This is a genomic window from Streptomyces sp. NBC_00690 (genome assembly GCF_036226685.1).
GTDB lineage: Bacteria > Actinomycetota > Actinomycetes > Streptomycetales > Streptomycetaceae > Streptomyces.
In genome coordinates this window covers 1,494,767-1,725,452 of the sequence record NZ_CP109009.1, presented here as the reverse complement: position 1 = coordinate 1,725,452, position 230,686 = coordinate 1,494,767, and the positions used below count along the sequence as shown (strand labels likewise).

Annotated in this window: 186 protein-coding genes, 3 rRNA genes, 2 pseudogenes and 1 riboswitch (2 of these 192 cut by a window edge); of the genes and pseudogenes, 112 read left to right on the top strand and 79 right to left on the bottom strand. The window is 67.8% G+C overall.

Annotated features, from left to right (window positions below):
* Nucleotides 1-654 carry the beginning of a sensor histidine kinase gene (locus tag OID54_RS07525; RefSeq protein WP_329015765.1) on the bottom strand. 723 nt of this gene lie to the left of the window's left edge, so only the first 654 of its 1,377 coding nucleotides appear in the window; the start codon lies at nt 652-654; the stop codon falls past the left edge of the window.
* A 116-nt stretch (nt 655-770) separates the two neighbouring features.
* On the opposite strand from OID54_RS07525, the gene OID54_RS07520 reads away from it, so the two are divergent.
* The gene (locus tag OID54_RS07520) at nt 771-1,463 is read left to right on the top strand and encodes an ABC transporter ATP-binding protein (protein ID WP_329015763.1); all 693 of its coding nucleotides are present in this window, start codon (nt 771-773) and stop codon (nt 1,461-1,463) included.
* Nucleotides 1,460-3,880 carry an ABC transporter permease gene (locus OID54_RS07515; RefSeq protein WP_329015761.1) on the top strand — a complete coding sequence of 807 codons (2,421 nt, stop codon included), beginning with the start codon at nt 1,460-1,462 and terminating at the stop codon, nt 3,878-3,880. The genes OID54_RS07520 and OID54_RS07515 overlap by 4 nt, the downstream gene beginning before the upstream one ends.
* 77 nt (nt 3,881-3,957) lie before the next feature.
* On the opposite strand, the gene OID54_RS07510 is transcribed toward OID54_RS07515, so the two are convergent.
* Nucleotides 3,958-4,839 carry a GNAT family N-acetyltransferase gene (locus OID54_RS07510; RefSeq protein ID WP_329015758.1) on the bottom strand — a complete coding sequence of 294 codons (882 nt, stop codon included), beginning with the start codon at nt 4,837-4,839 and terminating at the stop codon, nt 3,958-3,960.
* Between the two features lie 134 nt (nt 4,840-4,973).
* On the opposite strand from OID54_RS07510, the gene OID54_RS07505 reads away from it, so the two are divergent.
* Both OID54_RS07505 and OID54_RS07500 read left to right on the top strand, forming a co-directional pair.
* A complete protein-coding gene (locus OID54_RS07505; protein WP_329015756.1) occupies nt 4,974-5,699 on the top strand; it encodes a TetR/AcrR family transcriptional regulator in 726 nt (241 codons plus the stop codon).
* 1,202 nt (nt 5,700-6,901) lie between these two features.
* The gene (locus OID54_RS07500; RefSeq protein ID WP_329015754.1) at nt 6,902-7,621 is read left to right on the top strand and encodes a hypothetical protein; all 720 of its coding nucleotides are present in this window, start codon (nt 6,902-6,904) and stop codon (nt 7,619-7,621) included.
* Nucleotides 7,622-7,741: 120 nt separating this feature from the next.
* On the opposite strand, the gene OID54_RS07495 is transcribed toward OID54_RS07500, so the two are convergent.
* Together OID54_RS07495 and OID54_RS07490 are read right to left on the bottom strand one after the other, a co-directional pair.
* Nucleotides 7,742-8,374, bottom strand: a complete 633-nt coding sequence (locus tag OID54_RS07495; protein WP_329015751.1) for a class I SAM-dependent methyltransferase — start codon at nt 8,372-8,374, stop codon at nt 7,742-7,744.
* Between the two features lie 93 nt (nt 8,375-8,467).
* Nucleotides 8,468-9,022: an HAD domain-containing protein gene (locus OID54_RS07490; protein WP_329015749.1), complete on the bottom strand. Its 555-nt coding sequence runs from the start codon at nt 9,020-9,022 to the stop codon at nt 8,468-8,470.
* A gap of 289 nt (nt 9,023-9,311) precedes the next feature.
* Between OID54_RS07490 and OID54_RS07485 the strand changes: the two genes are divergently transcribed.
* Nucleotides 9,312-10,484 carry an acyl-CoA dehydrogenase family protein gene (locus tag OID54_RS07485; protein WP_329015746.1) on the top strand — a complete coding sequence of 391 codons (1,173 nt, stop codon included), beginning with the start codon at nt 9,312-9,314 and terminating at the stop codon, nt 10,482-10,484.
* A 365-nt stretch (nt 10,485-10,849) separates the two neighbouring features.
* On the opposite strand, the gene OID54_RS07480 is transcribed toward OID54_RS07485, so the two are convergent.
* The gene (locus OID54_RS07480; protein ID WP_329015743.1) at nt 10,850-11,260 is read right to left on the bottom strand and encodes a hypothetical protein; all 411 of its coding nucleotides are present in this window, start codon (nt 11,258-11,260) and stop codon (nt 10,850-10,852) included.
* A gap of 202 nt (nt 11,261-11,462) precedes the next feature.
* On the opposite strand from OID54_RS07480, the gene OID54_RS07475 reads away from it, so the two are divergent.
* The 4 genes from OID54_RS07475 to fxsA all read left to right on the top strand — a co-directional run bounded on the left by OID54_RS07475 (nt 11,463) and on the right by fxsA (nt 15,664).
* Complete coding sequence (locus tag OID54_RS07475; RefSeq protein ID WP_329015740.1) at nt 11,463-11,903, top strand: Lrp/AsnC family transcriptional regulator; 441 nt, start codon at nt 11,463-11,465, stop codon at nt 11,901-11,903.
* 21 nt (nt 11,904-11,924) lie between these two features.
* A complete protein-coding gene (locus OID54_RS07470) occupies nt 11,925-13,568 on the top strand; it encodes an amidohydrolase (RefSeq protein ID WP_329015737.1) in 1,644 nt (547 codons plus the stop codon).
* 578 nt (nt 13,569-14,146) lie between these two features.
* Entirely contained in the window at nt 14,147-14,932 is a 786-nt protein-coding gene (locus OID54_RS07465) for a polyprenol monophosphomannose synthase (RefSeq protein WP_329015734.1), read from the top strand.
* Between the two features lie 123 nt (nt 14,933-15,055).
* On the top strand, nt 15,056-15,664 hold the full coding sequence (fxsA, locus tag OID54_RS07460) for an FxsA family membrane protein (RefSeq protein ID WP_329015732.1): 609 nt from the start codon (nt 15,056-15,058) through the stop codon (nt 15,662-15,664).
* Nucleotides 15,665-16,088: 424 nt separating this feature from the next.
* Here the strand turns inward: fxsA and OID54_RS07455 are convergent, their stop codons facing one another.
* The 4 genes from OID54_RS07455 to yczE form a co-directional block, all read right to left on the bottom strand.
* On the bottom strand, nt 16,089-16,463 hold the full coding sequence (locus OID54_RS07455) for an RNA polymerase-binding protein RbpA (protein ID WP_003959706.1): 375 nt from the start codon (nt 16,461-16,463) through the stop codon (nt 16,089-16,091).
* A 267-nt stretch (nt 16,464-16,730) separates the two neighbouring features.
* Nucleotides 16,731-18,104 (bottom strand): MFS transporter, encoded by a 1,374-nt coding sequence (locus OID54_RS07450; RefSeq protein ID WP_329015730.1) that lies wholly within the window; start codon nt 18,102-18,104, stop codon nt 16,731-16,733.
* Nucleotides 18,105-18,146: 42 nt separating this feature from the next.
* Nucleotides 18,147-18,911, bottom strand: a complete 765-nt coding sequence (locus tag OID54_RS07445; RefSeq protein WP_329015727.1) for a glycerophosphodiester phosphodiesterase — start codon at nt 18,909-18,911, stop codon at nt 18,147-18,149.
* Nucleotides 18,908-19,711 (bottom strand): membrane protein YczE, encoded by an 804-nt coding sequence (gene yczE / locus OID54_RS07440; RefSeq protein WP_443055541.1) that lies wholly within the window; start codon nt 19,709-19,711, stop codon nt 18,908-18,910. The genes OID54_RS07445 and yczE overlap by 4 nt, the downstream gene beginning before the upstream one ends.
* 97 nt (nt 19,712-19,808) lie before the next feature.
* On the opposite strand from yczE, the gene OID54_RS07435 reads away from it, so the two are divergent.
* Nucleotides 19,809-21,308 (top strand): SCO1417 family MocR-like transcription factor, encoded by a 1,500-nt coding sequence (locus OID54_RS07435; RefSeq protein WP_443055540.1) that lies wholly within the window; start codon nt 19,809-19,811, stop codon nt 21,306-21,308.
* Nucleotides 21,309-21,388: 80 nt separating this feature from the next.
* On the opposite strand, the gene OID54_RS07430 is transcribed toward OID54_RS07435, so the two are convergent.
* Nucleotides 21,389-22,933: a hypothetical protein gene (locus OID54_RS07430; protein ID WP_329015721.1), complete on the bottom strand. Its 1,545-nt coding sequence runs from the start codon at nt 22,931-22,933 to the stop codon at nt 21,389-21,391.
* 163 nt (nt 22,934-23,096) lie between these two features.
* Nucleotides 23,097-23,291 carry a hypothetical protein gene (locus OID54_RS07425; protein ID WP_329015719.1) on the bottom strand — a complete coding sequence of 65 codons (195 nt, stop codon included), beginning with the start codon at nt 23,289-23,291 and terminating at the stop codon, nt 23,097-23,099.
* 403 nt (nt 23,292-23,694) lie between these two features.
* Here OID54_RS07425 and OID54_RS07420 point away from each other — a divergent pair, with 403 nt between their 5' ends.
* The 3 genes from OID54_RS07420 to OID54_RS07410 all read left to right on the top strand — a co-directional run bounded on the left by OID54_RS07420 (nt 23,695) and on the right by OID54_RS07410 (nt 29,514).
* Complete coding sequence (locus OID54_RS07420; RefSeq protein ID WP_329015716.1) at nt 23,695-24,087, top strand: ankyrin repeat domain-containing protein; 393 nt, start codon at nt 23,695-23,697, stop codon at nt 24,085-24,087.
* Nucleotides 24,088-24,340: 253 nt separating this feature from the next.
* The gene (locus tag OID54_RS07415) at nt 24,341-25,759 is read left to right on the top strand and encodes a HEAT repeat domain-containing protein (RefSeq protein WP_329015714.1); all 1,419 of its coding nucleotides are present in this window, start codon (nt 24,341-24,343) and stop codon (nt 25,757-25,759) included.
* Nucleotides 25,760-25,929: 170 nt separating this feature from the next.
* Nucleotides 25,930-29,514 (top strand): hydantoinase B/oxoprolinase family protein, encoded by a 3,585-nt coding sequence (locus tag OID54_RS07410; protein WP_329015712.1) that lies wholly within the window; start codon nt 25,930-25,932, stop codon nt 29,512-29,514.
* 289 nt (nt 29,515-29,803) lie between these two features.
* Here the strand turns inward: OID54_RS07410 and OID54_RS07405 are convergent, their stop codons facing one another.
* The gene (locus OID54_RS07405; protein ID WP_329015708.1) at nt 29,804-30,433 is read right to left on the bottom strand and encodes a TetR/AcrR family transcriptional regulator; all 630 of its coding nucleotides are present in this window, start codon (nt 30,431-30,433) and stop codon (nt 29,804-29,806) included.
* A gap of 32 nt (nt 30,434-30,465) precedes the next feature.
* Here OID54_RS07405 and OID54_RS07400 point away from each other — a divergent pair, with 32 nt between their 5' ends.
* Nucleotides 30,466-31,365: an SDR family NAD(P)-dependent oxidoreductase gene (locus OID54_RS07400; RefSeq protein ID WP_329015706.1), complete on the top strand. Its 900-nt coding sequence runs from the start codon at nt 30,466-30,468 to the stop codon at nt 31,363-31,365.
* 104 nt (nt 31,366-31,469) lie between these two features.
* Here the strand turns inward: OID54_RS07400 and OID54_RS07395 are convergent, their stop codons facing one another.
* The 4 genes from OID54_RS07395 to OID54_RS07380 form a co-directional block, all read right to left on the bottom strand.
* Complete coding sequence (locus tag OID54_RS07395) at nt 31,470-32,336, bottom strand: biotin-dependent carboxyltransferase family protein (protein ID WP_329015703.1); 867 nt, start codon at nt 32,334-32,336, stop codon at nt 31,470-31,472.
* Nucleotides 32,333-32,950 (bottom strand): 5-oxoprolinase subunit PxpB, encoded by a 618-nt coding sequence (gene pxpB, locus OID54_RS07390; RefSeq protein ID WP_329015700.1) that lies wholly within the window; start codon nt 32,948-32,950, stop codon nt 32,333-32,335. Before pxpB ends, OID54_RS07395 begins: the two co-directional genes overlap by 4 nt.
* Nucleotides 32,947-33,711, bottom strand: coding sequence for a LamB/YcsF family protein (locus OID54_RS07385; protein WP_329015697.1), 765 nt, complete (start codon nt 33,709-33,711; stop codon nt 32,947-32,949). Before OID54_RS07385 ends, pxpB begins: the two co-directional genes overlap by 4 nt.
* Before the next feature lie 223 nt (nt 33,712-33,934).
* Nucleotides 33,935-35,212, bottom strand: a complete 1,278-nt coding sequence (locus OID54_RS07380; RefSeq protein WP_329015695.1) for an MFS transporter — start codon at nt 35,210-35,212, stop codon at nt 33,935-33,937.
* Between the two features lie 221 nt (nt 35,213-35,433).
* Between OID54_RS07380 and OID54_RS07375 the strand changes: the two genes are divergently transcribed.
* From OID54_RS07375 to OID54_RS07360, 4 genes are all read left to right on the top strand, one after another.
* Nucleotides 35,434-36,147 carry a GntR family transcriptional regulator gene (locus OID54_RS07375; RefSeq protein ID WP_383538985.1) on the top strand — a complete coding sequence of 238 codons (714 nt, stop codon included), beginning with the start codon at nt 35,434-35,436 and terminating at the stop codon, nt 36,145-36,147.
* A gap of 166 nt (nt 36,148-36,313) precedes the next feature.
* Entirely contained in the window at nt 36,314-37,840 is a 1,527-nt protein-coding gene (locus OID54_RS07370; RefSeq protein WP_329015693.1) for a hypothetical protein, read from the top strand.
* Between the two features lie 238 nt (nt 37,841-38,078).
* The gene (locus tag OID54_RS07365; RefSeq protein WP_329015690.1) at nt 38,079-39,032 is read left to right on the top strand and encodes a hypothetical protein; all 954 of its coding nucleotides are present in this window, start codon (nt 38,079-38,081) and stop codon (nt 39,030-39,032) included.
* Between the two features lie 52 nt (nt 39,033-39,084).
* A complete protein-coding gene (locus OID54_RS07360) occupies nt 39,085-44,277 on the top strand; it encodes a hypothetical protein (RefSeq protein ID WP_329015687.1) in 5,193 nt (1,730 codons plus the stop codon).
* A gap of 186 nt (nt 44,278-44,463) precedes the next feature.
* Here the strand turns inward: OID54_RS07360 and OID54_RS07355 are convergent, their stop codons facing one another.
* On the bottom strand, nt 44,464-44,904 hold the full coding sequence (locus OID54_RS07355) for a hypothetical protein (RefSeq protein WP_329015685.1): 441 nt from the start codon (nt 44,902-44,904) through the stop codon (nt 44,464-44,466).
* A 519-nt stretch (nt 44,905-45,423) separates the two neighbouring features.
* Between OID54_RS07355 and OID54_RS07350 the strand changes: the two genes are divergently transcribed.
* The 5 genes from OID54_RS07350 to OID54_RS07330 all read left to right on the top strand — a co-directional run bounded on the left by OID54_RS07350 (nt 45,424) and on the right by OID54_RS07330 (nt 50,477).
* Nucleotides 45,424-48,159 (top strand): sensor histidine kinase, encoded by a 2,736-nt coding sequence (locus OID54_RS07350; protein WP_329015682.1) that lies wholly within the window; start codon nt 45,424-45,426, stop codon nt 48,157-48,159.
* The gene (locus OID54_RS07345) at nt 48,156-48,608 is read left to right on the top strand and encodes a roadblock/LC7 domain-containing protein (RefSeq protein ID WP_329015680.1); all 453 of its coding nucleotides are present in this window, start codon (nt 48,156-48,158) and stop codon (nt 48,606-48,608) included. Before OID54_RS07350 ends, OID54_RS07345 begins: the two co-directional genes overlap by 4 nt.
* Before the next feature lie 10 nt (nt 48,609-48,618).
* Nucleotides 48,619-49,023, top strand: a complete 405-nt coding sequence (locus tag OID54_RS07340; protein WP_329015677.1) for a DUF742 domain-containing protein — start codon at nt 48,619-48,621, stop codon at nt 49,021-49,023.
* The gene (locus tag OID54_RS07335; RefSeq protein WP_329015675.1) at nt 49,004-49,609 is read left to right on the top strand and encodes a GTP-binding protein; all 606 of its coding nucleotides are present in this window, start codon (nt 49,004-49,006) and stop codon (nt 49,607-49,609) included. The genes OID54_RS07340 and OID54_RS07335 overlap by 20 nt, the downstream gene beginning before the upstream one ends.
* Nucleotides 49,610-49,973: 364 nt before the next feature.
* Nucleotides 49,974-50,477 carry an NUDIX domain-containing protein gene (locus OID54_RS07330; RefSeq protein WP_329015673.1) on the top strand — a complete coding sequence of 168 codons (504 nt, stop codon included), beginning with the start codon at nt 49,974-49,976 and terminating at the stop codon, nt 50,475-50,477.
* A gap of 24 nt (nt 50,478-50,501) precedes the next feature.
* On the opposite strand, the gene OID54_RS07325 is transcribed toward OID54_RS07330, so the two are convergent.
* Entirely contained in the window at nt 50,502-52,862 is a 2,361-nt protein-coding gene (locus tag OID54_RS07325; RefSeq protein WP_329015670.1) for a glycoside hydrolase family 31 protein, read from the bottom strand.
* A gap of 273 nt (nt 52,863-53,135) precedes the next feature.
* Here OID54_RS07325 and OID54_RS07320 point away from each other — a divergent pair, with 273 nt between their 5' ends.
* A complete protein-coding gene (locus OID54_RS07320) occupies nt 53,136-55,109 on the top strand; it encodes an acetoacetate--CoA ligase (RefSeq protein ID WP_329015668.1) in 1,974 nt (657 codons plus the stop codon).
* 84 nt (nt 55,110-55,193) lie between these two features.
* Entirely contained in the window at nt 55,194-56,174 is a 981-nt protein-coding gene (locus tag OID54_RS07315; protein ID WP_329015666.1) for a hypothetical protein, read from the top strand.
* Between the two features lie 59 nt (nt 56,175-56,233).
* Here OID54_RS07315 and ptsP read toward each other — a convergent pair whose 3' ends face one another.
* Together ptsP and OID54_RS07305 are read right to left on the bottom strand one after the other, a co-directional pair.
* Complete coding sequence (gene ptsP, locus OID54_RS07310) at nt 56,234-57,904, bottom strand: phosphoenolpyruvate--protein phosphotransferase (protein ID WP_329015663.1); 1,671 nt, start codon at nt 57,902-57,904, stop codon at nt 56,234-56,236.
* Nucleotides 57,905-57,961: 57 nt separating this feature from the next.
* Complete coding sequence (locus tag OID54_RS07305) at nt 57,962-58,426, bottom strand: PTS sugar transporter subunit IIA (protein WP_329015660.1); 465 nt, start codon at nt 58,424-58,426, stop codon at nt 57,962-57,964.
* A gap of 682 nt (nt 58,427-59,108) precedes the next feature.
* Between OID54_RS07305 and OID54_RS07300 the strand changes: the two genes are divergently transcribed.
* From OID54_RS07300 to OID54_RS07240, 13 genes and pseudogenes are all read left to right on the top strand, one after another.
* A 16S ribosomal RNA gene (locus OID54_RS07300) occupies nt 59,109-60,634 on the top strand.
* A 331-nt stretch (nt 60,635-60,965) separates the two neighbouring features.
* Nucleotides 60,966-64,094, top strand: a 23S ribosomal RNA gene (locus OID54_RS07295).
* A gap of 68 nt (nt 64,095-64,162) precedes the next feature.
* Nucleotides 64,163-64,279: ribosomal RNA gene (gene rrf, locus OID54_RS07290) — 5S ribosomal RNA — on the top strand.
* The 16S, 23S and 5S rRNA genes sit together here, the layout of an rRNA operon.
* Nucleotides 64,280-64,480: 201 nt before the next feature.
* The gene (locus OID54_RS07285; RefSeq protein WP_329015658.1) at nt 64,481-65,089 is read left to right on the top strand and encodes a CDP-alcohol phosphatidyltransferase family protein; all 609 of its coding nucleotides are present in this window, start codon (nt 64,481-64,483) and stop codon (nt 65,087-65,089) included.
* Nucleotides 65,090-65,200: 111 nt separating this feature from the next.
* A complete protein-coding gene (locus tag OID54_RS07280) occupies nt 65,201-67,696 on the top strand; it encodes a mannose-1-phosphate guanyltransferase (protein ID WP_329015655.1) in 2,496 nt (831 codons plus the stop codon).
* 98 nt (nt 67,697-67,794) lie between these two features.
* Nucleotides 67,795-68,727: a DUF881 domain-containing protein gene (locus OID54_RS07275; protein ID WP_329015652.1), complete on the top strand. Its 933-nt coding sequence runs from the start codon at nt 67,795-67,797 to the stop codon at nt 68,725-68,727.
* Nucleotides 68,724-69,056, top strand: a complete 333-nt coding sequence (locus OID54_RS07270; protein ID WP_006376801.1) for a small basic family protein — start codon at nt 68,724-68,726, stop codon at nt 69,054-69,056. Before OID54_RS07275 ends, OID54_RS07270 begins: the two co-directional genes overlap by 4 nt.
* A gap of 15 nt (nt 69,057-69,071) precedes the next feature.
* Nucleotides 69,072-69,884 (top strand): DUF881 domain-containing protein, encoded by an 813-nt coding sequence (locus OID54_RS07265; protein ID WP_329015649.1) that lies wholly within the window; start codon nt 69,072-69,074, stop codon nt 69,882-69,884.
* 148 nt (nt 69,885-70,032) lie between these two features.
* Nucleotides 70,033-70,914, top strand: a complete 882-nt coding sequence (locus OID54_RS07260; protein WP_329027316.1) for an FHA domain-containing protein — start codon at nt 70,033-70,035, stop codon at nt 70,912-70,914.
* Between the two features lie 17 nt (nt 70,915-70,931).
* The gene (ftsR, locus tag OID54_RS07255; RefSeq protein WP_329015646.1) at nt 70,932-71,672 is read left to right on the top strand and encodes a transcriptional regulator FtsR; all 741 of its coding nucleotides are present in this window, start codon (nt 70,932-70,934) and stop codon (nt 71,670-71,672) included.
* Nucleotides 71,673-71,725: 53 nt separating this feature from the next.
* On the top strand, nt 71,726-72,199 hold the full coding sequence (locus OID54_RS07250; protein WP_005475662.1) for a bifunctional nuclease family protein: 474 nt from the start codon (nt 71,726-71,728) through the stop codon (nt 72,197-72,199).
* A gap of 293 nt (nt 72,200-72,492) precedes the next feature.
* Nucleotides 72,493-73,041, top strand: a complete 549-nt coding sequence (locus tag OID54_RS07245) for a MerR family transcriptional regulator (RefSeq protein ID WP_443055759.1) — start codon at nt 72,493-72,495, stop codon at nt 73,039-73,041.
* Nucleotides 73,042-73,147: 106 nt separating this feature from the next.
* Nucleotides 73,148-74,278, top strand: a pseudogene (locus OID54_RS07240) (DNA polymerase IV); the annotation flags it as partial.
* A gap of 611 nt (nt 74,279-74,889) precedes the next feature.
* Here OID54_RS07240 and OID54_RS07235 read toward each other — a convergent pair.
* Nucleotides 74,890-75,306: a PRC-barrel domain-containing protein gene (locus OID54_RS07235; RefSeq protein WP_329015640.1), complete on the bottom strand. Its 417-nt coding sequence runs from the start codon at nt 75,304-75,306 to the stop codon at nt 74,890-74,892.
* Between the two features lie 123 nt (nt 75,307-75,429).
* Nucleotides 75,430-75,526, top strand: a riboswitch (glycine riboswitch).
* Nucleotides 75,527-75,705: 179 nt separating this feature from the next.
* On the opposite strand from OID54_RS07235, the gene gcvP reads away from it, so the two are divergent.
* Complete coding sequence (gene gcvP, locus OID54_RS07230) at nt 75,706-78,591, top strand: aminomethyl-transferring glycine dehydrogenase (protein ID WP_329015638.1); 2,886 nt, start codon at nt 75,706-75,708, stop codon at nt 78,589-78,591.
* 171 nt (nt 78,592-78,762) lie between these two features.
* Here gcvP and OID54_RS07225 read toward each other — a convergent pair whose 3' ends face one another.
* Both OID54_RS07225 and OID54_RS07220 read right to left on the bottom strand, forming a co-directional pair.
* Nucleotides 78,763-78,954: a DUF5999 family protein gene (locus OID54_RS07225; protein WP_329015635.1), complete on the bottom strand. Its 192-nt coding sequence runs from the start codon at nt 78,952-78,954 to the stop codon at nt 78,763-78,765.
* A gap of 356 nt (nt 78,955-79,310) precedes the next feature.
* Nucleotides 79,311-79,898: a hypothetical protein gene (locus tag OID54_RS07220; protein WP_329015633.1), complete on the bottom strand. Its 588-nt coding sequence runs from the start codon at nt 79,896-79,898 to the stop codon at nt 79,311-79,313.
* 504 nt (nt 79,899-80,402) lie between these two features.
* Between OID54_RS07220 and OID54_RS07215 the strand changes: the two genes are divergently transcribed.
* On the top strand, nt 80,403-81,917 hold the full coding sequence (locus tag OID54_RS07215; RefSeq protein WP_329015630.1) for a glutamate-cysteine ligase family protein: 1,515 nt from the start codon (nt 80,403-80,405) through the stop codon (nt 81,915-81,917).
* Nucleotides 81,918-81,942: 25 nt separating this feature from the next.
* On the opposite strand, the gene OID54_RS07210 is transcribed toward OID54_RS07215, so the two are convergent.
* The gene (locus OID54_RS07210; RefSeq protein ID WP_329015627.1) at nt 81,943-83,967 is read right to left on the bottom strand and encodes a substrate-binding domain-containing protein; all 2,025 of its coding nucleotides are present in this window, start codon (nt 83,965-83,967) and stop codon (nt 81,943-81,945) included.
* Nucleotides 83,968-84,127: 160 nt separating this feature from the next.
* Between OID54_RS07210 and OID54_RS07205 the strand changes: the two genes are divergently transcribed.
* A complete protein-coding gene (locus tag OID54_RS07205; protein WP_329015624.1) occupies nt 84,128-84,922 on the top strand; it encodes a CPBP family intramembrane glutamic endopeptidase in 795 nt (264 codons plus the stop codon).
* A 27-nt stretch (nt 84,923-84,949) separates the two neighbouring features.
* On the opposite strand, the gene OID54_RS07200 is transcribed toward OID54_RS07205, so the two are convergent.
* On the bottom strand, nt 84,950-85,813 hold the full coding sequence (locus OID54_RS07200; protein ID WP_329015621.1) for a PhzF family phenazine biosynthesis protein: 864 nt from the start codon (nt 85,811-85,813) through the stop codon (nt 84,950-84,952).
* A gap of 93 nt (nt 85,814-85,906) precedes the next feature.
* Nucleotides 85,907-86,335, bottom strand: a complete 429-nt coding sequence (locus OID54_RS07195) for a VOC family protein (protein WP_329015618.1) — start codon at nt 86,333-86,335, stop codon at nt 85,907-85,909.
* A gap of 260 nt (nt 86,336-86,595) precedes the next feature.
* On the opposite strand from OID54_RS07195, the gene OID54_RS07190 reads away from it, so the two are divergent.
* Nucleotides 86,596-87,204 carry a PadR family transcriptional regulator gene (locus tag OID54_RS07190; protein WP_329015616.1) on the top strand — a complete coding sequence of 203 codons (609 nt, stop codon included), beginning with the start codon at nt 86,596-86,598 and terminating at the stop codon, nt 87,202-87,204.
* A 188-nt stretch (nt 87,205-87,392) separates the two neighbouring features.
* Here the strand turns inward: OID54_RS07190 and OID54_RS07185 are convergent, their stop codons facing one another.
* A complete protein-coding gene (locus OID54_RS07185) occupies nt 87,393-87,587 on the bottom strand; it encodes a hypothetical protein (protein WP_329015613.1) in 195 nt (64 codons plus the stop codon).
* A 299-nt stretch (nt 87,588-87,886) separates the two neighbouring features.
* On the opposite strand from OID54_RS07185, the gene OID54_RS07180 reads away from it, so the two are divergent.
* The 3 genes from OID54_RS07180 (at nt 87,887) to OID54_RS07170 (ending at nt 90,729) form a co-directional block, all read left to right on the top strand.
* A complete protein-coding gene (locus OID54_RS07180; protein WP_329015610.1) occupies nt 87,887-88,429 on the top strand; it encodes a Clp protease N-terminal domain-containing protein in 543 nt (180 codons plus the stop codon).
* A gap of 73 nt (nt 88,430-88,502) precedes the next feature.
* Nucleotides 88,503-89,585: an EamA family transporter gene (locus OID54_RS07175; protein ID WP_329015608.1), complete on the top strand. Its 1,083-nt coding sequence runs from the start codon at nt 88,503-88,505 to the stop codon at nt 89,583-89,585.
* A 199-nt stretch (nt 89,586-89,784) separates the two neighbouring features.
* Nucleotides 89,785-90,729: a DMT family transporter gene (locus OID54_RS07170; protein ID WP_329027314.1), complete on the top strand. Its 945-nt coding sequence runs from the start codon at nt 89,785-89,787 to the stop codon at nt 90,727-90,729.
* A 107-nt stretch (nt 90,730-90,836) separates the two neighbouring features.
* On the opposite strand, the gene OID54_RS07165 is transcribed toward OID54_RS07170, so the two are convergent.
* Nucleotides 90,837-91,499, bottom strand: a complete 663-nt coding sequence (locus OID54_RS07165) for a pyridoxamine 5'-phosphate oxidase family protein (protein ID WP_329015605.1) — start codon at nt 91,497-91,499, stop codon at nt 90,837-90,839.
* A 36-nt stretch (nt 91,500-91,535) separates the two neighbouring features.
* Here OID54_RS07165 and OID54_RS07160 point away from each other — a divergent pair, with 36 nt between their 5' ends.
* Entirely contained in the window at nt 91,536-92,867 is a 1,332-nt protein-coding gene (locus tag OID54_RS07160) for an aminotransferase class I/II-fold pyridoxal phosphate-dependent enzyme (protein WP_329015602.1), read from the top strand.
* A gap of 52 nt (nt 92,868-92,919) precedes the next feature.
* On the opposite strand, the gene OID54_RS07155 is transcribed toward OID54_RS07160, so the two are convergent.
* Nucleotides 92,920-93,975, bottom strand: coding sequence for a DMT family transporter (locus tag OID54_RS07155; protein WP_329015599.1), 1,056 nt, complete (start codon nt 93,973-93,975; stop codon nt 92,920-92,922).
* A 73-nt stretch (nt 93,976-94,048) separates the two neighbouring features.
* Here OID54_RS07155 and OID54_RS07150 point away from each other — a divergent pair, with 73 nt between their 5' ends.
* A complete protein-coding gene (locus tag OID54_RS07150) occupies nt 94,049-94,969 on the top strand; it encodes a LysR family transcriptional regulator (protein ID WP_329015596.1) in 921 nt (306 codons plus the stop codon).
* An 11-nt stretch (nt 94,970-94,980) separates the two neighbouring features.
* On the opposite strand, the gene OID54_RS07145 is transcribed toward OID54_RS07150, so the two are convergent.
* From OID54_RS07145 to OID54_RS07130, 4 genes are all read right to left on the bottom strand, one after another.
* A complete protein-coding gene (locus tag OID54_RS07145; protein WP_329015593.1) occupies nt 94,981-95,424 on the bottom strand; it encodes a Rieske (2Fe-2S) protein in 444 nt (147 codons plus the stop codon).
* Between the two features lie 92 nt (nt 95,425-95,516).
* On the bottom strand, nt 95,517-97,724 hold the full coding sequence (locus tag OID54_RS07140) for a S9 family peptidase (RefSeq protein WP_329015590.1): 2,208 nt from the start codon (nt 97,722-97,724) through the stop codon (nt 95,517-95,519).
* Between the two features lie 650 nt (nt 97,725-98,374).
* Nucleotides 98,375-98,785, bottom strand: a complete 411-nt coding sequence (locus OID54_RS07135; RefSeq protein ID WP_329015587.1) for a DUF6069 family protein — start codon at nt 98,783-98,785, stop codon at nt 98,375-98,377.
* Nucleotides 98,782-99,399: a TetR/AcrR family transcriptional regulator gene (locus OID54_RS07130; protein WP_329015585.1), complete on the bottom strand. Its 618-nt coding sequence runs from the start codon at nt 99,397-99,399 to the stop codon at nt 98,782-98,784. Before OID54_RS07130 ends, OID54_RS07135 begins: the two co-directional genes overlap by 4 nt.
* A gap of 986 nt (nt 99,400-100,385) precedes the next feature.
* On the opposite strand from OID54_RS07130, the gene OID54_RS07125 reads away from it, so the two are divergent.
* From OID54_RS07125 to phzG, 5 genes are all read left to right on the top strand, one after another.
* Nucleotides 100,386-101,231 (top strand): AfsR/SARP family transcriptional regulator, encoded by an 846-nt coding sequence (locus OID54_RS07125; RefSeq protein ID WP_329015582.1) that lies wholly within the window; start codon nt 100,386-100,388, stop codon nt 101,229-101,231.
* Between the two features lie 358 nt (nt 101,232-101,589).
* The gene (locus OID54_RS07120) at nt 101,590-102,213 is read left to right on the top strand and encodes an isochorismatase family protein (protein WP_329015579.1); all 624 of its coding nucleotides are present in this window, start codon (nt 101,590-101,592) and stop codon (nt 102,211-102,213) included.
* On the top strand, nt 102,210-104,150 hold the full coding sequence (locus OID54_RS07115) for a chorismate-binding protein (protein ID WP_329015576.1): 1,941 nt from the start codon (nt 102,210-102,212) through the stop codon (nt 104,148-104,150). The genes OID54_RS07120 and OID54_RS07115 overlap by 4 nt, the downstream gene beginning before the upstream one ends.
* Before the next feature lie 56 nt (nt 104,151-104,206).
* Entirely contained in the window at nt 104,207-105,046 is an 840-nt protein-coding gene (locus tag OID54_RS07110; RefSeq protein WP_329015573.1) for a PhzF family phenazine biosynthesis isomerase, read from the top strand.
* Complete coding sequence (gene phzG / locus OID54_RS07105; RefSeq protein ID WP_329015569.1) at nt 105,039-105,737, top strand: phenazine biosynthesis FMN-dependent oxidase PhzG; 699 nt, start codon at nt 105,039-105,041, stop codon at nt 105,735-105,737. The genes OID54_RS07110 and phzG overlap by 8 nt, the downstream gene beginning before the upstream one ends.
* A 436-nt stretch (nt 105,738-106,173) precedes the next feature.
* Here phzG and OID54_RS07100 read toward each other — a convergent pair whose 3' ends face one another.
* Entirely contained in the window at nt 106,174-107,265 is a 1,092-nt protein-coding gene (locus tag OID54_RS07100) for an ArsR family transcriptional regulator (RefSeq protein WP_329015566.1), read from the bottom strand.
* A 271-nt stretch (nt 107,266-107,536) separates the two neighbouring features.
* Between OID54_RS07100 and OID54_RS07095 the strand changes: the two genes are divergently transcribed.
* A complete protein-coding gene (locus OID54_RS07095) occupies nt 107,537-108,025 on the top strand; it encodes a PhzA/PhzB family protein (protein ID WP_329015564.1) in 489 nt (162 codons plus the stop codon).
* Between the two features lie 81 nt (nt 108,026-108,106).
* Nucleotides 108,107-109,558, top strand: coding sequence for a multicopper oxidase family protein (locus OID54_RS07090; RefSeq protein WP_443055538.1), 1,452 nt, complete (start codon nt 108,107-108,109; stop codon nt 109,556-109,558).
* A gap of 562 nt (nt 109,559-110,120) precedes the next feature.
* Here OID54_RS07090 and OID54_RS07085 read toward each other — a convergent pair.
* The 3 genes from OID54_RS07085 to OID54_RS07075 all read right to left on the bottom strand — a co-directional run bounded on the left by OID54_RS07085 (nt 110,121) and on the right by OID54_RS07075 (nt 112,870).
* Nucleotides 110,121-110,882: an SDR family NAD(P)-dependent oxidoreductase gene (locus OID54_RS07085; RefSeq protein WP_329015559.1), complete on the bottom strand. Its 762-nt coding sequence runs from the start codon at nt 110,880-110,882 to the stop codon at nt 110,121-110,123.
* Nucleotides 110,883-110,990: 108 nt separating this feature from the next.
* On the bottom strand, nt 110,991-112,196 hold the full coding sequence (locus OID54_RS07080) for a cytochrome P450 (RefSeq protein WP_329015555.1): 1,206 nt from the start codon (nt 112,194-112,196) through the stop codon (nt 110,991-110,993).
* Nucleotides 112,193-112,870 (bottom strand): TcmI family type II polyketide cyclase, encoded by a 678-nt coding sequence (locus OID54_RS07075; RefSeq protein ID WP_329015551.1) that lies wholly within the window; start codon nt 112,868-112,870, stop codon nt 112,193-112,195. Before OID54_RS07075 ends, OID54_RS07080 begins: the two co-directional genes overlap by 4 nt.
* Nucleotides 112,871-113,067: 197 nt before the next feature.
* Here OID54_RS07075 and OID54_RS07070 point away from each other — a divergent pair, with 197 nt between their 5' ends.
* Nucleotides 113,068-114,021 (top strand): aromatase/cyclase, encoded by a 954-nt coding sequence (locus OID54_RS07070; protein ID WP_329015549.1) that lies wholly within the window; start codon nt 113,068-113,070, stop codon nt 114,019-114,021.
* Nucleotides 114,022-114,072: 51 nt separating this feature from the next.
* A complete protein-coding gene (locus tag OID54_RS07065; RefSeq protein WP_329015547.1) occupies nt 114,073-115,077 on the top strand; it encodes a methyltransferase in 1,005 nt (334 codons plus the stop codon).
* Nucleotides 115,078-115,116: 39 nt separating this feature from the next.
* Here OID54_RS07065 and OID54_RS07060 read toward each other — a convergent pair whose 3' ends face one another.
* On the bottom strand, nt 115,117-115,851 hold the full coding sequence (locus tag OID54_RS07060; protein WP_329015544.1) for a TetR/AcrR family transcriptional regulator: 735 nt from the start codon (nt 115,849-115,851) through the stop codon (nt 115,117-115,119).
* Between the two features lie 126 nt (nt 115,852-115,977).
* Here OID54_RS07060 and OID54_RS07055 point away from each other — a divergent pair, with 126 nt between their 5' ends.
* The 6 genes from OID54_RS07055 (at nt 115,978) to OID54_RS07030 (ending at nt 123,410) form a co-directional block, all read left to right on the top strand.
* Nucleotides 115,978-116,949: an ATP-binding cassette domain-containing protein gene (locus OID54_RS07055; RefSeq protein WP_329015542.1), complete on the top strand. Its 972-nt coding sequence runs from the start codon at nt 115,978-115,980 to the stop codon at nt 116,947-116,949.
* Nucleotides 116,946-117,731 carry an ABC transporter permease gene (locus tag OID54_RS07050; RefSeq protein WP_329015539.1) on the top strand — a complete coding sequence of 262 codons (786 nt, stop codon included), beginning with the start codon at nt 116,946-116,948 and terminating at the stop codon, nt 117,729-117,731. The genes OID54_RS07055 and OID54_RS07050 overlap by 4 nt, the downstream gene beginning before the upstream one ends.
* A 115-nt stretch (nt 117,732-117,846) precedes the next feature.
* Nucleotides 117,847-119,391: an FAD-dependent oxidoreductase gene (locus tag OID54_RS07045; RefSeq protein WP_329015537.1), complete on the top strand. Its 1,545-nt coding sequence runs from the start codon at nt 117,847-117,849 to the stop codon at nt 119,389-119,391.
* Between the two features lie 258 nt (nt 119,392-119,649).
* Entirely contained in the window at nt 119,650-120,852 is a 1,203-nt protein-coding gene (locus tag OID54_RS07040) for a cytochrome P450 family protein (protein WP_329027313.1), read from the top strand.
* A 67-nt stretch (nt 120,853-120,919) separates the two neighbouring features.
* The gene (locus OID54_RS07035; protein ID WP_329015534.1) at nt 120,920-122,185 is read left to right on the top strand and encodes a beta-ketoacyl-[acyl-carrier-protein] synthase family protein; all 1,266 of its coding nucleotides are present in this window, start codon (nt 120,920-120,922) and stop codon (nt 122,183-122,185) included.
* Complete coding sequence (locus tag OID54_RS07030; protein ID WP_329015531.1) at nt 122,178-123,410, top strand: ketosynthase chain-length factor; 1,233 nt, start codon at nt 122,178-122,180, stop codon at nt 123,408-123,410. The genes OID54_RS07035 and OID54_RS07030 overlap by 8 nt, the downstream gene beginning before the upstream one ends.
* A gap of 147 nt (nt 123,411-123,557) precedes the next feature.
* Here OID54_RS07030 and OID54_RS07025 read toward each other — a convergent pair whose 3' ends face one another.
* Nucleotides 123,558-124,562, bottom strand: a complete 1,005-nt coding sequence (locus tag OID54_RS07025; protein WP_329015527.1) for a ketoacyl-ACP synthase III family protein — start codon at nt 124,560-124,562, stop codon at nt 123,558-123,560.
* Between the two features lie 259 nt (nt 124,563-124,821).
* Here OID54_RS07025 and OID54_RS07020 point away from each other — a divergent pair, with 259 nt between their 5' ends.
* The 6 genes and pseudogenes from OID54_RS07020 to OID54_RS06995 all read left to right on the top strand — a co-directional run bounded on the left by OID54_RS07020 (nt 124,822) and on the right by OID54_RS06995 (nt 128,785).
* On the top strand, nt 124,822-125,079 hold the full coding sequence (locus OID54_RS07020; RefSeq protein WP_329015524.1) for an acyl carrier protein: 258 nt from the start codon (nt 124,822-124,824) through the stop codon (nt 125,077-125,079).
* 42 nt (nt 125,080-125,121) lie between these two features.
* Nucleotides 125,122-125,931, top strand: coding sequence for a class I SAM-dependent methyltransferase (locus OID54_RS07015; protein ID WP_329015520.1), 810 nt, complete (start codon nt 125,122-125,124; stop codon nt 125,929-125,931).
* A gap of 406 nt (nt 125,932-126,337) precedes the next feature.
* Nucleotides 126,338-126,829, top strand: a pseudogene (locus OID54_RS07010) (integrase core domain-containing protein); the annotation flags it as partial.
* A 60-nt stretch (nt 126,830-126,889) separates the two neighbouring features.
* The gene (locus tag OID54_RS07005) at nt 126,890-127,189 is read left to right on the top strand and encodes a hypothetical protein (RefSeq protein WP_329015514.1); all 300 of its coding nucleotides are present in this window, start codon (nt 126,890-126,892) and stop codon (nt 127,187-127,189) included.
* Nucleotides 127,179-127,835: a response regulator transcription factor gene (locus OID54_RS07000; protein ID WP_329015511.1), complete on the top strand. Its 657-nt coding sequence runs from the start codon at nt 127,179-127,181 to the stop codon at nt 127,833-127,835. The genes OID54_RS07005 and OID54_RS07000 overlap by 11 nt, the downstream gene beginning before the upstream one ends.
* A gap of 200 nt (nt 127,836-128,035) precedes the next feature.
* Nucleotides 128,036-128,785 carry an SDR family oxidoreductase gene (locus tag OID54_RS06995; RefSeq protein WP_329015508.1) on the top strand — a complete coding sequence of 250 codons (750 nt, stop codon included), beginning with the start codon at nt 128,036-128,038 and terminating at the stop codon, nt 128,783-128,785.
* A 93-nt stretch (nt 128,786-128,878) separates the two neighbouring features.
* Here OID54_RS06995 and OID54_RS06990 read toward each other — a convergent pair whose 3' ends face one another.
* A complete protein-coding gene (locus OID54_RS06990) occupies nt 128,879-129,673 on the bottom strand; it encodes an AfsR/SARP family transcriptional regulator (RefSeq protein ID WP_329015506.1) in 795 nt (264 codons plus the stop codon).
* A gap of 216 nt (nt 129,674-129,889) precedes the next feature.
* On the opposite strand from OID54_RS06990, the gene OID54_RS06985 reads away from it, so the two are divergent.
* The 10 genes from OID54_RS06985 (at nt 129,890) to OID54_RS06940 (ending at nt 153,132) form a co-directional block, all read left to right on the top strand.
* On the top strand, nt 129,890-143,218 hold the full coding sequence (locus tag OID54_RS06985) for a type I polyketide synthase (protein ID WP_329015503.1): 13,329 nt from the start codon (nt 129,890-129,892) through the stop codon (nt 143,216-143,218).
* Between the two features lie 19 nt (nt 143,219-143,237).
* Nucleotides 143,238-144,458, top strand: coding sequence for a trans-2-enoyl-CoA reductase family protein (locus OID54_RS06980; protein ID WP_329015500.1), 1,221 nt, complete (start codon nt 143,238-143,240; stop codon nt 144,456-144,458).
* Nucleotides 144,459-144,622: 164 nt separating this feature from the next.
* Nucleotides 144,623-146,098 carry an aldehyde dehydrogenase family protein gene (locus tag OID54_RS06975; protein WP_329015497.1) on the top strand — a complete coding sequence of 492 codons (1,476 nt, stop codon included), beginning with the start codon at nt 144,623-144,625 and terminating at the stop codon, nt 146,096-146,098.
* A 698-nt stretch (nt 146,099-146,796) separates the two neighbouring features.
* Nucleotides 146,797-147,624, top strand: a complete 828-nt coding sequence (locus OID54_RS06970; protein ID WP_329015494.1) for a HipA family kinase — start codon at nt 146,797-146,799, stop codon at nt 147,622-147,624.
* Entirely contained in the window at nt 147,621-148,013 is a 393-nt protein-coding gene (locus OID54_RS06965) for a DUF3037 domain-containing protein (RefSeq protein ID WP_329015491.1), read from the top strand. Before OID54_RS06970 ends, OID54_RS06965 begins: the two co-directional genes overlap by 4 nt.
* Before the next feature lie 235 nt (nt 148,014-148,248).
* Nucleotides 148,249-149,010 carry a 3-oxoacyl-ACP reductase FabG gene (fabG, locus tag OID54_RS06960; RefSeq protein WP_329015488.1) on the top strand — a complete coding sequence of 254 codons (762 nt, stop codon included), beginning with the start codon at nt 148,249-148,251 and terminating at the stop codon, nt 149,008-149,010.
* Between the two features lie 15 nt (nt 149,011-149,025).
* On the top strand, nt 149,026-149,811 hold the full coding sequence (locus OID54_RS06955; protein WP_329015485.1) for an SDR family oxidoreductase: 786 nt from the start codon (nt 149,026-149,028) through the stop codon (nt 149,809-149,811).
* Nucleotides 149,812-149,929: 118 nt separating this feature from the next.
* The gene (locus tag OID54_RS06950) at nt 149,930-151,507 is read left to right on the top strand and encodes an ABC transporter substrate-binding protein (protein WP_329015482.1); all 1,578 of its coding nucleotides are present in this window, start codon (nt 149,930-149,932) and stop codon (nt 151,505-151,507) included.
* A gap of 262 nt (nt 151,508-151,769) precedes the next feature.
* The gene (locus tag OID54_RS06945) at nt 151,770-152,453 is read left to right on the top strand and encodes a uracil-DNA glycosylase (RefSeq protein WP_329015479.1); all 684 of its coding nucleotides are present in this window, start codon (nt 151,770-151,772) and stop codon (nt 152,451-152,453) included.
* Between the two features lie 196 nt (nt 152,454-152,649).
* Nucleotides 152,650-153,132: a hypothetical protein gene (locus tag OID54_RS06940; protein WP_329015476.1), complete on the top strand. Its 483-nt coding sequence runs from the start codon at nt 152,650-152,652 to the stop codon at nt 153,130-153,132.
* Nucleotides 153,133-153,288: 156 nt separating this feature from the next.
* On the opposite strand, the gene OID54_RS06935 is transcribed toward OID54_RS06940, so the two are convergent.
* Complete coding sequence (locus OID54_RS06935; protein WP_329015473.1) at nt 153,289-153,810, bottom strand: hypothetical protein; 522 nt, start codon at nt 153,808-153,810, stop codon at nt 153,289-153,291.
* 236 nt (nt 153,811-154,046) lie between these two features.
* Entirely contained in the window at nt 154,047-154,643 is a 597-nt protein-coding gene (locus OID54_RS06930) for a TetR/AcrR family transcriptional regulator (RefSeq protein ID WP_329015471.1), read from the bottom strand.
* Between the two features lie 80 nt (nt 154,644-154,723).
* On the opposite strand from OID54_RS06930, the gene OID54_RS06925 reads away from it, so the two are divergent.
* Together OID54_RS06925 and OID54_RS06920 are read left to right on the top strand one after the other, a co-directional pair.
* Nucleotides 154,724-155,935: an FAD-dependent monooxygenase gene (locus OID54_RS06925; RefSeq protein WP_329015468.1), complete on the top strand. Its 1,212-nt coding sequence runs from the start codon at nt 154,724-154,726 to the stop codon at nt 155,933-155,935.
* Between the two features lie 147 nt (nt 155,936-156,082).
* Nucleotides 156,083-156,988: a Gfo/Idh/MocA family protein gene (locus OID54_RS06920; protein WP_329015465.1), complete on the top strand. Its 906-nt coding sequence runs from the start codon at nt 156,083-156,085 to the stop codon at nt 156,986-156,988.
* Here the strand turns inward: OID54_RS06920 and lnt are convergent.
* Complete coding sequence (lnt, locus tag OID54_RS06915) at nt 156,912-158,552, bottom strand: apolipoprotein N-acyltransferase (RefSeq protein WP_329015462.1); 1,641 nt, start codon at nt 158,550-158,552, stop codon at nt 156,912-156,914. The genes OID54_RS06920 and lnt overlap by 77 nt on opposite strands.
* 329 nt (nt 158,553-158,881) lie before the next feature.
* Between lnt and OID54_RS06910 the strand changes: the two genes are divergently transcribed.
* On the top strand, nt 158,882-159,028 hold the full coding sequence (locus OID54_RS06910; RefSeq protein WP_329015459.1) for a hypothetical protein: 147 nt from the start codon (nt 158,882-158,884) through the stop codon (nt 159,026-159,028).
* Nucleotides 159,029-159,142: 114 nt separating this feature from the next.
* Here OID54_RS06910 and OID54_RS06905 read toward each other — a convergent pair whose 3' ends face one another.
* The 3 genes from OID54_RS06905 to OID54_RS06895 form a co-directional block, all read right to left on the bottom strand.
* Nucleotides 159,143-159,601: a nuclear transport factor 2 family protein gene (locus OID54_RS06905; protein WP_329015456.1), complete on the bottom strand. Its 459-nt coding sequence runs from the start codon at nt 159,599-159,601 to the stop codon at nt 159,143-159,145.
* A gap of 97 nt (nt 159,602-159,698) precedes the next feature.
* Nucleotides 159,699-160,862 carry a methyltransferase gene (locus OID54_RS06900; protein WP_329015453.1) on the bottom strand — a complete coding sequence of 388 codons (1,164 nt, stop codon included), beginning with the start codon at nt 160,860-160,862 and terminating at the stop codon, nt 159,699-159,701.
* Nucleotides 160,863-161,011: 149 nt separating this feature from the next.
* Nucleotides 161,012-161,185 (bottom strand): hypothetical protein, encoded by a 174-nt coding sequence (locus tag OID54_RS06895; protein ID WP_329015451.1) that lies wholly within the window; start codon nt 161,183-161,185, stop codon nt 161,012-161,014.
* A 788-nt stretch (nt 161,186-161,973) separates the two neighbouring features.
* On the opposite strand from OID54_RS06895, the gene OID54_RS06885 reads away from it, so the two are divergent.
* Nucleotides 161,974-162,531, top strand: coding sequence for a DUF4352 domain-containing protein (locus OID54_RS06885; RefSeq protein WP_329015448.1), 558 nt, complete (start codon nt 161,974-161,976; stop codon nt 162,529-162,531).
* Between the two features lie 124 nt (nt 162,532-162,655).
* On the opposite strand, the gene OID54_RS06880 is transcribed toward OID54_RS06885, so the two are convergent.
* Nucleotides 162,656-163,543, bottom strand: coding sequence for an undecaprenyl-diphosphate phosphatase (locus OID54_RS06880; RefSeq protein ID WP_329015446.1), 888 nt, complete (start codon nt 163,541-163,543; stop codon nt 162,656-162,658).
* A 266-nt stretch (nt 163,544-163,809) separates the two neighbouring features.
* Nucleotides 163,810-164,514 (bottom strand): TVP38/TMEM64 family protein, encoded by a 705-nt coding sequence (locus OID54_RS06875; protein ID WP_329015443.1) that lies wholly within the window; start codon nt 164,512-164,514, stop codon nt 163,810-163,812.
* 49 nt (nt 164,515-164,563) lie between these two features.
* Here OID54_RS06875 and OID54_RS06870 point away from each other — a divergent pair, with 49 nt between their 5' ends.
* The 6 genes from OID54_RS06870 (at nt 164,564) to OID54_RS06845 (ending at nt 170,409) form a co-directional block, all read left to right on the top strand.
* On the top strand, nt 164,564-165,277 hold the full coding sequence (locus tag OID54_RS06870) for a DNA alkylation repair protein (protein WP_329015441.1): 714 nt from the start codon (nt 164,564-164,566) through the stop codon (nt 165,275-165,277).
* 299 nt (nt 165,278-165,576) lie between these two features.
* Nucleotides 165,577-166,848, top strand: a complete 1,272-nt coding sequence (locus OID54_RS06865) for a beta-ketoacyl-[acyl-carrier-protein] synthase family protein (protein WP_329015439.1) — start codon at nt 165,577-165,579, stop codon at nt 166,846-166,848.
* Nucleotides 166,845-168,062: a ketosynthase chain-length factor gene (locus tag OID54_RS06860; RefSeq protein WP_329015437.1), complete on the top strand. Its 1,218-nt coding sequence runs from the start codon at nt 166,845-166,847 to the stop codon at nt 168,060-168,062. Before OID54_RS06865 ends, OID54_RS06860 begins: the two co-directional genes overlap by 4 nt.
* Complete coding sequence (locus OID54_RS06855; protein WP_329015434.1) at nt 168,059-168,352, top strand: acyl carrier protein; 294 nt, start codon at nt 168,059-168,061, stop codon at nt 168,350-168,352. Before OID54_RS06860 ends, OID54_RS06855 begins: the two co-directional genes overlap by 4 nt.
* 10 nt (nt 168,353-168,362) lie before the next feature.
* Nucleotides 168,363-169,394 (top strand): ketoacyl-ACP synthase III family protein, encoded by a 1,032-nt coding sequence (locus OID54_RS06850; protein WP_329015431.1) that lies wholly within the window; start codon nt 168,363-168,365, stop codon nt 169,392-169,394.
* 7 nt (nt 169,395-169,401) lie between these two features.
* Nucleotides 169,402-170,409 (top strand): acyltransferase domain-containing protein, encoded by a 1,008-nt coding sequence (locus OID54_RS06845; RefSeq protein WP_329015428.1) that lies wholly within the window; start codon nt 169,402-169,404, stop codon nt 170,407-170,409.
* Between the two features lie 83 nt (nt 170,410-170,492).
* On the opposite strand, the gene OID54_RS06840 is transcribed toward OID54_RS06845, so the two are convergent.
* The gene (locus OID54_RS06840; RefSeq protein ID WP_329015425.1) at nt 170,493-171,383 is read right to left on the bottom strand and encodes a class I SAM-dependent methyltransferase; all 891 of its coding nucleotides are present in this window, start codon (nt 171,381-171,383) and stop codon (nt 170,493-170,495) included.
* Between the two features lie 157 nt (nt 171,384-171,540).
* On the opposite strand from OID54_RS06840, the gene OID54_RS06835 reads away from it, so the two are divergent.
* The 3 genes from OID54_RS06835 to OID54_RS06825 are packed head-to-tail and all read left to right on the top strand — an operon-like array spanning nt 171,541 to nt 175,113.
* Complete coding sequence (locus OID54_RS06835; RefSeq protein ID WP_329015423.1) at nt 171,541-173,133, top strand: FAD-binding oxidoreductase; 1,593 nt, start codon at nt 171,541-171,543, stop codon at nt 173,131-173,133.
* Nucleotides 173,133-173,876: an NAD-dependent epimerase/dehydratase family protein gene (locus tag OID54_RS06830; protein ID WP_329015420.1), complete on the top strand. Its 744-nt coding sequence runs from the start codon at nt 173,133-173,135 to the stop codon at nt 173,874-173,876. The genes OID54_RS06835 and OID54_RS06830 overlap by 1 nt, the downstream gene beginning before the upstream one ends.
* A gap of 19 nt (nt 173,877-173,895) precedes the next feature.
* Complete coding sequence (locus OID54_RS06825) at nt 173,896-175,113, top strand: acyl-CoA dehydrogenase family protein (RefSeq protein ID WP_329015417.1); 1,218 nt, start codon at nt 173,896-173,898, stop codon at nt 175,111-175,113.
* 60 nt (nt 175,114-175,173) lie between these two features.
* Here OID54_RS06825 and OID54_RS06820 read toward each other — a convergent pair whose 3' ends face one another.
* Both OID54_RS06820 and OID54_RS06815 read right to left on the bottom strand, forming a co-directional pair.
* Nucleotides 175,174-175,971 (bottom strand): phytanoyl-CoA dioxygenase family protein, encoded by a 798-nt coding sequence (locus OID54_RS06820; protein WP_329015414.1) that lies wholly within the window; start codon nt 175,969-175,971, stop codon nt 175,174-175,176.
* Nucleotides 175,972-176,027: 56 nt separating this feature from the next.
* Entirely contained in the window at nt 176,028-176,753 is a 726-nt protein-coding gene (locus OID54_RS06815; RefSeq protein WP_329015411.1) for a class I SAM-dependent DNA methyltransferase, read from the bottom strand.
* 159 nt (nt 176,754-176,912) lie between these two features.
* Between OID54_RS06815 and OID54_RS06810 the strand changes: the two genes are divergently transcribed.
* Nucleotides 176,913-178,130, top strand: coding sequence for a class I SAM-dependent methyltransferase (locus OID54_RS06810; RefSeq protein ID WP_329015409.1), 1,218 nt, complete (start codon nt 176,913-176,915; stop codon nt 178,128-178,130).
* Between the two features lie 150 nt (nt 178,131-178,280).
* Here the strand turns inward: OID54_RS06810 and OID54_RS06805 are convergent, their stop codons facing one another.
* From OID54_RS06805 to fabG (OID54_RS06790), 4 genes are all read right to left on the bottom strand, one after another.
* The gene (locus OID54_RS06805) at nt 178,281-180,374 is read right to left on the bottom strand and encodes an AfsR/SARP family transcriptional regulator (protein WP_329015406.1); all 2,094 of its coding nucleotides are present in this window, start codon (nt 180,372-180,374) and stop codon (nt 178,281-178,283) included.
* 350 nt (nt 180,375-180,724) lie between these two features.
* Nucleotides 180,725-182,047 carry an activator-dependent family glycosyltransferase gene (locus OID54_RS06800; protein WP_329015403.1) on the bottom strand — a complete coding sequence of 441 codons (1,323 nt, stop codon included), beginning with the start codon at nt 182,045-182,047 and terminating at the stop codon, nt 180,725-180,727.
* A gap of 53 nt (nt 182,048-182,100) precedes the next feature.
* Nucleotides 182,101-183,069, bottom strand: coding sequence for an aromatase/cyclase (locus OID54_RS06795; protein WP_329015401.1), 969 nt, complete (start codon nt 183,067-183,069; stop codon nt 182,101-182,103).
* 59 nt (nt 183,070-183,128) lie between these two features.
* The gene (fabG, locus tag OID54_RS06790) at nt 183,129-183,914 is read right to left on the bottom strand and encodes a 3-oxoacyl-ACP reductase FabG (RefSeq protein WP_329015398.1); all 786 of its coding nucleotides are present in this window, start codon (nt 183,912-183,914) and stop codon (nt 183,129-183,131) included.
* A gap of 225 nt (nt 183,915-184,139) precedes the next feature.
* Between fabG (OID54_RS06790) and OID54_RS06785 the strand changes: the two genes are divergently transcribed.
* From OID54_RS06785 to OID54_RS06775, 3 genes are read left to right on the top strand one after another with little or no spacing between them, the layout of a single operon-like run.
* Nucleotides 184,140-185,204, top strand: coding sequence for a methyltransferase (locus OID54_RS06785; RefSeq protein WP_329015395.1), 1,065 nt, complete (start codon nt 184,140-184,142; stop codon nt 185,202-185,204).
* 39 nt (nt 185,205-185,243) lie between these two features.
* Nucleotides 185,244-186,143, top strand: a complete 900-nt coding sequence (locus OID54_RS06780) for an alpha/beta fold hydrolase (protein WP_329015393.1) — start codon at nt 185,244-185,246, stop codon at nt 186,141-186,143.
* Nucleotides 186,144-186,169: 26 nt separating this feature from the next.
* Nucleotides 186,170-186,589: an ester cyclase gene (locus OID54_RS06775; protein WP_329015390.1), complete on the top strand. Its 420-nt coding sequence runs from the start codon at nt 186,170-186,172 to the stop codon at nt 186,587-186,589.
* An 8-nt stretch (nt 186,590-186,597) separates the two neighbouring features.
* Here the strand turns inward: OID54_RS06775 and OID54_RS06770 are convergent, their stop codons facing one another.
* Nucleotides 186,598-187,107 carry a protein-tyrosine phosphatase family protein gene (locus OID54_RS06770; RefSeq protein WP_329015387.1) on the bottom strand — a complete coding sequence of 170 codons (510 nt, stop codon included), beginning with the start codon at nt 187,105-187,107 and terminating at the stop codon, nt 186,598-186,600.
* A 130-nt stretch (nt 187,108-187,237) separates the two neighbouring features.
* Nucleotides 187,238-188,371 carry a nucleotide disphospho-sugar-binding domain-containing protein gene (locus OID54_RS06765; RefSeq protein WP_329015385.1) on the bottom strand — a complete coding sequence of 378 codons (1,134 nt, stop codon included), beginning with the start codon at nt 188,369-188,371 and terminating at the stop codon, nt 187,238-187,240.
* A gap of 298 nt (nt 188,372-188,669) precedes the next feature.
* Between OID54_RS06765 and OID54_RS06760 the strand changes: the two genes are divergently transcribed.
* On the top strand, nt 188,670-189,506 hold the full coding sequence (locus tag OID54_RS06760) for an NAD(P)H-binding protein (RefSeq protein WP_329015383.1): 837 nt from the start codon (nt 188,670-188,672) through the stop codon (nt 189,504-189,506).
* Between the two features lie 155 nt (nt 189,507-189,661).
* Nucleotides 189,662-190,972, top strand: a complete 1,311-nt coding sequence (locus OID54_RS06755) for an activator-dependent family glycosyltransferase (RefSeq protein ID WP_329015380.1) — start codon at nt 189,662-189,664, stop codon at nt 190,970-190,972.
* A 62-nt stretch (nt 190,973-191,034) separates the two neighbouring features.
* Here the strand turns inward: OID54_RS06755 and OID54_RS06750 are convergent, their stop codons facing one another.
* The 6 genes from OID54_RS06750 to OID54_RS06725 form a co-directional block, all read right to left on the bottom strand.
* Entirely contained in the window at nt 191,035-192,318 is a 1,284-nt protein-coding gene (locus OID54_RS06750) for an activator-dependent family glycosyltransferase (RefSeq protein WP_329015377.1), read from the bottom strand.
* An 11-nt stretch (nt 192,319-192,329) separates the two neighbouring features.
* Nucleotides 192,330-193,544, bottom strand: coding sequence for a cytochrome P450 family protein (locus OID54_RS06745; RefSeq protein WP_329015374.1), 1,215 nt, complete (start codon nt 193,542-193,544; stop codon nt 192,330-192,332).
* Nucleotides 193,545-193,569: 25 nt separating this feature from the next.
* Complete coding sequence (locus OID54_RS06740; RefSeq protein WP_329015371.1) at nt 193,570-195,054, bottom strand: NDP-hexose 2,3-dehydratase family protein; 1,485 nt, start codon at nt 195,052-195,054, stop codon at nt 193,570-193,572.
* Nucleotides 195,051-195,668 (bottom strand): dTDP-4-dehydrorhamnose 3,5-epimerase family protein, encoded by a 618-nt coding sequence (locus OID54_RS06735; protein ID WP_329015368.1) that lies wholly within the window; start codon nt 195,666-195,668, stop codon nt 195,051-195,053. The genes OID54_RS06740 and OID54_RS06735 overlap by 4 nt, the downstream gene beginning before the upstream one ends.
* Nucleotides 195,665-196,984, bottom strand: coding sequence for an activator-dependent family glycosyltransferase (locus OID54_RS06730; protein WP_329015365.1), 1,320 nt, complete (start codon nt 196,982-196,984; stop codon nt 195,665-195,667). Before OID54_RS06730 ends, OID54_RS06735 begins: the two co-directional genes overlap by 4 nt.
* An 81-nt stretch (nt 196,985-197,065) precedes the next feature.
* The gene (locus OID54_RS06725; protein ID WP_329015362.1) at nt 197,066-198,895 is read right to left on the bottom strand and encodes an ABC transporter ATP-binding protein; all 1,830 of its coding nucleotides are present in this window, start codon (nt 198,893-198,895) and stop codon (nt 197,066-197,068) included.
* A 208-nt stretch (nt 198,896-199,103) separates the two neighbouring features.
* Between OID54_RS06725 and OID54_RS06720 the strand changes: the two genes are divergently transcribed.
* From OID54_RS06720 to OID54_RS06710, 3 genes are all read left to right on the top strand, one after another.
* Complete coding sequence (locus OID54_RS06720) at nt 199,104-199,721, top strand: TetR/AcrR family transcriptional regulator (protein ID WP_329015360.1); 618 nt, start codon at nt 199,104-199,106, stop codon at nt 199,719-199,721.
* Nucleotides 199,722-199,746: 25 nt separating this feature from the next.
* On the top strand, nt 199,747-200,667 hold the full coding sequence (locus OID54_RS06715; RefSeq protein ID WP_329015357.1) for an SDR family oxidoreductase: 921 nt from the start codon (nt 199,747-199,749) through the stop codon (nt 200,665-200,667).
* A gap of 96 nt (nt 200,668-200,763) precedes the next feature.
* Nucleotides 200,764-202,077, top strand: coding sequence for an activator-dependent family glycosyltransferase (locus OID54_RS06710; protein ID WP_329015354.1), 1,314 nt, complete (start codon nt 200,764-200,766; stop codon nt 202,075-202,077).
* On the opposite strand, the gene OID54_RS06705 is transcribed toward OID54_RS06710, so the two are convergent.
* Nucleotides 202,070-202,837 carry an SDR family NAD(P)-dependent oxidoreductase gene (locus tag OID54_RS06705; protein WP_329015352.1) on the bottom strand — a complete coding sequence of 256 codons (768 nt, stop codon included), beginning with the start codon at nt 202,835-202,837 and terminating at the stop codon, nt 202,070-202,072. The two genes, OID54_RS06710 and OID54_RS06705, sit on opposite strands and share 8 nt — an antisense overlap.
* Nucleotides 202,838-202,962: 125 nt before the next feature.
* Nucleotides 202,963-203,283 (bottom strand): antibiotic biosynthesis monooxygenase family protein, encoded by a 321-nt coding sequence (locus tag OID54_RS06700; RefSeq protein WP_329015350.1) that lies wholly within the window; start codon nt 203,281-203,283, stop codon nt 202,963-202,965.
* 169 nt (nt 203,284-203,452) lie between these two features.
* Here OID54_RS06700 and OID54_RS06695 point away from each other — a divergent pair, with 169 nt between their 5' ends.
* Nucleotides 203,453-203,887: an ester cyclase gene (locus OID54_RS06695; RefSeq protein ID WP_093751100.1), complete on the top strand. Its 435-nt coding sequence runs from the start codon at nt 203,453-203,455 to the stop codon at nt 203,885-203,887.
* A gap of 234 nt (nt 203,888-204,121) precedes the next feature.
* A complete protein-coding gene (rfbB, locus tag OID54_RS06690) occupies nt 204,122-205,153 on the top strand; it encodes a dTDP-glucose 4,6-dehydratase (protein WP_329015347.1) in 1,032 nt (343 codons plus the stop codon).
* Between the two features lie 97 nt (nt 205,154-205,250).
* Here rfbB and rfbA read toward each other — a convergent pair whose 3' ends face one another.
* The 4 genes from rfbA to OID54_RS06670 all read right to left on the bottom strand — a co-directional run bounded on the left by rfbA (nt 205,251) and on the right by OID54_RS06670 (nt 209,088).
* Entirely contained in the window at nt 205,251-206,141 is an 891-nt protein-coding gene (gene rfbA, locus OID54_RS06685; protein WP_329015345.1) for a glucose-1-phosphate thymidylyltransferase RfbA, read from the bottom strand.
* 130 nt (nt 206,142-206,271) lie between these two features.
* Entirely contained in the window at nt 206,272-207,381 is a 1,110-nt protein-coding gene (locus tag OID54_RS06680) for a DegT/DnrJ/EryC1/StrS family aminotransferase (protein ID WP_329015342.1), read from the bottom strand.
* 90 nt (nt 207,382-207,471) lie between these two features.
* Complete coding sequence (locus tag OID54_RS06675) at nt 207,472-208,182, bottom strand: class I SAM-dependent methyltransferase (protein WP_329015339.1); 711 nt, start codon at nt 208,180-208,182, stop codon at nt 207,472-207,474.
* Between the two features lie 126 nt (nt 208,183-208,308).
* Entirely contained in the window at nt 208,309-209,088 is a 780-nt protein-coding gene (locus OID54_RS06670; protein WP_329015336.1) for a cyclase family protein, read from the bottom strand.
* A 164-nt stretch (nt 209,089-209,252) separates the two neighbouring features.
* Here OID54_RS06670 and OID54_RS06665 point away from each other — a divergent pair, with 164 nt between their 5' ends.
* The gene (locus tag OID54_RS06665; RefSeq protein ID WP_329015333.1) at nt 209,253-209,666 is read left to right on the top strand and encodes a nuclear transport factor 2 family protein; all 414 of its coding nucleotides are present in this window, start codon (nt 209,253-209,255) and stop codon (nt 209,664-209,666) included.
* A gap of 72 nt (nt 209,667-209,738) precedes the next feature.
* On the opposite strand, the gene OID54_RS06660 is transcribed toward OID54_RS06665, so the two are convergent.
* Entirely contained in the window at nt 209,739-210,995 is a 1,257-nt protein-coding gene (locus tag OID54_RS06660) for a cytochrome P450 (protein ID WP_329015331.1), read from the bottom strand.
* A 224-nt stretch (nt 210,996-211,219) separates the two neighbouring features.
* Here OID54_RS06660 and OID54_RS06655 point away from each other — a divergent pair, with 224 nt between their 5' ends.
* From OID54_RS06655 to OID54_RS06645, 3 genes are all read left to right on the top strand, one after another.
* Complete coding sequence (locus OID54_RS06655) at nt 211,220-212,056, top strand: SDR family NAD(P)-dependent oxidoreductase (protein ID WP_329015327.1); 837 nt, start codon at nt 211,220-211,222, stop codon at nt 212,054-212,056.
* A gap of 4 nt (nt 212,057-212,060) precedes the next feature.
* On the top strand, nt 212,061-213,392 hold the full coding sequence (locus tag OID54_RS06650) for an activator-dependent family glycosyltransferase (RefSeq protein WP_329015323.1): 1,332 nt from the start codon (nt 212,061-212,063) through the stop codon (nt 213,390-213,392).
* 151 nt (nt 213,393-213,543) lie between these two features.
* Nucleotides 213,544-214,452 (top strand): NAD-dependent epimerase/dehydratase family protein, encoded by a 909-nt coding sequence (locus OID54_RS06645; protein ID WP_329015321.1) that lies wholly within the window; start codon nt 213,544-213,546, stop codon nt 214,450-214,452.
* A gap of 105 nt (nt 214,453-214,557) precedes the next feature.
* On the opposite strand, the gene OID54_RS06640 is transcribed toward OID54_RS06645, so the two are convergent.
* On the bottom strand, nt 214,558-215,868 hold the full coding sequence (locus OID54_RS06640; protein ID WP_329015319.1) for an MFS transporter: 1,311 nt from the start codon (nt 215,866-215,868) through the stop codon (nt 214,558-214,560).
* A gap of 59 nt (nt 215,869-215,927) precedes the next feature.
* Entirely contained in the window at nt 215,928-216,947 is a 1,020-nt protein-coding gene (locus OID54_RS06635) for a hypothetical protein (RefSeq protein WP_329015315.1), read from the bottom strand.
* Between the two features lie 95 nt (nt 216,948-217,042).
* Here OID54_RS06635 and OID54_RS06630 point away from each other — a divergent pair, with 95 nt between their 5' ends.
* Together OID54_RS06630 and OID54_RS06625 are read left to right on the top strand one after the other, a co-directional pair.
* The gene (locus OID54_RS06630) at nt 217,043-217,495 is read left to right on the top strand and encodes a DUF4442 domain-containing protein (protein WP_329015312.1); all 453 of its coding nucleotides are present in this window, start codon (nt 217,043-217,045) and stop codon (nt 217,493-217,495) included.
* 67 nt (nt 217,496-217,562) lie between these two features.
* Entirely contained in the window at nt 217,563-218,093 is a 531-nt protein-coding gene (locus OID54_RS06625) for a gamma carbonic anhydrase family protein (protein WP_329015309.1), read from the top strand.
* On the opposite strand, the gene OID54_RS06620 is transcribed toward OID54_RS06625, so the two are convergent.
* The gene (locus tag OID54_RS06620; protein ID WP_329015306.1) at nt 218,035-218,619 is read right to left on the bottom strand and encodes an ATP-binding protein; all 585 of its coding nucleotides are present in this window, start codon (nt 218,617-218,619) and stop codon (nt 218,035-218,037) included. The two genes, OID54_RS06625 and OID54_RS06620, sit on opposite strands and share 59 nt — an antisense overlap.
* Nucleotides 218,620-218,728: 109 nt before the next feature.
* Here OID54_RS06620 and OID54_RS06615 point away from each other — a divergent pair, with 109 nt between their 5' ends.
* Together OID54_RS06615 and OID54_RS06610 are read left to right on the top strand one after the other, a co-directional pair.
* The gene (locus OID54_RS06615; protein ID WP_329015303.1) at nt 218,729-222,055 is read left to right on the top strand and encodes a LuxR C-terminal-related transcriptional regulator; all 3,327 of its coding nucleotides are present in this window, start codon (nt 218,729-218,731) and stop codon (nt 222,053-222,055) included.
* 212 nt (nt 222,056-222,267) lie between these two features.
* A complete protein-coding gene (locus OID54_RS06610; protein ID WP_329015299.1) occupies nt 222,268-223,494 on the top strand; it encodes a cytochrome P450 in 1,227 nt (408 codons plus the stop codon).
* Between the two features lie 102 nt (nt 223,495-223,596).
* On the opposite strand, the gene OID54_RS06605 is transcribed toward OID54_RS06610, so the two are convergent.
* The 5 genes from OID54_RS06605 to OID54_RS06585 all read right to left on the bottom strand — a co-directional run bounded on the left by OID54_RS06605 (nt 223,597) and on the right by OID54_RS06585 (nt 228,129).
* Nucleotides 223,597-224,886 (bottom strand): cytochrome P450, encoded by a 1,290-nt coding sequence (locus OID54_RS06605; RefSeq protein ID WP_443055536.1) that lies wholly within the window; start codon nt 224,884-224,886, stop codon nt 223,597-223,599.
* Complete coding sequence (locus OID54_RS06600; RefSeq protein ID WP_329015296.1) at nt 224,883-225,497, bottom strand: GTP-binding protein; 615 nt, start codon at nt 225,495-225,497, stop codon at nt 224,883-224,885. Before OID54_RS06600 ends, OID54_RS06605 begins: the two co-directional genes overlap by 4 nt.
* Nucleotides 225,478-225,837: a DUF742 domain-containing protein gene (locus OID54_RS06595; RefSeq protein ID WP_329015293.1), complete on the bottom strand. Its 360-nt coding sequence runs from the start codon at nt 225,835-225,837 to the stop codon at nt 225,478-225,480. Before OID54_RS06595 ends, OID54_RS06600 begins: the two co-directional genes overlap by 20 nt.
* Complete coding sequence (locus OID54_RS06590) at nt 225,834-226,253, bottom strand: roadblock/LC7 domain-containing protein (RefSeq protein WP_329027309.1); 420 nt, start codon at nt 226,251-226,253, stop codon at nt 225,834-225,836. The genes OID54_RS06595 and OID54_RS06590 overlap by 4 nt, the downstream gene beginning before the upstream one ends.
* Nucleotides 226,254-226,416: 163 nt before the next feature.
* Nucleotides 226,417-228,129, bottom strand: a complete 1,713-nt coding sequence (locus OID54_RS06585) for an ATP-binding protein (protein WP_443055535.1) — start codon at nt 228,127-228,129, stop codon at nt 226,417-226,419.
* Nucleotides 228,130-228,638: 509 nt separating this feature from the next.
* Here OID54_RS06585 and OID54_RS06580 point away from each other — a divergent pair.
* Nucleotides 228,639-229,391 carry an acyltransferase gene (locus tag OID54_RS06580; protein ID WP_329015288.1) on the top strand — a complete coding sequence of 251 codons (753 nt, stop codon included), beginning with the start codon at nt 228,639-228,641 and terminating at the stop codon, nt 229,389-229,391.
* A gap of 84 nt (nt 229,392-229,475) precedes the next feature.
* Here OID54_RS06580 and OID54_RS06575 read toward each other — a convergent pair whose 3' ends face one another.
* Nucleotides 229,476-230,342: a DMT family transporter gene (locus tag OID54_RS06575; RefSeq protein WP_329015284.1), complete on the bottom strand. Its 867-nt coding sequence runs from the start codon at nt 230,340-230,342 to the stop codon at nt 229,476-229,478.
* A 93-nt stretch (nt 230,343-230,435) separates the two neighbouring features.
* Between OID54_RS06575 and OID54_RS06570 the strand changes: the two genes are divergently transcribed.
* Nucleotides 230,436-230,686, top strand: the beginning of a protein-coding gene (locus tag OID54_RS06570) for a helix-turn-helix domain-containing protein (RefSeq protein ID WP_329015281.1). 322 nt of this gene lie beyond the right edge of the window; 251 of the gene's 573 nt are visible here — the first part of the coding sequence; it begins with the start codon at nt 230,436-230,438; the stop codon falls past the right edge of the window.

Sequence of the window (230,686 nt, the reverse complement as noted above, 5' to 3'; positions counted from 1 at the left end):
CGACACCCCGGCGATCAGCAGCACGACGGCGGGGCTTGACCAGCCCGGAAGAAGGGGTTCGGCGTCCTGGAACGCGATCCCGGCGAGCACCGCCGCGATGCCGAGCCCGATGATCGACCCCAGCCGGTAGCGGCTGTGGACGACAGCGCCGTAGGCGCCGATGACGCAGGTCACCACGCCCATCCAGGTTGCTTCGTCGTCCATGGCCAGGGTCGCGCCCATGACCAACGCGAATGCGGCCAGCGGATATCGACGCCGGGCGGCCAGCGGCAGGGCCGACAGCACGATGAGCAGCCAGAGAGTCGCAGACGACCCGCCCTGAGGCTCGGCGAGACCCGGTGGCGGGATCGGCGGCACCGGGTGGGGGGGAACGCCCTGCTCGATATGGGGTCCGGCGTCGGGGTAGCGCGCCGCCACGACCAGGGCGACGACGGTCAGGACGACGGCCAGCACCACATCGGCGCGCACTGCCGCGTGCGTCGGCGTGGCAGCACCCGCCTCCGGCCGCAACGCCCCGCGCAACTGTTGGCACCATCCGTGCCCGTCCTCCGTGCCCACCGGCTCATTGTGCGGTGCCGCCTTCTCGGCCGCATCAGCCTCGGCGACCAGGGAGCCGACCGCGAGGAGTACATCGCAGGGATGACGGACGGCCAAGTCCTCCCCGAGAAGGGCCTGATGTCGGTGCCATGGCCGACTCGCCGGCCGCTCCACCGCACCTACGTTCACCGGAACCGGCAGGGCTCCTTCGAACGAAGAGGACGGCATCCCCCATGACTCAGGTGATCGAACTGGAGGGCGTGGCCAAGCGGTACGACAGCGGTGGCACGCCCGCGCTCGGATCGCTCACGCTCACCGTCGAACAGGGTGAGGCCCTGGCCGTGACGGGACCTTCCGGCAGCGGCAAGTCGACCCTGCTGAACCTCGTCGCCGGACTGGATAGACCCACCGAAGGCACGGTGACCGTGGCCGGGCGCCGGATCGACCGGCTGAGCGAGCACGCGCTGGCGCGCTTTCGTCGCGAACGGATCGGCATGGTCTTCCAGTTCTTCAACCTGCTCGACGACCTCACCGTCGTCGACAACATCCAGTTGCCCGCCCAACTGACCGGGACCCCGCGGCGACAGGCGGCGGCCCGTGCCGGCGAACTGATGGAGCTGCTGGGCATCGGCAGACTCGCCCGCGCCTACCCGGGCCGCTTGTCCGGCGGTGAGCGCCAGCGGGTCGCGGTGGCCCGCGCATTGGTCAACCGGCCCGCGCTGCTGCTCGCCGACGAGCCGACCGGCGCACTCGACACCGCCTCGGGCCACGACGTACGAGACCTCCTGATGGAACTGCACCGCAGCGGACAGACGATCGTGCTGGTCACACACGATCCGGCCCTGGCGCAAGCGTGCGCGAGCCGCACGATCCATCTGGTCGACGGTCATCTCGCCCTCGACACCGCGGCGGAGGCCGTTCGATGAGCCGTCGGGGCAGTGGTGCGCTCGGTCGGGTCGTCCGCTCGGGCGTGAAGAGACGGCGGGTGCAGACCCTGGTCATCGCCCTCGCCACCATGATGGCCGTGGCCTCGGCGGTCGTCGCCGGATCGCTCATGGTCGCCGCGGACGCACCGTTCGACCGTGCCTTCGCCCAGCAGCGCGGAGCGCATATCACCGCGCAATACGATCCCGCCAAGGTGAGCCCTTCGCAGCTCAAGGACACCGGACGGTTGGCAGGAGTGACGGCGAGCGCGGGTCCGTTCCCCGCCACGACCATCAAGCCGGTGGACTCCAACGGAGGGCACCTGCCGGCAGTGATCCTCGTCGGACGGTCCACGCCGCAAGCCGATGTGGACGCATTGGATCTGAAGTCCGGCCGCTGGCCATCGACTTCGGGCGAGGTCGTGCTCTCGGCGTCGTTCAGCGGCCCCTTCATCAAGCTCGGCACCACGGTGAAGTCGTCGGACGCGGCTGACGGCCAGCCCCTGACGGTCGTCGGCTTCGCCGTCTCGGCCAGCAGTACCGCCGAAGCATGGACCACCCCCGCGCAGGCCAGCGCGTTGGCCTCGAAGGCGAGTCCCCTCACCAGCCAGATGCTCTACCGCTTCGACCCCGCCGGGACGAAGGAGCAACTCTTCGCCGGCAAGGAGAAGCTCGCCGCCGCCGTGCCCGCCGGGGCGCTCTCGGGCACCGAGTCCTGGTTGGACACCAAGCGCGCCGCAGACGAGGGCGCGGCGCCGACCATTCCGTTCCTCATTGCGTACGGTGCGCTCGGCATCGTGATGTCGGTGATCATCGTCGCCAGCGTGGTCAGCGGCGCGGTCGGTACCGGCCTTCGCCGCATCGGCATCCTCAAGGCCATCGGCTTCACTCCACGCGAGATCGTCCGGGCCCATGTCGCCCAAGCGCTCATCCCCGCCGGAGCGGGCATCGCGCTCGGGGTCGTCCTGGGCAACCTGCTGGCGATGCCACTGCTGTCGAGTGCGGAGTCGGTGTACGGCACCGCCTCGCTCTCGGTCGCCTGGTGGGTCGACCTCGTGGTGCCTGCCGTCGCACTGCTCGTCGTCGCTGTCGCGGCGCTGGTTCCGGCCCTACGAGCCGGGAGACTGTGTACGGTCGAGGCCATCGCGGTCGGTCGGGCACCGCGCACCGGGCGCGGCCAGTGGGCGCATCGGGCGCTGGGACGGCTGCCGCTGCCGCGACCGGTGACCTATGGCCTCGCCAGTCCCTTCGCCCGGCCGGTCCGTGCGCTCGCGATGGTGCTCGCGGTGGCCTTCGGCACGGTCGCGGCGACGTTCGCGTGGGGGCTGACCGACTCCTTGAACGAGGTCGGCGAGGCACGGGATCCCGAGGACCGCGCCGCTGTCACCGCGATTATCGGCGGACCGGTCGCCGACTCCGGTCCACCGCACCCCGACGGCAACGGCACCGAACCCCCGTCCCTCGGCTCCGGTCCGCGCCCCCAGAGCAACGGCACCGAGCCCTCGTCCGTCGACCCGGCCCAGGTGCGCACCGCGATCGAGGCACAGTTCGGTACGGCCTCCTACTACGGCAAGACCCAGGCGGACACCACGGTGGCCGGGGTCTCCGGCCGGGTGCGGGTGAGCCTCTACCAGGGAGATGCACGCGCCGCCAGCTACGCAATGATCGCCGGCCACTGGATCACAGGTCCCGGGCAGGTCGTGGTGCCCTCGCGCCTCCTGGAGAAGTCCGACTCCGAGATCGGTGACACGCTGCGGGTGACCGTGGCGGAGCACACGGTCCCCCTACGGATCGTCGGGGAGTCGTTCGACACCTCCGGTGAACGACTGGAGATCCATGCTGACCTGGCCGATTTCCCCCTGGTCGAGCCCGGCGTCTTCCTCATCGATCTGAAACCGGGCGTCGCTGCCGCCGGCTACGCCGATGCGCTCGGCGCGGTGGTGCAGCCGTTGGGCGGTGATGTCGTGGTCAACTCATCGTCACAGGGCGAGAACACGATCCTGATCCTGAAGGCAATGGCGGCCCTGCTCACTCTGATGCTCGTGTTCGTCGCGGGTCTCGGCGTGCTCAACTCCGTCGTCCTGGACACCCGTGAACGCGTCCACGACCTGGGCGTCTGCAAGGCGCTCGGGATGTCGCCGCGACAGACCGTGAGCCTTGTGCTCGCTTCGGTGGCTGGACTCGGCGCGCTCGGCGGACTGATCGGCGTCCCGGTGGGGTTCGCCCTGCACGGCTTCGTGCTGCCCGTGATGGGGCGTGCGGTGGGTACCGCGCTACCGCCGTCGGTCCTTGAGGTGTTCGACGTAGCGGAACTCGTTCTACTGGGGTCGGGCGGAGTCGCGATCGCCGTGCTCGGCGCGCTCCTCCCGGCCGGCTGGGCGGCCCGGGTCCGTACGGCCACGGCGCTGCGCACGGAGTGACCCGGGCTGGGAAACGCAGCCCTCCCGTGCGGGCCCCGGACGACTCTGTCCGGGGCCGCGCTGCCCGATGCCGCCCCTCAGAGGTCCAGCTGGTACTCGAACGCGCGATGGGTCGGCGCATAGCCCAGCGCGTCGTTGATCCGACGCATCGGCGTGTTCGATTCGGCCGTGTCCGTCAGTAGCCCGCCCAGCCCCGGATGGTCCGCCCGGGCCTGGCGGATCGACTCGGCCTTCATCCACCGACCGAGCCCGCGCCCCCGGTGCTCCGGTAGGACACCCGTCCCGTAGTGCTGGGCGTCGCCCCGGCCGTCCCCGGGAACCACGAGTTCGGTGAATCCCACGATCCTGTTGCTGACCTCGTCCACGACGGCGACGGTCCGCAACAGATCCCCCCGTTCCCCGATCACCCCGGCCGCGGCCCGCACCCGGTCCGCGTCCCACGCCACCGTGCCGTAGTCGGTGCCGTCCATCGGCATGTCGTCCATGGCGCTGCGCGAAGCGGCGAAGTCCTCGGCCAACTCGTCCGGCACGCTTCCCAGCCAGGACAGCAGCCGGTAGCCGGGGCGCGGTTCCTCCAACTGCCCGGCGAGCGCATCGCAGTCCACGTGCGGCAGCGGCAGACGGGCGAAGGTCAGCGTGAGCACCCTGCGAAAGCCCCGCGCCGCCAGGAAGGCATCGCCGGGCGAACCGGCGTCGGCCTGCGCCACGACGCTCCTGCGGTGCTCCTCCTTGGCCCGGGCCACGGTCGCCTCCAGCAGTTGGCTTCCGATTCCCAGCCGTCGATCGACGGGGTGGACGTGTATATCGAGCTCGGCCAGATGCTTTTGACCTGCGGAGGTGAACAACCTGAGCGCCGCGGATCCGACGGGGAAACCGGAGGCGTCCAAGGCCAGGAAGACCAGTCGGCGGCTGGCGGCCGGCGGGCTGGGATCGATGAGTGGAGTGATGCGGAACGACAAGGCTTGTCTCCCGTGCGTGGGGGCGAATACGGCTCTCCATGCGCTCGTGATCCCCTGGGAGGAGCCCGGGAAGCCGCCGCGGGACGGTCTGCGATACTGCCGAGATCCTCTGTCAGCTCGGGGCAAGGACAGAAATGAATATCGGTGAAGGACGTGGCAGCACCAGGCGATCGCGGACGCGTCGTACCGAACTCCTGTCGATCGGGAGGACGTTGTTCGCCCGTACCTCCTACGACGCGCTGTCGATGGACGACATCGCGCGGAGCGCAGGCGTCGCCAAGGGGCTCATCTACTACTACTTCGGCAGCAAGCGCGGCTACTACCTCGCGGTCATCGAGGATTCCGTCGCCGATCTGCTGGCACGCGCCACAGGCCGCCCCGAACTGCCCAAGGCCGAGCGGGTGCGACGTACGGTGGACGGATATCTGCGCTACGCCCAGCGCAACGAGGCGGCCTTCCGGACCATCGTCACCGGCGGTGTCGGATGCGACAGCGAGGTCCAGTCGATCAGGGAAGCCGTGCGCGCGGAGTTGGTCGCCACCATCGCGGAGGGCGCGTACGGCAGCCGGGAGGTCCCTCCGCTGGCCGGGCTCGCCCTGCTCGGCTGGCTCAGCGGTGTGGAACAGATCACCTTGGCGTGGCTCGGCGATCCGGTGCCCGATCGAGAGGCCGTCGGTGAACTGCTGACACGGCTGCTGCGGGCCACCCTGGCCACGATCGAGCAGTTGGAACCGAGTTGTCCGCAACCCGAACCGGAGGAGTTCGACACCGGGCGTTCGGCGCTGCGATCCGTGGGGATCGGCATGGTGCAGCAGAGCGGTACGCAGGCGGAGTTCGAACCGGTGCCCGGAAGGGGCTAGGGAGGTTCGCGCCGGCTCCTGGCACGGGGGAGGTTCCGGGGCAGGTCCCTCCGCCCGGTGCCGACGGCGGGCGCCCGGCCGGCACGGAGGTACGGCGGCGAGCGGGGGAGCGGTGTGGGTTCCCCATCGGCGCGACACTCAACACATCGCGCGGATCGGCCCACCCTGTGTGGCGGCGCCGCTTGGTTTACGAGGGGAATTGCCTCGTGGACACGGCCGGTCCACGGTGTCCCGGCCGGGCTTACAACCGGTTGACTCGTCTGCCGATCCGGATGGCCCCATTGAGCGCGACTGGTCGGGTGGAGCAGTCCGGGCAGTGTCACCGGGGGACGCCATATGCCCGACGAAGTGGTTGCGACCGTACACGGTTGTTCGGACGGCGCTCCGATCGACCGGAACGCTGCTCGACGCGGCGGAGGGGCAGAGCGGAGTTGTTCCTTTCCTGGGGGTGGTTCGCTCCCGTGGCCCAGTCCTGCGGGCGGCTGCCACGGCAAGGGCGGCGAGCTGCTCTTTCCGCAGGGCTGCGGTGCCGGCTCCGGTGGTCGACGTTCGGGAGCGGGCGTACGGACAGAGGGGGGCGGGCATCACGTCTCCTCGTGGGGGAGGGAGTGCCGGGCGGGGCGGGCCGTCGGCCGTCTGACGCATGAGCGGGAACGCGGTTGTACGCTGCCGCAAACGTTAGGAGGACTAGACCATTGGGTCAATGGTTTGGACCAATCACCCGACGCTGTCACCGCGGCTGAGCCGCCGCCCCTCCCGCGGAAGAGTGGGGAGGACGCCGCAAGGTGCTCACCGGCCTACGAACGCCCTGCGGACCGGGTGCCGGGTACCGGCCATGCGCTCGCCCCGAACCCGGCTCCTGGCCGAGCTGCCTCGAACTGAACCCCGGAACCGAACCCCGGAACCGAACCCCGGAACCGAACCCCTGATCCGCGCGCCCGATCCGAACCGAACCCCCGATCCGAACCACCTGGGTCACCCGCCTGCCGGCCGCGTGTCAGCTCGCCCAACGCCACCGCTATGTTGAACAGTTGGGAAGGAGGGCGACAGTCGTGCCCCGTACGCCCCACCGATTCCGCCGCCGGACCCCGTCGACGTTCGCCAGTCCCGCCCCACCGCTCTGACCAGACTCCGCGGGTTCAGCCCCGGCCGCCGGGCTGTCCTCGGGCCAACTCGTGATTCACCGTGTCCCCGGAGAACCCATGAAGCTTCGCATCACCGTCCACCAAGCGCGCCTCGGGTCGCAGGAGTTCATCGTCATCCGGCCCGCCCCGCGACTGCTCCGTGCCGTACTCATCGATCACGATCTACATCTGGGCGCCTATCTGGACGAAGAAGCCGCGGAGCACATCGGAGGGTTGTGGACCCTCGCGGCGACCTCACCCCGGTCCCTCATCCACTTTCCGCTTCGCGGCAACCCCAATCCGACCCGGGAACTGGACGGACCCGGCACACGTCAGTTGGACCTCGTCCTGCATCACCGCTCGCTTCCGTTCGCGCCCTCGCACTGGCAGGAGGTGCGCGGACGGCTCGACCCCGGACGGGTCCAGACGGTCACCCTCGCGTCGTCGGGCGCCGCCACCTCACTCGCGATGGGCCGGAGGGCCCGGCGCTCGCGGGAGAGCATCGACTACTTTCACCAACATCTCCACGCCGAGACGCTCCTGATGAGCGGGAACGCCAAGACCTTCAGGGAGAGCGCCCATCACTTCCTGGATGTGGCGCACCGAGGTCCCGAGCATGCGGCTGACCGGACTGACCGGACTGACCGGACTGACCGGACTGGCCTGGCTGATCGGCGCCACTTCCGCACGGCGCTCCGCCCCGAAGGTGCCGCGCCCGGCCGTGCGCGCGAGATGCGCTTGGAGTACTGCGACGCCTGGGAGCCGTCGGGCGACCGCCAAGCCCCGTGCCGCTCCTGAGACGGCCCCACTGGCCGACGTGCCCGCTCGACCACCGGCGGGTGGTCTCGCACCGCCGGTCGACACCCGAGCGCTCCTCGGAGCCAGCGGCATTCGGGCGAGCCGGACGAACTGCTCGCCTCAACGCATCAGCAGATGACCTCGGCGAAACCGTTCGTCCTCGTGCGGCTCGCGCAGCATGCGGCCGACCTCGACGAATCCCGCGGCGCCCGCCAACTCCGCGAGGTCGTCGATCGGCCACCGATAGGCGGCAGTGACCTTGTGGTCGAACTCCGTGACCGGCTTGCCCTCCGACTCGAAGAACCCGAGCAGGAGATGGCCCCCGGGTGCGAGCACCCGACGGAACTCCGCGAAGATCGAAGGCACGATCTGCGGCGGGGTGTGGATGATCGAGTACCACGACACAATGGCGCCCAGTTCGCCATCGGGCAGGTCCAGGGCGTCCATCGAGCCGATCTCGAACCGCAGGTCCGGGTACGCCTCCCGGGCGAGATCGATCATCACCGGCGACAGGTCGATGCCGAAGGCGTCCAGACCCAGGTCCCGCAGGTGCGCCGTCATCCATCCGGGCCCGCACCCCAACTCGGCGACGAGCCCGATGGGGGCCTCCCGCGCGAGTTCGGCGAACGCGGTGAGCACCGCGCGATCGAGCGGAAAGTCATCAAGCGCGTTACGGACGAAATCGGCGTACACAACGGCGATCGCGTCGTAGGCATCCGCCGTTGCGCTGAGGTGCGAGGAGAGTTCGGACACGAGCGAGGACAGTAGCGGCTCGCTGGGACGCTGACGAGGAGTGCCCAACGGCGAGCATCACCAATCTGTCCGAAAAACCGCTGGGCAATGTGCCTAGAAGAGGTCCGTGGGCGTGCTGTCCCCCGTGGTGCGCAACCACGCCCGCAGCGCGGCGTAGTCCGCTTCGACCAGCCCTCGGTGCGCCTCGACCCGATGGAGTAGGGCCCGCCCCCTGTGGTGGGCTGCAACCCAGGTCCGATCCCCTTCGGTGATCTCGTCGTCGACCCAGATGAACGCCCGTCCGGCGGCGTACTCGACGATGGCCGGAGCCTTGCCGTGCCGGTCGCCCCAGGTGTCCGTTTCCCGAGCCGATGAGTGCGGGTGTCCGTGGACCACGGGCAGGGCGGGCAGACCGATCCATGGCGCCACGCACTCATTGGCCTCCTCCATCCAACTGGTGGCCCACACCAGCTCGCAGGGGAGGGCGGCCAACCGGGGCCCGTGGGCCGGATCGATCCGCGCCAGTAGGGGGTTCGAGTGGGTGGCACGCATCGAGGCCGACCCGTAGAGGGGATAGCCGTCCGGACGCTGCTGCCGGGTTCCGCCGAAGGGGATGAGCGGCCCGTCGACATCGAGGAACAACAGGGGTGTCCGGACCGAGGAGATCATGGTTCACCGTATCGGTGCCCCAGGTCCCGTCGCGTCAGCCTCCTGTGTCACACGCGTTGCGCGGCTTCCCGTTGGGAGCCCGTTGCCTCCCGGCCCGGGGCGACGGCAAGCGCTCCATTGCACCCGTGACGGAAGGGCTCTGATCGGGCATACTCAACGCGCCACGGCCGTCAGCAGGGCTTTTCCGCGATCCGGAGGGGTACTAACGGCCTTGGAAAGCAAGATCGGCGAGGCGCGCTTCACCCTTCGCGCGCCGCCGCAGCGCCCGTACAGGGAGGAGAGCGCCGTAATGTCCGACCGCGCCCCGCAGCCGGTGGAACGTCAGTTGCCCACCGAGGAGTCCAGGGACCTCATCACCCTGGTGCGAGACATCGTCCAGCGGGAGATCGCCCCCCGCGCAGCCGATGAGGAGGAGGCGGGGCACTTCCCCCGCGAACTCTTCACCCTCCTGTCGTCGTCAGGTCTGCTCGGCCTTCCGTACGACGGTGAGTACGGCGGCGGGGACCAGCCCTACGAGGTCTACCTCCAGGTCCTCGAAGAGCTCGCCGCCGCGAGGCTGACCGTGGGTCTCGGGGTCAGCGTCCACTCCCTGGCCTGCCATGCCCTGGCGGGCTACGGCACCAAGGAGGAGCGGACCGCCCACCTCCCCGCGATGCTCGGCGGAGGTCTCCTCGGCGCCTACAGCCTCTCCGAACCCTCCTCCGGGTCGGATGCGGCGTCGCTGCGCACGAAGGCGGTGCGCGACGGTGACGACTGGGTGATCACGGGTACGAAGTCCTGGATCACCCATGGCGGGATCGCCGACTTCTACACGGTCCTGGCCCGCACCGGTGCGGAGGGCCCCCGGGGCATCACCGCGTTCCTGGTACCCGGTGACGCCGAAGGACTCAGCGCCGCGGTCCCCGAGAAGAAAATGGGCATGAAGGGCTCGCCCACGGCCCAGGTCCACTTCGACGGTGTCAGGGTGCCCGACACCCGCCGGATCGGCGCCGAGGGCCAGGGCTTCGCGATCGCCCTGTCCGCGCTCGACGCGGGGCGGCTCGGCATCGCGGCCTGCGCGATCGGCGTCGCCCAGGCGGCGCTGGACCAGGCGGTCGACTACGCCTCCGGCCGCCACCAGTTCGGCCGCCCGATCGCCGACTTCCAGGGGATGCGTTTCCTCCTCGCCGACATGGCCACCCGGATAGAGGCGGGCCGTGCGCTCTACCTCGCCGCCGCCCGACTGCACGATCAGCAGCGGCCCTTCTCCCGCCAGGCGGCCATGGCCAAGCTGTTCTGCACGGACGCGGCGATGAGCGTCACCACCGACGCCGTACAGGTGCTCGGAGGCTACGGCTACACACTGGACTTCCCGGTGGAGCGCTACATGCGCGAGGCGAAGGTGCTCCAGATCGTGGAGGGCACCAACCAGATCCAGCGCATGGTGATCGCCCGTCACCTGATCGGCCCCGAGTCCCGCTGATCGTCCCGCACGACCCTCGGCCCCGGCAGATCCTGTCGGGGCCGAGGCGTGCCCGTTCAGTGGCACGGTCTCTGGCGATCCGGGAGCGAGTCGGCACAGGGCCGAGTGAGCACGGCCCGGCACTCATCCGGGTGTACGGGGCATGGGGTGCGCAGACGCGGGCAGGCTCGACGGGGCGAGGCGTTCACGCCGAGCAGCAGGGCCACGGCCCGCGGGTGGAGAGAGGTGAGTCGGGGTGGAGCCGGTGTTCGTTCGCGACCGGGCCCGAGAGCCCGTGTCAACGGATCCTGCACCACGCCAGTCGGCTGCCATGGTGAAGGCACGTGTGGGGCAAGGGAACTGCGGAGAAGCGAGCAGCGGGGGCTCTAGGCCGCGCGGCGGCTGCGCATCGGGGGCACCCGAACCGGTCGGGTTTCCGGGCCGCCGACGTGGGAGAAGGGCTGCATCCGCCAGTCGAGTCCCTGGGGCAGGGTCAGCAGAAGTCCCATCTCCTGTTCCTGGGCCACGAGGTTCTCATCGGCGGGCCGCGCCTGTGCTGCCGTTCGACCGGTGCCGCTGCACACGGTCAGTCCGAACGGATTCCACGGGGTCGGGCACAGCGCGTGCTCCGGCAGCAGGTCCTCGCCCGCGAGCAGGGCGATCGGCTGGACGCAGTCCGGGCAGATCACGCGGTACATCTCGAAGGTGTCGTAGGTATCGAGCTCATCCGCCTCACCGGGTTCAGCCACATCGAGGGGCTCCGGTTGATGACGGTTGATGTTCCTGACGTTCTGCATGGGATCTCCCCCTCGGGTGGGCCAATCAGGCACATGTGGCCTCGACCACAGCAAGCACTTCCCATCCGCGCGGGCGCATAACCATCCGGTCACGGGCAAGGGCGCGCCAATCGTGTGGCGTTCGTCACATGGCGGCCATCAGTGCCCTCCGGCATCGCATATGACTGTGCCGTAGCCGACCTGGGGAATTAGGTTGATCCGCATGGAGGAGCTGGATCGTCAGATCGTTGAATTGCTCGTCAAAGACGGGCGCATGAGCTACACAGACCTGGGCAAGGCCACCGGCCTGTCCACTTCCGCGGTGCATCAAAGAGTCCGCCGATTGGAGCAGCGTGGAGTCATCCGGGGCTATGTCGCGGTCGTCGATTCCGAGGCGGTCGGGCTGCCGTTGACCGCGTTCATCTCCGTCAAGCCCTTCGACCCGAGCGCCCCCGACGACATCTCCGAACGGCTGGCCGACGTGCCGGAGATCGAGGCGTGCCACAGCGTCGCCGGGGACGAGAACTACATCCTCAAGGTGCGGGTCTCCACGCCCCTGGAACTGGAGAACCTCCTCACCCGCATCCGTTCCCTCGCCGGCGTCTCCACGCGCACCACGGTCGTCCTCTCGACTCCCTATGAGGCCCGCCCGCTGCGCATCTAGGCCAGTGCCTAGGCTGACCCCATGAGCGAGAGCACCACCGTCCCCGGCGCACAGCGCACCACCCTGCTGCGCGGCGGGGAAGTCCACAGCCCGGCCGACCCCTTCGCCACCGCGATGGTCATCGAGCGGGGCCATGTCGCATGGGTGGGCTCCGAAGGGGCCGCCGATGCCTTCGCCGACGGCGTCGACGAGGTCGTCGACCTCGAAGGCGCCTTGGTCACCCCGGCATTCACCGACGCACACGTGCACACCACCGCCACGGGGCTCGCCCTCACCGGACTGGATCTGTCCGACGCCAGCACCCTGGCCGACGCCCTGCGGCTGGTACGGGACCACAGCACCGCACACCCCGCGGACAAGGTCCTTCTCGGCCATGGTTGGGACGCCGCCCGCTGGCCCGAGCGGCGTCACCCCAGCCGCGCCGAACTCGACGCCGCGACCGGCGGTCGGCCCCTCTACCTGACGCGGATCGACGTGCACTCCGCCGTCGTCACCACCGCCCTGCTCGACCTCGTACCCGAGGTCACCGGGCTGCCCGGCTACCGCCCCGACGAACCGCTCACCGCTGCGGCCCACCACGCCGTGCGAGCCGCTGCCCATGAGGCCGTCAGTCCCGCGCAGCGGGCCGCAGCCCAGCGGGCCGCGCTGGACCGCGCGGCCTCCCTCGGCATCGGCACCCTTCATGAGTGCGGCGGGCCCGATATCTCCGACGAGGAGGACTTCACCGCCCTGCTGGCCCTGGCCGTGGAAGGTGCGGGGCCTCGGGTGGTCGGATACTGGGCCGAGCGCATCGCGGATGCGAACGGTGCTCAACGGATCAAGGAGCTCGGCGCCGTCGGCGCTGCGGGAGACCTGTTCGTCGATGGCTCCCTCGGTTCCCACACCGCCTGCCTCCACACCCCCTACGCCGACGCCGATGCCCACACCGGGTCGGCGCACCTTGATGTGGCCGCCGTCGCGGCACACGTCGCCGCGTGCACCGAGGCCGGCCTCCAGGCCGGGTTCCACGCCATCGGCGACGCCGCGCTCACCACGGTCACGGAGGGTGTGCGCGCCGCGGCCGAACTGGTCGGTCTGCACCGGGTCCGGGCCGCTCGACACCGCATCGAACACGCGGAGATGCTCACGCCCGAAACCATCGCGGCCTTCGCAGAGTTCGGTCTCACGGCTTCCGTCCAGCCCGCCTTCGACGCCGCGTGGGGCGGCGACGAGGGCATGTATGCGGAGCGCCTCGGCGTCGAACGGGCCCGTACGCTCAACCCGTTCGCCGCGCTGCTCAGAGCCGGAGTGCCCCTGGCGCTGGGCTCCGACAGTCCCGTCACCCCGCTCGATCCGTGGGGCACCGTCCGGGCCGCGGCCTTTCACCGCACCCCCGAGCACCGGATCTCGGTGCGGGCCGCCTTCACCGCTCACACCCGCGGCGGCTGGCGGGCCGCCGGCCGGGACGACGCCGGTGTGCTGGTGCCCGGAGCCCCGGCCGACTACGCCGTGTGGCGCACCGAGGAACTGGTGGTCCAGGCCCCCGACGACCGGGTGGCGCGCTGGTCCACCGACCCGCGCTCCGGCACCCCCGGTCTGCCCGATCTCACGCCCGGCCGTGAACTGCCGCGCTGCCTGCGCACGGTGGTCTCCGGACGGACCGTGTTTGACCGGCCGAACGAGTGACGTACGGACATTTCGTACGGAGCGCTACTGTCTGTGACGTTCGGCCACGACCTGCGGATCTTCGGTATCGATCCGGCTGAAATGGGCAAACCACGCAGATCGCACGACTGTTGACATGGAGCGCCCACGGGCGGGTAGGTTCGGCCGAGTCCACCACAGGACGTCCGGCCGGTGGGATCTCCACGCAGTCGCTGAACGCCGCTGGGCCAGGGGGCAGTGCGCCGCACCGGGGCACTGCCACTGGGAGCCAGGTCCAGCACCCGCGCCTCGGGGGCGAGGGAAGGTTTCAGCCGGCCGGCTGGTGCGACCCGGATGGGGTCCGGCGTTCAGTAGACAACGGCTCTCGGTCGACCCGCAGCCAGCGGGTCCCAGGCCGGCCCGAAGGACGCCGGGCCCCGATCCGCACCATTCGCGATACCGTCCCTGGGACCACCGGTGACACCTGCCGCCACCGGGCCGACCCGCACCACGCACCAGCACGGACCTCGGGCACGACACCCCAGGTCCGTGCTGTCGTGAGCCGGCGCGGCCCGCTCGCTATGGTGGGGTTCTGTGCACGGACATTAAAAGGGGCAGTAGTGAACGACGGCGCTAGGGACAGCGAAGCCCAGGGGAAGCGGTACGGGCCGCTCGGCAGATCCTTGGTGATCATTCCGACCTACAACGAGGCCGAGAACATCAAGAAGATCGTCTCCCGGGTGCGCGCCGCAGTACCCGATGCGGACGTCCTCGTCGCCGATGACAACAGCCCCGACGGCACCGGCAAGATCGCCGATGAGGTCGCCGCCGAAGAGCCCCAGGTGCAGGTGCTGCACCGCAAGGGGAAGGAAGGGCTCGGTGCCGCCTACCTCGCAGGCTTCGCCTGGGGCATGGAGAACGGCTACGGCGTGCTCATCGAGATGGACGCCGACGGCTCCCACCAGCCCGAGGAGCTTCCCCGGCTGCTGACCGCGCTCAAGGGCGCCGACCTGGTTCTCGGATCACGCTGGGTGCCCGGCGGCCGGGTGGTCAACTGGCCCAAGTACCGCGAGTTCATCTCCCGGGGCGGCAGCACCTACTCCCGACTGCTCCTCGGAATCTCGATCCGCGATGTCACGGGCGGTTTCCGCGCCTTCCGCACGGAGACGCTGAAGGGCCTCGGACTCGACGAGGTCGCCTCCCAGGGCTACTGCTTCCAGGTCGACCTCGCCCGCCGGGCCGTGGCCGCCGGCTATCACGTGGTGGAGGTCCCCATCACCTTCGTCGAGCGCGAGCTCGGCGACTCCAAGATGAACCGGAACATCGCCGTGGAAGCCCTCTGGCGCGTCGCGGGTTGGGGCTTCAACGACCGGGCGAACCGGCTGCGCGGTCGTAAGACGCTCTGACCGTCCAAAGCGGTCCCCGCAGCCCGGTGCCGATGCGATCCCGAACCCCTTCCGGCCCGCGGTGGTGATCCTCTTGATCACCCCCTTACGCCGCTTCGGCGGACGTCCAGGCACACTGGTGACATGACGATCGGCGCCACGCCCCCGACAGCCCCCAAGCGCTCCCGCGCCCGCAGTTTCATTCCGCTCGCCCTGGTCGCCTGGCTGGTGCTGGAAATCTGGCTGCTGACCCTCGTCGCCGCCGCGGCGGGCGGTCTGACCGTACTGGCCCTGCTCATCGCGGGCGGCCTCCTGGGGGCCGCCGTCATCAAGCGAGCGGGTCGACGGGCGTTCCGCAATCTCTCCGAGACGATCCAGCGCCAACAGGGCGGGCCTGCGCAGTCGGGCCCCCCGAGCGATCCCGGTGCCAAGAGCGACGGCAACGGGCTCCTGATGCTCGGCGGGTTGCTGATCATGCTGCCCGGACTGATCTCCGACGTGCTCGGGTTGGTGCTGCTCGTCCCGCCCGTCCGCTCGGTCCTCCGCCGCTCGGTCGAGAGGTCGCTGGAGCGACGCGTGCGGGCCGCATCGCCGGGCACCATCGGCGATGCCTACCAGCAGGCGAGGATCCACCGGCCCGACGGCAAGGTCGTGCCCGGAGAGGTCATCCGTGAGGACGCGGGCCAGCAGGAGACCGGCCGCGAACGCCGGGGACCCGGCGATACGGGCAAGCCCGGCCCCAGCCACCGCTGACCTCATGAACGCCTGTCGCTGACGCTGAGGGGTGGAATTCCCCCTCTGCGCGCTGGTCGGTGTCGAGTGACCAGAGCGGCCCGGGCTCCCTTCTGGCCGTTCTTTCCACACGAACCAGTTCTCTCCGTACGAACCAGCCCGATTTACGTATCGGCGTACGGAAAGGCGGAGTGGGACCGGCCGTACGGGTCCTGTCGTCGTCCGGACCCTGAGGCGGCTCGAAACAGGTCGGTCCCGGACAACGGTCAGCGTGCGTTGGAGGAGTCGGCCTGGCGCTGCGCCAGGCCGGAATCCGTGGAACCCGGGCGCACGGCAACGCACAGAGCCGCGGGCTGTACTCCACTCTGCGTGGAGTACAGCCCGCGGCTCGCTTGTACTTGATGTAGTTAACTCGGTGCTGCGGTGGTACGCGATGCAGTGCCGGTCAGGCAGACTTACGGCTGTCCCGAGGATGCACGGCGATGTTCATGGCGCCGGAGCGCAGGACCGCCAGCCTCTCGGCCAGCACCTCCTCCAGCTCCTCGCGGGTGCGCCGCTCCATGAGCATGTCCCAGTGCGTCCGCGCGGGCTTCCCCTTCTTCTCTTCGGGGCCGTCCCCGTCCACCAAGAGTGCTTGGGCGCCGCACGCCTTGCACTCCCACTCCGGCGGAATCTCTGCCTCGACCGAGAACGGCATCTCAAACCGATGTCCGTTCTGGCATGCGTACTCCACCGCCTGGCGCGGGGCCAGATCGATGCCGCGGTCCGTCTCGTAGCTGGTAACCACGAGGCGCGTGCCGCGGAGAGCTCGCTCACTCATGAATCGTGCCTCCCGGGCTTGTCGCCCACAGGACAGGTGTCGCTGTCGTCGTCATCCGGTCAACGTCCGGTCGGCCGTAAAGATTCCCGTTCCGGGTCATGCGTCGCCCGTCGTGCCGCTGCTTTCCCCTACGTTGGGGTACCCACCAGTGACCGGTTTGTCACATCTGACAGAAAGTGTCACCCGCGGATTTCACTTCCCCTTCTGCGCAGTAACGGTCCGCCTGGCAGGCCAAACGCGTACACTACCGCCCTTTGACTTCAACGTCTAAATCCGTTCCGGTACGGGATTGCCCGCTGCCGCGACCGCACGTCGTACGGGTACCCGCGCCAGCAGGAAGAATCCCAAGGCGAAGAAGATCACCAACGAGATGATGGCATCGCGAAAACTGCCGGTCAGTTGGTACGCGAGCCCGAACACCAGCGGTCCGAGCCAGCTGAGCCCCCGGTCGCTCATCTCGTAGGCCGAGAAGTACTCCGCCTCCTTTCCACGGGGCACCAGATGGGAGAAGAGCGAGCGGGACAGAGCCTGGCTGCCACCGAGCACCAGGCCGATTCCCGCCGCCAGCGCGAAGAACCACCCCGGTGAGCGGGCGGGCAGGAAGTAGGCCGCGACCAGGATGAGCGTCCAGATCGCGAGGGAGCCCAGGATCGTGCGCTTCGCCCCGTGCGTCCTGGCGAGCCGCTCCATGCCCAGTGCACCCGCGATCGCCAGGATCTGGACCAGCAGCACGGCGGTGATCAGGGTCGACTGGTCGAGATGCAGTTCCTCGGAGCCGTAGATGGACGCCTGGGAGATCACGGTCTGGACGCCGTCGTTGTAGACGAGGTAGGCCAGCAGGAAGGACAGCGTGAGGGGATGTCTGCGCATGTCCTTGACGGTCGCCACGAGCTGCCGCCAACCCGAACCGACGGCGCCGTCCCCGCTGGGCGGGATGTGGCGATCACGCAGTCGGCGAAGCGGAATCAGGGTGAAGGCACCCCACCACAGCCCCGCCGACGCCAGACAGATGCGAACCGCCTCCGACTCGGACAGCCCGAGCCCCTCATGGCCCAGATAGAGGGCCAGATCGAGCATCAGGACCAGCGCGCCCGAGGTGTAGCCGAACGCCCATCCGCGCGAGGAGACCGCATCACGTTCCGCCGGCTCGGCGATCTGGGGCAGATAGGCGTTGTAGAGCACCATCGAGACCGAGAGCGACGCATTGGCGACGATCAGCAGGAACGCGCCCAGGAGATAGCGCTCACCGGAGAGGAAGAACATGCCCGTCGTGGCCGCTGCGCCCACGTAGGCGGCGACCGCGAGCAGCGGCTTCTTCCGGCCGGTCCGGTCCGCCCAAGCGCCGGCGATCGGCATCAGCACCACGGCGACGATCACGGACAGGGAGACGGAGTACGCGAACAGGGAGCCCGCCCGGACGGGGATGCCCAGCGGGTGCACAAATCCGTCCCCGTCCGCGGCCCGTTTGGCAACGGAGGTCAGATAGGGGCCGAGGAACACGGTCACCACGCTCGTCGAGTAGACGGAGCAGGCGAAGTCGTAGAAGTACCAGCCGCGCTGCTCGCGCCGGCGAGCGCCGGGGTCGAGGGGGTCGTCCGAGCCGGTCGACGTCTCGGTGTCGTCGGTGCTCCCGGTCGTCATCCGTGCCCCCTCACTCAGCTCCCTGATGCGGGACGCACGGAATCAGGCCCAGGCCCCCCGGTCGTCCAGCACTGTGCGCAACGTCTCCAGATGATCGGTCATGATGCCATCCACACCCAGGTCGAGGAGGGTTCTCATCCGATCCGGGTCGTTCACGGTCCAGACGTGCACCTGGAGCCCCCTGGCGTGCGCGGCGGTGACGAAGCGGCGGTCCACCACGGGTACCCCCTTCTGCGCCTCGGGAACCTGGACGCACACCCCGCCCGCGCGAACGGCGACGGGCAGGCCGAGGGAGGCCAGCCGCAGTCCCAGCACTCCGCGGGCGCCGTAGGACGTGGCCAGCCGGGGGCCGCCCAGATCCACCGCCCGACGGATCCGGCGCTCCGAGAAGGAACCGACGCAGACCCTGTCCCAGGTGCCCGTGCGACGGATGAGGTCCACGAGCGGGCGGACCGCGGTCTCGGTCTTGACGTCCACGTTCCAGCGGGCCCGCGGGAACTCCTCCAGCAGGTCCTCGAAGAGCGGCACCGGCTCCCGTCCGTCCACCCGGGCGTGCCGTACCGCGCTCCACGGCAGCCGGGCGATCCGCCCGGTGGCATCGGTGACGCGGTCCAAGGTCGCGTCGTGGAAGGCGACGAGCCGCCCGTCGGCGGTGGTGTGGACGTCCGTCTCGAAGTAGCGGTAGCCGAGCGCTGCCGCACGGCGGAAGGCGGCGGCCGTGTTCTCGATCCCGTCGGCCGCGCCGCCGCGGTGGGCGAAGGCCAGGACCGAGGGGTGCTCAAGGTAGGGGTGGGGTGCTCCGGTCACCGTCGCAGTATCGCCCGCCGAGGTGAACGCGAGGCGACGACCACGGTGCCGGTGCCCTGTTCGGGGACGGCGAACAGTCGGAGGAAGAATTGTGCGAGGGGGCCGATCGACAGGGCGTAGGCGGCGGTGCCGATGCCCACCGAACCGCCCAGTAGGAAGCCGGTGCCGACCACGGCCACCTCGATTCCCGTGCGCACCATTCGGATCGAGCGCCCGGTGAGCCGGTGCAGTCCGGTCATCAGTCCGTCCCGCGGGCCGGGTCCGAAGCTGGCCGCGATGTAGAGGCCGGTCGCCATGCCGTTGAGCACGATGCCGGTGACCATCAGCGCGATCTGAGCCGGTAGGGCGTCGATGTCCGGCACGACAGCCAGTGCGGCATCCATCGCGAGTCCGATGACCACGACATTGGAGACGGTGCCGAGGCCGGGGCGTTGCCGGATCGGTATCCACAGCAGTAGCACCACGGCCCCGACGATGATCGCCACCGTGCCGATGGTCAGCCCGGTCCGCTCCGAGACGCCCTGGTGCAGGACGTTCCACGGTTCGAGCCCGAGTCCCGCGCGCACGAGCAGGGCCGAGCTGGCCCCGTACAGGACCAGTCCGAGGTAGAGCTGCACCAGCCTGCGGGGGATCGAGGCGGGCCGCCGGCCGGCACCCTTCCCGCCTTCGGAGCCTCGGAGCTCCTTCGGGGTCTCGGGCGCCGGGCCCACGCCGTCCGTGCCAGGCCGTGCGGGCTCGCCTTCCCCGGTCGTGGGGCCGGCCCCGACGGGATCTATGGGACCGACTGAATCTATGGACACGATGGCCCCTCTGGAAGAAGTGGACTGCCTCATGACACTCTGTGGCGGGGGAACTCTTGGCAACCATGGCCAATTCCAGGAAGGTGGACTGATTTTCGTGGCTCAGTGGACTTCGGCAGTGGGTGCAACGCAGCTTGCCCGGCAATTGGCCGTGCAGCAGCCCCGCCCGGCCGGCCCCGGCACGAGGAAGCCCCCCGCCTATCGTGCGCTCGCGGACGGCATTCGACTGCTGGTCCTGGAGGGGCGGGTTCCGGTTGCTTCCCGGCTCCCCGCGGAACGCGAACTGGCACTGGCGCTCTCCGTGAGCCGCACCACGGTCGCCGCCGCGTACGAAGCCCTGCGGACCGAGGGCTTCCTGGAGTCCCGACGGGGCGCGGGCAGCTGGACGGCGGTGCCGGCCGGTAATCCGCTGCCGGCGCGTGGTCTGGAACCGCTGCCCCCGGAGTCGCTCGGTTCCATGATCGACCTCGGTTGCGCGGCACTCCCCGCTCCCGAACCCTGGCTCACCCGCAGCGTCCAAGGCGCCCTGGAAGAGCTCCCTCCCTACGCGCACACCCACGGCGACTACCCGGCCGGCCTCCCCGCCCTGCGCGAGATGCTCGCCGAGCGCTACAGCCAGCGCGGCATTCCCACCATGCCCGAGCAGATCATGGTCACCACCGGCGCCATGGGCGCGATGGACGCCATCTGCCATCTGTTCGCCGGCCGCGGCGAACGCATCGCGGTGGAGTCGCCGTCGTACGCCAACATCCTCCAGTTGATGCGCGAGGCAGGTGCCCGACTGGTGCCGGTGGCGATGGAGGAGGGGCTCGGAGGCTGGGACCTGTCCCGCTGGAAGCAGGTGCTCAGGGATGCGGCGCCCCGGCTCGCCTATGTTGTCGCCGACTTCCACAACCCGACGGGCGCGCTCGCCGACGAGGACCAGCGGCGCCGACTCGTGGACGCCGCCCGGGCCGCCGGCACCGTGCTCATCGTGGACGAGACCATGTCCGAACTCCGTCTCGAAGACGATCTGGAGATGCCCCGCCCCGCCTGCGCCTTCGATCCTGCCGGGGGCACGGTGATCACGGTCGGGTCGGCGAGCAAGGCGTTCTGGGCGGGCATGCGGATCGGTTGGGTCCGTGCGGCGCCCGATGTGATCCGCTCATTGGTCGCCGCACGCGCTTACGCCGACCTCGGGACCCCCGTCCTGGAGCAGTTGGCGGTGCAGTGGCTGATGCGGACGGGCAACTGGGACGAGGCGGTGTCGGCCCGCCGCACGCAGGCCAGGGAGAATCGCGACGCCCTGGTGGGTGCGGTGCGCAGGGAGCTGCCCTCGTGGGAGTTCGCCGTACCGCGGGGCGGGCTCACGCTCTGGGTGCGCACCGGTGGGCTCTCCGGGTCCCGGCTCGCCGAGGTGGGCGAGCGCGTGGGCGTACGGGTGCCGTCGGGGCCGCGGTTCGGGGTGGACGGGGCGTTCGAGGGCTTCGTGCGGCTGCCGTTCACGGTCAGCGGCGCGGTCGCGGACGAGGCAGCGGCGCGACTTGCGGCGGCGGCCCGGCTGGTGGAGACGGGTGTCACCACGGGGACGGAAGCGCCGCGCACCTTCGTCGCCTGATCGGTCCATTCCGTTCGGAGTTCGGTGCTACCCCGCCGGCTCACGGCCGAGTCGGCGGACTCGCCACCTGCGGAGACCCCTCAGACACCCTCGGCCTGCGCCGGGACCGGTTCCGCCCGCTGGTGGTGTTCCGGTAGGAGGCCGAGCACTGCCTGTCGGTGGGTGTCGCTCGTCGCGCCGTCGAAGGGGTCGGGCGTCGCCGGCACCTGTACGCGCAGTACCGACCCGATGCCGAGGCGCGCATAGCCACGCCCCGGGGGGACGTCGGGGGTGGGGGTGGTGTGCGGGACCGCGCCGAGTACGGCCTCGATCTCGTCGAATCCGGCCGGCCCGAGGACGACCCGGGCGCGGGTGTGGGAGCACACGGTCTCGGTGAGGGTCTCCAGGCTGTCGAACTGCTCGGCCACCACGACCGTGACGGAGGCGGCCCGCCCGTGCCGGAGGGGAACCGCCAGGAGTTCCTGGGGGTCGGAACGTCCGTCGGCCGCGGCCAGGTGTCCGAGGACGCTGGGCCGGTCAACCAGGATCCACAGCGGTCGGCGGACGTCCTCCGGCAGCGGACGGTCGGCCTGCCGGGCGTGGTTCGCGGCGACGAGCCGCCGTTCCGTCTCCTGCACGGCCCACTGGAGGGTGTCGAGCGCCCCGCTCAGACCGCATTCGACGGCGAGGACACCGGGCCGTCCACGCAGACAGGAGTACTCGCCGGCCCCCGCACCCTCCACGATCAGGACATCGCCGTACGGCAGTGCCTGGAGGGCGATGGAACGCAGCAGATTGGTGGTCCCGCTGCCCGGTCCGCCGATCGCCAGCAGGTGCGGTTCGGTGGATCTGGGGCCGGTGCGCCAGATCACGGGTGGCGCGTCGCGGGTCTCGTCGCCGTCCACCACGGGCACGGTGCGCTGGACCGCACCCGGGTCGGTGAAGCCCAGCACGGTCTCACCGGGGACGGTGATGAACCGCTGGGCCGCGATGGCGGTGGAGAGCGCGGGCAGGACGCTCATCACCAGTTCGTTGCCCTCTTCGTCCCAGATGAAGCGGTACTCCCTGCCGCGGCCCGATTTGGCGTGCACCACCTGTTCGACGCGGGCGCGGGACTCGTCCTCGCCGTCGGTGAAGTACGCCGGGTAGCTGATGCGCAGCCCGGTCAGTCGGCCGTTGCCGTCGAAGGCGTAGTCGTGGAAGGCATCGGTCCAGGAACCGCCGTGGGCGTAGAGCGGCGCCGGATCGTCGGGCGTCGAGAAGTACGGCACGAGCGCTTCGTACAGCGCGGTGAGCCGGCCGGCCTCGGCCTCGTCGGGGCCGGACTTCGCGGTGCTGCGCCCTCGCCCCTGCCAGGCCGCCGCGGCCATGACCGAGGCGAGGGCCATGGCCGGCCCGTACGGGACGAGAGCCACCGCCAGTCCGCACCCCGCGACCACCAGGAGCGTGGGACCGCGCTTCTCCTTGGGGGTTGCGGCCCACTTCCGTCGGGCCAGTCCCGCGAGCTTGCCCAGGCCGCGCGAGACGATGATCAACGGATGGAGGACGTCGGTGGCGCTGTCGGCAGCCGTGCGGGCGATCTCCCGGCCGCGGGTGATCCGCGCGGATCCGCTGCTGAGGATGCGGGGGAACGGTCGCCGGGCCACATCGTTCTCCTGGGGGTGCTGGGACGGGGGATTGCTGGGACGGGGGATTGCTGGGTCGGGTGGGTGGGAGCTACACAGTTCGGGTGGGTGGGAGCTACACAGTTCGGGTGGGTGGGAGCTGCTCGGTTTGGGTGGTGGGGGCGCCGGGGCCGGGCGGCAGGGGTCAGAACTTGATCCCGCCGAGGAGGCTGGCGAGGCTCTGGCTGCCGGCTTCGATGCTGGGGGCGATGGCGGTGCCCGCGAGGAAGAAGCCGAAGAGCGCGCAGACGACGGCGTGGGACGCCTTGAGGCCGTCCTTGCGGAAGAAGAGGAAGACGATGATCGCGAGCAGCACCACACCTGACATGGAAAGGATCATGAGGTTCTCCTGGTCGAAGGGGACAGTCACCACGAGTTCTTCCAACCTCACAGGAAGTATCTATGCGATAAAAGGTGTAAATGGGTGAAAATCCCTGAATTTCACTGCACTGGCGGAGAGGGCGCGGCCTCCCGAGGGGCACACTCCGCCGTCAGCGGGCACAGTGCCCCGGGCGACGGTCCACGACGGCCGCTCGCGGAACGCGGAGGGGCTCACTCCGCGTTCGGTGCGGGCAGTACTCTGACATGTCGTCCGTACGACTGTTCCCCTGTGCTCGGATGCCCCGGTCTTGGGACCCCGGCCCGCCACCAGGAGGTTCCTGGAGGCGGGTAACAGTCAGCAGTCAGCCACCGGTCGTCGACCACCCCCTGTGGTCACCGGAACGAGAGAGGCGGTCCAACCGATGAGTGAGGTTCCCGACCCTGAGGTGATCGAACTCGCCACCAAGGTCTTCGACCTCGCCCGGCGCGGTGAGATCGAGGCCCTCTCCGCGTACATCGACGCCGGCGTCCCCGCCAACCTCACCAATGACCGCGGTGACACCCTGGTCATGCTGGCCGCCTACCACGGCCATGCTTCCGCCGTCCGTGCCCTCATCGAACGCGGCGCCGAGCCCGACCGCCCCAACGACCGGGGGCAGACGCCACTGGCAGGAGCCGTCTTCAAGGGGGAGGACGAAGTGATCCGAGTGCTCCTGGCCGCCGGAGCCGATCCGTCCGCAGGAACCCCCTCCGCCGTGGATACCGCGCGCATGTTTGGGAAGACAGAGCTTCTGGAGCTGTTCGGCAACCGATGAGCCCGCCGACCGGCCCCGGCGGACGGGTCCCGCAAGGGGCGTCGTAAATGTGGTCGCGGTGGCGAAATGGGTGGGTCATCATGACGTCGGGCCCTGTCCCGGACATCACCGGGAATTCCCCCTGGGGCCACCGACGAGAGGCAGGAAGATGCTCTACACCAAGCAGCAGACCACGGGCGGCCCTACATGTTGCTGCGCGGCCTAGGCACCCCAGTCCCCGGTTGCGTCGAGAGCTTGATGTGAGGCCTTCCCCATGTTTGATCCAGTCATAGCGCCGAGCGGTACGCTGCTCGGTCTGCTGCAGAGAGGCCGCGGCGACGGCACGCTGCACGCGCTCGCGGCCCCCCGCGCCGAGGCGCTCGCCGCCCTCAACCACTGCGTGCTCCACGACCCGCGCCACGACTGGCAGGTCGAGAATCGCTCCCTCTACTACGCACGCCTCTACCTGGATCTCCACGGTGATCTTGAGGAGATCGAGCGCCACCTCTGTGACGTCGACGACCACTGCGACACCGACGAGGCCAGGACCGGCCTCGCCCTCGCCGTGCTCGGCCACCTCGCGTCGTACGGCAGGGCGGACGCCCTGCAACTGCTGCGTCACTACGCCCGCAGCGGTGCCAACTGGGCCTGGGCGCTCGATGAACTCGCCCTGCGCGACGACGACGCGGGACTGCGCTCACTCGCCGCCCCCGTCCTCGCCAGGTTCCCGAGCACCCCGGAGGGCGACGCCGAACTGGCCGCCACGGTCCGTGACGCGTTCGAGCCACGACCCTGGCGCCTGTGGGCCGATGACCCCCGGGCCGACATCGGCCCGCGGATCCGCGCCGCACAGGAGGCCGGGTCCTTCGATCGATGGCAACGTCAGATGCGACCCAGCGGGCCCCGGCCCGGGTGGAGCGTACAAGCCGTGTTCGACTGGGTCGAACAAGGTCTGGAGCGCGGTGCCATGCTGCACGTGCCGGCCGCGCGCTGCCTGTCCGCGGTCGCCGGCGCGGACGACCGCGCCGCCATCCTCACCGCTGCCCGCAGCGGCCCGGACGGCGCCCGCTGCGCCGCCCTGCACTACCTCGCGGAATCATCCGATCCCGCGGTGCTCGACCTCATCGATGCGGCGGTCTCCCACGGCTCCCGTACCGTCGCCGAGGCGGCGACGGCGGCATTCGAGCGCATGTGCGGTCCAGAGGTGGTGAGTCGGGCGCGGACCTGGGTTCACCGCCCGGATGCGCTCGGGAAGTCCGCCGCAGGAGTCATCGCCTGCCGCGGCGTCGCCGGTGACGACGCACTCGTCCTCGGCGCCCTGCGCGAGACCGTACGGACCGACGGCCCCGACGCACCGATGCTGTGGACCCTCGTCGACGGCACCGGACGGCTGGGCATCACCTGCGCCGCCCCCGTACTGCGCCATATCTACCGAGAGACCGCCTCGTCCCAACTGCGCGGGCGAGCGGCCCGGGCACTGGCGGCGACCGACGGTTCCTTCCCCACCGGGTTCGCGGTCGAGTGTCTCTGGGACTGCGAGGAGACCACCCGAGAGGTCGCAGCGCTGCACGCGGAGACCGGCGATGTGCGGGTCGCCGAGCGACTGCGCCGACTCGCCGCCGACCCGGCCGAGGAGGCCGAGGTCCAAACGGCGGTACGCAGCCGGATCGGCCCGGACGCACCCGTCGGCTGACCCTGCGCCCCGGCGCGTCCGCCGTCCCACGGCTCCATGGTCGTGAGAGACGGCGGACGCGCAGGCGCGGGCCCTCGACACGGCACCCGAGCACATCGCACGCCCACCACCTGGCGGAACGCACACGGCGCCACCGAGTCCACCACGCTCCCTCTTGCCAGAATGGCAGGATGACCGGGCGCTGGGAGTTCTGGATCGACCGTGGCGGCACCTTCACCGACGTCGTGGGCAAACGGCCCGACGGACGGCTCGTCAGCCGAAAGCTCCTCTCGCACGACCCCGAGCGCTATCCGGACGCAGCAGTCGCCGGCATCCGGGCACTTCTCGACCTCGCCCCCGGGGAGCCGATCCCCACCGACCGCGTCTCCGTCGTCAAGATGGGGACGACCGTCGCCACCAACGCCCTGCTGGAACGGCACGGCGAACCCACCGTGCTGATCATCACGGAGGGCTTCGAGGACGCCCTGCGCATCGCCTACCAGAACCGTCCGCGGATCTTCGACCGAAGGATCGTCCTGCCGGAAGCGGTGTACGAGCGTGTCATCGAGGTGCCGGAACGGGTCGACGCACACGGCACGGTCGTACGCCCCCTCGATCTTCCCACCGTTGTCGAACGGCTTCGTGCGGCCCGCGCCGACGGGTTCGACAGCGTCGCGATCGTCCTGATGCACGGCTATCGGCACCCGGAACACGAAGCCCGCATCGCCGCCGCCGCCCGGGCTGCCGGATTCACCCAGGTCAGTTGCTCCCACGAGGTCAGCCCGCTGATCAAACTGATCCCCCGCGGCGACACCACCGTCGTGGACGCCTATCTCTCGCCGATCCTGCGCCGCTACGTGGACGAGGTGGCAGCCGAACTCCGCGGCATCCGGCTGATGTTCCTCCAGTCCAACGGAGGTCTGCGCGAGGCGGCCCACTTCCGAGGCAAGGACGCCGTGCTCTCAGGCCCGGCCGGAGGCGTCGTCGGGATGGCCCGCACCGCAGCACGCGCCGGCTTCCCCCGCGTCATCGGCTTCGACATGGGGGGAACGTCCACCGACGTCTCCCACTACGCGGGCGAGTTCGAACGGGAACTGGGCACCCAGGTCGCCGGCGTACGGATGCGCGCACCCATAATGAGCATCCACACCGTCGCCGCCGGCGGAGGTTCCGTCCTCCACTTCGACGGCCGCCGCTACCGCGTCGGCCCCGACTCCGCTGGGGCATCCCCCGGGCCCGCCTGCTACCGCGGGGGAGGCCCGCTCACCGTCACCGACGCCCAGGTGATGCTCGGGCGCATCCAACCCGAGCACTTTCCGGCCGTGTTCGGACCGGACGGCGACCAACCCCTGGACGCGGACACCGTGAGGGAGCGCTTCGCCGAACTCGCCCGGCGGGTGGGCGAGGAGAGCGGCAGCGCCCGTACCCCCGAAGAGGTCGCCGAGGGCTTCGTGGAGATCGCCGTACTCAACATGGCCCACGCGGTCAAGAAGATCTCCGTCCAACGCGGCCATGACATCACCCGCTACGCCCTGAACTCCTTCGGCGGCGCGGGCGGTCAGCACGCCTGCGCGGTCGCCGACGCGCTCGGTATCACCACCGTGATCGTGCCACCGCTCGCCGGGGTGCTCTCCGCCTACGGCATCGGCCTCGCCGACGCCACCGCCATGCGCGAACGGTCCGTGGAAGCGGAACTCGACGACGACACGTCCGCCCGCGTACACACCCTGAGCGCCGAACTCGCCCAGCAGACGCACGAGGACCTGACCGCCGACCACTTCGCGGACACGGCCATCACCACCCGTACTCGCGTACTGCTCCGATACGCCGGTACGGACACCGCCCTGCCCGTACCGCTGGAGTCCGCCACCGCCATGGCCGACTCCTTCACCGCCGCCCACCGCGCCCGCTACGGGTTCACCATGGACACCTCCCTGGTGGTGGAGGCGGTCTCGGTGGAGGCGGTCGGCGCCGCCGGTGAGCACGGCGAACCGGTCGTACAGGCCACACGTACCGCGTCCGAGCCCGAGACACGGGTCGAGATGTACGCGACGGGCGCCGTGCACCTGGTACCCCTCCACCACCGCACCTCGCTCGGCCCGGGGGGCATCGTGGCGGGACCCGCGATCGTCGCCGAGCCCGACGCCACCACCGTGGTCGACCCCGACTGGCAGGCCGAGGCCCGCGACACGGGCGAACTGATCCTGACCCGCGTGCGGCCCCGGCCACCGAGGACCGCGGTCGGCACCGACGCCGACCCGGTCCTCCTGGAGGTGTTCAACAACCTCTTCATGGCCATCGCCGAGCAGATGGGCGTACGCCTGGAGAACACGGCGCACTCCGTCAACATCAAGGAACGGCTCGACTTCTCCTGCGCCCTGTTCGACCCCGAAGGCAATCTCATCGCCAACGCCCCCCACATTCCCGTACACCTGGGATCGATGGGGGAGTCCATCAAGGAGGTGCTGCGCCGAAACGAGGGGACGATGCGACCCGGGGACGTCTACGCGATCAACGACCCCTACCACGGCGGCACCCATCTGCCCGATGTGACGGTGGTGACGCCGGTCTTCACCGACGGCCGATTGCGCTTCCTGGTTGCCTCGCGCGGTCACCACGCCGAGATCGGCGGCATCACCCCGGGCTCCATGCCCGCTTTCAGCCGGACCATCGACGACGAAGGCGTCCTCTTCGACAACTGGCTGCTCGTGCGGGACGGCCGACTGCGCGAGCAGGAGACCCGCAGCCTGCTGAGGGAAGCTCCTCACCCCTCCCGTGCACCGGACGTCAACATCGCCGACTTCCGAGCCCAGATCGCCGCCAATGAGAAGGGCATCGAGGAACTGGGGCGCGCAGTGGACGAGTTCGGCCTCGACGTCGTGCACGCCTACATGCGGCACGTACGGGACAACGCCGAGGAGTCCGTGCGCCGGATCATCGCTGAACTGCACGGGGGCGAGTACCGGTACGAGACCGACGACGGCTCCGTCATCCAGGTCGCCGTGCGCGTCGACCGCGAGGAGCGCTCGGCCGTCATCGACTTCACCGGCACCTCGCCCCAGCGGCCCGGCAATGCCAATGCCCCCACGTCGGTGGTCATGGCGGCCGTCCTCTATGTGCTCCGGACCCTCGTCGGGGAGGACATCCCCCTCAACAGCGGCTGTCTGGTGCCCGTGGAGGTGAGGGTGCCGCCAGGGTCGATGCTTGCCCCGTCCTATCCCGCGGCGACCGTGGCCGGCAATGTCGAGACCTCGCAGGCGGTCACCGGAGCGCTGTACGCGGCCCTCGGCGTCCAGGCCGAAGGATCGGGCACCATGAACAACCTGACCTTCGGCAACGACCGGGTGCAGTACTACGAGACCGTCGCCAGCGGTTCAGGAGCGGGGGACGGCTTCGACGGGGCGGATGCGGTGCAGACCCATATGACCAACTCACGGCTCACCGACCCCGAAGTCCTGGAGTGGCGATACCCCGTGCGCGTCGATTCCTTCTCCGTACGCGAGGACAGCGGCGGCACCGGCCGCTGGCGCGGTGGTCGGGGAGTGGTCCGGAGCATTCGATTCCTTGAACCCATGACGGTGACGCTGCTCAGCGGGCACCGGAGGGTGCCGCCGTACGGAATGGCAGGCGGGGGGCCGGGAGCGCTGGGGGCGAACCGGGTGCGGCGGGCGGACGGTTCGACGGTCCGGCTGGAGGGGATCGACTCGGTCGAGATGGGGCCCGAGGACGTCCTGGTCATCGAGACCCCCGGCGGCGGGGGATACGGGGAGCGGTAGGGGCGATGCCCGAGCCCGGTGGCGGCTGGGCGCGCGCTGTTCCACGGCAGGCTCGACCGGATGTGCTGCGGGGACGCCGTGAGCAGTGCCGCCGGGCGGATGACAGGCGGCCGTCGGGCTGCTGGCGGACGGGGACGGGCGGGGACGGGCGGGGATGTGCCCGGAGAGCGACGCGTACTGGTGCCGCCCGGGTGCGCTCGGGTCTTCTGCTGCGTGGGCGCCATCGGGCAGCCGTCGTCCGCGCCCACCCGCGGAAGCGCACTCTGGCAGCTGGCAGCGCAGTGAGGAATCAGGGGGTCTTGCGTACCGGCTGGTCGGCCGCGAGGTGCGCGATCAACCGTGCCACCAGCACGCGTGTCTCCTCGAAGGACGCCTTGCCGAGGACCGGGGACTCCACGATCGAACGCATCACCCCGATCCCGAGCAACAGGGCTCCCATCAACTCCGCGCGCAGCGCGGCGTCCTCACCCTCCAGGCGCTGGGTGAGGTCCTGCACGTAGCCCGAGCAGACCTGGGTGCGCAGTTGCTCGCGGACCTCGGCGCGACCGGCGGAGCGCAGCATCACCAGCAGCGGGTGTTCGTCCCCGACCTGTTGCTGATCGCAGGACAGCACGCTGCGGAGTAGATCGTCCGTGATGTGGGTGATCGGACGGTGTGGACCACCGGTCACCGTCTTGGGCGCGTTGAAGTGCACGGCCTCGGCGTAGAGCTTCTCCTTGGACCCGAAGTAGCGGAAGACGAGTGCTGGGTCCACCCCCACCTCGCCCGCGATGTCACGGACACCGGTGCCGTCGTATCCCTGGGTGCCGAAGCGACGGCGGGCGGCGTCGAGGAGAGCTGCGCGGGTGGCGGCCTTGTCTCGCCGCTTAAGAGCGCGAGGCGGTGGGACCGGGCCGGGTTGAGCGGTCGCTTCTGACATGAAGTCATCGTAAGTCATCGATTGTTGACTTGATGATTTCCGGGCGCCTAGCCTCTGGTCATCAAGCGATGACTTACGAGTTGGGGGACGTTCGTATGCGGACGTATGTGATCACTGGTGGAAGCGATGGCATTGGTAGAGGGCTCGGTCTGCACCTGCTGGGCCGTGGAGAGCGAGTGATCGCGATAGCGAGCGGGGCGGCCAAGGGAGCCGCGTTCCTCACGGATGCGGCCCGGATCGACGCCGCGGACAGGGCCTTCTTCCTCCAGGCGGATCTGAGCACCCTTGCGGGAATGAACCGTGCGATCGAGGCGACCGTGACGATCAGTACGGTCGTCGACGGACTGGTCCTGGGTGCGCAGCGATTCCAGCCCCATCGGGTGGAGACCGTCGACGGCCTGGAGTTCACCTTCGCCCTGGCCTATCTCAGCCGGTTCGTCCTGGCCCGAGGGCTGCTGGCGGCGTTGGAGCGGGCCGCGGCCACGCCCGTGATCATGAACATCTCCAGCCCGGGCGGGCCTTCCGGCACCGTCCACTGGGACGATCTCCAGTTGAACCGACGCTACAAGGGGATGCGCGCCGCCCTGCAATCCGCGCGTTGCAACGATCTCCTCGGCGCGGACTTTCCCGTACGCCATCCGGCCGCTCGCACCCGCTATGTGCTCCACAACCCGGGATTCGTCCGAACTTCGCAGCCGGAGTCCTTCCCCGAGCCCATGCGGACGCTGAGCAAGACCCTCGCCCGATGGTTCGCGACCTCCGTCGACCGGGCGATCCTGCCCATGGTGGAACGACTCGACGAACCTCCCGCCGCCCCCTTCTCGGCCTTTCTCCGGGCCAGGAGGCTGCCACTGACCACGAAGGCATTCGCGCCCGAGAGCGCAGCCCGTCTGGAGAGCCTGACCTCGTCGATCCTGGCGTCGAAGACCTGAGCCATCCGCAGACTGTGGTGCTGGTGCTGGTGCTGGTGCTGGTGCTGAGGTGAGGCGAGGCGAGGTGGGTGGCGGTGGTTCGGCTCCGGTTCTCGGGGTGTTGCTCACGCCAGCAGCACGAACCGTACGGAAGTGCCGGGCGCAGCTTGAGCCGCCCCGGCCAGATCCCGGGGGTCGACCACCGCCACCACCGGGTAGCCGCCCGTGGTCGGATGATCAGCGAGGAAGACGACCGGGCGGCCGTCGGGTGGCACCTGTACCGCCCCGAGGACCACGCCCTCACTGGGGAGTTCCGAGTCGAACGCCCGACGGAGAGCCGGCCCCTCGGTGCGCAGGCCGATGCGATTGCTCGCCGCAGACACCCGGTAGCCGGCGCGCGCCAGAGTGCGGAGCGCATCGGCGGTGAACCAGTCGTCCCGCGGCCCCAGCCGGAGCCTCAGCACCAACTCGCGGGGCGGTGCCGGCCACGGCACAACACCATCGACACGGGCGGGGCATCCCATCGGGACGCCGAGGGGCAGGACACCGCCGTCACCCAGGGGTGGTGGGCCGAGCCCGGACAGGAGATCGGTGGCGCGACTACCGAGCGTCTGCTCCACCGCGATACCGCCCCCGAAGGCCAGGTAGGTGCGCACCCCGGCCCTGGCCCACCCGGTCTCGATCAGGGCGCCCGCCGGCACGTGCACCGGCGCTCCCCATGCCGCCGGACGCCCCTCGACGGTGACGGAACACGGCGCCCCGCCGACGGCGACGACCACCGATCGTCGCGGTCTCACGGCACACCCCGTCAGTGTGGTCTCCAGGACCGCCGCGCTCTCCGCATTGCCCACCAGCCGATTGACGAGCCGAGCGGCGTCCAGGTCCAGTGCTCCGGAGCGGGGGACTCCGAGGTGTGCATGACCGGGCCGACCCAGGTCCTGCACGGTGGTGAGCGCACCCGCGCGCACCACGGCCAGGGCTCGATCCGTCATCGTTGCTCCACGGTGAATCGCACCCTCGCCCCCGGAGCGAGCAGGGCGGCGGGCTGCCGCACCGGGTCCCAGAGCTCTACGTCCGTCCGGCCGATCAACTGCCAGCCGCCCGGGGAGGCGCGAGGGTAGACCCCGGTGTACGGGCCCGCCAGGGCGACGGATCCAGCGGGCACCCTCGTGCGCGGGGTGGCCCTTCGCGGGACCGACAACTCCTCCGGTAGCCCGGTCAGATAGCCGAACCCCGGGGCGAATCCACAGAAGGCGACGCGGAACTCGACCGCCGAGTGCATCGCGGCGACCTCGTCCGGTGTGACCTTCCACCGGGCCGCCACCTCGACCAGATCCGGGCCGTCGTAGCGAACGGGCACTTCCAGCACCTCCGTCGTGGATATCCGAAGCCGCGGGATCTCCCAGAGGAGCAATTCGCGGGCCAACTGCCCTGGATCGGCCAGACCGTCGATCAGCACGGTCCGTGCCGCGGGCACGATCTCGTCCACGGCGGGCAGTGCCCCCGCCGCCCGGCGTCTGAGCAACTCCGCATGGAGCGCCCCTGCCTCCTCGCTGTCCATGACCTCGATGAGCAGGGCTCGATCACCGACCGGAAGGACCCTCATACGAAGGACTCCACGCGCACGCCCACGCTCTCCAGTTGGCTGCGGACCTGACGCGCCAGCGTGACGGCACCGGGGGTGTCACCGTGCACACAGAGCGAACGGGCCCGCACCGGGATGGACCGGCCGCACCGCGAGGTGACCACACCGAACCTGGCCATGCTCACCGAGCGTTCGACGACCTCCGATTCCCCGCTGATGACCGCCCCTTCCTCACCGCGCGGCACCAGGGTGCCCTCTGCCGTGTACGCCCGGTCCGCGAATGCCTCGGTGATCGCGGGTAGCCCCGCCTTCTCCGCCATGGTGTGGAGCTTGGAACCCGGCAGCCCCAACAGGGGAAGCCGCTCGCCCGTCAGCCGCACGCCCTCCACGACGGCGGCGGCCTGCTCCTCGTCGTGGACGACTCGGTTGTAGAGGGCGCCGTGGGGCTTGACGTAGGAGACCCGCGCACCGGCAGCGCGGGCGAACACCTCCAGCGCCCCGATCTGATAGGCGACCTCCGCGGCCAGTTCATCCGGCGGAACGTCCATGGCGCGGCGACCGAACCCCGCCAGGTCACGGTAGGAGACCTGCGCCCCGATGCGCACGGACCGCTCCGCCGCGAGCCGGCAGACCCGCCGCATGGTCGACGCGTCACCGGCGTGGAAGCCACAGGCCACATTGGCGCTGGTGACGACGGACAGCAGGCCCTCGTCGTCGGTCAGTCGCCATGGGCCGAAGCCTTCCCCCAGGTCAGCGTTGAGATCGATGGACGCCCAGGTCATGTGCCCCTCCTCTGCTCCCGTGGCTTCGGGCCACGTGGTACTCGCTCCACCGACGGGTGCGAAACCCTTGCGGTGCTCCGTTCCCCGGTCGGCCCGTGCTCAGGTCCGGTGGTCGCTGCTGGTGCCACCCCGCCGAGTGACGGGCTCGGGTGCCCCGCCGGGCCGCGTCCTCGGTGGACATGTTCCCGGCGCGGTGCCCGTAGCCGGGGAATCCGGTCCTGGCTCACCACAACTCCCGGCCCCGCGTCTCGGGCAGTCCGACGAGCGCCACCACGGCGAGACCGTAGCCAATGGCACCCAGGGCGAGAGCACCACCCACGCCCCAACTGTCGGAGAGGAAACCCACCAGGGTCGGCAGGAACGCACCCACCGCGCGACCGCTGTTGTAGGTGAATCCCTGACCGGTACCTCGCACGGCGGTCGGGTACAGCTCGCTCAGGAACGAGCCGAACCCGCTGAATATCGCCGACATGCAGAAGCCGAGGGGGAATCCCAGCACCAGGAGCAGTCCGTTCTGACCGGCCGGAAGCTGCGTGTAGGCGAGGATGCTGATCGAACTAAGCACGGCGAAGAGCACGATGTTCCGCTTTCGGCCGATTCGATCGGTGAGGTACCCGCCCGTGAGATAGCCGAGGAATGCGCCGGAGATCAGGAACGCCAGATAGCCCCCCGTACCGATCACGGTCAGTCCCCGCTCGGTCTTCAGATAGGTCGGCACCCAAGTGGCCAGCGTGTAGTAGCCACCCTGAACGCCGGTGGACAGGAGTGTGGCGAACACGGTGGTGCGCAGCAGGTCCTTGCCGAATATCGCGGAGAACGAACCGCGTCCTTCGCTGGCCGCCCGCTGCGCCGCTGCTGCGGGGGCGTCGCGCACATGGCGGCGGACGTAGATCACCAGTAGAGCGGGAAGCGCGCCGGTCCAGAAGAGCACGCGCCAGGCGATGTCCTCGTCGAGGAAGGCGAAGACCAGGGTGTAGACGATCACGGCGAGTGCCCAACCGGCCGCCCAAGCACTCTGGACCGCCCCGAGGGTTCGCCCGCGGTGCTTCGCGGTGGCGTACTCGGCGACGAGGATCGCGCCCACGGCCCACTCGCCACCGAAGCCGAGCCCTTGCAGCGCACGGAAGACCACCAGGGTCTCGTAGTTGGGAGCGAAACCGCAGGCCACGGTGAACACCGCATAGGTGGTCACCGTGATCATCAAAGCCCGCACCCTGCCGATCCGGTCGGCAAGGATTCCGGCGAGGGCGCCGCCGACAGCGGAGACCACCAGCGTCACGGTGGTGAGGAGACCGGTCTGTCCGTGGTCGAGCTGGAAGTACGCGGAGATCGCGACCATGCCCAGGGGCAGGGTGAAGTAGTCGTAGGAATCGAGGGCGTAGCCGCCGAACGCGCCGCCGAAGGCCCGGCGCCCACGGGGGCCAAGTGCCTTCAGCCAGGCGAAAGCGCCGACGGGCTCGGATAAATCGTCCTGGTGCGGCCCTGCCTGAGTCTTGCTCATCCACACCTCGCAGAAGGGGAGATGGTGCCACTGATCGAACCAACTCTCCCCAAGGTAGAGGATCGTTGAACGATCCGACAAGAGTTTTGTCGTCCCGTTCCTCGTTCTACGATGGGAGCCCACAGGTCGGCCCGGTGGTCGACGCGACAGAGAGGGGCGCCGTGGGCGTCAAGGATCCCGGCACCAAGAAGGCCGATCCGCTCGGCCCCAGCGGCACAGCGGTGCACGCCGACTTCCCGGGCGGCACGGGAGGGCTGGCGGACGACCGTGCCCTGTTGGGCCGCACGAGCACGGCCGAACGCGTCGCGGACATCCTGCGGACCCGTATCGCCGAGGGGTACTTCCCACCCGGCGAGCGGCTCTCGGAAGACGCCATCGGCAAGGCCCTCGGCGTCTCCCGCAACACCTTGCGGGAAGCGTTCCGGCTGCTCACCCACGAACGACTCCTGGTGCATGAACTCAACCGTGGCGTCTTCGTCCGGATGCTCGCCGTCCAGGACGTCGTCGACATCTACCGCACCCGTCAGCTCGTCGAATGCGCCGTGGTCCACGGGCTGGGGGAGCCGCCCTACGTCCTCGACGGGCTGGACGAAGCCGTCAGCGGCGGCGAGCAGGCAGAGCGCGAGCACGACTGGACCGGCGTGTCCACCGCCAACATCCACTTCCACCGCGAGTTGGTGGCCCTCGCGGGTAGCGCCCGCACCGACGAACTCATGCGGAGCGTGCTGGCCGAACTGCGACTCGCCTTCCACGCGGTCGACAATCCACGCGAACTCCACCAACCCTTCCTCGTCCGCAACCGCGCCATACTGGAAGCCCTCAGAGCCGGCGACCGGACCTCAGCTGAGCGGCTGCTCGCCGCCTATCTGCACGATTCACGCGCTCGCATGGTCGAGACCTACGGACAACTGGTGCCCGAAGGCGAAGAGCGCTAGCCGCGCAGGCCCCGGACGTCGCTGCGGCGCAGACGATAGTCCGACGGGCTGATGGGCCTATGTGGCGATGGGTGGATTCCATCGGCCCGGTCGGTCCGTACACGCCGACAGCGGTCGCTCTGCGCCGTTTCGACCGTTGTCAGTCCGAGGACCTAGTCTGTGCAGCGTGACTTCGCCAGCCCCGACGGATCTTGTTCCGCCCCAGCTCAGCGCGGGGCCGCGGCCCGCACAGGGCCCGGCCGCCGACGAAGGGCTCGCGCGGCGGCTGCGCGCGCTCGCCTGCACCGCCCCACTGCACGACCTCGACACCCGCAAGGCCAATCTCGCGGGGGAGTACACGATCTACTCGATGGCGGAGGTGGCCCTCGCCGCCATCGACCTCGTCACCCTCCACATGGACTTCGACACCGGCGCGGACCACGACCAGATAGTGGCCAGACTCTTGCCCAGAGTGGCCGCACAGGCACCCGAGCGACCCCTTGTCGAGCACGAGCGCGTCGCCCGTTGGGTCCTGGAGAACCTGATCAACGTGGGAAGCGTCGATCGCGGATTCCGCGCTGTGTACGGCACCTTCGCGGCTGATGGCGCCTACATCCGTCGGGACTACGACTTCAAGCTGATCGAGGAGGTCCCCGGCACCGGTGGCGGCGTGTATCTGCGCACCACCGACGAAGCGGTCAACGTCCTCGTCGGTGCCCTCGACACCGACGTCACCAGCGCGCAGATCGCGGCCGAGGTCAAGCTGGAGGTCCTCATCAGCCGGGGCAAGCTCGCCGATGCCCAGCTCGCCGCCGAGCAGGCGCGTTACCGCACGGTCCAGTACGCCGAGAGTCTTCGCCGCACCCTGGAAGCAACTCGCCGGAACGTGCGCGCCGTCGACTGGCTGAATGCCGTACCCGACATGATCGCCGAGGCGCTCGACCACATCGCCGACCGCTACCGCCACGAGAACGCGATCCTGACCAATATCCGCAAGGCGCGCGACGAGGCCGAGGAGCCCGAGCACAAACGCCGCGCCGCTGAGTTGGTCGACATCGTCAAGGACTGCATCCGCCGACACACTCAGCTCCAGTCCAGGCTGCTGGAGGCCGGCCCCCTGTTCCGTGCCGAGCAGGACCGACAGGCGTTCGCGCGCCCCACCTCCCACACCGGTCTCGATCTCTACGGTCAGCTGATGGCACCCCTGTTGCCGCTCCCCCTGCACTCCGCGATCCGGGTCACGGACGCCTTCTTCGCCAGCGGCGCAGGACTGAGCACTCCCTCGTCTGCGCGCATGGGGGACCTGATCGACCTGCTGCTCACACCTCCGGTGGAGCGTGAGCACCTCGGCGCGGAGATGCCCGAACCCGATCTCATCGCCACTCCCGACGACAGCCGGTTCAGCGAAGACCAACTGGCCAACGCCCTGCAACTGCTCGACCTCGAACACGACGCCCCGCGCCGGCTCTCGGGCCTCCTCGCCGAAGCCCGGGCCATCGACCCCGAACTGCCTTATCTGGTCGCCCTCCTGGCCGTGCATGCGGCGAGCCCGCCCGTCGGCACGGCCTATCGGCAAGGCGAGGAGCGACTGCTGTTCGCCGTCGACGACGGAACCGAACTCGACGATCCGGAGTTCGGCGGCGCAGACCTGATCGTCGGCACCGCCCTCCTGGACACGGTCGGCATGGCGGCAGGCCGCACGGAGGCCGCATGACCAGCCGGCCGACGAAAGCCCTGCACCCGGACGTGTCCTGGGCTGCGGCGAGACGGCAACGCCCGACGGACACACAGCAGTCAGCTCCACCGCCATCCCTGACGAGCGACGCCGCCCCCGACCAGGCACGACGCCCGGACTCGATACCCGGCAGGCGACGCCCACTCCCACAACGTCGTCTTCGGGCCTCGCCACCCCCCGTACCCCACTCACCCCTCTGCCATGAGGAGCACCCGCAGTGACCGACCACCACGCCGAGCGCGATCCCTGGCGTGCGCCGGACAGCGGTGACGCTCCCTTCAACAGCGCAACCACCGCCAACACCGCCAACACTGCAACCACCGCCAACACCGTGAACGACGGCGCGGCGAGAATCACCCCCGCCGATGCCGCCGACGCCGCCCGGCTCGTGTCCTGCGGACTCCAGCCCAAGCTGCTTCCCGCACGCGACGCCGAGTACACAGAACTGCTCAGGCGCTACCGAGAGGACGCGCCCTTCGCCCGCCTCGCCGACGCGGTGGCGACCGGACTCGGTCTGATCGTGCTCGAAGTCTCCCCCCGGGCGGGCATGGCCCTGGCAGCCGCCGAGGACTCCGTCTTCGCCGTCCGCATGGGCGAGTACGCCCGACGCGCCTCCGCGGAGTCCGCGGACCGGTTCCTCCACGGTCTGGCCCATCTCGCGGTCGCAGCCCTGGCGTTTCCCCGTCCCGAGGATCTCGCCGACGACGGGTACATCGGACGCATCACCGTGTACGGCGTGGAAGCCTTCGTGCGCCAGGCGTGCCGCCGTCTCGAAGAGCGCGCCGAGCAACAGGGTGAGAACACCGACCCCGTCACCGAAGCCCCCGGCCTGGAATCCGCCTGGCGGATCTACACCCGCCGCAGTGCCACCGGAGCCACCAAGGACGCTCGCCGACTGGCCGGCTCGACCACCGGAATCATCGGCAAGGCCGTGGCCTTCCTCACAGAGTCCGGCTTCCTCCAGCGCACCGGGGACGACGCCGGAGGCACCTACCGCACCACCGCCCGCTACCAGCTCCAGGTTCGCGACATGGCGGGCAGCGCCGCCATGTCCGAACTGTTGGAACTCGGCGTGGTCCCCGTCAGCGACGGCAGCGCCACCCTGCTCCCGCCGTCCGACGCCGACGATCTGGAGCTCGTCGCCGACGCCGGCCTCCCCTTCCACAACTGACCTGTCGACACCGTCCCCCCACCCGGCCTGCCAACCACGAGAGTCCGCCGCCATGTACGAGCTGTCCCGCGTTCGCCTCTACTCCATCGGGCCCGCCGGTGCGCGCTACGCCGACACCGTGCTGGACCTGCGGGGAGTGGGCGCACCAGTGCCGCACCCCGCACCCACCCAGGCGGAGTTCTTCGAGAAGGAACCGGTCGGTCCGCCCCGGCGCCCGGCCCCGGCGGGCGTCCTCTTCCTGGAGAACGGCGGGGGCAAGTCCGTCCTGCTCAAACTGATCTTCTCGGTGATGCTGCCGGGACATCGCAACACCCTCGGCGGCGCCAGTTCCGGCGTGCTGCGCAAGTTCCTGCTTGCCGACGACTGCGGGCACGTCGCCCTGGAGTGGCAGCACACCCTCACCGGCGAACTGATCGTCGTGGGCAAGGTCAGCGAGTGGCGGGGGCGCCAGGTCTCCAACGATCCGCGGAAGTTCGCCGAGGCGTGGTACTCCTTCCGCCCCGGTCCTGGGCTGAGCCTGGACTCGCTCCCGGTCGCCGAGTCCACCGCGATGCGTCCGCCATCCGACGGGGCATCCACCGCCCGTGGCCGCCGTCGCACGATGAAGGGCTTCCGCGACGCCATCACCGAGGCGGGCAAGGCATATCCCCATCTGGACGTTTCCTGGGAGGAGATCCACGACCGCTGGAACGAGCACCTGGGAGACCTCGGTCTCGACCCCGAGCTCTTCCGCTACCAGCGCGAGATGAACGCGGACGAGGGCGAGGCGGCAGGTCTCTTCGCCGTCAAGAAGGACTCCGACTTCACCGACCTCCTGCTGCGGGCCGTCACCGACACCCGGGACACCGACGGGCTCGCCGACCTCGTCAGCGGCTTCGGCAACAAACTCGGCCGCCGTGCCGAACTCACCGCCGAGCGGGACTTCACCGCAGGGTCCGTCGATCTCCTCGGCCGGATCGTGGAGTCCGCCGAGACGCGTCGCCGGGCCCGCGACATCCATACGGGCTCCGAGCGACGTACACGCACCCTTGCGCGTCGGCTCTCCGCGCGGGCAGCAGAGGAACGCGCCCGTACCGCCGACCTCGCCGACCAGGTCACGGCAGCCGCACACACGGTCACCGACGCCGAGCAGGCGCGCGGCCGAAGTGCGCTCATCGCAGCAGAACTGGCCTATCGCCATGCATCGTTGGCCCTGACCGTCGCGGAGAAGGGTGCCGCGGCGCAGCGCCGTGAGCTGAGCGACGCCAGAACCCTGTCCGCCGCCTGGCAGGCCGCCGAGTCCGTGCTGCGCCACCGTGCCGCAGCGGACCGTGCCGCCAGGGTCGCCGTAGCCATCCAGGAAGCCGAGCGCGATGCGGCCCCCGCCCTCGCGGCCCGTGCCAGGGCGGCGGCTGATCTCGTCCGCGCGCTGCACTCCGCTGCTGAGGCCGGCGAGGAGGTCGCCGCTGAACAGGAGGAGCGTGCCACCGGGCTCCAGGAGTTGGGTGAGGCGGCGCACCGGGACGCGACGGCCGCCGCCACCGAGACCCAGCGGGCCCGCAGCGAGATCGGCCATCTGCGCCAGCGGCTGAGCGAGGTCGAGCAGGAGACCACGGATGCGGTACGAGCGGGGTGGCTCGACGACACCGCGCCGGACGCCGATCCGGCACGGGCAGCCCTCGCCGCGAGCGATGCGGAGAAGTCCGCCGTCGCCGCGTGGGACGCCGCACGCGATGCCGGTCGGACGACGGCCGAGCGAGCGCGGGAGGCCGTAGCCGGTGAGGGACGGGCGGAGTTGGCCGCTGCGAGGGCGGCCGATGCGTCCCGTGCTGCGGAGAACGCCTATCAAGCGGAGCACCGCGCCGCGACGTCCATCGCCGAAGACGGCCGACTGGCCGCGCTGCTCGGTCTCCCCGCTGCCGCTGCCGCACCGGTGCCCTCCCCCCGCAGGGGGAGTGTTGCGGCGGAGGCCCGCAAACCGGGCGCCGTCCATGCCCGGGTCGACGACTCCACGGAACCTGACGACTCCACGGAACCCGACGGTCCACCGTCACAGGATTCGCCGACCTCGCCGACCTCAGAGGCGGGCCTCAGCGACGACGCCCCGGCCATCACCGACGAGAGCCCGAGCGCCATTCATCCCTCCGCCACCGAGACGGCGGACGGATCCGATGTGGCGCAGCACTCTTCGCCGTCGGCCACGGGCGACGAGCCAACCGCATCCCCCGAGTATCGCGAGCACCCCGAGTATCGCGAGCACCCCGAGCACTTCCCGGACGACCGGGCGGCATCGTCCGACGATGCCGACGGCGAAGCCTGTCCCGCCGAGGACGCAGCGGCTGAACCCGAGCCGTTCACCGGCGGGCAACAGCACTCCGTCCATTCATCCACCTCCGGCGACCACCCCCGCCCCGGGACGGCACGGGGCGGTTCCGCAGCCATTGCTCGCCCCGCTCCGCGACCCGCCGAAGGACCTCTGTCCGCCGAGGAGCTGGATCGCTACGCGGAAGAACTGCGCGACCTCCTCGACCAGCACGTCTCCTCCGCCGAGCGGCAGCTCTTCGATCTGCGCACCGCCGCTGCCGATGACACCCGCATCCTCGCCGCACTCGGCGACGGCGGCCTGTTGCCCCCCGGCCCGGACGTCCTCGCCACGGTCGAGTACCTCGGAGAGCACGGCATCCCCGCCCTCCCCGGCTGGCGCTACCTCGCCCAGGCGGTCGACCCCGCCGACCACGCCGCCGTCCTGGCCGCCCGCCCCGAACTGGTCGACGGCGTCGTCATCACCGACCCCGCATCACACCGACGGGCCCGCGAGGCCCTCACCGGTGCAGCGCTGCTGCCCCGCTCGACCGTGGCCGTCGGCACCGCTGCCGCCCTCCTCGCACCCGTACCCGCCCCCGGTGCCGACGACGACACGGCACCGGACTCGGACAGCGTCTTCCTCGTCCCGCCGAACCCCGCCATGCACGACGAACACGCCGCAGACGAGGAGCGGCACGCCCTTCGGGCTCGGGCCACGGCCCGCGACGAGGAGATCAGAACCCTCGCTGCCCGTCTCGCGGGCGACCGGTCCATCGCGGCACGCCTCACTTCCTGGCGAACCGACTGCCCGCCCGGCATGCTCGCCGAACTCGCGGACCGAGCCCGATCCGCCCGCGAAGTCGCCGAAGAGACCCAGGCGGAACTGGCCGAAGCGCGCACGGTACGCGCGGAGACCGAAGAAGCCGCCGCGGATGCCGCCCGGGTGCGCGAGGAGCGTCAGGAAGCGGCGCAGCGCGCCCGCCGGGTGGCAGACGCCCTCGCCGGGCTCGCCTTCCGGCTCAGGGAGCGTGCCGGCTGGCAGGTCAAGCTGCGTGAACTCGCCGATGAGGCGGCCGAAGCCGAAGCCCGGGCCGCTGTCTGTCTGGAGCGTGCGAAGGCAGCGGACGAGGACCGCCGGGCCGCCCAGCGGGCGGGCGACGACGCCCGTCGCACGGCCCGGGCACTGCGCGCCGAGCGAGCGGAGATCGCCGGCGCGCCCGAAAGCCTTCCCCCGGTCGACCCGGACGCACCTCGCGCCGCGCTGCCCGCCCTGCGTGAGGCGTACCGCACCGCCTCACAGCTCTACGAGAAGGTGGGTGTCGGTGCCGATCTCCGTGCGGAACAGGCACGTGCCGAGAGCGATGAGAGCGCTGCACTCACGGAGTTGGACCGGCTGACCAACAAGGTCCGCACCAGGGCTGCCCAACTCCTGGAGGGAACCGACGGTGCGGACGGCCCGTCCCGCCAGGCAGCCGCCTCCCGAGCGGAGTCGCTCGTCCAGATGCTTGAGACGCGGGCGTCGGAAGCCAGCGAGAAGCTGGGACGGCTCCGCGGCGAGTCCGAGCGATTGGCCCCGGCCGACGGCGAGTTCCACACCGAGCTTCCCGAGCACCTCGTGCCCTCCGACGCCGAACACGCACAGACCCTGCTGCGCACCGCCACCACCGAACTAGCCGTGCGCACCGATGCCCTGACCGCGGCCAAGGACACCCACGCCGGACTTCTCCAGGCCCATCGCCACACCGAGGACGCTGCGGGCGGCTTTGACGAGACCGCCGCGATGCTGCGCGATCTCCTACGGGACCAGCGCGACGACGATGCGGCGGCAGAGGCTCCGGACCCCTACCCGGGCAGCCTCGCCGAGGCCCGTCAGTCGGCTGCCGAGGCCCGACGTTCCCTACGGGGCTGCGCGGCCGACCTCTCCGCCGCCGAAGCAGCAGTGAGAGAAGCGAGCGACGTCCTCGTCCGGCACGCCAACTCCACCCGCTACGAGCAGGTGCGCACCCCGGCCCGGCAGCAGATCCGTGAACTGCCGGCCGCAGCCCTGCCCGACCACGCCGCGAAGTGGGCGGAGGCGTTCGCACCCAGGCTCCGTGTCCTCACCGATGAGCTCCAGCAGCTGGAGCGCAACCGCGACACCATCGTCGACCGACTGCGCGGACTCGTTGAGTCCGCGCTGGCCACTCTTCGCTCCGCGCAACGGCTGTCGCGGCTGCCGGAGGGGCTGGGGGAGTGGTCGGGGCAGGAGTTCCTCCGCATCCGTTTCGAGGAGCCCGACCAGGCGACCTTGGCCGAGCGCCTCGGTGAAGTGATCGACGAGGCCACCCGTGGGGCGGTGCGGAAGAACTCCACGGCCGCGTATGGCGAGGGTCGCAGGGACGGCATGTCGCTATTGCTGCGCGGGGTCCAAGCCGCTCTGGAACCGAAGGGCATCGCGGTCGAGATCCTCAAGCCCGATGCGGTGCTCCGTGCCGAGCGCGTCCCCGTCGGTCAGATGGGCGATGTCTTCTCCGGCGGTCAGTTGCTCACCGCTGCGATCGCGCTGTACTGCACCATGGCTGCCCTGCGCAGCAACGACCGGGGCCGTGACCGTCATCGCCATGCGGGCACGCTCTTCCTCGACAACCCCATCGGACGGGCCAACGCCACCTATCTGCTGGAGCTTCAGCGGGCCGTCTCGGACGCCCTGGGCGTTCAGCTGCTGTACACGACCGGTCTCTTCGACACCACGGCCCTGGCCGAGTTCCCGCTGGTGATCCGATTGCGCAACGACGCCGATCTTCGGGCGGGACTGAAGTACATCAGTGTCGAGGAGCATCTGCGCCCCGGGCTGCCGCAGGAGGACCCTTCGGGGGAGGCGGTGCACGGGGAGATCACCGCGACCCGAATGTTCCGTCGGAGCACGGTGACCGTTGACCAGGTTGCGGAGCGGTCCGCCGCGCAGTCGAGCCCCCCTCGGTAACCGCCCGGCGCTGCCCCGAACGGCGAACTGCCCGGTCGATTCGACCGGGCAGTGGGTGCTGCTGGCGCCCTCAGGCGCCCGCGCGTCAGTGGGGCGCACCTTACGTCTAGGGCTCGCTAGGGTTTCCCGCCTCTACACTTCTTCGACTCACCCGCAGGTGGTGGACCACAGGCCCGGATGCCCTGGTCAGGCGCGTGAAAGCCGCCCGGGTCCCCGGCGGCGTATGCGTGCGCCCCGACGCGCGTCCGCCCTGGCCACCCTCCGTGCCCTGCGGCGCTCGCGCCGCAACTGCCGGGCGCTGCTGCTGGGCTCCGACACCACGCCGTTGCGCTGGTTCCACACCTGTCGGGTCACCCACACATCGAGCACCCCCCAGGTCGCGACCACCGTGCTGGCGACACTGCTGATCACCATCGGAAAGGCCAGCCACGACCCCGCCAGCGTGGCGAGGAACGCGATCATCGCCTGGATCAGGGTCAGCGAGACGATCAACACCGCCCTCACCGCCGCCGTGCGTACCGGGTCGGCCATCCGTCTGCGTGTGGACGGCTCCTCGACCCAGAGCTGTCGTGGAATCGGATTCGGGCCCGTCGCCCAGGTCCCGACACGACGCTCATCCGTATCCATGGTTGTACTCACTCCCCACGCCCCCCGTCTGCCCGGCCTCAGGGTGGCTGCCCGAATTCCATGCCTTTACTCGTCTTTACTCCTACTCCGCGTCTGCCCCCACACCTCCGCGATGAAACGGAGTGAGACGGTCCCGAGGGGAGGGGGAAACCCAACCCGCCCGGATTGAGCAGGAGTTCGCTCGGGGGCCTCGGAGCCCACGGTCCGGACCGCACTGCGGTTTCCAAGATTCCCCGTATGTCATGACGAACGACGAGCCCGGATGATTCCCCAACTCTCGCCCAGACCGAATAAATCCAGCCATCTAGCCTTGTCTCGAAGGTGATGCCCGTTGGGCGTTGGCCGACACGCCAGGAATGCCAACTCCCTGAAAAACGGAGCAAATCATGATCAACACGCCCGGCGTAGGCCGAAAACCGTCCGGACGCGTCTTCGAGTTGTCTCTGTGTCAGTAGTAGGCTCACGCCGTTTGTTGACGGAACTCCGCCCAGAACGGGCGAGGTTGAGCAGGGGGAGGCCATGCGCTTTCGCGGGAAGTCCATCCGCCGGAAGATCGTGGCGTTGATGCTGGTGCCGCTTGTCTCCCTGACCGCTCTGTGGGGATTTGCCACAGTGCTGACCGGTCAGGAGGCCAACCACCTCCTCAAGGCCAGTTCGGTGGCCGAGGAGATCGGCGAACCGGTTGCCGATGCGCTCCACGACATCCAGGAAGAACGGCGGGCGACCCTGGTCTACCTCGCCGACCGCCGCGCGGCCGGAGCGCTCCCAGCGCTACGGGAATCGCGGGTGGCCACCGATCGGGCCGCGGCCCGGATCACGAGGAACGCCGCCAAACCCGAGGTGCGCGACGACCTGCGCTCGGACACCGCACGCAGGCTGACCTCCTTCAAGGAGGGGCTCGACGGCCTCATAGCCCTGCGCCGCTCCGTCGAGTCGGCCGCCGTGTCACGCGGCGAAGCGCTGGAGTTCTACAACCGGATCGTCGACCCCGGCTTCAGCTTCCTCGCCACCCTCCAGACCCTCCACGACGAGGATATGGAACGTCAGGGCCGCGGTCTCATCGGCCTGGCACGCGCGATGGAAATGCTCTCCCGCGAGGACGCCCTGATCGCGTCCGCGCTGGCCACCGGCAAGGTCAGCGACAGGGAGGTCCGCCAGCTCTCCGACTTCGTCGCCAACCGCAAGCTCTACTACGAGGTCAACCTGGAGTCGATGCCCGCCAAGGAGCGGGAGGTCTACCTCCGGCTGTGGCGCAGCCCCCAGACTCAGCCATTGCGCGACGCCGAGGAACGCCTCATCGAGGAGGGTTCACTCAAGGACGTCAGCGAGGCCGAGGCCAAGGAGTGGCAGTCAGCGGCCAACCCCGTCCTCGACGAGCTGCGCGATTCGGCCAAGGCGTCCAACGAGCGGTACCAGGACCGGGTCGGTCCGGCCGCGTACGACGTGTTCATCCTCGCCGGTCTCGCCGGTGTCGTGGGCTTCCTCGCCCTGCTGGTGTCGATCATCGTCTCCGTCCGTATCGGCCGTGATCTGATCCGTGACCTCACCCGGCTGCGCAAGGAGGCCCACGAGGTCTCCGGTGTGCGTCTGCCCAGCGTGATGCGGCGGCTCGCCGCCGGCGAGCCGGTGGACGTGGAGACCGAAGCGCCCCGGCTGGAGTACGAGAAGGACGAGATCGGCCAGGCCGGTCAGGCCCTCAACACCCTCCAGCGCGCCGCAGTCGAAGCAGCGGTCCGCCAGGCCGAGATGCGGCGCGGAGTCTCGGAGGTGTTCGTCAACCTCGCCCGTCGCAACCAGGTGCTCCTCCACCGACAGCTCACCCTCCTCGACGCGATGGAGCGCCGCACCGAGGACACCGACGAACTCGCCGACCTCTTCCGCCTCGACCACCTCACCACCAGGATGCGTCGCCACGCCGAGGGCCTCGTGATCCTCTCGGGCGCCGCGCCGTCCAGGCAGTGGCGCAAGCCGATCCAGCTGATGGACGTCGTACGGGCCGCCGTCGCCGAGGTCGAGGACTACGAACGCATCGAGGTGCGCAGGCTTCCTCGGATCGGCGTCGGCGGTCCCGCCGTCGCCGACCTCACTCATCTGATAGCCGAGCTGCTGGAGAACGCCACGGTGTTCTCGCCGCCGCACACCGCCGTCCAGGTGCACGGTGAGCGGGTCGCCAACGGCTTCACGTTGGAGATCCACGACCGTGGCCTCGGCATGGCGGCCGATCTCCTGCTCGACGCCAATCTCCGTCTCGCGGAGACACCCGAGTTCGAGCTCTCCGACACGGACCGCCTCGGCCTCTTCGTGGTCAGCCGGCTCGCCCAGCGCCAGAACGTCAGGGTCTCCCTCCAGCCGTCACCGTACGGGGGGACCACCGCGATCGTCTTCATCCCCGCGGCGCTGCTGACCGATGCCCCGGAGACCCGAGGTGCCGGATTCCGGCTCGACCGCAAGAGTGAGAGCCAGTCCGCTCGCCGGGGTGGAGAGAACAAGCGGACCGCCCTGTCCGCATTGACCGGACCAGGTCAGGACCCGCCCGTGTTCTTCGGAGAACCCGTGGAACTGGGCGGTTCCACAAACGGGTTGGGCGCCCTGGGCGCCGGCCCCGCCGGTGTCGGACGCGGCCAACTCGACGCCGCCCCCTCCGGGGATCCCTTCGAGGGCTTCCCCGGCGCCCCCGACCGCGGCGACGCCCCAGGCGGCGACAACGCACTGCTCCGGCCCCTCGCCCGGGGTTCCTGGAGGCCGACCTCCGGCGAACACCAACAGGCGAACGACCCGACACCAGAACGGACGTCGGGCACCGTGCCGCTACCTCGTCGTCAACCCCCCACCCTCGTCAGCGATCACGGACGTAGAGTGGATGACCAAGGCCGGACCCACCCGACCGCCGAGCCCGTACGCGCTGAGCAACCCCAGCGCGCCTACCGCCCCGAGGCACCCATGCGCGGCGCCGAAGGGACGTCACCCGCACGAATCGACGGTCTGCCCCGGCGGGTGCGTCAGGCGAGCCTCGCCCCCCAACTCCGGGAGGGCGCCGCCGCCGCCGAGCGGAACGTGGGCAGGGGAGCCGGTGAAAGGGGTAGGGAGATCGAACGCGACGCGGACGAAGTGCGCAACAGGATGGCCTCCATGCAGCGAGGGTGGCAGCGGGGCCGCCTCAAGAACGCATACGGGGCCGAGGGCGCCGCACAGACCACAGGCACCGGCCCCGGTCAGACAGCACCACGAACGACATCAGAGGGGGACGGTCCATGACCGCACCGCACACCGCAGCGAATACCGCAGGCGCCCGCCCGCCGAACAGAGGGTCGGGCGAACTGAACTGGCTGCTCGACGAGTTGGTGGACCGCGTCGGCAGCATCCACAAGGCCCTCGTCCTCTCCAGCGACGGGCTGGCGACCGGCACCTCCCGTGAGCTCACCAGGGAGGACAGCGAGCACCTCGCTGCCGTGGCGTCCGGATTCCACAGCCTGGCCAAGGGCGTCGGACGACACTTCGACGCCGGCCAGGTCCGGCAGACCGTCGTCGAACTCGACGAGGCGTTCCTCTTCGTCACGGCGGCGGGCGACGGCAGTTGCCTCGCCGTGCTCGCCGACGCCGATTCGGACGTGGGACAGGTCGCGTACGAAATGACGTTGATGGTCAAGCGGGTCGGAGTCCACCTCGCCACCTCGCCGCGGACCGGTCACGCCCCCAGCGGGTGAAGGTCCTGGCATGAGTGAATCGACTCATCACGCCCAGCACCCGCACCACTTCTTCGATGCCGAGGCCGGCCCGGTCGTTCGTCCGTACGCGATGACCCGTGGCCGTACGAGCAGTGTGAACCAGCACCGGATGGACCTGATCGCCCTGGTCGTCACGGAGCCTGCTGCCGATCATCCCGGCCGGGATCAGTCACTCTCACCGGAGCACGTCGAAATCGTCGAGCGCTGCGGCGAGGCGCCGCAGTCGATCGCCGAACTCGCGGCCGGTCTGGATCTCCCCGTCGGGGTGGTCCGGGTCCTGGTCGGCGATCTCGTCGAGGACGAACTGGTCCATGTATCCCGTCCCGTTCCGCCGGCCGAGCTGCCGGATGTGAGTATTCTCCGCGAGGTGATTGATGGTCTTCGGGCGCTCTAGCAGCCGACGGCCCGTCGAACCCGTGACCCTCAAGATCCTGGTCGCGGGCGGTTTCGGTGTTGGCAAGACGACCTTGGTGGGCGCGGTCAGTGAGATCAAGCCCTTGCGTACGGAAGAGACCCTCAGCGAAGTCGGCCGCCCGGTCGACAACACGACCGGGGTCGAGAACAAGACGACGACCACCGTCGCCATGGACTTCGGACGGATCACCCTCCGCGAGGACCTGGTGCTCTACCTCTTCGGCACACCGGGCCAGGACCGCTTCTGGTTCCTCTGGGACGAACTGGCGCAAGGCGCGCTCGGTGCCGTGGTGCTGGCGGACACCCGCAGGCTGGAGGATTCCTTCGCCGCGGTCGACTACTTCGAGCGCCGCGGCATTCCGTTCACGGTCGCGGTGAACTGCTTCGAGGGAGCGGACCGATTCCCCGCGGACAGCGTCCGCGCGGCACTCGACCTGGACTCGGAGGTCCCGCTGCTCCAGTGCGACGCCCGTGAGCGGGAGTCGGCCAAGATGGTGCTGGTCTCGGTGGTCGAACACGCCATGGCACGCGTGGAAGGGCAGCGACCGCACGCGACGACCACATGACGTGGGCGGTCGACCCCGGCGGTACCGCAGAACTGCGGTCCGATCCGGGGCCGGTCGCCCCCCGATGCCGAGGTCGGGCGAGCAAGGCACCTGCGGAGACCGCCCCGGCACGGCAATGCGCCGCGGATCGCGGCCCGTCGGCGTCACACGCCCACACGCGACCCACAGGCCCATCGGGTCGACCGGAGTGTCAGATCCGATAGCACAGGGGCCCACAACTCGACGGCCCCCGTTCCCGCGGTGATTCCCAGCCAACCCGATTGGCCGATGAACGGGCCAAGAACGGCCACACGACCCCGCAACAGGACAGACCACCCATCCCGTTCCCACCCCGGCACACCAGGTCATCGGTTACAGTCCGCCCGTGCCCAACGACCTCTTCTGCGGCCATTGCGGAGCCCCCTACGGCTCCCGCACCGACTGGCCCCGCACCTGCACCTCCTGTGGGACCACCGCGTACCGCAATCCCCTCCCGGTGGCCGTCGCCCTGCAACCCGTACGAGACGAGAACGGTACGGGACTGGTCGTCATCACCCGTGCCATCGAGCCGCGCAAGGGACTGATCGCCCTCCCCGGCGGTTTCATCGACCACGGCGAAACATGGCAGGAGGCGGTCGTCCGCGAACTCCACGAGGAGACCGGCATCGAGACGGCGGCCAAGGACGTCCGACTCGCGGACGCGATGAGCGCACCCGCCGGGCATCTGCTGCTGTTCGGAGTGCTCCCGGGCCTGCGGATGGAACAACTCCCACCGATGGTCCCCACTCAGGAGACATCGGACCGTCATCTGCTGCGCACGCCCACCGAATTGGCCTTCCCACTCCACACGGCCGCCGTGCGCAGATGGTTCATGGGCCGCTACGAGTGAGCAGCCCACGGTCCGGGGCGCCGCCTACCGAACGGAATCCAGGCCGCGCACCCGTACCGGCCGTTTCGGTGGCCCAGCGCCATCACCACGGATCAGTTTCACCCGCACCTCACCGTCGACCAGTCGGGTTGTGTACCGCTCCACCTCGGCCCGTCCCCAACCGTCACCACTGCCCGACACCACCACACCACCTCCCTTGCGCCCGGCGGCAGGAGCCCACACCTCCAACTCCGTCGCCCCGTCCGAGCCCCGCACCGCCAACACCGACCCACCGCGGGCCAACACCGGAATCCGGGACAGCGGCGCATCGACCACCACCTGCCCGGGCCCCTCGTACACACGGCCCGTCGCCGTGTCGTACCAACGGCCCCGGGGCAGCCGCACCGTCCGGCTCCGCACACCAGGCTCCAGGATCGGGGCCACCAACAGCGCGTCCCCCAGGAGGAACGCGTCCTCACAGTCCCGTAGCGCCCGGTCCTTCGGGAAGCCCCACCACAGCGGACGGATGTAGGGCGCCCCCGTCAACCGGGCCAGCTGCGCCAAGGTGACGAAGTACGGGCGCAGCCGCTCCCGTTCCAGGAGCGCGGCCCGGGCGTGTTCCAGGACATCCGGACCGAACTCCCACGGCTCCCGCCGCCCCGCCCCGATCGCCGAATGCGTCCGGAACAGCGGCAGGTACGCCCCCAACTGGAACCACCGCAGGTAGAGCTCGGGAGCCGGCGAGCCGTCAAAGCCCCCCACGTCGCATCCCGAGTACGGCACACCGCACAGTCCCAGGCCCAGCACCAGGGACAGCGAGGCACGCAACCCCGGCCAACCGCTGGACACATCGCCCGACCAGGTGCCGCCGTACCTCTGCATCCCCGCCCACCCCGAGCGGGAGAAGAGGAACGGACGCTCATGGGGACGCAGCCGGCGCAGGCTCTCGTACCCGGCCCGCGCCATGGCGAGCGCGTACACGTTGTGGGCCTCGCGATGATCCCCGCCGCGCCCTTCGAACGAGTGTCGGGCAGAGCGCGGAAGGGTGTTCGCACCGAACACGGAGAACGACACGGGCTCGTTGAGGTCGTGCCACATCCCGGCGAAACCCTGCGCCAACCGTTCCTCGTACCACTGCCCCCACCAGCTCCGCACCTGCGGATCGGTGAAGTCCGGATAGACGCAGACACCGGGCCAGGCAACTCCGCGCACCTCGCGCCCGTTCACATCGCGGACGAACGCCCCGGCCGCGACCCCACTGTCATACACGGTGCCGCCCGCCTCAGCCTTCACCGCGGGATCGACGATCGAGACCAAGCGCACTCCGTCGGTGGCCAACTCCTCCGCCAACCCCGGAAGGCCGGGAAAACGACGCCGGTCGACGGTGAAGACACGGTGCCCGTCGTAGTGATCGATGTCCAGGTGCAGCGCAGACAACGGAAGTCCACGCTCCCGATAGCCGGCCACCACCCGTCGGACCTCCCGCTCACTGCCGAAACCCCACCGGGCGTGCTGTGGTCCCAGAGCCCAGGAGGGTGGCGCCGCGGGCGCTCCCGTCAGACGGGTCCACCGTGACAACACCCGCGCCGGTGTCCCCACCACCACCCAACAACGCAGCGGACCGCCGTCCATGTGCACCGCGCTCGTGGCCGGTCTGTCATGGCCCGAACCAGCCCCCTCGACGCCCTCGCGCAGCACCACCCGCCCGTCCCAAGGATCGTCGTAGAACGCCAGATGCGTCCCCGCGTCCGCCACCACCAACTGCACCGGCATGGTGATGTACAGCGGGTCGTCGCGCGGGCCGAACGTTCTCCCCGGATCCGTGTTCCACAGCCGGTACGTTCCCGCCCGCAGCCGCGGCCCCGAGGAACGACCGCCCAAGCCGAAGAACCGTGCGTCCGCGGACACCTCGGACCGCACCGTCCACCGGGCCGGCCCCCCATCCGCCCCTTCCCACCAACGCGGCGGCAGGTCCCTGCGCAACACCACCCCGCCGGGAGTACGCACCTCGACGGCCCCGTCCCGCGAGACCTGCACCGTCAGCCGCTCGGACACCACACGCCAACCACCGTCCTTGTCGGGTTCGAGCGTTGCCCGCGGATCCGGTTCGGGTACCACCCCTGACAGTGCGTACGACGGCTCGGGACCCGCCCCGTCCCACCCCCAGAACACCGCCCCGCCCGTCACCACCCGGATACGCAACTCGGAGCGCGCAAACCTGATGACCCCGCCGCCCGGTCGCGGCTCCGCGTCCACCACCATCCCCGGCACCCTGGCCCGCACCGCCCCGTGGGCCGGCAGATCCCTGGCGTCCAACCGACGGTGCCGCCACCCCGACAGCAGCGCACGCCATCCCCCGGGCCTCGCGAAACCCACCCCTGCGCGCACCAGTCCACGACCCTTCATGCACCTCACCCTGCCACCGGCGCGGCATATGCGCCGGGATGTTGAGCACCCGTTCACCCACTCCGGGAGGGTGATGGACGACGCCCCCTTCCGCCCCCAGCACGCGGACGAGAACCGCCCCGATGTCATTCCGTGTCCGATAGATGGTGCCCTGGTGTGAAAGACGATCACATGGCATCGTCCTGTCAACCGAGTCACGCCCAGCCGGCGTGCACCCGCACGACCGACGCCGAACAACACACACCGCGCACAGCCACCCGGGAGAGCAGCCCCATGACCTCGACAGCGCACCCCGAGCCCCTGTGGCAACCCGACCCGCAACGGATCGCCACCGCGCGGATCACCCGCTTCCAGGCATGGGCCGCTGAACACCACGGAGCCCCGGCCGACGGCGGCTACGCCGCACTCCACCAGTGGTCAGTCCGCGAGCTGGAGACCTTCTGGCGCGCCCTCGCCGAGTGGTCGGGAGTCCGCTTCTCGACTCCGTACGAGACGGTGCTCGCCGATTCCGCGATGCCCGGCGCTACCTGGTTCCCCGGCGGCAGCCTCAACTACGCCGAACACGCACTGCGCGCCGCCGACGAACGCCCCGACGCACCCGCGCTCCTGTGTGTGGACGAGACGACCGAACAGAAGGCCGTCAGCTGGGCCGAACTCCGCCGCCAGGTGGGCGCGCTCGCCGCCGAACTCCGTGCCCTCGGCGTGCGACCGGGGGACCGGATCAGCGGCTATCTGCCCAACATCCCCGAGGCCGTCGTCGCACTCCTCGCCTCCGCGGCCGTCGGCGGTGTCTGGACGTCCTGCGCCCCCGATTTCGGCGCCCGCAGCGTCCTCGACCGCTTCCAGCAAGTGGAACCCGTCGTCCTGTTCACCGTCGACGGCTACCGGTACGGGGGGAAGGAACACCGACGCACGGACACCGTCGCCGAACTCCGCAGGGAACTCCCCACCCTGCGCGCGGTCATCCATATCCCACTGCTGGGCACACCAGCCCCCGACGGCGCCCTCACCTGGAGCGATGTCACTGCTGCCGCGGTGGAACCCCACTTCGAGCAGTTGCCCTTCGATCATCCGCTGTGGGTCCTCTACTCCTCCGGCACCACCGGGCTGCCCAAGGCCATCGTCCAGTCCCAGGGCGGCATCCTGCTCGAACACCTCAAGCAACTCGCGCTGCACTGCGACCTCGGACCCGATGACCGGTTCTTCTGGTACACCTCCACCGGCTGGATGATGTGGAACTTCCTCGTCTCCGGCCTGCTGACGGGCACCACGATCGTTCTCTACGACGGCAGCCCCGGCTACCCGGAGATCGGCGCCCAGTGGGGCATCGCGGAACGCACCGGAGCCACCTTCTTCGGGACCTCGGCCGCCTATGTCATGGCCTGTAGCAAGGCCGACGTCCACCCGGCGCGCGACCACGACCTCTCCCGCGTCTCCTGCATCGCCACCACCGGCTCACCCCTGCCCCCCGACGGCTTCCGCTGGATCCGGGACGAGTTCAGCCACGACATCTGGATCGCCTCCGTCAGCGGTGGAACCGACGTGTGCAGCTGCTTCGCCGGCGCGGTGCCGACCCTTCCCGTGTACGTGGGCGAGATCCAGGCCCCTTGCCTTGGCACGGACCTCCAGTCCTGGGACCCGCACGGCAAGCCCCAGATCGACGAGGTCGGCGAGCTCGTCGTCACCCAACCCATGCCGTCGATGCCCCTGCGGTTCTGGAACGATCCCGACGGCAGCCGCTACCACGACAGCTACTTCGACATGTTCCCCGGCGTCTGGCGACACGGAGACTGGATCACCCTCACCGACCGCGGTTCGGTCATCATCCACGGCCGCTCCGATTCGACCCTGAACCGTCAGGGTGTACGCATGGGCTCGGCCGATATCTACGAAGCCGTCGAGCGCCTTCCTGAAATCAGGGAATCGCTGGTCATCGGCTTGGAAGAGGCCAACGGCGGCTACTGGATGCCGCTATTCGTCCAACTCTGCGACGGAGCCGAACTCGATGACTCCCTTCGTGACCGCATCAAGCGGACCATCCGAGAACAGCTCTCACCGCGCCATGTGCCCGACGAGATCATCCAGATCCCCGCGGTACCGCACACCCTCACCGGCAAGCGTCTCGAAGTCCCGGTCAAGCGCCTCCTCCAAGGCACTCCGCTCGCCAAGGCGGTGAACCCTGGCTCCGTCGACGATCCCGAACTGCTTGCCTTCTACGCCGAACTGGGCCGCGCCAGAAACGGCTGAGCGCCCGCCCCAGCCGGCGATGTCAGTGCCGCCCTCTACGGTGAGTCATGAGAAGTGACGCAACGCAGGGGGAAACGGGGAATCATGGCACACGACGACACCACCAACAGGGACACGCCACGAGCGGGCCGCAAGACGCGCGGCCCCCGTGGCGGCCCCAGGGCCACGGACCGACCCAGGAACCGGACCTCGCCACGACGGGCCCTGCGGCAGGAGGCCGTCACCACCGTCGGGGTCATCGCCGACGACGTCGACTTCCGGGCCATGCGCCGCTATCCCACCTTCGCCTTCGACGACCACCGTGAGTACCTCCGACACCTCCAGGCCCTGCTGCGTTCCCAAACGGCCGGGGAGCGGCACACGAGCGTCGTCGTCTTCGACCCGGAGGACTTCGCCGCCTTCTGCGCCGAGCAGGACCTGGACCCCGACACCCCGCTCAGCCGCAGTCGATACACAGCACACGCCGCCGACCTGTTCGGCACCCTGGCCTACGGTGGCGAACCACTCGACAGCCTGCTGCCCGAACTGATCGACCGGTCCGTGCGCCGTGCCACCCGGCACTGCGCGTCCGGCCTGCTCGCCGATGCGGGGGAGTGCGCCGACTGCGGACGCCACATCGGCAGGGCGGCCTTCGACAAGGCATCCCGGGCACTGCGACGCCTCCTCGACGCCGCCGGCCCAGGCAGCCACCACCTGGTCTGCAGCGTCCCCACACCCAGCGGGCAGATCTTCGCCACGCTCCACGCCGAGGGCCCGGCCGCCACAGCTCCGCCACCCATGGAGCCCGATACGGCCGAGGTCACCGAGTTCGCGACCGTCCTCGCGACGGGAATCGCCCTCGACACCACCGGGGGGCTCGTCCTGCGCACCAAGACCCCGGCCGCACCGGACCGCCTCCACGGCTGGCGGCTCCATCGCGGCCGACTGATCCCCCTCACCGAGGCCCAGGTCTTCAGCGCCTACTGCACGGACATCGAGACCGGTGAACCGATGCCGCCCGAGCCGGGCGTCGACTACCGCGCGGGATTCCACATCCCGGGCGACGATCCGGAGACCCACCACTGAGAAACACGTCGGAGGGGGTCCCGCCCAAAAGCAGGCAGGACCCCCTCCGCTCCATGCACCTACTCGCCGGAAAGAACACCCTGCGCAGCGGTGCGGGCCTCGTCGGCCGTGTCCGTGGCACGCGCGGCTGCCGCCGCCCGTTCGCACTGGGCCAGCGTGTAGGTCGCCAGCGCGGCCCTGACATAAGGAATCGCCGCCGCCCCCATCGACAGCGACGTCACCCCCAGGCCCGTCAGAACACAGGCGAGCAGAGGATCGGACGCCGCCTCACCACAGACGCCACAGCCCTTCCCCTCGGCCTTCGCAGCCTCGGCCGCGAGTGCCACCAGATCGAGCAGCGCTGGCTGCCACGGATCCTGGAGCCGGGAGACCGCTCCGACCTGGCGGTCGGCCGCGAACGTGTACTGCGCCAGATCGTTGGTGCCGAGCGAGAGGAACTCGACCTCGCGCAGGATCGACCGAGCCCTCAACGCGGCCGACGGAATCTCGACCATCGCCCCGTACTTCGCCCGTAGCCCGGCCGCCCGGCACGCCTCGGCGAACGCCCGCGCGTCGATGCGGTCCGCCACCATCGGCGCCATGACCTCCAGATGTACGGGCAGCCCTTCGGCCGCCCGGGCCAGCGCCGTCAGCTGGGTCTGCAACACCTCCGGATGGTCGAGGAGGCTGCGCAGCCCCCGCACACCCAGCGCGGGGTTGGGTTCGTCCGCCGGGGTGAGGAACTGCAACGGCTTGTCGGCCCCGGCGTCCAGTACCCGTACGACCACCCGCCCCTCGGGGAAGGCGTTCAGCACCTGTCGGTACGCCTCGATCTGCTTCTCCTCCGACGGAGCCTGCTCGCTGTCGTCGAGGAAGAGGAACTCGGTGCGGAAGAGGCCCACGCCCTCCGCGCCGGCAGCAAGCGCTGCCGATACGTCTCCGGGGCCGCCGATGTTGGCCAGGAGCGGCACCTTGTGTCCGTCCGAGGTGGTCCCGGGCCCGCTGGACGCGGTCAACGCGGCCTTCCGCTCGGCCGCCGCCCGCTCAAGAACGGCACGCTTCTCATCGCTCGGCTCCACGAAGACCTCACCGGAACTGCCGTCGACGGCGATGAGTGTTCCCTCGGCCAACTCGCCCGCGCCCGGCAGCGCCACCACCGCGGGAACTCCGAGTGCCCTGGCCAGGATCGCGCTGTGGCTCGTCGGCCCACCCTCCTCGGTCACGAAGCCGAGCACGAGCGTGGGGTCGAGCAGTGCCGTGTCCGCGGGCGCGAGGTCCCTGGCGATGAGTACATAGGGCTCGTCACTGTCGGGCACACCGGGCATCGGCACCCCCAGCAGTCGGGCCACGATGCGGTTCCTTACGTCATCCAGGTCGGCGACCCGCCCGGCCAGGTACTCCCCGGCACCGGCCAGCAGCGCCCGGTACGAGGCGAAGGCGTCGTACACCGCACGCTCGGCGGTGCTGCCCACCGCGATGCGACGTTCCACGTCCGCCATCAACTCGGGGTCCTGCGCCATCATCGCCTGCGCTTCGAGCACGGCCTGTGCCTCGCCACCGGCGAGGTTCCCCCGCGCGATCAGATCGGCGGACACGGCTTTGACCGCCTGGTGGGCACGCCCCTGCTCGCGCTCGGTGTCCTGTGCCGGGTTCTGCTTCGCGGGCGGTTCCAGGACCGCCGTACCCATGTGCCGGACCTCGCCGATCGCCACGCCGTGGCTCACCCCGACGCCTCGCAGAGTTGTCTCCATGTCACCCGTCTTCGATCGAGCGACGGCCGTGCCGCCGCGCCTGGATGCTGCCCGCCGTCACTGCCAGTCGAAAAGCGTGTCCCCTACGTTCACGGTGCCGGTGTCGCCGTCGCCGTCCTCCACGATGTTGGAGAGGGAGTCGGCCGTGGCTTCCAATGCCACGATCGGACAGATGGGGGACTTGCCCGCCTCTTCGACGGCGACCGGGTTCCAGCGGACCATCTCCTGCCCCCGGACGACGCTGTCACCCTTGTTGACGAGCAGCTCGAACCCCTCTCCGTTCAGCTGGACCGTGTCGATCCCGAGGTGGGTCAGCACGCCGTGCCCCTCACTGTCCACGACGACATAGGCGTGTGGATGGAGGGAGACGACGACGCCGTCGACCGGAGCGACGGCCACGGAGGGTTCCCGGAGCGGGTCGACCGCGGTACCCGGTCCGACCATGGCCCCGGAGAACACGGGGTCCGGCACTGCCGAGAGGCCGATGGCGCGTCCGGCGATCGGGGACGTCACTGTGGTCATGGAGCCTCCCAGAGGCGAGGAATCGATCTCGCGCCGTCACTATGTGTATGCCGCGGCGCACTGTTCAGCAGCGTATGTCATGCGAAGTCCTATTTCCGCCCGGAACCTTCCAGGCGAGGAGCCGATGCCTTCGGGGCGAACGCGCTGTGGTGGCGATTTGCCTCGGCCTCTCTGTGCCCGGTACTGTCGGACTCCTGCCTGGGCCCGAGTCGACCTTGCGTCGAGGGCTGGCAGCGGCTCAATCAATCCCAGATCTACTTGTACTGGCTGCTTTGCATGCCTGTAAAGCATTGGTCAGCAAGTCGTAAAGGGAATGATAAAGTCGGCTCAGCCGAAAGGCGAAAAGCCCTTCCAATCGGGTGCTGGATCGAATTCGAAGTCCGGAAACGGAGTGAGAAAAAGGTCTGGTAGGGTTGGAAACGCAAGACCGGAGGGAAAAGCCCGGAGAGTCCTGAGAGGGACTTGAAGGAAGCGTCCGTTCCTTGAGAACTCAACAGCGTGCCAAAAGTCAACGCCAGATATGTTGATACCCCGTCTCTTAGGAGATGTGGTTCCTTTGAAAAAGTCCTCATGCCATTGGTTTGGTGTGGGGCGCACTACAGCGAGGACGCTGTGAACCATCCGAATATTCCTTCGGATGGTTCCGCTCTTGTGTGGTGTTTGACCCGGTTTCGGGTAGACATTCACGGAGAGTTTGATCCTGGCTCAGGACGAACGCTGGCGGCGTGCTTAACACATGCAAGTCGAACGATGAAGCCTTTCGGGGTGGATTAGTGGCGAACGGGTGAGTAACACGTGGGCAATCTGCCCTGCACTCTGGGACAAGCCCTGGAAACGGGGTCTAATACCGGATACCACCTGAAGGGGCATCTCTTCGGGTTGAAAGCTCCGGCGGTGCAGGATGAGCCCGCGGCCTATCAGCTTGTTGGTGGGGTGATGGCCTACCAAGGCGACGACGGGTAGCCGGCCTGAGAGGGCGACCGGCCACACTGGGACTGAGACACGGCCCAGACTCCTACGGGAGGCAGCAGTGGGGAATATTGCACAATGGGCGAAAGCCTGATGCAGCGACGCCGCGTGAGGGATGACGGCCTTCGGGTTGTAAACCTCTTTCAGCAGGGAAGAAGCGAAAGTGACGGTACCTGCAGAAGAAGCGCCGGCTAACTACGTGCCAGCAGCCGCGGTAATACGTAGGGCGCAAGCGTTGTCCGGAATTATTGGGCGTAAAGAGCTCGTAGGCGGCTTGTCGCGTCGGATGTGAAAGCCCGGAGCTTAACTCCGGGTCTGCATTCGATACGGGCAGGCTAGAGTGTGGTAGGGGAGATCGGAATTCCTGGTGTAGCGGTGAAATGCGCAGATATCAGGAGGAACACCGGTGGCGAAGGCGGATCTCTGGGCCATTACTGACGCTGAGGAGCGAAAGCGTGGGGAGCGAACAGGATTAGATACCCTGGTAGTCCACGCCGTAAACGTTGGGAACTAGGTGTTGGCGACATTCCACGTCGTCGGTGCCGCAGCTAACGCATTAAGTTCCCCGCCTGGGGAGTACGGCCGCAAGGCTAAAACTCAAAGGAATTGACGGGGGCCCGCACAAGCAGCGGAGCATGTGGCTTAATTCGACGCAACGCGAAGAACCTTACCAAGGCTTGACATATGCCGGAAAGCATCAGAGATGGTGCCCCCCTTGTGGTCGGTATACAGGTGGTGCATGGCTGTCGTCAGCTCGTGTCGTGAGATGTTGGGTTAAGTCCCGCAACGAGCGCAACCCTTGTTCTGTGTTGCCAGCATGCCTTTCGGGGTGATGGGGACTCACAGGAGACTGCCGGGGTCAACTCGGAGGAAGGTGGGGACGACGTCAAGTCATCATGCCCCTTATGTCTTGGGCTGCACACGTGCTACAATGGCCGGTACAATGAGCTGCGATACCGTGAGGTTGAGCGAATCTCAAAAAGCCGGTCTCAGTTCGGATTGGGGTCTGCAACTCGACCCCATGAAGTCGGAGTTGCTAGTAATCGCAGATCAGCATTGCTGCGGTGAATACGTTCCCGGGCCTTGTACACACCGCCCGTCACGTCACGAAAGTCGGTAACACCCGAAGCCGGTGGCCCAACCCCTTGTGGGAGGGAGCTGTCGAAGGTGGGACTGGCGATTGGGACGAAGTCGTAACAAGGTAGCCGTACCGGAAGGTGCGGCTGGATCACCTCCTTTCTAAGGAGCACTTCTTAACCAGTCTTTCGGGGTTGGTTCAGAGGCCAGTACATCGGCGAATGTTCGATGCTGGTTGCTCATGGGTGGAACGTTGACTATTCAGTGAGCTTGCTTGCTGGTTCATCACGAGTACTACTGCTTGATTTATTGAGTGGTGTGGAAAGTGGTGGCTGGTGGGTGGGTTTGTTGGGCGCGCTGTTGGGTGTCTGAGGGCATGGGCGATTTTTGCTTGTGTTCCTTCTGCCGGTCCCGGTGTACTCGCTCAGGTTTGGGTGGGGTGATGGGTGGCTGGTCGTTGTTTGAGAACTGCACAGTGGACGCGAGCATCTGTGGCCAAGTTTTTAAGGGCGCACGGTGGATGCCTTGGCACCAGGAACCGATGAAGGACGTGGGAGGCCACGATAGTCCCCGGGGAGTCGTCAACCAGGCTTTGATCCGGGGGTTTCCGAATGGGGAAACCCGGCAGTCGTCATGGGCTGTCACCCATGCCTGAACACATAGGGCATGTGGAGGGAACGAGGGGAAGTGAAACATCTCAGTACCCTCAGGAAGAGAAAACAACCGTGATTCCGGGAGTAGTGGCGAGCGAAACTGGATGAGGCCAAACCGTATATGTGTGATACCCGGCAGGGGTTGCGTATGCGGGGTTGTGGGATCTCTCTTTTACGGTCTGCCGGCCGTGAGACGAGTCAGAAACCGTAGTCATAGGCGAAGGACATGCGAAAGGTCCGGCGTAGAGGGTAAGACCCCCGTAGCTGAAATGATTGCGGCTCGTTTGAGAGACACCCAAGTAGCACGGGGCCCGAGAAATCCCGTGTGAATCTGGCGGGACCACCCGTTAAGCCTAAATATTCCCTGGTGACCGATAGCGGATAGTACCGTGAGGGAATGGTGAAAAGTACCGCGGGAGCGGAGTGAAATAGTACCTGAAACCGTGTGCCTACAAGCCGTGGGAGCGTCGCATATCAAGCTTTTGTTTGGTATGTCGTGACTGCGTGCCTTTTGAAGAATGAGCCTGCGAGTTTGCGGTGTGTTGCGAGGTTAACCCGTGTGGGGGAGCCGTAGCGAAAGCGAGTCCGAATAGGGCGTTTTAGTAGCATGCTCAAGACCCGAAGCGGAGTGATCTAGCCATGGGCAGGTTGAAGCGGCTGTAAGAGGTCGTGGAGGACCGAACCCACCAGGGTTGAAAACCTGGGGGATGACCTGTGGTTAGGGGTGAAAGGCCAATCAAACTCCGTGATAGCTGGTTCTCCCCGAAATGCATTTAGGTGCAGCGTCGTGTGTTTCTTGCCGGAGGTAGAGCACTGGATAGGCGATGGGCCCTACCGGGTTACTGACCTTAGCCAAACTCCGAATGCCGGTAAGTGAGAGCACGGCAGTGAGACTGTGGGGGATAAGCTCCATGGTCGAGAGGGAAACAGCCCAGAGCATCGACTAAGGCCCCTAAGCGTACGCTAAGTGGGAAAGGATGTGGAGTCGCAGAGACAACCAGGAGGTTGGCTTAGAAGCAGCCACCCTTGAAAGAGTGCGTAATAGCTCACTGGTCAAGTGATTCCGCGCCGACAATGTAGCGGGGCTCAAGCGTACCGCCGAAGTCGTGTCATTGCAGCATATAGGGCTAACGCCTGTTGTGATGGGTAGGGGAGCGTCGTGTGCCGGGTGAAGCCGCCGCGTAAGCGAGTGGTGGACGGTTCACGAGTGAGAATGCAGGCATGAGTAGCGATACACACGTGGGAAACGTGTGCGCCGATTGACTAAGGGTTCCTGGGTCAAGCTGATCTGCCCAGGGTAAGTCGGGACCTAAGGCGAGGCCGACAGGCGTAGTCGATGGACAACCGGTTGATATTCCGGTACCCGCTTTGAAACGCCCAATATCGAGCCCATTAATGCTAAGGCCGTGAAGCCGCCCTTGATCTCTTCGGAGTGAGGGGGAGTGGTGGAGCCGCTGATCCAAGGTGGTAGTAGGTAAGTGATGGGGTGACGCAGGAAGGTAGTCCAGCCCGGGCGGTGGTTGTCCCGGGGTAAGGGTGTAGGCCGTGTGGTAGGTAAATCCGTCACACATTAAGGCTGAGACCTGATGCCGAGCCGATTGTGGTGAAGTGGATGATCCTATGCTGTCGAGAAAAGCCTCTAGCGAGTTTCATGGCGGCCCGTACCCTAAACCGACTCAGGTGGTCAGGTAGAGAATACCGAGGCGTTCGGGTGAACTATGGTTAAGGAACTCGGCAAAATGCCCCCGTAACTTCGGGAGAAGGGGGGCCATTCTTGGTGATCCGATTTACTCGGTGAGCTGGGGGTGGCCGCAGAGACCAGCGAGAAGCGACTGTTTACTAAAAACACAGGTCCGTGCGAAGCCGTAAGGCGATGTATACGGACTGACGCCTGCCCGGTGCTGGAACGTTAAGGGGACCGGTTAGCTCCATTTCGGTGGGGCGAAGCTGAGAACTTAAGCGCCAGTAAACGGCGGTGGTAACTATAACCATCCTAAGGTAGCGAAATTCCTTGTCGGGTAAGTTCCGACCTGCACGAATGGCGTAACGACTTCTCGACTGTCTCAACCATAGGCCCGGTGAAATTGCACTACGAGTAAAGATGCTCGTTTCGCGCAGCAGGACGGAAAGACCCCGGGACCTTTACTATAGTTTGATATTGGTGTTCGGTTCGGCTTGTGTAGGATAGGTGGGAGACTGTGAACAGCACACGCCAGTGTGTTGGGAGTCGCTGTTGAAATACCACTCTGGTCGTGCTGGATGTCTAACCTGGGTCCGTGATCCGGATCAGGGACAGTGTCTGATGGGTAGTTTAACTGGGGCGGTTGCCTCCTAAAGAGTAACGGAGGCGCCCAAAGGTTCCCTCAGCCTGGTTGGTAATCAGGTGTTGAGTGTAAGTGCACAAGGGAGCTTGACTGTGAGACCGACGGGTCGAGCAGGGACGAAAGTCGGGACTAGTGATCCGGCGGTGGCTTGTGGAAGCGCCGTCGCTCAACGGATAAAAGGTACCCCGGGGATAACAGGCTGATCTTCCCCAAGAGTCCATATCGACGGGATGGTTTGGCACCTCGATGTCGGCTCGTCGCATCCTGGGGCTGGAGTCGGTCCCAAGGGTTGGGCTGTTCGCCCATTAAAGCGGTACGCGAGCTGGGTTTAGAACGTCGTGAGACAGTTCGGTCCCTATCCGCTGTGCGCGTAGGAGTCTTGAGAAGGGCTGTCCCTAGTACGAGAGGACCGGGACGGACGAACCTCTGGTGTGCCAGTTGTCCTGCCAAGGGCATGGCTGGTTGGCTACGTTCGGAAAGGATAACCGCTGAAAGCATCTAAGCGGGAAGCCTGCTTCGAGATGAGGACTCCCACCCCCTTTGAGGGGTTAAGGCTCCCAGGAGACTACTGGGTTGATAGGCCAGATCTGGAAGGCGGGTAACCGCTGGAGGTGACTGGTACTAATAAGCCGAGGGCTTGTCCATAGAGGCTCGCGTCCACTGTGTTGGTTCTGAAACCACGACCGTGACATTTCCGGTTGGTTTTATAGTGTTTCGGTGGTTATTGCGTTAGGGAAACGCCCGGTTACATTCCGAACCCGGAAGCTAAGCCTTTCAGCGCCGATGGTACTGCAGGGGGGACCCTGTGGGAGAGTAGGACACCGCCGAACAATCATTGTGATAAGGGCCCTGTACCGGGTAGGTATAGGGCCCTTTCGCATTTCCCAACACATTTCCCGGGCACTATGCTCAAACACCATCCCTGTTCGTCAGGTGAGGCAGAGACGCGCCACACCCCTGTGGCCTTCACCCTTGTGGCTGAGGCTAAGCTCAGTGAGTAACGTCAGCACGTTCCCACAGGAGGCCCCCGGGTGGAGGTCCAAGAGACCCGCGTTCAGACGGACCGGGTACTCACCATCCCCAACATCCTCAGCATGGCCCGTCTCGCCGGCGTACCGCTCTTCCTGTGGTTGATTCTCCGCCCCGAGTTCGGCGGGCCCAAGAGCGACGGCTGGGCACTGCTGGTGCTCATGCTGAGTGGGATCAGTGACTATCTCGACGGGAAACTGGCCCGCCGGTGGAACCAGGTCAGCAAGCTCGGCCGGCTCCTCGACCCCGCGGCGGACAGGTTGTACATCCTGTCCACTCTGGTCGGTCTTACCTGGCGTGAGATCCTCCCGCTGTGGCTCACAGCCGCCCTTTTGGCCCGTGAACTGATGCTCCTGGTGATGGTCGCAATCCTTCGACGGCACGGCTATCCACCACCGCAGGTGAACTTCCTCGGCAAGGCCGCGACCTTCAACCTGATGTACGCGTTTCCCTTGCTCCTGCTCAGTGACGGAACTGGATGGCTGGCGTCACTCGCTGCTATTTTCGGATGGGCCTTCGCCGGATGGGGTACAACTCTGTATTGGTGGGCAGGGATGCTGTATGTGGTCCAGGTCCGCCGCCTCGTCAAGGCGGACACAATGGCCGATTGACCTCGTCGATGCGGAGCCGTGCAGTGTGGCCGGCAGCGCATGACGCCAAGAGGGCCTCTTTGGACGAGTGAAGTCGGCTGACCGTCGTCTCTCAAGGAGGACGCTTCCGACATGAAGGCCGTCGTGATGGCCGGTGGCGAAGGCACCCGGCTTCGTCCCATGACTTCGAGCATGCCCAAGCCACTCCTACCGGTCGCCAACAGGCCGATCATGGAGCATGTGCTGAGGTTGCTGAAGCGGCACGGGCTTACCGAGACCGTAGTCACCGTGCAGTTCCTCGCATCGCTGGTGAAGAACTACTTCGGTGACGGAGAAGAGCTCGGAATGGAGCTCACCTACGCCAATGAAGAGAAGCCACTCGGCACCGCGGGCAGTGTGAAGAACGCCGAGGAAGCGCTGAAGGACGACGCATTCGTCGTCATTTCCGGTGATGCTCTCACCGACTTCGACCTCACCGACCTCATCGCTTTCCATAAAGAGAAAGGTGCATTGGTCACCGTTTGCTTGACCAGGGTTCCCAACCCTCTCGAATTCGGCATCACCATCGTCGATGAGGGTGGCAAGGTCGAGAGGTTCCTGGAGAAGCCGACCTGGGGGCAGGTGTTCTCTGACACGGTGAACACCGGGATCTACGTCATGGAGCCCGAGGTCTTCGACTATGTCGAGGCGGATGTTTCCGTCGACTGGTCCGGAGATGTCTTCCCGCAGCTCATGAAGGAAGGCAAGCCGATCTACGGCTATATCGCCGAGGGCTACTGGGAGGACGTCGGTACGCACGAGAGCTATGTGAAGGCCCAGGCCGATGTGCTGGAGGGCAAGGTCGACGTCGACATCGACGGCTTTGAGATCTCGCCGGGGGTCTGGGTGGCCGAAGGCGCCGAAGTCCATCCGGACGCGGTGCTCCGGGGACCTCTCTACATCGGTGACTACGCCAAGGTGGAAGCCGGCGTGGAGATCAGGGAGCACACCGTCGTCGGCTCCAACGTGGTCGTGAAGACCGGTGCGTTTCTTCACCGAGCCGTCATCCACGACAACGTCTACATCGGTGAACACTGCAATCTCCGAGGCTGTGTGATCGGCAAGAACACCGACATCATGCGAGCCGCTCGCATCGAGGACGGTGCGGTCATCGGCGATGAGTGTCTCGTCGGTGAAGAATCGATTGTCCAGGGCAATGTGCGGGTGTACCCGTTCAAGACGATCGAGGCCGGGGCCTTCGTCAACACCTCGGTGATCTGGGAGTCGCGCGGCCAGGCCCACCTCTTCGGAGCTAGGGGAGTCTCCGGAATCCTCAATGTGGAGATCACGCCTGAGCTGGCCGTCAGGTTGGCGGGTGCGTACGCCACCACGCTCAAGAAGGGGTCCACGGTCACGACCGCCCGTGACCACTCCCGGGGCGCGCGAGCGCTCAAGCGGGCCATGATCTCGGCCCTCCAGGCCAGCGCCATCGATGTGCGTGACCTGGAGAACGTGCCCCTTCCCGTGGCTCGGCAACAGACCGCACGCGGGAGCGCGGGCGGAATCATGATCCGTACGTCACCGGGTGTGCCCGAGTCGGTCGACATCATGTTTTTCGATGAACGCGGTGCCGATCTCTCCCAAGCCGGTCAACGCAAACTGGACCGGGTGTACGCACGGCAGGAGTACCGGCGGGCCTTCCCCGGCGAGATCGGGGACCTGCACTTCCCTGCGAGCGTCTTCGACTCGTACACCGGCTCCCTGTTGCGCAACGTGGACACCACGGGTGTCGCCGAGTCAGAGTTGAAGGTCGTCGTCGACGCCTCCAACGGCAGTTCGGGATTGGTCCTGCCCAGTCTGCTGGGCAGGCTGGGAGTCGATGCTCTGACCATCAACCCCGGGCTCAACGAGGCCAGGCCGACCGAGACGGCGGAGACACGCCGTGCCGGTCTGGTTCGTCTGGGAGAGATCGTGGCCTCCGCCAGGGCGGCCTTCGGCGTGCGGTTCGACCCCGTGGGAGAGCGGCTGTCCCTCGTCGACGAGCGCGGTCGGATCATCGAGGACGACCGTGCGTTGCTGGTCCTTCTCGACCTCGTCGCGGCCGAGCGGCGCAGCGGCCGGGTGGCCCTGCCCGTGACCACCACGCGGATCGCCGAGCAGGTGGCGGCGTACCACGGGACGCAGGTCGAGTGGACGACGACCTCACCCGACGACCTCACCAGGGTCGGTCGAGAGGACGCCACCATCTTCGGCGGGGACGGTCGGGGCGGCTTCATCGTGCCGGAGTTCAGCAGCGTGTTCGACGGGACGGCGGCCCTGGTGCGGCTGGTGGGGCTGGTGGCGCGCACACAGCTCACGCTGAGCCAGATCGATGCCCGCATCCCCCGTGCCCATGTCCTCAAGCGCGACGTCGCCACTCCCTGGGCGGTGAAGGGGCTCGTCATGCGACGGGTCGTCGAGGCTGCGGGTGAGCGGCACGTGGACACCACGGACGGGGTCCGGGTGGTCGAGACCGACGGCCGTTGGGTGATGGTGTTGCCCGATCCGTCGGAGGCCGTCACCCATCTGTGGGCCGAGGGTCCGGACGACGCCTCTGCCCAGGCGCTGCTCAACGAGTGGGCCGCGGTGGTGGACAGCGCAGGTCAGTAATGGTGTGACCGGTATGTCGGGGGCCGCGTCCGAGCGGCCCCCGACGCTTGCGTAGGGCCATTCGGCGGTAGCGCACATGACGTGCGACGATGTGCGGCATGTCGCAGCAGCCCCCGGTTCGGAGCACCGGCTCTCCACCCGTACGACCGGCACGTCCCGATGCCTCGATGTCGCTGCTGACGAACGTCATGGAGCACAGCCTCGACGAGGGATACGCGGAGGCCGCGGCCCGTCGGGAGGCGGACGGGCGACTGCCTCGGACTCTGCGGGCCAAGCTCGGACTGGCAGCAGGTCTAGTCCTCGCCGCCATGGTCGTGACCGTGGGTGCCGCAGAAGCTCGGATAGCGGCTCCGGTGGTGGCCAAGGAGCGCGAGGAGCTGATCGACCGCATCGACGAGGAGACGGCTGCCGCGAACGCACTGGAGCGGGGTGTCGACGAACTCCGTGACGAGGTGGGAGAGCGCCAACGGAAGGCGCTGAACACCAAGGGGGGCGAACAGGAGCAGTTGGTCGGACTGCTCGCGGGGTCGACCGATGTGGAGGGCCCCGGCATCAGTCTGGTCATCGATGACGCCAAGGACACCGCCCAGGGCGGTGGCGGCCCCCGTGAGAGCAGCGGCTTCAGCGATACGGGTCGGGTCCGCGACCGGGACATGCAGCGCATCGTCAACGGACTGTGGCAGTCCGGCGCGGAGGCCGTGGCGATCAACGGGCAGCGGCTGACCGCACTGTCCGCCATCAGGGCCGCCGGCGACGCCATACTGGTGGACAACAAGCCATTGGTGCCGCCCTACACGGTGCTTGCCGTGGGGGAGGGAAACCGGCTGAACACGACGTTCCAAGACAGTGCGGACGGCCTCTACCTCCACGCGCTGAAGGAGAACTTCAACATCCGCTTCACCATCTCCACCAAGGACAAGGTGCGCCTCCCGGCGGCACCGAGCCTGATCGTCCGCACAGCAGAGCCGAAGACCGCCGACGCCGAGGGCCGTGGGCAGGGGACGGTAGACACAGAGAAGGGCACATCGTGATCGCCGTACTGGGCCTCGTCGTGGGAGTCGTGGCCGGACTGCTGGTCCGGCCCGAAGTGCCGGCGGTGGTCGAGCCCTATCTACCGATCGCCGTCGTGGCGGCACTGGATGCCGTATTCGGTGGACTGCGGGCCATGCTCGACGGAATCTTCGTGGACAAGGTCTTCGTCGTGTCCTTCTTGTCGAACGTGGTGGTCGCCGCCCTGATCGTGTTCCTGGGTGACAAGCTCGGCGTGGGCGCGCAGCTGTCGACTGGTGTGGTGGTCGTCCTCGGCATCCGGATCTTCTCCAACGCCGCGGCGATCCGACGGCACGTGTTCCGGGCCTGAGGAATGAAGGGCGAAATGAACAGCAACCGCATGCCGCTGCCGGACGAATCGGGCGAGCCGTCGGGCGGTGAGGCCGGGGCGCCCCGCGCGCCGCGGGAACCCGTGGGGTTGACCGGCCGTCAGCGCCTGGTCGCCGGTCTGTGGCCGCCGAGGATCACCCGCGCCCAACTGACCGTGGCCGTCCTGCTGTTCGTGCTCGGCCTCGGGCTGGCGATCCAGGTGCGTTCGACCAACGACGACAGCGCGCTGCGCGGCGCGCGGCAAGAGGACCTGGTGCGGATCCTCGATGAGCTGGATGACCGCAACCAGCGCCTTGAGGACGAGAAGCGGCGCCTCGAAGCACAGCGCACGGAGTTGGAGAACAGCTCCGACCGCGCCGAAGAGGCCCGTAAGCAGACCCAGCAGAAGGAGCAGCAACTCGGCATCCTGGCCGGCACTGTTGCGGCGCAAGGGCCGGGGATCACACTCACGATCGAGGATTCTTCGGGTGCCGTGGAGCCCGATATGTTGCTCGACGCGATTCAGGAGCTCCGGGCTGCGGGGGCGGAGGCGATCCAGGTGAATGAGCACAGGGTGGTGGCGGGTTCCTATTTCACCGGGGCGGGTGGTGACATCGAGGTGGACGGGAACCGGATCGGCGCGCCTTACATCTTCAAGGTCATCGGCAAGCCGCAGGACCTGGAGCCGGCTCTAAACATCCCGGGCGGCGTGGTCCAGACATTGGAGAAGGAGCAGGCCATTGCCACGGTGGTCCGCTCGGAGAAGATCATCGTGGATAGCTTGCGGCCCGCGGAGCGGCCTGACTACGCTCGGTCGTCAGCCCAGTGAGGCGAGGTTGCATAAGGGGCTACCGGCCAGGGCAAGAGCTCGGCAGGGGTCGGCGCACGGAATATGTGCCGCGTGGTGGAAACTGTCGGACGGGTACGGACGTTGTGATGATGTCCGGGTCGGCAGGTGTGTTCATTGAGGGTTCGTCCTGCCCCACGGGCGGGTCTATTTCGGTCAAGGGGAATCGCCCGTGAAGTTGTTTGCGAAGTTGTTCGGCAAGAGCGGACGCGAGGATGGCGGAAACGCCAGGCATCGCGCTCGGCGTCGTGGCCAGGAGGAGGAGCAGAGCGCGGAGCGCCCGCTCTTCCGGGACGAGGTCGCGGGCTCGGGCGGTGGCGTTCCCGGTGGTCAGGGCGAGTCGGTTGACCCTGCCGGTGCCGGCCGCATAGGTTTCGGAGACTCATCGACCTCAAGTTCGGGTGGAGGGTTCCCCTCCGACCCGTATGCGACCAATCCCCGTGGGGGACAGCCGCGGCAGGAGGACACGTCCATGTCGGCCGTGACGGTTTGTACGAGGTGCGGGCACCGCAATGCGGCGTCGAGCAGATTCTGCTCCAACTGTGGTGCGCCCTTGCGCGGTGGGGCTCCGGCCGAGCGTCCGTCGGAGACGACGTCGACGATCTCCATCTCAGGCTTGGAGGCGTACGACTCCGAGGTCACCGGACAGACCCAGGTCCCGTCGCTCTCCCCCGAGGCGCAGGCCGCCGTCGACGCCCTCCCCTTCGGTTCGGCGCTGCTGGTGGTGCGTCGGGGTCCGAACTCGGGAAGCCGTTTTCTTCTCGACGGCGAGCTGACCACCGCGGGTCGTCATCCGCAGAGCGACATCTTCCTGGACGACGTGACCGTCTCCCGTCGTCATGTGGAGTTCCGTCGGGGTCCTGACGGAAGTTTCAGTGTTGCGGACGTCGGCAGCCTCAACGGAACCTACGTCAACCGCGAGCGGATCGACTCGGTCTATCTGGCCAACGGCGACGAGGTCCAGATCGGTAAGTACCGACTGGTCTTCTATGCGAACCAGCGGGGCGTGTAACCCGTCAGGGAAGGTCCATGCGAACACCGACGGGCGGTGCCGGTCGCGGCACCGCCACCGCGGGGGATCGGCTGATGAGCATCGGTACGGTGCTCGGTCAGCTGCGTGATGAGTTCCCCGAGGTCACCATCTCCAAGATTCGTTTCCTGGAAGCCGAAGGGCTGGTAGAGCCGCGTCGTACCCCATCCGGGTATCGCAAGTTCAGCCCCGAGGACCTGGAGCGGCTCGCGCAGATTCTGCGGATGCAGCGGGACCACTATCTTCCGCTGAAGGTCATCCGGGAGCATCTGGACGCGGTCGCCCGTGGTGAGCAGCAGCCGCTCCCCGCGCCCAGTGCGCAGCGGGAGCACCCCGACGCGGCCTGGGAGGCCCCCAGTGAGCCCCGTACGGCCGCCAGGGTGGGTCGGGCGGAGTTGCTGGCCGCTGCTGGGGTCAGTGAGCAGGAGCTCGCGGAGTGGGAGTCCTACGGGCTGCTTGCGCGGGATGGCGACGGAGGGTACGACGCCGAGGCCGTCACGGTGGCGCGGCTGGTCGTCGAGCTGGGCAGATTCGGTCTGGAGCCTCGACACCTTCGGGCCATGAAAGCCGCGGCGGACCGGGAGGCGTCCTTGGTCGAACAGGTGGTTGCACCCTTGCGGCGGCATCGCAACCCGCAGACCAGAGCCCATGCGGAGGCCACCGCGAACGAGCTGGCAACCCTGTCGGTACGGCTGCATGCGGCCCTGATGCGGGCGGCCCTCGGGGTACGTCTTGACTGATCTTGGACGTGCCCGACTACCCAAAGGGGTCGGGCACGTCCTAGGGTTGCTGTGTGAACGAGCTCGACGTTGTGGGTGTCCGGGTGGAAATGCCCTCCAACCAACCGATCGTGCTCCTGCGTGAAGTGGGAGGCGATCGGTACCTCCCCATCTGGATCGGTCCCGGGGAGGCGACCGCCATTGCTTTCGCCCAGCAGGGCATGGCCCCTGCCAGGCCGCTGACGCACGACCTGTTCAAGGACGTGCTGGAGGCGGTGGGGCAGGAACTCACCGAGGTCCGCATCACCGACCTGCGCGAAGGGGTCTTCTATGCGGAGCTGGTGTTCGCCAGCGGAGTCGAGGTGAGCGCGCGTCCGTCGGACGCCATAGCGCTCGCGCTGCGCACCGGTACGCCGATCTTCGGCAGTGACGGGGTGCTGGACGACGCGGGGATCGCCATTCCTGATGAGCAGGAGGACGAGGTGGAGAAGTTCCGCGAGTTCCTCGACCAGATCTCTCCGGAGGACTTCGGCACCAACAGTCAGTGACGGTTCGTTGCTGATGGTGTGCCCGTGAGTGGCGCTGCGGAAGCCTCTGCGCCTCTTGCGTGTTCTCGGTCCAGAGGGCACGTCAGCATGGCGTTTTGGGGCCATTCGAGTAGCCTTTCCCCGAATTGGGGCATGGGAAACCACTCTCAGGGTGATTATCACTCGGCGTGCCGAGTGTGGCGATCGTTGACGCACCCCTGGTGACTGCCTACCTTTCGAGTGGGCAGGTCAAGGAGGAGGTCGGCGTGAGAAGTAGCGGCGACGGTGCGGTTGGGGGCGCCCTCGGCCGACGTCTGGGGGAGAGCGGGCTGTTTCCGCTCCAGGAGAGTGCGTCGGAGTCATCGGCGGAGGAAATCGGCTATCGCGGGCCGACCGCATGTGCGGCGGCCGGAATCACCTATCGACAACTCGACTACTGGGCGCGCACCGGTCTGGTCGAGCCCAGTGTCCGTGCGTCCCATGGATCGGGGGCTCAGCGGCTCTACAGCTTCCGTGACGTGGTCACCCTGAAGATCGTCAAGCGTTTCCTGGACACGGGTGTGGCCCTTCAGAACATTCGCGCCGCCGTGCGGCACCTGCGTACCCGTGGCGTGGGCGATCTGGAGCGCATGACCTTGATGAGCGACGGAGCAACGGTCTACGAGTGCTCCTCGCCCGACGAGGTCGTCGACCTGCTCCAAGGTGGCCAGGGCATCTTCGGCATCGCCGTGGGCGTTGTGTGGCGCGATGTCGAGGCGGCCCTGTCACAGCTGCACGGGGAGCGGATCGACACGGGGGAGACCCTCGTCGGCAACCATCCGATGGATGAGTTGGCCCGGCGCAGACGGGACCGTGCGGTCTGATTCCGTCCGATCCGGGCGGCGGGCCGCGTAGCTTTCCGATGTCTTTCCGCTCGGGCGGCGGTGCTGTCCGACCTCGTTGTCACAGGCGTGAGGCAGCATCGGAGATGTGAGATCCGTTCCGACGATCCTCCATCTCGACATGGACGCCTTCTACGCGGCAGTGGAGCAGGCGGCCAAGCCCAGCCTGCGCGGAAAACCCGTGATCGTCGGCGGGCTCGGACCGCGCGGGGTGGTGGCGACCGCCTCGTACGAAGCCCGTCGCTTCGGGGTGCACTCGGCGATGCCCATGGCGTACGCCCGTCGGCTCGCTCCGAATGCCGCCTATCTGGTGCCCAGGTTCTCCCTCTACCGGGCGGTCAGCGAGCAGGTCATGGAGCTCTTGGGTCGACTGTCCCCCCTGGTGGAGCCCCTGAGCCTGGACGAGGCGTTCGTCGATCTGGAGGCGGGTGGATCCGCCGATGACGCGCGATCCGCGCGAGCCGCCGGTGAGGCGCTGCGCGCCGACATCCTCGCGGCGACCGGGCTCGCGGGTTCGGTCGGGCTCGCGGGCTCCAAGATGCTGGCGAAGATCGGGTCGGAGCAGGCCAAGCCCGACGGACTGGTCCTGATCGAGCCGGGCACCGAGCGCGAACTGCTCGCTCCTTTGCCGGTGCGGACCTTGCCCGGGGTGGGACCGGCCACCGGCGAGCATCTGCGGCGGGCGGGGATCACGATCTGCTCCGACCTCGCCGCGGCCGGGGAAGACGAACTGGTACGGCTGCTGGGCAAGGCGCACGGTTCGGCGATCCACCGGATGGCGCTGGGACACGACGATCGACCCGTGGTCGCCGAGCGGGACACGAAATCGGTCTCGGTGGAGGACACCTTCGATGTCGATCTCCACGACCGGACCAGGATCAGGGCCGAGGTGGAGCGGCTCGCCGAGCGCTGCGTACGGCGGTTGAGGTCGTCCGGACATTCGGGGCGCACCATCGTGCTGAAGGTCCGGCGCTATGACTTCTCGACACTCACCAGGTCGGAGACCCTACGCGGACCGACCGACGACCCGGTCGTGGTGCGGGAGGCCGCCGGTCGTCTCCTGGAAGGCGTGGACACGACGGGCGGGGTGCGGCTGCTGGGGGTGGGGGTGACCGGGCTCGCCGACTACACCCAGGAGGATCTGTTCGCGCAGGCGACCACGGCCCGGGAGGAGAGAGAGTCCGCGGGAGGTGAAACGGACGCGGACCCTCGTGGCGGTGGACGCGTTGAGGGGGCGGGTGGGAGCGTTCGCCCGCCGGATCGGGCGCCTTTCGAGCGGTCCGAGCAGGAAGGCGGGCGTTCGCCGGCTCCCGTACCGCCGGACGGGTCGCCCGTGCGGTCCTCCGGCGAGCAGTCCGGCAGCGGTGCGGCCCACAGATCGAGCTCCAGGGATGAGCGGGAGACGTCCCGAGGGCCCGGGCCTTCGGAAGCCGATGCTGTCCGGTCGGCGGGTGCGGTCGGCGGAGCTTCCCGACCTCCGGATGTCGGGGAGGGGGCGGCCAAGGGAGGCGTCCACGACGGCACGGCCGATTCGGGTGAGCGGGAGAGCGGGGTCGGTGCGTCCATGGAGACCGCAGGGGAGCCGGTGGGATCAGTGCTCGCCGAGCGTCGCTGGTCGGCCGGTCACGATGTGCACCACACCGAGTACGGGCCGGGATGGGTCCAGGGCAGTGGTCTGGGTCGAGTCACCGTGCGGTTCGAGCAGCCGGGTTCGCCTCCGGGGCGCGTGCGCACGTTCCGGGTGGACGATCCCGAGCTCATGCCGGCCGATCCGTTGCCCCTGGTCGGCGGCGGGCAGGCGGATGAGGGGAGCAGCGCAGGTCGGGCCGGTCAGGTGCCCTCGTCCTCGCGGCCGGCGATACGACCGAAGGAGCGGTCGGTCGAGGGCTCCTCCCCGGCTGGGGAGGGCGGGGGGGCTGGCGTCTCCGGTGCCGAGGACAGTTCGAGCCCGTAGTGGTGGTAGAGCTGGAGTTCCTGTTCGGGGGAGAGGTGCCTGCCCACACCGAAATCCGGTGCGTCCTTGATCAGCGAGCGCTCGTAGGGCACCCGCAGGACGTCGTCGGCGAAGGTGCTCGGCTCCAGCGGGACGAAGGCGTCCCTGCTGAAGAGTCCGGTGCGTACGGCCGCCCATTCGGGTGCACCGGTGGCGTCGTCGAGGTACACCTCGTCCACCGTTCCGATCTTGGCACCGTTGCGGTCGAACGCCTTGCGGCCGATCAGGCTGCGCGGATCGATATCGGTCTGCACGAGTCCTCCATATGTTGGCAAACTGCTCCATGGACCACTAAAAAACACGAAAGGGCACAAAGTCGGTGTCGGCCACTTGAGCGATTGCCGAGAAGACGCGCTGGTAGGCTGACTAGCGGCTGTTGACCCCGCGCGGGAGAGTCCACCGGAAGGACGACGGTGGCGCCGAAGGAGCAAATCCTCCCCGGAATCTCTCAGGCACCTGTACCGCGTGGACGAGGTCACTCTGGAAAGCAGGGCGGGCGTCGGACGGCATCCGCTCTCACCGACGGTGAAAGCCGGAACGCTGCTGTTCGGCGATCCGGTGAAACTCTCAGGTTGAGATGACAGAGGGGGAGGCCGTCCAGGGCATCCGTGTGATGCCCCTCGCAGGTCGCGTCAGACCAGGAGGCCTCCTACATGACCGCCAACCGCACTCCGCTCGCACAGCTGGAGCGAGGCACCCCCTTCGAGCAGCGCCACATCGGGCCGGACACCGCGGCCCAGGCCAAGATGTTGGCGCAGGTGGGATACGGCTCGCTGGACGAGCTGACCGCCGCTGCCGTCCCCGAGGTGATCAAGAGCACGGAGGCGCTCGCCCTGCCGGAGGGGCGGTCGGAGGCCGAGGTGCTGAGCGAACTGCGCTCCCTCGCCGAGCGCAACAAGGTGCTGGCGCCGATGATCGGTCTCGGCTACTACGGCACGTTCACCCCGCCGGTCATCCTCCGCAACGTGATGGAGAACCCCTCCTGGTACACCGCGTACACGCCGTACCAGCCCGAGATCTCCCAGGGGCGGCTCGAAGCCCTGTTGAACTTCCAGACCGTCGTCGCCGATCTGACCGGTCTGCCCACCTCGGGCGCCTCCCTGCTCGACGAGGGCACGGCAGCAGCCGAGGCGATGTCCCTGGCGCGGCGGGTGGGCAAGGTCAAGAACGGCGTCTTCCTGGTCGATGCCGACGTCCTGCCCCAGACCCTCGCGGTGATCCAGACCCGCGCAGAACCGACCGGTGTCGAGGTCGTCACCGCTGACCTCGGCAACGGCATCCCCGCAGCCATCGCCGAGCGCGGTGTCTTCGGCGTGCTCCTCCAGTACCCGGGTGCCTCCGGAGCCGTGCGCGACCTCGCGCCTGTCATCGAGCAGGCCCACGGCCTCGGTGCGATCGTCACCGTCGCCGCCGACCTCCTCGCGCTCACGCTGCTCACGCCTCCCGGCGAGATCGGCGCCGACATCGCCATCGGCACCACCCAGCGCTTCGGCGTCCCCATGGGCTTCGGCGGACCGCACGCCGGCTACATGGCCGTACGCGAGAAGTTCGCGCGCAGCCTGCCCGGACGGCTCGTCGGCGTCTCCGTCGACGCCGATGGCAACAAGGCGTACCGACTTGCCCTTCAGACCCGTGAGCAGCACATTCGCCGGGAGAAGGCCACCAGCAACATCTGTACCGCACAGGTGCTGCTGGCTGTGATGGCCGGTATGTACGCGGTGTACCACGGCCCGGACGGACTGCGGGCGATCGCCCACCGGACCCACCGGTATGCCACGCTCCTCGCCGCAGGGTTGGCGGCCGGCGGTGTCGAGATCGTCCACGATGCCTACTTCGACACCCTGACCGTGCGAGCCCCCGGCCGTGCGGGTGCCGTCGTCTCCGCTGCCCGCGAAGACGGGGTCAACCTGCACCTCGTCGACGAGTCGCACGTCTCCGTCGCCTGCGACGAGACCACCACCCGCGCCAACATCATCGCCGTGTGGGCCGCCTTCGGTGTCGAGGCGGACCTCGACGCCCTCGACGCCGTCGCCGAGGAAGCCCTGCCGCAGGCCCTGCTGCGCAGCGGCGATTTCCTCACCCACCCGGTGTTCCATGAGCACCGTTCCGAGACTGCGATGCTGCGCTACCTGCGGCGGCTCGCCGATCGTGACTACGCCCTGGATCGAGGCATGATCCCGCTCGGCTCCTGCACCATGAAGCTGAACGCCACCACCGAGATGGAGCCGGTGACCTGGCCCGAGTTCGGGCAGATCCACCCCTTCGCCCCCATCGAGCAGGCAGCCGGCTACCTCACGCTCATCCGTGAACTGGAGGAGCGCTTGGCCGAGGTAACCGGCTACGACAAGGTGTCCATCCAGCCCAATGCCGGTTCCCAGGGCGAACTGGCCGGACTGCTCGCGGTGCGCGCCTACCACCGGGCGAACGGCGACGAGCAGCGCACGGTCTGTCTGATCCCCTCCTCGGCGCACGGCACCAATGCGGCCAGCGCCGTGATGGCGGGCATGAAGGTTGTCGTGGTCAAGACCGCCGATGACGGAGAGATCGACGTCGCCGACCTCCGGGCCAAGATCGAGCAGTACCGCGACGAGCTCTCCGTGCTGATGATCACCTACCCCTCCACCCACGGGGTGTTCGAGGAGCACGTGGCCGACATCTGCGCGCAGGTCCATGCGGCGGGCGGTCAGGTGTACGTCGACGGCGCCAACCTGAATGCGCTGGTGGGGCTCGCCAAGCCCGGCGAGTTCGGCGGCGATGTGTCGCATCTGAACCTGCACAAGACCTTCTGCATCCCGCACGGCGGCGGTGGCCCCGGCGTAGGACCGGTCGCCGTGCGCTCCCACCTCGCTCCGTACCTCCCCAACCACCCGCTCCAGCCGAGCGCCGGACCCGAGACCGGAGTGGGTCCGATCTCAGCCGCGCCGTGGGGTTCGGCCGGAATCCTGCCGATCTCCTGGGCGTACGTGCGACTGATGGGTGGCGAGGGGCTCAAGCGCGCAACCCAGGTCGCCGTGCTCGCGGCCAACTACATCGCCAAGCGGCTGGAGCCGCACTACCCGGTGCTCTACACCGGGCCCGCGGGGCTCGTCGCGCATGAGTGCATCGTGGATCTGCGCCCGCTGTCGAAGGCGACCGGCGTCAGTGTCGACGACATCGCCAAGCGGCTGATCGACTACGGCTTCCACGCCCCGACGATGTCCTTCCCCGTCGCGGGCACCTTGATGATCGAGCCCACGGAGAGCGAGGACCTGAGCGAGATCGACCGCTTCTGCGCCGCGATGATCGCCATCCGCAGCGAGATCGAGAAGGTTGCGGCGGGCGAGTGGCCCGCTGACGACAACCCGCTGTGCAATGCCCCGCACACCGCGGCTGCTCTCGGCGGTGAGTGGGACCACGCCTACAGCCGTGACGAAGCGGTCTTTCCCGCGGGCGTGAGCACGGCGGACAAGTACTGGCCGCCGGTCCGCCGGATCGACGGTGCCTTCGGCGACCGGAACCTGGTCTGTTCCTGCCCGCCGCTGGACGAGTACGACGCCTGAGCCCGGCCCGGACAGGGTTCGGGGCCGGTACGGAGGGATTCCTCCGGCCGGCCCCGATGGTTCGGCGGGTACGGGCACGGCCAGCACACGTACTCGACGATGACGTTCGCGGCGTCGCTACCGCCGTGGGGGGGTGGACCCGACGGCGAATGCCGTCGGATGTACGGCGGGTCAGGCGGCCGTCCTCGACTGGCGCTGGGGTGCGATGATCTGGCCGTTCGGCAGCAGCTCACCGGTGTCCTCGAAGAGGAGCACGCCATTGCACAGCAGGCTCCAGCCCTGTTCGGGATGGTGCGCCACGAGACGCGCCGCGTCCCGATCGGCTGAGTCGGATGTCGGGCAGGGTGGCTGATGCTGGCACATGGGCGGGATCTTTCGCTCTGATGTGATGAGTGTCCTGCGGCTCGATGAGGAGTTCATGGCCGCCCCCGTATCTGTCGGTCCGTTCCCAGTGTTGCCCCACGGACGAGAATCCGCAGGGATTTCGCGGCACCTCGTCTTACTGGTTAAGGACGTATCACCCAGCCGGACGGTTCAGCCCAACTCCATTGTCCTTTCGGGTGGTTCAGGGGGGCCGGTACGGGCTAGTCCGGACGGGAGCAGAAAGCGCCCCGCGACCGAACGGTCACGGGGCGCTCACGATGGTTTCGGCCGTCCTGAAACGGAGATTCCGAGGCTTCAGGACAGAGCGATGCTTCGGGTCAGAGCGGTGTTCCGGGTCAGGCCGGCGATCCCAGCAGAGGTGGAGCTGTGAGCCTCAGGGTCATCACCGGAAGGAGGTCGCAGACCTGGTGCGCTCGGTGGGCCGCGATCCCCGGTGGCGCAGGGGCCAGCGGGACCAGGATGTCCGTGGGGCGGAGCGCACCTGACGAGGCATCCGCGTTGATGTCTCCGTGCAGCCAGAGCGTGAGCATGTACAGCGCGGGAATGGAGAGCAGCCTCGGCTGGAACGGATGGTGGAGTGAATCCGCCTGTTGGAGCGCCCGTTCGGTCGAGGTGATGTAGGGGCCTTCGAAGAAGTGCGAGAACGCCCAGCCGTCCGGGGTGAGTCGCGTCTCCGCAGCGGCGACGTACCCCTCGTGGGCGCGGATCAGTACCCGCCATCCGGTGAGACGGGTACCCGGGGTGGGTGAGTTCGGGTCGATCTGGTCGAGTACGTGGACGGGAAGTGGTGACTCGGGGCTCACCGGTCCCTGGACGGACCGGAGAGCAGGGGTGCGATCCTCGTTGACGGCGGCGGGGGAGCCGAGTGCCGCGAGGACGCTGCGTAGGACAGGCGCGGGAGCCGGGAGGGCATGCAGCGGCATGGTGGGTCGCCTCTCACTTTGGGGAGACACGGCGGAGCATGGGAGGTGCGGACAGCGCTGTCGGCGTGCGGAGCCAGAGGGGCTAGGGGTCAGAGGGGGAACAGGGGCCGTAGGGCACCCGGTGCCAACTCTCTGCCTCGATTACGGAGTTTATACGACACGTGTTCATACAGTGATTCCGCTAGCGCCTGTGCGTATCGTCAGCAAGGCGCTTCCAGGACTGTTTCCTTGGAGGAATCCGCAGGTTTTTCGCTGGGAAATCCGCCGGGCCTGGGCATTCTCCGGGATGGCGGTAGGCCGAAAAACGGCAGTCATTGTGTCCGGCACCGGGTAACGATAGGTGCGTACAACACCATCCCGAGATGCTGAACCGAGAGGCGACCCACGTCACACTACCGGTCCCCGAGCGACATGGCCGCGTTATAGATCAGTCAGTCTGGGCATTATCGTCCGAGACGCGAGCGACGGATGCCGCGCGGTGCCCAGTCGAGGAAGGACGCTTCGATGGGGGAGAAGGTCGTGGCCGGCGGTTTTGAGCTCTCCGATCGTCATGAGTACCGGCGAAAGCTCCAACAGTGCCTGGCGGGGCTGGGGCGACTGCTCGACGAGCAACGGTTCGACCGGCCCAAGAATCTGATGGGTCTGGAGATAGAGCTGAATCTCGTCGGTTCGGACGGTCTGCCGCGGATGATGAATGCGGAGGTGCTCGAACGCATCGCCAGTCAGGATTTCCAGACCGAGCTGGGAATGTTCAACCTGGAAGTCAACATCGTGCCCCACCGTCTCGGTGGCCGGGTCCTCGACCAGCTCGCCGAAGAACTGCGGACGGGACTCGCGTACGCACATCGAAAGGCTGACGAGGTCGGCGCCGGGATCGTGATGATCGGCATCCTTCCCACGCTCGCACAGGACGACCTGGTGTCCGCGAACCTCTCGGACGTCCGGCGCTACACGATGCTCAACGAGCAGATCGTCACCGCGCGGGGCGAGGCGTTCGAGCTCGACATCGATGGAGTCGAGCATCTGACCTGCACCTCTGCCTCCATTGCGCCCGAAGCTGCCTGTACATCGGTGCAATTGCACCTTCAAGTGACCCCGGGCCGTTTCGCGGATGTGTGGAACGCGGCTCAGGCAGTGGCAGCAATACAGATCGCGGTCGGCGCCAATTCGCCCTTTCTCTTCGGCAAGGAACTCTGGCGAGAATCGAGGCCGCCGCTCTTCCAACAGGCCACCGACACCCGGCCGCCCGAACTGCAGGCCCAGGGAGTACGACCCCGGACCTGGTTCGGTGAGCGCTGGGTGAGTTCGGCCTATGAGCTCTTCGAGGAGAACCTGCGCTACTTTCCGGCGCTCCTGCCGATCTGTGACGACGAAGAGGACCCGTTGCGGGTCATCGACGAAGGTGGCGTACCAAAACTCCAGGAACTCGTCCTCCACAACGGCACGGTCTATCGCTGGAACCGTCCGGTCTACTCGGTCGCGGACGGGGTTCCCCACCTGCGGGTGGAGAACCGCGTACTGCCCGCGGGACCCACGGTCACCGATGTGATCGCCAATGCCGCCTTCTACTACGGACTGGTTCGCGCGCTGTCCGAGGAGTCCCGTCCGGTGTGGACCCGCCTGCCGTTCGCCACCGCGGCGGAGAACTTCGACACCGCGTGCCGCCAGGGCATCGAAGCCACGGTGCAGTGGCCGAGGCCGGGGCGTGGCGGCGGAATCGCGGAGGTTCCCGTCGTCACGCTCGTCCGCGATGAGTTGCTACCGCTGGCCGCCGCCGGGCTGGACGCCTGGGGCATCGAGCCCGCCGATCGGGACCTCTACCTCGGAGTGATCGAGGAGCGGTGCAGGCGAAGGGTGAACGGTGCGTCCTGGCAGGCCGACACCTTCCACCGAGCGCTGGACGCGGGGCTCGGCCGGGACTCGGCGTTCGCGGCGACCACCCGCCGCTACAGCGAGTTGATGCACCTGGGCGAGCCCGTCCACACCTGGCCCGTCGGCTTTCCGGGGCAGGGCCGCTGACCAGGTTCTCCCGGGGCTGCCCGGATCAGTCCCGATCGACGTCGAGGGAGCGGCCGACGGCCGTGATCGCCTTCAGGATCGCCCCTTGGATGTCGGCCGGGTCGCTGACCTGGTAGCCGGCGCCACCCGTCACCTGGGCGATCTTATCCAGCTCTCCTTGGTCGGCCGATGTCCCGACGGCGATGGCGATCAGCGGCACCGGGCGTCTGTCGTCCCTGACCTCCTTGAGCTTGGCGAGCAGCGTGCTCCGGGAGATGCTGAACCGGTCCTGGTTGGCCCCATCGGTCACCACGATCAGCGCATTGAACTTGCCGGGCACATGGCCCGCCTGGGCCGACTTGTAGGCGGCGAGCGTGGAGTCGTACAGCCCGGTCGCGCCGTCCGGTACCGGCTTCAGCGCCTGGAACGCCGCCGAGAGCTGGGTCCGCTGGGTGCGTTCACCGCGCACGAGTGCGCCGAGCCTGGCGGTCGGAACCAGTTCGCGATAGTCGTGGGGGCCGTTGAGACCGGTGGCGAACTCCCAGAGCCCGATCTCGTCCTCCTGGCTGAACTGGTCGACCACGCGCAACAGGGAGGCTTTGGTGGCTTCGAGCCGTGTCTCGCTGCGGCCGGGTACCGGTGACTGCATCGATCCCGAGACATCGACGACCGTCGTCAGTCGGGCGCTGCGCACCGTGATGGTCCACATGCCCAACATCTCCTGGAGCAGGTCCCGTGAGATCTGGTCGGCGCCCGTGACCTGGCGGGCGTAGGGCTGCGGTGGTCTTCCGCCCGCCGTGTGCACCAGAACTCCCGGGGCCTCGCCCCTCGGCGGGCGGAATCCGTGGGCGGCGAGGTCGCGCAACGAGGCGGCATCGCCCAGGAGCGCCCCGAACCGTGTCGCCGCCCGTCCCTCGTCCACGGTCAAGTCGTTCACGTCGACCAGGTGGTAGGGGTAGTCGAGCCGGAGCGCGCGGTCCGTCGGATAGAAGAGGTCGAGGTCGTCCTTGTCGCCGGCGGAGAAGTTGTGGGTGAAGGCGGCCTGCTCGGACAGGAACACCGCTTCGTTGCGCGAGCTGCCGGGCGCGGAGAGCGTACGCAGGATCTGGGAATCCGCGGGGGCCAGCCGTTGGGCGAGCAACCGGGCGGTGGCGGCGATCCTGGCATCGGCGTCCGGAAGGCCAGGTCGTGGCGTCCGGTCCGCTTCGGCTGGGAGGCTCTGGGCCCCTTCGCGCGGTGGAGATGGGCTGGGCAGGGGTTGCTTCGGCCCCTTCGTGGCGCTGGGTTTCGGCTTCGGCTCTGCGGAGCGCTTGGCCGAGGGCGAGGAAGCGGGCTCCTTCGGCTCGGGCTCCGTCGATTCGGGCGCCGTGCCGGGTTCGTCGGGCAGGGGCCGGTCGGTGCCGTTGCGCTCCTCCCAGGTGCGATCGCCGCTCTCGCGGGCGTAGGAGGCCGCGACGCCGGCGAGGGCCAGCAGACCGGTGGCGCTGTGGGTGGGATCGGCGGTGCCCAGATGTACGGATTCCGAGGCGGTCGTGGCCGTCGCCAACTGTGCCCAGGTGTAGGTCTTGCCGGGCCATCCCAGCCAACTGCCTGCCGAGCGGTCCGTGGCCACGCCAATCGGTGACACGGCGACCTCGCCCGCCATCTGTAGCGGTACACCGCGGCTGGACGCGTCGGCCTGGTGGGCCCAGATCTTCGAGTCGGGGAGCCAGACCTCGTACTCGGACTCACTGCGATGGTCGGACAGTTCCGTTGCGACCTGGTAGTTCTCGCGGGCCTTCACCCGGACGTCCATGCACTGGCCGTCGGAGGTGATCTTCTCCTTGTGGACCCGGTCGGCCGCGGCTCGGACGACGGGCGCGATGTCGGGGGAGACGGCGACGTCCAGTCGTACGGCGGACTCTTCGCAGGAGCGGCCGAACGGAGGCAGTCCGCTGTAGGCGGCGACGCCCGTACCCGCCGCGAGTGTCAGAACGAGCGCGGTGGCCATCAGCACCCGACGGTGTCGGGAGCGAGGTCCCGCGCCGCCCGTGCCGCCGGCCCCGGAATCGGGCAGGGTGTGACGTTCCATGCGATGGTGCCCTCCTTGAATGATGAACAAGGAAATGGCGCGGCGTCACATGGTGACGCAGACCCCCCGGCCTGTCGCGATCTTCGTACTCGCATTCGAGACCCTAGCGGGGTGAGGATGCGGATGAGGCTGGAATGAATAACTGGAGGCACGTGTGCACATGGAGGCGGGACGAGTGGCTGAGACATTGCCCCAAGAGGTCGTGTCACCCAAGATCCTGAAGTCCGAGATGCTCCTGGTGCTCGCGCTGTCGCTCGGGGCCAGTGCCGTGTCGTCCCTGATCAGTTTTGTCGGCTCGCTCACCAAACCGGGCGACCTCAAGGACCAGGCCGCGACGTTGAACGGGTCCTACGCGCCCGGGCGCCCCTGGCTCGACCTCTCCTGGCAACTCTTCGGCATCGCCACGGCCCTGGTGCCGGTCCTGCTCGTCGCGCACTTCCTGGTGCGCGAGCGCGCGGGACTGGCGGTCATCGGCTTCGATCGGCGCAAACCATGGTTCGACCTCGGAAGGGGAACCCTCCTTGCAGCCGGGATCGGAACTGCCGGGCTGGCGTTCTACCTGGTGGCACGCGCGGCGGGATTCAACCTCACCGTGGTGCCCGAGTCACTGCCCGAGGTGTGGTGGAAGTTCCCCGTACTGATCCTCTCCGCGCTCCAGAACTCGATCGTGGAAGAGGTGATCGTCGTCGGGTACCTGCTGCGCAGGCTCGATCAGCTGGGCTGGCCCCCGATGGCCTCGCTCATCACCAGTTCGGTGCTCCGCGGTTCGTACCACCTCTACCAGGGCATCGGCGGCTTCATCGGCAACATGGTCATGGGAGTGGTCTTCGTGCTGCTCTACCGGCGCTGGGGCAGGGTCGGGCCCCTGGTCGTGGCCCATGCCCTGCTCGACATCGTCGCCTTCGTCGGATACGCACTCCTGGCGGGACGGGTGGACTGGCTGCCCACGCCGTGACCGCCCGGCCAAGTGCGTTCGTCATGGTCAGGGGGCGATGAGCAGTTCGCCGTCGATGACGGTGTACGAACGACCGGTCAGCAGGGTCCGCTCGCCGCGCAGCGAGGTGCGTACCAGTCCCGAGCGGGCGGACGCCTGGAGGCCGGTCAGATCGGTCCGTCCCAGGCGCGCGGACCACAACGGGGCCAGGGCCGTGTGGGCACTGCCGGTCACTGGGTCCTCGTCGATGCCCATCCGGGGGAAGAAGCAGCGGGACACGAAGTCGTAGTCACCTTCGGCCTCCTGGCCCCGTTGCGCGCTCGAACGCCCGGCCGCAGCCGTGGCGATGATGCCGCGTTCTGCGAAGGCGGCGAGCGCGGGGATGTCCGGGGTGAGGCCGCGCACGGTGTCCTCATCGGTCAACTCGACCACCAGATCGCCGATGTGCGCGGCGGTGTCGTACGCGGCGAGCACCGGGGCGCCCAGGGCCTTCGCCACGCCATCGGGTACGGCCACCGGGGTCAACGAGGACGTGGGGAAGTCGAGGGTGATGGTGCCGTCCTCGTGGACGGTGGCGGAGAGGATGCCGCACCGGGCGGCGAAGCGCACGGTGCCCGAGACGGCTCCCGTGGAGTGCAGCACATGCGCAGCGGCGAGGGTGGCGTGGCCACACATGTCCACCTCGGTCGTCGGCGTGAACCAGCGCAGCGCCCAGTCCGCCTCCCCACCGGGCGGGAGGGGATGCACGAAGGCCGTCTCCGACAGATTGACCTCGGCGGCGACCTGCTGGAGCCAGGACGCCTCGGGGAATCCGGGGGCTCCGGGGCCGTCCTCGGCATCGAGGACGAGGACCCCGGCGGGGTTTCCGGTGAAGGGGCGGTGGGCGAAGGCGTCGACGATTCTGATGCGCATGGGCCGACGGTAGCCGTTGGGGGAAGCCGCAGGACAAGGCCAATTCGATGGTGCTGGACCTGCTGGGCGGCTGTCTCGAAAGAGGGGACGGGATCAGTCGATGCAGAACTCGTTGTCCTCGATGTCGAGCATCGGGATGCACGAATCGTTGCCGTCGTAGAGCGTTTGCACATGTACCGCGCCGAGCGGGACCAATCGTGCGCGTTCGGCCTCAAGTACGGCGAGGCGCTCCTCACCCACGAGTCCGGTGCCGACCCGCACATCGAGATGCACCCGGTTCTTGGCTGCCTTCCCCTCGGGGACGCGCTGGAAGTAGAGCCGCGGGCCCTCCCCCGAGGGATCGATGCACGCGAACCAAGAATCCCGCTCCTCAGGTGGCTGCGAGCCCCAGAAGCCATCCCAGGTGGCGAACCCCTCCGGCGGTGGCGGTACGACGTATCCCAACACCTCGCACCAGAAACGAGCGAGGCGTTCGGGTTCTGCGCAGTCGAAGGTGACTTGGAACTTCTTGATCGATGTCATCGGCCCACCCTAGGGGCGTGTGCCGCACACCGAAATCCCACGTGTCCACGGCGGGCGGGGTCGAGGTCCTGCGCGACATGAGCAGCGTCAACGGGTCGGCTGGCCTGCGGCGACGTGCGAGTCGGACCGGATCACCTGAGGTTGGGGCCCTTCGCATGCGGCAGGACGCACGCCGATCGTCGAGTAGTGCCTTGTCGTTCGCGTTATTCCGATATATCGTTGATGCATCACGACAGGTTGACGATGGAAGGAGCGTAGCGATGCGTTCACATGGACAGGAACATGAGCATGGTCATGGTCACTGCGGGCCCGGACATCAAGGGCGAGGCGGATCCGATGGGCGCCGGGGGGCGTTCGGTTCGTTCGGGCCGCCGTTCGGTGCGCCCTTCGGTGGGGGCGGGCGTGGCCGCGGAGGCGGCGGCAGGGGTAGGGCCAGGCGGGGCGATGTGCGCGCCTCCATCCTGGCGCTGCTGAAGGATCGCCCGATGCACGGGTACGAGATGATCCAGGAGATCGGCGAGCGCAGCGGTGGCGCCTGGAAGCCCAGCCCCGGCTCCGTCTACCCGACCCTTCAGCTACTGGAGGACGAGGGGCTCATCAGCAGCGCGAGCGAAGGCGGGAAGAAGCGGTTCACGCTGACCGACTCCGGTCGCACCGAGGCCGAGAGCGGTCCGGACGCGCCCTGGGAAGAGGCCGGGCGCGGCGTCGACTGGGACACCGTCAACGAGATCCGCCAGGCTGGTTGGGGGCTGATGGAAGCCTTCGGTCAGGTGTGGAAGACGGGGAGTCCCGAACAGCGGCAGAAGGCCGTCGAGGTCATCAATGAGTCGCGCAAGAAGCTCTATCTGATCCTCGCCGACGAACACTGAACGATCGAGTTCCGCACCGGTCGAGAGGGCCCTTCCGAGGGCCCTCTTCGCTGTTTCGGCCGTCCGGCACCGTGTTGGCCGGCACCGTATCGTCCGCGACCGTGTCGGCCATGGGCGGATGTGCCACGGGGTGCGGTTCGTGGCCCCGGTGCTCCGCCAGGACCCGGGCACCCTCCACCGGGCGGGCGTCAGATCCCGGGAGAGGTCCCGCGATGCCACATCTCCGCCGAGTCGAACCGGTCGCACGCCCGAGGGTGTGGACCTTCGTCATGGCAGTGGAAGGCCGCCCAGAACACATCGGCCAGGAGCGCCGTGGCCGGTGCGTACACCCGGTACACGTACTGCCGCCCATCGATCGCCAGCAGCGCGACCATCCAGAACATGTCGGGAGGGACGCAGACGACCCCGCATCCGGTTGCCGGTGCACGGGGTCGATCGTCGCTCAGCAAGCCCCCGAAGACCCCAAAGACCCCAAAGAATACGAACACCACGAAGAACAGAAGGGCACCGAGCAGCTCAGCGAGGCGCACCAGGCAAGGCGGCGCACCCGGAGCGTTGATGAAGTGACCGGATCTCATCCACAAGGAGGACAACCCTGTCGTTCGTCCCCGACCTCCGTCGGAGGCCGAAATGGGCCCCGACGGCGACGTTCCGGGTCGTCTTGGCTGATGGGGTGGAGGATGTGCAGAGCCTTCCTTCCCGACTGCCCCGGCAGTCCGACCGCTTCCGTGTCCAACGGGATGCGCCGCTCACCGCCGAGTTGGTGTCGGCCGTCGCGGGCGCGCGCCGTCGCGCCGTACGGGATGGTGACCGCCAACTCGACACGGCCCATCTGCTGCACTCCCTGATCGAGGCCGATCCCGAGGTGCGCGGCGCGCTGGGGTCCTCACCCCGGGTCGCGCGCGTGCTCGGCTATCTCGTTCAACGCAGCATCGGCTACGGGCTGCGCTGGCAAGGGGCGATCGAGGATTCCGGCGCGCTGCCCGTGTCGGGTGCGCCGCCACCCCCTTCCTCAGCAGCATCCCGTCCCTCCGGCTGGTCCCCCTCCGCGCACTGCGCCATGGAAGCCGCTCGTCACCGGGCAGCGCTCCGGGGGAGGGACCTCGCCTGCGGCATGGATCTGCTCGTCGCGCTCACAGCCGACCCCGACTGCCGGGCGGTGGAGGTGCTGAATCGCGCAGGCGTGGACACCCGGCAGCTCAGCGGGCACACGGGCGCCCGCTGACACCCAGCCGCCTCCCGGATTCGACATGTGTCTTGGGGTCGACGGTCCTGACTCGCGCTGACATGATGTGCCGATGCAGGTGTCCCAACACAAAAGCGCCGGGCTCGGAATCGCCCTGGCATCGGCGTTCGCCTTCGGTGGATCAGGGGTCGCGGCCAAGCCGCTCATCGAAGCCGGCCTCGATCCGCTCCATGTCGTATGGCTGCGCGTGGCCGGATCCGCGCTGATCATGCTGCCGCTCGCCTGGCGACATCGTGGCCTGCTGCGCCGCAAGCCGGCGCTGCTCCTCGGCTTCGGGTTGTTCGCCGTGGCCGGTGTGCAGGCGTTCTACTTCGCTTCGATCTCCCGACTGCCCGTCGGGGTCGCCCTGCTCGTCGAGTACCTCGGCCCCGCCCTCGTGCTCGGCTACATCCGCTTCGTCCAACGCCGGCCGGTCACCCGCGCCGCAGCGCTCGGAGTCGTCCTCGCCGTGACGGGCCTGGCCTGTGTCGTCGAGGTGTGGTCCGGGCTGAGCTTCGATGTGCTCGGGTTGCTGTTCGCCCTCGGTGCCGCCGGCTGCCAGGCGTGCTATTTCATCCTGTCCGACCACGGGAGCGAGGGGGAGGAGCGCGCCGACCCCCTGGGTGTGATCGCCTACGGACTGCTGATCGGCGCCCTGGTGCTGACCGTGATCGCACGTCCCTGGGGCATGGACTTCTCCCTGCTGGGCCGGGACGTGGCGATGGGCGGCACCCAGGTGGCGGCCGGGTTGCTGCTCGCCTGGGTGGTGTTGATCGCGACGGTCTTCGCCTATGTCACCGGAGTGATCTCCGTACGCAGGCTCTCGCCGCAGGTCGCCGGCGTGGTCGCCTGTTTGGAAGCAGTCGTGGCAACCGCCCTCGCCTGGGTGATGCTGGGCGAACACCTGGCCCTGCCCCAGATCCTGGGTGGCTCGCTCGTGCTGCTCGGGGCGCTCATCGCCCAGTCGCAGGCACCGAAGCCGCCTTCGGGCCCGGTCGCCTCCGGTGGGGTCAAGCCGCCGGTGGCCCTCCCCGACCCGCTTCCCCCGGTCGGTGAGGTCAGCAACGACAGCACCACCAAGAGCGGTGCCAGGGTTGACGGTTCTCACCGGGCCGACGCCTCTGGGAGCGCCGGGTTGTCGGCCGACCGCAGCTGACCGTAGGGTTCCGATCATGCATTTGACCGTACTGCCGCCTCCCGCCGCCTAGCGCGGGCGGCAGTTTCCTGACGAAGACCGGACCCGGGCTCGCCCCGGGTGGCTCGTCGCTGCCCGTGTGACGGAGCAGAGCGATCAGCCTTCCCGTTCGTCGTACGGAGTCCACGTGTCGAATGCCTCTTCCACCCCTGCCCTCGTACTGCCCACCGCGCCTGAAGGGCCCGGGCCCGCGCGGGTCGGGCGGAGCCTCCTCTATCTGACCGTCGCCGGCGTCGCCTGGGGCACCGCGGGTGCAGCTGCGTCACTGATCTACGAAGTGAGCGACTTTGGGCCGCTCTCGCTGTCCTTCTGGCGGTGCGCTTCGGGGCTGCTCCTGCTGCTCGGTGCGCTGGCGCTCCGCGCCCGCCGTTCTCCGGTGGCCCGGCCGATCGAGCCGAGGAAGCGCCGCACGATCCGGATTCTGGGTACGGGAATCGGCCTCACGGTCTTCCAGAGTGCCTACTTCGCCGCCGTGCAGCACACCGGTCTGGCCGTCGCCACGGTCGTCACCCTCGGGGCCGGCCCCGTACTGATCGCGGTGGGTGCGCGCATCACCCTGGGAGAACGGCTTGGCGGGGGCGGGCTGATGGCGGTCCTGGGCGCCGTGGGCGGATTGCTGGTGCTGATGATGGGCAGCGACGGTGCGACCGTACGCCCGTCGGGCATCGCCCTGGCCCTGCTGTCGGCCGCGGGATATGCGGCCATCACCCTCCTGGCGCGCTGGTTGGGCCGCGGCGGTGGTGCCGATTCCCTCGCCACGACCGCTTGGGCGTTCGCGATCGGTGCTGTCGGGCTGCTGCCGTTGGCGCTCGCCGAGGGGCTGCTGCCGCACACCGAGTCCCTGGCGCGTGTGGTGTGGCTGCTCGCCTATGTGGCCGCGGTGCCCACGGCATTGGCGTATGTCCTCTACTTCGCGGGGGCGGCGGCCGTACGAGCGGCCACGGTGTCCGTGATGATGCTGCTGGAACCGGTGAGCGCGGCCGTGATCGCCGTACTGGTGCTGGAAGAGCGGTTGACCGCGGCCACCGTGTGGGGGACCGCCTTGCTGCTGGGTTCGGTGGCCGCCCTGGCGCTGGCTGAGTTGCGTCAGGGGCAACGGGGCTGAGGTCGACCGGGGCGATCCGAGAGGTGTGGTCGCCCCGGTCACCGACGGAACTCGCTGCCCTGCTCGCCGAGCGACGATCGGCCCATGGGTCGATCTGCCGGCGCCGCTCAGGCCCCGGTGGTGCGCAGATAGTCGGGGAGGGGTACGGACGGGTCCAGGTCGGGCGCAGGTTCGGGGTCTCCATAGGTGGGCCGAACCGGCAGCACTCCGGTCCAGTGGGGCAGTCCGAGGTCCTCCGGATCGTCGTTCGGTGGGCCCGTGCGGACCTTGGCGGAGACCTCGGCGAGCGTCAGTCGCAGTACGGCGGTCGCCGCCAACTCCTTGGCGTCGGCGGGACGGGAGTCCTGCGCCCGGCCCGGCACGACGTGGTCGACGAGGGCGTTCAGCACCCGGGCCTTCTCGGTCGGGTCTGTCACCTGGTGGGCGGTTCCGTGGATCATCACCGACCGGTAGTTGATGGAGTGGTGGAACGCGGATCGGGCCAGCACCAGCCCGTCCACATGGGTCACCGTCAGACAGACCTCCAGTCCGGGGTCGGGCGCTCCGGCCATCCGCAGGGGTCGGGACCCCGTCGATCCGTGGACGTACACCTGCTCGCCGACGCGGGCGTACAGCGTGGGCAGCACCACGGGTGCGCCGTCGCGCAGGAATCCGAGGTGGCAGAGGTATCCGTCGTCGAGGATGGCGTGGACCGCGGCCCGGTCGTACGACGCCCGTTCCCGGGAACGGGTGGGTATGGTCCGCGCGGTCGGCTCGTAGGAATCCACCATTTGCCGTCTCCATTGCACTAGTGCATAATGTCTTTTGTGCTAGGAGAGTATCGGATCACAGGCCGGGGCGCATCGGACATCGCCGCCAGCATCGAGAGCGGCGTCGGTAGCGGTGCCCTGGAACCGGGGGAGTTGCTGCCCCCCATGCGTGAGCTGGCGACCCGGCTCGGGGTGAATCCCAACACCGTCGCCGCCGCGTATCGCACCCTGCGTGAGCGCGGTGTGATCGAGACCGCGGGGCGTCGCGGCAGCCGTATCCGTCCGCGGCCCGCGAGCACCTCACGTGGCTCTCTGCGCGTCGAGGTCCCGCCCGGCGTTCGGGACGTGAGCGCGGGCAACCCCGACGCCGCCCTACTGCCGTCGCTGGGCGACGCGTTCGCCGCCGCGGCTCGACACCACCAGCGGGAGCCCGGGCTCTACGGACAAGCACCCGTCGACGCCGAGTTCGCCCGACTCGCCAGGGCCTCACTGGATGTCGACGGTGTGCCCGCCGGACCCATCGCCGTCACCTCCGGCTCCCTCGACAGCATCGAACGCATCCTGGCCGCTCATCTGCGCCCGGGGGACGCGGTGGCCGTGGAGGATCCCGGCTGGGGCGGCTTGCTCGACCTGGTGCCCGCGCTCGGCCTCACACCCGTACCGGTGGCCCTGGACGATGACGGCCCGCTCGTCGCCGAGGTCGAACGGGCCCTCGACCTGGGCGCCCGGGCGTTGATCGTCACCGATCGCGCCCAGAACCCCACCGGAGCGGCCATCAGCGCTCTGCGCGCCCGGGAGTTGCGGGCCGTCCTCACCCGCTTCCCCCGCACGCTCCTCATCGAGGACGACCACGGCCACGCCATTGTCGACCAGCCGCTCCACTGCCTGGCGGGCGTCACCCGGCACTGGGCCTTCGTCCGCTCCGCTGCCAAGGCGTACGGACCCGATCTGAGGGTCGCCTTCTTCACCGGGGACACGCTCACGGTCGACCGGGTGGCCGGGCGGCAACAGTTGGGCCCCGGCTGGGTCAGCAGGCTACTGCAACGCGCGGTCGTACAGCTATGGGCGTCGGGCGCCGTCGATCCGCTCGCGGTCGCCGACTCCTACGGTCGCCGGCGCGCGGCGTTGATCCGGGCCCTTGCCGGACACGGTGTCGATGCCTTCGGACGCAGCGGTATGAACGTCTGGGTGCCGGTGCCCGACGAGACCAGGGCCGTGACCCAACTGCTGCACTCCGGCTGGGCCGTTGCCCCGGGTGCCCGCTTCAGACTGTCCGCCCCGCCCGGGGTCCGCGTCACCGTCTCCGGCCTGTCGATGGAGGACGTGGCACAGATCGCCGATGCCCTGGCGGCAGCCATCGGACCGGCCCCGGCCCGCAGCTACGGCTGACCTGATCCGGCCGTGCTGCTCCGGTGCGGTGAACTCCCCAACGCCTGCGCACTCACGGGACAGGCGGCCCGGCCGCCGCGGCGAGTGTGCCGCCATCCCTCGGGTGGTCGTCCGAGTCGTCTCCTGCCGTGGCTCCCGGCAGGGGACCGCCCTGCGCCGCCACCGCACTAGCAGGCGCCACGGCCCGCGCCTTCGCGCGGCTCTGGGTCAGTGCCGCACCGGCCAACACGATCACCGCACCCACCGGTGTGTTCCAGTCCAACTGCTCCCCGAGGATCGTCACGCCCGCTGCCGTGGCGATGACCGGGATGAAGTAGGTGACCATCTGGGCCGTCGTCGGACCGATCTCGTCGACCAGTTCGTACTGGAGCAACAGCGCGAACCCGGTCCCGAGCGCGCCCAGTGCGACCACCGCCAGCAAGGGCATCAGCGCCACGGAATCCGGCATGCTGGTGAACAACGGCGTGACCACCGCCAACTGCACCGTTGCCAGCAGCAACTGACTACCCGTCAGTGAGAGGTGTGAGTGGCCGCGGCCGGCCAAGGTGCGGCGGACGTAGATCCAGCCGATGGGATAGCTCAGTGCGGCCAGCAGTGCCATCCCCGTGCCGCGGGCGTCGAGCCCGGAGAAGCCCTGCCAGGCGCCCAGGACCGTCAGTACTCCCAGGAACCCGATGCCGAGTCCGGCGACCCTACGGCGGGTGGGGCGGTCCTCCGAGAGGGCGACCAGGGACAATGCCATCCCCCACAGGGGCGAGGTGGCGTTGCAGATGCCCGACAGGGTCGACGGGATGCTCTGGCCGGCGAAGGCGAAGAGCGAGAACGGGAGCGAGTTGAGCAGGAAGGCCGCCACGGTCAGATGCATCCAGGTCCGCGCTCCTCGCGGCAGCCGCTCCCGTCGTATCGCCATCGCCACCGCCAGCACCGCCGTACCGAAGAAGAGCCTGCCGAGCGTGACCTGGAACGGCGCGAAGCCCTCGTTGCCCACCTTGATCAGCAGAAAGCTGAAGCCCCACACCAGGGACAGCACTCCAAAGCGGATGCGCCAGTCCACGCGGGGTCTTCCGGCGGTCGGGTGGAGGGGCGATGCGGCAGCAGAGGCGGTCATGCCCCTAGGGTCACCGCAACCATCTCGTAGTACAAGCGAGAATTGCTGGAGGCGTTGATTTAGCATTGCTTATATGTTGAATCTGGAGCGCCTGCGCACTCTCGATGCCCTCGCCCGCTACGGGTCGGTCAGTGGTGCGGCCGGGGGGCTGCACGTCACCACCTCCGCGGTGTCCCAGCAGATGGCGAAGCTGGAGCGGGAGGTCGGTCAGCCGCTGCTGACCAAGAACGGTCGAGGCGTGCGGCTCACCGACGCCGGCCGGCTGCTCGCCGACCATGCCGCCCGCATCCTCTCCCAGGTCGAGCTGGCCCAGTCGGACATCGAGGCGCAGCGCGGGCGGGTGGTCGGAGAGGTCAGGATCGGTGCCTTCCCCTCGGCCGCCCGGGGACTGTTCCCCGCGGCGATCACCGCACTGCGCGCCGACCATCCCGAACTGCGCGTGCGCTCCTGCGAACTGGAGCCGGAGCGCAGTGTCGCCCGGGTCCTCCGGGGCGATCTCGACCTCGCGATCGTGCTCGACTGGAGCAACAAGCGCCTGCCCGTGCCCGGTGGCCTCGCACAGGTCCATCTGCTCGATGACGCCGCCGATGTGGCGATGCCCGTCGGCCACCCCCTGGTGACGCGTACCGAAGTCGATCTTGAGGACTTCGCCGATGACGAGTGGGTCTCCTGGCCGGAGGGTGAGTTCTGCTACGAGTGGCTGGTGTTCACGCTCCGATCGCGGGGGATCGAGCCCCGGATCGCCCATCTGGCCGGGGAACACCACACCCAACTGGCACTGATCGCCGCAGGACTCGGCGTCTGCGTGACCCCGAGGCTCGGTCGGGGCCCTGTGCCCGACGGCGTCGCCCTGGTCCCGGTCCGCAGCCAGATGCGACGGCATGTGTACGCGGTGTGGCGGACGGACGCCGACCGCCGACCCTCCATCCGGGCGGCCGTCGAAGCCCTGCGCGGCGTGGCCGCCCGTTCCGTACCCACGACACCGAAGATCTGACGCGCCGCCCGTCACGCCAGTTTGATCAGCCCGCCCTCGACCGTGATCGACGCGGGCGGTAGCGGAGCGGTCGCCGGACCCGACCGCACACTGCCGTCACCCGCGTCGAACCTGCTGTCGTGGCACGGGCAGTGGATGAGGTTGTCCGTGACGTCCTTGACCAGACAGCCCTGATGGGTGCACTTGGACGAGAACGCCTTGAACTCTCCCGCCCGAGGCTGCGTGATCACCACATCGCCCACGACCTTTCCCCCGCCCTCGGGGATGTCGGTCACCTTGGCGAGCTCCGTCCCCGCGCCGCCCCCGTCGGGTGAGTCCGTCGGGCGGTCCACCGCTGTGTCTGCGGCGTCGGTCCCACCACAGGCGGTCAGTGCGGCGGTGAGGCCGACACCTCCCACCGCGGCGACGACGACACGGCGGGAGACGACCGGGGACGAATCCTGCGATGTGGTCATTGCTGGCTCCTCTGCTCACGTTCCGCTGCGGCCCGGATGATGGCCGGATCTCTCGATCCTGTACGGGTCCATGAGCCGGAGCGTTCAGGTGCTCAGAGCCCCAAGGACCTCTTCAGGAATTCCGCTTCCAACACCAGCAGCCCGCTGGCCTGGTCCGTACCGGTCACCAGATGGGTTGCCCCCGACAGCGGCAGCACACTGTGCGGTCGGCCGGCGGCCACCAGCGCGGCGGAGAGCCGCAGGGTGTGGGCGACATGGACGTTGTCGTCCGCCACCCCGTGGACCAGCAGCAGCGGACGGGACAGCCGGTGGGCGTCCGGAACGAGCGAACTGCGCCGGTAGGCATCCGCGAACACCTCCGGATGTCCGAGGAACCGCTCCTCCCAATGGGTGTCGTACAGACGGCGGTCCGTCGGTGTGCCACCGGCCACCGCAGCGTGGAACACCTCCGGGTGCCGCAACACCGCACCGGTCGCCAGATACCCGCCGTACGACCACCCCCGGATGGCCACCGCACCGAGATCCAACTCGGGGAAGCGTTCCGCCGCCGCATGAAGGGCGTCCAACTGGTCCTGGAGGGCAGGTGTCAACCGATCACCCCGAATGGCCTTCTCCCACTCCCGGCCCCGGCCCGGAGTGCCCCTGCCGTCGGTCACCAACACCGCGAACCCCTGCTCGGCGAACCACTGGGAGACGTACGTCCACCACCCATTCGCCCGCACCACCAGTTGGAATCCCGCCCCGGCATACGGGTTGAGCAGCACGGGAAGCCGGCCCGAGCCCTTCTCGTACCAGGAGGGGAGAAACAGTTGGCTCCGCAGTTCGCGCTTCCCCAGCGAGAGGAACACCGGCCGGGGGGTGACCGACGGTTCCGCCGCGAGGACGGCGATCCGACCGACCTCCACGCCCCCGCTGTGCACCGAAACCGTCCGTCCCGACGGTGTCCAACTCTCCGACACGAGCGTGTCGCCGCCGATGTGCACCTGGTGCACCCCCGCACCCCGACTGATCCGGGTGAAGCCGTCGAGGGGGTCATAGCGCCAGACGTGGACCTCCGTCGGATCCTCGTTGGCGAGGAAGTGGAGCCGCTCCCCGTCCGCACCCAACACCTCCCGGACGTTCACACCCGCAGGGCTGACCGCATCCCCCACGCGCAGTCCGGTGAGCGAGTCCTCCGCGATGAAGGTGCGGGCCAGACCTCCCGACGGCATCCGCAGCGGCGCCCCGGGCACCAACTCCACCCAGGCGGGATCGTGCCAGCGGTCCAGCACCTCGGTCGCACCGGTACCGGCGTCGATGGCGAGCAGTTGTACGGTCCGTTGGTCCCGGGTCTGCACCTGGGCGAAGGGGCCGATCCCGTCCCAGCCTGCCACCGGTATGTACTCGAACGCCGTATCGGTCCACTCGCCCGCCGGATGGGGGTCCCGAGGGGCGGACTCCGGCAGCAGCACCACCGTCGGCTCGCCCCCTTGAGCGGGCACCAGATGCAGCGACACCTTTGCGTTCGCGGTCCCCGCCAGCGGGTAAGCGATCTCGGCCGGCGGCTTGCCGGGATCGGCGGGATCGGAGATGTACCAGCGTTGTACGGGGGAGTTGTCCACCCGGGCCACCAGCAGCTTCTCTCCGTCGGGCGACCACCAGTAGCCGCGTGAGCGCCCCATGGACTCCGCGGATGCGTGATCGCTCAGCCCATAGGTCACCTCGGGAGTCTCCGGCACCACCAACGGACGGTCGTCACTCCCGTCGATGCACACCACACGGAGGGCGCCCCCGGTCACATAGGCGATCCGGCTGCCGTCGGGGGACGGGTGGGGGTCCACCACCGGCCCCGCGGTGGCGATCCGGCGCGGTGCACCGCCATCGGTCCCCACCGTCCACAGTTCGCCGCCCAGTGCGAAGACGGCGGTCCGAACCTCGCCGTCGGTCGTGTACGACACCACCCCGGATCCCGTCTCGCGCGCCCGCTCGCGCCGGGTGCGCTCCGCTGCGGGTAGTTCGCCCCCCTGCTCCTGCAACGCGGTCGGATCGACGAGCATCCGCTCGGCGCCGTTCTCGTACAGCCACAGTCGACTCAGCGGATCTTCGCCGCCTGCGCTGCGGACGAACAACACCCGGCAACCGTCCGGTGAGACGCTGAAGTGCCGGGGGACACCCAGGCTGAACCGATGGGTACGGGAGAACTGACGGGGGAAGTCGGGTACGGCGATGCTGACTGCGGCGGACTTCCGGACGGGAGTGGTGCCCGTGGAGTCCGGCCGTTCCGCTCCGTGCGGTGCGGGGCTGCTCTGCTTCTCGGTCATGAGGAATCGTTCGCATCCCGGCGTTGTGCTTGGCAACCAGATTTCCCGCCAGTCGCCGTGCCCGGCGCCCGCGGTCGTCGGTCCGGCCGCGGGGGACCGCTCGGTCCGTGGCGATGTCGGCCTTCACAGGAACAAGGCTCGGGACGTATCTGTCGGGTTCTGGCCGGTGAGGCCGCTGAGCCGATACACGTCGGTGGGACGGAGGCACGACCCTCCGTCCCACCGGTTCGAAGGCATGGGCACACAGGAACACAACACTTCTGTCAAGCATCACGGTCAGTCCCGTTCCTGATGTACGAGTGGTCGGAATGCTCAAACTGGACGTCGTGTTCGATGAGTCATCGTTCCCACGCCTGGGGCATGCAGTGAACTGCGGCCACGACCTGATCTACAGCCATTGCTCACCGATGATCACCGGTGGTCGCACTGTCCTTGGCCTCAACTCAGACCTCGCCTATGGCTCCGACTTCGCCATCGTCGGCCTAGCCAATTCAGGGTGGCCCTCGCAGCGATCTGGCACGAGGTTCCGCTCCTGCTGGGCATCGGGCCCGCACCGTCGGGTACCGGGATTCATCGCGATCGTGGTGGGCACTTTGACGGTCATCCCGGGCTGGGCGACTCTCCGGTGGGGCTGTTGCGACTGGTGCTGTTCACGGTGTATTTGATGGCGGCGGTGTCACGGCGTCCTTCGTGCGCAGGCCCACGATCAGCGCAGCCGCCACCGTCAGGTGCATCAGGGCCAGCGCCGCCCGGGTGCCGCCGTCTGTACCTTCGCCGGTCAACGGCAGGAAGGACAGGGCCAGTACGGCGATGGCCACCCCGGTCCAGAGGGCGCGGGCGCGCCGTACCCAGAACCGCTCCAGGGCTGCCAGTAGTCCCCAGCCGGCGAGGGCCGCCAGTAGCGCGACAAACGCCACCGGCACCGGACCAATGTCGAGCGTCTGGTCGCCGTTGACGATCTGCAGCTGGTGCCCCAGCACCGGGTCTGCGACCAGCCACACCAGGAGTGGTGCCAGGACCGTGAGGCCCACTACCGCCAACGCTCGTGTGCGTGCGCTCACTTGGTGCCTCCTGCGATGGCGCCGTTCAGGAAGAGCTCGACCAGTTCCTGCGTGGTCAGTGCTGGCTCGTCCTCCATGTGCGGCTGGGTGAAGAGCAGCGCGAAGAAGAGGGCCGCGATCTGTTCCGGCGGCTGGCGCAGCTTGGCCCTGTCGGGTTCCATCAGATGCGCGAGGGCCTCGCGGATACGGGTCGTCGACTCGTCGCGGCCCGCGCCACGGACGGTGCCGGGGTGCTTGCCGCTGCGGTGTCCGGAAGCGTGCAGTGAGCCGGCGATCGCGCCCATTCGAGAAAGGTGGGCCTGTAGCGACTGGGCCGCCTCCGCGAGCCGGTCGGGCAATGGCTGGGACATATCGATGGCCCCGAGCTCACGGATCGCGTGCTCAGGGGAGAACGCCTCAGCCAGGCACGCTTGCAGTAACTCGTCCTTGTCGGCAAAGACCCGGAAGATCGTGCCCTCGCCGACGCCCGCGGCGCGGGCGACCTTCGCGGTCGTCACCGAAGCTCCGTACTCGGCGATCAGCGGGATCGCGGTCTGGATGATCATCGCGCGCCGCTGCTCCGGCAACATACCGGGTGCACGACGGCGGGTGGTCTGCTCTCTTGCTGCTGTCATGACCGTGAGAGTACGGAGTGAGGACTCACTCTGTCAATGAGTGAGTCCTCACTCCGTTGGTAGTCGGGTCTCGGCCCACACGGATGGCGGCTGCCAGGATCCGCACCTATCGCTGGACTGTGGTCGCCGGTGATGCATGGTGACCTGCCCGCCGGTCATCGTGGCCCTCGGTCGACCCGACCCGGCTCGCCAGGTGCCCCGCTCTGCTCTGTTTGCAAGGCTCCGTCGCGCCTGCCCGCCTGGCGGGCAGTGCACCCAGGCCGAAAAGCGGCCGCGCCTTCCAAGTCCACGCCCACTACGATCATCCGAATGCCGCCCGCCTGCGGGCCACCGCCCCGAACTGACAAACGGGGTATCGGCGTTGGTGCCCTCGTGTCGAAAGCGCCATGGCCTGGCTTCCCACCACGGGCAGCCGACACGTCCCCAATGAGGTGGCAACAACATCTGACTCCACAAGTGCGCCGCAGCCTTCGAGCTGCCTCGACTGCTCAACCTCGGCCTCTTCCGGGCCGGCCACATCTGAACTCTCGCACCCACCACCGCGCAACGGTCGAAGGGCGCTCTTGAGGCCCCTGCCGCCAGCAAGATCTTCAGGAAAGCTTCAAGAGAGCGAACTCGCCGATTGTGCGGGTGTAGGCAGAGGTGGTCGCGCGGAGAAGGGGCAGAGTGCGATCACCCCAACAGACGCAGGTTGAAGACGGTGATGACGGAGCCGGGCTTCCTGGGACCGAGGTGTTGTGCGGTCGCAGCGGCTCGTTCGAGTCTCGGCCAGAGATCGGAGGTCGAGTGGTGTTGTTGGGTGGGTGGATGAAGTATCTCGTGGTGATGGGGTGGTGTTGGTAAATGGGTGTAGGTGTGGGGTGTGCCGGCTATGGGGGGTTATTACGAAGATTTATGTTGACAAGTCACTCTTGCGGTTTTTAGGCTAGTGAAAGTAGCTGTCTTAACCTGAGGCTCATTTGATGCATGGGAAAGAGGGGGATTGCATGGACATTGAGGTTATGGGCGTTTTGGATGTTCAGGAGAATGGTGTTTCCATAACGCCTACTGCGCCTAAGCCGCGGCAGCTGCTTGCCTTGCTGGCGCTTCGTGCTGATCGGCCGGTACCTGTTGCGACTTTGATGGAGGAGTTGTGGGGGAGCACTCCGCCGCGCAGTGCGCGTACTACTTTGCAGACCTATGTGTTGCAGTTGCGTGAGCTGATTGAGCGGGCCCTGGGGCGGGGGCGTGGGCGCCCACGGGTTGGTGCACGGGGTTCGGCCAAGTCGATTTTGGTGACCGTTCCGGGCGGCTACTTATTGGATAGCGGTGGGGGGAGTAGTGATGTGAGGGAATTCGAGGAGTTAACGAGTGCGGGCTATCGTGCTGTGGATGCTGGGGATTTCCAGGGGGCGGTCAGGCAGTTGAAGAAGGCGTTGGAGTTGTGGACCGGACCACCTTTTGCTGATGTGCCAGCCGGTGAGCATCTATATTTGGAGATCAGGCGGTTGGAGGAGGTGAGATTGTGCGCTATTGATCAGCGCATTAGCGCGGAGCTTCGGCTTGGTCGGCATCGTGATCTCCTTTCTGAGTTGACTGTTTTGGTCAATCGTCATCCCGCGCATGAGAATTTTCATGCGCAATATATGCTTGCATTGCATCGGTCTGGGCGGCGCGTTGAGGCATTGGAGGTATATCAGAATTTGCGGGCCGCGCTGGTGCGAGATCTTGGGCTTGAGCCGTCGGCAGATTTGCAGCGGATCCAGCGTTTGATTCTAATTTCGGGGTCTGATGGTTCGTTGGTCGAGTCGGTTGCTGGGCGCTCGGATAGCTTGGTCCATAGCAGTTGTTGAGTTAGCCCCGGTTTTGACGAACGCCTCAGATACTGGTCTTGGCTGGAATTGATGGATTCCAGCCGGTGATTGAACATGCAGTCGACGGGCGGGATGCGGCCCAACTCTCCATGGAGTCGGCGGTGACGGTTCCAGTCGGTCCCTTCGGCGGTGGCGAGCTCGACCAGTTCCGTTGTGAACGGGCCGATCGTCGACTCCGGCAGGGGCTTTGTCGTAAGCGTCGTCGACTGAGCCCAACGTCCACCTTCGTCACCACGCGGTCTGTTGATCGAGGCATATCGCTTCCCCGGACCACCTGAGCCAACTGACGTTTCGCGCCCTGCTGTGCACCGCACACCTGAAGCAAGGAAATGGAGCGATGGCCGGCATACCCCCTGTGACTGCGTACCCGCTGCCCACCGAGGGTGATCTCCCATCACCCACTGTGTCCTGGAGTGTGAGTCCCAAGCGATCGGTCTTGTTGGTCCATGACATGCAGAGGTACTTCCTCAGACCGCTCCCCGGAAGTCTGAGCCGTCAACTAGTGCACCATGCGGCACAGTTACGTGATCGCTGTGTCGGGCGTGGCATTCCCATCGCCTACACCGCCCAGCCGGGGGGAATGAGCGACGCCGAACGTGGTCTGCTGAAGGATTTCTGGGGGCCCGGTATGCGCCCCGCTCCCGAGGACCGCCTGGTCGTCGATGCCCTTGCCCCAAATGATGCCGACTGGATGTTCACCAAATGGCGCTACAGCGCGTTCTTCAAGACTGACCTCCTTGAGCGTATGCAGGCTGAGGGCCGCGATCAACTGATCCTGTGTGGCGTCTATGCCCACGTTGGCGTTCTCGCCACAGCGATCGACGCATTCGCCCGCGACATACAGCCGTTCCTCGTTGCGGACGCCACGGCAGACTTCTCGCAGGAGTACCACCATCGGGCGCTCACCTATGCCGCCGAGCGCTGTGCCCTGGTCACCACGGTCAAGGGGGTTTTGACATGACGGGCGGACAGCCGCACAGCCGTCCGCCGCATGCGGGTCACACGGACACGGACGTGCTCCAGAGGGTGCTGGACGGGCAGGCGCAAGCGTTCGCACTACTGCATCGGCCCAGTGTCACCGGCCCCGACGCCGTGGAGGTCGTCGAAGGTTCGGTGACGTTTCCCACCACGCTGGCAGACATCCCCCTGCCCCCAGCCCCCGGTCCCCAGGCAGGCGAGGGGGCCCAGCACGATGTGTTGGTGATCGTCCCCTATCGGCAACTCATCGAGCGCGGCTTCGCCTGTGCTGACGACGGAACACCGCTCGTGGCCATGACCATCACCCGCCAGCAGCAGTTGCCACTGGCTGAGGCTCTGCCGCGTCTTCCCTCTGTGCCCACCCGACTGGCTGATGGCGATTTCGATGTGGATGACCAGACATACGAAGAAGCGGTGCGCAGTGTCATCAAAGAGATGATCGGTACGGGGGAAGGTTCGAGCTTCGTCATCAAACGCACGTTCGTCGCAGACATCACGGACTATGGGGCGCACAGCGCCCCCGCGCTCTTCCGCCGTCTCGTCGAACGAGAGTCGGGTGCGCACTGGACCTTCCTGATCCACACCGGCACTCGGACGCTCGTTGGTGCTTCACCTGAAAGGCATGTGAGCCTCCATCACGGCATCGCCGTGATGAATCCCATCAGTGGCACGTACCGCTATCCCCCGTCGGGTCCCACGCTCGAAGGCGTGTTGGAGTTCCTTCGTGATCGCAAGGAGACCGACGAGCTGTACATGGTACTGGACGAGGAACTCAAGATGATGGGGCGCATCTGTGACAGGGGTGGTCGGGTCATCGGCCCGCAACTGCGGGAAATGGCTCAGCTAGCGCACACGGAGTACCTGATCGAGGGCGCAACCGACCATGATGTCCGCGACATCCTGCGCGAGACGATGTTCGCGCCCACTGTGACCGGAAGCCCGCTGGAAAGCGCCTGCCGGATCATTCGCAAATACGAACCAGGAGGCCGCGGCTACTACAGCGGTGCCGTGGCTCTCATCGGACGGGACGCGTACGGCAGCAGTGTTATGGACTCCGCGATCTTGATCCGAACGGCGGATATCTCGACCGCGGGCCGTGTCGGCATCTCTGTGGGCGCCACGATCGTGCGGCACTCCGATCCTGGATCTGAAGCCGCCGAGACGCGGGCCAAGGCCGCCGGACTCTTGGCTGCATTCAACGAGGTTCCACGGCGCTTCGCAGGCCACCCGAGCGTCCGCAAGGCATTGGAGCAACGCAACGCACCCATCGGTACCTTCTGGTTGTCCGGCGACGCCAGGCAAGCCGGTGCGCATCCACAATTGGCCGGACGCCGTGCCATCGTGGTTGACGCCGAGGATGCCTTCACCTCGATGCTTGATCAGCAGCTCAGGTCCTTGGGGCTAGAGGTAACGGTTCGCCGCTTCGACGAGGACTGTTCCCTAGAAGGCTACGACTTCGTCGTGATGGGCCCGGGGCCTGGTGATCCCCAAGACCAGACACATCCGAAGATGCGCTACCTGGATGCGACGGTGGAAACGCTACTGCGCCGACGCCAGCCGTTCTTCTCGGTGTGTCTCAGTCACCAGATCCTCGGTTTGAGGCTTGGACTGCCCCTGCGACAAAAGGCTGCTCCCAGCCAGGGAGTGCACAGGGAGATCGACCTCTTCGGCGCCACCGAACGCGTCGGCTTCTACAACACCTTCGCGCTCACCTGCGAAGGCGATGCATTCATCGCTGCCGGCGTGGGCCTAGTCCGGGTGAGCCGGGATGCGGTCAACGGGGAGGTCCACGCACTGCGCGGACCAGGCTTCGCCTCGATGCAGTTTCACCCGGAATCTGTGCTCACCCAAGGCGGCCCGCGCATCGTGGGCGCCGCTCTGGCCGACGTACTGGCCTCCGCATCAAGCATGGCGGGCTGATCAAGCTTCTCGACCCCATGCCGGCTGTGGCACATCCTTTGACGAGTGAGGAGCATATGCACAAGTACGTTGTCGTCGACGCGTTCTCCAACCAACCCCTCAGCGGCAACCCGGTGGCCGTGTTCTTCCACGGCGACGATCTGGCCACCGACCAGATGCAGCGTATAGCCCGGGAGATGAATCTCTCGGAGACTACGTTCGTGCTGCCCTCGCGCACCGAAGACAGTGACGCCCACGTGCGGATCTTCACCCCCGTGAACGAACTTCCCTTCGCCGGACACCCGCTGCTCGGCACCGCTGTGGCCTTGGGCATCGGCACAGAGGCGCACCATTTGCACCTGGAGACCGCCATGGGAGTCATTCCCTTCACACTCGAACGCGCCGGTGAACGAGTGGTCCGGGCGAGCATGCGCCAGCCGGTGCCCTGGTGGAAACCTTTCGACCGCACCGATGAACTGCTTCACGCGCTGGACCTCGGTGCGTCGACCCTTCCCGTCGAGATCTATGTGAACGGACCGCGGCACGTCCTCGTGGGGCTCGACAGCGTGGATGCCCTATCGCAGGTCAATCCCGATCACCGCGCTCTGTCGTACTTTGCCGACTTGGCGGTTAACTGCTACGCCGGAAGCGGGGGTGCTTGGCGCAACCGCATGTTCTCGCCCTCCTACGGAGTGGTGGAGGACGCAGCCACCGGCTCCGCCGCTGGGCCCATCGCCATCCATCTCGCGCGGCACGGCCTGCGTGCGTACGGGCAGGACGTCTACATCACCCAGGGTGTGGAGATCGGCCGGCCCTCGCTCATGGAAGCGCTGGTGCAGGGAGCAGGCGACCGGGTCGACTCCGTGGAGGTCCGCGGCCACGGAGTCATCACTGCTGAGGGGCTGCTCCATGTCTGACCCGCTCTCGTCGCCCTCAACTACAGACGGCGTGGGCGACCGCCCGGCCGCAGCACGGTCGGAATCGCTCACCGGCACCCATGAGGTGCGCTTCCCGGAGTACCAGGTGCCGCCGAACGACCCGATGGGGTTGCTGGCCACCTGGCTCGGACGCAGTGTCGCCCTCGGAGTTCGGGAGCCGCGCGCATTGGCTCTGGCCACCGCCGATGCTCAAGGCCGTCCCTCGTCCCGCACCGTAGTCCTCGGCTCGGTGACCGAGGCCGGGGTTGACTTCGTCACCCACGCCTGCAGCCGAAAAGGACGGGAACTGGCCGAGAACCCCTGGGCGTCAGGTGTCTTGTACTGGAGGGAGACCAGCCAGCAGATCACTCTGGCCGGTCCGGTGCACCGGTTGCCCCACTCCCAGGCCCAGGCCCTGTGGCAGGCGCGGCCAGTCTTCACGCACGCCATGAGCACGGTTTCCCAACAGAGCCGGTCGATGGAGAGCCTTGCCGAGGTGGCCGAGCTTCGTGACAGGGCCCGGACACTGGGCGCGTCACAGCGGGCGCTGCCGTGCCCCGAGACGTTCGCGGCCTACCGACTTGCCCCTGTGGTTGTCGAGTTCTGGGCCAACGGCACGGACCGGCTGCACGAGCGGCTGCGGTATGACCGCACGGCCGACGGCTGGAACGCCGACAGGCTCCAGCCGTGACCCTCACTTGGCCACTCGGTCCAGATGCGCAGCATGGCCTTGGGAGCGGTACGAGTCGCCGCTGCCCCGGGTCACTACCTTGGCCGGTCCGTGCGGTCACCTTCGGTGCTCCCACCCGGATGTAGCAGAAGGCTGCCCCCTCATCAGAGCCTTCTGCCGCTTGTTCGTACTGTCGAGGAGGACTCCTAGGCAACCCACTGTTTGCATTGCTGTGCCGAGGAGTTGGGAACTCGCATTGCTTGTGCAGGACGGACTCGATGCCAGACAATCGAGCGCCAACACGGCGCCAACACGGCAAGGGCCCAACTGCTTGCGTACGAACGCAGCAGGCTCGTTCCACGAAGTGCAACCGGTGCGCAAGCACCGGACACGACTATTGGGTCTGATCTTGGTCGCCACCAACGATCGAGTACCAGCAAGGCATGGAACCGAAAGCTCAGTCTGCAGGTACCGCCTCAATGGCCGAAGCGTGCGAGGAAGCCTCCAACACACGAGTGACCGTGAACCCCGATGCCACCAACAATGCCTCGTACTCCGCACGCGTGCGGCCCCGCCCGTTGAGGACCGTCATCATCAGCACGTCCCCGGTCTTGCCGGCATGGGGCTCATTGCCCGGCGGAATCAGTGCGTTGACGACCAACAGGCGGCCGTGCGCGGGTATGGCCGCGCGGCACGTCCGCAAGATGCGTACGCACTCGTCGTCCTGCCAACTGGCCAATACGTGTTTGAGGAGATAGATGTCGGCGCCGGACGGCACCGATGTGAAGAAGTCCCCGGCCACGGCGGCCCACCGACCGGCCAGTTCGGGAACGTCGAGTTGGTGTTCGGCAACAACGGATTCCAGATCGAGAAGGATCCCCGTCATATGCGGGTTGCGGAGAAGCACTGTACGTAGCAGGCCGCCCCGCCCGCCACCGACGTCCACGGCACTCTTGCATACGGAGAAATCGAAGGAATCGACAACAGTGTTGCTGAGCACCTGCGAGAAGGCCGCCATGCTGGAATTGAATGTCCTACCGAGTTCCGGATCGGCAGCGACGTGGTCGTAGAAGGGCACGCCGTGGATGGACTCGAATGCGTTGGTGCCGGTCCGAACCGCCTCATGGAGCCGGCCTGCTGATTGCCAGAACGCTGGCTCACCACGGACCAGGACGTAGTCACGCAATGACTGCTCCGTGTCCGTACGCAACAGTTGCGCAAGCGGTGTGAGGCGGAACCTGGCCTCTTCGTCCTCCCGGAACACACCCTTAGTGCTGAGCAGCCGCAGGACTCGATAGAGGTACGAGGCATCCACACCTGCGGCCTCGGCGAGCTCCTCGGCCGTGCACGGCCCGGCTCCCAGATGATCTGCGATCCGGAAGCGGGCTGCGGTGTTCAGGGCGGCTGAGTAGAGGTAGCCCAGCGAGAGTTCGAGCAACTCGTCCGTAGCCTGTGCCGCTTTGGAGCCGGAGCTCTGCCCAACATCCACGCCGTGCGAGGTGCCCGCCGTGCGCCTGGTCGCTTCAGCCTCACGATGGGTGCCTGTCATCAGTGATCTCCCTTTTGCCGGTTTCCTTGACCTGCGCCTGCCATATGGGCCTACTGGCGACCCGAGCATGCCTCTGCAGTGTGTTCGGAGCTCATCGGGTTCCGGTCGAGATTCAATACAGCCCTGCCGCATCCCGCGTAACTGAGAATCTGCGAGTGACATTCTCAGCCGACCCTCAAGTGGGTATCAAGCGATGACTGTCATAATTCTCATGCCATAGTTGCTACGGTTGAATATTGCCGTTTCCTGCGAACCCTGCCGAGGGGAACACATGCCTGACGCAATTACGCACGCCTTCGCCGATTACGTCGCACTGCGCCGGAAGAACCGAGCCACCGTTGAGAAGTATCTAGCGGATACCAAGGGGGAAGCTCGGCTGCGCCGTCACGAGCTTTTCGTTGAGGACGGCAGTGGCGGCCTGTGGACGAATGACACCGGGGCACCCATCGTCATCCAAGGGCGAGACCGTTTGCGCGAGCACGGCGTATGGTCACTCAAGTGCTTCCCGGACTGGGAATGGTACAACATTCAGATCTTCGAAACTCAGGATCCGAACTACATTTGGGTGGAGTGCGACGGTCACGGAAAGATCAAATTTCCGGGCTACGCAGACGGCTACTACGAGAACCATTTTCTGCACTCCTTCGAGCTCGACGACGGAAAGATTGTGCGGAATCGAGAGTTCATGAACCCCCTTGAACAGATGCGTGCACTCGGAATTCCCGTGCCAGTGGTAAAGCGCGCAGGAATCCCCACCTGAACGCAGGCAGGTCGCGATGTGCGATTTCCGGCCTCCTACTCAGTCGTTCCTTTCGGAAACTAGCCCTCTTAAGGAAGAACTATGGTCACCAGACGACGCCTACTCGGTGCAGGGATCGCTACCGCTGCCACAGGTTTGACAGGTGTGTCGCTGATCCCCGTGTTCACCGCCAAGGACGCCAAGCGCGCAGGTGGTGCCTCGACGCAGAACACGCCCCCGCCCATCGTGCCGTTCCAGACGCCCATGCCGCTAATACCCGTGGCACAGCCGGTGTCCACCGTCGGCGGGGTGGACAGATACGAAAGCAACGTGATCAGCGCCACGAAGCAGATTCTGCCGGGCTTGAGTACCCAACTGCTCACCTACGATGGGCGATTCCCCGGTGCGACGATCAAGGCGCGAGAGAACCGCCCCGTCGTCATTGTTCAGCGCAATGGACTGAACGTTCCTGTAGCGCGCCATTTGCACGGTGCCTCGGTAGCGCCCGAGAGCGACGGCGGCCCCATGGACACCATCGCACCCAACGCCGAGCGTGTGTACACCTATCCCAACAGGCAGCCGCATGCCTCGCTTTGGTATCACGACCACGCTCACCACCTGGAGTCGGAGAACGTCTATCGCGGCCTGCAGGGCAGCTATCTCATCTCCGACTCCATCGAGGATGCCCTGCCGCTGCCCAAGGGCCCGTACGACGTGGTGATCCACCTGCGTGACGCGCGCTTCGACGCTGCGGGCCAACTCGTCTACGCCATGGGAGATCGAACGAGGAACACCCTGCTCACCAACGGCGTGCCCTACCCGTACTTCGAGGTCGCCGCCCGTAAGTATCGGTTCCGCCTAGCCAATTCCTCGAATATGCGTTTCTTCACCCTCCGCCTCTCAGGCGGGGCCAACATGATTCAGATCGGGTCGGACGGTGGACTCCTGCCCGCTCCGCACACCACACAGTCCCTCTTCATCACCTCGGGTGAGCGTGCCGATATTGTCATCGACTTCTCAAGCTACCCGATCGGCGCCCAAGTCTTCCTGGAGAGCGTCGCGAGCAATGGCTCAGTTGAACAGGTCATGCGCTTCGACGTGACACGTTCCGCCCCCGACCCCAGCTCCATCCCCAGTGTGCTGCGTGCCCTGCCCCCCTTGCCCACTGCCACAGCCCACCGCACCATTGTGATGCGGATGGACGAGGACGGCAGGCCCTCCCCCCAGGCATACATGGATGACAAGGTCTATGACCACCAGCGGGTTGATGCACACGTCCTATTCGGCGCGAGCGAGATCTGGACGGTCACCAATGCCAACACCAGGGCACCGCACAACTTCCACATGCATCTGGTCCAGTTCCGAGTGATTGAACGGAATGGGGCGGCCCCAGGCCCAGCCGAGTTGGGCCTCAAGGACACCGTGGCAGTGATGCCGGGCGAGACCGTCAAACTCCAGGCAACCTTCGACACCTATGCAGGGGAGTTTGTGTACCACTGCCATATGCTCGACCATTCCGCGATGGGCATGATGGCCACGATGAAGATCACCTGAGGGCGACGCGGCCGTCCCCACCCAAGGTGTGTTCGACCAGGCGCAGGTCCCGGTTGAACACAACGGTGTTTGACTACCGTGGCTGCGCGACGCCGCCTCACCGTATGTGCCTCAGGTGTTCAGGAACACGCTGCGTGTTTGGACCGATGACCGGCATGACGCACAACCACGGTGGGTCGGCGCCCCGCGAATCGCTGGGTCGGGTGTCACCGTGAGGGCGCTTTCCTGACTGCGGGACATCTTCGCTTGGCCGGCTTGGGGCTGCGCCCACGACGACGGCATCCATCTGCACGAGTAGCGGTAAATGCGCCCAGGGCGCCACCGTCGTCGGCGCCGGTCAGGCCAGGCTGACGTCCGCCCGCCGCACAGAGTCACACTCCGGTCAGCCCAAGGCACGAGCGTAGGGGCGCAGCGCGGTGAATCTCGGCTGGAAGCTCGCCGTCGACATCGCAGGCTGGGCCCCGAGGGGCTGCGTGACAGCTACCACAGCGAGCACCACCCCTAGGAGCACGTGCTGATGTGCAACAGCCGGGCCGAGGCCCGGCCCGTCCAGTCGCGGCGGTCAGGAGATCGACATCCCGCCGTCGATGGACAACACCTGACCTGTCATATAGTCGGCGTCCAGCAGTAGCTCGATGCCGCGGGCCACCTCGCCGGGCGTGCCCATGCGGCCGAACGCCGTCCGGGCCATGAGGGCCGTACGGACCTTGGCCGGCACGTCTTCGGTGAGCGCGGTGCACATGAGCCCAGGCGATAGCGCGTTGACCGTTACCTCGAACCGCCCACACTCCAGAGCCAGGCTCCGGGTCATCCCCAGTACGCCGGCCTTGGCCGCCGAGTACGCCGTCTGGCCTGGACTGCCGATGAGCCCGGCGGGGGAGACGACGTTGATGATGCGCCCCCAGCGGGCCCGCATCATGTCCGGAAGCGCCGCCCGGCTGGTATGGAAGGTGCCGATCAGATTGACCGCGATGATCTGAGTCCAGTCGTCGATGGACTGGGTGGCCATGAATCCGTCGCGGCGGATAGCACCTGCGTTGACGAGCACGCTGATGCTGCCCAACTCGGTGCGCACCCGGCCGACCATGTCCCGCGTGGCATCCCAGTCTGCGACGTCCGCCTGCACCACGATGCTGGGTCTGCTTAGCTCGGCGGCGACCTTGCGGGCCCGATCCACACCGGTGGTGTAGTGCAACGCCAGTTGGTAGCCACGGCGGTCGAGTACGCGTGCCGCGGCGGCGCCGAGGGCTCCCGAAGCGCCGGTCACTAGAGCGATGCGGCCGTCGCTGCCCAGCGTGGCGCTCCGGATATCGTCGTCGGTCACGGTGTCACGTCCTCCCCAGGGGTAGCGAGCCGTTGTGCCCGCCGAGCAATGGCCGTTGGTAGGGCCGCCGCGCCCGATGCCGAGGCACGTGAGCGGCGGCCGGCACTCCTACCAGGTGATTGGCATTTCGGCTGGACCAAACGCCTGTATCGAGTGGTACTTGTACGTCAGCTCCGACTCCGGAACAGCCAGCGCGAGCTTGGGGGCTCGCTCAAAAAGTGTCGTGTAGACGATCTCCATCAGCTCCGGCACCAAGCGATTCGCCGGGCATTGGTGCGGACCGTGGCCAAACGCCAGGTGTCTGGTGGGTTTGTCCCGCATGAGATCGAGCTGATTGGGATACGGACACACCGACGGGTCGCGGTTGACGGGCAGCGTTGGCACCACCAAGCCGTCACCGGCCTTGACCAATGTATCGCCGATACGCACATCTGCCACGGCCAGCCGCATGGGCGTTCCGTCGTTGACCGAGAAGTACCGGATCATCTCATCTATTGCCACCGTCATCCGGTCCGGCTCGGCAAGCAACGTCGCCCGCTCCTCCGGATGGTTCAGCAAGGTGAGCACGCCCAACGAGATCATCGTGGACGTCGAGTTGTGAATGCCTTGGGCGTTCGACAACATCAGGGGGGCCAGCCGGAACCAGTCGACCTCCCCATGCTCCTCGAGTTCCTGTTGGATCAGACGGCTCATCAGGTCGTCGCCGAGGTTTTTTGCCTTCTCTTTCATGACGTCTTCCGCGTGCTGGTTCAGGCGCGCGGCTGATGCCTTCTCTTCGTCCTCGGTGCCGGTTCGCATCAGCAGGTCCCAGACGTTGTCCCGCATCTTCCGCAGTTCAGCCTTGGGTATGCCGAGGAACACTTCCTGCAGGCGCCAGGCGATTGGGTAGGACAGCTCCATCACCAAATCGACTGGTTTGTCCTGCCGCTCCAGCATCGCGTCGACTTGCTCGACCACAGCGACCCGTAGGCGGGGCAGCAGGCGGGTGAGTCCGGCCGGGGAGAATTCCTGGATGACCGGCTTCTTCTTCGCCGTATGTTCGGGGCCATCCAGGTTGATCATGAACGGCGCGCAGTACTTCAACTTGTTTAGCGAGTTCGGCGTCATTTTCGGAAAGTCGTCGTTCATCTTGTCCGAGCTGAACCGTGGGTCGGAGAGTACGAATCGGGCGTACTCTGGCCTGACCACCATCCATGCCAACTTGCCGGTGGGCAGGGTAACCCGGCCAATGCCCTTTTCCCGCAGTGTTTCGTACTCGGCCGGAAGTACGCCGGGCAGCTTCCGCCGAATGGGGTGGGTTGGTAATTTGGTCATTCTGACACCTCTGCTGCCCAGTGGTAGAAACGAGTGGCCAACGAGTTACCTTGCGGGTCATACGGTGGAATGACCTGCGTAAGGTCGTCGACGAGCTGGAGGAAGCGGGGATCGCCTTCCGTCCACACTGCGCTGATCACGTTGGTAGCGTCGGGTTCTGCGAAGTCCTGGATGTGCAGGTATATGCCACGCCACAGATAGATCTGGCGGCGCAGCGTCCCCATTTTGTGCGGAAAATCGGTTGAATCCGATTCCGCGAACAGCCGCGACACCTCAGGGATGTGCTCCTGCCGCTGGGTGTTCACGATCACCGCGCTGTACGTCTGCTCCAGGTTCTCCAGATGCTGAGCAGGCCACACGTAGAAACGCTCGGCCGTCGGTTGGTCGATCGGTCCGTCCCAGCCCTCCGTCGCGGCGTGTACGCCGAAGTAGGTCGACAGGCTGTCGTTCAGCCGCGCGCATCGGGGATCAGTGGTTGATTTCCGGTATGCCTCAGCTGCGTCCTCGACGTCCCAGTCCTGCATGTGCACATAGAGATCGCAGTAGTTGAAGACCTGTCTGCGGCGCAGCTGGGGCAGCTCGGATGCAACCCCGCCATCGAACTCCCGAAGGATCTTGGAAACGTCGGCGACGTTATCACTGTCGAATTTGCCGACAGTGATGATGCTCGGCATATGCCTCTCCTCACAGTTGGCGGGTGGAACCGTTGCCGCGCTACGGACCCTCGCAGGGCTCGTTTCGAGGTCTCGCCAAGCTTGCGCCGGTGCCTTCGACGCCGAATCGACGCCGGATCAACTCGAAGGGTTCTCGATGAGAGGTCTAGCGGCGAACGACATCGTCGAGTGCGACGGTTCCAGACACTACGACGCTTGTGAGGTGTCTTGTTGTGTCGAGTACGCAGCAGGTTGAGCAGGTCGTGACCATCAACGCCGACTACGAAACGGTATTCGAGCTGGTTGCCGACGTGGCGCGGTGGCCGCAGTTTCATCTATCGGCCGTGCACGCGGAATTGGTCGACAGCGACGAAGAGGGCGAGGTGGTCCAATACTGGTCGCTGGTCGGTGATTCTGCCGTTCGCACATGGCGGGCTGTGCGCCGCACTGACCGGCCGGGACGCCGCATCACGTTCACCTACAAGGAGGCCGATGCGCCCGCCACTGAGATCCGCGGGGAGTGGGTGTTCACTGAGCTGGCGCAGGACCGGACCCGGGTTGAGTTGCGCCACCACGTAGGCGCACCGGCTGGCGCCGATCTTGGCCCACTGCTGGACAAGATCAGTCAGGACAGCAAGGAACACCTCGAAACTCTGCGTGACACGGCGGAACGGCGTGCCGAACTGGATGAGCTCGTCCTGTCTTTCACCGACCCGTTGTTCATCGCCGGTTCCATTGAGGACGCCTACGACTATCTCTACCGGGCTGACCTGTGGCCCGAGCGCATCCCACACGTGGTGGGGCTCACCATGGCGGAGGACGTGCCGAACGTTCAGTTCTTCGACATGGATACCAAGGGCCCCGATGGCGCGACGCACACGGTTCGGTCGGTGCGAATCTGCTTGCCACCCAACGTGATTGTGTACAAGCAAATCAGTGTGCCTGCGATGTTGGTCGCACACACCGGTCACTGGCGGTTCACCGAGACTCCGGAAGGCGTCATCGCCGAGGCCCGGCACACCAGCACGATCAAACCATCGGCACTGTCGCTACTGGGCAGCGGGACAACAATCAGTGACGCGCGCCGATTCCTGCGGCGTCTGCTGAGCAGCAACAGCATGAGCAACCTGAGCCTTGCCAAGAGATTTGCGGAGGAGCGTGCAGGCTTCTGATCGGCACTCAGTGTTCACCGAGCAGACAATCGTTGAAAATCAGGAGGGGTGATGGCCGAGAAGACGACCGCCAGAGGCGGGGGAGTGTGGGCTGCGGCCGATCTGGTAACCCCGATGGCGATCCGGGTGGCAGCAACGTTGCGGTTGGCTGACCACATCATCGACGGTACTCGGACAACCGCGGCACTGGCTGAGGTTCTGCGGGCCGACCAGGACGTACTGGGGCGGCTGCTGGAACACCTTGTCGCTGCCGGAGTGCTGTCGAGTACGGGAGCCGGCACCTACGACGTGACTGACATGGGCCGGTACCTATGTGATGGCCAGCCCGAAGGAATGCGATCAGTGCTCGACATCGAAGGTGCGATCGGCCATGCCGAGTTGAGCCTCGTCCATCTGCTGCACACGGTTCGCACCGGCGAGCCTGCGTACCCACAGCAGTACGGCCTGGGGTTCTGGGACGACCTGTCGGCCAACGATGCACGCGCCGAGTCATTCGACGTGCTGATGGGGGCCAGACTGGCGGTGCACGCACCGGCCGTGGCCGAGGGATATCCATGGGGAAGGCTTCGCCATCTCATCGATGTCGGTGGTGGCGACGGCAGCATGTTGATCACCATCTTGCAGTCCCATCCCGAACTGCAGGGGACGGTCATCGACCTGCCTGGGCCCGCGCGTCGCGCAGGCAAGGCCATCGCCGCTGCCGGTCTCGACCATCGTGCCAATGCCGTGACAGGTAGCTTCTTCGATGAACTTCCCGCGGGAGCGGACGGCTACTTGCTGTCGAGCATCCTGCACAACTGGAACGACGCCGCAGCCGCCCAGATCATGCGACGGTGCGCGGACGCGGCGTCCACGACGGGAAGCGTGTTCGTCGTGGACTATTTCAACGACCAGAACGCCCAGACAGAAGGTGACCTGCGCATGCTCTGCTACTTCGGGGGCAGACAGCACACCCCCGAGCAGCTGAGCGAGCTGGCCGGATCCGCAGGTCTCGGGATTGCCTCGATCCTGCCTGCCGGTCGTATGTCCATCGTGGAACTGCGTGCGCCTCGCTGAGTATTCGTGCTCAGTCGAAGCGAGTTGGTGTCGGCGCGTCTAGTCAGCTGTGCTCGATCTGTTGTTCTCGGGCGTCGAGTACCGGGCTTCGATTCCACCCAGGATGATCGCCAGCCCGGTCTCGAACTGTTCGTCAGCCTCCGCGATCTCTGCTGCCTCGGTCATTTTGCTCAGATAAGGGAACTCGCCGGTCGCAAGCAGGGACACGAGATAAGGCTTCATGCGCATCCGCCAGCTATGACGGTCAACGCCGGACTCGTGTGCGTTCGCCCGCTCGGTCAGCTCGGCCTGTACGGCACCGCTGACCCAGGAGTAGATCAGGTTCAGCACGTCGATCGTGTCGTCGATGCGCAGGCCGCAGCCGCCAAGAACGGCGAGATCGCGTTCCATACCGCGCAAGTAGTTGGGGCCGATGATGGGGCGGGTGGCGAGGAGCGGGGCCAGCCAGGGGTGCCGCAGAAACTGCTGTCGCCTGCGGCGTGCCAAGACGATCAAGTCGGCGCGGAGATCGCCAGTTGGCTCCTGTGGCTCGAAGACGGTCGCCTCGTCGATCATCACCGCCCACAGATCCTCCTTGGTGGGCAGGTACCGGTAGAGGGTCATCGCGCCCGCGTCGAGGTTCCTGGCGATGTTGCGCACTGACGCGGCTTCCAGGCCCTCGGCGTCCGCGATCTTGATCGCAACCGCGGCGATCTCCTCGCGACTGTGCGTCGGCGCTGGGCCGCGCATGGATTTCTCCGGTCGCATCCAGATGATGGGTTTGGGGTCCGACACAACAACCAGCATATGCGCGTGAACTACTTGCGTACACCGTACCCGGTGACTATCTTGGAGTCGCGTACACCGTACCCGGTGGGCCGCCTTCGTGCTGCGTACACTGCACCCGATCGGGAGATGATCATGGAAAAATCGATCGTATATGCTAAAGATCTTCGAAAGCAGTATGGGGGCGTCGAGGCATTAACCGGCCTAGACCTGGCCATTCAGCCGAATCTGGTCTATGGCTTGCTTGGCCCGAATGGTGCGGGCAAGAGCACTACCCTGCGCATCCTGAGCACGCTGACCAGGCCCAGCGGCGGGCAGGCTGTCGTCGGCGGTTTTGACGTAGCCAGGGAGCCTGGGGAAGTCCGAAAGGTGATCGGGCTGGCTGGTCAAGACGCCACGCTCGACGACAAACTGACAGGCAGGGAGAACCTGCGCATCTTCGGCCGCCTGTCGCGGTTAGGCGCACGTGGAGCTCGCCGCCGCGCGGAAGAACTGTTGGAACGATTCAGCCTCGCCCATGCCGGCAATCGGCTGGCCGGCACCTATTCCGGCGGCATGCGCCGCCGGCTAGACCTGATCGCCAGCCTGCTGCGTGCTCCAGCGGTGCTCTTCCTCGACGAGCCCACCACGGGTCTCGACGTCCGAAGTCGCATGGAGATTTGGGACACCATCCGCGAACTGGTCGCCGATGGCACCACGGTCCTGCTCACCAGCCAGTATCTGGAGGAGGTGGACCAGCTCGCCTCCGCCGTCGGCGTGATCGACCACGGCCATCTCATCGCCGAAGGCAGCCCGGCCCAACTCAAGTCGCAGATCGGCAGCCACATCGACGTCGTGGTGGAGTCCTCCGACCACCTACCGATTGCCATGACGGTGCTGGAAAGGCTCACTGGCCAGCGCCCGGAGGCGGACGGATCACACATTGTGGTCGCGGCGGTGGGCGTGGTGCCGACCCTGCCGCAGATCGTGCGTGAACTCGACGCATCCGGCGCCGCTATCCGTGATGTGGGGATTCGAGAGTCAAGCCTCGATGACGTCTTCCTATCTCTGACCGGCAAGACCGTTGACTCGGCGAAGCCGGCTGAAACGCAGGAGGTAGTGGCGTGAATGTCCTCATCGATGGTTGGGTTCTGACTCAGCGAAACCTTCTGCGGTTGCGCCACGAACCCGGAACCCTGCTCACCATCATGTTGATGCCGACCGTGTTCGTGGTGTTGTTCGGCTTCGTGTTCGGCAGTGCGATTGACGTACCGGGATCCTCCAACTACCGCGAATTCATGATGCCGGGCATGTTTGTGCTGGGCACCGGGACCGCGCTGTCCTCAGCGATGGTCGCCGTTGCGATGGACCAGTCCCGTGGAGTGATGGACCGCCTGCGCTCACTGCCCACTCACCGTGTGTCTGTGCCGCTGGGACAGAGCGGCGCGGAGGCAGTCATCGGAGCGTACGGTCTGGTGGTCCTGATGGTGTACGGGCTGATCGTCGGCTGGAGGCCACACAACGGCATTGGGCAGACGTTGGCTGGTATCGGACTGCTTCTTCTGTTCCGGTACGCGCTGGCATGGGTCGGTACCTACCTCGGATTGGCTATCCGCTCGGCATCCACCGCGGCCAATCTAGCGCCGTTGACGCTGCCACTCACGATGGTGTCCAACGCGTTCGTGCCCACCGACGGGATGCCGGGCTGGCTACAGGTGATCTGTGAGTGGAACCCGCTCAGCGCACTGGCGACGGCGACGCGTTCGTTGTTCGGCAATCCGGGCACCCCTGGGCCAGACGCCGCATGGCCGCTGACCCATCCGGTGGCGGCGACCCTGCTCTGGGCCGGCCTGCTGCTGGTGATCTTCGTACCGCTCTCGGCGCGACGCTTCTCCCGAGCCGGACTGTAGGTCCGTTGCCGGGCGCAGCCAACGCGCCAAATGACCTCGGAGCTGGGATGACCGGACTTGTTGAAGGTCGGGCCATCCCAGCCCCAACAGAGGCGACCCGCCCCCGGGAACGCCCGTGGACGGCTCACCAAGCTCACCATTGAAATCAACGCTGGATCACGGTTCAACAATGGATGAAGGGGGAGTTATGCGTGTCGTGATTGTCGGGGGTGGCACCGTCGGGTTGTGCACCGCGGTTTTCCTCGCCCGCCAAGGGGTATCGGTGCACGTTCTGGAGCGCCGGGCCAGGGTCAACGACCATCCGAGGGCATTCGGCATCACCGACCGGTCGGCAGAGATCCTGCGCGAGGCCGGCATCGAGGTAGACACGGCGCACTTCGGCCGGGGCTTAATGACGGGGCCGAGCCTCGCCGAACTGACCGCCGTCACGCACAAGTTCGAACGCCCGGAGATCGGCCCGGCGAAGCTGGGCAGTTGCCCGCAGGACAGGATCGACCGGGCCGCACTGGCGCTGCTGCGGGAACTGGGCAGTCGGGTGGACTTCGACAGCGAAGTGACTGCTATCACGGATGGCAGCGTGACCACTGCAGATGGCCGGGTCGTCGAGGGCGACTACGTGATCGCCGCCGACGGAATCCGCAGCAGGGTCCGGGAGCTGCTCGGCATCGGACTGACCGGCCCGGGAGTAGTGGGCAGCTCACACATGCTCAATGTACTGTTCCGCGCGGAACTGCCGGCCCCACCCCTCTCCATGACGTTCCTGCGCAACGATCGGGCATCCGGAATCCTGTACCGAGTCGACGACACCGGCCGTTGGATCTTCCACATAAGGAACGGCGATCCGAACACACCCATCGAGCAGATCCAACAGCAGATCAGGGACGCGACCGGTGTCACGACTGCCGAGCCGGAGATCATCAGCCAGCTGCCGTGGTCGTCAACGGCACACGTGGCCGACGCATTCAGGCGGGGCAACGTCTTCCTCGTCGGTGACGCGGCACACGCGGTGCCGCCGGTCGGTGGTTTCGGACTCAACTTGGGTATCGCCGACGGCCACAACCTGGCATGGAAACTGGCCGCCGGCGGCGATGCTCTGCTCGACACCTATCAAGCCGAGCGTCGTCCGGTCGCGCTCTTCACCATGCAACAGAGTCTGATCCGTGCGGAGAACCACAGCCTGCACTGGAACAATGATCCGGCCCTGGCCGACGACCGGGCGGCGGTAGGTATGGCGGGTGTCATGATTCCCGTGGTCGGCTACCGGTATGACTCCCCCGCAGTGGTCGACCCGGAACCACTGTCGGACATGGAGAACCTCGTACTCGACGGCGCACCAGGCAGCCGCCTGCCACACCGATGGCTGCCGGGTGGACGATCCACAGTCGATCTCGTGCATGGATTCACACTGCTCACCGGGACCGCAGCCGACCACTGGCTGGATGCTGCACGGAAGGTGGGCCTTACGTCCCATGCAGTCGAAGGGTGGGCCGAGGCCGCCAACATTGAGGAGGACGGCGCTGTGCTGATCCGCCCAGACGGGTTCGTCGGCTGGCGTACGCCGACCAAGCGAGCGGTTGGTTCCAGCGAGGAGCAGCTACAGGACGCTCTCGACCGCATCTTGTGCCGACAGAGGCCGAGCGATCTCACACCGGAGGGCTAACACCGGATCTTCGACACGGTCATGCGGCCGACACCGGCACAGCCGGTGTCGGCCGCATGCTGCTTGTCGGCCGTCTCACCGCGGAGCCTGGTTCGAACCGAACACGAACTCCTCTCGAATCGATGCCGCGAAGCTTGGCGCACAACGTCGCCTTCCTTGCTGTCCGCGAAAGCACGCTGCCCCATCGCAACTTCGGTACAGCACGGCGGGCCGAATCATCTCGGCTACGAACTGAGTACCAAGCAGAGGAGGCGGACGATGGATTTCGGCAAGGATCCCTATCCCGAGTACGCGTGGCTGCGTGACGAAGAGCCGGTCCGGCAGGTCATGGAAGGCAAGGGCCTCTACGGATTGTTGGTGACCCGGTACGAGGACGTACGGATGTTGCTGACCGATCCCAGAATGAGCAAGGACCCCCGCAACGCACCGCGCGACTGGCAGGAGGCGGGCAAGGGGCGGCCACTGGAGGATCGGACCGGGTTGGGCACACACCTGCTCACCACTGATGCGCCTGAACACACACGGCTGCGTCGGCTGGTCTCGACCGCCTTCACCGCCCGCCGTGTGGAGGGACTACGCGGCCAGGTGCAGCAGATCACGGACGGGCTTCTCGATGAGATTGTGCCGAGAGGACGTGTCGACCTCGTCACCGAGTTCGCTTTCCCGCTGGCGATCACGGTGATCTGTGAGCTGCTGGGCGTACCCTCGGCGGATCAGGATGTGTTCCGCCGGTGGACGAAGGACTTCCGCCGATGGACGAACAACAGTGGCTCTGCCCAGCCCGACACTGGGAGCGCGCGGCCGGTCGGACTACGTGACCTCCTCGGGTATCTCACCGAACTGGTTGAGAAGCGCCGAAGCGAGCCAGCCGACGGTTTGGTCGACGCGCTGATTGCTGCCAGGGATGACGACGACCGGCTGAATGAGACCGAGTTGCTGTCGATGGTTTCCCTGCTCTTGATCGGGGGCTTCGAGACGACTGTCAATCTGATCGGGAACGGCACGCTTGCGCTACTACGCAACCCCGAACAACTCGCGCTACTGCGCGAGCAACCGCATCTTGTCGATTCGGCCCTGGAGGAGATGCTTCGGTACGACGGGTCGTTCGAGACGGCGACGTGGCGCTTCCCGCTTGAGCCCATAGAGGTCGCGGGGACCCGCATCGAGAAAGGTCACCCGGTGCTCTTGTCGCTGGCCTCGGCCAATCGGGATCAGGCGAAGTTCATGGAACCGGACCATTTCGACGTCACTCGTTCGGACAACGGGCATGTGGCGTTCGGACGTGGTGCGCACTTCTGCCTCGGTGCTCCACTGGCCAGGTTGGAGGGCCGGATCGCCTTCGATGGGCTGCTGCGCAGGCTGCCTGGCCTCGCATTGGCCGTACCACCTGAGGAACTGCGATGGCAGCGGAGTCTCACGATCCGCGGATTGGAATCGCTGCCAGTCACGTTCGATGCCTGACCTTCGCTATCAGGAAAGAGATTCCCATGCCACACGTTGAATTGAGCGCGCGAACGGTGAGCACACGATGAATCGACGGGTCGCCATCACCGGCATCGGCGTGCGTGCCCCAGGCGGTGGAAACGCCAAGGAGTTTTGGGAGCTGATCTCGTCCGGCACTGCGGCCATACGCACCATCTCGCTGTTCGCACCATCCGGGTTCCGCTCCCGGATCGCGGGCGAGTGCGACTTCGATCCGGTGGCGGAGGGCTTCTCCGCACAGGAGATCCGGCGGATGGATCGGAGCGCACAACTCGCTGTTGCCGCAACCAGGGAAGCTGTCACGGACGCCAACCTCGACATGGACACGATCGACCCGCATCGTACCGGGGCCAGCATCGGCAGCGCCATCGGCGGCACGATGAGCTTGGACCGGGAATACAACGTGCTCTCCGACGGTGGCCGCAAGTGGCTCCTCGACCACGAGTACGCGATGCCGCACCTATTTAAGTATCTCGTCCCGACGTCGATCGCTGCCGACGTAGCGTGGCAGGTCGGTGCGGAAGGTCCTGTGGCACTGGTGTCCACGGGATGCACCGCGGGCATCGAATCGGTGTCACATGCGGCGCAACTGATCCGCGAAGGCTCCGCTGACGTGATGCTCGCCGGTGGCTCCGATGCGCCCCTCTCACCGGTTTGCGTCGCCTCCTTCGATGCGATCAAGGCAACGACCCCTCGTAACGACGACCCGGCCACCGCGTCCCGCCCGTTCGACCGCACCCGCAATGGGTTTGTGCTCGCCGAAGGCAGCGCAATGCTGGTTCTGGAAGAGTGGAATCACGCGAGGGCACGTGGTGCGCGCATCTACGCGGAGATCGGCGGTTGGGGCGTGCGCTCGAACGCGTTCCACATGACCGGGCTCCGGTCCGAGGGCACCGAGATGGCCGCGGCCATCGAGGCGGCGCTGCACATGGCCGAGCGTGCTCCCGAGGAGGTGGACTACGTGAATGCGCACGGCTCAAGCACACAACAGAACGACCGGCATGAGACGGACGCGTTCAAGCGAAGTCTTGGCGATCACGCGTTCCGAACCCCGGTCAGTTCGATCAAGTCCATGATCGGTCACTCATTGGGTGCGATCGGCTCGATCGAGATTGCGGCATGCGCGCTGGCCATTGAATCCGGTCTGATTCCGCCAACAGCCAACCTGCATGAACCCGATCCAGAACTGGGCCTCGACTATGTTCCGCTGGAAGCACGGTCTGCAGATCTGCGCACGGTGCTCAAAGTGGGCAGTGGGTTCGGTGGCTTCCAGAGCGCCATGGTGCTGACCAAGGGGGATTCAGATGAGTGACACCGTCCCAAGGACGACGAGCCATCGCGCGGTCATCACGGGCATCGGGGTGGTCGCGCCGAATGGGTTCGACGCCGATGAGTACTGGGACGCCGTCCTGCACGGGCGCAGTGGGATCGAACAGATCACCCGATTCGATCCGGCGCAGTACCCTTCCAAGCTGGCGGGCGAGGTGGCTGACTACGACGTCCGCGAGCATGTCCCTGGCCGGCTGGTGCCACAGACTGATCAGGCCACCCGGTTGGCGCTGATAGCGACGGACGCCGCCGTCAGTGACTCCGACCTTGAGCTTGCTGCCATCCCAGGTGATCAGATTGGAATCGTCACTGGCATCTCCGCAGGCGGGCTTGAGTACAGCCAGCGCGAGTTGGCGAAACTATGGAGCGCCGGGAGCGATCATGTGAGCGCCTATCTTTCGTTCTCTTGGTTCTACGCGGTGAACACGGGGCAGATCTCGATCCGGCATGGATTGCACGGTCCCGGCGGAGTCCTGACCGGACTGACGAGTGCGCTCGACTCCATCGCGCAGGCCCGCCGATACGTGTCCGACGGCCTGTCGGTGGTGATGTGTGGCGCAGCGGAAAGCACGATGTGTCCACTCGGGTGGGTGATCGAGCTGACTACCGGCAGGATGAGCACGGTGAGCGACCCGAAGCGGGCCTACCTGCCTTTTGACACTGCCGCATCTGGCTACCTACCTGGTGAGGGTGGCGCCATGCTCATTGTCGAGGAGGCCGAGCACGCCCGCGAGCGAGGGGCGCGGCCGTACGGCGAGATCGCCGGGTACGCCACCACCTTCGACCCACGGTCAGATTCTGGACGGGAACCCGGACTACGCCGGGCGATCGAGCTTGCACTGTCAGATGCCGACGTGACGCCAGCCGATGTCGACGTGGTGTTCGCGGACGCGGCCGGCGTGGCCGAACTCGACCGCGCCGAGGCTGCTGCTTTGACAAGTGTGTTCGGCCCACGGGCAGTTCCGGTGACCGCACCGAAAACGATGACCGGCCGACTGTACTCTGGTGGCCCCGCGCTCGATGTGGCCACCGCTTCGTTGAGTATCCGGCATAGCGTCATACCACCCATGATTAATGTGACCAACCCCGTCCGGTCCGACCAGCTCGACCTGGTACTCGGCCAGCCGAGGGAAACGAACGTGTCCACCGCTGTGGTACTGGCACGCGGCGACGGCATCAACTCTGCGATGGTGTTGACAGCGGCGTAGCAGAAGCCGATACAACACCTGAATGGACCCACTTCTGGACCGACGCCGTTCAGTTGGCAACCATCAGCAACGGCTGCCACGTACGGCGTCGGCCCGGAAGAGCCCACCCGGTCGCGGTGTGAACACGTCGAGTAGGAGTCGTCTGGGTCACGGCTTGCTCATGATCTCCAGGATGCCGACCGTCCAAGTGAACCCGGCGCCGGCGCCGGCCAGCAGGCAAGTCTGACCGGGCTCAAGGGCGCCCTCGGATGCGAGATGCGCCAGCCCGGCGAACTGGTCGCCCGCGCCGAGATGCCCGACCTGCCGCCCCCAGGACCAGGTCGATCGTTGCGGGTCGATGCCGAACGGATCAAAGTATTGCGCCCGCATCCGCGTCCGGCCCAAGTTCGGCAGCACGTACCAGTCGATGTCGCTGAGCTTTACGTCAGCTTGAGCGCAAGCACGGTCGAATGCCTCCCGTTGTCCCGCTTCGATGCGGCTGAGCAGGGCCTCCACCCCAAGCTCGCGCACCAGGATGTCGCTGTTCAAGTCGATCGGCGATCCGGTGGACAGCGGTGCGTCGCTGAACTGCTCACCCCGGCCACCGTGCTCCAAGCCGGAGTCGGACACTGAGACAAGCCCGCGGAGCTTGGCGAATCCGGTACGGGTGGATAACAGCACGGCTGTGCCGCCGTCACCGCAGATGGTGCTTGGGTCACTTAGCCACCGGTCGAAGCCGGGCAGGCAGAATCGGTCGGCAGTGGTGACCAACGCGGTCGGCCGATCATTGGCAATGAGGTAGTTTCCCGCAAGCTCCAAAGCGACCATGCCGCCGTTGGACATCTGACGGATCTCGATGGCCGGGCATGAGCTGCCGCCGGTGAACCGTTGAATGTACGACGCCGGTGGCCACATGTCGTGGCCTTGGTGGTACGCGCAGGCGTGAAGCAGCAGATGGAGGTCCTCCGGTTCAGACTTGCTGCGTTCGAGCGCGGCCCGTGCCGCCAGTACCGCCATCTCTGGTGCTGACTTGTCCGCTGAGACGCATACCGACTCAATGCCGGTATTCCAGATTCGCGCCTGGTCGGCGAGGCCAGCTCGTGCCGCCTCGCCGAGTGTCATGCGCTCGGGTAGCCACGAAGTCGCGGCGCCGATATAGAGTTCGTGCCTCATTCTTCTTGTCCTCCCACGGATTGAATCCGATACCCGTATCTGGTCAGGGTCCTCATATGCGGCGGAGGCTCGTTCGAGGCCCAGGCGAGACCTTGCCGAATAGCTGGCCACTGGCCGTCGCACGTCGATATCGATGCCATGCGAAAGATCCATTTGCCCGGATCCTGATGATCGTGTGCGGCCGTCGATTGGAACTCGATCGGGTGTCGAAGGATCCCGGCAATGTTGGTTTCGGTGTCACGAGACGAAGGGGGCAGGAATGACAGCGTTCACCCAGGCGGACCTGGTGGGGTACATACGCCGGGCGGCAGGTGAGGACGACGGACTTGACCTGGACGGCGACATTGCCGAGATTACGTTTGCCGATCTGGGCTATGACTCAATCTCGATGGTGGAGGTAACACTCCTGGTCGAGCGAGAGCTCGGGATAAGCCTGCCGGAGGCCAGGACAGGTAAGACCGCGACGCCGAAGGAATTTGTCGAAACCGTCAACGAGTTGCTGCCCGCGTCGAGCTAGCGGTGGGCCCCTGCGGCGCGGAGATTCAACGAGGAGACGCACATGTACAGCACAGAGCACAAGCAACGCTTCGACAACGACGCGCCGGTAGCAACCGAGCAGCTGACTCTCCTCTCCGAGATCCTCAACCGGGAGACGTTCAGCGCCCTGGGCGAGGAAGTACGTGTCGGTCACGGTTGGCGTTGCTGGGAGGTGGGTGCCGGGGACGGCTCCGTCGCCCGCTGGTTGGCCGCCAGGGTGGGAACGTCCGGACATGTGGTGGCCAGCGACATCAAACCGCAGCACGTGCCCAACCATCCACGGATCGAGGCGATCCGTCACGACCTCACCAGTGACCCGTGGCCCGAGCCGAAGTTCGACTTGATTCACGCCCGGCTGGTGTTGATGCATTTGGCTGACAAGGAGGCCATCGCGGCAAGGCTGGCTGAACATCTGCGGCCGGGCGGTGCGCTGGTGCTCACCGACTGGTACTGCGGTTGCGCCGACGAGAGCTTGATCAAGTCTCCCGTTGACGAATACACGGCGCGAATCTTCCAGGACTACCATGATGGCGTGCACAAACTCGCCGGACAGACCGGTATGGACTTTGACTGGGCGTCGCGTACGCGGGACGTGCTCTCTGCCGCCGGCTATCGGGACATCGCGGTTCGGGACTATCAGGCGCCGGGAGAAGGCGGAAAACCGACCGCGCTGCTTGCTCGGCTGCACTCCAGCATGCTGGAGTCCTTCCTGCTGAGCGAAACCAATCTGACCGCCACTGACCTCGTCGTGATCCGAGAGACGCTTCTGAATCCCGAGTTTGAGATGGCGACCAACCACACGTACACGACCGTTGTTCGGGTGCCGAAGTGAGGATGGGCAATACAAAACAGGCCGTACCCGGAAGGTAGGTGCCCAAGAGTTCTGGCGGGGCCAGCTGCCCGTGGCGGTCACAGCCGCGGCAGGGGCAAGGCATTCGCTGTGTGCGTCCCGACTCCGTCCGCCCCATGTATTGAATCGAAGTAGCAGCAGGTCAGACTGGGAAAAGGCCATCGTGCACCTCAGGGTCGAACTTCACTGTTCTCCCCGAGAGTTGCACGGTGGCCCCTCCCTGTTCGGGGCGTTGCGAGCGAAGCAGCCTAGCTGTATTGATCACGGGCGTTGTTGACACCTGACAGGTTTTGAGCATGACGAAGACCCCCGGTGTGGTGGGAGCTGTCTAGGAACTCACCGCACGGAGGTCTTTGTGTCCCACCGTAATGCTCGGCTGACTGTCTTCGGTAGGCGACTGCTGGTCGAGCGTGTCCGCTCCGGCCGCCAGGTCGCGCATGTCGACTCCGCCGTCGACGACCACTCCCGCCTGGCCTACAGCGAGATCCACCCCGACGAGAGAGTCGCAACCTGCGCGGCCTTCCTGGAGAACGCGGCCGCGTTCTTCCGCTCTCACGGCATCAAACGCATCGAGCGGGTCCTGACGGACAACGCCTGGGCCTACCGGAAGGGCCTGGCCTGGAAGGCCGTCCTGGCCGACCTCGGCGCGAGCGGGAAACTCACCCGCCCCTACAGGCCGCAGACCAACGGCAAAGTCGAACGCTTCAACCGCACCCACCTCGACGAGTGGGCCTACCTGCGGCCATACACCTCAAACGACGAGCGGACCGAAGCCCTGGCAGACTTCCTCCACACCTACAACCACCACCGCTGCCACACCGCACTGGCCGGCAAACCGCTCATCAGCCGCGTCAACAACGTTGCGGGTCAATACACCTAGCACGTGATCGCCCAACATCAATCTTGTCAGGAGGCAGGGCCGCGGACTACCGTATGTCGCATGCCAGCAAACATGTGGGGGGGATTAATGGCGCCTTCTGCGGCATTGTTATTAGCGGGAAATGCGGAGCTCGCGCTCGATAATATCATTCAGGAACTGGAGAGCATCTCCATTCGCGCCTGTCGCAGCGAAATGCAAGTGGAAATCGGAGAATTTTCGGTTACGAATGCCAAGGCGCTCGAATCCGCTGCGGAGCGAGCCCGGTTGGTCAATCGCCGAGTCTTGGTTCACAACGTCCCTGGAATTTCGATACCGTCGTGGAATTCATCACCCCAATCGGGGGCAGGCCATGCAGCCTGACCGCGACGGTCGGTTAAGAATCGTACTGATCGACAACCATACGCTGCTGCGCGAGGTGGTGCGCGAGGCGCTTGACACGGAACCGGACATGGCCGTAGTCGGCGACGCCGCCAGCGGTGCATCTGGCATTTTGCACTGTATGACCGAACAGCCCGACGTCGTATTGCTTGACGTGAGTATTCCTGACGGGTCGGCCACCGAGACTGTGCATGCCATCCGTTCGATATCCCCGAACGCCAGAGTCCTGATCGTCAGCATGCGTGAAGATCCGCTGCTGGTGCGTCAACTACTCGATTGCGGCGTCCGTGGCTATCTGAACAAGTCGGTGAGTCGGACCGACCTGGTGTCCAGTATCCGCGCGGTTTGCGCGGACGACATCCGCATCGTGCTGCACGTTTCCGCTGAGGCGCTGACCTACATTGCCTCGGCGTCGAACTACCCTGAGACGCTCACCAAGCGGGAGCTGGAGATCCTGACCTTGGTGAGCAAGGCCATGAGTAATCGTCAGATCTCACGTCGACTGACCATTGCTGAGGGTACGGTCAAGCGTCACCTGGGGACCATCTTCACAAAGCTGGGGGCCCGTTCGCGACTCGACGCGGTCAACAAGGCGATCTCCAACGGCCTCATCGCCCGCGCCGGATAAAGCTGTTGCGTGAGCACGTTGGAGAGCTGGTCGTGGCGCATTCGTGGCTGACAAGAGTATCGAAATACGCGGTGCATCATTGGGTTGTTGCCGTCTCCTGGTGCTGGTCTAATCAATTTCTGGAGAGCCTTTGTTCCCCGCTCTCGGGGACGGTAATCCGGAAATAGCTGAGGCACCACTCGAGGAGAGGCTCGTAGACTGTGACAAGCTTAAACGGCAAGACTGCGCTGGTGACCGGAGGTCGGACCGGCATTGGCTTCGGCATCGCCAGGGCGTTGGTCGAGCGGGGTGCGAACGTTGTGATCACCTCGCGCAGTGAAGACAAACTGCGCGAGGCAGCCGCCCTACTCGGCGATGAACGTGCCGTCGGCGTTGCGGGCGAGGCCAACGATCCCGAACATCAGCGGATCGCGGTGGCGACTGCCGTGGACCGATTCGGTTCACTCGATCTGTTGGTGAACAACGTCGGCGGTACGGAGAGGGATGGGCGTCGGTTGGTCGACATCGATGTGGCGGCGTACCAGCGCACCATCGACATCAACCTGATCACTGCGCTGACTTGGGTCCAGGCAGCCTGGCACGGCTGGCTCGGCGAGCATGGCGGCGCCATCGTCAACATATCCTCGATTGCCAGCAAGCTCGCCGTTCCCGACGGCACCTCATACGGGACGGCCAAGGCGGCGCTGAACCATTTCACCCAACAGATGGCGAACGAGCTCGCGCCTGGGGTTCGGGTGAACGGCGTCGCGGCCGGCACTGTACTCACCGATTTCACCAGGGTGAACGTCGAAGGCAGGGAAGACAAGGTGGTTCGCTCGGTCCCGCTGAAGCGACTTGGTGAACCCGCTGATGTTGGTGCGGCCGTGGCCTTCCTGCTCTCGGACGATGCGTCCTGGATAACCGGGCACACCCTTGTCGTCGATGGCGGCCGGTTACTCCACAACAGGTAACACGGCGCCGGTGCGGTCGAGGATCGGCTGCCAGCGGTCCTCGACCCGTCACCGGGCCTCCTCGCACAACCGGGTCTACCAAGGGGATTGCGCTTAAAGGGGCTTCTCCGACACCCCCCAGTCCGACCAGGAGTCGCGTCCGCCGAGGATCTCTTGGTGCAGCTCTTGTAACACCTGCGACGGGTCGAGCCCGAGCTCGGTCGACAGTGTCCTGCGTAGGTGTTGGTAGGCGACCAGCGATTCGTTTCGTCGACCGCTGGAGGCCAGCGCCTTGATCAACTGGGCGTGGTACCACTCGTTGAGCGGGTCTACCAACAGCATGGCCTTCAGCTCTCCAACGAGTTCCCGATGCCGCCCCAGCATTGCATCGGCCTGGATCCGCAGTTCAACGGTATGCGCCCGCTGCTCCGTGAGATGGACGATGTGCGCTTGGATCGACGGGCCGGCCGTGACGTCGGCGAGTGCCGGTCCCGACCAGAGGTCGAGCGCCTGCCGCAGCAGTCGCGCCGCCGCGGCCGGATCACCCGCGGCAAGCGCGGTGTGGCCCTGCTTGGCAAGCCGGAGGAACGAGCCCAGGTCGAGCAGGTTCGGGTCCACTCGGAGCATGTAGCCGGTGCCGCATGTGGCGAGCACCTGTTCGACTGTATTGTCCGGCACCCACGGCTCGAACTGTCGTCGCAGCTGGTAGATGTATGTCTGTGCGGTGGGGACGGCGCTCTTCGGAGGCTTGTCCCCCCACAGTTCGTCAATGATTGCGTCGAGCATGACAGTGGTGTTCGCGCACAGGAGTAGCTGCGCCAGCACACGCCGCGCCATTGGCGCGGTCGGTGTGCAGTCGCCCAGATCGTTGGTGACGGTTAGGCGGCCGAGTACATGGAATCGCAACACGGACGAATGCCTCCACACGATGCACGTTGGGACTGGCCTCGATCCAGACTCTGCCGATCCCTTTGCCCTGCAAGCAATGCTTCGGGGCGAAGGTCCAACACCGGTGACCGTGTTGGGTCGCCGAGACTACAACCTTCGTTCCATTGCCGCGGACAAGAGAGTTGCGTGCGGCGGCACCGGTCGAGCCTCCCGAGAGCAGAGTGAGAATCCGCTGTCATGACAGAGAACTTCGTGAAAACGATTGGTCAGGACGTCGTCGCGGTGGTCGGTCTGTCGTGCCGTCTTCCGGGCGCGAACTCCCCTGAAGCGTACTGGGACCTGCTTGCGGCTGGACGGGAGGCTGTCGACGAGATTCCACCCGACCGCACCGTGCACGTCGGCGCGCGGGTTGGCAGGGCAGGGCTGATCGATGGGATCGCGGACTTCGATGCGGGCTTCTTCGGGGTGTCGCCACGCGAAGCCGCGGCAATGGACCCGCGGCAGCGACTCATGCTGGAACTGGCTTGGGAAGCCCTTGAGCATGGCGGAATCGCCCCGTCGGTGGTCCGCGGCAATCGGGCGGGTGTCTTCCTTGGGACGATGGGAGACGACTACGCCGGGCTGGTGCACGACCAGGGCGTGGGAGCGATCGACAGCTTCACTCTCTCCGCGCTCCAGCGAGGCATCCTCGCGAACCGAATCTCGTTCTTCCTGGGCCTATCCGGCCCGAGTATGGTCGTGGATTCCGCGCAGTCCTCGGCTTTGGTAGCTGTGCACCAGGCGTACGAGAGCGTGCGTCGTGGAGAGTCGGAGTGGGCGCTGGCGGGTGGGGTCAACTTGATCCTTGCGCCGGAGTCGACGGCAACCGCGAGCGAGTTCGGCGCGCTGTCGCCGGACGGCCGGTGCTACACGTTCGACGTGCGCGCCAACGGCTATGTGCGCGGCGAGGGCGCTGGCATGGTGGTGCTCATGCGGTTGGCGGACGCCATTGCGCTCGGCCACGATGTGGTGTGCGTGATTCGCGGCGGCGCGGTGAACAATGACGGCGGTGGCGAACAGCTGACCACACCGAGCCAGGCGGGGCAGGAGGAGTTGCTGCGGGCCGCACTCCTTGCGGCAGGAGTGGACTCCACCCAGGTGGGATACGTGGAGCTGCACGGCACCGGCACGCCGGTGGGGGACCGAGTGGAGTCGGCGGCGCTGGCTGCGGTCTTCGCCAACCGGGATCGGCCGTTGGTGGTGGGGTCGGCAAAGACCAACGTAGGGCATCTGGAGGGAGCGGCGGGGATCGCCGGCTTCATCAAGGCGGCACTGTCCCTCCAGCGTGGGCAGGTGCCGGCGAGTCTGAACTTCACCGCTCCTCCGGACGACATCCCATTCACCGACTGGGGCATCGAGGTCGCTGCCGAGCTACGCGAATGGCCGGACGCCGGGACGCGAGTGGCCGGGGTGTCTTCGTTCGGGATGGGTGGGACGAACTGCCATCTGGTCCTCGCCCAAGCTCCGGATCCGTCGCCGGTCGAGGAGAGTCACCCCGAGAATGCGGGCGAGATCCCGTGGCTGGTGTCCGGCAACACTGTGCAGGCACTACGTGCCCAGGCCGAGCAGCTGGGCGGATACGTTGCCCTGCAAGACGATCCGAATCCACTCGACATCGGATTCTCGCTAGCGACAACCCGCGCCACATTCGTGCACCGCGCCGTTGTGATCGGCGCCGGCGCGGCCGAGTTGGGTGCTGGCCTGACCGAGCTAGCATCGAACGAGCTGACGCCGAATGTCGTGTCCGGTGTGGTCTCCGAGGGCGATACGGCATTCCTGTTCACCGGGCAGGGAGCGCAGCGAATTGGCATGGGCCGGGATCTGTATGCACAATTTCCGACGTTCGCTGAGTCCTTCGATGCCGTGTGCGCGGAACTGGATCCGCTGCTGGGCAGAGGGTTGCGGGAGATCGTATGGTCCGATGCAGACCTGCTCGGTCAGACCCGGTACACGCAGGCGGCGCTGTTCGCACTGGAGACGGCGCTCTTCAGGCTGGTGGAGTCGTTTGGATTACATCCACAGCATTTGATCGGACATTCGATCGGTGAGGTCACTGCCGCGCATGTCTCAGGGGTGCTGTCGCTGGCCGACGCCTGCACGCTCGTCGCTGCACGCGGACGGTTGATGCAGGCGGTGCCCTCCGATGGGGCGATGGTGGCCATCAACGCAGACGAGGGCGACGTCCGGGTGTTGCTGCCTGCGTCCGGGGTGAGCATTGCCGCTGTAAATGGGCCCGGTTCGGTTGTGATCTCGGGTGATACCGACCCGGTCCTTGCGATGGCGGAATCCTTCCGTGCCAAGGGAGCGAAGAGCAGGCGGCTGAACGTCAGCCATGCATTCCACTCCCACCATCTTGACGAGATCCTGGACGAGTTCACCGACGCCATTCGTGGGCTGTCCTTTCACGCTCCTCGGATCCCCATCATCTCGAACCTCACCGGGCTCCCCGCAACCACGGACGAGCTGACCGACCCGGCCCGCTGGGCACGTCAGATCCGCGGCACCGTTCGCTTCGCTGATGGCATCCGCACCCTGCGAGACGTGGGCGTTTCCCGATATCTTGAGCTCGGACCCGACCCCGTACTTATCGGCATGGTTCGAGAAACGCTTGCCGAACAGGTACCTGCGGCGGCGGTGTCCACGATGCGCACAGGGCGGGCGGAAGCCCGTACCCTGCTGAGGGCGCTCGCTACCATGCATGCCACGGGGGCGGGAGTGGACTGGGCGCCCCTGTTGAACGGCGGCCGTCGGATCGCGCTGCCGACCTACGCCTTTCAGCGCAGCCGACACTGGATCGGCGAAGCGCGCGAGGTCACAAACGCGGCGGAGCCGGCGCACATACGCGACCACGCTGGCTTGCTCGACATGGTGCGTGCGCATCTCGCGGCTACCCTCGGGTATCACGCCGCGGACATGACCCCGCTGACGTCGTTCAAGGACCTTGGGTTGACCTCACTCACCGCGGCCGAGTTGTGCGCCGGCCTTTCCAGGGAGTTGGGTCTGGTCCTCTCCGGATCGCTGGTGTTCGACCATCCCACGCCTGACCGGCTCGCGGCGTACCTGCATGCAGAGCTCAACGGGCAGAGCGACGCGGGTGATGCGGTGAGCATCCAGGCACCCAGCGATGGCGACGCCGACGATCCGGTCGTTGTCGTGGGAATGGGTTGCCGGTTTCCTGGTGGCGCGTCGTCGCCGGACGATTTGTGGGAGTTGGTGAGGTCGGGGCGGGATGCCGTTGGTGGGCTGCCGCGAGATCGTGGCTGGGACTTGGACAACCTGTTCGACACGGACCCATCGACCTCTGGACGAACGTACGTTCAGCATGGCGGATTCCTCGACGACATCGCCGGATTTGACGCTGGGTTCTTCGGGGTTTCGCCTCGTGAGGCGCTGGCGATGGATCCGCAGCAGCGGTTGCTGCTGGAGACCGCGTGGCAGACGTTGGAGGATGCGGGGATCGAGCCTGGGTCGCTGCGTGGCAGCAACACTGGCGTGTTCGTCGGGGCCATGGCGGGTGACTACGGCCCGCGGCTTGACAGTCCGTACGGCGGAGTCGATGGATATGTGCTCACGGGTGTCAGCGGTAGTGTTACGTCTGGTCGGTTGGCGTACTTCCTTGGTTTGGAGGGGCCGGCGGTGACGGTGGATACGGCGTGTTCGTCGTCGTTGGTTGCGTTGCATTTGGCTGTTCAGGCGGTGCGGGGTGGTGAGTGTGCTTTGGCGGTGGCTGGTGGTGTGAGTGTGATGTCTTCACCTGGGATGTTGGTGGAGTTTTCTCGGCAGCGTGGGTTGTCTGTTGATGGGCGGTGTAAGGCGTTTGCGTCGTCGGCTGATGGGACTGGTTGGGGTGAGGGGGCGGGTTTGGTGGTGGTTGAGCGTCTGTCTGATGCTCGGGCGAATGGGCATCGGGTGTTGGCGGTGTTGCGGGGTTCGGCGGTGAATCAGGATGGTGCTTCGAATGGGTTGACTGCGCCGAATGGGCCGTCGCAGCAGCGGGTGATTCGGGGGGCGTTGTCTAGTGCTGGGCTTTCTGGTGCTGATGTCGATGTGGTTGAAGGGCATGGGACGGGTACGGAGCTTGGTGATCCGATTGAGGCGCAGGCGTTGTTGGCTACGTATGGGCGTGAGCATTCTCAGGATCGGCCGTTGTGGTTGGGTTCGTTGAAGTCGAATATTGGTCACACTATGGCGGCGGCTGGGGTTGGTGGTGTGATCAAGATGGTGGAGGCGTTGCGTCGTGGTGTGTTGCCTCCGACGTTGCATGTTGATGAGCCGACGTCTCATGTGGATTGGAGTGTTGGGGGAGTGCGGTTGCTCACGGAGTTGCGTGAGTGGCCTGAGACGGGTCGGCCGCGTCGGGCCGGGGTGTCGTCGTTTGGTATCAGCGGCACCAATGCGCATGTGATCTTGGAGCAGGCGCCGCAGGAGGAGCAGGCGCTACGGGAGGTGCAGGCGCTCGGGGTGGAGCAGGCGTCACGGGTGGGGGAGGTTGGGTGGGTGTTGTCGGCGCGGAGTGAGGTGGCGTTGCGGGCGTATGCGGGGGAGGTTGCTGCGGTTGTTGACTCTGGGTTGTCGGCTGTGGATGTTGCGGTGACGTTGGCGGGGCGTACTGCGTTTGAGCATCGTGGTGTTGTGGTTGGTTCGAGTCGTGAGCAGTTGGTGGCGGGGTTGTTGTCTCTTGCGGGTGGTGTTTCTGTCGATGATGTGGTGACGGGGATTGCTGGTGTTGGTAGGGCGGTGTTGGTGTTTCCGGGGCAGGGTTCGCAGTGGGATGCGATGGCTCGTGATTTGTATGTGTCTGCTCCGGTGTTTCGGGCGCGTCTTGATGAGTGTGCGTCTGCTTTGTCTGCTTATGTTGATTGGGACTTGTTGGAGGTTTTGTTGACGGATGATGGTGCGTCGTTGTTGACGCGGGTGGATGTGGTGCAGCCGGCGTTGTTTGCGGTGATGGTTTCGTTGGCTGCCTTGTGGCGGTTCCATGGGTTGGAGCCGGATGCGGTGGTGGGGCATTCGCAGGGGGAGATTGCTGCGGCTTGTGTTGCTGGTGCGTTGTCGTTGGATGATGCGGCTCGTGTTGTGGCGTTGCGGAGTCAGGCCATTCGTGCGGTGGCTGGGCAGGGTGGGATGGTTTCGATTGCGTTGTCGGTCGACCAGGTGCGGTCCCATTTGGAAGAATGGGGTGGTGATATTGAGATTGCTGCGGTTAATGGCCCTGGTTCTACTGTTGTTTCTGGTGGTGCGCAGGATCTCGATCAGTTGGAGGCCCGTTTTGAAGTGGAGGGTGTACGCACCTGGAGAGTTCCGGTGGATTACGCGTCGCATTCCTGGCACGTCGATAGGATTCGTGATCAGGTGGTGGAGTTGCTGGCGCCGATCGAGCCTCGGGCCAGTGATGTTCACTTCTATTCCACGGTTACTGGGCGGCGTGTCGACACCATCGAGTTGGATGCCGATTACTGGTTCCGCAATCTTCGTGGCACTGTTGAGTTCGAAGCTGTCACGCGGCTGCTTCTGGCTGATGGCTATGACATTTTTGTCGAGTCCAGTGCTCACCCGGTTCTGGTTCCGGGGGTGCAGGACACCATTGACAGTACGCATGTTTCCGCTCGCAGCATCGGGACATTGCGTCGGGACAATGGTGACCTGAGCAGTTTTCTGCGTTCCGTCGGTGATGCTTTCACTGCCGGTGCGTCCACCCATTGCATTCCTGGGCATCCGCGTGCTGGCCGTCATGTCACCCTGCCGACCTATCCTTTCCAGCGAACGCACTACTGGTTGGCCCCCGACGCGAATCGGCGTGATGTTGGGGCTGTTGGATTGACGGCAGCTGGCCATCCACTGCTCGGTGCTCTTACCGAGGGTGCAGCCAGTATGGTCTTCACCGGTCGGATTTCCTTGGCTACTCATCCTTGGCTGGCCGACCACGAAGTCGCCGGCACCGTCGTGTTACCCGGCGCTGTGTTCGTTGAGTTGGCGGTCCATGCCGCTGACCGGGTTGATTGCGGCAGCATCCGTGAATTGACCGTGCAGAGCCCGCTCATACTGCCTGAACACGGTGCGATACGGCTGCGTGTGGAGGTGAGCGAGTCCCTCACAAGCGATGGCGCACGACCCATACGGATCGACGCACGTCCAGACACGAGCACTGATCTGTCCTGGACCTGCCACGCCACAGGCATCCTCGACATCGACACACCTTCACCGGACTGGGACCTCACCGCCTGGCCCCCGGCCGGTGCGCAGCCCGTCGATGTCTCCTATGACACCCTCGCCACCTACGGATACCACTACGGCGCAACCTTCCAAGGGCTGCAACAGATGTGGCGCCACAACGACCACATCTACGCCGAGATCACCCTCCCCACCGACCCCGACACCTACAACATCCACCCCGCACTACTCGACTCCACACTCCACGCCGCACTGATGAGCCAGGTCCTGCCGAACGACGGCCGGATACGACTGCCGTACGCCTGGGAAGGCGCAACGCTGCACGCTTCCGGTGCCTCCGCGCTACGCGTATCGGTGACGACGGTAGGGGACAACGCGCTACGGCTACGTGCGGCGGACGGTGCTGGCATGCCGGTGGCCGAGGTGGCGTCCCTCGCCATGCTTCCGGCCGACCTCGCCGACCTCGGTTCTCCGGTCGTGAACCGAGGCTCCATGCTGCGCCTGGAATGGATCCCCGCGCCGGCGGTGGACCCAGTACCGCCCACTGAGCTCTCGCAGCTCGGCCAAGACCTGTTCGGCCTCCGTTCTGCGACAGAAGCCGATGTTGACTGGCAAGAGTTCGCCGACCTATCCGAAATACCCGGAGGTTCGTCCGACGTCGTCGTGTGCATCGAAGGTGACGACGTGACCGATGTCCCGAGAGCCGCCCGCGCGGCGCTGTACGGTGCGCTCGATCTGGTCCAGGCATGGGTGCTCGACGATCGGTTCGCGGATGCACGGCTGGTCGTGGTGACCCGGCGTGCGGTGATGACCGAAGACAGTGAGCCCGCACCGAACCTTTCCGCCGCGCCCCTCTGGGGGCTGCTCCGCTCCGCGCAGAACGAGAATCCTGGCCGGCTGGTCCTGGTCGATGTGGACGGTGATGATCGCTCGCTTGCCGCGCTGCCATCCGCGCTGGCCGGTGCTGCCACCCAGTTCGCGCTGCGTGATGGGCAGGTCGTGGTACCGAGATTGGCCAAGGAGGGTTCCCAAGACCGACTACGGGAACCGGAAGGTGGGCCTTGGCGGTCGGATCGCGAGGGCAGGAGCGAACCGGAGCCGCTGTCACGGTGGGGCACCGACGGCACCGTGTTGATCACCGGCGGTACTGGAACACTCGGCAGGCTGTTCGCCCGGCACTTGGTCACGAAACACGGGGTGCGCAACCTGTTGCTCGTTTCGCGGCGTGGACTGGATGCTCCTGGCGCCGCGGACTTGGTTGCCGAGCTGTCCGGGCTAGGCGCCGAGGTAGCGGTTGCTGCGTGCAACGTGGCCGACCGGGCAGCCCTTTCCACACTGCTCGCGGGAATCCCAGTAAAGCAGCCGCTCACCGGTGTGGTTCACGCCGCAGGTACCCTCCATGACGGGCTGATCTCCGGAATGACGCCGGAAAGGCTTGACGCCGTCCTGACGCCGAAGCTGGACGCCGCGTGGAACCTGCACGACCTGACCCGAGACCTCGGGCTGTCCGCGTTCGTGCTGTTCTCCTCGATCATGGGCACGATCGGCAATGCGGGCCAGGGAAACTACGCCGCCGCGAACGTGTTCCTCGACGCGCTTGCCCAACACCGTCGCGCCATCGGCCTGCCGGCGAACTCGCTCGCATGGGGTTTCTGGAGCGAGCGCAGCGAATTGACCGGTGACCTGGACGATGCTGACATCTCGCGAATGGCACGCATGGGCCTGAAACCGTTGCCATCGGACGAAGGCGTCGCGCTGTTCGACGCTGCTTTCGCCGGCGGTGAGGCCACCGCGACACTGGCTGCACTCGACCTGAACGGGCTGCGTGCACTGGTCACGCAGGCGAGCCTTCCGGAGGTGCTGCGCGGACTGGTCCGGGGGCGGCGCACGGCGAGCGCGGCTACTGTGACCGGCTCGACGCTTGCCGACCGGCTGGCCGGTCGCCCAGCCGAGGATGTCAATCGCGAGCTGCTCGATCTGGTGCGCTCCCACACTGCCACTGTGCTCGGCCATGCCGCCGCCGATTCCGTACAGCCGGCCGTTGCGTTCAGGGAGATCGGCCTCGACTCGCTATCCGCAGTGGAGCTCCGCAAGCGGCTCAACGAAGCAACCGGACTGAGGCTGTCGGCCACCGTGGTGTTCGACCACCCGACCCCGTCCACACTCGCTGCGCTCCTGCGCGAGAAGCTGGTGGGCGGGAGTACCGAGGCCGTGACTCCGGTGGTTGCAGCGCCCGCTTCGGCAGCGGACGACGATCCGGTCGTTGTCGTGGGAATGGGTTGCCGGTTTCCTGGTGGCGCGTCGTCGCCGGACGGTTTGTGGGAGTTGGTGAGGTCGGGGCGGGATGCCGTTGGTGGGCTGCCGCGAGATCGTGGCTGGGACTTGGACAACCTGTTCGACACGGACCCGGGCCGGACGGGCAAGAGCTACGTCGACAAGGGCTACTTCCTCGACGACGCGGGGAAATTCGACGCCGGGTTCTTCGGGATTTCGCCTCGTGAGGCGCTGGCGATGCATCCGCAGCAGCGGTTGCTGCTGGAGACCGCGTGGCAGACGTTGGAGGATGCGGGGATCGAGCCTGGGTCGCTGCGTGGCAGCAACACCGGCGTGTTCGTCGGTGCGTTGTCCCAGGAGTATGGGCCACCGATGCACGAGGGTTCGTCGGAGGCTGACGGGCTGCTACTTACGGGTGTCAGCGGTAGTGTTACGTCTGGTCGGTTGGCGTACTTCCTTGGTTTGGAGGGGCCGGCGGTGACGGTGGATACGGCGTGTTCGTCGTCGTTGGTTGCGTTGCATTTGGCTGTTCAGGCGGTGCGGGGTGGTGAGTGTGCTTTGGCGGTGGCTGGTGGTGTGAGTGTGATGTCTTCACCCGGAGTGTTGGTGGAGTTTTCTCGGCAGCGTGGGTTGTCTGTTGATGGGCGGTGTAAGGCGTTTGCGTCGTCGGCTGATGGGACTGGTTGGGGTGAGGGGGCGGGTTTGGTGGTGGTTGAGCGTCTGTCTGATGCTCGGGCGAATGGGCATCGGGTGTTGGCGGTGTTGCGGGGTTCGGCGGTGAATCAGGATGGTGCTTCGAATGGGTTGACTGCGCCGAATGGGCCGTCGCAGCAGCGGGTGATTCGGGGGGCGTTGTCTAGTGCTGGGCTTTCTGGTGCTGATGTCGATGTGGTTGAAGGGCATGGGACGGGTACGGAGCTTGGTGATCCGATTGAGGCGCAGGCGTTGTTGGCTACGTATGGGCGTGAGCATTCTCAGGATCGGCCGTTGTGGTTGGGTTCGTTGAAGTCGAATATTGGTCACACTATGGCGGCGGCTGGGGTTGGTGGTGTGATCAAGATGGTGGAGGCGTTGCGTCGTGGTGTGTTGCCTCCGACGTTGCATGTTGATGAGCCGACGTCTCATGTGGATTGGAGTGTTGGGGGAGTGCGGTTGCTCACGGAGTTGCGTGAGTGGCCTGAGACGGGTCGGCCGCGTCGGGCCGGGGTGTCGTCGTTTGGTATCAGCGGCACCAATGCGCATGTGATCTTGGAGCAGGCGCCGCAGGAGGAGCAGGCGCTACGGGAGGTGCAGGCGCTCGGGGTGGAGCAGGCGTCACGGGTGGGGGAGGTTGGGTGGGTGTTGTCGGCGCGGAGTGAGGTGGCGTTGCGGGCGTATGCGGGGGAGGTTGCTGCGGTTGTTGACTCTGGGTTGTCGGCTGTGGATGTTGCGGTGACGTTGGCGGGGCGTACTGCGTTTGAGCATCGTGGTGTTGTGGTTGGTTCGAGTCGTGAGCAGTTGGTGGCGGGGTTGTTGTCTCTTGCGGGTGGTGTTTCTGTCGATGATGTGGTGACGGGGATTGCTGGTGTTGGTAGGGCGGTGTTGGTGTTTCCGGGGCAGGGTTCGCAGTGGGATGCGATGGCTCGTGATTTGTATGTGTCTGCTCCGGTGTTTCGGGCGCGTCTTGATGAGTGTGCGTCTGCTTTGTCTGCTTATGTTGATTGGGACTTGTTGGAGGTTTTGTTGACGGATGATGGTGCGTCGTTGTTGACGCGGGTGGATGTGGTGCAGCCGGCGTTGTTTGCGGTGATGGTTTCGTTGGCTGCCTTGTGGCGGTTCCATGGGTTGGAGCCGGATGCGGTGGTGGGGCATTCGCAGGGGGAGATTGCTGCGGCTTGTGTTGCTGGTGCGTTGTCGTTGGATGATGCGGCTCGTGTTGTGGCGTTGCGGAGTCAGGCCATTCGTGCGGTGGCTGGGCAGGGTGGGATGGTTTCGATTGCGTTGTCGGTCGACCAGGTGCGGTCCCATTTGGAAGAATGGGGTGGTGATATTGAGATTGCTGCGGTTAATGGCCCTGGTTCTACTGTTGTTTCTGGTGGTGCGCAGGATCTCGATCAGTTGGAGGCCCGTTTTGAAGTGGAGGGTGTACGCACCTGGAGAGTTCCGGTGGATTACGCGTCGCATTCCTGGCACGTCGATAGGATTCGTGATCAGGTGGTGGAGTTGCTGGCGCCGATCGAGCCTCGGGCCAGTGATGTTCACTTCTATTCCACGGTTACTGGGCGGCGTGTCGACACCATCGAGTTGGATGCCGATTACTGGTTCCGCAATCTTCGTGGCACTGTTGAGTTCGAAGCTGTCACGCGGCTGCTTCTGGCTGATGGCTATGACATTTTTGTCGAGTCCAGTGCTCACCCGGTTCTGGTTCCGGGGGTGCAGGACACCATTGACAGTACGCATGTTTCCGCTCGCAGCATCGGGACATTGCGTCGGGACAATGGTGACCTGAGCAGTTTTCTGCGTTCCGTCGGTGATGCTTTCACTGCCGGTGCGTCCACCCATTGCATTCCTGGGCATCCGCGTGCTGGCCGTCATGTCACCCTGCCGACCTATCCTTTCCAGCGAACGCACTACTGGTTGGCCCCCGACGCGAATCGGCGTGATGTTGGGGCTGTTGGATTGACGGCAGCTGGCCATCCACTGCTCGGTGCTCTTACCGAGGGTGCAGCCAGTATGGTCTTCACCGGTCGGATTTCCTTGGCTACTCATCCTTGGCTGGCCGACCACGAAGTCGCCGGCACCGTCGTGTTACCCGGCGCTGTGTTCGTTGAGTTGGCGGTCCATGCCGCTGACCGGGTTGATTGCGGCAGCATCCGTGAATTGACCGTGCAGAGCCCGCTCATACTGCCTGAACACGGTGCGATACGGCTGCGTGTGGAGGTGAGCGAGTCCCTCACAAGCGATGGCGCACGACCCATACGGATCGACGCACGTCCAGACACGAGCACTGATCTGTCCTGGACCTGCCACGCCACAGGCATCCTCGACATCGACACACCTTCACCGGACTGGGACCTCACCGCCTGGCCCCCGGCCGGTGCGCAGCCCGTCGATGTCTCCTATGACACCCTCGCCACCTACGGATACCACTACGGCGCAACCTTCCAAGGGCTGCAACAGATGTGGCGCCACAACGACCACATCTACGCCGAGATCACCCTCCCCACCGACCCCGACACCTACAACATCCACCCCGCACTACTCGACTCCACACTCCACGCCGCATGCACTGAGGGTCCTCGGTTGGCGACGTCGTGGCGTGGAGTCGCTGTCCACGCGGTCGGTGCGACAGCACTGCGCGTACGGATCAGCCCGAGCCGCACCGGCTCGGTGTCGATAATGCTGGCCGACACCGTGGGCGATCCGGTCGCTGAGCTGGAGGTTGGTAACACTCCCATCGATTCGAAAGAGCTACAGGCTGCCACCGTTGCGCAACTCGACGCTCTGTACCGGGAGACGTGGGTCGACCACGCCACGAAGTCGCTGCCGCGCAAGGCGAACTGGGCGGTCGTAGGCACAGATCCACTCTCCGCCCTGGCAGGGCTGACGGTTGCAGGCGGTCACGCCCAGGCGTACCCGGGACTGGACGCCCTGGCCGACACTGGCGGGGACGTGCCGGACTACCTGGTGTTCACCGTGCCAACAGGCGCGGAGATTGCCACCACCGTGAGGGAGACAGTACGCCTGCTGGACACCCTGCTAACGACCCCAGCGCTCGCCAGGGTGACTGCGGTATTCCTCACCACATCCGCGGTACCGGCATTTGACCGTGCCGGCACCGATCTCGCCGCCGCCGCTGTGTGGGGGGAGATCCGATCCGCACAGGTGGAGAACCCTGGACGGTTCATACTCACCGACATGGACGGCGACGAGGCGTCGTGGCGTGCGCTACCGAGGGCCATCATCTCCGGCGAATCACAGATGGCTCTGCGCGAGGGCCAGGCCAGGGTGCCACGACTTGCGCCGTGCAAGCCGATGGTTGACATGAAACAGGTCGCCAAGGACGAGGGCACAACGCTGATCACCGGCGGAACCACAGCCATGGGCGCACGACTGGCCCGGCACTTGGTCGCCGAGCGCGGAGTGCGGCGCCTAGTGCTCACCGGCACCGAGGCGCCCGTGCTGACCGCGGAACTCATCGCGCTGGGTGCCACCGTCACCACCGTGGCGTGTGATTCAAGCGACCGCACGGCGCTACGCGAGCTGATCAGTAGGCTGCCCGCGGAGCATCCGCTAACCATGGTCGTGCATGTACCGCAGATGCTGCCGAGCGACGAGACAGCTCCTTCGACACCGGATTCTCTCGCCGAGGTGGTGCGCGCCACGGTCGGTGCCGCGGAGATTCTCGACGAGGAGGTCGGGGAAGCCACCCTCGTCCTGTGCTCCTCGTTCACCGGGACCGTCGGTGGCAGTGGAAGCGCACCCTCGGCCGCGTGGGCGGCTGCGCTGGACGCGCTTGCTCGACGGCGCCGGGCAAGCGGTGCGCCGGCGGTGTCGCTGGCCTGGGGGCCCTGGGCGCTGTACGATGCGCCCTCCCGTACCGGGGGCGTAGGAGTAGGCGTGCTGGGGGTGCGGGAGGCCGTCGCGCTGTTCGATACCGCCTGCCACGCGAACGAACCCGTCTTGATTGCGGCGAAGTTGGATCTGGCCGAGCTGGCCAGGCAGGCCAGAACCGGAAAGGAACTGCCGCCGGCGTTCAGGTCGCTGGTCAAGACCACCGGCAAGCGCACGGCGGGCGGAGGCGCGGTCTCGGCGACATCGCTACGGCAACGGCTCGTGACGATGACGGAAGCCGACCGTGACCAAACGCTGTTCGACCTGATCTCCACGCAGATTTCCGCAGTACTCGGGCTTGAGTCGGCGGACGCAGTACAGCGAAACCAGATCTTCCGCGAGATCGGGTTCGACTCGTTGTCCATCCTGAACCTGCGAAACCGTTTGAACTCGACGACCGGCCTGCGCCTGGACACCGCGTTGATGTTCCGCCAGTCGACACCGGACGACCTGGTCCAGCACCTCAGCCAGGCACTGCTCGAGAACTGATGCGGCAGAGGAGATGATGATGCACCCACCGCCTAGGCAGTCCGAACGCGTCGTTACCCCAACGGGACGTGGTTATCTGCTAGTCGAGTCGCATCCGGTCGGGTGCTTTCGCAGCGTCGCACGGATGCGGGCCGAGGTCCCCGTTCCCGAGAAGCCACCGGCGCGGCGGCCGACGGTGCTGGTGATCGGGTCGAGCGCCGGCTACGGCCTGGCGAGTACGATCGCTGGGCTCGTGCAGTACGGCATAGACGGCGTGGGCATCAGCCTCGAACGGCCGGCCGGACACCGCAGCGCGACTGCCGGTTGGTACCGCACCATCGCCAGCAATGCGATCGCCTACGATCTCGGGTCCGATTTCTCGTTCCGCAATGCCGACGCGTTCGCCGACGCCACCAAGACCGAGACGTTGGATCTGCTGGCTAAGCGGTTCGGCGGTGTGGACTACCTGATCTACAGCGTTGCAGCGCCCCGGCGCACCGATACACGCAGCGGCACCACCTACCACTCGGTGCTCAAGCCGCTCGGTACGCCGTACACCACCCGGAACCTGGAGTTCGCTGACGATGAAGCCGTGTACCTGCGCGAGGTCACCGTCGATTCGGCAAGCGAGGCCGAGACCGCTGCGACAGTTCGTGTCATGGGTGGCGAGGACTGGTCCCGCTGGGTCACCGCGCTGGCGGAGCGCGGGCTGCTACGCGACGGATTTCGTACGGTCGCCCTCACCTACATCGGTTCGCCGCTGACCTCGGCGATCTACCGCAGGGGCACGATCGGCGCCGCCAAGGCAGATCTGGAGTCCACCGCGGGCGCCCTGACCGAGCAGCTGGCCGCGGTGGGTGGCCATGCGTACACCTCGGTGAACGGAGCAGCGATTACGCAGGCATTGACCGCGATCCCCGGTGTCCCGCTCTATGTCAGCCTGCTCCGTGGTGTTCTGGGCAACCGCTTCCCCTCCCCGGTCGAGCAGTCGCTCCAGCTATGGAACCAACTCACGGCAGAGTGGCCCGATGTGGACGAGGCCGGCCGTATCCGCCTCGATCGCTGGGAGCTGTCCGATCCGGTCCAGGCCGCCGTGGCTGAACGCTGGCATTCGATCACCCCCGAAACCGTCACCGAGCTGGCCGACATCCCGTGGTTCCGTGCGCAATTCCGTTCCCTGTACGGCTTTGATGTCCCCGGCGTCGACTACGGCACCCCGGTCGAGACTGACCTGCCCTGGCCGAATGAGCCGACTCCTTGAACTCGCGCCTGAGGACGTGAGCGTCTTCCTCAAGATCTGGCAACTCCATTTGACACAGCGGGCGTTCCTCCTCTCCCGCGCCGACACCATCTACGGCGGCTCGAACGAGATCCAGCGTGGCGCTATCGCCGGTCGCGTTCTCGACCTGCCGAAGGGAGCTGAACATGACCGATTCCCCCAAGAAGTACGGCCATTGGATAGCCGGCGCTTGGCACGATCCCGAGCAGGGCCACTATCAGATCACCAACCCGGCCACCGACGAGGCGGTGGGCTACGCCCCTGAGGGTCACGCTGCCGAGATCTGGGCCTCTGCCGAAGCTGCCAGGACCGCCTTCGGCGACTGGTCCCGCACCGATCCGCGTCAGCGCGCCGCCATCTTGGAGCGCATCGGCGACCTGATCACCGAACGGGCCGACGAACTGGCTCCCTTGGTGCAGGCTGAGACCGGCGCAACCATGCGAGCGGCGAAGTCCGTGCAGATTCCCGCCGCGGCCGACCACTTCCGCCGCTACGCACGCGCCGCGCTGGAGCCCGACACCGTACCCCTTGCGCCGCATCCCGCCACAGCGAGTCCGCTGGCTGGCGGCGGGCTCATCGGCGCGGCGGCTGTGCGCCGTCCCCTGGGCGTCGTGGCATGCATCACCTCCTCCACCTTCCCCATCGTCAATCTCGCGGGCAAGGTCGCCCCGGCTCTTGCCATGGGTAACACCGTGGTCGCCAAACCTGCACCGCATGGCCCGCTCGGCTGCTTGGCGCTGGGTCCGATCATGAAGGAGGCCGGCCTACCGGACGGCGTCTTTAACGTCGTCACGGGATCAGGGCCCATCACGGGCGAGGCGGTGGTCGCCCACTACGACATCGACATGATCAGCTTCACCGGTTCCACCGCTGTGGGGAAGAGGATCGCTGTAGCCGCGGGTGGGCAGATGAAGCGCACCCTCCTGGAGCTCGGCGGTAAGGGCGCGGCTATCGTTCTTGAGGATGCCGACGAGAAGGCATTCAAGATGGCGGTCACCGCGGTCGGTTTGACCTTTTCCTTTCACAGCGGTCAGAACTACACCACGCCGACCCGGATGCTCGTACACCGATCGCTGTATGAGAAGGCCGTCGCCGCACTCACCGAGCACGCCCGGGCGTTGAAAGTCGGCAGTCCGGTGGACAACTCCACCATCGTTGGCCCGCTCATCTCCGCTGCCCAGCGCGATCGCGTCGAGGAGTACGTTGAAAGCGCGAGGCAGCAGGGTGCCCGAGTCGTCGCTGGCGGCGAACGCCCGGTGCTCAAGCCGGGGTTCTACTTCGCCCCCACTGTTCTTGCCGATGTCACCCCGGACATGACGGTGGCACAGGAGGAGATCTTCGGCCCGGTCGTCGTCGTGATCCCCTTCGACGACGAGGACGAGGCTGTCCGGATCGTCAATGGCACTCCCTTCGGTCTCCACGACTATGTCTTTTCCGGTGACACCGTCCGCGCCTGGCATCTTGCGTCCCGGCTGTGCAGCGGCAATGTCGGTATCAACACCGTTCAGCGTCCCCCCGAGGCGCACTTCGGGGGCTTCAAGGAATCCGGCGTCGGCCGGCACGACGGCTCCTTCGGACTGCATGCGTACAGCGAACTCCAGTCGGTCGTCTGGTCGTCCTGAGCTGACAGGAGGCGAACCTCTGCGAGCCCTCATCTCCGACGGCAAACAGCCGCACATCGTGCACGTTCCGGAGTCCCGCCCCCGGGGAGATCCTCGTCGGCATCCGGGCGACCGGCGTTTGCCGCGGTGACCTTTCCGTGATCGACGACACCATCTCGTTCCCACCGCCGGTCGCCCTCGCCCACGAGGACGACCGGCGGAGTGCATGCCTTGGGCGAGGACGTGCCCCCATGCCGTTTCCGATGTTCTGTCCTCCATGACCCCCGCAGTATCCGGGTCGAGTGCTACCGCGACCGCCCGCCATGCGTTGTGCCTTCGCCAGAGATCCCGCGCAGACCAAACCTGGGCGACGGTCAAAGCGCCTCGGGAGCCTCCAGAGCCGTGGGTGCAGAGGACGGCGCCTCACGTACGAGATGCGGTCGACGCGCGGAATCGGATCGCCGTCCTGCTGAGACCGCGATACGCGCTTTGCCAAGGCGAAGTGCTCGGGCTGAACCTCGCAGACATTGACTCCGCGGAAAGTCGCTCCACGTCCGTCGCTCGCCAGCCGACGAGTGGGAAGCTCTGCCGCGCTTCTCCTAGGACGCGAAGAGCTGCGACTGGCCGCGCTCGGTAGTCGAGCAGGGGAATTCTTCGGGCTCCATGGTGTTGGGCTGTTCCGTGGATTTGCATGGAGTGAACCCGTATAGCCTGGGGAAATGCTTACCGAAGTCACCGCGACCCGCTACGTCACACCGTTGCGTGAGGGCGGCTCGCTCCCGGGCATCGTCGAAGCCGACGATCTGGGTACGTACGTGATGAAGTTCACCGGTGCCGGGCAGGGCCGCAAGACCCTGGTCGCCGAAGTCATCTGCGGGCAGATCGGTCGCGCCCTGGGGCTCAGGGTGCCCGATCTGGTTGCCATACAGCTCGATCCGGTGATCGGGCTCGGCGAGCCCGATCAGGAGGTGCAGGAGTTGTTGAAGGCGAGCGGAGGGCTCAACCTCGGCATGGACTTCCTGCCGGGGACCATCGGCTTCGACCCGCTCGCCTATGAGGTGGATCCCGCGGAGGCCGGCCGGGTCATCTGGTTCGACGCCCTCATCAACAACGTCGACCGCTCCTGGCGCAACCCCAACATGCTGGTCTGGCACGGAGACCTCTGGCTTATCGACCACGGGGCGACGATGATCTGGCACCACAACTGGCCGGGCGTCGCCTCCTGGGCCCACAAGCCGTACGACGCATCCGACCACGCGCTCGCCCGGTTCTCACCCGACATCATCACGGCGGCAGCCGAGCTCGCCCCCCGGGTGACCGAGGAACTGATCATGGCGGCAGCGGCCGACGTACCCGATGCATGGCTGGTCGACGAGCCGGGGTTCGACACCACCGACGCGCTTCGCAGGGCGTATGTGGACGCCCTGCTGCCCCGAGCGGCGACGATCCACGAGCGGATCACCCTGGGCGAGCCGTCCAAGGACCGCCCGTCCCGGGCACCCGGCTGGCTGACCGGCCGTACCGAGCAGAAGGGCGCACGGTCATGAGCGGGCGCGATGGCCGTGAGGTGTTCGAGTACGCCCTGTTGCGGGTGGTGCCACGGGTGGAGCGGGGCGAGTGCTTCAACGCGGGCGTGGTGGTCTACTGCCGGGCGCGGTCCTTCGTCTCGGCCCGTACCCATCTCGACGCGGCCAAGCTCCGGGCGCTGGACCCCGCCGCGGATGTGACCGGCGTCCAGGCGGCCCTGCGCGCGGTCGAGTACGTCTGCTGCGGTGGGGAAGCCGCCGGACAGGCAGCCGTCGACGACGTGGGTCGGCGCTTTCGGTGGTTGATCGCGCCGCGCTCGACCGTCGTCCAACCCGGGCCCGTGCACACCGGACTGACCGCCGATCCCGCGGCGGAGGTGGAGCGACTGTTGGCGCTGCTCGTGCGCTGATGTCCTGCCCGGCGCGCCCACGGTGGCCGTTGACACCTGGTGTCGGGGCTTCTAGCGTCTCGTCCAGCCGGCGGTACTAAGCGGTCGCTCACGCCCGGACGTCCTGACTCCCGGGCCGAGGCGCCGGGTAGGGGCCTCGCCGGCACCCGCTGGGAACGGGTGCCGGTGCATCACGCACGATCACGGCCGCGGGCACCCGCCGACGCGGCGCAGCCAACGGCGAGGAGAGAGCAGCATGTCCACCACCGAGCAGCGGGTAGCCGTTGTCACCGGGGCGGCCCGGGGCATCGGAGCCGCCACCGCCGTACGACTCGCCGCCGACGGCCGGGCCGTCGCGGTACTCGACCTGGACGAAGCGGCCTGCAAGGACACGGTGGATGCGATCACCGCGGCGGGGGGTCGAGCCCTCGCCGTCAGCTGCGACGTCTCCGACAGTGGCCGGGTGGACGCCGCGATCGCCCGGGTCGCCGCGGAGTTGGGCGCACCGACCATCCTCGTGAACAACGCCGGAGTGCTGCGGGACAACCTGCTGTTCAAGATGACCGAGTCCGACTGGGACACGGTGGTGAACGTGCACCTCAAGGGCGCGTTCCTGATGGCCAAGGCATGCCAGAAGCACATGGTGGACGCCGGTTTCGGACGGATCGTCTCGCTCTCCTCATCCTCGGCGCTCGGCAACCGCGGCCAGGCCAATTACTCCGCGGTCAAGGCCGGGCTCCAGGGCTTCACCAAGACCCTCGCCAAAGAGCTCGGCAAGTTCGGGATCACGGCCAACGCCGTCGCCCCCGGCTTCATCGCAACGGACATGACGGCGGCGACCGCGGCCCGCGTCGGCATGGGCTTCGACGAGTTCCAGGCTGCCGCCGCCACCCAGATCCCGGTCCAACGGGTGGGGCGCCCCGAGGACGTGGCGGCAGCGATCGCGTACTTCGCCGGTGACGAGGCGGGATTCGTCTCCGGACAGGTGTTGTACGTGGCCGGCGGACCGCTCGACTGAGTGCAGAGGATCGAGATGCACACCGAGTCACACCGGGCCGACGGGGCCCAGGCCCCCACAAGCGGTCGGACCGCCCTGATCACCGGGGGAAGCCGCGGCATCGGCTATGGCATCGCCGAGGCGCTCGTCGCCCGCGGCGACCGGGTCTGCATCACCGGACGCAACGAGGACGCGCTACGGGAGGCGGTGGACCGGCTCGGCTCCGACCGTGCCATCGCGGTCGCGGGCAAGGCCCATGACGAGGCCCATCAGGCAGCAGCGGTGCGGCACGTCATGGAAGCCTTCGGGCGGATCGACTTCCTGGTGAACAACGCCGGTACCAATCCGGTCTACGGTCCACTCGCCGAACTCGATCTTTCCGTGGTGCGCAAGGTGTACGAGACGAATGTGATCTCGGCGCTCGGGTTCGCCCAACAGGCGTACCACGCATGGCAGAAGGAGAACGGCGGCGCGATCGTGAACATCGCCTCCGTTGCCGGACTCGCTCCCTCCCCATTCCTCGGCGCCTATGGCATGAGCAAGGCGGCCATGGTTAATCTGACCCTTCAGTTGGCCCATGAGTTCGCCCCTGGGGTGCGGGTCAACGCGATTGCTCCCGCGGTGGTCAAGACCCAATTCGCGCGGGCGCTTTTCGAGGGCCGTGAGGAGGAGGCGGCTGCGGCCTACCCGCTGGGGCGGCTCGGGGTGCCCGCGGACATCGGTGCGGCGGCTGCTTTTCTCACCTCGGAGCAATCCGACTGGGTCACGGGACAGACATTGGTCGTTGACGGGGGTATCTTCCTCAAAGCAGGATTGCATTGAGCTGACTGCGCCTTTTGTTACGCGTTGAGTCAAGTGTCCTGCCCCTGCGCCCCCGGGTCGAACCGACAGGGCACTGCGGTATGGTCGGCCGACCCACGGCCGAACGAGGAGCGTGCACGTGTTCTACCGGACCTGTCTGCAGTCCACTGCAGCCCTAGCGTCCATATCCCTGCTCGCGGGGTGCGGCCTGTTCTCCGATGCCCAGGGCGGCGGCGACCAGAAGATTACGGTCGGCACGACGAGCGAGCCCACGACCCTCGATCCGGCAGCCGCCTGGGACGGTTCATGGGAGTTGTATCGCAATGTCTATCAAACCCTGCTGAGTTTCCCGACCGACTCCACGCTGCCGCAACCCGATGCGGCACAGCGTTGCGAGTTCACCGGCCCCAAGGTTTACGAATGCACGTTGAAGCCGGGACTCTTGTTCTCCAATGGAGAGAAGCTCAACGCGGAAGCGGTCAAGCACTCCATCACGCGCGTTCAGCACATCTCTTCCAGGAACGGCCCCAGTAAACTGCTGACCTCCCTCGGCAGTGTGCAGACCGACGGCGAACTCAAGGTCAAATTCTTCCTCAAGGCGTCCGACGCCACCTTCCCCTTCGTCCTCGCCACCCCGGCCACCTCCTTGGTCGCGCCGGAGGAGTACCCGGCCACCCAGTTGCGCAAGGACGGTGGTGTGACGGGCTCGGGGCCCTACAAGTTGAGCTCCTACACCAAGGGCGAGAAGGCCGAACTCGTCAAGAACGGCAGCTACCGCGGGTTCGCCCGGTTGAAGAACGACGCCATCACGATTCGATACTTCCGCGACTCCGAGATCATGATCGGAGCGCTGAAGCGGAAGAAGATCGACGCCACCTTCCGGGGACTCTCCGCCACGGACGTGGCGGACCTCCAGCAGTCGAAGCTGCCGCAGAACAAGAATCTCCAGGTCATCGAGACGGTTGGCGCGGACATACGCTACCTCGTCTTCAACCCCAAGGACCCGATGGCGGGCAAGACATCGGTGCGCAGGGCGATCGCCCAGATCATCGACCGTGGGGCCCTCATCTCCAAGGTCTACAAGGGCACCGCCGAGCCCCTGTACTCGATGATCCCCCGAGGGATCACGGGCCACTCCACCCAGTTCTTCGACGTCTACGGCGAGCCCGACGCCAGCAAGGCCAAGAAGATCTTGGAGCGGGACGGAATCACCGAGCCGGTCGAGCTGACCCTCTGGTACACCACCGACCGCTACGGCGCGGGCACGGGCATTGAGTTCAACGCGATCAAGCAGCAGCTGGAAGCGTCGGGGCTGTTCAAGATCACCGTCAAGGGCAAGCCCGAGGCGGAGTTCCAGAAGGGCTACCAGAGCGGCACCTACCCGGTCTTCGGGCGCGGTTGGTTCCCCGACTTCCCGGACCCGGACAACTTCATCGCGCCCTTCGTGGGCGAACAGAACGTCCTGTCGACCCCCTACGTCAACGACGAGATCACCAAGGAGCTGCTGCCCCAGTCCCGCACCGAGACTGACCGCGGTGCCGTCGCCAAGTACTTCGAGGACGTACAGAAGATCCTCGCCAAGGACGTGCGGCTGCTTCCGCTGTGGCAGGGCAAGGTCTACATCGCGGCCAACAAGGAGATCGGCGGAAGCGAGCGCGCGGTCGACCCGCAGGCGATCATGCAGATGTGGGAGCTCTACCGCAAGGCCAGTTGGTAGTACGGGGCACAAGCCAGTACGGGGCACAAGCTCCGCTCACGGGAGTGACGGCCGGGGGGTTCGCCGCACCCGTGAGCGGTTCCTCGCCGCACCCGTGAGCGGTTCCTCGCCGAGCCCGTCCGCGGGCGACGGCTATCCGGGCATGCCCCACTCGTTGCGTTGGGGCATCGCGTTGGGGCAGATTTTCTCTGAGGCGCCCGTTGTCAGTGGCTCCCGGTAGGTTCTGTGGTCAGTAACTGATCACTCTCCGGAGGTTCTTGACGTGACCGACACCGACATGCTGCCCGAGTCCTGGCGCGGCGTCCTCGGCGACGAACTGGCCCAGCCCTACTTCAAGGAGCTGACCGAGTTCGTCGAGGAAGAGCGGGCGAAGGGTCCCGTCTACCCGCCGCGGGAGGAAGTCTTCGCAGCCCTCGACGCCACTCCCTATGACCAGGTCAAGGTTCTCATCCTGGGCCAGGACCCCTACCACGGTGAGGGCCAGGGGCACGGACTGTGCTTCTCGGTGCGTCCCGGTGTGAAGACGCCTCCCTCTCTCCGCAACATCTACAAGGAGATGCAGGCAGAGCTGGGTCTGCCCGTTCCGGACAACGGCTATCTGATGCCGTGGGCCCAGCAGGGAGTCCTCCTGCTGAACGCGGTGCTGACGGTCCGGGCGGGCGAGGCGAACTCCCACAAGGGCAAGGGATGGGAGAAGGTGACGGACGCAGTGATCCGCGCGGTCGCCTCGCGCCCCGACCCGGCCGTCTTCGTCCTCTGGGGCAACTACGCGCAGAAGAAGCTCCCCCTGATCGACGAGTCCCGGCACGTCGTGGTCAAGGGCGCCCACCCTTCCCCGCTCTCCGCGAAGAAGTTCTTCGGTTCGCAGCCCTTCACCCAGATCAACGAGGCGGTCGCCGCACAGGGCCACGAGCCGATCGACTGGCGCATCCCGAACCTGGGCTGACCGGGGCCATCGGCTCGGGGCCCGGTGCGGCAGCCGGCTGATGGAACGCGGACCCGTGACGAGCCTGTGCGGGTTTGCCCACGGGGGCGATTAACGTCGGCAGCGTGTGGTCGTGGGGCGGAGGGATCGGGCGGGAGAGCCCGACGGAGACCGCCTCCGAGTACACGCTGCTGTGCGTTGTGTCCTGGTGTGAAGGATGTGGGAGGCCGCGGTGATCGAGCAGCAGGAAGCGGGGCAGGACCCCGTACTGACCCGGATCGGGCAGGCGGTCATGTTGCTCCACGGAGGTGACCGGGAGGAGGCCCGCAATCGCTTCGGTGCGTTGTGGTCCGAGATCGGGGAGCGCGGCGAGGCATTGCACCGCTGCACCCTGGCCCACTACATGGCCGACACCCAGGACGACCCCGGTGACGAGTTGGCCTGGGACCTCCGGGCGCTGGCGGCGGCCGAAGGGGAAGTGCGCGGCGATCGGCAGCAGTCCCTCCGGGCTCTGCGGGCCCTGTTTCCTTCGCTTCATCTCAACCTCGCCTCGGACTATGTGAAGCTCCAGCACCTCGATGCCGCACGGGCCCATCTCGATCGGGCGCGTGAGTCGGCGCGCCACCTCAAGGACGATGGCTACGGCCACCGCATGCGTACCGCCGTCGCACGCTTGGAGCGCTCGCTGGGCGAGGTCTGACTGCTGTGTACGACGGCCCCGGCCCTCAAGTCCCCGTCGGCGTGCAGCTTGTCCGTCCGGCCGTGCCACGGTCCCGCCGGGCCGCCTCCCGTGTGGTCAGGGCGGCGGTCCCGTCGGGCTGCCTCCCGCTGGTCAGGGCGGCCGGGGTGCTTGCCTTCATGAGCCCGGCCAACCCTTGCGGTGCCACTCACGGCAGATCCGTCCGGTGGCACCGTCCGGGTCCAGACCGCCGTAGTGCTCGCCGAGAGCACACACATCCCTGATGGTGGTGGGCAGTGCGGTCGGTGAGGGACGGACGGCCGGAGGCGTCGGGCGCGGGGTGTCGGTCCGCCGGGGAGCGGGTGGGCGACTGCGTCGGGGCGGCGCGTCGTCGGCCTGTGGAGCCGAGCTCGGCGGGAGGGGGGCCTGCCGGGGAGCGGCCGGGGGAAGCTCAACGGGGTCGGCAGGCACTCGCTCCAGCGCCTCGCGGGCCGGCCCCTGCACGATCTGTGGCGTTACCACAGGAGTGTGCCGTTCGGAGGGGAGCGGACGCACGGGCCGTGGCTCGGCCGGTACGGTCACGCAGCCGGGGAGGAGCAGACCGGGGAGGAGCAGACCGGGGAGGAGTAGACCGGAGAGGACCAGGCCGGTCCGGGCCCGGGCCGCCATGGTCAGCCGGTTCTTGGCGAGAGTGGTCACCCGGCCAACTCTGTTGGCTGGAAGGTCTGTTCAGGGGTGGTATGCGCGGGAAATGGCCCGCACGGATGACAACGCTCGACCAGTCGTCGCCAGCGGTCGGGATGTGCAGGGAGCCTCGGGCGCGCGGAGCGAGGTTCGTCGGGAGCGCCGACGCGGTTCCCGACCGTCGTCCTTCCGTATCCGTATCCGCATCCGCTGACGCATGGCGGACCGACGCACTCACCGCTCCCACGTGCTCAAGGGCGGCCGAGCATCCCGTTCAGCAGTTCCGTCAGTCCCTTCCGTACGGTCTCGTGGTCGGGGGGTGCGAGATGGTCCGCTCCGGCCGCACAGGTGAACAGGAGCCCTTCGCACCAGGCGATCAGGGATCGGGTGTGCCGCTCCGCATCTGATGACCCGGCAGCCGTCAGCAGCGCGTGGAGCGGCCCGCGAAAGCTCCTGCCGGCCGTGTCGTAGGCCGTGCGCAGCTCGGGTCTGCGCGTGGCCTCCAGGGCGAGTTCGTACCGGGCGATCACCAGCGTGCGGTGTTCGTTCAGCGAGCGGTGCACGGCCAGGGCGAGCGCGTTCGCCAGGGCCGCCGTGCCGTCGGTCGGCCCGGGCATCTCGTCGATGGCAAGGATCGAGACCTCGCGGTGCATCAGCCGGGTGACCACGGCCTCCAGCAGTGTCTGCCGGGTGCGGAAGAGGTTCGAGGTGGAGCCCTGGGGGAGTCCGGCCGCTTCGTCCACCGCGCGGTGGGTCAGCCCGCGCATCCCGCGCTCTGCCAGCACGTCAAGAGCGGTGTCGGTGATCAGGTCGGCTCGGGAGCCCTGTGGTGTGGTGCGTTCGGCCATGGCCCCAACCTACCGCTCGGAAACTACGGGTGTAGTACGCTCGCAGGGTCACTACAGGTGTAGTTACGTAAGGAGAAGGCATGTCCGGTTCGGCTCGACCCACTGCGCCCCGTGCCATCGTGATCGGCAGCGGCATCGGCGGTCTCACCGCCGCCGTGGCCCTGCACCAGCGAGGCTGGCGAACCACGGTCTTCGAACGAGCGCAGAGCCTGGAGCCCGTGGGCGCGGGAATCAGCCTCGCCCCCAATGGCCAACGGGCGCTCGACGTCATCGGGCTGGGCGACGGCATCCGTGAACTCGCCGCCTGGCAGGGCGGTGGCGGTCTGCGCAACCCCCGAGGTCGCTGGCTCAACCGAGTGGACAGCGCGGCGTTCGCCGAACGCTTCGGCGGCCCCCTCGTGGTGATCCACCGCGCCACCCTGATCGACCTGATCGCATCCGGGCTGCCCACCGGGGTCGTACGGACCGCGAGCCCCGCTGAGCTGATCGATCCCGGTGTACCCGGTGGACAGCCGGCCGTGGTCGCCGTCGGCGCCGACCGACTCGAAGCCGAACTGGTCGTCGCCGCCGACGGAATCCACTCGTCCGCACGCCAGACCCTGTTCCCGGCGCACCCTGCACCGGCCTACTCCGGCTTCACCACCTGGCGCGTGCTCGTTCCGGCGCTCGAACAACCCCAGGAACCCCACGAGACCTGGGGCCCGGGGATGCTCTGGGGCACCCAGCCGCTCAAGGACGGCTCCCTCTACGCCTACGCGGCGGCCCTCGCGCCGCGCGGAGAGCGCGCCGACGACGAACGCGCCGAACTGCTGCGCCGCTTCGGCGGTTGGCACGAGCCCGTGCCACAGATCATCGACGCCACATCACCGGGCGGGGTACTGCGCAGCGACGTCCACCACCTCATCGACCCGCTGCCCACGTTCCACCGGGGCCGCACCGCGCTGCTCGGGGACGCCGCCCACGCCATGACCCCGATGCTCGGTCAAGGCGGCAACCAGGCCGTCGAGGACGCCGTGGTCCTCGCCCATCATCTGGCGCCGAACGGAGACCTCGGCTCCTCGCTCGCCGCCTACAGCGCCGATCGCCAACCCCGCACCACCGCCATCGTGCGCAAAGCCGCCCGGGTCGCCAGGGCGCAATCGCTGTCCAGCGCTCCGGCGGTCACCGTGCGCGAAGCGCTGCTGGGTCTGATCGCCCGCCTCGGCCCGCGGGTCGCCCTCCGCGCGGGCGACGGGATCCTCGACTGGCGGCCACCCCAGCGCACGTATGCTGACCAGGCATCGCACGGATGACGGACTCGGTGGTGGATCGTCATTCGGTGTGGATCGGTCCGCCCCGGCGAGCGCGATACGGCGCTGGAGTCGAGCCGAGGTCCCCGAAGCACCCACGACACGGGTGCCCAACGGGTGCGCACCAGGACAGGCCCTAGGGAGGAATCTGTGAAGATCGGTTGCATCGGCCTCGGAGACATCGCGCAGAAGGCGTATCTGCCCGTGTTCGGCGCACTGCCCGGGATCGAGCTGCACCTCCAGACACGTACTCCTGCCACCCTCGCCCGGACGGCCGAGGCGTACCGCATCCCGGCGGCACAACAACACACCACCTTGGAATCCCTGCTCGCCCAGGACCTCGACGCCGCCTTCGTCCACGCCCCGACCGCCGTGCATGCGCAGATCGTCGGCACCCTGATCGAGGCGGGTGTGCCCACATTCGTCGACAAGCCGCTGGCCAATGAACTGGCCGAGGCACGCCGACTGGTGGAACTCGCCGCAGCGCGTCGGGTCAGCCTCGCCGTCGGCTTCAACCGCCGCTTCGCACCCTCCTACGCCCAGTGCCTGGAACACCCCCGCGATCTGATCCTGCTCCAGAAGAACCGCATCGGGCTCGCCGAAGTCCCGCGCACCTTCGTCTACGACGACTTCATCCATGTCGTCGACACCCTGCGCTTCCTGGCCCCTGGGCCGATCGAGCACACGGACGTACGCGCTCGTCTGATCGGTGATCACCTCCATCACGTCGTGCTCCAGCTGTCCGGTGACGGCTTCACCGCGATCGGCACGATGAACCACCGCAGCGGCTCCACCGAGGAGATCCTGGAGATCGCGGGCCAGGACAGCAAGCGCGAAGTGCGCAACCTCGCCGAGGTCGTCGACCACAAGGGGCAGCCCAGCATTCGGCGCCGGGGCGACTGGGTGCCCGTCGCCAGGCAGCGAGGCATCGAACAGGCGGTGCTCGTCTTCCTCGACGCCGTACGCGCCGGGACGGTCCTCAGCGCTCAGGACGCCTTGCAGACCCATGAGTTGTGTGAGCAGGTCGTACTGCGGGCGATGGAGCACGCCTCCTGACCCTGCGTGTCGCCTCCCAGGCGCCGAGTACGACCAGAACGGCTGCGGCGCCCTGCACGGCCCAGTCACCGAACCGGACGAATCCGGTCGTTCCTCGGGTCAGCGGCACCTCGTAGACGGCGGCGGCGCTCGTGCCGGTGGGCAGTTGACGCCCGATGCGGTCGCCCTCGGCCCCGTACACCGCACTGACTCCGGTGAGCGTGGCATGGACCATGGGCCGACCGTTCTCGGCCGCGCGCAGCGCCGCCAGCGATGCGTGCTGCTCGGGAGCCCAACTGCCCTGGAACGACGAGGTCGCCGACTGGGCGAGCAACAGTCGCGCGCCGTCCCGGGTCAGCTGTCTGCTCATATCGGGGAACGCCGACTCGAAGCAGACGAGCGGCCCGATCCGGGTGCCGCCCTCGCCCGGGGTGCCGCCCCGCGCCACCTCCATCACCACCGCCCGGGTGCCCCGCACGCGATCCTCGCCGGCGGCCCTGCCCACCGAAGTCGCCCACCCCAGCAGCTCCCGAGCCGGGACGTACTCCCCGAACGGAACCAGCCGCATCTTGTCGTAGCGGTCGCCGGTCGGTCCCGTCGGGCCCACCAGCACGGAACTCTTGTAGATGCCGGCCCCCTGCCCCCCGTCGGTGCGGCGGGCATCCACATTGACCAGCACCTCGGCTCCGACAGCACGGGAGAGCGCCGTCAGCCGGGCCGTCAGGTCGGGCCGTTCACCAAGATCCGCACCCACACTGCTCTCGCCCCAGACGACCAGATCGAGCCGTTGGCCCACCAACGCACGGGTCAGTTCCTCACCGCGTGCGAAGCGTTGCTCCGCACCCCGCTCGCCCGCTCCCTCGAACACCCCCGGCTGCACGATCGCCACCCGCATCCGCCCCGACTCCTCCGGGCGCGGGGCGACGAACCCCATGGCCGTGATCACCAGTGCACCGACGAGGGCGCCCGTGAGCACGGCGGTTCTGGCCGAGGGGACGGCGATCAGCAGAGCGATCGTCGTGTTCACCGCCACCACCAACAGGGTGAGGAGCCACACCCCACCGACCGATGCGATCACCAGGGCGGGGGCGACATCGAACTGGCTCGCACCGAGCAGGCCCCAGGGGCCGCCGAGCCCCTCCCAGGACCGGACCAGTTCGATCATCAGCCATCCCGACGGGACCACCACCAGGGCGACGGCCGTTCCGCTCGGCGAGAGGCCACCACGCAGCCGGGAGTGGACCAGCCAGCCCCAGGGTGCCCACAACAGTCCCAGCAGCGCACCGAGCACCACGATGAACACATGGAGGCTGGGCACCAGCCAGTGGTGGACGGCGATCACAAAACCCATCCCGCCGAGCCAGCCCTCGATCGCCGCCTGCCGACCGGAGGGCGCAGACCGCAACAACAGCAGCCACGGCACGAGCGCCACATACGCGAACCACCACCAGGCCGGCTCCGGAAAGGCGAGCGCCGGCAGGGCACCGACCAGGGGCGCCAGTCCCATCCGGTGGTGCACCGGGCCGAACCACCCGGGAGCCCTCCCACCGTGCCGCAGCTCTGGAAGGTGGGCCGCAATCCGCATGGCGCGCCTCCTCGTCCTGCTGCGAAGGGCCGTGAGCAGCGTCCCTTCCAGTCTGTGCGCCATCGGGAAGCGGATCAACACGGCATCCGGAGTCGGTATCTGCCCACGTCCGACCGCCTTCAGTCCGCCGTGACGGCGGCCGAGCGCGATCCGGGCGTCCAGCTGTCGCCGACCCGAAGCGGAGCCCCTCGACCGGGGCGGCCGAAAGTCGACCGCCGTCCCGTACGTCCGTGGCGAGGGCGGACGGTGCGATCTAAGGTCCCCCTGAGCCGTCGATGCGACGGCGTCCGCCGCCGCATCGAGCGGCCCGTGCCCCGGGGAGTGCGCCCATGAGCGTCCGCCGTCTGTCCCTCGCCCTGATCGCCCTCGTCGCCACCGCCTTCCTCATCGGTGCCGCCGCACAGCTCGCCAAGATGTCCCACGGCGACCCTGCGCACTCCATCAGCGCCATGAACAAGGCGGAACTGGTCGGCTGACCCTCCGGCCTTCGCATTCGCTGAGCCCGCTCGTGCTCGGCACGACCCGAACCGGGCCGGCCGAGCACGGCGGGCGCCACCGGCGGACACCGCCGCCCGTGCGCCCGGGGTCCCTCAGACTCCGGCGGGCGCCCCCGAATCGTTGCGCCACTTCTCCCGCATCACCACCTGGGTGAGTCGCCATCCGTCGTCGGTACGGAGGACACCGAAGCTGTAGCGCCCACCCGATGCATGGCCTTCGCCGCCGTCCCCGCGCACCGAATGCAGATAGTCGGCCTGCACCTCGCCGTCGTCGCCGAAGTAACCGCCGAGGTCTTGTAGCCGTAGGAGACGGTTGACGACGAGGTGCTGTCGTACGGGCAGGGACTCCAGGTTCCCCGCCATCCAGTCGGCGACCTCGGCCGCCGATCCCTCGATCCCACCGGCACTGCGGTAGTCGGCCCGCCCCCCAGGGGCGAACAGTTCTCGGAACGCGCTCCAGTCCGCATCGTCCACGGCCACCGCATAGCGAGTCACCAGCTCGTCGATGGCCAGCCGGTCCATTACCGTTGCGAGATCCACGCGCTGCGTCATCGGCTCAGTGTCGGGTAGTCGGGGCCAGACGCCAAGGGCCGTGCGGGTACGTCCTGCGTCCGACGTCGGGAAACGTGGCGCTCCCCGGACTGCGGAGCTACTGCTTCACGGCCCTCAGGACCACGAACTTGGGGTCGCTCGCCATGACCTTGCAGTTGCCGAAGAGCTGCTTGAGCCGTACGTGATATCCGAGGTGTCGGTTGCCCACCACCCACAGTTCACCGCCCGTGCGCAACGCCCGGCGGGCGTCGCCGAACATCCGACGGGCCGTGCCGTCCGACCTGGCCCGGTGGGAGTGGAAGGGCGGATTGTTCAGTACGAGGTCGACGCTCCCCGTGGCGAGCTGCGACAGGGCGTCGCCCACCAGGAACTCCGCAGCACTGCCGGTGGGCGCGTTCTCGCGGAAGGTGGCCTCGGCCGAGGCCACGGCCGCGTACGACTCGTCGACGAAGGTCACCGACGCCTCGGGGTTCGCCAAGGCCACGGCGGTTCCCACGACCCCGTTTCCGCAGCCGAGGTCCACCACGTGCTCGGCTCCGCGGTGGCGGGGCAGATGGCGCAGGAAGAACCGCGTACCGATGTCGAGACGATCGGCGCAGAACACACCCGCGTGATTGGTCACGGTCCGTCCGGCGAGCACCCCGGTGTCGTCGGGCAGTGCATAGCGCAGCGGCCAGGGGTTGGCAGCGGAGCGCAGCTGCGGATCGGGCGTGCAGAAGATCAAGCGTGCCTTCTTGGCCGCGAGTGAGGTCTTCGTCGGGCCGATGATCCGCTCGAACAGTCGCAGCGTCGAGGTGTGGATCTCGCTGACCATTCCCGTACCGATGACGACGGTCCCGGCGTGCACGGCCGGTGCCAACCGGTGCAACTGGTCCTCCAGCAGCGCCAGGCTCTTGGGAACCCGCACCAGCAGCACGTCGATGCGCTCCGGCACGGGGTCATGGGTGGAGAGCAGCCGTACCGCCGAGGACTCGATGCCGTTGTGGGCGAGATTGGCCAGCGTGGCCTGCCGACCGAGGAAGGAATCGCTGATCTGCACCGGGGCGGTCGGGACGGGGCCTGCGGCGAGGGCCACGGTCAGCGCACCCCAGCGATCGCCGACCACCACCAGCCGGGACGGTTCACGGGGGATTCCCTCGCCCTCCTGGAGGTGCCGCAGCAGATATTCGTCGGCGGCGTCCCAGGCGCGGAGGGGGTCGCGGGGGTCTTCGGGGAAACGGGCGAGTGAGACATCGCCCCATGACGTGGTCAGACGGTTCATCGTGCAGCCAGGCTAGCCCAGGGCGACACCGACGGACGCTTCACACGATCCGGGGGCGGCTCGACTGGCGCCCCTGTGGTGAGGAGCCCGACGGGGGTCGGGCTCCCGACTCACTGTGCCGTAGGGATCGTGCGGTGGGCTTGTGATGCTCAGGCCGCGTGCTCGACGCGCTCCAGCGCAGCAGCCGCCCACTTCAGTACCAGTGCCTCGTACTCCGGGCGCCTGGCGTCGGGCAGCTGCCCATCGGCCCACAGCTCGCGAATGCGCAAGTTGAGTTCGGCGGCGGACAAAGCAGTCTCTGGCTCGTGTGGAAGGGGGGACATGCGAACAGATTACGGCCTCCGTAGCGGAAGGGCTCCCATGCTGCGGCTGCTTTCAGACGCCCGAATCGCCCGTATGTGGGCTCAGCACACCCCTCCCCACCAGGATGAACAGGGCGATTCCCAGAAACACTCGGGAGATCATGAACGGCAGGAAGGTATTCGTAGTGACGAAGCTCATGAACCACGCCATGTGGCCTTGATCACTGCGACCTGCGTCTTCTCCGTGATCCGGTGCTTTGCATAAACGGGTGGTAAATGAGAGACGGGGTTTATCCAGCAGGGTGCACATGCACCCTTTCCGGCGTTCGTGCAGCGATTTCATGAACGATGTTGCAGGGATGTTGTCGAAGGCGGGGGTGTCGTCGAAGGCGCCGTCGTCACCCCGACCTGCGGGTGGGCGCCGGGTCGACTGCCCGCGCGCTGGGAGTCGTGCGACACATTCGTTGTTTCTTCAACCGGTGGTGCTCTGTGAACGGTGAGTGAGCCGACCGGTCGTCGAGGTGGTCTCCGCGCCCGGGCCGTCCGACTCAACGTTCCGGCAGTGTCGCTGACGGGCCGTGCGCATTCTCTCCCGCGGCGGGTCGCGCCGCAGCGCGGCGGCTTGGCCCACGCTCAGTACCAGTGAGGTAACGGACCTCCGGTGGTTCCTCCTGGTCGCCGTCCCCTCGGTACATTCCACCAATCCAAACCCATTGGGGGGCAGTTCACGCATGAGTCAGCAATACCCGCCCGGTCCGCATCAGCCCGGACAAGGCCACCCCGGATACCCACCCCCAGCAAAGAAGCGCATGTCCACCGGGGCCATCGTCGCCATCGTCCTCAGCAGCGTCGTCGGCGGGATGCTCCTGCTCGGCATCCTCGGAGCCGCGCTCAGCGAAGACTCCCCGGCCACGAGCGGGAAGAAGGTGACCCCCACCGCCGAAGCGCCCGTACAGCCGTCGAAGAAGGCACCGGCGGCAGCCGGCGAACCGAAAGAGGCCAAGCCCGAGAAGAAGTCGGAGAAGAAGGCAGCGCCCGAGCCGGAGGTGAAGGTGGTGGCTCAGAAGGCGACCTTCACGCCGAGCATTTTGAACGACGGCGGGACGTTCACCAGTGTGAAGGTGACCATCACGAACAACAGCGACAAGAAGATCAGTGTCAATCCGCTGTACTTCACGATCACCGACACCAACGGCACGAAGCATGAGTCCGAACTCGGCGAGGACGAACACCAGATCGACACCATGGATCTCGAACCGGGAGAGAACTCCAGCGGAATCGTCACCGGTGAGGGCAAGTTCACCCCCAAGTACGTGACGTACGTCGACGGCATGTTCGGCGATGGTGTGCGCGGCAATGTGAGCTGACCCCGGTCGGGTCGTCGAGGCGGAACGTCCCTCGTCGAGGCCGAGGGCGGTTCCGCCGTACCCGCGAGACGCGTGTGTTCGAGCGGCCCCGACGGCCTCCAGGGCGACTCGCCCCAACGAGCTCTCAGCCGCCCGACTCGCCCGCATGTGGGCTCAGGGCACCCGTCCCCACCAGGATGAACAGGACGATTCCCAGGATCACGCGGTAGATCACGAACGGCATGAAGCTCTTGGTGCTGATGAACTTCATAAACCATGCGATCACCGCATAGCCCACGCCGAAGGCGATCACCGTGGCGAAGAGGGTGGGGCCCCAGGAGACATGGCCCTCGCCCGCGTCCTTGAGTTCGTACGCGCCCGAGGCGAGCACGGCAGGGATGGCGAGCAGGAACGAGTAGCGGGCGGCGGCCTCGCGTGTGTATCCCATGAGGAGGCCACCGCTGATCGTGGCGCCCGAGCGGGAGACCCCGGGGACCAGCGCCATCGCCTGGCAGAAGCCGTAGATCAGACCGTCCCTGACATTGAGTTCCCGCAGTGTCTTGCGCTGTTTGACGGCCCGGTGCCGGCCGCCGGACTCGTCGTGGGGGCGCTCGTCGCGAGCGGCGAGCCGATCGGCGAAGCCGAGTACGAGCCCCATCACGATGAGCGTGGTGGCGATCAGCCGCAGATCGCGGAAAGGCCCCTCGATCTGATCCTTCAGGGTGATTCCGAGCACGCCGATCGGAATCGATCCGATGATCACCAGCCAGCCCATTTGAGCGTCGTGGTCGGTGCGCATTTCCTTGTTCTTCAGTGAGGCGAACCACGCCGTGACGATTCTGGCGATGTCGTCACGGAAATAGATCAGGACGGCTGTTTCGGTGCCGATCTGGGTGATCGCGGTGAAAGCAGCTCCCGGGTCCTTCCAGCCGGCGAAAGCGGCGGTCAACCGCAAATGCGCGCTGGAGGAGATGGGGAGGAATTCGGTCAGGCCCTGGACAAGTCCGAGGATGAGGGATTCAAACCACGACATGGAAACTGAGCCACCCAAGAAAACGATCCCGATCATGCGTCGGACGGGGGAAGAGTAGCCCTCCGAGACGAACGAGCAGTGACGTGAACAGGAACGTTCGATGGGATCTCTTGTACGGGTGACCATCGGTCCGGGTGAGGCGTTGCGACAACCGGACGATTCAGTTCAGCAGCCAGCAGCCAGCAGCCAGCAGCCAGCAGCCAGCAGCCAGCAGCCAGCAGCCAGCCGTGGGCAGCCGGCCGTGGGCAGAGAGCGGCCGATGGGCGTTATCCCTGGCGCAGACCGTGACGCTTGCGCCAGGCGACCGCTGCGGCGATCAGTCCCGTCACCACGATGAACCCCATCGCCACCAAGAACGCCGGCGACGTCGGAGAGGAGGCCCGGCTCCCGGCGACCACGTAGGCCGCCGTATTGGGGATGGACCCGAGGGCCGTGGCCAGCAGGAACGGGGTGTAGCCCATCCGGGAGACGGCGGCGCAGTAGTTCGCCGCGGCGAACGGGATCCCCGGGAACAGCCGTATCGCCAGCATCGACCGGAAGCCGTGTCTGCTCAGCTGGGAGTCCGCGGCCTGGAGCACTCGCCCACGCAGCAAGGGGCGCAGGGCCTCCTGGCCCAGGAGCCGACCCAGGGTGAAGGCGATACCCGCCCCCAGAACGGTTCCCGCCAGCGCCGACACCAGACCCAACTGCGATCCGAACAGTGCGCCCGCCGCCAGATTGAGCAGTGGACGGGGCACGAAGGCCGCGGTGCACACCCCGTAGGCGACGGCGTACAGCAGCACGGCCGCCGCTCCGCCGAGCTGTGCGGGCCAGCCGTCGGACAACAGTCTCTGCGGTTCGTAGAGCACCACCAGCGCGCCGGCCGAGGCCAGCATGACCAGCAGCAGCGACAGTCTCGACCACGGCGAGAAGAGCAGCCGCGCGCAGCGGATCGCAAGACCTGACGACGGGTGGGGGACTGGCTCGAACATCCGGGGAGACTAACCGACATCGTGATGAGATCGCCGTAACGTGTGCCTCATGACGCGTGGCCGACCCATCCCAGCCGTCCCCGGCAGCCCGCTCGCCGATGAGGTCCTGGAGCGAATCACCACCATCTATCCCGCGGCGGCGCAGCCCCAGCGGGCCGCGGAAGCCAGTGCCTATATGAAGGGCGTCGTTCCCTTCCTCGGGATCCGGACGCCTGCTCGCCGTGCGCTGTCCCGGCAGGTGCTGGAAGGGCTCGCCCCGCCCGATGAGCGCGACTGCACGGCGATCGCGATCCGGTGCTGGCGACTTCCCGAGCGCGAGTACCACTACTTCGCCGTCGACTATCTGCGACGGTACGTGGGCCGCTGCTCCTCGGGATTCCTTCCGACCGTCCGTTGGCTGCTGACCACCGTCCCTTGGTGGGACACCGTCGATGCCCTCGCGGCCCACACCGTCGGGCCCCTGGTCGCGGCCGACCCCGCCCTGAAGACGACCATGGACGGGTGGATCGAGGACGACGACCTATGGGTGGCGCGCACGGCGCTGCTGCACCAACTGCGCTACAAGCAGGCCACCGACAGTGAGCGGCTCTTTCGCTACTGCCTCCGCCGGGCCGACCATCCGGACTTCTTCATCCGCAAGGCGATCGGGTGGAGCCTGCGGGAGTACGCCAAGACGGATCCCGAGGCGGTGCGCGCCTTCGTCGGGTCGGCAGGGGACCGGCTCTCCCCCCTGTCGGTGCGCGAGGCACTGAAGAACCTATGACCGACGCCGATACTGGCGCCCCCACCGACAGCGCGGACGAAACTCCCGTCCGTACCGGGTCGCGTACCCGTTGATCGCCTTCCGCTGCCCTGGCCGTGCACCGCACAGCCGCCCGGGGCCCGGAGGCGCTCCCATCAACCAGCCGGGATCGACTGACAATGCAGTGACCTGTGCTCTGGCCCGAGCGTCGCGAATCGTTTCCTCACCCCTGATCCAGTAGCCCTCGACGTCCCTGCGAGAGCGGCATCGCATCGTCGAACCGTTCATTAACCGCTGGTGGTGAGAGTCTGGGGGTCCTCATGGGGGAACGTCGCGTCGCCATTACCGGAATCGGTGTGGTCGCACCGGGAGGAACCGGTGCCAAGGCGTTCTGGGAGCGCATCGTGTCCGGGGTGCCCGCCACCCGGGGCATCACGGCCTTCGACCCGGGGCCGTTCCGCTCGCGGATCGCCGCCGAGTGCGACTTCGATCCGCACCAGGCCGGATTGACCGGGCCTGAGGCCGATCGGTTGGACCGCGCCGCGCAGATGCTGATGATCGCGACTCGGGAGGCGATGGCCGAGAGCGCCCTGCTCATCGACCCCGATGCGGCCCACCGGGTCGGGGTCACCATCGGCAATGCGGTGGGGCTGACACAGCAGTTGGAGCGTGAATACCGTCGGCTGAGCGGCGACGGACAGCGCTGGGTCGTGGATCCCGCCCTGGCCTCACCCCATCTGTACGACTACTTCGTGCCGAGTTCGCTGTCGGCCGAGGTCGCCTGGGAGATCGGCGCGGAAGGCCCCAACTCCGTCGTCTCCGCCGGATGCACCTCCGGCATCGACGCCATCGGCTACGCCTGCGATCTGATCCGCGAGGGTGCGGCGGACGTCATGGTCGCGGGCGGCACCGACGCACCGATCGCGCCCATCACCGTTGCCTGCTTCGACGCGATCAAAGCGACCTCGCCCCGCAACGACGAACCCGACAGCGCCTCCCGCCCCTTCGACCGGACCCGCAACGGCTTTGTCCTCGGGGAAGGCGCGGCCGTCCTGGTCCTGGAGTCGCTGGAGCACGCGCGCCGCCGCGGAGCGCACATCTACGCGGAGATCGCGGGATACGCATCCCACGGCAATGCCCACCACATGACGGGACTGCGCCCCGACGGGCTGGAGATGGCCGGCGCCATCACCTCAGCCCTCCACCGCGCCCGCCTCGACCCCACGGCCGTCGACTACGTCAACGCCCATGGCACCGCCACCCAGCAGAACGACCGGCACGAAACCGCAGCGTTCAAACGGAGCCTCGGGGAGCACGCCCGTGCCGTGCCCATCAGCTCGATCAAGGCGGTCGTCGGGCACTCGCTCGGTGCGATCGGCGCCATCGAGGTGGCCGCCTGCGCGCTCGCCCTGGAACACGGGGTGGTGCCGCCGACGGCGAACCTCCACCGCCCCGACCCCCAGCTCGATCTGGACTACGTACCGCTGACCGCCCGCGAACAGCAGTTGGGGACGGTGCTGACCGTCGCCAGCGGGTTCGGTGGATTCCAGAGCGCGATGGTGCTCACCGACGCTGACAGGAGGGCCGCGTGACCACGGCCGTAGTGACCGGTACGGGGGTCATCGCCCCCAACGGGCTGGGAACCGAGGCGTTCTGGGCGGCGACCCTGAACGGCCGGAACACCATCGAACCCATCGACGGATACGACAGCAGCGCCTTCGGCTGCCGGCTCGCCGGGCAGGTCCGGGACTTTGACGCGGCCCGGCATCTGCCCAGCAGACTGATACCGCAGACCGATCGCATGACCCAGTTCGCGCTCGCCGCCGCCGACTGGGCGATCGCCGACAGTGCGATCGACATCGAGGGAACGTCCCGCCTCGAACTCGGTGTGGTCACCGCGGCCGGAGCGGGCGGCTTCGACTTCGGCCAGCGGGAGTTGCAGCACCTCTGGGGCGAGGGCCCCGACCACGTCAGCGCCTATATGTCCTTCGCGTGGTTCTACGCGGTCAACACCGGCCAGATCTCCATCCGGCACGATCTGCGCGGCCCGGCCGGAGTGCTCGTCGCCGAACAGGCCGGCGGCATCGATGCCATAGCGGGGGCACGCCGGGCGATCCGCAACGGGTCCGCCATGATGCTCACCGGCGGTATGGAGTCCTCGCTCTGCCCGTACGGCATGGCCGCCCGCAACGCCGGCGGGCGGCTCTCCACCCGCAAGGACCCGGGCCGCGCCTACCTCCCCTTCGACCCGGAAGCCAGCGGACAGGTGCCGGGGGAAGGCGGGGCGATCCTCGTGCTGGAGGACGAGGACCGGGCACGTGAGCGTGCTGCGGAGGTGTACGGCGAGATCGTGGGCTACGGCACCGCGTTCGACCCCCCACCGAGCTCCGGACGACCCGACAACCTCGGCCGCGCGATCCACAACGCCCTGTCCGACGCGCAGCTCACCCCCGCGGACATCGACGTCGTCTTCGCCGACGCCGACGGCTCTCCCGAGCGGGACCGTGCCGAGGCCACCGCCCTGACCGCGGTGTTCGGCCCCGGGGGCGTGCCGGTCACCGCGCCCAAGACCATGATCGGCCGGCTCTGTTCCGGCGGTGCCCCGCTCGATGTCGTCCTCGCACTGCTCGCGGTCCGCGACGGCGTCATCCCCCCGACCACCAAGGTCACCACCGACTACGACATCGACATCGTCCGGGACGAGCCCAGGCCCTTCACCGGGTCGACCGCCCTGGTACTGGCCCGTGGACACAACGGATTCAACAGCGCCCTGATCGTCCGAGGGCGACGAAAGGAAGACCGATGAGCGAGCTTCGTGAGCCGAGCGAGCTGACCCTGCCCGTGCTGACCGACATCATGCGCGAGTGCGCAGGCGAGGACGAGGCCCTGACCGCCCACGAGGGGGACATTGGAGAGGTGGAACTAGAATTCCTCGGCTACGACTCGCTGGCGCTGATGGAGGCGGCGAGCCGGGTCAAGCGGCAGTTCGGGGTCGAACTGTCCGACGACGGCCTCGCACAGATCCGTACGCTCAACCAGTTCGTGACGGCCGTCAACGAGCGCTTGGCCTCCGCCGCGGCGGGGCGGGCCGGCTGACGGTACGGCGATGGACGAACTCTATATAGCGGCGACGGGCAGTTGGCTGCCCCCGCGCCTGCCGATCGAGGAGGCCGTGGCCGACGGCCGGTGCCCCGCCCCCCTCGCCCGGACCACCGGCATGGTGTCGGTGGCCGTGGCGGGGGAGGAGTCCGCGCCGGAGATGGCCGTACGCGCCGCGCGAAGCGCCCTGGACCGCTCCGGCACGGGGCCCGCCGACATCGACCTGGTGCTGCACGCCAGCTTCTTCTACCAAGGACACGACCTGTGGGCGCCGGCCTCCTACGTCCAGCGGGTCGCGGTCGGCAACCACTGCCCTGCCATGGAGGTCAAGCAAGTCTCCAACGGCGGCATGGCCGCACTCGAACTGGCCTCGGGCTACCTCGCCGCCGATCCCGCGCGCACGGCGGCGCTGATCACCACGGGCGACAAGTTCTGCCCGCCCGGGTTCGACCGCTGGCGCAGCGATCCGGGCACGGTCTACGCCGACGGGGGCACCGCACTGGTGCTCTCCCGCCGGGACGGCTTCGCCCGACTGCGTAGTCTGGTCACCGTCTCGGCACCCGAGTTGGAGGGCATGCACCGCGGCGACGACCCGTTCGGTCCGGCGCCCTTCAGCCATCGTCAACGGGTGGATCTCGACGCCTGCAAACGAGCCTTCCTCGCTGGTACGGGCTCCTCCTACGCCGTCGCCCGGGTGAGCTCCGCCCAGGACTCCGCCATCAAGGGAGCCCTGGCCGGTGCCGGGCTGGAACTCGGCGACGTCACCCGCGTCGCCCTGCCCCACCTCGGCCGGCGACGGCTCCAGGCCGGCTACTTCGGGCGGTTCGAACTGGACCCCGAGCGGACCACCTGGCCCTGGAGCCGAGAGGTCGGCCACCTCGGTGCGGGGGATCCGATCGCCGGGCTCGACCATCTCGTCACCAGCGGTGCCCTCGACGCCGGGGACACCTGTCTCCTCGTCAGCGTCGGGGCCGGATTCAGCTGGTCCTGTGCCGTGATCGAACTACTGCGACGACCCGAGTGGGCGGCTCGCGCATGAGAGGGGAATGGGGACGTTGGCAACCGGGCGATCGACTGTGCTTCTCCTGCCGGGCCAGGGGTCACAGCACCTCAGGATGGCCGCCGGCCTGTTTGGGACCGAGCCCGTGTTCACGGCAGCCATGGACGAGGTCTTCACCGCGCTGGGGACGGAAGGGGACCGGCTCAGGGAAGACTGGCTCAGCGAAAGACCGGCCGTCGAACTCGACCACGTGACCCGCTCCCAGCCACTGCTCTTCGCCGTCGACCACGCACTGGGCCAGCTGGTGCTGAGCTGGGGAGTGCGGCCGGGGGCGGTGCTCGGGCACAGCATCGGGGAACTGGCGGGAGCGGTCCTGGCTGGGGTGTTCGCCCTGCCGGACGCCGTGGCCCTGGTGCGCGAGCGCATCCGGCTGCTGGGTGACGGCCCACCGGGCGGGATGCTCGCGGTGGCTGCGGCACCCGAAGAGGTCGAGCCGTTCCTCGGCGGCGATGTCGTCATCGGCGCGTACAACGCTCCCCGGCAGACCGTCCTTGCGGGACCGGATCCCGCGCTGGAGAAGGTGCATGCGGCGCTGCTGGAGGCCGACTTCACCTGTCGGCGCGTTCCGTCGCTCAGCCCGTTCCACAGTCCCGCGCTCGCCCCGGCCGTCGAGGGATCGGCGGATCTGATCGCCGCCCTACCGGTCCGGCCTTCCAGGATCACCCTCCACTCCTGCTACACGGCACTGCCGCTCAGCCCCGACGAGGTGACCGATCCGGAGTACTGGGCCGCACAGCCCGTCGCTCCCGTACGGTTCTGGCCGGCGCTGGACGCACTGCTCACCGACTGCGACGCCGTGCTGGTGGAGGCGGGGCCCGGCCAGGGTCTGGCCCAACTCGCCAGGCGACACCCGTCGGTACGGGCCGGGCGCAGCGCGGTCGTACCCCTCCTGCCGGCCCGTCCCGGGCCGCCCGAGCGGGACCGTGCGTCGGTGGCGGCGGCCCGGGAGGCCCTGATCGGGCTGGGGGTCGCGCCGCAGCCCACCGCTGGGTGACCCGGGCCCAAGCCAGGGCGACCCGGACGGATGCGGTCCGTCCGGGTCGCTGAGTTCCGGGTCGCCTTGGCTTGGGCCGCGCGCTATCGGCGTACCGTCGCCGTGACGTAGCGGACCGGGGTGTCGATGGTCAGCGGCCGGTCCTCGTCCCGCATTGCGTCGAGCGCGGTGATCAGCCGTTCGCGCAGCCGCCGGCTCTCTTCGTCGGGCAGATGCGTCCACAGCAGTCGCATGCCCTGGGTGTGGGACCAGTCCACCCATGCCTCGCCCGAGGTGGCCGTCAGTTCCACGGGCTCGTCCACGACCTCGACCCCGGCGAAGCCGGCCGCCTCCATCGTCCGGCGGAGGTCGGCGGGGTGGGAAAGCCAACTGTTGAACCGCCGCTGCAACGCCTCCGGCTGCCACTCCGGCGGCAGATTGGTCAGCAGGGAGCGCGGGATGAGGTCGGTGAACACCGGCGGCAGGAACGGGAAGGTGTCGTCGGTGAAGACGGGACTGGTGAAGGCGATGCGCCCGCCGTCCCGCAGCAACTCGGCGTAGCGGGCGAGTGCCCCGGGGGCGTCGGGGAGGAAGATCACGCTGTAGCTTCCCGTGACGAGGTCGAAGGAGCGGGCGGGCAGGTCGGGACGCTCCCCGTCCATCACCTGCGCTTCCACCTGGCTCACACCCTGCCGCGTGGCCTCTCGACGGGCCTCTTCGACCATCGCCGGGGCGATGTCGATGCCCAGCACCGATCCCGTGGGCCCCACCTGTTCGGCCGCGGGGAAGAGTGCGGCGCCGCGTCCGCAGCCGATGTCGAGGACCCGCTCGCCCGGCAGCGGCTTCGCCCGCTCGATCAGCCTGCGTCCCATGGGGGTGAAGAACTCGACCCCCATGCGGTCGTAGTGGGCCGCCGCGCGGTTGAAAGCGCGGGTGACCTCCGCTTTATAGGCCGAATCTTCCAGATTTTCCGCGTTGTCCGTTGTTACTCCCATAGGGGGCAGCATGCAGTCGTCGTCTCGCACCGATGTCTCGCCCGCCTGGAACCCGCCTCGACGGCCCTTACAGCGGAACCCCAACAGTTGGACAGGGGCACTGCCTAGCGTGACGCCCGTACCGGACGGATTGACGGGGGAAGGAACGGTGGTCACGTTGGGCGAGTTGACGCGGCGCGGCGTACTGCGGGGCACGGCCGCCACCGGTGGTGCCGCGGCGCTGACCGGGCTGGCAGCACCGAGCGCACGGGCCACGCCTTCCGCGCGGGCCTGCGCCCCGGTCGTGGGGCCGGTGACCGTGGGTCGGGCGGACCCCAGGTTCATCAACCTCAACACGAGCTACAACAGCCGGTTCACTCCGAACCCGGAGTCGTTCTGGCTGGTCTGGTCGGGCGACCAGGTGGTGGCGGCTGTCGACGAGGCCGTGCGGACCGGCAAGCGGATCGCCGTCCGCAGCGGCGGCCACTGCTACGAGAACTTCGTCACCAGCACCGATGTCGCCGTGGTGGTGGACATCTCACCACTGAACAAGGTCTCCTTCGACACCGAGCACCAGGCGTTCTCGGTGGAGTCGGGCGCCACCCTCGGCGAGGTGTACAAGGCGCTCTACTACGGCTGGGGAGTGACGATCCCGGGCGGCAGTTGCCCCAGCGTCGGTGTCGGCGGCCATATAGCCGGCGGCGGTTATGGCTCCCTCTCCCGTGAACACGGCATGGTCGTGGACCACCTCTACGGCGTGGAGGTCGTGGTCGTGGACCGGTCCGGCAAGGCTCGTCGGGTCGTGGCCACTCGCCGACCCGACGACCCCAACCGGGACCTGTGGTGGGCCCACACCGGCGGAGGCGGCGGCAACTTCGGCGTGGTCCTGCGCTATCTGCTGCGCTCCCCGAACGTACGCAGCCGCAACCCCGCCATGCTGCTTCCCCGCCCGCCCGAGACCTCCATGGGCAGAACGCTCACCTGGCAGTGGGAAGGCATCACCGAGCAGGCTTTCACCACTCTCGTGCGAGACCACGGCCAGTGGCACGAGCGGTACCCGCAGACCAAGGTGGGCAGCTCGCTCTCGCTGCCCCACCGCACGGCAGGAGAGTTCCAACTGCTGGTCGGGGCTGACGCCGAACGGGCCGAGGCCGAACGGCTCATGGACGACTTCATCAGGGTCGTCACCGCCAACGTGGGCGTCACGCCCACGGTCGAGCAGTCGGAACAGGCGTGGTTGCCAGAGACCTTGAACTCCGAGACCCACCCGGGCGGCACGCCCTTCAAGTCCAAGGCGAGCTTCCTGCGCAGACGGTGGACCGACCGACAGATCGGCACGATCCACAAGTACCTGAGCGACGGATACCGCTGGGGCGCATCCGTCTACCTCAACTCCTTCGGCGGGAAGATCAACTCCGTAGCCCCTTCGGCCACCGCCTTCCCACACCGTGACGCCCTCTTCAGCGTCTCCTACGACCTCTACTACGACGACCCCGCCAACACCGGGGAGTTGGAGTGGATGCGCCGCTTCTACCAGGAGGTCTTCGCCGACACCGGCGGTGTCCCGGCGCCCGACGCCAACAACAGCGGCTGCTACATCAACTACCCGGACGCCGACCTCGCCGACCCCCGCTGGAACACCTCCAAGGTCCCCTGGTCCACCCTCTACTACCGGGACAACTACCCCCGGCTCCAGCAGGTCAAGGCCCGCTGGGATCCACGTGGCGTCTTCTCGCACGCGCTCTCCGTCCGCCCCGCATCGCCCCGCTGATGGAGATCATCGGCACCGGATTCCTCGCCCGGCACCTCAGGCCGCTCGCCGACGCGCACCCACGGGTGACCGTCCTCGCGGCCGGGGTGCCGCGCCACCCCCTACCGGACTCCGAACACCGCCGTGAGGAGCGCCTGGTCCTGGACACCCTGGAGCACTGCCGCTCCCGAGGTCGGACACTGGTCTTCTTCTCCACCGTCAGCATGTACGGATCGCCCGGCTGCCGGGGCCGCGAGGACGACCCCGTCGTTGCCTCCCTACCGTACGGAGAGCACAAGCTCGGCCTGGAGAAGCTCGTCCGGGACTCGGGCGTACCCCACCTCGTGCTGCGGCTGGGCTATGTGATGGGCCCCGACGAGCCGGCGTACCGGCTCCTTCCGGTACTCATCCGCCAACTCCGCGCGGGCCTCATCACCGTCCAGCGCGGTGCCCGCCGCGACCTGCTGCACGTGGACGAGTTCGTCGCCGCGCTGGATCTGCTGCTCGCCACGGGCACCGTCGACGAGGTGATCAATCTGGCTTCCGGGGACTGCGCCGACATCAGCGATGTCATCGACCACCTGGAACTGCATCTGGGGCTCGGCGCCGAACGCGCATACGCCGACCACACCGTCTCGCACTGCCCCTCGGTGGACAAGCTCCACCGGATCGTGCCCGAAGTGGCCGCACTGGGCTTCGGGCCGGGCTACTTCCGTACCGCCATCGACCGGTATTTCGCGACGGCTGACCGCGCGGATCCGTGACACCGAGGAGAACGACACCATGACCCCTCACGTCGTCAGCCGCCCGCCCCTCTGCGACCTCGGGGCGCCGATCACCTCCGAGGGCGCCCAGCTGTTGGAGATCATCGGACGCCATCTGCCGCGCATCGCCGCCGAGGCCGCAGAGCACGACCGCGCGGGCACCTTCCCCGAGGGCGTGTTCCGCGCGCTGCGGGACGACGGAGTGCTCGCCGCCACCGTGCCCGTCAAATTCGGCGGGCTCGGCGTCAACAGCGTCCACGACGTCTGTCTCGCCATCATGCGGATCGCCGAGGCCGACGCATCCACGGCGCTCTCGTTGCACATGCAGCTCTGCCGGGGCATCACCATGTCGTACGAGCGCGAGCACTCCACCCCGGCCGGACAGGCGCTCGCCGAGCGGATCCTCACCCTGATGGGCACCGGCGACGCGGTGGTGAGCGGTGCGCTGAAGGACGCCCGGCAGACCACCGAACTGCGCCCCGCACCCGGAGGCGGCTGGCTGCTCTCGGGTGCCAAGATCCTTGTCAGCATGGCGCCCGTGGCCACCCACTTCGTGGTCGCGGCACCCGTCAGGCCCGAGACCGGCCCGCCGCGACTCGCCGCCGCCTTTCTCTCGGCGGACACCGCGGGGTTGAGCGTGCCGGACGACTGGGACGGCATGGGCATGCGGGCCTCGGCCAGTTCCTCGGTGGTCTTCGACGACTGCCCGGTCCCCGACGAGGACCTGTTCGTGCGTGGCCCGGTCGGCGAGGTCAACCACGCCTCTTTCGCCGGGCAGACGGTCAGCTCGATCGGTCTGCTCGGTGTGTACGCGGGAATCGCCCAGTCCGCACGGGACATCACGGTCGCCGGTGTGCGGCGCCGGGGCGGCACTCCGGCGAGTGCCGTGCGCACCCTCGTCGCAGAAATGGACGTCAAGCTCTATACCCTGCGGTCCGCGCTGGCTGCGGCCCTCATCCACACGGAGCACCTCTCGGAGCAGATCGACGGCGACCTCGCCGAGCGCGGACGCCGGATGATGGCCCCCTTCCAGTACGCCAAGCTGGTGGTGAACCGTTGTGCTTCGGGCATCGTCGAGGACTGCATGACCTTGACCGGAGGCGTGTCGTTCACCGCCGGGCACCCCCTCGCCCGCCGTCATCGGGACGTGCGCGCCGGATGGTTTATGCAGCCGTTCACTTACGCCGACGCGATCGATCAGCTCAGCGCCTGGGCGTTGGAGCTCGACGAGCACTGAACGCACCGAACGGACGGCGGCCCCGGGAACGATCCTCCCGGGGCCGCCGCGCGTGAGGGGTCAGCTCGTGACGATCGGGAACAACTCCGCGTCGTCCAACGGCTGGCCCGGCTCCATATGGGCGAGGTACTCGTCCATCACCCCCGGCAGATAGGTGGTTCCGGCGTCCATGTAGATGACGCCGTGGCCGACCCGACGGGCGTCGGTCTCGTTCCCACCGGCCCAGTGCAGCGTGCGGCAGTGGTGGAAGGCGACGTCACCTGCGCGCAGCGGCACGGTGACCCGGGGCCGCCAGGGGAAGTCCGGCCAGACCTCGTCGGGCTCACGGAACTGCTCGAAACTGGTCATGTGCCGCAGCCGCTCGGAGTCCGCCCGTAGGTGCGAGCCGGGGATGTAGCTCAGACAGCCACGTTCGACGGGGACGTCCACCAGCGCGATCCACGCGGTGAGCGTCTGTTCCAGCCCGTCCATCGGCAGCCCCGCTTCGTCATCGTGGAGCAGGGTGGGCGGCGCCCCTTCGGGCTCCTTGACGAGCACCTCGCTGCTGTAGAGGCGCAGCGGAACGCCCGCGAGCCGTCCGGCGATACCGGTCAGCGCGGGATGGAGGGCCAGCCGGCGCAGCGTCTCGTCCTTGCGCCACACCTGGGTGGTGTAGTTGACCTCCACGGCCGCGCCGTCGTCGCCACCCGCCCACACCTCCATGTCCCGCTCCAGGATGCTCTCCGCCGCCGCGCGGTAGACGGAGACCTCTTCCGGGGAGAGCAGCCGGGGCACATGGACGAAGCCGTCCTCGCGATAGCGGCGGACGCTCTCCTCGGTGAGCGTCGCCGGGGTGGTCAGTTCACGGGGGGACGCCATGGGCGGCTCTCCTTCGCATCGATGGGGGGAGTGGGCGGGCGAGGGCGTCGGCGTGCTCACGCCGCGGGGGTCTCCAGTACCCCGACGAACAGACCGCGGCCGTTGTGCAGACCGTCGAGGTACTCCACGCTCAGGCCGGCCGCGGTGAAGGCCGCCTCGTACTGCCGACGGCTGAACAGCGAGATCAGATGGGTCTCGCTGAAGTGCCGCACCCCAGAGGCGGCGTCGGCGACGAGGTAGTGCACCTCGATCCGGGACGCGTCGCCCACCCGCACCGAGTGCGACACGCGGGCGAGCGTACGGCCGTCCTCCGTGGTCGTCCCCGTCGCCACATGGCCGTCGAGGAAGGTCTCCGGGAACCACCAGGGGTCGATCGCGACCACACCGCCCGGCCGTAGGTGCCGTGCGAAGCGGCGCAGCGCCGACTCCAGCTCTCCCGGGTCGGCCAGATAGCCGATCGAACCGAACATGCAGGTGATGGCCGAGAAGGAGGCGTCCAACGAGAAGTCGCGCATGTCCCCGGTGTGTACGGTGACCCCCGGCAGCCTGCGTCGAGCGGACTCCGCCATGGGTGCGGACAGCTCAAGCCCCTCGACCCGGTCGAACACCGGCCGGAAGTGCTCCAGATGGGCTCCCGTGCCGCACGCCACATCGAGCAGTGACACGGCGCCCGGCATCCTGGCCCGCACCTGGCGGGCGATCTCCTGCGCCTCCGACTGGTAGTCCTTGCCCCTGCCCTGGTGCAGCAGCTCGTAGATTTCGCTGGCCTCTGCCCCGTACAACGCGACTCCCTCTGCCGGCGGGTCCGCGCGCTCACGGACGTGGGCCGCCGGATTCAGGCTGCGGCGAGCGGCTCGAAGCCGCGAAGAAGCCCGCTGGAGCCCGGTTCGGTCCAGTCATCGTTGAGACGGCTGCGAGAGCCCGGGGAGACCGTCTACACCATGACGAGCTGCCGTATCTGCGGCGGCCGACTTCACGAGTTCGGTGATTTCGGTACGCAGCCGCTTTCCAGCGGGTTCCTGGAACCCGACTACATCGGGGACGAGTACCTCTTCCGGCTCGCGCTGGGAGTGTGCGACTCGTGCACCATGGTCCAGCTCATGGAGGAAGTCCCCCGGCATCTGATGTTCAACGGCCACTACCCGTATCTGTCGTCCGGGTCGTCGGTGATGAGGAAGCACTTCGAGCAGACGGCGCAGGACTTCCTGCGGACCGAGCTCACCGCCCCCGGCGCGTTCGCCGTCGAACTGGGCTGCAACGACGGCATCATGCTCCGGGCACTGGCCGACGCGGGCGTCAGGCATCTGGGCGTGGAGCCCTCCGAGAGCGTGGCTGACATCGCCCGCAGGCTAGGCATCCGGGTCACCACCGAGTTCTTCCAGGCGTCGACCGCACAGGAGATCCGTGAGGCGGAGGGCCCCGCCCAGCTGATCTACGCGGCGAACACCCTGTGCCACATCCCGTACATGGACTCCATCTTCCAGGGCATCGACGCGCTGTTGGCGCCCGACGGTGTGTTCGTCTTCGAGGACCCCTATCTGGCGGACATCGTCGAGAAGACCTCGTACGACCAGATCTACGACGAGCACTACTACTTCTTCAGCGTCACATCGGTGGCGGCCATGGCCGAGCGGTTCGGCTTTGAGTTGGTGGGTGCGGAGCGGCTGCCCGTGCACGGCGGTGAGGTGCGGTACACCCTCGCCCGCAGGGGCCGGCGCACTCCGGACCCCTCGGTGGCCGTGCTGCTCGCGGAGGAGAAGACCCGCCGACTGGCCGAACTGGACACCCTCAAGAGCTTCTTCCGGAACGTCGAACGCTCACGGGACGAGTTGGTGAGCCTGCTTCGGAAGCTGAAGGCGGAAGGGTGCACGGTGGTCGGGTACGGTGCGACGGCGAAGAGCGCCACCGTGACCAACTACTGCGGAATCGGTCCCGACCTGGTGTCGTTCATCTCCGACACCACACCGAACAAGCAGGGGCGGCTCACTCCCGGCGCCCACATCCCGGTGCGCCCGCGTGCGGCGTTCGACGATCCCTATCCTGATTACGCCCTGCTCTTCGCCTGGAACCACGCCGAGGAGATCATCGCCAAGGAGACTCAGTTCCGGGAGTCGGGCGGCAAATGGATTCTCTACGTACCGCATGTGCAGGTGGTGTGACACTCCTGCGGACGTGTCCGGTCACCCGGTTGCGATCCTGCTGCTGAGACGGTGTGCGCGGTGGAACCTCGGTCCTACAGCGCACACCTTCCCTGCCCACCGATTCCTTGCGAGGGAAGCCGGGCACCCCCACTCCTCAGGTCCCGGAGATCACCTGGGGTGCGGGGGCCCCGGGCAGGCGTGCTCGTCTGGGGCGTCCGCCCTGAGCCGAGGGTCCTGCCTAAGCGTCGAGTCCAGCCGTCCCCTTGCATACGTCCAGGTCAACGGGGGAAGAGCGTAGTGCAGCTCATCGTTGCCATAGTGGACGATCTTGAGGAGGTAGCTGTTGACGAACCGGTCGAGGATGCGCTCGACCGAGGGGATCTCCCACCCGAGCAGGTCCGCCACCGTCGTGGCGGTGAACTCGTCGGCCGGCAGCATGCTCAGCAGTCGAAAGACCGCCTGTTCGCTCCGGGTGAGCCGGTCGTACGCGGCGTCGTAGCCGGACCTCACATCGAGGTCGCCCAGCCGGAGTTCGCTCAGGATGTCGCTGGACCTCGCCAGTTGGTCCGCGACCCGAGTGAGCGGCAGCCCCGGCATGGTGGCCACTCGGCCGCCGATACATCGCAGCGCAAGGGGTAGCCATCCACCCAGCTCTCCCAGCTTGTCGGCCGCCTGCGGCTCTTCGTCGAGCCGTTCACGTCCGATCAGACTGGCGAGAAGGTCGATTCCCTCCGTGCTGTCCAGCACATCGAGGTCCACGCTCTGGGCTCCGGCCAGTCCGTGCAGCCGACGGCGACTGGTGATGATCACCGCACACTCGGGTCCGCCCGGCAGCAGTGGACGGACGTCCGCCAGCGTCGCCGTGTCGTCCAGCACCAGCAGGACCCGGCGCGCCGCCGTCGTCGAACGGAAGAGCTTGGAACGCTCCTCCAGTTGCGTCGGAATCAGGGTGTCGGGGATGCCCAGGGACCGCAGTAGTCCATGGAGCACCTCCCGGATGTCCCGGGGTTCGTCGCTCGATCCATGCAGTTCGACGTGGAGCTGCCCGTCCGGGAAGAGGTGCCGCACCCGGTGGGCCAGATGGACCGCCAGTGCCGACTTGCCTACCCCCGGCATGCCCGCGATCACGACGACACGAGTCGCCGCGTGCCGTACGGTCCCGTCCTCCGGGGGGAGGAACTGGAGCATGAAGTCCTCGATCACCGGCGCCCGGCCGGTGAAGTCACCGACGTCCGCGGGGAGTTCCGCGGGTGCCGGCGTGGCCGACTGCCCGGCGCCGCCGCGCTCGTCGGCGTGGGACAGCGGGGGCGATGCCACCGGACCCGTCGCCCTGACGGGGCCGTGGGCGCTTTGGGCTGACGCACCGGCGGCGTCACGTTGGGCCGGAACCGAGGCGAGCAGATGGTCTCGCTCCGGTGCTTGGGTGGCCGGCGTGCGCTCCTCCACGTCGACGGCGGTTCCCCGCGCGGCTCGTGGCCCGACCGTACTCGTCGCGGCACCGTCCCGAGACACCGTACGGATCGTCTGCCGGGCGTCGAACGGAGGTCCGACGGGTGCGTCGGCGAGCAATGCCTGGTGCAGTTGGCGCAGTTCCTCGCCCGGTTCGAGCCCTAGGTCCTCGACCATGTTCTGTCGCAACAACCGGAAGACCTCAAGGGCCTCGTGGCGCCGCCCTGATCGATGCAGCGCGATCATCAGCGAGGCATGGAGATGCTCGTGGAGTGGATGGGTGAGGATGAGTGACTTGAGTTCGCTCACCAACTCCCGGTGGTAGCCGAGTTGGAGATCTGCCTCGATCCGCATTTCCAGTGTCCTGGCGCGGAATTCTTCCAGCCGTGTCGCATAGGAGGAAAGGAGCGCCCCCCTGTCCACATCGACGAGCGCGGGCGCCCGCCAAATCGACAGTGCTTCGGCGAGGGATTCGCGAGCCCGTACGGGATCGCCGTTCCTCAGTGTCGCCTTGCCCTCGCCCGCTGCCTTTTCGGCCCGGTGGAGGTCGACAGATGAGTTGGGTATGTCAAGGACATATCCACCCGGTCGAGTGTGAAGAACCTCTGCGCCCCCGTGGCGAACAAGGATCTTGCGGAGTTTGTAAATGTAGGTCTGAAGAGTTGTTAGCGCGCTGGTGGGAGGGCCGCCCTCCCACAATTCATCGATCAATTCGGATGTCTGGACGACTGCGTTTCGCCGCATAATCAAGAGTGCGATTACTTGGCGAGGCTTGGGTGCTGTAGGCGCAACGTTCTTGTCTTTCTCCAGCATCCCTAAGGGCCCGAGAACTTGGAAATCCATTGTTCCCCCAGTTGCACACAACGGTGGCTCGATCCGCTGTCGAAGCGAGATGCGTTGAAATTCAACCACCCATCGAGGTTGGTGGCCTCAATGAAGCGATACATCGCGACTCGCTGCAACTTGACTCTAGATTTGGTCGACTAGCTTGTCAATGTTCAGCCAATGGGAACGTCAAGGATTGGTAATTCGATTGACGACACGCCGAAGCGCGTGCCGGAAGCGCTGGGCCCGGGGCATGTGCAACCGACATTTCCCGGGAGAATCCGCGCGGAGCGGGACAGACCCCAGGGCCGCCGTGCGGCCGTCACGGGCAGGACTGCTCACAGGCCCCGACGGACAGCCGGCCGATGGTGTGAGGTGAGTCGTTCGAGGACGGGGACCACATCCGCGGGCGCAGCGGTCGCAGCCATCTCCCGACGCAACCGACGGGCATGGCGCGCCGGAGCCGGGTGCTCGACGACCCGGCTGACGAGGTCACGCAAGCCCGCCGCGGTCAGACGCGCGGGATCGGCGACCTGGAGCCCGGCACCGGAGCGTTCCAGGCCCTCGGCCCGGCGCGCGCTGTCCCACAGCACGTCCGGCAGGATGATCTGCGGGACCCCGTGGGCCAGCGCCGACTGGAAGGTACCCGCCCCGCCGTGGTGCACCACGGCGGCACAACTGGGCAACAGGGCGTCCAGCGGAACGAAGTCCACCACCCGAACCCGTGCGGGCAGCGTCCCGAGCGCATCGCGCCGCGCCGCGCCGACGGTCGCGACGACCTCGACGTCCAGTGCTGCGACGGCGTCGAGGATCTCGGCCAGCGACACCCGGTCCCTGCCCAGGGTCTCCAGCAGCGACAGCCCGAGAGTGACGCAGACCCTGGGGCGCCGCGGCGGCTCCAGGACCCAATCAGGCAGTACGGCGGGCCCGTTGTACGGGACGTAGCGCATCGGCACCCGCACCAGATCCGTCGGCAGTGCCAACGAGGTGAGAACCGGATCGATGGTCCACTGCCCCACCACGGCCTCCTCGGTGAAGCGGCAGCCGTACTCCTCCAGGGTCCAGCCCAACCACTCCGCCATCGGATCGTCCCGCAGCGCGGGTATCCGACGCTCCAGCACCCGGTTGTAGTGGTGGCGCAGAAAGCCGATGAGATCGAGGCCGAAGAGCAACCGGGCGTGCGCCGCGCCCGCGGCCATCGCCGCGACGGGGCCCGCGAAGGTCATCGTGTCCCACACCACGAGGTCCGGCCGCCACCACCGCGCGTAACGCACCAGGTCGTCGATCATCTCCGGATCGCACTGGGTGGGAAATGCCCCCGCTGCGAGGGCCAGTTGCCTGCGGTGCATCAGCTCGTACGTGAGCCGCTCCGGCCGGACTTCGCTGATGTCGGTCAGTTCCAGGTAGTCCAGGGACTCCGGCCCCTCCCGACCACTCTCCAGCGCTTCGCTCCGGCGCTCGTCCAACTCCTCCACCAGGGCTTCCTGGTTCAGTGGAGCACCCACCGGCACCGCGGACAGCCCGGCCCGCAGCACGTGTTCCACGGCATCGGGCTGGGTGGCCACGCGCACATCGTGACCCGCAGCGCGCAGTGCCCATGCCAGGGGCACCTGGCTGTGGACGTGCGTACGCGCCGCGAAGGTGGTGAACAGCACGCGCATGGCCTTCTCCCGACCTCTCCCCGCCGTGTGGACCGGTCCGCTCAGCGACCAGCTCAGTGAGCCGCCGAGTGACCTGCTCGGCCTGCGATCTCCTCCGCGTACGCCTTCGCATACCCCATCGTCGCCGTGCTGTTGCGGCCGAGCGCCTCCCGGATGAAGGTGCGCGCCTCGGTGACGCCCGCCGCTGCGCCCAAGACCCCCGCGATCGCCTCCGGGTTCACGACCACCGTGTGCGTACTGGTGATCTCCGTCTCCTCGCCGACCTCGCGGATCAGCCACTCACCGGTGTGCGCCGACATCAACACCGGTGTCTGGAGCTGCTTGTAGACGATCCGGTCATGGGGGAAGCAGATCCGCACCGACCGGGTGGTGTGCGTGGAGCCGTCCGCGGTGCGGGTGTCCATCTCCAGCACCTGCTGCCTTGGGACGTCCTCGGTGAGGGACACCCGGGCCACGTGCGGCAGCCGCTGTTCCCAGGCGTCCGCCCGGTCGATGAAGTCGTAGACGTCCTTGGCGGCACCGGCCACCCGCAGCGAGTCCGAGAACGTCAGCGTCAGCTCGCCGCGCTGCGTCCGCAGTTCCGCGGCGGCGCGCAGCGCGGCCAGTTCCTGGCCGCTGTTGCGGTCCACCGCGTGTTGGATCCACTCCACCTTCGCCGGGTCGTCGCCGATCGCGCTGAAGTCGTGCAACAGCCGGACCAGGGTCGCACCGGACGGATCGCTCTCGATCACCCATTCGCCGCCCATCGCGGCCACGGGAGGCGCGGACACCTCCTGACGGAACCGGACCCGCAGCCGTTTCCGGTCCAGCTCGCGCAGCGAGGTCCAGCCCTTCACCTCCCCACCTGCGGTGGCCCAGATCCGGATGCGTTCACGGTCGCCGTCACGTTCGGCATCGACGTGGACGCACGGCGGGAAGGTCTCCGGCCAGCCGGTGACGTCCTCGATCAGCGCGAACACCACATCGGCCGGGGCGTTCACGGTGATCCGGTGCTCAGTGTGATGGGTCTGGGGCTCAGTCATCTTCCGGTCCTCTTGTCTCACCCGTCGCTGCCACGGTGGTCGGTCGTCCTCCGGTCGGCTCAGTAGTTGCCTAGCCCGCCGCAGACGTTGAGCGCCTGTGCGGTGATGGAGGCGGCCGTGTCGCTGACGAGATAGCCGACCAGACCGGCCACCTCCTCGGGTGTCGAGTACCGGCCGAGCGGAATCTTCGCCTCGAACTTGGTCAGGACCTCGTCCTCGCTGGTCTCCCAGAAGTCGGCGTACCCCTGCCGCACCCGCTGGGCCATCGGCGTCTCGACATAGCCGGGGCAGACGGCGTTGACGGTGACCCCCGACTTCGCCAGCTCCTGACCCAACGCCTTCGTGAAGCCCACCACACCGTGCTTCGAGGCGGAGTACGGGGCGCCGAACATCACCCCCTGCTTGCCGCCGGTCGAGGCGATGTTGATGATCCGGCCGCTGGTGCCCTCCAGCATCCGGCCGGTGGTGAGCACCTCGCGCGTCACACGGAAGACACCGTCGAGATTGGTCGCCATCACATCGCGCCACAGTTCGTCGGTGAGGGTCGACGTCGTACCGCCGCCGCTGCGACCGGCGTTGTTGACCAGGATGCCGACCGGACCGTACCGCTCGACGGCCGCCGCGACGAACACGTGCACATCGTCGGTGGAACGCACATCGCAGGCCCGGCCGTCGACCTCGTACCCCTCCTTGCGGAACCGCTCGATGGTCGTGGCGACGTTCTGTGCGTCACGGCCGCACAGAAAGACCCGGTGCCCCTGCTCGGCCAACAGGGCGGCGACCGAGGCGCCGATTCCGCTGGTCGCACCAGTCACGATGGCGACCTTCAGTTCCTTGCTCGTCATGCGATCCCCGTTCGTGGAAGTCCCTCGGTGTTCCTTCGACGTCCCTTGGGTGCGCGCTCAAACGGAACGCCGATGGCCCACGCTGTCAGGGGCCGCTCGCGGCCCACTTGACCCGTCCGCCACTTCCGCTCCGACGATGGCCCAGCGATCGTCGAGACGGTTGCGAGACGGGCGGACCACACTCGCCGGGCACGGACGTCCGAGCGACCCAGGGGAGACGCCCACGTGAGCAGCACGAGCAGTCAGCACGACGGCACGCCCATCGACCGTTTCCTCCGGCTGGTCGACCTCGTCACACCGACGTCCCTGCGGGTCGCCGCCACCCTGCGGCTGGTGGACCACATGGCCGCCGGGGCGCACACCCCCAAGGACCTGGCACGGGCCACCGGCGCCGACGCCGGTGCGCTGCACCGCCTGGTGCGCCACCTCACCGCCGTCGGTGTGTTCGAGGAGAGTGCCCCCGGCCGGTTCGGCCCCACCGAACTCGGACTGCTGCTCGCCGACGACCACCCGCTCCAACAGCGCTCCTGGCTCGCGCTCGACCAGATCATCGGCCGGGCCGACCTCGCCTTCACGCAACTCCTGGAAGCGGTCAAGACCGGACGCCCCAGCTATGAAGCCCTGTACGGCAGGCCGTTCTGGGACGATCTGTCGGCCAACCCGGAGCTGGGCGAGTCCTTCGACGCACTCATGGCGACCGAGGAGGAAGCGGTCGACGAGGGCTTCATCGCCACCTACGACTGGAGCGGCGTACGGCACGTCCTCGACGTCGGCGGTGCCCCCGGCGGATTGATCCAGTCGATCGTGCGGACACTGCCCGAGGTGCGCGGCACCCTGCTGGACCTGCCGTCCCCGGCCGACCGGGCGCGTGCCAAGATCGCCCAGCGGGGGCTCGCGGACCGCATCGACGTCATCGGCGGCGACTTCTTCGACGAACTACCGGTGACCGCAGACCTGGTCCTGCTCTCCATGGTGCTGTTGAACTGGCAGGACGACGAGGCCCGACGCATCCTCAAGCGCTGCCGGGACGCCCTGGAGCCGGGCGGCACCCTGATCCTGCGCGAACGCGCCGAACCTTCGACCGACGCCACGACGAGCACCGCCGACCTCCACTTCAGCCTCCTCGACATGCGGATGCTGGTGTTCCTCGGCGGTCGGGTACGGACGACGGCCGAGTGGTCCGAGCTGGCGGCTTCCGCCGGGCTCGCCATCACCTCCCTCGTCACCCCCATCACCTCGCCCGTCGTGCCGTTCGACTTCTGCCTGATCGAGATGACCCCCGTCGATTGACGGGGACGGAACCAGAGCGCCCGCGAGAGGGAACCCCGCATGCCCGAACGGATCGTGACCACCGACGACGTACAACTGTGGAGTGAGGACCTCGGAGACCCTGCCGGCCCACCGCTGCTGCTGATCGCCGGAGGGAATCAGTCCTCCCAGGCGTGGCCCCGGGAATTCGTCGACCTGCTGACCGCCGAAGGACTGCGGGTCATCCGGTACGACCACCGGGACACCGGGCGCTCCACCGTCCGTGACTTCGCCGAACACCCCTACGGCTACGCGGAGCTGGTGCGGGACCCAGTGGCCGTCCTCGACGCCCACGGCGTCACCGCCGCGCACGTCGTCGCCATGTCGATGGGCACGGTGATGGGACAACTCCTCGCCCTCGACCACCCCGAACGGCTCCTCAGCATGACCCTGATGCTCGGCGGCGGACTGGACATCGACTTCGACGGCAACATCGAACGGGCCTTCAACGGACAGCCGTCCGTCGACGGTCTACCCTTGCCGCAGCAGCCGTTGTTGGACGCGCTGGCGTTGATGTCCGAACCCGCCGAGGGCCGTGACGCGGTACTCGATCTACGGGTACGCCGGTCGAAGATCTTCTCGGGCGACAAGGTTCCCTTCGGCACGGAGGACTTCCGCCGCTGGGAGGAGCGGGCCGCCGACCACGCCGGCACCATCGCCGAGCCCGTCGCCCACCACCAACTGGCCTCCCACCCCCGCGAGCGGGCGGTCGAACTCGCCGAGGTACGGGTGCCGACCCAGGTGATCCAGGCACTGGAGGACCCCATCTCCCCGCCGCCGCACGGCAGGCACCTCGCCGGACTCATCCCGGGCGCCCGCCTGGTGGAGATCCCCGGCATGGGGCATGCGCTGCCCCGTTCCGTCCACGCCCCGCTCGCCGAAGCGATCACCGCCCACACCCGCGCCGCCGCCCGGCCCTGACCCGGCGCCCAGCACCAGGAGATCCGATGTCACCACAGGAGAACAAGGCACACGCCCTGCGCATGGTCGATGCATGGAACCGGGGCGACCCGGACGCCGTCATCGCGTACTGGGCCCCGGACGCCGTCCACTACGACGAGGACGGCGGCCGGATGCCCGCCGACCAGATCGCCGACATCATGCGCGGCACCCTGGACTCGTTCCCCGATCTGCGCCTGGAGGCCAAGAGCATCGTCGCCGAGGGCGACCGGGTGATGCTGCGGATCACCGCCACCGCGACCCACCGGGGCGATTTCATGGGCGTACCCGCCACGGGCGCCCCGGTGTCCTGGCACTACCTCGAAGAACTCCTCTTCGACGACCAGGGTCGGGTCACCGCACACTGGGACGTGATGAACTTCGGCCCCCTCTACCGGGTCCTGGGCCAGATACCCGACGGGCTCTGAGCTGATCCCTAGCCGTGGAGCCCGGTCAGGAGACGGGCCACATCAAGACCCGTGGTGAGGTAGTTCCTGAACGTCACATTGTTCAAGGCCCACGGGGATCGGTTCTCTTGAACGAGGCGGATCGCCGTAGTCGGCTCCTGGCCCAGGTGCACGAGGGCCTGCGCCACCACGAGTCCGGAGCGGTTGTAGCCGGAGTGGCAGCGGACAAGCGTGGTGCGCCCCATCTGGACGGCGTGCGCGGTGGAGTGTGCGAGGCGCTGGACCGCGGCGATCTGATCAGCGGTGAGCGGGTCGTCGGGAATCTCGGCGACGAGGTGCTCGATGCCGAACTCGGGCCCATGGCCGGAGCGGGTGAAGAGGCTGACGACGAGGTCGAACTCGGCGCCGACGATGACCGGCTGGAGCTCGCCCGCGGGATCGGTCCAGTAGTGACCGCCCATCCACAGCCCTGGCACGATCTCGTCCCAGCGTGCCTGGGGCCCAGGCATGTCTCGGTCGCGCTGACGTGTCCTCTTCACCGGGTTCTCCCTCCCCGGAGGGCCAACGTGCCGCCGGGGCAGCAGGGTTCCCGGGGCGGCCTCCGACGTGGAAACGAGTTGCCCGGGCCCGCAGTGAGCGGGCCCGGGCTCCTTGCGCGCTCCGGTCGTCTCAGCCTGCCAGCGCCACCAGCCGTGACACCAGATCGGCCGGGGTCGGCATTGTTTCGACCATCTCCTGACGCAACGCGCTCGCCGCGGTGCGCAACTCCCGGTCGTTCAGCAGTCGACGGCATTCCGCGCCCCCGATCGTGGTCGCATCAGCCGTGAATCCCGCCCCGCTGCCCACCAACACCGCACTGTTGGCCTGCTGGTAGGCGCCGTCCGGCAGCACACACTGGGGCACCCCCAGCCGCATGGCCGTCAGCAAGGTGCCGGAGCCGGCATGGTGGACGATCCCCGCACAGGTCTCCAGCAGCGGCGCCAACGGCACCCACTCCACGGTCCGTACGTTCTCCGGCAACTCGCCGAGGAGCTCCACATCGCCGCCGCCCAGCGTCAACACGAACTCGGCGTCGATGCGCGCGGCCTCGGCCATCAAGGGGGCGAGCATGGTGATCCCGCCCCACTGCGCGCCGATCGACCCCAAGGTGACCGCGATCCGGGGCCGCTCGGACGGTGTGAGCAGCCAGGCGGGCAGTGTTCCGCCGCCGTTGTAGGGGACGTAGCGCATCAGCCACTCGTTCTCGGGGCGCTCACCCCCGGGCAGCAGGTGCGCCAGCCGGGCCGGGACCGAGCTGATCCGCGCGGTCGCCCGGGGCGTCGCGCTGATGCCGTGCCGTGCGTAGTCCCCCTTCATGGCCTCCCGCAGCAGCCCGGCCAGCCGCGGGTCGCTGTCGGCCGGGCCCAACGGCAGCTCCACGCACGGGATGCCGAGCGCACTGGCGGCGAGCGCACCCGCGCCCTGCGCGGCCGAGTGCACGATCACATCCGGGGCCCAGGACCGTGCCGCCTCCAACACCCCGTCCACCTCGGCACCCGACACCCGGCCGAAGAGCTCCGCGAGGAACTCGACCCCCGCGTCCTTGACGTACATCGGGTCCTCGGCGCCCTCGGGCACCCAGATCTTGTCGTAGTCGAGCCCCGGGGTGACGTCGACGGCGGGCAGGCCCGCATCCGTGACGGCGTCCAGCGCGGCTCCAAGCGCATAGCGGACCTCATGACCGGCTGCGAGCAGCGCGTGGGCCACCGGAACCGTCGGGAAGGCGTGACTGAGTACGGGAGAGGTGACGAACAACGCGCGCATGGTTCCCCTGTCGACGAACTGCTGGGTCCGGTGAGCGTCGCAGCGGCCTCTCGCGGTGTGGCTGAAGAACGGTGGAGACACAGCGCACCCCGGTGGACCCGGCTCCAGCGGCCCACCGGAATCTCTCGTGGCGCACGCGGCATCGTGATCGTCCGGCGGACCCGTCACCAGGACAGCGGACGACCGCCCGGCCGTGGACCCGCGCCACATCCCCCGGGGCGCGGGCCACGGCTGCGGGACAAAGGCGCACCTGCGTGACAAAGGTTCACAAAGACTTACAACGTGTGGAGGAGAGACCATGGCCATACTCGTCACCGGCGCGACCGGACACGTCGGCCGCCACGTGGTGCGACGGCTCGTCGCCGCCGGCCAGCCCGTCCGAGCGCTGACGCGCGATGTCGGCCCGGCCAAGTTCCCCGCTGAAGTCACCGTCTTCGAGGGGGATCTGCTCCAGCCGGCCACGCTGCGCGCGGCGCTGACCGGGGTGGAGCGGATGTATCTCTTCCCCGTGGCCGAGACCGCGCGGGAGGTCGCCCTCCTGGCCGCATCGCTGGGGGTGCGCAGGATCGTGGTCCTCTCCTCCGACGCGGTCACCGACGGAAGTGACCCGAGCGGGCACCGAGACGTCGAAGAGGCGGTGGAAGCGGTGGAGGAGGGCGGAGTGGAGTGGACCCATCTGCGGCCCGGCGAGTTCGCCGTCAACAAACTCAGTCTGTGGGAGCACTCCATCCGTACCGGGGCGGTGGTCAGGTCCGCCTATCCGGGTGCCATGGGCGCGCCCGTCCACGAGGACGACGTCGCTGCCGTCGCGGTCGCCGCCCTGCTGGAAGAAAGCCACCGGGGGGCGATCCTTCGGATCTCCGGGCCCAGTGCGCTCAGCCAGCGCGACCAGGTCCTCGCGATCGCACGGGGGCTCGGGCGGGTCATCGCCTTTAAGGAGGTCTCGCCCGCCGAGGCCCGTGCGGACATGCTGGCCCAGGGTTTTCCCGCCGACATCGCCGACTACATCCTCGCCCACCAGGCGACCTGGGCTGACCAGCCGGCGACCGTCCACCCGACCGTGGAGCAGGTCACCGGGCGCCCCGCCCACGACCTGGCCCGCTGGGCCGCCGACCATCTGATGGACTTCCGGTGATCGCGACCGCCCCCTGATTTCAGGGCCCCGTCCAGCCCCTGACCCTGGACAACCCCGGGCCCTGGACAACCCGAACACCAGCGACCGCAGTTTTCAGCGCTTCCGGTCTTCAGTGACCGTGACCCCAGCTTCCAGTGATCGAGCGGAGCCCATCGATGCGCGTACTGTTCGTCACCCTCGCCGCCTCGACGCATCTGCACGCCCAAGTACCGCTCGCCTGGGCACTGCGGGCCGCGGGGCACGACGTCTGTGTGGCGAGCCACCCCGATGTGGTCGACGACATCGTCCGCAGCGGTCTCACCCCCGTGCCCATCGGCGAGCCCATGGACATCGGCCAGTGGGCGGACGTATCACCGCTCACCGAGGAGGAGTTCCACGACGAAGCCAACATCTGGGATGCGCGCGGCGGCGTCAACTGGGAGCTGTTCGACCTGTGCGAGATGCGACCGGAGAAGCTCACCTACTCCCATATGCACGCGGTGTTCAGCGCCTGGATCGGGGCCAGCTTCCAGGAGATCTCCTCGCCTCAGGTCATGGACGACCTGGTGTGCTTCGCTCGCCAATGGCGTCCCGACCTGGTGATCTGGGATCCGCTGACCTTCGCAGCCCCAGTCGCCGCGCTGGCCGTCGGCGCGGCCCACGCGCGCATGATGTTCGGGTTCGACGTCATCGGCCGCATGCGCCAGAGCTACCGGATCGCTTTGGAGGAGCGCCCCGCCGCTCTGCGCGATGACCCGTTCGAAGAATGGCTCGGTACCGCCCTGGCCAGGTACGGCGTCGCATTCGACGAACAGGCCGTGCTCGGACAGTGGACCGTGGACACGGTTCCCTCCTCGATGCGGCTGGAGGTCGACCATCTGTACGTCCCCATGCGGTACACGCCGTACAACGGTCGCTCCACCGTTCCGCCCTGGCTGTGGACCCCGCCTGAGCGCCGCCGGGTCTGTCTGACCCTCGGCCGCTCCTTCCGCGAACTGATGGGGGGAGACCGCGCCGATGTGGGGGAGTTGCTCCGGGGCGTCGCCGATCTGGACATCGAGGTGGTCGCCACCCTGAACGCCGAGCAGCTCAGCTCGCTGCCGTCGCTGCCCGACAATGTGCGCGCGGTGGACTTCGTCCCCTTGGACGCGCTCCTGCCGAGTTGTTCGGCGATCATCCACCACAGCGGATCAGGGACCACGCAGACCGCACTCGTGCACGGAGTGCCCCAGGTCATCGTGCCGGCGAACATGATGGACAACGTCATCAAGGCGCAGCAGGTCGAAGCCGCCGGGGCCGGGCTCCACGTCAAGGACACCGCCGCGCTGACGGCGGATTCACTGCGTGCCCTCCTGCTGAGGGTGCTGGACGAGCCGTCGTTCGCGGAGAACGCGGCAGCGCTGCGGCGGGAGATGCTCGCGACTCCCGCCCCCCGCGACATCGTGCCCGCACTGGAACGCCTCACCCGCCTAGGCCGCCGCCGCTGAGACCGGCCGCCGCTGAGCTGAGACCGGCCGCCGCCTCCATCGGGGGCGGCGGCCGAGCCGTGTCACGCCGGCGCGGCGGCCCGGCTCCGGTGCCGTGCGGTGAGCCGCTCCAACACGTCGACCACCTCGTTGGGATGCGGCGCGGCACTCACCTCCGCCTGCAACGCCTGTGCGCGAAGCCGGAACTCCGGCTCCTTCAGCAGCCGCAGCAGGCCCGAGCGCAGGCTCTCCGCCGACACTCCTCCCGCCGGCAGGAACAGCCCGGCGCCCAACTCCGCGAGCCGCTGTGACCGGTAGACCGCGTCCCACACCCGGCCCAGGGAGATCTGTGGCACCCCGCAAGCGGCGGCGGTCGCCCAGGTGCCGGCGCCGCCGTGGTGGACGATCGCCGCACAGGTCGGCAGCAGCACGTCCAGCGGTACATGGTCGACCAGCCGGACGTTGTCCGGTACCGAGGAGATCAGCTCCCGCTCCGAGGGGTCCACCGTGGCCACCACCTCGGCGTCCAGCCCGGAGACCGCCTCGAAGACGTCGTCCACCGAAAGGGTGCTGGGCGCCCCGGTATTGCGGGTGGTCATGCCCGCGGTCACACAGATCCGGGGCCTGGTGGGCGCCGATCGCAGCCACGGCGGGACCACCGTCGGGACCTGGCCGTTGTACGGGATGTAGCGCATCGGCACCAGGGGCTGCCCCAGGGACAGGCGTACGCTCGGTGGCATCTGGTCGATCGACCACTGACCCGTCACGACTTCCTCGTCGAAGACACAGCCATAGCGGTCCAGCGTCAGGCCCAACCACTCGCCCAGGGCGTCGTCATGCTCCGACTCGGGCCCCCGCTCCCAGTGCTTCCGCAGCAGCCGACGTGTGCTCATGAACATGTCCGGGAACGAGAGCAGCCGAGCGTGAGCGGCACCGCTGGCGCGCGCCGCCACCGCGCCTGCGAAGGTGAACGGCTCCCAGATCACCAGGTCGGGCCGCCACTCCCGGGCGAAGGACACCAACTCGTCCACCATCGACTCATTGTTGATCCAGGAGTAGAAGAGCGAGGTCATCACGGCCTCATGGCCCATCAGGAAGTCCCGGCTGAGCTGATCGTGGCGCCTCTCCAGATAGTCCGGGCGATCGTGCAGGGCCATCATCGGTCCGCCCACCGCGCCGAGCACGGTGTGCAGTGCCGGGTCCTCACCCACCGGTACCGCGGTCAGACCCGCGCCGGTGATGGCGGCGGTGAGCGCGGGTTGGGAGGCGATCCGCACCTCGTGCCCCGCGGTCCGCAGCGCCCAGGCCAGTGGCACCGAACCGCTGAAGTGGCTCTGCTCCGCGAAGGAGGTCATCAGTACACGCATGGTTCGACCCTTCAGCCGGTGGAAACGGGAAGGTGCAGTACACCGCCGGTCACGGGGGACCGCAGCCGGCGCAGTTCAGGGCCGGCTCGGCGCAGCTCGGGCAGTTGGGCGACGGCGCTGGCCACGACGGCGGTGGCCAGCGGCCTCACCAGCGGCTCCAGCGGGCCCGTGAACAGGTCGTCGGTGAAGGCGAGCAGCGGCGCTCCGGCAGGGCGGTCGAGGTCGAAGCGGTCCGGGTCGGGGTACGCATCGGGGTCACGTTGGGCGGCCTCCACCAGCACCACCACATCGTGGCCGGCTTCGATCGGCTGCCCGCCCAACTCGACGTCCTCGTAGGCGTACAGCTTCTGCATGCGCATCGGCGGGGAGTGGCGCAGCGCCTCCTGGACGGCGTCCGCCGCGCAGTCCGACTCCTCTCGGACCCGGTCCCAGGACTCGGCGTGGTCCAGCAGCAGTGCCACGGTCCGGGCCGCGGTGTTGGCGGCCATCTGTACTCCGGCGACGGCGAACAGCCCCGCGACCCCCCGGGCCGTTGCGCCGGCTCCGTTGCCCGCGGCGTCCAGCAACTCGCCGACCTGATCGACCGCGGTGATCAACGCCCGTGCCGTGGGGGTCCGCGGCGGACACACGGTCGCGTCGAGCGCGGGCGCGGTGTCCACGCACAGTGCGACGAACCGTTCCCGTTCGGCGGGGGACACACCGAGCAGCGCCGCCACCGCGGACGCCGCGACCGGATGCGCGACCTCGGTCATAAAGTCGAAGGCGCCGTCCTGTCGACCCAGCGCCTCCTTGCACCGTTCGGCGACCTCGGCGGCGAAGCCGGTGCCCACCGTGGCCCGGGCCAGGGTGCTCAGCTCCCGGTACTGGCTCCGCTCCTGTGCCAGGTACACCTCGTCCAGCGGTAGGACCCGGTGCAGGGCCGGGAGTTGCCACTCGTAGGTCGGTTCACCGTCGTTGCCCTCCGCCGCCACGGGGTAGCGGACGCCGAACCGGGGATCCCGCAGCAGTTCGGCGGCGGTGTCGTACTTCGCGGTCACCCAGGCGTCGGCCATGCTCCACATCACCTCGCCGTGTGCGCGGGCGTGTCGGCCGAGGTCGTGCGGGTCGTCGCTCTCGGCCCTCAGCAGCAGGGCGTAGGGGTCGTCCTTGATGCCGTAGATCCACTGCATGCCCCGGAGCGACATCAGCAGGGAGCCCAGCTCACTGTCGGTCTTGGTGGAAATCATGCGGTCGAAATTAAGCCGGATCGCTCTAGCTTCCCTCGACTCCCGCTGTGCTCCCCGAGCACTCCAACAGACCGTGCAGACACGCCACCAGACTGCGCGCCTGGACGTTGAGGTAGTGGCTGTGCCGCAACAGTTCGGTGAGCTGGTGGACGGCGGTCCAGCGGTAGTCGGGATACTCGATTTTGGTCGGAGCCACCTCCACGATCAGATACCGGTTGAGAGCGTGGTAGAAGCGTCCGCCCTCCTCCGACAGGACCGTGTCGTACCGGATCTGTTCGGGAGCGGCGGACAGAACGGTGTCCAGGAACTCCGGGCGGGCCGTGGTGGGCAGCGCCGCCAGACTGTCGGGGATGCACTGGACGGTCGGGGCGAGTTCGACGACGTCCAGGAATCCGGGCTCCACCCTGGCGTGCATCAGGGCGTGCAGCACACCGTCGATCTCGGCGACGAGCAGAGCGATCACACCCCGGCCGTGCTGGCGGATCATGGGCTGGGACCAGTGCGCCACCTCGCGGCCCCCCGCGGTCACATCCACGCCGATGACCGAGAAGAACTCACCGCTCTCGTGGGAGATCCGCTCGGGTGTGCGCTGCCAGCCGGACAGCCGGTCCAGCGGCAGGAGTCGGGCGCTCACCTCGGTCCTGGTGCGCATCTCCGTCATCCAGTGGAGCAGCTCGCCGGTCGGGTGCCGGCTGCCGGATGCCGTCGCACAGGAGCGGACCAGCGCGCCCCGAAAACCACTGCCGTCCGATCGTAGGACCGTGTCGAGTCCGGGGCCCGTCAGGGGCAGACAGGAGAGCACGGAACGCAGATCCATGTTCACGGTGTCCTCGACGGCCAGCAGTTCCTGGATCTCTCCGATGGTGAGCCAGATGAAGCCGTCCAGGAGCGGGACTTTCCCGACCGCCTCCACCACCATGTTGCGGTTGCGCTTGCGGTAGAACCAGGACCCCTGTTCGGACTGGCGCACATCGGCTATCTGGCGGTGGTGCCAGGGCTCGCGGAAGAACTCCAGATACGGGACGGGCTTGCCCTGGTGGACCCGGAGGTAGTTGCTCCGGGTCGCCTGGACGGTCGGTGCGAGTTGCAGCCCGTTGCGATTGCCCGGCTCGACCTTGGCCTGCACGAGGGCACGCAGCACCCCGTCGAACTCCTTGACCAGCAGCCCCAGCACACCGATCTCCGGCTGGTGGATCACCGGTTGCGTCCAGTGCTGCACCGGCCCGTGGGGACGGCTGGTCGAGAGCCCCTCCACGCTGAAGAACCCACCGCTGTTGTGGTGGAGGTTGCCCGTGTCGGGGTCCTGCCGCCAGCCCTCCAGCTCCGCCAGTGGCGCCGGTCGCACCCGGGTGTAGGCGCGTGCACCGAACTCCTCGAACCACTGGCGGAATCCGGTCAGCGGCCCGCCGTCCGCGCCGCGTTCTCGTACCGACTCACCGAGCCGCAGGGCGATGTCTCCGAGGTCGCCGCCCACCTCTGTCGCCGGACCGGTGGCGGTGAGCGCCGTCATGCCGACCTCAGCGCCCGGTCGAGCTTCAGACAGGTCTGGTAGTCGGGCAGCAGCCCGGCCGCCAGGGCCTCCGCCAAGGTGGGGGCGGCCTGGTCGCGTTCCGAGAGGATCGGGGCGACGTCCGTGGGAAGCGGCAGCCCGAGGGTCGGGTCGAGGACCGACAGGGCGGCTTCGTTCTCCTGTACGTACTCGCCGGAGAGCATGTACGACACCACCGTGTCGTCCTCCAGGGCGATGAAGCCGTGGGCCATTCCGACCGGGAGGTACACGGACCGGAAAGCCTCCTGATCGAGCAGTGCGGAGTCCCACTGGCCGAACGTCGGGGAACCCACCCTGATGTCGAGCACGATGTCGAGTGTCCTGCCCCGGGCGCAGTAGACGTACTTGGCCATGCCCGGCGGCGTGACGGTGTAGTGCAGCCCGCGCACCACACCGCGGCGTGAGCGGCTGTGGTTGGTCTGGGCGACCGGGAACAGCTTGTGCCCGGTCGCCGCCACGAAGGCGGCCTCCTGGTAGGGCGACACGAAGATGCCGCGGTCATCGCCGAAGACCCGGGCCTGGAACTCGAATCCCCCCTCGACGCTGAGGGCGCGCGACTGCATGGTGATCGTCATGATTCGCTCCGATGAGGCTGTGAACGGTGTTCGTCAGTCAGGCGTTCGAGGGTGGGAACGATGTCCCGCGGCACCGGCATGGCGAGCATCTCCCTGCGCACCTTCGCCGCGGCGCGGGTGAACGAAGGGTCGTCCAGTACCCGGGTGATCAGCGCGCGCAGCGAGTCGGCGGTCTGCGGTACGTCGTCGGGCACGGCGAGCCCGCTGCCGCTGGACTCGATGTAGCTCCGTTTGGCGGCGCCGTCCCACAGCGCCGCCGGGAAGACGATCTGCGGTACGCCGTGGAGCTGCGCGGTCTGCAAGGTGCCGGCGCCGCCATGGTGGACGATCGCCGCACAGGTCGGCAGCAACGCGTCCAGCGGGACGTGGTCCGCCACTCGGACGTTGTCGGGAATGCGTGCGGTGGGCGGGAGTTGGGCGGCGCTCAGGGTGGCGATCACCTCGATGTCCAGATCGGCGACCGCCTCCAACAGTTCGGCGACCGGCGCGTGGTCGGCCCCCAGCACCTCCCGACCGGCCTGACCGAGCGTCACGCAGACGCGTGGCCGTTTCACCGGCTCGTACAGCCAGGAGGGGATGGAGGAGGCCCCTCCGTACGGCACATAGCGAACGGGAACGTGGTCGCCGCCGGCCGGCCCCCGCATCGAACCCGGGATGGGGTCGATGGTCCACTGCCCCGTCACCGCCTCCTCGGAGTACGGGACGGAGTAGCGCTCCAGGGTCCGGCCGAGCCAGCGCTCCAGAGGATCGTCGCGCTCGCCGGCCGGTCGTGCGATGAGGGACTTCCGGAAGGCCGCATGGCTGCGCCCGATGAGGTCGAGGCCGAACAGCAGCCGTGCGTGCGCCGCCCCCGTGGCCATCGCGGCAACCGGTCCCGCGAAGGTCTGACAGTCCCAGATGACCAGGTCGGGGCGCCAGGAGCGGGCGAACTCCACCAGGTCGTCGATCATGGAAGGCGGTGACAGACTCGGATAGACGTAGCTCGTCAGCGCCTCGAACGCATCATGGAGGTAGTCATGGGTCAGTCGCTCCGGATGCGTCCCGGACAGATCCGTGAGGTTGACGAAGTCGAGGTCCTCCTCGGCGAGCGGGACGTCTCCGACGTCCCGCTCCCGGGTCATGCCGTTCATCTGCTCGTCCAGGCGTAACTCCGCGCCGACGGCAACACCGGTGAGACCCGTGTGACTGATGTACTCCACGAGATCCGGCTGGCTGGCGACGCAGACGTCATGCCCCGCCGACCGCAGCGCCCACGCCAGCGGGATCTGGATGTGCAGGTGTGACGTCGCTGCGAAGGTCGTGAACAGGACCCGCATCAAGACTCTCCTCTTCTTTCGCCCTGAAGCGTGGGTCACCTGCCTCGCAGTCCGCTCAACGACCGCTGGATGGCCGCCCGGTCAGGAAACGCCCACACCGTCCTCCTGGAGTTGCCGGTGCTGCTGACTGACCGTTGCGATCCTCAGCGCCGCCACCAGATCCCGGTAGAGGTCGTCGGACGCGAGCAGTTCGTCATGGGTGCCGGAGGCCCGACAGAGGCCGTTCTCCATCACCATGATCTGGTCGGCCTCCACCACCGTGGAAAGCCGGTGCGCGATGGTGACCACCGCTCCGCGCTCGGCCACCCTGACGATGGCGTCGTGGATCGCCGACTCGGTGAGGCCGTCCAGTTGTGCGGTCGCCTCGTCCAGCAGCAGGATCTCCGGCTCGCCCACCAGGGCCCGCGCCAGGGCGATGCGCTGTCGCTCGCCGCCCGAGATCTCGCTGTCGGACAGGGTGGTGTCCAGGCCCTCTTCCAGTTCCCGCACTCTCTCGTCCAGTCGCACCGCACGCAGCACCGACCAGAGGTCCTCCTCTGCGGCCTCCTGGTGGTTGTAGAGCAGGTTCTCCCGCAGGGTGCCGGGAACCAGGGGGGTGTCCTGTTCGACGTAGACGATCCGCTTGCGCACTTCGTCGAGGTCGTAGTGGTCCAGGGGGACACCGTCGAGGCGGACCGATCCCTCGGTGGGGTGCAGGAAGCGCAGCATCAGCGAGAACATCGTGGTCTTCCCCGCGCCGGACGGGCCGACGACCGCGGTGTGGCCGCGCCGTGCGATACCGAGGGAGACCCCGTTCAACGCGGTGCCCGCGTCCGGTCCGTACCGGGCGACGACGTCGTGGAAGGAGAGCACGGGGGAGGCCGGAGTGCGCTCCGCCGGTGCGACGGCTTCGTCCGCGGCGGGCACGACGGCGGGCCGCCGCTCCTCCGGCAGGTCCTGGATCTCCTTGATGCGAGCGGCTGCCACCAGACCGGACTGGAGCAGCGAGACGGTCTGGGTCAACTGGGTCACCGGCTCCACGATCCAGAAGGCGTAGAGCAGGAACGCCACCAGACCGGAGACCGGCAACATGTCCTGGCTGACCCGCCAGGCCCCCACCGAGAGGATCATCAGGATCGCACCCTCGAAGCCGACTCCCGCGAGCGTCCAGGTCAGCGATTCGATGCGGACCGCCCGGACGCGCTGGCGCGCCGACTCGCGGGCCTCGGCGAGTATCCGCTCGCTCTCCCGGCCCTCCCCACGGCTCGCCTTGACGGTACGGATCGCCCGCAGGGCGCCTTCCAGCACTCCGCCGAGCCGTCCGATCGCGGCCTGCGCCTGCTCCTGGGCCCGCGCCAGCGGCGGCATCAGCAGCCCGATGGAGATGGCCATGACCACCAGCGTGCCCAGCATCACGAGCAGCAGCACCCAGTCGAGCAGGGCCATCAGGACCAGCGCGCCGACGATGGTGATGACCGCACCGAAGAACTCCAGGGCGGTGGAGGCCGCCGCTTCGCGCAGCAGCACCGTGTCCGAGGTGACGCGGGTGATCAGCTCGCCCGGCGAGCGTCGGTTGAGGACTCCCAGCGGTGCGTGCAGCAGCCTCTTGACCATGGAGGTGCGGGCGTCGAGCACGATCTGCTCGGCCAGTTTGCCGAGCAGGACCGCCTGGAACAGGCCCACCACGGCGCCCACCACCAGCAGCCCCACGAGCAGCCAGATCGCCGCGGCGATCGGCTTCGACTCGGCGAGCCCGTCCAGGATCCACTTGGTCGCCATCGGCGTGGTGAGCATCGCGGCCGTGGTGAGCGTGGTGAGGACGAAGGCGACGAGCAGGGTCCATCGATGGGGGTAGACGAACGACCAGAGCACCCGGAGGTTGGCCCAGCGCAGCGGCGGCGCCTCGGTCTCGGAGACATCCGGTTCGGTCACGGGAGGGGCCTTTCGTATGGAGACATAAAGATTTGCGGCGTTTCACAGGGATTCATGAAGATTCACGGAGATTCACGGGGATGTGCGCGGTGTCGTGGGGAGTCATGTGGAGCGGCGGCGGAGAAGGCCATCATCAAAATGGGACACCGAAGTCCCAAGTTAGCATGTGATGAATCCGCTATGGGAGTTGTCTGCTAGCTTTGGGTACGTGAGTGACATCGCCGGGGAGTCCGGAACGCGGAACCGTACGCGCCGCGCCATCTTGGGTGCCGCTGCCGAAGTGCTCGCCCGGGACAGGACCGCCACGCTGGCCGACATCGCCAAGGCGGCCCAGGTCGGGCGCAGCACGCTGCACCGCTACTTTCCCGACCGGGACGACCTGATCCACGCCGCAGTGGCCGACTCGTATCTGGTGATCCAGCAGTCCATCCAGGACGCGGCGGTCGACCAGGGGACGGCCGTGGAGGCGATGCGCCGTCTCATCGCGGCGATCGTGGACACGGGGGGCCGGATGCTCTTCCTCTACGGCGACTCGCGCGTCCTGGAGGACTTCGCGGCGCACGACGGCGGGGATGGCGGGGCCGATGCGGCTGAGGGGGAGCCCGACACCGCTCCGGACTCGGTCTCCTCGATGGTGGTCGACCTGATCCGGCGGGGTCAGTCGGAGGGCGCGTTCGATCCCACCCTCGACGTCGACTGGGTCCAGGACGTGATCTGGGCCCTGGTCTACACGGGCTGTGAGGCCGCGAGCCGGGGCACCCTGCCGCGCCACGGTGTCACCACCGCGGTGGTCCGCATGTTGGAGAACGGAATCCGCGAACAGTGAGCCAATCGAGAGGAAGCACGACGTTATGGCAATACTGGTGGCCGGTGCGACAGGAAACGTCGGTCGGCATGTGGTCGGACGGCTGATCGAGGCCGGGCAGGACGTCCGCGCGCTGACCCGCCGTCCGGGGGCCGCCGCACTACCCCCCGGGGTCCAGGTCTTCGAGGGGGACCTCACCCGCCCCGAGACCCTGCCGCCCGCCCTCGAAGGGGTGCGCACCATGCTGCTCTTCCCGGTCGGGGAAGCCGTGGACGAGGTGGTCGCCCTGGCGGTGAAGGCCGGGGTGCGCCGGATCGTGGTCCTCTCCTCAGCCGCCGTCACCGCGGGCTACGACACCGAGTACCACTACCCGGTCGAGCAGGCCGTCGAGCGGTCCGGGCTGGAGTGGACCCATGTGCGGCCCGGTGAGTTCGCGGTCAACTCCCTCTACCTCTGGGGTCCTTCCGTCAAGGCGGAGCGCCGTGTGGTGGATATCGACCTCGACACCCCCGGCACCCCCATCCATGAGGCGGACATCGCGGAAGTGGCCGCAGCCGCATTGATGGACGACCGGCACGCCGGCAAGGCGTACGACCTCGCCGGCCCGGAGGCCCTGACCCACCGCGACCAGATCGCCGCCATCGCCGCCGCCATCGGTGCGCCACTACGCGTGGACGAGGTCGAGCCCGAGGAGGCCAGGGAGTTCTACCGGGCTCAGGGCGGTTGGGCCGCGGAGAACGCCGACTTCCTGTTCGGCTTCGAGGACTACTCGGGGGCGACGACGGACCCCGGCGAGACGGCTTCCGGCGAGGACCAGCAGCGCGACGAGCAGTCGGAGGACGGCACGGGGGAGGAGCAGACGTGGGAGGAGCCGGACATCTCCTGGCTCACCTGCGCCGACATCACCGGCGTACCCGCCCGCACCTACGCCGAGTGGGCCCGCGACCACGTGGACGACTTCCGCTGATCCTCGGGGCGGCGGGGTGTCCAGCGCGATGCGAGTGGCTTGCATCCCCGCCCTCCTACCGTGAGCGCACGAGCTTCATCGGCTAAGGAGTTGGGGATGCGGGTCCTGTTCACGGCGTTCGCCACCAGGTCACACATGTACGCCTTCGTACCGCTCGCCTGGGCGTTGCGGGCGGCCGGGCACGATGTCCTGGTGGCGAGCCAGCCCGATCTGGTCGATGACATCCAGGCCACCGGACTGACCGCCGTGGGCGTCGGTGAGCCGCTCAATCTGGCCGAGGACATGATCTTCGAGGATCTCGCCCCCGGGCCCGATGACCCCCATGGCGTCGACATGAACACCTGGCCCGAGCTGTTGGACATCGGGGAGACCTCGCTGGCGCGGATCACCGACGACTACGCGCAGGGGGTCTTCGCCGCCTACGGGCCCTTGATCTTCCACTCCCTCTCCTCCGTGATGATGGACGACATGGTCGACTTCGCCCGGTGGTGGAAGCCCGACCTGGTCATCTGGGACACGATGACCTATGCGGGGCCGGTCGCCGCCAAGGCATCGGGGGCCGCCCATGCCCGGCTGTTGTTCGGGCTCGACCTGGTGGGCTGGATGCGGCAACACCATCTCGCCGCACTGGGTAGGCGGCATCCCGCCCTGCGGGACGATCCGATGGCCGAGTGGTTGAGCTGGACCCTCGGTGACTACGACCGCGAGTTCACCGAGGACACGGTGCTGGGGCAGTGGACGATCGACCCGGTCCCCACCTCCATGGCGCTGCCGACCGCTACCACCCGGGTCCCGGTGCGCTACGTCCCCTACAACGGGCCGTCCACCATCCCCGGCTGGATCCACGAGAAGCCGAGCCGGCCGCGGGTCTGCGTCACCATGGGCGTCTCCCAGCAGGAGGTGTTCGGCAAGGACCGCGCATCCCTCCAGGAGATCATCACGGCGACCGCCGAGCTCGATATCGAGGTCGTCGCCACCTTGAACGCGCGCCAACTCGCCGCCCTCGGCGAACTGCCGCCGAATGTGCGGGCGGTGGACTTCGTCCCTCTGGACGCCCTGCTGCCCACCTGCGCCGCCATCATCCACCACGGCGGCTCCGGCTCCTTCAAGACCGCGCTCGCCCACGGCGTACCGCAGATCATCGTCCCGGCCATGCTCTGGGACACCGTCCGCAAGGCGGACCTCCTGACGGAGGCCGGGGCCGGACTGCGGGTCGAGGACCCCGACCAGTTCACCGCCGCCGAACTGCGCGAGCACCTCAGCCGGATTCTCAACGACCCCTCCTACGCCCGACAGGCCGCCCGGTTCCGTCAGGAGATCCGGGCGACTCCGGCGCCCGCCGACATCATTCCCACCCTGGAGGGGCTCACCGCCCACCACCGCACGGGCGGAATCACCCGCACTAGGTGAGCGACAGCCCGCCGTCCACGGGGATGACCGTGCCGTTCGCGTAGTGCGCCTCGGGACGCGTCAGTTCGGTGATCCACCAGGCGATCTCTTCGGGAGTACCGACGCGTCCGGCCGGTGACTGGGCCGCCATCTGCGCCAGGAATCCGTCGTACTGCTCGGCCGACATCCCCATCCGCAGTCCGATGCCGCTGTTCACGACGCCCGGTGCGATGCCGACGACCCGGATGCCGCGGGGTGCCAACTCCACGGCCCAGGTCCGGGTCAGGAAGTCCAGAGCGGCCTTGCTCGCGCCGAACGCGCCGGCACCCGGCCAGGCCCGCAGCCCCAGTGCCCCGGATGAGCCGACGTTGACCACCGTGCCGCCGCTGGCCGCGAGTGCGTCCAGGGCGGCCCGCGTCAGCGCGATCGGGCCCAGCAGATTGGTGGCGATCTGCGCCTCGTCGTCCTCCCGGGTCTGGTCACTGAGGGTGCCGTACCGGGACGCGGCGGCATTGTTGATCAGCACGTCGATCCGACCGAACTCGCGCAGTGCCTCCCCCACCACCACCTCGCCTACGTCCGGCCGGGTCAGGTCGGCGATCACCGTCTTGATGGCGTCATGGTCCTTGGCCGTCTCGGCCAGGGCTGCCTGGGTCCGCCCGACGATCAGCACCCGGGCTCCCTGCGCGGCGAAGGCGCGGGCGGTCACCCGGCCGATTCCGGTCCCGCCCCCGGTGAGGACGACCACGGGTGTCTGGTTCGATTCTACGGTTTTCGACATGGGCACAGCGTGGGGAGCCCTGCTCGAACCGCAGTCGACTCCGCCTCGCTCCGGCCCGATGCGACGGCCCGGGTGCTGGCCCAGGGTGTGGCTCCGGAGCGGGCGACCATGCAACTGACGAAGTGTCAGTTTGTGGCGCGGACCGTGGTGCGCGGCAGATACAGATGCGGCTCGCTGGTGCTGAGCGCGCGCAGTGCCGCCGCGTGCGGCTGGAACTCGGGCTGGGCGACCGCTCGCCGCAGCGACTGCGCATCGTCCCAGCGGGCGATGTTCACATAGCGGCTGCCGTCGGTGCTGTGCCGCATCAACGTGTGCTCCACAAAGCCGGGTTGCCGGGCCATGAACTCCGCGGTCCGCGAGAACGCCTTCTCGAACTCCTCCGGAGTGGCGGAGAGCGTGAACGTGTTGATGAAGGTGACTCCAGCGTCGGGCGCTTGGGCGGTCATGTCCGAAATCCTCTCGCAGACGTCGATGCGTTGCGCGCCAGCATGCGCCAGCGATCTCGTCGCGCACTCAACGGCCGCCCAATGGAATCGAGCCGATGTCGACGGGGCGGCGATCGGCGGATGCCACGTTTCCCCTGCCTGTCAACGACCGGAACAGGGAGTGCCACGCATGAGCGAACAGATCGAAGCCGTACGCAGGGTGATCAACGCCTTCAACACCGGGGACGCCTCGGATGCCGCCGAGTACCTCCATGAGGACTATCTCAATCCGGCCACCCAGGAGCACGGCATCCCCCCGGGCCCGGGCGGGTTCCAGATGATCGTCAAGTGGGTGAAGATGACCTTCTCCGAAGAGGCACACCTCGAAGAGGTCAAGATCGAGGAGAACGGCGAGTGGGTCCGCGCCTACCTCGTTCTCTACGGTCGGCACGTCGGCAACCTGGTCGGCTTCGCCCCCACCGGCCGACGGTTCGCCGGTGAGCAGGTCCACCTCTTCCGCTTCGTGGACGGCAAGATCCGTGACCACAGGGACTGGCCCGAGTTCCAGGGCACCCTGCGCCAGCTCGGCGAGCCCTGGCCCGAAGGCGGCGGTTGGCGCCCCTGAAGCGTGTTGCAGGACCAGTGGAGCGAGCAATCGGTCTGCCGTGCCTGAGATCGACTCAGGCGTACCGACCGCACCGGAAGCGGGCAAAGCGCACCCGTTGAGTCACCGGATCATGGCGCGAACGAGGCGCCTCGCAGGTTCTGCACCACCCTTCACCCGACGCCCGGTCCGGCCCCGCCCCCCCTCCAGCGGGATCCGGCTCGTTCACCAACGAGCCCTCCTACCGTGGAGCTCATGGGCACCCTCATGATCACCGGCGGGGCCGGATTCATCGGATCACATTTCGTCAGGCACTGGTGCGGCACCCACCCTGGGGACCGTGTCGTCGTCGTCGACGCGCTGACCTACGCGGGCAACCTCCGCAATCTCGACGAAGTGCGGGATCGCATCGTCTTCGAGGAGGCGAGCATCACCGACAGTACGGCGATGGAGCGCGTGCTGCGGACCCACCAGGTCGACGTCGTCGTCAACTTCGCGGCCGAGTCGCACAACTCCTATGCGCTCTTGGAACCGGGCCAGTTCTTCCTGACCAATGTGCTCGGGACGCAGACACTGCTGGAGGCCGCGCGCCGCGTGGGGGTGCACCGCTTCCACCACGTCTCCACCTGCGAGGTCTACGGGGACCTGGATCTCGATGCGACGGAGTTGTTCACCGAATCCTCCCCTTACCGACCCCGCACCCCCTACAACGCCAGCAAGGCCGGGGCCGACCACGCCGTCCGGGCCTACCACGAGACCTTCGGTCTGCCGATCACCATCTCCAACTGCGCCAACAACTACGGTTCGCACCAGTTCCCGGAGAAGGTCATTCCCGCCTTCACCACGTCCGCGCTGAACGGTAAACCCCTCCAGCTGTACGCCCAGACGGAGAACCGTCGGGAGTGGATCCACGTCCTGGACCACTGTCGGGCCATCGAAGCAGTGTTGGAGCGGGGCCAGGTGGGGCGCACCTATCACGTGGGCAGCGGACAGGAAGCGTCCATCGCACAGATCGCCGATCTGGTCCTCGACGAGCTCGGACTGCCCGCCTCCATGAAGACCATCGTCCCCGACCGGCCCGGTCATGACCGTCGGTACGTCCTGGACTGGACCACCCTGAGGGACGAACTCGGCTGGCTTCCCCGCACCGATTTCACCGAAGGGCTCCGGGAGACCGTCCGCTGGTATGCAGAGAACCGGGCCTGGTGGGAGCCGTTGCTCGACCGGATGCCGGTCAACGAGGGGCAGTGGTCGACCGGAACACCAGTCGGGTCCGGGACGCGCTGAGACCTGAGGTCGTGCCACCCTCCCGTCGGGCGGGGCACACGAGACAGCGTTGGGGGCGAGCCGCGAACGGCTCGCCCCCAACGCCGCGTCCACGGCCTCAACCCCGGACGGCGGTGCCCTTGACCTCTTCGGCGATCGCCATCACGTACTGGCCGTACTCCGACGCCGCCAACTCGACCCCCAACGCGGCGCAGGCGCCGGCATCGATGAACCCCATGCGCAGCGCCACCTCCTCGACACAGGCGATCCGTATCCCCTGCCGCTTCTCCAGGGTGCTGACGTACTGCGTGGCCTGCTGGAGGGACTCGGGGGTACCGGTGTCCAGCCATGCGGAACCGCGGCCGAGGTCCACCAGCTTCGCCTGACCGCGCCGCAGATAGACGCGGTTGACATCAGTGATCTCCAACTCGCCGCGCGGCGAGGGGCCGATGTTCTTGGCGATGTTGACCACGTCGTTGTCGTAGAAGTAGAGGCCGGTGATGGCCCGATTGGAGCGGGGGCGAGCAGGCTTCTCCTCCAGCGAGATCAGCCGCCCCCGCTCATCGGCCTCGCCGACGCCGTACCGCTGGGGGTCGTGGACCGGATAGCCGAAGAGCACACAGCCCTCGACGTCCCGGGCGTTCTCCGCGAGCACGTCGGAGAACCGGTGGCCGTGGAAGATGTTGTCGCCCAGCACCAGTGCGGCGGAGTCGTCGCCGATGTGGTCGGCCCCGATGATGAATGCCTCCGCGAGCCCGCGGGGACGGGCCTGCTCGGCGTAGCTGAGCTGTAGGCCGAGCTGTGAACCGTCGCCGAGCAATCTGCGGAACTGCGGCAGATCGGTGGGTGTGGCGATGATCAGGATCTCCCGCACATCGGCGAGCATCAGCACGGAGAGCGGGTAGTAGATCATCGGCTTGTCGCCGACCGGGATGAGCTGCTTCGACACCGCAAGGGTGATCGGATACAGCCGGCTGCCGGTGCCGCCGGCCAGAATGATTCCCTTCATGGGATTCCCCGTCCTCACCGTCCGGGAACCGGACGGCTCCTCGATGTGCGCGAAGCTCCGGGCCGGACGTGTACGTCCTTGATGAGCCGCGCCGGCCCGCCCCGGGGGACGGATACCCGGCGCGGCCCCCTCACAGCGTGGCCAGTACGTCGCGCAGTGCGCCGATGACCTTGTCCTGGACCCCGCTGGGCAGCGAGGGGTACATCGGCAGCGAGAAGATCTCCCCGGCCGCCTTCTCGGTGACCGGCAGCGATCCCTCCCGCCAACCCAGGTGCGCGAAACCGCTCATGGTGTGGACGGGCCAGGGATAGCTGATGTTCAACGAGATGTCATACGCCTTGAGCGCCTCGATGATGGCGTCGCGCCGAGGGTGGCGCACGACGTAGACGTAGTAGACGTGGTCATTGCCCGGCGCGATCGCCGGAAGCACCAGATCCGTGTCCCCCAGCCCCTCGGCGTACCGCTGCGCGATCGCCCGTCGGCCCTGTGCATAGGCGTCCAGGCGGCGCAGCTTGCGGCGCAGAATCTCCGCGTGCAGTTCGTCCAGACGGCTGTTGTGGCCGGGCGTCTGGACGACGTAGTAGCGCTCCTCCATGCCGTAGTAGCGCAACCGGCGCAGATTGGCGTCGATCGCGGCGTCGGAGGTGATGGTGGCCCCGGCATCGCCGTACGCGCCCAGCACCTTGGTGGGGTAGAAGGAGAACGCAGCAGCGTCCCCCATGGTCCCGGCCAACCGGCCGTGATGGCGCGCGGCGTGGGCCTGGGCGCAGTCCTCGAAGAGCACCAGACCGTGGCGATCGGCCAGTTCCCGCAACGGCGCCATGTCGACGCACTGCCCGTACAGGTGCACCGGCAGCAGACAGCGGGTGCGCGGGGTGATGGCCGCCTCGACCTGGTCGACGCGCATCAGATAGGTGGCTTCGTCCACGTCCACGAAGACCGGGACCGCACCCACCGAGACGATCGCCACGACGGTCGGGGCCGCGGTGTTCGACACCGTGATCACCTCGTCGCCGGGGCCGATGCCCGCCGCCTGGAGCCCCAGCTTGATCGCGTTGGTGCCGTTGTCGACGCCGACGCAGTGCGCGGCGCCGTGGAAGGCGGCGAACTCCTCCTCGAAGCCGCGCACGCTGCGGCCGAGCACCAACTGCCCGGAACGCAGGACGGTGTCGATGGCGTCATGGATGTCGGCGCGCTCGTTCTCGTACTCGGGCAGGTAGTCCCACACGTACGTGGTCATCGGATGGCCTCTCTGACACGTCGTCGACGACATGTCGTCAACGGGGTTGGAGCGGACGGCCCGTGCCGTCCGCGGGAGCGGCGGAGCGGATCAGTCCCGGACGCCGACGAAGAGCCCCCGGCCGGTCGGTGCGCCCGGTAGGTACTCCACCGAGCACCCGGCGGCGGTGAACGCCTCGGTGTACTCCTCCTTGGTGAACAGGGTGAGGACGTCGATCTCGGTGAACTCCCGGATCCCCGAGACGTCGCCCACCAGGAACCGGACCTCCATGCGGGTGGCCCGGCCCTGGAGTGTGGAGTGTGAGATGCGGGCGACCGTCAGCCCGTCCTCCCGGCCCAGATCGCCCGCGACGTACCCCTCGACATGGTCGTCGGGGAACCACCACGGCTCGATGACCAGGACCCCGCCCGACGGCAGGTGGGCGGCCATGGACCGGACCGCCGAACGCATCTCCTCGACCGTGCCGAGATAGCCGATCGAGCAGAACATGCACACCACCGCATCGAAGGTGCGGCCCAACGAGAAGTCGCGCATGTCGCCGGGGTGCAACGGGACCAGGGGCAGCCGTTGCCGCGCCAACTCCAGCATCGGAGGGGCGATCTCCAGGCCCTCCGCGTGCTCGAACCGTTCGTGGAAGGTGGCGAGATGGGCGCCGGTCCCGCAGGCGACGTCGAGCAGCGAGGCCGCGTCGGGCCGCCGTTCCCGGACCAGGCGCACCACGTCCTCGGCCTCGCTCGCCCAGTCCTTGCCGCGACTGCGGTAGAAGATCTCGTACACCTTGGCGAGTTCCTGCCCGTACATCCGTTCTCCCTGGGGTTGGCAGCGTTGGTTCATCCCGGCTGGTCGGCTCCGGTCCCGGTCCCGGTCCGGTGCCTTCAGGCAGGCCCGGCCTTGCCCGGCCTCGGCGCGTATGGCCGGTGGTCGCGCTCAGTCGTCGACCATGGCGACCGCCCGGGCCCAGCCCGCTCCCGCGCCGGTGATCTTCACGGGGAAGCAGGAGACCTGGAAGCCGTACGGCCCCGGCAGGGCCCCGAGGTTGGCCAGCCGCTCGATCTGGCAGTACTCCCGCTGCCGACCGACCACATGGGCCGGCCAGAGCACCGATCTGTCACCGGTGCGCCGGTAGCGGGCGATGATGTCTCCGAACGGCGCGTCCAGGCTGAACGCATCGGTTCCGATGACGCGCACGCCCAGGTCGAGCAGCAGGTGCACCGCCGGCCCGTCCAGCCCGGCGAAGTCCGTGAAGTAGGCCCCGGTGCCCACCCGGGCGTCCGCCCCCGTGTGGAGCAGCACGATGTCCAGCGGGTCGGGGGTATGGCCGATGCGCGCGAACTCCTTCTCCAGCCGGTCCGCCCCGACCACCCCGGTCGGCGCATCGGTCAGGTCGAGCACCATGCCGGGTCGGTGGAACCAGTCGAGCGGCATCTCGTCGATGTGGCGCGGCACCCCGGTGCCGTAGGTCGTTCTGGAGCCGTAGTGCGAGGGGGCGTCGACATGGGTGCCCGTGTGCGTGGTCAGGGACAACCGGTCCAGCGAGAGGAACTCCCCGTCGGGCAACTCGTCCGGGTCGAAGTCGACTCCGAAGTGCTCCCGCATCTCCGCGCTCATGTGCTCGGCTCCCTCCCGCGGCGACAGCACCTCGTGCACCACGGGATCGGGTTCGACGAACGAGGCGTCGACGGGCGAGGACAGATCGATCAGGCGCATGTGTCACCTTCGGGCAGTGGACAACGCTGGAGCCCGATCGTCCGCGCCCGTCGCCGCAGGGCGTTGGAGGATCGCTGGGGCCGGGCCTCAACGGAATCTCGAAGACCGTGCGGCATCGTCCCCGTACCCGAGAGTGCGGGCAGCGGTCCGAGGAGGAGAACGCGGTGTCAGTGCAACTATTCGCAGAGGTACAGCAGTTCTACGCACGCCATATGCAGTACCTGGACGACGGGGCCGCCGAGGAGTGGGCCGCGACCTTCACCGAGGACGGCAGCTTTCTGCCGCCGTCGCTGCCCGAGCCGGTGCGCGGTCGCACCGCCCTTGCGGCGGGTGCCCGGAAGGCGGCGGCCGGACTTGCGGAGGCGGGGGAGGTGCACCGGCATCTGCTCAGCATGGTCGCCGTCGACCCCCAGGACGACGGCACCCTCAAGGTCCGCAGCTATGCGCAGATCGTGGCCACCCCCCGGGGTGGGCAGCCGCGACTGCATCTGATGTGCGTGTGCGAGGACGTGCTCGTCCGGGAGCGCGGCGAACTCCTGGTGCGCGAGCGGCGCGTCACCCGCGACGACCGGCCCTGACCCGGAGCGGGTGCGCGGTGCCCCCGGCCCGCGGATCCGTCCGCGGGCCGGCAGGCCACGACGACTACGCGGCTATCCGCCGAGTTGCACCTTGAACGAGGCGAAGTCCCGCAGCGGCAACGACCGGCGACGCACCGGCTCCTCGGCGAAGCGCAGCCCCGGAAGTCCCTCCGCGATGGCCATCAGCACCGCCGCGATCTCCATCCGGGCCAGATTCATCCCCAGGCAGTGGTGAATCCCGTTGCCGAAGGCCAATGAGCGCGGCGCCTCGCGCGACGGATCGAAGAGCTCCGGCAGCGGGTTCGCCGCCGGGTCCCGGTTCGCCGCTCCGAGCAGCACCCGCACCGGGGAACCCGCGGGCACCAGGTGCTCGCCGAAGCGGACGTCCTCGGCGGCGTAGCGGAACCCGGCCGACATCGGCGCCGGCGCGTCCCACCGCAGCACCTCGTCCACGAATCGCAACGCGCCATCGAAGTCGAGGATGGCCGCCCGGTGCTCGGGGTGGTGCAGCAGTGTGTGCACGGCGATGTCCAGCGCGGTGGCCGACGTTTCGAAGCCGGCCGTCAACAGTGCGACGAACACGGCCTTCAACTCGTCGTCGGTCAGCGGCGCCGACTCGGTGGCATCCGGGGCGACCAGCGCGGACACCAGATCGTCCGCGGGCTCCGCCCGGCGTCGTTCCACCAGGTCCCAGAGCCGGTCCAGAAGGGTGTGCAGCGCCACATCGGCGTCCTTCAGCGCCGCCGTGTCACTGCTGGGGTCGACCACATTGATGATCCGCGGGATCAGATCGGCGAGCAGTCGGTCGTCGTCGAGCGGCAATCCCAGCAGCCGTGCCATGACCTGGAGGGGCACCGGAACGGAGAGTTCGTGGTGGAAGTCGATGATCGCGCCGTCTGCCGACTGGGCGCCGACCTTCGCCACATGGTCCCGCGCGATGGTCATGACGCCGTGTTTGAGGGATTCCACCCGGCGAGGGGTGAAGGCCCGGGCCACCAGCCTCCGCAGTCGGGTGTGCTGTGGGGGATTGGCGTTGACGATCGACGTCACCAGCACCTTGAAGGCGTCGTACGCGCTCTGCTCCGGCATGAACCGGGAGAACGTTTCGGCGTCCGGTGCCGGGAAGAGCGTGGGGTTCTTCATGACGTACGAGCAGTCCTCGAACCGGGTGAGGACGTAACTCCCCAGCGGCGGTGCGAAGTACACCGGTTCATGGGTGCGGAGCCAGTCGTAGAGCGGATAGGGGTCGTCCTGTCCCGGGGCGAGCAGTCGACCCAGGACTTGCGCTGCTTCACTGGTGGCCGAATGCTGGTGATCTTCGGGGTTCACCTGCGTGCTCCTCGTTCGAACGGCGGCGGTCCCGCGTAGCGTGACCGGCCCCCTTCGAGCGCGACTCAACGCAAACTCGATGTCCGGCGGTCAGCATGACCGCACGTCGCCGGGACGGTTCGATCCGAACGGTCCGGGGCGGTGAGCGGTTGGGCCGTGCCGGCCGGGACACCCCGTGCAGAGACGACCGGAAGAGCGAGCTTCGAGAGATGAGTGGTGAGGACATGCCCCAGACCCCCGACGATTCCCGAGTCTGGTTCATCACCGGGGCCTCCCGCGGCCTCGGGCGCGCCTTCGCCGAGGCCGCGCTCGACGCGGGGGACCGGGTGATCGCGACAGCACGCGACCTCTCGACCCTCGACGCCCTGATCGACCTCCACGAGGGCCGCTTGGTGGCCTTAACCCTGGATGTCACGCGGCGCGAGCAGGTGTTGGCGACCGTCGCCCGGGCCGTCGAGGTCTTCGGACGCCTGGACGTCGTCGTCAGCAACGCCGGTCAACTCCTCTACGGCATGGTCGAGGAGGCCACCGAGGAACAGGCGCGCGCCCATCTCGACGTCAACTTCTTCGGAGCGCTCTGGGTGGCGCAGGCGATCACCCCGGTACTGCGCGCCCAGGGGTCCGGACACCTCTTCCAGGTGACCGTCGCGGGCGCGGGCGGCGGTTCCGCGTCGACCGGGCTGTACGCCGCAGGTAAGGCAGCCGTCAGCGCACTCGGCGAGGCCCTGGCCGAGGAGGTCGAGCCCTTCGGCATCAAGGTGACCCTGCTGGAGCCGGGGGAGTACGACACCGGTCTCGGTGAACTGGGCATCACGGCCACCGAGGAACTCGACGTCTACGACGAGGCGCGGGCCCGGATGATGGAGGGCTGGAGCGAGGCGGCCGAGCCGGCCGCAGATCCGCGCCGCGCCGCCGACGTGGTTGTCGAGCTCTCCCGGATGGACAGTCCGCCCCGGCACCTCGTGCTCGGCGGCACCGCGTACGACGACGTACTGAGCGAGTTCCAGGAGCGGACCGACGCCTACACCCCCTGGGCCGAGCTCAGTCGCAGGGCCGGCTGAGCCCGTGCGCGTCCTCTTCACACCGTTCCCGGCCACCACGCACGTCAACACTCAGGTGCCGCTGGCGTGGGCGCTGCGATCGGCGGGGCACGACGTCCGCATGGCCACCCAGCCCGATGTCCTCGACGACATCCTCGACGCCGGCCTCACGGCCGTACCCATCGGTGACGTCCTGGATGTCGCGGCCCAGATGAACCCCGATCCCCCCAACAACGCCAACAACGCCGACACCAAAAATGCGCCAGGGGGTGAGGCCGAGCAACAGGACGACGAGGAAGAGTGGCTCGACGTCCTGGACATCGGCGAGACCAACCCGCAGAAGCTGACCTACGACCACCTGCAAGGGGTGCTCACCACCTGGACCCATGTGGTGCACCAGAACACCAACCCCCGTCCCGTCATCGCCGAACTCGTCGACTTCGCCCGCTCCTGGAAGCCCGACCTGGTCGTCTGGGACACCATGTACTACGCGGGAGGCGTCGCCGCGATGGCCTCCGGAGCCGCCCACGCCCGGCTGTTGTTCGGCCTCGACCTGATGGGCTGGGCCCGCCAGCACTACCGCGAGCTGCTCGCCGGGCGGCCCCCGGAATTGCGGGACGACCCCCTGGAGGAGTGGCTCGGCCCCGTACTGCGCTCATACGGACGCGAGTTCGCGGAGGAGGCCGTGCTCGGGCAGTGGACGGTGGACCCGCTCCCGGCGTCCCTGCGCCTGCCGGTCGACCAGCCCTTCACACCCGTCCGCTATGTGCCCTTCAACGGCCAGTCGCCGTTCCCCGACTGGTTGCGCGAACCCCCGTCGCGGCCCCGGGTCTGTCTGACCCTCGGCCGTTCCTTCCGGGAGATCGTGGGCGGTGACCGGGCGTCGGTCCAGGCCCTCCTGGAGGCCGTGGCCGGGCTGGACGTCGAGGTCGTCGCCACCCTGGACGCCGGTCAACTCGGCTCATTGTTCCGTGTGCCCGACAATGTGAGGGTCGTCGACTTCGTCCCCCTCGACCTGTTGCTGCCGACCTGCGCGGCGATCGTCCACCACGGCGGGTCGGGGACCGTGGCGACCGCACTCGCCCACGGGGTGCCGCAGATCATGGTGCCCGCCCGCATGTGGTGCAACATCCCCAAGGCGCGCAAGGTGGAGCAACTCGGCGCGGGACTGTACCGACAGGCCGAGAAGTTCACCGCCGACGAACTCAGGGCGATGCTGGTCCGGGTGCTGACGGAGCCCTCGTTCGCCCGCAACGCGGGCCGGCTGCGCGAGGAGATGCTCGCCGCCCCCGCACCCGCCGACCTCGTACCCGTACTGGAACGGCTCACCGCCGCCCACCGCACCGGCCCTCGCTGAGGAGTGACCCATCGCCATGAGCGCCCGAGGCTCCGACACCTCCGATACCTCAGCTGAATCAGCTAGCCCAGACAACGCGAAACACTCAGACAATCCCGTGCACCTCGCAGGTCCCCCCGGCCCCGCGCCAGCGACACCAGCATGCGGAACGGTGGCCGTGCTGGGTGCGACGGGGTTCGTCGGGCGGCAGGTGTGCGCCGCCTTTGCCCGAGCGGGACATGAGGTCCTGGGCATCGCCCGCCACCGTCGTGACCACCCGGTGGACACTCCCTTCGCCGCATTCGACGTCGCCACCGGGGAACCCGCAGACCTGGCCGCACTGCTCACGGCAGCCGGGGTGGACGTGGTGGTCAACGCCACCGGTGGGTGGGTGCTGACCGAGGAGGCGATGTACGAGTCCCATGTCCTGCTCGTCAACCGACTGATCGCCGCGACGACCCTGATGACGTCCCGGCCGAGGATCGTCCATCTCGGCACCATCCACGAGTACGGTTTCGTCGAAGACGGTGTGTCGATGGACGAGTCCCTCGTGCCGGCCCCCACCACGCCCTACGCCCGGACCAAGCACGCCGGTTCCGCGGCCGTCCTCGCCGCCACCGAGGCGGGGCAGGTCGACGGCGTGGTGCTCCGCCCGGTGAATGTGTGTGGACCGCGCACGACGGAGGCGAGCTTCCTGGGCGCACTGATGGCCCGGATCGCCGCGGCGGACCCGGACGAGGGCCTGGAACTCACGCTCGCCGATGCGCAACGGGACTACCTGGACGTACGCGACCTCGCCGACGCGGTCCTCGCGGCGGCGCACGCGCCGGTGACCGGACGGGTGATCAACCTCGGCCGGGGGGAGGCGGTGCCCATGCGCGAGATCGTCGCCCTGGTCGTCGCCGCCTCGGGCTTCCCACCCGACGCGGTGCACGAGCGATCCGCCGAAGTGCAGAGCAAGGGCGGCAACTGGACCCGCGCCGACATCGCCCTCGCCGGCGAGTTGCTCGGCTGGCGTCCCAGGACCGGGCTGCGCGAGTCCCTGCGGGACATGTGGGCCACCGGCCCCGGGCGGCCTTGACCTGCGGCACTTGGGCAGCCGCACAGCAGTCGGGAAGTCCAGGGAGCCCGGCCCCGACACCACTCATCGGCGCCGGGCACCGTCCCCACCGGGAGCGCCGTGCGGTCAGCCCAGCCGTTCGACGGATTCCTTGCCGTCGCCGGCCGGTGCCTTCTCCGTCGGCGGCACCACCACCCGGTCCTGGGAACGCATCGTCAAGTTCCGTACGTCCGGTACCAACAGCACCAGGGCGGTGACGATGACCACCAGGGCAGAGCATCCCCAGAGCGCCGTGCTCCGTCCGAAGGCGATCTCCGCGGGACCGGCGAGCGCGGTCGCCAGGGGAACCATCGCCACCGAACCGAACCAGTCGTAGGACGAGACGCGCGAGAACTTGTCCTCCGGGATCTCCTGGTGCAGTGCCATCATCCAGGCGACCCCGAACACCTCGATCGCGATGCCGCTCACCAGCATCACCACGATCAGCCCCTCGACCTGGAGGGGCACCGCCAGTGCGGCGGACGGCGCCGCAAGGGGGAAGACGCACAACGACCCCGCGAGCAGCATCCGGCGCGGCTTCCACCGCATCATCAGGATCGCGCCGAGCACGGTGCCCACGCCGAACGCGGCGAGTGCCAGACCCCATGGGGCGGCGCCTCCGAGTTCGTCCCTGGCGACGAGCGGCCCGTACACCCCTTCGGCCGCGGCGACCACGGCGACGACTACGGAGAACTGCGCGACGATGCCCCAGAGCCAGGGGCGGCTGCGGACCTCGACCCAGCCCTCCCGCATGTCGGAGATCAGCCCGCCGCCCGCCTCGCGGGGGCGGATATGGCTGACGTCGAGGAAGGCCCGGAGCGCACCGGCGACGGCGAAGGCCGCGGCGTCCACGGCGAGCACCCAGCCGGGTCCGATGGCGGCGATCATGGCCCCGCCTATCGCCGCTCCGCCGATGGCCGCGCCGTGCATCGCCATTCGGAAGAAGGCGAAGGCCCGGCTCGCCTGTGCTCCGCTGACGCTGGACAACAGCATGCCCTCGGCAGCCGGGTTGAAGAACGCCTGGCCGGTGCCGCCCAGTGCGGAGAGCACCATCATCTGCCACAGCTCGGCCTCGCCGCCCAGGACCAGCGCGGCGAAGGCGGCCTGCGACACACAGCTGAGCGCATTGGCCGCGACCATGACCCGGTGGCGCGGCAACCGGTCGGCGACCGCTCCGCCGATCAGGAGGAAGAGTACGAGGGCCAGGGTGCGCGCCGCGGCGACCAGGCCCACCTCCCCCGCGCCGCCGCCCGTCTCGATGACGGCGAACGCCGCCGCGATCATCGCGCCATGGCTTCCCAGGTTGGCGATGATCGCGCCGGCGGTCAGTAGTACGTAGTTGCGTCCTGCCCAGGCGGGTGGGCGCAGCGGTCCGCGGTGGGAGGAGGGGGAGGTCACCCAGGGACTATCCCCGCTCCTTCGGCCGCTGCCAACTGATTATCGCGGTGCTCGGCCGGTCAGCCCGTCGAGGTGCCTGCCAGACGGACCGTGCTGAGGATCTGTTGGATCGTGGCGTCGGCGAGTTCATCCGGGTTGCCCTTGGTTCCGTAGAGCACCCAGGACTTGAACTCGCCCTTGTCGTCCTTGAAGGTGAACGCGATCGACTTGCCGTCGGTGTCGCAGCGGGTGCGCTTCTTCACGCCGACCGCGGTGGCCGTGGAAACGCTCCCGACCAGTCCGGACTTGGTGGTGTACGGCTTGGACTTCTCGACCTTGACCGTGCCCTTCGGCTCCAGTTGGGCGTAGGCGGCCCACACCCAGTTGCCGGCTTCGTTGAACGCGGCGCTCGCACTGTCCTTCGCGCCCTTGCCGCCCTTGGTGCCGACGTTCGCCAGACTCCAGTCCTCGGCCTTGCCGTCCTTGTCGGAGTCGACCGAACACCATTTGGCGCGGTAGCTGCTGGGGGCCGACATCACCACCAGGGGTGTGCCGTCGCCCTTCTTCTTGTCCTCGAAGCCGATGCTCACTCCGGGGCCGACGACCTCCCAGGTCGCCGGCACGTCGAACTGGGTGCCGTGTTTGGGGTTGGTGACGACCTTCCAACCGGCGATGGTGGGCTTCGCGTCCTCCGCACCGCGCGGATTCTCCGTGGGAGCGGAGGGCGCTGCGGCCGGTTGGGAGGGCGACGACGCCGGTGTCGACGCGGCGGCGGGACCGCCCTTGCCCTGGTCGACGTCCTTCTTGTCGTCCTTGCCGAAGACGATCACACCGGTGATCACCGCCGTGGCGACGACGGCGGTGGCGGCCACGATCGCGACGATCGTGGTCCGCTTCTTGTCGTCGCCTCCGCTCGGCGGTTGCGGTCCGCCGGGCTGTTGCCCGGGTATGGCGTACTGCGGCACGGTCGGCTGCTGGTACGGATTGGGCTGCTGATACCCCGGCTGCTGATAAGGGTTCGGCTGTTGGTAACCCGGCTGTTGGTACGGGTTCTGCTGCTGCGGGTTCTCGCCCCCGGGCGGCTGCTGTCCTGGCCACATGGCCAGTAACCATAAGGGGGGTGGCCGGTCCGCTGCCATGCACGTCCACGAGTGAGGATGGCCAAGCCCCTCTACTCGTGGGTAACATCGCGCCCATGAGCGCTGATCAGACATCCGTCGGCGAGATGCTCGCCGCCACCGTTCCCATGGCCAGGACCCTCGGACTTCAGTTCCTTGAGACCACGGCGGACCGGGCCGTCGTCCGACTGCCGGACCAACCCGACTTCCACAACCACGTGGGCGGTCCACACGCGGGTGCGATGTTCACACTCGCCGAGTCGGCGAGTGGCGCGATCGTGATCGCAGCCTTCGGCGATCAGTTGGACCGGGCCGTACCCCTCGCCGTCCGGGCCGAGATCGGCTACCGCAAGCTGGCCATGGGAGAGATCACCGCAACGGCGACCCTGGGCCGTCCGATCGACGAGGTGGTCGCCGAACTCGACGCCGGCCAGCGCCCCGAGTTCCCCGTGCACATCGAGCTCCAGCGCGCGGACGGCGCGGTGACCGGCGAAATGACCGTCGTCTGGACCCTTCGCCCCCACTCCTAGGCAGGCAGGGCGACTCGATAGGCTGCTCGGGGCGCGGCACGGACCCCGTACCCATGAGGAGTAGGCGATGACGGCTCAAGCTTGGATCGCGGGCGTCGGCGGCAAGGAACCGGACATCGACCCGGCCGCCTTCACCGCACCCACCTCCGTGGTCGTCGGAGAGGTCACCCTGGCTGCCGGCGCCAGCGTCTGGTACCACGCCGTGCTCCGGGCCGATCTGGGGTCCATCGTCATCGGGGCCGACTCCAACATCCAGGACAACTGCACCGTCCATGTGGACCCGGGGCACCCCGTCATCGTCGGTGAACGGGTCTCGGTGGGACACAACGCCGTTCTCCACGGCTGCACCGTCGAGGACGGGGTCCTCATCGGCATGGGTGCCACGGTCCTCAACGGTGCGCACATCGGCGCGGGGTCCCTCGTCGCTGCCCAGGCACTGGTTCCGCAGGGAATGCGCGTGCCGCCCGGCTCACTGGTCGCGGGCGTACCGGCCAAGGTCAGACGTGAGCTGACCGACGAGGAGCGTGCGGGCATCAAGGTCAATGCCGCGATGTATCTGGACCTGGCGAAGCAGCATCGGGCGGCGCAGCAGGACTGAACGGCCCGGCGGCTTCCCCGAGGCGCGTCGGCTGGCGACCAATCGTCCGGGCGGGCTCCTCACAGGGCCGCACCAGGATCTCCGCCGCCACCACGCTGCCCGCCGGCAGCCTGCGGGTGTCGGTGTGGACCGCGAAGGCGTCTACCAGCTTCAGCCCCCGTCCGCAGTCGACATCCGCGTCGAGCGGTTCCTGACGTCTGCCGATGCGGTGCTTCCACCGGCCGCCGTCGCGCACCTCCGTCGTCAAGGTGTCGCCCTGCATCTTGAGGGCCAGGGCCACCCATGTGCTGCCGCTGTGCAGCACCACATTGCTGACCAGTTCGGTCACGATCACCGAGAGTGCTTCGTCGCAGTCGCTGTGCAGTCGCCATCGGCGCGCGACCGTCCGGGCGAAGTGGCGAAGGGCCTGGGCGGATTCCGGCGTCGCCGACATCGCACACTGGGCGAGCCCCGCGGTTGCCCCGTTCGGCCCAAGGCCGACCGAGAGCGGCGCTGTGCGTCCTGAGGTCTCCTCTGATGCGATCACGTCGGCTCCTTCCGCCCGGGGAGAGCCCGGACCGGTACAGCAACATTCCCTGTCACTGCGTGCCGAGCGCAATTGGGGAGACTGAAGTACGGATACGCAAAGAAATGACATGTCCGGAATCTTCGAGGAGGGTGATGTGGCGACCACACCCGGTGAGGAGATCTGGGCGCGCTGGGTGCGACGGACTCTGGACCAGCCCCTTCCCACCCCGGCGCTCCTGCTGCTGGAAGGCGCCGCGGGAGCGGGCAAGACCCGTCTCCTCGACCAGTTGCGGGAGCAGAGCGCAGCCGCCGGCCGACCGTACGTGATGCTGACCTTCACCACGTACGGGGTGATCGTGGCGACCACCTTGGCGGAGGACCCCGCTACGGCACCCAGTGACCAGGGCCGTCCGGGCAACGGCCCGGCCGAGCCCCCGAACGGGCCCCACCGACGCACCGGGCCGGCCGACGCTCCGGGCGGACGGGCCGCCAACGGCGCCACGACTGCGCAGTCGGAGGGCCCTCCATCGGACCCGTCGGCCGACCAGGCACGGAGTACCGGTCAGCCCCCCTCAGCATCCGGCCGGCGGACGGCCACCCCATCGATCGGCGCCGGTGGGCCCGGGCGCCAGGAGGCGCCCACGGGGCAGCCCTCCTCAGCATCCGAACGCCGGACATCCACCGGCCCCCGCCCCGTCCTCCGGGAGCGCTTTCACCGTGACCCCGCCGCCCTCGCCCGGGACCTCGCCCGGCTGAGCGAATCGACGAAGTCGTTGCTGCTGATCGCCGACGACGTCCATCGGGCCAGGCCCCTCGACGCCGATCTGGTGCGACAACTGCTGGAACGTCCACCCACCGGACTTGCCGCGGTTCTCGCCTACCGCCCGGAGGAACTGCGCACTCCCGGTCTCGCGCTCGGCCGTCCCGTCGACCATCCCGCCCGGCTCACCCTCACCCGGGTACGCCTGGAACCCCTGGACAGCGAGCAGGTGCGGCAACTCGCCGAAGTGCGTCTGGGCCAGGAGCGCTGCCCACCGGAACTGATCGCGCGCCTCCAGGAGCGCTCGGCCGGAGTGCCGCAGGTCGTCGTCGACCTCCTCGGCCAGCTACAGGACGCCTACGGACAGCGCGACCGGTACACCGCTCGTGACCTCGATGACACCGGCACCCCGCCGCGCCTCGCCGAGCTGATCACCGGACGGCTGGTGAGCCTCCCGGAGCAGGATCGGCTCATCGTGTTCGCCGCGGCGATCCTCGACGGCCCGGCATCGGCGGCGGACCTCCACACGGTGGCCGGTGTCCCCGCCGACCGCGGTCGCAGTGCCTTGCTGGCGGCGTTGCGCGCCGCCGCGCTCAAGGAGTACGACCGCGGGCGCTACGACTTCCCCGTTCCCCTTGCCGCCCATGCCGTCTACCAGCGGATTCCCGGGCCCGTACGCCAGGACATGCACGCCAGGGCGGCCGAGGTGCTCAGTCATCGGCATCCCCCCGAATCGATCGACTGGGTCCGGTTGGCGGCCCACCGGCTGCGCGGCGGGCAGATCCGCGGCTGGTTCAAAGCGGTCGAGCGCGCCGCGCGCCAGTGCGCAGCAGCCGGGGAGCATCAGACCGCCATCGACCTGCTTGAACAGGTGCTCTCCCGACCGGACGTCCCCATGGAGACCCGGGCACGACTGGCCGGACTCCTCGCCCACAGCGCGGTGCTCGGACTGCACACCGATCAGACCGTCCGCGTGCTTCGACAGATGCTCGACGAACAGTCGCTGCCGTCCGCCGTGCGCGGTCGCATTCGGCTGGACCTCGGGTTGGTGCTCTACAACCAGGCGGGCCGGGGCCTTCAAGGGTGGGTCGAGCTCGAACAGGCCGCGGAGGAGCTGGAGGGGCAGCCCGCGCTCGCCGCCCGTGCCATGGCGGCACTGTCCATGCCCGTCATGTCCTCGGTGCCGCTGGAACGCAACGCGTACTGGCTGGAGCGGGTGCGGAAAGTCGCGGACCGTAGTGGGGACGAGGAGGTGCGCACCGCCGTCGCTGCCAATAGCGTCGCCATTTTGCTGGAGACCGGCGATCCGTCCGCGTGGCAGGTCCTGGAGGGGCTGCGGAGCCAGGCCGCGGTCCCGGCCCGGGCGCCCCATGTCGCCCGCGGGCTGGTGAACGCCGCCGATGCCGCCCTCTGGTTGGGACACCCGGGGCGCGTGGCCGAATTCCTCGACGAGGGGGTGGAACTGGCGGCGAAGGCAGGCGCCGCCTATGTGGAACAGGACGGCCGTGGCACTTCCTTGCTGCTGGACTGGATGACCGGACACTGGGACGGGCTCGGGGCTCGGGCCAGGGCCTTCCTCGGGGAGTCCGCCGTGATGCCCGGACCCGGTGCCGATGCCCGATTGGTGCTGGGCATGTTGGGGCTGGCACAGGGCGAATGGCAGCAGATGGCCGCCTGGTTTGCAGGGGACGCCCGTCCGCTGCCGCTCGGGTCGCCACTGCCGCACATCGCGGCGGCGGCAGGTGGATTGGTCCGTACGGCGCTCGCTCGTGGGGATGTGGAGGTCGCATCCGATGAGGCCGCCAAGGCGTGGGATCGGCTGCGGGACAAGGGCGTGTGGGCGTGGGCGGCCGACCTCGCCCCCTGGGCGGTCGAAGCCTCGGTGCGCGCCGATCGTCCAGCGGCGGCGAGAACGATGATCGAGGAGTTCGCATCGGGACTCGGCGGACTGGACCAGGACAGTGCCCCTTCGGCCGCGGCGGCCTTGGACTGGTGTCGGGGCATTCTGCTCGAAGCCGCTGGTGGACCGGCTGATGCGGTGGCCTGTTATCGACAGGCGAGCCAGATGTTTACGGACATGCCACGGCCGTACGCGGCCCTGTTGACCACCGAGGCGGCCGACCAGTGCGTCCTCAAGGCCGCCGCAGATCGGCACGACCGTCCTGACCCTTCCAGCCGATCGGCATCGCCCGACCCACCCGTCTCGTCAGGCGTCGCGGGAGCATCGGGGGCACCACGACCGACGGGGGAGCGATCCACCGGGAAGAAGCAACGGCCATCGAAGGGGGCCGCCGCAGACTCCTCGGGCTCCGCAGCTTCCGACGGCTGGTCCGACGACTGGCCCGATGACGAGACGGTGACGCGCGCCCTGGAGTCCCTCGCCTCCTGTGTGGAGCAGCTCACCCGGTTGGGCGCAGGTTGGGATGCCGCCCGGGTACGGGCCACTTTGCGCTCCCACGACCCCACGGCCGTCGGCTCCAGGCGGCGGGGCCGCCCCAGCTATGGCGACCAGCTCTCCCCGCGTGAACAGGAAGTTGTCGACCTGGCATCGGGCGGTCTCACCAACCGTGAGATCGCCACCACCCTCCACCTCTCGCCACGGACGGTCGAGCAGCACATCTCGCGCGCCCGGCGCAAACTGGAATCGCAGTCACGCCAGCCCCTCAACCGTCCCAGGGGCCAGCGCGACACGTGAATTTCCTGCGTATCCGTAGTCCCTCCTTTTGCAGGGCATACGGACAGTAATCACCAAGGGGCATGTCCGCTCATCATCGGACAGTTCGTGATCATGGCATGGCCGAATTGGGCAACCGAAGGCATGGGATTCGGCCAAGACCTATCTGTCTCGGCCGATGACCGGTCAATAACCTTGTGTGCATTGTCCGTTACCGCTGAGAGTGAGCGATCATGGCCACCGCACAGCAGGTCCCCGACATCCTGTCCCCCGAGTTCGCCCAGAATCCCTACCCTGCGTACCGCGCCATGCGGGAGCATTCCCCCCTCATCTGGCACGAGCCCACGCAGAGCTATCTGATCTCGCGCTATGCGGATGTCGAGCGGGCGTTCAAGGACAAAGAGTCCGCCTACACCACCAAGAACTACGAGTGGCAGATCGAACCCGTACACGGGCGGACGATCATCCAGCTCAGCGGGCGAGAACACGCCGTCCGCAGGGCACTGGTCGCTCCCGCCTTCCGCGGCCGGGACCTCCAGGACAGGTTCCTCCCGGTCATCGAACGCAACGCCCGGGAACTGATAGACAACATCAAGCACCGCGGCGAAGCCGACCTCGTCGACTCCTTCGCGACCCGCTTCCCGGTCAACGTCATCGCCGACATGCTCGGGCTGGACAAGGCGGACCACGCACGCTTCCACGGCTGGTACACCACCGTGATCGCTTTCCTAGGCAATCTTTCCGGCGACCCGGAGGTCGCCGACGCCGGGGAGCGCACCCGTGTGGAGTTCGCCGAGTACATGGTGCCGATCATCCAGCAGCGCCGGGCGAACCTCGGGGACGACCTGCTCTCCACGCTCTGTGCGGCAGAGGTCGACGGCGTGCAGATGAGTGATGAGGACATCAAAGCCTTCTGCTCGCTGCTCCTCGCGGCCGGCGGTGAGACCACGGACAAGGCGATCGCCAGCATCTTCGCCAATCTGCTCACCCACCCGGAGCAACTCGCGGCCGTCCGTGAGGACCGCTCCCTCATCGACCGGGCGTTCGCCGAGACCCTGCGGTACACACCCCCGGTTCATATGATCATGCGGCAGACCTCGGCCGAGGTGACGGTCTCCGGGGGCACCATTCCCGAGGGCGCCACCGTCACCTGTCTGATCGGCGCCGCCAACCGTGACGAAGACCGCTACCACGATCCGGACCGCTTCGACATCTTCCGCGACGACCTCACCACGACCACCGCATTCTCCGCGGCGGCGGACCATCTCGCCTTCGCGCTCGGCCGGCACTTCTGCGTGGGCGCCCTGCTGGCCAAGGCGGAGGTGGAGATCGGGGTCAACCAACTCCTCGACGCCATGCCGGACATGCGGCTCGCAGATGGATTCGAGCCGTCGGAACAGGGTGTCTTCACCCGTGGGCCCGGCTCGCTCCCTGTGCGATTCACACCCGTGACGGACTGAACCCCTGCCGATCGCCCGGCCCACCCCGTTGATCACGATCAAAGGGTGGGCCGGGGCATCGACACAGGGCCGCCCCGAGGGTTCGGGTGACGGCGGGCGGTGTCAGCGAACCACCGGAGTGAAGCGGACGGGCAGCGACGTCAGCCCGCGCATCCAGATCGAGGGGCGCCAGTTCAACTCCGCCGGCTCCACACCGAGCACCACGTCCGGCAGCCGTTCCAAGAGCGTCTCCACTGCCGTACGCGCGATGACATCCGCGAGCAGGGGGGCGGGGTAGGGGCACCGGTGCTCGCCGTTGCTGAAGGACAGATGCGCCGAGTTCTCCGCCCCGACGTGTCCCTCCGGCCAGATCTGCGGATCGGTGTTGGCCGCCGCGAGGCCCAGCACCACACAGTCACCCGCGCGGATCTGCCGACCGCCCAACTGCGTGTCACGTACCGCCCAACGGCCGATGAAGTTCTGCGTCGGCGTGTCCAGCCAGAGCACCTCGTTCAGCGCCTGGCCGACACTGAGCCGACCGCCCGAGACATTCAGTGCAAAGCGGTCGTCGGTCAGCAGTAGCCGCAGACTGTTGCCGATCCAGTTGGCGGTGGGCTGCTGGGCCGCGGCGATGATCGAGATCAGATCCTGGATGATCTCCTCATCGCTCAGCCGGGCCTGGTTGACCAGCATCCGTGATGTCACATCAGGACCCGGTGCCGAACGCTTCTCCTTGACCAGTTGCTGTATGCGCTCCTGTACCCGGATGTACGCCGCCACCGGATCGTCGCCCTCGTGGGCGTCCAGGGTGATCCGCAGATCGCGCACCAGTTCCTCGGTGTCGTCACCCCCGGCGGGCATTCCACACATCTGGACGGCGGCCCGCATCGGGAGGGCGTGTGCGTACGAAGCCATCAACTCGGCACGTCCGCTGCCCGCGAAGACATCGATCAACTGATGGGCGATCCGACGACTCCAGTGCGCGAGTTCGAACTGGTCCACACCCTCCAGCGCCTCGGTGATCACTCCGGCTCGACGCTGGTGCTCGGGGCCCTCGGTGAAGAGCACCGAGGGCTGGTAGCCCACGAAGGGCATCAACGGCCAGTCGGCGGGGATCGAGCCCCACTGGTTCCAGCGCCGTGAATCACGTGCGAAGAGGTCATCGTGCCCGGTCACATAGCTGACCTCGGCGTAGCCCAGCACCAGCCACGCCGGAATGTCACCGTCCAGCAGAATCGGTGCCACCGGTCCGTACTCGCGGCGCATGGCGCGGTAGAGCTCGGAAGGGGTCTGCTGGTACTCCAACCCGCTCAGCCGCATGGCGCCCCCGTGGGCCGGGCAGCCGGGGGGCGGCGCCATCGCGGCCCCGGATGGACCGGCGCCCCCGCTCACTGATTCCGTGAACTCGTTCATGGTGTCATCTCCCGGGCCATGGCCAGTTCATGCAGGTGGTTGACGAGGCTGATCAGCACATGCTTGCCAGAGTTGCGGACCCGGGCGTCACAGTCGAGCAAGGGCACATGGGCGGGCAGCGACAACGCCTGACGTATCTCGTCCAGGGAGAAGGCTGCGGGGTCGCCGTCGAAGCGGTTGACCGCCACGACGAAGGGCGTGTTGTGGTGTTCCAACCGGTCAATGGCGTACCAAGAATCGCTCATCCGACGGGTGTCGACCAGGACGACCGCGCCGAGAGTGCCGGAGAACAGACGGTCCCAGAGGAACCAGAATCGCTCCTGGCCCGGCGCACCGAACAGGTAGAGCACCATGCGGTCGTTGAGGCTGATCCGGCCGAAGTCGAAGGCTACCGTCGTGGTGGTCTTAGTGGTGAGCCCGCCCGGATCGTCGACTCCGACGCCCGCCTGGGTCATCACCTCCTCCGTGTTCAACGGACGGATCTCGCTGACGGACTTGACCAGCGTGGTCTTGCCCACCCCGAAGCCACCGACGATCACGATCTTCAAGCCGGTCTCGGCGGAGTCGACCAGCGGTGTCCTGCCGGTTAGTTCAGAGGTTGCGGAGTCCATGGAGCACCTCCTCCAGGAGTGCCGAGTCGGGCAGGTCGATGAGGGAGCGGCTCCGCCGTGGGTGGCGTGCCGTGATGCGCCCCGTCGCCTGGAGGTCGCCCAGCAGAATCCGCACCACCGTGATCGGCAGTTTGAGTTCTGCGGACACCTCGACGACCGCGATGGGATGCCGGCACAGTTCCAGGATCCGTACGTGCTCCGACTGCATGCCCGGTGATGGCGCACACTCGCTGACGATCAACGTCACCAGGTCGAAGTTGTCATCGTCGGTACGGCTGCGGCCACCGGTGACCGTGTACAGCCGATCCGGGTCACCCATGTCGACGGGGCGGCGTGTCATGAGCGCGGACTCTCCCCGGCCGGAATGCGGGGCTCGGCCCGTAGGTGTTCGCCGATCTGCTCGACCAACTCGCTCATCTGGTGTCCCACCGCCCCTGGATCGGCGCCGTCCGCGGCGATGACCGCCAGATGTGCGCCGTCGCCGGCCTCCACGATGAAGAGCAGTCCGCCGTGGAACTCCGTCATCGAGTGCCGGACACCGCCGCTGCCGTCGCCGAACTCGACCGACGCCCCCTGTGCAAGGGCCTGGATGCCCGAGCAGATCGCCGAGAGTTGGTCGGCCTGGTCAAGTGTGAGGTGCGGCGTCCAGCAGAGCTTGAGCCCGTCGCGTGAGAGCACTAGGGCGTGGCGGGTGCCCGGGGTGCGCTCGAGAAGTCCTTCCAATAGCCAAGTCAGGCTGTTGTCCGTGGTCTGCATGATCTGGATGGGGTCGGTGTCTCCGGACGTTCCGGTCACCGACCCGTGCCTCCTGTTTCCCGAACTCGGTGGTGCATGGGACGCATACGGCATATCGGCGCGCTGGCGGGTATGCGGTAGCTGGTCTGTACGGGCCCCGGCCTCGACCGGGCCGGTTGTCGGGCTACTGGTCCGACGGCTTCGGCTGCTGCCCCTCCCGCGCCTTGCGCGCCCGGTGGAAGGCGCCGAACTGGGTTCCGGCGTCCCGTCCCGGCGTTGGGGGCGGCGGGGGCGGAGTGGGCTGCGAGTCGGTGGTCTGCTGGTCGCCCCTGCCGCGGTCGGCCGCGGCCATGGTGCGTCCCGGTGGTCGAACGGGCAGCCCGTTCGGAGTTGCCATGCGCGGACCGCCCTGGGCGGGGAGGGAGGGAGCGGGGGGTGTCGAGTACGGGCTCGGCGGCGCGGAGTTGGCCGGTGCGGAGGGCGTGGGCGGCAGCCGGTCCGATGCGGGCTCGGGCGCATACAGGGGGGAGTGCGCATCGATGGAGACTCCGCGCGACTGGTGCAGCAACTGCGGCGGGAAGAGGACCACGACACCGGTCCCCCCGCGCGACGACGGCCGGAAGCTGACGCTCATCCCGTACTTGGCGGCGAGGATGCCGACGACGACGAGCCCGAGCCGGGTGCTCTGGAGCGTGGCCAGATCGGAGCCGCGCCCGGACACGGATTCCTCCGCGCGCCGCATGGCCGCGTCGGCCATCTTCAGCCCGCTGTCCTCGATGGTGATGACCAGTCCGGCGGTGCGTTCCTCGACGTAGACGTGGACCTCGTCGATCGGCGGCGAGAAGTTGGCCGCGTTGTCCATCAGTTCGGCCAGGAGGTGCATGACGCCCTCGGCCGCGTAGCCGGCGACGGCCGCGGTGCTGGAGGAGTGCAGACGCACCCGCTGGTAGGCGGCGATCCTGCCCACCGCACCGCGCAGGATGCTCTCCATCCCGATCGGCTTGTTCCAGGCCCGACTTGCCCGACCACCCATGAGCAGCGCCAGTCGGTCGGTGAGCAGGCCGAGTTGGGAGGTGTTGTGGTCGAGCTTGAGCAGATCGCCGAAAACCTCTTCGCCGTGACGATCCTGCATGTCCCGAAGGTCGGCGAGCATGCTGACGGCCTTCGCCTGGACCCGGCTGAGCACCTTGGCGCTGGCGCCCTGGGCCGCTGCCGCGCGGCGCTCGCTGAAGGCGAACTCCCGCACGATCGAGTCCAGGATCACCCGCAGCCGGGCGTCGTTCGGATGTTCGAGCTCGGCCAGGGCGGTGCCCGCGGACGCTCCGCCCCGAAGGCGCTCGATGGCGGCGGGCAGGGTGACGGTGGTGAGCCGGTCTAGATCGTCGGCCGCCTGGGCCAACTGCCGTACGGCTTGGATGCTGTCGGCACCCGAGACACGGGCGCGCTCCTCGCTGGTGGCGAGTTCCGTGGCGAAGATCTGTACTGCACGACGCAGTTGCGGGTCCGCGGGTGCCGGCGTGCCGCCGAGTGCCCTTTCGGCCGACTCGCCGTCCCGCAACCTCTTGACGAGGGAGGGGAGGGTGACGTTCACAAGATGCGCGGAGTCCGCTCCGGTCTGCGCCGCATGTGCCTGGAGGGAGCGCAGTTCATCTCCGGCGGCGGTCGTCTTGGTCCGTAGCCGCCGGGCGTTGAGCAGGGTGGTGACGGTGACCGCGGCCACCCAGAGCCAGCCGGCCGCGACGGTGGCCGCGACCCAACTGCGCGCGGCAGGAGGAGCAGCCGCGATCGCAGCGCCACCGACCGCTCCGGCCACCACGACCGACCCCAGGGGGATGAAGAGGGGCAACGGCTGTGGTGTTCGTATCCTGCGCGGTTTCGGCGCGACTGGTACTGACATTCGGTCCCTCGCTGCTTGAGTCCGGGGAATCCGGGGGACGCCCCGGGAGAACAAGGTGAGATCAGACGGGCCGGCCGCTCTGTGGTTCGGACGGCGGTACGGATCGGGCACCGAGAAGTTGACGGTGATCTTCCGTACGTATGCGACCTCATGCTAGTCACGCGCCGCAGCCGGGAAGTCCGCACAGCGCCGACAGCCCGCAGATTGGAGGACTTAGTCCCGAACTCACTACTCCGAGCCGATGAACGTGATAGGCGGCAAAACCGGGCCTTGTACGGTTCGCGGCTCCGTCCACTCCCTGTGACTCTGTGATTGCTGTGGTTTGTGGGGTGAATGCGCTATGTGTGGTTGTGCGATTGTGCGATGAAGGGGCTGATTTCAGCCAACCCGAGGCATGGTTCGGGTGTGCGATCCCCGGCACCCCCGGACGAAGCGGACGCATGGTCGTGGGGTGAACATCACAGCAGGGCGATCTGATGGGCCCGCACCCTTGCGGATACGGTGTGGAGGTGTCCGGAAACAGAAACGTGTTCTCGTCCAGATCGCCTTCCGGCTGGTGGCGGCGGGCTGTGACCCGCGCTGTCCATGGCGGCTGGCGTTGGGTGCAGGAAGCGGGGGCGGTCACCGCGGAGCATCCCGGGCGGCTGAGCTTCCGGGCGTTGGGGCACGGGACCAGGCTGGCCTTCCCTCAGGGCACGGTGTTCGGGGAGCAGTGGATCGAACTGGGGGACCACTGCATCATCGGCGAACAGGTCACTCTCACCGCGGGAATGATGCCCGGACTCGATCTCGGGCCCGCGGCGATCCTGACGCTGGGTGACGGAGTCGTGCTCGGGCGGGGCAGTCATGTCATCGCCGACACGCGGGTCGTCATCGGCTCCGACACCTACTGCGGGCCCTACGTCTACATCACTTCGACCAATCACAGCTACGACGACCCCGGGCAACCGGTCGGCAAGCAGTGGCCGCGAACCGAGCCCGTGGAGATTGGGCCCGGCTGCTGGCTGGGGACCGGCGCGGTCGTCCTCCCCGGCGCCCGACTCGGCCGCAATGTCGTGGTCGCTGCCGGGTCCGTCGTGCGCGGCGACGTGCCCGATCACTCCGTCGTCGCCGGGGCTCCTGCCCGTGTGGTGCGGAAATGGGACGCGGAGCGAGGATGGCAGCCTCCGCTGCGCACACCGGCGCCGGTTCCCATCCCCGAAGGCGTCACCCCGGAGCAGTTGGTGGCTCTCGCTGAAGGGGAGTCAGAACCGGAGAGCTGAACGCGAACCGGCACCTGGGGCCCGAGCTCGAATCGGAGTCCCGGAGTCCCGGAGTCCGGTGACGTGGGGGGCTTGGCGAACGGCTCAGCGGGTGGCCAGCAGGATCGTGCCGACCAAGGCGAGCCCTGCGCCCGCTGCCTGAATCCCTTTCAGCCGCTCCTGTAGGAAGGCGAATGCGGCCAGAACGGTTACCACCGGATAGAGGCTGGCCAACACCGCCGCCACGGTGACCGGCCCGCTGTTGGCCGCGAGTGAGTAGGTGCCGTTCGCCGCCACGTCCGCGAGGCCCACGAAGGCGAGTGCCGGTAGTGAGCTGAGTACGACACTTGCGCCGCCCTCCTCGGGCAGGGCGCGACCGCCCCGACGGACGGACACGTACAGGGCCGCGCCCCCCACGGTCACATTGGTGATGCGTTGGACGAGGAGGGCGAGGAAGAGTCCGCTGATGGAAGTGGCCGCTTCGGCGATCAGGGCCATCACCGCGCCGAAGCCGACCGCTGCCACCAAGGTCAGCATGATCGCCTGTCGTCGGACGGACGTGCCCCGCAACTCGGGCCCGCCGGCGAGGACCACACCCATCACGGCCACGGCGATCCCGGCGAACTGGAGCAGGCCGGGGCGTTCGCCGAGCATCAGTCCTATCCCCACGGGGACGGCCACACCCAGTGATCCGAGAGGGGAGACCACTCCCATGGGTCCCAGGGCAAGGGCCTGGTAGAAGCAGAGCATCGCCGCGGTTCCCACGACCCCCGCCGCGACCGCGTACCCCAGCCTCGGGCCGGCCTGGTCCCATGCGCCGGTGGCCAGTACGACGAAGGCGAGCACCACGGTGGCCAGGACCTGTGAGGCCACCACGACCGTGAGCGCCGGTATTCGGCGGGTCAGCAGTCCGCCGCCGAAATCCGCCAGGCCCCAGAGCAGGCTGGTCGCCAGGGCCAGCAACGCCGTCATCGACAACCTCGCAGTACAGTGTGGTGAACGAGTCAGTGCAGCACACCGTAGTGCAAAATATTCGACTCTGTCATTGAAGATAGTGGACTCATTGTGTCGGACCTCGACCAGCTCACCCAATCCCTCGCCCGCAACCTCAAGCACTGGCGCGGTCGGCGGAGCCTCACCCTCGACGGGCTCGCCACCCGCTCCGGAGTCAGCCGGGGCATGATCATCCAGATTGAGCAGGCGCGCACCAACCCCAGTGTGGGAACCACGGTGAAGCTCGCCGACGCACTCGGCATCAGCATCACCACCCTCCTCGACTATGAGCAGGGCCCGCAGGTGCGGCTCGTGCCGCCACA

Excerpts from the sequence above, each read along its gene's own strand:
- OID54_RS07520 (WP_329015763.1), top strand. The coding sequence starts at position 771 with ATGACTCAGGTGATCGAACTGGAGGGCGTGGCCAAGCGGTACGACAGC.
- OID54_RS07515 (WP_329015761.1), top strand. The coding sequence starts at position 1,460 with ATGAGCCGTCGGGGCAGTGGTGCGCTCGGTCGGGTCGTCCGCTCGGGC.
- OID54_RS07505 (WP_329015756.1), top strand. The coding sequence starts at position 4,974 with ATGAATATCGGTGAAGGACGTGGCAGCACCAGGCGATCGCGGACGCGT.
- OID54_RS07500 (WP_329015754.1), top strand. The coding sequence starts at position 6,902 with ATGAAGCTTCGCATCACCGTCCACCAAGCGCGCCTCGGGTCGCAGGAG.
- OID54_RS07490 (WP_329015749.1), bottom strand. The coding sequence starts at position 9,022 with ATGATCTCCTCGGTCCGGACACCCCTGTTGTTCCTCGATGTCGACGGG.
- OID54_RS07485 (WP_329015746.1), top strand. The coding sequence starts at position 9,312 with ATGTCCGACCGCGCCCCGCAGCCGGTGGAACGTCAGTTGCCCACCGAG.
- OID54_RS07480 (WP_329015743.1), bottom strand. The coding sequence starts at position 11,260 with ATGCAGAACGTCAGGAACATCAACCGTCATCAACCGGAGCCCCTCGAT.
- OID54_RS07475 (WP_329015740.1), top strand. The coding sequence starts at position 11,463 with ATGGAGGAGCTGGATCGTCAGATCGTTGAATTGCTCGTCAAAGACGGG.
- OID54_RS07470 (WP_329015737.1), top strand. The coding sequence starts at position 11,925 with ATGAGCGAGAGCACCACCGTCCCCGGCGCACAGCGCACCACCCTGCTG.
- fxsA (WP_329015732.1), top strand. The coding sequence starts at position 15,056 with ATGACGATCGGCGCCACGCCCCCGACAGCCCCCAAGCGCTCCCGCGCC.
- OID54_RS07455 (WP_003959706.1), bottom strand. The coding sequence starts at position 16,463 with ATGAGTGAGCGAGCTCTCCGCGGCACGCGCCTCGTGGTTACCAGCTAC.
- OID54_RS07450 (WP_329015730.1), bottom strand. The coding sequence starts at position 18,104 with ATGACGACCGGGAGCACCGACGACACCGAGACGTCGACCGGCTCGGAC.
- OID54_RS07425 (WP_329015719.1), bottom strand. The coding sequence starts at position 23,291 with ATGATCCTTTCCATGTCAGGTGTGGTGCTGCTCGCGATCATCGTCTTC.
- OID54_RS07420 (WP_329015716.1), top strand. The coding sequence starts at position 23,695 with ATGAGTGAGGTTCCCGACCCTGAGGTGATCGAACTCGCCACCAAGGTC.
- OID54_RS07415 (WP_329015714.1), top strand. The coding sequence starts at position 24,341 with ATGTTTGATCCAGTCATAGCGCCGAGCGGTACGCTGCTCGGTCTGCTG.
- OID54_RS07410 (WP_329015712.1), top strand. The coding sequence starts at position 25,930 with ATGACCGGGCGCTGGGAGTTCTGGATCGACCGTGGCGGCACCTTCACC.
- OID54_RS07405 (WP_329015708.1), bottom strand. The coding sequence starts at position 30,433 with ATGTCAGAAGCGACCGCTCAACCCGGCCCGGTCCCACCGCCTCGCGCT.
- OID54_RS07400 (WP_329015706.1), top strand. The coding sequence starts at position 30,466 with ATGATTTCCGGGCGCCTAGCCTCTGGTCATCAAGCGATGACTTACGAG.
- OID54_RS07395 (WP_329015703.1), bottom strand. The coding sequence starts at position 32,336 with ATGACGGATCGAGCCCTGGCCGTGGTGCGCGCGGGTGCGCTCACCACC.
- pxpB (WP_329015700.1), bottom strand. The coding sequence starts at position 32,950 with ATGAGGGTCCTTCCGGTCGGTGATCGAGCCCTGCTCATCGAGGTCATG.
- OID54_RS07385 (WP_329015697.1), bottom strand. The coding sequence starts at position 33,711 with ATGACCTGGGCGTCCATCGATCTCAACGCTGACCTGGGGGAAGGCTTC.
- OID54_RS07380 (WP_329015695.1), bottom strand. The coding sequence starts at position 35,212 with ATGAGCAAGACTCAGGCAGGGCCGCACCAGGACGATTTATCCGAGCCC.
- OID54_RS07360 (WP_329015687.1), top strand. The coding sequence starts at position 39,085 with ATGTACGAGCTGTCCCGCGTTCGCCTCTACTCCATCGGGCCCGCCGGT.
- OID54_RS07355 (WP_329015685.1), bottom strand. The coding sequence starts at position 44,904 with ATGGATACGGATGAGCGTCGTGTCGGGACCTGGGCGACGGGCCCGAAT.
- OID54_RS07350 (WP_329015682.1), top strand. The coding sequence starts at position 45,424 with ATGCGCTTTCGCGGGAAGTCCATCCGCCGGAAGATCGTGGCGTTGATG.
- OID54_RS07345 (WP_329015680.1), top strand. The coding sequence starts at position 48,156 with ATGACCGCACCGCACACCGCAGCGAATACCGCAGGCGCCCGCCCGCCG.
- OID54_RS07340 (WP_329015677.1), top strand. The coding sequence starts at position 48,619 with ATGAGTGAATCGACTCATCACGCCCAGCACCCGCACCACTTCTTCGAT.
- OID54_RS07335 (WP_329015675.1), top strand. The coding sequence starts at position 49,004 with ATGGTCTTCGGGCGCTCTAGCAGCCGACGGCCCGTCGAACCCGTGACC.
- OID54_RS07325 (WP_329015670.1), bottom strand. The coding sequence starts at position 52,862 with ATGAAGGGTCGTGGACTGGTGCGCGCAGGGGTGGGTTTCGCGAGGCCC.
- OID54_RS07320 (WP_329015668.1), top strand. The coding sequence starts at position 53,136 with ATGACCTCGACAGCGCACCCCGAGCCCCTGTGGCAACCCGACCCGCAA.
- OID54_RS07315 (WP_329015666.1), top strand. The coding sequence starts at position 55,194 with ATGGCACACGACGACACCACCAACAGGGACACGCCACGAGCGGGCCGC.
- ptsP (WP_329015663.1), bottom strand. The coding sequence starts at position 57,904 with ATGGAGACAACTCTGCGAGGCGTCGGGGTGAGCCACGGCGTGGCGATC.
- OID54_RS07305 (WP_329015660.1), bottom strand. The coding sequence starts at position 58,426 with ATGACCACAGTGACGTCCCCGATCGCCGGACGCGCCATCGGCCTCTCG.
- OID54_RS07280 (WP_329015655.1), top strand. The coding sequence starts at position 65,201 with ATGAAGGCCGTCGTGATGGCCGGTGGCGAAGGCACCCGGCTTCGTCCC.
- OID54_RS07275 (WP_329015652.1), top strand. The coding sequence starts at position 67,795 with ATGTCGCAGCAGCCCCCGGTTCGGAGCACCGGCTCTCCACCCGTACGA.
- OID54_RS07265 (WP_329015649.1), top strand. The coding sequence starts at position 69,072 with ATGAACAGCAACCGCATGCCGCTGCCGGACGAATCGGGCGAGCCGTCG.
- ftsR (WP_329015646.1), top strand. The coding sequence starts at position 70,932 with ATGCGAACACCGACGGGCGGTGCCGGTCGCGGCACCGCCACCGCGGGG.
- gcvP (WP_329015638.1), top strand. The coding sequence starts at position 75,706 with ATGACCGCCAACCGCACTCCGCTCGCACAGCTGGAGCGAGGCACCCCC.
- OID54_RS07225 (WP_329015635.1), bottom strand. The coding sequence starts at position 78,954 with ATGTGCCAGCATCAGCCACCCTGCCCGACATCCGACTCAGCCGATCGG.
- OID54_RS07220 (WP_329015633.1), bottom strand. The coding sequence starts at position 79,898 with ATGCCGCTGCATGCCCTCCCGGCTCCCGCGCCTGTCCTACGCAGCGTC.
- OID54_RS07215 (WP_329015630.1), top strand. The coding sequence starts at position 80,403 with ATGGGGGAGAAGGTCGTGGCCGGCGGTTTTGAGCTCTCCGATCGTCAT.
- OID54_RS07210 (WP_329015627.1), bottom strand. The coding sequence starts at position 83,967 with ATGGAACGTCACACCCTGCCCGATTCCGGGGCCGGCGGCACGGGCGGC.
- OID54_RS07205 (WP_329015624.1), top strand. The coding sequence starts at position 84,128 with ATGGAGGCGGGACGAGTGGCTGAGACATTGCCCCAAGAGGTCGTGTCA.
- OID54_RS07200 (WP_329015621.1), bottom strand. The coding sequence starts at position 85,813 with ATGCGCATCAGAATCGTCGACGCCTTCGCCCACCGCCCCTTCACCGGA.
- OID54_RS07195 (WP_329015618.1), bottom strand. The coding sequence starts at position 86,335 with ATGACATCGATCAAGAAGTTCCAAGTCACCTTCGACTGCGCAGAACCC.
- OID54_RS07190 (WP_329015616.1), top strand. The coding sequence starts at position 86,596 with ATGCGTTCACATGGACAGGAACATGAGCATGGTCATGGTCACTGCGGG.
- OID54_RS07185 (WP_329015613.1), bottom strand. The coding sequence starts at position 87,587 with ATGTTCTGGATGGTCGCGCTGCTGGCGATCGATGGGCGGCAGTACGTG.
- OID54_RS07175 (WP_329015608.1), top strand. The coding sequence starts at position 88,503 with ATGCAGGTGTCCCAACACAAAAGCGCCGGGCTCGGAATCGCCCTGGCA.
- OID54_RS07165 (WP_329015605.1), bottom strand. The coding sequence starts at position 91,499 with ATGGTGGATTCCTACGAGCCGACCGCGCGGACCATACCCACCCGTTCC.
- OID54_RS07155 (WP_329015599.1), bottom strand. The coding sequence starts at position 93,975 with ATGACCGCCTCTGCTGCCGCATCGCCCCTCCACCCGACCGCCGGAAGA.
- OID54_RS07150 (WP_329015596.1), top strand. The coding sequence starts at position 94,049 with ATGTTGAATCTGGAGCGCCTGCGCACTCTCGATGCCCTCGCCCGCTAC.
- OID54_RS07145 (WP_329015593.1), bottom strand. The coding sequence starts at position 95,424 with ATGACCACATCGCAGGATTCGTCCCCGGTCGTCTCCCGCCGTGTCGTC.
- OID54_RS07140 (WP_329015590.1), bottom strand. The coding sequence starts at position 97,724 with ATGACCGAGAAGCAGAGCAGCCCCGCACCGCACGGAGCGGAACGGCCG.
- OID54_RS07130 (WP_329015585.1), bottom strand. The coding sequence starts at position 99,399 with ATGACAGCAGCAAGAGAGCAGACCACCCGCCGTCGTGCACCCGGTATG.
- OID54_RS07125 (WP_329015582.1), top strand. The coding sequence starts at position 100,386 with ATGGACATTGAGGTTATGGGCGTTTTGGATGTTCAGGAGAATGGTGTT.
- OID54_RS07120 (WP_329015579.1), top strand. The coding sequence starts at position 101,590 with ATGGCCGGCATACCCCCTGTGACTGCGTACCCGCTGCCCACCGAGGGT.
- OID54_RS07115 (WP_329015576.1), top strand. The coding sequence starts at position 102,210 with ATGACGGGCGGACAGCCGCACAGCCGTCCGCCGCATGCGGGTCACACG.
- OID54_RS07110 (WP_329015573.1), top strand. The coding sequence starts at position 104,207 with ATGCACAAGTACGTTGTCGTCGACGCGTTCTCCAACCAACCCCTCAGC.
- phzG (WP_329015569.1), top strand. The coding sequence starts at position 105,039 with ATGTCTGACCCGCTCTCGTCGCCCTCAACTACAGACGGCGTGGGCGAC.
- OID54_RS07100 (WP_329015566.1), bottom strand. The coding sequence starts at position 107,265 with ATGACAGGCACCCATCGTGAGGCTGAAGCGACCAGGCGCACGGCGGGC.
- OID54_RS07095 (WP_329015564.1), top strand. The coding sequence starts at position 107,537 with ATGCCTGACGCAATTACGCACGCCTTCGCCGATTACGTCGCACTGCGC.
- OID54_RS07090 (WP_443055538.1), top strand. The coding sequence starts at position 108,107 with ATGGTCACCAGACGACGCCTACTCGGTGCAGGGATCGCTACCGCTGCC.
- OID54_RS07080 (WP_329015555.1), bottom strand. The coding sequence starts at position 112,196 with ATGACCAAATTACCAACCCACCCCATTCGGCGGAAGCTGCCCGGCGTA.
- OID54_RS07075 (WP_329015551.1), bottom strand. The coding sequence starts at position 112,870 with ATGCCGAGCATCATCACTGTCGGCAAATTCGACAGTGATAACGTCGCC.
- OID54_RS07065 (WP_329015547.1), top strand. The coding sequence starts at position 114,073 with ATGGCCGAGAAGACGACCGCCAGAGGCGGGGGAGTGTGGGCTGCGGCC.
- OID54_RS07055 (WP_329015542.1), top strand. The coding sequence starts at position 115,978 with ATGGAAAAATCGATCGTATATGCTAAAGATCTTCGAAAGCAGTATGGG.
- OID54_RS07040 (WP_329027313.1), top strand. The coding sequence starts at position 119,650 with ATGGATTTCGGCAAGGATCCCTATCCCGAGTACGCGTGGCTGCGTGAC.
- OID54_RS07035 (WP_329015534.1), top strand. The coding sequence starts at position 120,920 with ATGAATCGACGGGTCGCCATCACCGGCATCGGCGTGCGTGCCCCAGGC.
- OID54_RS07030 (WP_329015531.1), top strand. The coding sequence starts at position 122,178 with ATGAGTGACACCGTCCCAAGGACGACGAGCCATCGCGCGGTCATCACG.
- OID54_RS07025 (WP_329015527.1), bottom strand. The coding sequence starts at position 124,562 with ATGAGGCACGAACTCTATATCGGCGCCGCGACTTCGTGGCTACCCGAG.
- OID54_RS07020 (WP_329015524.1), top strand. The coding sequence starts at position 124,822 with ATGACAGCGTTCACCCAGGCGGACCTGGTGGGGTACATACGCCGGGCG.
- OID54_RS07015 (WP_329015520.1), top strand. The coding sequence starts at position 125,122 with ATGTACAGCACAGAGCACAAGCAACGCTTCGACAACGACGCGCCGGTA.
- OID54_RS07005 (WP_329015514.1), top strand. The coding sequence starts at position 126,890 with ATGCCAGCAAACATGTGGGGGGGATTAATGGCGCCTTCTGCGGCATTG.
- OID54_RS07000 (WP_329015511.1), top strand. The coding sequence starts at position 127,179 with ATGCAGCCTGACCGCGACGGTCGGTTAAGAATCGTACTGATCGACAAC.
- OID54_RS06985 (WP_329015503.1), top strand. The coding sequence starts at position 129,890 with ATGACAGAGAACTTCGTGAAAACGATTGGTCAGGACGTCGTCGCGGTG.
- OID54_RS06980 (WP_329015500.1), top strand. The coding sequence starts at position 143,238 with ATGCACCCACCGCCTAGGCAGTCCGAACGCGTCGTTACCCCAACGGGA.
- OID54_RS06975 (WP_329015497.1), top strand. The coding sequence starts at position 144,623 with ATGACCGATTCCCCCAAGAAGTACGGCCATTGGATAGCCGGCGCTTGG.
- OID54_RS06970 (WP_329015494.1), top strand. The coding sequence starts at position 146,797 with ATGCTTACCGAAGTCACCGCGACCCGCTACGTCACACCGTTGCGTGAG.
- OID54_RS06965 (WP_329015491.1), top strand. The coding sequence starts at position 147,621 with ATGAGCGGGCGCGATGGCCGTGAGGTGTTCGAGTACGCCCTGTTGCGG.
- fabG (WP_329015488.1), top strand. The coding sequence starts at position 148,249 with ATGTCCACCACCGAGCAGCGGGTAGCCGTTGTCACCGGGGCGGCCCGG.
- OID54_RS06955 (WP_329015485.1), top strand. The coding sequence starts at position 149,026 with ATGCACACCGAGTCACACCGGGCCGACGGGGCCCAGGCCCCCACAAGC.
- OID54_RS06940 (WP_329015476.1), top strand. The coding sequence starts at position 152,650 with ATGTGGGAGGCCGCGGTGATCGAGCAGCAGGAAGCGGGGCAGGACCCC.
- OID54_RS06930 (WP_329015471.1), bottom strand. The coding sequence starts at position 154,643 with ATGGCCGAACGCACCACACCACAGGGCTCCCGAGCCGACCTGATCACC.
- OID54_RS06925 (WP_329015468.1), top strand. The coding sequence starts at position 154,724 with ATGTCCGGTTCGGCTCGACCCACTGCGCCCCGTGCCATCGTGATCGGC.
- lnt (WP_329015462.1), bottom strand. The coding sequence starts at position 158,552 with ATGCGGATTGCGGCCCACCTTCCAGAGCTGCGGCACGGTGGGAGGGCT.
- OID54_RS06910 (WP_329015459.1), top strand. The coding sequence starts at position 158,882 with ATGAGCGTCCGCCGTCTGTCCCTCGCCCTGATCGCCCTCGTCGCCACC.
- OID54_RS06905 (WP_329015456.1), bottom strand. The coding sequence starts at position 159,601 with ATGACGCAGCGCGTGGATCTCGCAACGGTAATGGACCGGCTGGCCATC.
- OID54_RS06900 (WP_329015453.1), bottom strand. The coding sequence starts at position 160,862 with ATGAACCGTCTGACCACGTCATGGGGCGATGTCTCACTCGCCCGTTTC.
- OID54_RS06895 (WP_329015451.1), bottom strand. The coding sequence starts at position 161,185 with ATGTCCCCCCTTCCACACGAGCCAGAGACTGCTTTGTCCGCCGCCGAA.
- OID54_RS06885 (WP_329015448.1), top strand. The coding sequence starts at position 161,974 with ATGTCCACCGGGGCCATCGTCGCCATCGTCCTCAGCAGCGTCGTCGGC.
- OID54_RS06880 (WP_329015446.1), bottom strand. The coding sequence starts at position 163,543 with ATGTCGTGGTTTGAATCCCTCATCCTCGGACTTGTCCAGGGCCTGACC.
- OID54_RS06875 (WP_329015443.1), bottom strand. The coding sequence starts at position 164,514 with ATGTTCGAGCCAGTCCCCCACCCGTCGTCAGGTCTTGCGATCCGCTGC.
- OID54_RS06870 (WP_329015441.1), top strand. The coding sequence starts at position 164,564 with ATGACGCGTGGCCGACCCATCCCAGCCGTCCCCGGCAGCCCGCTCGCC.
- OID54_RS06865 (WP_329015439.1), top strand. The coding sequence starts at position 165,577 with ATGGGGGAACGTCGCGTCGCCATTACCGGAATCGGTGTGGTCGCACCG.
- OID54_RS06855 (WP_329015434.1), top strand. The coding sequence starts at position 168,059 with ATGAGCGAGCTTCGTGAGCCGAGCGAGCTGACCCTGCCCGTGCTGACC.
- OID54_RS06850 (WP_329015431.1), top strand. The coding sequence starts at position 168,363 with ATGGACGAACTCTATATAGCGGCGACGGGCAGTTGGCTGCCCCCGCGC.
- OID54_RS06845 (WP_329015428.1), top strand. The coding sequence starts at position 169,402 with ATGGGGACGTTGGCAACCGGGCGATCGACTGTGCTTCTCCTGCCGGGC.
- OID54_RS06840 (WP_329015425.1), bottom strand. The coding sequence starts at position 171,383 with ATGGGAGTAACAACGGACAACGCGGAAAATCTGGAAGATTCGGCCTAT.
- OID54_RS06830 (WP_329015420.1), top strand. The coding sequence starts at position 173,133 with ATGGAGATCATCGGCACCGGATTCCTCGCCCGGCACCTCAGGCCGCTC.
- OID54_RS06825 (WP_329015417.1), top strand. The coding sequence starts at position 173,896 with ATGACCCCTCACGTCGTCAGCCGCCCGCCCCTCTGCGACCTCGGGGCG.
- OID54_RS06820 (WP_329015414.1), bottom strand. The coding sequence starts at position 175,971 with ATGGCGTCCCCCCGTGAACTGACCACCCCGGCGACGCTCACCGAGGAG.
- OID54_RS06810 (WP_329015409.1), top strand. The coding sequence starts at position 176,913 with ATGACGAGCTGCCGTATCTGCGGCGGCCGACTTCACGAGTTCGGTGAT.
- OID54_RS06805 (WP_329015406.1), bottom strand. The coding sequence starts at position 180,374 with ATGCTGGAGAAAGACAAGAACGTTGCGCCTACAGCACCCAAGCCTCGC.
- OID54_RS06800 (WP_329015403.1), bottom strand. The coding sequence starts at position 182,047 with ATGCGCGTGCTGTTCACCACCTTCGCGGCGCGTACGCACGTCCACAGC.
- OID54_RS06795 (WP_329015401.1), bottom strand. The coding sequence starts at position 183,069 with ATGACTGAGCCCCAGACCCATCACACTGAGCACCGGATCACCGTGAAC.
- fabG (WP_329015398.1), bottom strand. The coding sequence starts at position 183,914 with ATGACGAGCAAGGAACTGAAGGTCGCCATCGTGACTGGTGCGACCAGC.
- OID54_RS06780 (WP_329015393.1), top strand. The coding sequence starts at position 185,244 with ATGCCCGAACGGATCGTGACCACCGACGACGTACAACTGTGGAGTGAG.
- OID54_RS06775 (WP_329015390.1), top strand. The coding sequence starts at position 186,170 with ATGTCACCACAGGAGAACAAGGCACACGCCCTGCGCATGGTCGATGCA.
- OID54_RS06765 (WP_329015385.1), bottom strand. The coding sequence starts at position 188,371 with ATGCGCGCGTTGTTCGTCACCTCTCCCGTACTCAGTCACGCCTTCCCG.
- OID54_RS06760 (WP_329015383.1), top strand. The coding sequence starts at position 188,670 with ATGGCCATACTCGTCACCGGCGCGACCGGACACGTCGGCCGCCACGTG.
- OID54_RS06755 (WP_329015380.1), top strand. The coding sequence starts at position 189,662 with ATGCGCGTACTGTTCGTCACCCTCGCCGCCTCGACGCATCTGCACGCC.
- OID54_RS06750 (WP_329015377.1), bottom strand. The coding sequence starts at position 192,318 with ATGCGTGTACTGATGACCTCCTTCGCGGAGCAGAGCCACTTCAGCGGT.
- OID54_RS06745 (WP_329015374.1), bottom strand. The coding sequence starts at position 193,544 with ATGATTTCCACCAAGACCGACAGTGAGCTGGGCTCCCTGCTGATGTCG.
- OID54_RS06740 (WP_329015371.1), bottom strand. The coding sequence starts at position 195,054 with ATGACGGCGCTCACCGCCACCGGTCCGGCGACAGAGGTGGGCGGCGAC.
- OID54_RS06735 (WP_329015368.1), bottom strand. The coding sequence starts at position 195,668 with ATGACGATCACCATGCAGTCGCGCGCCCTCAGCGTCGAGGGGGGATTC.
- OID54_RS06730 (WP_329015365.1), bottom strand. The coding sequence starts at position 196,984 with ATGCGGGTCCTGTTCACGACCTTCGCAGCGACGTCACACCTGCACATC.
- OID54_RS06715 (WP_329015357.1), top strand. The coding sequence starts at position 199,747 with ATGGCAATACTGGTGGCCGGTGCGACAGGAAACGTCGGTCGGCATGTG.
- OID54_RS06710 (WP_329015354.1), top strand. The coding sequence starts at position 200,764 with ATGCGGGTCCTGTTCACGGCGTTCGCCACCAGGTCACACATGTACGCC.
- OID54_RS06705 (WP_329015352.1), bottom strand. The coding sequence starts at position 202,837 with ATGTCGAAAACCGTAGAATCGAACCAGACACCCGTGGTCGTCCTCACC.
- OID54_RS06700 (WP_329015350.1), bottom strand. The coding sequence starts at position 203,283 with ATGACCGCCCAAGCGCCCGACGCTGGAGTCACCTTCATCAACACGTTC.
- OID54_RS06695 (WP_093751100.1), top strand. The coding sequence starts at position 203,453 with ATGAGCGAACAGATCGAAGCCGTACGCAGGGTGATCAACGCCTTCAAC.
- rfbB (WP_329015347.1), top strand. The coding sequence starts at position 204,122 with ATGGGCACCCTCATGATCACCGGCGGGGCCGGATTCATCGGATCACAT.
- rfbA (WP_329015345.1), bottom strand. The coding sequence starts at position 206,141 with ATGAAGGGAATCATTCTGGCCGGCGGCACCGGCAGCCGGCTGTATCCG.
- OID54_RS06680 (WP_329015342.1), bottom strand. The coding sequence starts at position 207,381 with ATGACCACGTACGTGTGGGACTACCTGCCCGAGTACGAGAACGAGCGC.
- OID54_RS06675 (WP_329015339.1), bottom strand. The coding sequence starts at position 208,182 with ATGTACGGGCAGGAACTCGCCAAGGTGTACGAGATCTTCTACCGCAGT.
- OID54_RS06670 (WP_329015336.1), bottom strand. The coding sequence starts at position 209,088 with ATGCGCCTGATCGATCTGTCCTCGCCCGTCGACGCCTCGTTCGTCGAA.
- OID54_RS06655 (WP_329015327.1), top strand. The coding sequence starts at position 211,220 with ATGCCCCAGACCCCCGACGATTCCCGAGTCTGGTTCATCACCGGGGCC.
- OID54_RS06635 (WP_329015315.1), bottom strand. The coding sequence starts at position 216,947 with ATGTGGCCAGGACAGCAGCCGCCCGGGGGCGAGAACCCGCAGCAGCAG.
- OID54_RS06630 (WP_329015312.1), top strand. The coding sequence starts at position 217,043 with ATGAGCGCTGATCAGACATCCGTCGGCGAGATGCTCGCCGCCACCGTT.
- OID54_RS06625 (WP_329015309.1), top strand. The coding sequence starts at position 217,563 with ATGACGGCTCAAGCTTGGATCGCGGGCGTCGGCGGCAAGGAACCGGAC.
- OID54_RS06615 (WP_329015303.1), top strand. The coding sequence starts at position 218,729 with ATGTCCGGAATCTTCGAGGAGGGTGATGTGGCGACCACACCCGGTGAG.
- OID54_RS06610 (WP_329015299.1), top strand. The coding sequence starts at position 222,268 with ATGGCCACCGCACAGCAGGTCCCCGACATCCTGTCCCCCGAGTTCGCC.
- OID54_RS06605 (WP_443055536.1), bottom strand. The coding sequence starts at position 224,886 with ATGAACGAGTTCACGGAATCAGTGAGCGGGGGCGCCGGTCCATCCGGG.
- OID54_RS06600 (WP_329015296.1), bottom strand. The coding sequence starts at position 225,497 with ATGGACTCCGCAACCTCTGAACTAACCGGCAGGACACCGCTGGTCGAC.
- OID54_RS06595 (WP_329015293.1), bottom strand. The coding sequence starts at position 225,837 with ATGACACGCCGCCCCGTCGACATGGGTGACCCGGATCGGCTGTACACG.
- OID54_RS06590 (WP_329027309.1), bottom strand. The coding sequence starts at position 226,253 with ATGCAGACCACGGACAACAGCCTGACTTGGCTATTGGAAGGACTTCTC.
- OID54_RS06585 (WP_443055535.1), bottom strand. The coding sequence starts at position 228,129 with ATGTCAGTACCAGTCGCGCCGAAACCGCGCAGGATACGAACACCACAG.
- OID54_RS06575 (WP_329015284.1), bottom strand. The coding sequence starts at position 230,342 with ATGACGGCGTTGCTGGCCCTGGCGACCAGCCTGCTCTGGGGCCTGGCG.